The organism is Pseudoalteromonas distincta (assembly GCF_000814675.1).
GTDB lineage: Bacteria > Pseudomonadota > Gammaproteobacteria > Enterobacterales > Alteromonadaceae > Pseudoalteromonas > Pseudoalteromonas distincta.
In genome coordinates this window covers 1-230,686 of record NZ_JWIG01000025.1, presented here as the reverse complement: position 1 = coordinate 230,686, position 230,686 = coordinate 1, and the positions used below count along the sequence as shown (strand labels likewise).

197 protein-coding genes, 27 tRNA genes, 1 other RNA gene, 3 pseudogenes and 1 other annotated feature are annotated in these 230,686 nt (G+C 39.1%); of the genes and pseudogenes, 90 read left to right on the top strand and 138 right to left on the bottom strand.

The window, feature by feature from the left end:
* Window positions 1–131: 131 nt before the first annotated feature.
* Window positions 132–416, bottom strand: a complete 285-nt coding sequence (locus tag QT16_RS16635; protein WP_002962289.1) for a hypothetical protein — start codon at window positions 414–416, stop codon at window positions 132–134.
* A gap of 129 nt (window positions 417–545) precedes the next feature.
* Window positions 546–938 (bottom strand): hypothetical protein, encoded by a 393-nt coding sequence (locus QT16_RS16630; protein WP_010558040.1) that lies wholly within the window; start codon window positions 936–938, stop codon window positions 546–548.
* A gap of 567 nt (window positions 939–1,505) precedes the next feature.
* On the opposite strand from QT16_RS16630, the gene QT16_RS16625 reads away from it, so the two are divergent.
* Entirely contained in the window at window positions 1,506–1,709 is a 204-nt protein-coding gene (locus QT16_RS16625; RefSeq protein ID WP_002962287.1) for a hypothetical protein, read from the top strand.
* A 77-nt stretch (window positions 1,710–1,786) separates the two neighbouring features.
* On the opposite strand, the gene QT16_RS16620 is transcribed toward QT16_RS16625, so the two are convergent.
* The gene (locus QT16_RS16620) at window positions 1,787–3,448 is read right to left on the bottom strand and encodes a recombinase family protein (RefSeq protein WP_002962286.1); all 1,662 of its coding nucleotides are present in this window, start codon (window positions 3,446–3,448) and stop codon (window positions 1,787–1,789) included.
* A gap of 67 nt (window positions 3,449–3,515) precedes the next feature.
* Between QT16_RS16620 and QT16_RS16615 the strand changes: the two are divergent.
* The 4 genes and pseudogenes from QT16_RS16615 to QT16_RS16600 all read left to right on the top strand — a co-directional run.
* Window positions 3,516–3,764: pseudogene (locus QT16_RS16615) on the top strand (iron-sulfur binding domain-containing protein); the annotation flags it as partial.
* Window positions 3,739–4,302, top strand: a complete 564-nt coding sequence (locus QT16_RS16610) for a hypothetical protein (RefSeq protein WP_161792780.1) — start codon at window positions 3,739–3,741, stop codon at window positions 4,300–4,302. The pseudogene QT16_RS16615 and the gene QT16_RS16610, both read left to right, overlap by 26 nt.
* Window positions 4,274–4,963 (top strand): GGDEF domain-containing protein, encoded by a 690-nt coding sequence (locus tag QT16_RS16605; RefSeq protein ID WP_024591501.1) that lies wholly within the window; start codon window positions 4,274–4,276, stop codon window positions 4,961–4,963. Before QT16_RS16610 ends, QT16_RS16605 begins: the two co-directional genes overlap by 29 nt.
* A 258-nt stretch (window positions 4,964–5,221) precedes the next feature.
* Window positions 5,222–7,132 carry an aminotransferase class V-fold PLP-dependent enzyme gene (locus QT16_RS16600; protein WP_039489417.1) on the top strand — a complete coding sequence of 637 codons (1,911 nt, stop codon included), beginning with the start codon at window positions 5,222–5,224 and terminating at the stop codon, window positions 7,130–7,132.
* 371 nt (window positions 7,133–7,503) lie between these two features.
* Here the strand turns inward: QT16_RS16600 and QT16_RS16595 are convergent.
* From QT16_RS16595 to QT16_RS16540, 12 genes and pseudogenes are all read right to left on the bottom strand, one after another.
* Window positions 7,504–10,463, bottom strand: a pseudogene (locus QT16_RS16595) (TonB-dependent receptor).
* 523 nt (window positions 10,464–10,986) lie between these two features.
* Window positions 10,987–14,019 (bottom strand): TonB-dependent receptor, encoded by a 3,033-nt coding sequence (locus QT16_RS16590; RefSeq protein ID WP_039489415.1) that lies wholly within the window; start codon window positions 14,017–14,019, stop codon window positions 10,987–10,989.
* A gap of 326 nt (window positions 14,020–14,345) precedes the next feature.
* Window positions 14,346–17,078, bottom strand: a complete 2,733-nt coding sequence (locus tag QT16_RS16585) for a poly(beta-D-mannuronate) lyase (protein WP_039489413.1) — start codon at window positions 17,076–17,078, stop codon at window positions 14,346–14,348.
* Between the two features lie 450 nt (window positions 17,079–17,528).
* Entirely contained in the window at window positions 17,529–18,491 is a 963-nt protein-coding gene (locus QT16_RS16580) for a class 1 fructose-bisphosphatase (protein WP_002962277.1), read from the bottom strand.
* Entirely contained in the window at window positions 18,488–19,570 is a 1,083-nt protein-coding gene (gene fbaA, locus QT16_RS16575) for a class II fructose-bisphosphate aldolase (RefSeq protein ID WP_039489411.1), read from the bottom strand. The genes QT16_RS16580 and fbaA overlap by 4 nt, the downstream gene beginning before the upstream one ends.
* Before the next feature lie 14 nt (window positions 19,571–19,584).
* Window positions 19,585–20,202 carry a bifunctional 4-hydroxy-2-oxoglutarate aldolase/2-dehydro-3-deoxy-phosphogluconate aldolase gene (gene eda, locus QT16_RS16570; RefSeq protein WP_002962275.1) on the bottom strand — a complete coding sequence of 206 codons (618 nt, stop codon included), beginning with the start codon at window positions 20,200–20,202 and terminating at the stop codon, window positions 19,585–19,587.
* A 229-nt stretch (window positions 20,203–20,431) separates the two neighbouring features.
* Entirely contained in the window at window positions 20,432–21,364 is a 933-nt protein-coding gene (locus QT16_RS16565; protein WP_039489409.1) for a sugar kinase, read from the bottom strand.
* A 74-nt stretch (window positions 21,365–21,438) separates the two neighbouring features.
* Window positions 21,439–22,746, bottom strand: coding sequence for an MFS transporter (locus QT16_RS16560; RefSeq protein ID WP_002962964.1), 1,308 nt, complete (start codon window positions 22,744–22,746; stop codon window positions 21,439–21,441).
* A 2-nt stretch (window positions 22,747–22,748) separates the two neighbouring features.
* Window positions 22,749–23,093 carry a cupin domain-containing protein gene (locus QT16_RS16555; RefSeq protein WP_002962963.1) on the bottom strand — a complete coding sequence of 115 codons (345 nt, stop codon included), beginning with the start codon at window positions 23,091–23,093 and terminating at the stop codon, window positions 22,749–22,751.
* Window positions 23,094–23,098: 5 nt separating this feature from the next.
* Window positions 23,099–25,336, bottom strand: a complete 2,238-nt coding sequence (locus tag QT16_RS16550; RefSeq protein ID WP_039489406.1) for a heparinase II/III domain-containing protein — start codon at window positions 25,334–25,336, stop codon at window positions 23,099–23,101.
* Between the two features lie 5 nt (window positions 25,337–25,341).
* On the bottom strand, window positions 25,342–27,600 hold the full coding sequence (locus tag QT16_RS16545; RefSeq protein ID WP_039489403.1) for a polysaccharide lyase 6 family protein: 2,259 nt from the start codon (window positions 27,598–27,600) through the stop codon (window positions 25,342–25,344).
* Window positions 27,601–27,747: 147 nt separating this feature from the next.
* Entirely contained in the window at window positions 27,748–28,626 is an 879-nt protein-coding gene (locus tag QT16_RS16540; protein WP_002962960.1) for an NAD(P)-dependent oxidoreductase, read from the bottom strand.
* Between the two features lie 625 nt (window positions 28,627–29,251).
* On the opposite strand from QT16_RS16540, the gene gloA reads away from it, so the two are divergent.
* Window positions 29,252–29,653 (top strand): lactoylglutathione lyase, encoded by a 402-nt coding sequence (gene gloA, locus QT16_RS16535; RefSeq protein WP_024594782.1) that lies wholly within the window; start codon window positions 29,252–29,254, stop codon window positions 29,651–29,653.
* A gap of 284 nt (window positions 29,654–29,937) precedes the next feature.
* On the opposite strand, the gene QT16_RS16530 is transcribed toward gloA, so the two are convergent.
* The 10 genes from QT16_RS16530 to QT16_RS16485 all read right to left on the bottom strand — a co-directional run bounded on the left by QT16_RS16530 (window position 29,938) and on the right by QT16_RS16485 (window position 35,117).
* A complete protein-coding gene (locus QT16_RS16530; RefSeq protein ID WP_002962957.1) occupies window positions 29,938–30,204 on the bottom strand; it encodes a DksA/TraR family C4-type zinc finger protein in 267 nt (88 codons plus the stop codon).
* A 243-nt stretch (window positions 30,205–30,447) separates the two neighbouring features.
* A complete protein-coding gene (locus QT16_RS16525) occupies window positions 30,448–33,315 on the bottom strand; it encodes a M16 family metallopeptidase (RefSeq protein WP_039489400.1) in 2,868 nt (955 codons plus the stop codon).
* 282 nt (window positions 33,316–33,597) lie between these two features.
* A tRNA-Glu gene (locus QT16_RS16520) sits at window positions 33,598–33,673 on the bottom strand.
* 181 nt (window positions 33,674–33,854) lie between these two features.
* A tRNA-Glu gene (locus QT16_RS16515) sits at window positions 33,855–33,930 on the bottom strand.
* 92 nt (window positions 33,931–34,022) lie between these two features.
* Window positions 34,023–34,098, bottom strand: a tRNA-Glu gene (locus QT16_RS16510).
* Window positions 34,099–34,191: 93 nt separating this feature from the next.
* A tRNA-Glu gene (locus QT16_RS16505) sits at window positions 34,192–34,267 on the bottom strand.
* Window positions 34,268–34,450: 183 nt separating this feature from the next.
* Window positions 34,451–34,526: transfer RNA gene (locus tag QT16_RS16500), tRNA-Glu, on the bottom strand.
* A 182-nt stretch (window positions 34,527–34,708) separates the two neighbouring features.
* Window positions 34,709–34,784, bottom strand: a tRNA-Glu gene (locus QT16_RS16495).
* Window positions 34,785–34,928: 144 nt separating this feature from the next.
* Window positions 34,929–35,004 (bottom strand) — tRNA-Glu (locus QT16_RS16490).
* Between the two features lie 37 nt (window positions 35,005–35,041).
* Window positions 35,042–35,117 (bottom strand) — tRNA-Ala (locus tag QT16_RS16485).
* A 1,351-nt stretch (window positions 35,118–36,468) separates the two neighbouring features.
* On the opposite strand from QT16_RS16485, the gene QT16_RS16480 reads away from it, so the two are divergent.
* The 9 genes from QT16_RS16480 (at window position 36,469) to QT16_RS16445 (ending at window position 40,127) form a co-directional block, all read left to right on the top strand.
* Window positions 36,469–36,544, top strand: a tRNA-Val gene (locus tag QT16_RS16480).
* Window positions 36,545–36,691: 147 nt separating this feature from the next.
* Window positions 36,692–36,767, top strand: a tRNA-Val gene (locus QT16_RS16475).
* Window positions 36,768–36,928: 161 nt separating this feature from the next.
* Window positions 36,929–37,004: transfer RNA gene (locus tag QT16_RS16470), tRNA-Val, on the top strand.
* 153 nt (window positions 37,005–37,157) lie between these two features.
* Window positions 37,158–37,233: transfer RNA gene (locus QT16_RS16465), tRNA-Val, on the top strand.
* A 48-nt stretch (window positions 37,234–37,281) separates the two neighbouring features.
* Window positions 37,282–37,357 (top strand) — tRNA-Val (locus tag QT16_RS16460).
* 32 nt (window positions 37,358–37,389) lie between these two features.
* Window positions 37,390–37,465, top strand: a tRNA-Val gene (locus QT16_RS16455).
* A 61-nt stretch (window positions 37,466–37,526) separates the two neighbouring features.
* A tRNA-Val gene (locus QT16_RS16450) sits at window positions 37,527–37,602 on the top strand.
* A 283-nt stretch (window positions 37,603–37,885) separates the two neighbouring features.
* Window positions 37,886–37,976 (top strand) — tRNA-OTHER (locus tag QT16_RS20810).
* Window positions 37,977–38,480: 504 nt separating this feature from the next.
* Window positions 38,481–40,127, top strand: a complete 1,647-nt coding sequence (locus tag QT16_RS16445; RefSeq protein WP_033020645.1) for a tetratricopeptide repeat-containing response regulator — start codon at window positions 38,481–38,483, stop codon at window positions 40,125–40,127.
* A gap of 4 nt (window positions 40,128–40,131) precedes the next feature.
* Here the strand turns inward: QT16_RS16445 and msrB are convergent, their stop codons facing one another.
* From msrB to QT16_RS16395, 10 genes are all read right to left on the bottom strand, one after another.
* Window positions 40,132–40,572: a peptide-methionine (R)-S-oxide reductase MsrB gene (gene msrB, locus QT16_RS16440; protein WP_002958586.1), complete on the bottom strand. Its 441-nt coding sequence runs from the start codon at window positions 40,570–40,572 to the stop codon at window positions 40,132–40,134.
* An 87-nt stretch (window positions 40,573–40,659) separates the two neighbouring features.
* The gene (locus tag QT16_RS16435; protein ID WP_039489399.1) at window positions 40,660–41,100 is read right to left on the bottom strand and encodes a hypothetical protein; all 441 of its coding nucleotides are present in this window, start codon (window positions 41,098–41,100) and stop codon (window positions 40,660–40,662) included.
* A gap of 2 nt (window positions 41,101–41,102) precedes the next feature.
* Window positions 41,103–41,621 carry a DUF2919 domain-containing protein gene (locus QT16_RS16430; protein ID WP_002958584.1) on the bottom strand — a complete coding sequence of 173 codons (519 nt, stop codon included), beginning with the start codon at window positions 41,619–41,621 and terminating at the stop codon, window positions 41,103–41,105.
* A gap of 9 nt (window positions 41,622–41,630) precedes the next feature.
* Window positions 41,631–43,649: an NAD-dependent DNA ligase LigA gene (ligA, locus tag QT16_RS16425; RefSeq protein ID WP_039489397.1), complete on the bottom strand. Its 2,019-nt coding sequence runs from the start codon at window positions 43,647–43,649 to the stop codon at window positions 41,631–41,633.
* An 80-nt stretch (window positions 43,650–43,729) separates the two neighbouring features.
* Window positions 43,730–44,497, bottom strand: a complete 768-nt coding sequence (zipA, locus tag QT16_RS16420; RefSeq protein ID WP_024596342.1) for a cell division protein ZipA — start codon at window positions 44,495–44,497, stop codon at window positions 43,730–43,732.
* A 74-nt stretch (window positions 44,498–44,571) separates the two neighbouring features.
* A complete protein-coding gene (locus tag QT16_RS16415) occupies window positions 44,572–47,973 on the bottom strand; it encodes a chromosome segregation SMC family protein (protein WP_039489395.1) in 3,402 nt (1,133 codons plus the stop codon).
* Between the two features lie 67 nt (window positions 47,974–48,040).
* Window positions 48,041–48,772 carry an RNA methyltransferase gene (locus QT16_RS16410; protein ID WP_039489393.1) on the bottom strand — a complete coding sequence of 244 codons (732 nt, stop codon included), beginning with the start codon at window positions 48,770–48,772 and terminating at the stop codon, window positions 48,041–48,043.
* A gap of 76 nt (window positions 48,773–48,848) precedes the next feature.
* Window positions 48,849–50,885, bottom strand: a complete 2,037-nt coding sequence (locus QT16_RS16405) for an FUSC family protein (RefSeq protein WP_039489390.1) — start codon at window positions 50,883–50,885, stop codon at window positions 48,849–48,851.
* Window positions 50,886–50,895: 10 nt separating this feature from the next.
* Window positions 50,896–51,756: an efflux RND transporter periplasmic adaptor subunit gene (locus QT16_RS16400; RefSeq protein WP_039489388.1), complete on the bottom strand. Its 861-nt coding sequence runs from the start codon at window positions 51,754–51,756 to the stop codon at window positions 50,896–50,898.
* Between the two features lie 168 nt (window positions 51,757–51,924).
* Window positions 51,925–52,128 carry a DUF1656 domain-containing protein gene (locus QT16_RS16395; protein ID WP_024605434.1) on the bottom strand — a complete coding sequence of 68 codons (204 nt, stop codon included), beginning with the start codon at window positions 52,126–52,128 and terminating at the stop codon, window positions 51,925–51,927.
* A gap of 392 nt (window positions 52,129–52,520) precedes the next feature.
* On the opposite strand from QT16_RS16395, the gene QT16_RS16390 reads away from it, so the two are divergent.
* The 3 genes from QT16_RS16390 to QT16_RS16380 are packed head-to-tail and all read left to right on the top strand — an operon-like array spanning window position 52,521 to window position 55,047.
* Complete coding sequence (locus QT16_RS16390; RefSeq protein ID WP_039489464.1) at window positions 52,521–53,630, top strand: YjgN family protein; 1,110 nt, start codon at window positions 52,521–52,523, stop codon at window positions 53,628–53,630.
* Between the two features lie 9 nt (window positions 53,631–53,639).
* The gene (locus QT16_RS16385) at window positions 53,640–54,662 is read left to right on the top strand and encodes a M48 family metallopeptidase (RefSeq protein WP_039489385.1); all 1,023 of its coding nucleotides are present in this window, start codon (window positions 53,640–53,642) and stop codon (window positions 54,660–54,662) included.
* A complete protein-coding gene (locus tag QT16_RS16380; protein WP_039489383.1) occupies window positions 54,649–55,047 on the top strand; it encodes a DoxX-like family protein in 399 nt (132 codons plus the stop codon). The genes QT16_RS16385 and QT16_RS16380 overlap by 14 nt, the downstream gene beginning before the upstream one ends.
* A 55-nt stretch (window positions 55,048–55,102) precedes the next feature.
* Here the strand turns inward: QT16_RS16380 and speB are convergent, their stop codons facing one another.
* From speB to QT16_RS16340, 7 genes are all read right to left on the bottom strand, one after another.
* Complete coding sequence (speB, locus tag QT16_RS16375; RefSeq protein ID WP_024597470.1) at window positions 55,103–56,026, bottom strand: agmatinase; 924 nt, start codon at window positions 56,024–56,026, stop codon at window positions 55,103–55,105.
* Window positions 56,027–56,029: 3 nt separating this feature from the next.
* On the bottom strand, window positions 56,030–57,943 hold the full coding sequence (gene speA, locus QT16_RS16370; RefSeq protein ID WP_002958572.1) for a biosynthetic arginine decarboxylase: 1,914 nt from the start codon (window positions 57,941–57,943) through the stop codon (window positions 56,030–56,032).
* A 487-nt stretch (window positions 57,944–58,430) separates the two neighbouring features.
* Window positions 58,431–58,829, bottom strand: a complete 399-nt coding sequence (locus QT16_RS16365) for a hypothetical protein (protein WP_039489380.1) — start codon at window positions 58,827–58,829, stop codon at window positions 58,431–58,433.
* Window positions 58,830–59,123: 294 nt separating this feature from the next.
* Window positions 59,124–59,456, bottom strand: a complete 333-nt coding sequence (locus QT16_RS16355; protein WP_039489462.1) for a YnfA family protein — start codon at window positions 59,454–59,456, stop codon at window positions 59,124–59,126.
* 62 nt (window positions 59,457–59,518) lie between these two features.
* On the bottom strand, window positions 59,519–60,388 hold the full coding sequence (locus QT16_RS16350) for an MYG1 family protein (protein WP_039489375.1): 870 nt from the start codon (window positions 60,386–60,388) through the stop codon (window positions 59,519–59,521).
* A 232-nt stretch (window positions 60,389–60,620) separates the two neighbouring features.
* On the bottom strand, window positions 60,621–61,082 hold the full coding sequence (locus tag QT16_RS16345) for a GNAT family N-acetyltransferase (protein WP_002958569.1): 462 nt from the start codon (window positions 61,080–61,082) through the stop codon (window positions 60,621–60,623).
* Window positions 61,083–61,289: 207 nt separating this feature from the next.
* The gene (locus QT16_RS16340) at window positions 61,290–63,542 is read right to left on the bottom strand and encodes a sensor domain-containing phosphodiesterase (RefSeq protein WP_039489373.1); all 2,253 of its coding nucleotides are present in this window, start codon (window positions 63,540–63,542) and stop codon (window positions 61,290–61,292) included.
* Window positions 63,543–63,852: 310 nt separating this feature from the next.
* On the opposite strand from QT16_RS16340, the gene cysZ reads away from it, so the two are divergent.
* Window positions 63,853–64,563 (top strand): sulfate transporter CysZ, encoded by a 711-nt coding sequence (gene cysZ, locus QT16_RS16335; protein ID WP_188085205.1) that lies wholly within the window; start codon window positions 63,853–63,855, stop codon window positions 64,561–64,563.
* Between the two features lie 71 nt (window positions 64,564–64,634).
* Here the strand turns inward: cysZ and QT16_RS16330 are convergent, their stop codons facing one another.
* From QT16_RS16330 to hemA, 14 genes are all read right to left on the bottom strand, one after another.
* Window positions 64,635–65,156 (bottom strand): hypothetical protein, encoded by a 522-nt coding sequence (locus QT16_RS16330; RefSeq protein WP_039489369.1) that lies wholly within the window; start codon window positions 65,154–65,156, stop codon window positions 64,635–64,637.
* Window position 65,157: 1 nt separating this feature from the next.
* Window positions 65,158–68,466 (bottom strand): PKD domain-containing protein, encoded by a 3,309-nt coding sequence (locus QT16_RS16325; protein WP_039489367.1) that lies wholly within the window; start codon window positions 68,464–68,466, stop codon window positions 65,158–65,160.
* Between the two features lie 16 nt (window positions 68,467–68,482).
* Complete coding sequence (gene rlmM / locus QT16_RS16320; protein WP_002958564.1) at window positions 68,483–69,568, bottom strand: 23S rRNA (cytidine(2498)-2'-O)-methyltransferase RlmM; 1,086 nt, start codon at window positions 69,566–69,568, stop codon at window positions 68,483–68,485.
* Window positions 69,569–69,585: 17 nt separating this feature from the next.
* Window positions 69,586–69,954 carry a DUF423 domain-containing protein gene (locus QT16_RS16315; protein WP_039489365.1) on the bottom strand — a complete coding sequence of 123 codons (369 nt, stop codon included), beginning with the start codon at window positions 69,952–69,954 and terminating at the stop codon, window positions 69,586–69,588.
* A gap of 19 nt (window positions 69,955–69,973) precedes the next feature.
* Window positions 69,974–70,609: an alpha/beta family hydrolase gene (locus QT16_RS16310; RefSeq protein WP_039489362.1), complete on the bottom strand. Its 636-nt coding sequence runs from the start codon at window positions 70,607–70,609 to the stop codon at window positions 69,974–69,976.
* A 2-nt stretch (window positions 70,610–70,611) separates the two neighbouring features.
* Window positions 70,612–71,514 carry a transcriptional regulator GcvA gene (locus QT16_RS16305; RefSeq protein ID WP_002958561.1) on the bottom strand — a complete coding sequence of 301 codons (903 nt, stop codon included), beginning with the start codon at window positions 71,512–71,514 and terminating at the stop codon, window positions 70,612–70,614.
* 121 nt (window positions 71,515–71,635) lie between these two features.
* Entirely contained in the window at window positions 71,636–72,490 is an 855-nt protein-coding gene (gene kdsA / locus QT16_RS16300; protein ID WP_002958560.1) for a 3-deoxy-8-phosphooctulonate synthase, read from the bottom strand.
* Window positions 72,491–72,499: 9 nt separating this feature from the next.
* Window positions 72,500–73,753: a DUF819 family protein gene (locus QT16_RS16295; protein WP_024595290.1), complete on the bottom strand. Its 1,254-nt coding sequence runs from the start codon at window positions 73,751–73,753 to the stop codon at window positions 72,500–72,502.
* Between the two features lie 14 nt (window positions 73,754–73,767).
* Window positions 73,768–74,595, bottom strand: coding sequence for a tetratricopeptide repeat protein (locus QT16_RS16290; protein ID WP_039489358.1), 828 nt, complete (start codon window positions 74,593–74,595; stop codon window positions 73,768–73,770).
* 150 nt (window positions 74,596–74,745) lie between these two features.
* Window positions 74,746–75,120: a SirB2 family protein gene (locus tag QT16_RS16285; RefSeq protein ID WP_002958557.1), complete on the bottom strand. Its 375-nt coding sequence runs from the start codon at window positions 75,118–75,120 to the stop codon at window positions 74,746–74,748.
* 29 nt (window positions 75,121–75,149) lie between these two features.
* Window positions 75,150–76,694 (bottom strand): response regulator, encoded by a 1,545-nt coding sequence (locus QT16_RS16280; RefSeq protein ID WP_188085202.1) that lies wholly within the window; start codon window positions 76,692–76,694, stop codon window positions 75,150–75,152.
* 54 nt (window positions 76,695–76,748) lie between these two features.
* Window positions 76,749–77,588 (bottom strand): peptide chain release factor N(5)-glutamine methyltransferase, encoded by an 840-nt coding sequence (gene prmC, locus QT16_RS16275; protein WP_039489356.1) that lies wholly within the window; start codon window positions 77,586–77,588, stop codon window positions 76,749–76,751.
* 2 nt (window positions 77,589–77,590) lie between these two features.
* Window positions 77,591–78,676 (bottom strand): peptide chain release factor 1, encoded by a 1,086-nt coding sequence (prfA, locus tag QT16_RS16270; RefSeq protein ID WP_002958554.1) that lies wholly within the window; start codon window positions 78,674–78,676, stop codon window positions 77,591–77,593.
* 7 nt (window positions 78,677–78,683) lie between these two features.
* Window positions 78,684–79,940 (bottom strand): glutamyl-tRNA reductase, encoded by a 1,257-nt coding sequence (hemA, locus tag QT16_RS16265; protein ID WP_175413900.1) that lies wholly within the window; start codon window positions 79,938–79,940, stop codon window positions 78,684–78,686.
* Between the two features lie 83 nt (window positions 79,941–80,023).
* Here hemA and lolB point away from each other — a divergent pair, with 83 nt between their 5' ends.
* The 16 genes from lolB to QT16_RS16185 all read left to right on the top strand — a co-directional run bounded on the left by lolB (window position 80,024) and on the right by QT16_RS16185 (window position 86,706).
* Window positions 80,024–80,611, top strand: a complete 588-nt coding sequence (gene lolB / locus QT16_RS16260; protein ID WP_033020640.1) for a lipoprotein insertase outer membrane protein LolB — start codon at window positions 80,024–80,026, stop codon at window positions 80,609–80,611.
* A 2-nt stretch (window positions 80,612–80,613) separates the two neighbouring features.
* On the top strand, window positions 80,614–81,471 hold the full coding sequence (ispE, locus tag QT16_RS16255; protein WP_039489352.1) for a 4-(cytidine 5'-diphospho)-2-C-methyl-D-erythritol kinase: 858 nt from the start codon (window positions 80,614–80,616) through the stop codon (window positions 81,469–81,471).
* An 88-nt stretch (window positions 81,472–81,559) separates the two neighbouring features.
* Entirely contained in the window at window positions 81,560–82,507 is a 948-nt protein-coding gene (locus tag QT16_RS16250) for a ribose-phosphate pyrophosphokinase (protein ID WP_002958550.1), read from the top strand.
* Window positions 82,508–82,656: 149 nt separating this feature from the next.
* Complete coding sequence (locus tag QT16_RS16245) at window positions 82,657–83,268, top strand: 50S ribosomal protein L25/general stress protein Ctc (RefSeq protein WP_002958549.1); 612 nt, start codon at window positions 82,657–82,659, stop codon at window positions 83,266–83,268.
* A 19-nt stretch (window positions 83,269–83,287) separates the two neighbouring features.
* Window positions 83,288–83,872 carry an aminoacyl-tRNA hydrolase gene (gene pth, locus QT16_RS16240; protein ID WP_002958548.1) on the top strand — a complete coding sequence of 195 codons (585 nt, stop codon included), beginning with the start codon at window positions 83,288–83,290 and terminating at the stop codon, window positions 83,870–83,872.
* 53 nt (window positions 83,873–83,925) lie between these two features.
* Entirely contained in the window at window positions 83,926–85,017 is a 1,092-nt protein-coding gene (gene ychF, locus QT16_RS16235) for a redox-regulated ATPase YchF (RefSeq protein ID WP_002958547.1), read from the top strand.
* Window positions 85,018–85,472: 455 nt separating this feature from the next.
* A tRNA-Met gene (locus tag QT16_RS16230) sits at window positions 85,473–85,549 on the top strand.
* A gap of 46 nt (window positions 85,550–85,595) precedes the next feature.
* Window positions 85,596–85,680: transfer RNA gene (locus QT16_RS16225), tRNA-Leu, on the top strand.
* Between the two features lie 39 nt (window positions 85,681–85,719).
* Window positions 85,720–85,794 (top strand) — tRNA-Gln (locus QT16_RS16220).
* Between the two features lie 5 nt (window positions 85,795–85,799).
* Window positions 85,800–85,876: transfer RNA gene (locus tag QT16_RS16215), tRNA-Met, on the top strand.
* An 89-nt stretch (window positions 85,877–85,965) separates the two neighbouring features.
* Window positions 85,966–86,050, top strand: a tRNA-Leu gene (locus tag QT16_RS16210).
* A gap of 40 nt (window positions 86,051–86,090) precedes the next feature.
* Window positions 86,091–86,165 (top strand) — tRNA-Gln (locus QT16_RS16205).
* Window positions 86,166–86,236: 71 nt separating this feature from the next.
* Window positions 86,237–86,321: transfer RNA gene (locus tag QT16_RS16200), tRNA-Leu, on the top strand.
* 39 nt (window positions 86,322–86,360) lie between these two features.
* Window positions 86,361–86,435 (top strand) — tRNA-Gln (locus QT16_RS16195).
* A gap of 71 nt (window positions 86,436–86,506) precedes the next feature.
* Window positions 86,507–86,591 (top strand) — tRNA-Leu (locus tag QT16_RS16190).
* 40 nt (window positions 86,592–86,631) lie between these two features.
* Window positions 86,632–86,706: transfer RNA gene (locus QT16_RS16185), tRNA-Gln, on the top strand.
* Between the two features lie 41 nt (window positions 86,707–86,747).
* On the opposite strand, the gene QT16_RS16180 is transcribed toward QT16_RS16185, so the two are convergent.
* The gene (locus QT16_RS16180) at window positions 86,748–88,331 is read right to left on the bottom strand and encodes a putative bifunctional diguanylate cyclase/phosphodiesterase (protein ID WP_039489349.1); all 1,584 of its coding nucleotides are present in this window, start codon (window positions 88,329–88,331) and stop codon (window positions 86,748–86,750) included.
* A gap of 155 nt (window positions 88,332–88,486) precedes the next feature.
* Window positions 88,487–89,656 carry an FAD-dependent monooxygenase gene (locus QT16_RS16175; protein ID WP_226929045.1) on the bottom strand — a complete coding sequence of 390 codons (1,170 nt, stop codon included), beginning with the start codon at window positions 89,654–89,656 and terminating at the stop codon, window positions 88,487–88,489.
* Window positions 89,657–89,912: 256 nt separating this feature from the next.
* Here QT16_RS16175 and miaB point away from each other — a divergent pair, with 256 nt between their 5' ends.
* From miaB to lnt, 5 genes are read left to right on the top strand one after another with little or no spacing between them, the layout of a single operon-like run.
* Entirely contained in the window at window positions 89,913–91,361 is a 1,449-nt protein-coding gene (gene miaB / locus QT16_RS16170) for a tRNA (N6-isopentenyl adenosine(37)-C2)-methylthiotransferase MiaB (protein WP_002958544.1), read from the top strand.
* Between the two features lie 50 nt (window positions 91,362–91,411).
* Window positions 91,412–92,470 carry a PhoH family protein gene (locus tag QT16_RS16165; protein ID WP_002958543.1) on the top strand — a complete coding sequence of 353 codons (1,059 nt, stop codon included), beginning with the start codon at window positions 91,412–91,414 and terminating at the stop codon, window positions 92,468–92,470.
* A gap of 4 nt (window positions 92,471–92,474) precedes the next feature.
* Window positions 92,475–92,933, top strand: a complete 459-nt coding sequence (gene ybeY / locus QT16_RS16160) for an rRNA maturation RNase YbeY (protein ID WP_039489345.1) — start codon at window positions 92,475–92,477, stop codon at window positions 92,931–92,933.
* A gap of 22 nt (window positions 92,934–92,955) precedes the next feature.
* Window positions 92,956–93,840, top strand: a complete 885-nt coding sequence (gene corC, locus QT16_RS16155; RefSeq protein ID WP_002958541.1) for a CNNM family magnesium/cobalt transport protein CorC — start codon at window positions 92,956–92,958, stop codon at window positions 93,838–93,840.
* A complete protein-coding gene (lnt, locus tag QT16_RS16150; protein WP_039489343.1) occupies window positions 93,821–95,371 on the top strand; it encodes an apolipoprotein N-acyltransferase in 1,551 nt (516 codons plus the stop codon). Before corC ends, lnt begins: the two co-directional genes overlap by 20 nt.
* Window positions 95,372–95,851: 480 nt before the next feature.
* On the opposite strand, the gene QT16_RS16145 is transcribed toward lnt, so the two are convergent.
* The 4 genes from QT16_RS16145 to QT16_RS16130 form a co-directional block, all read right to left on the bottom strand.
* Window positions 95,852–96,301, bottom strand: a complete 450-nt coding sequence (locus QT16_RS16145) for a hypothetical protein (RefSeq protein WP_039489341.1) — start codon at window positions 96,299–96,301, stop codon at window positions 95,852–95,854.
* Between the two features lie 89 nt (window positions 96,302–96,390).
* Window positions 96,391–97,239 (bottom strand): alpha/beta hydrolase, encoded by an 849-nt coding sequence (locus tag QT16_RS16140; protein ID WP_039489338.1) that lies wholly within the window; start codon window positions 97,237–97,239, stop codon window positions 96,391–96,393.
* 29 nt (window positions 97,240–97,268) lie between these two features.
* Window positions 97,269–98,279 carry an RDD family protein gene (locus QT16_RS16135; RefSeq protein ID WP_039489336.1) on the bottom strand — a complete coding sequence of 337 codons (1,011 nt, stop codon included), beginning with the start codon at window positions 98,277–98,279 and terminating at the stop codon, window positions 97,269–97,271.
* Window positions 98,280–98,431: 152 nt separating this feature from the next.
* A complete protein-coding gene (locus tag QT16_RS16130) occupies window positions 98,432–99,517 on the bottom strand; it encodes an alkene reductase (protein WP_039489334.1) in 1,086 nt (361 codons plus the stop codon).
* A gap of 180 nt (window positions 99,518–99,697) precedes the next feature.
* Here QT16_RS16130 and QT16_RS16125 point away from each other — a divergent pair, with 180 nt between their 5' ends.
* Both QT16_RS16125 and QT16_RS16120 read left to right on the top strand, forming a co-directional pair.
* Window positions 99,698–100,474: a hypothetical protein gene (locus QT16_RS16125; RefSeq protein WP_039489332.1), complete on the top strand. Its 777-nt coding sequence runs from the start codon at window positions 99,698–99,700 to the stop codon at window positions 100,472–100,474.
* 67 nt (window positions 100,475–100,541) lie between these two features.
* Window positions 100,542–101,066 carry a CIA30 family protein gene (locus QT16_RS16120; RefSeq protein ID WP_039489330.1) on the top strand — a complete coding sequence of 175 codons (525 nt, stop codon included), beginning with the start codon at window positions 100,542–100,544 and terminating at the stop codon, window positions 101,064–101,066.
* Window positions 101,067–101,087: 21 nt separating this feature from the next.
* Here the strand turns inward: QT16_RS16120 and QT16_RS16115 are convergent, their stop codons facing one another.
* The 5 genes from QT16_RS16115 to QT16_RS16095 all read right to left on the bottom strand — a co-directional run bounded on the left by QT16_RS16115 (window position 101,088) and on the right by QT16_RS16095 (window position 105,489).
* Entirely contained in the window at window positions 101,088–101,624 is a 537-nt protein-coding gene (locus tag QT16_RS16115) for a hypothetical protein (RefSeq protein ID WP_039489328.1), read from the bottom strand.
* 146 nt (window positions 101,625–101,770) lie between these two features.
* Window positions 101,771–102,025 carry a hypothetical protein gene (locus QT16_RS16110; protein WP_002958531.1) on the bottom strand — a complete coding sequence of 85 codons (255 nt, stop codon included), beginning with the start codon at window positions 102,023–102,025 and terminating at the stop codon, window positions 101,771–101,773.
* Between the two features lie 25 nt (window positions 102,026–102,050).
* Window positions 102,051–102,527: a BamJ family beta-barrel-assembly machinery protein gene (bamJ, locus tag QT16_RS16105; RefSeq protein ID WP_039489326.1), complete on the bottom strand. Its 477-nt coding sequence runs from the start codon at window positions 102,525–102,527 to the stop codon at window positions 102,051–102,053.
* 2 nt (window positions 102,528–102,529) lie between these two features.
* The gene (locus QT16_RS16100; protein WP_238719452.1) at window positions 102,530–104,953 is read right to left on the bottom strand and encodes a Lon protease family protein; all 2,424 of its coding nucleotides are present in this window, start codon (window positions 104,951–104,953) and stop codon (window positions 102,530–102,532) included.
* Between the two features lie 77 nt (window positions 104,954–105,030).
* Window positions 105,031–105,489, bottom strand: a complete 459-nt coding sequence (locus QT16_RS16095; RefSeq protein ID WP_002958528.1) for a zinc ribbon-containing protein — start codon at window positions 105,487–105,489, stop codon at window positions 105,031–105,033.
* Window positions 105,490–105,664: 175 nt separating this feature from the next.
* Here QT16_RS16095 and leuS point away from each other — a divergent pair, with 175 nt between their 5' ends.
* From leuS to lipA, 13 genes are all read left to right on the top strand, one after another.
* Window positions 105,665–108,253: a leucine--tRNA ligase gene (leuS, locus tag QT16_RS16090; RefSeq protein ID WP_002958527.1), complete on the top strand. Its 2,589-nt coding sequence runs from the start codon at window positions 105,665–105,667 to the stop codon at window positions 108,251–108,253.
* A 1-nt stretch (window position 108,254) separates the two neighbouring features.
* On the top strand, window positions 108,255–108,746 hold the full coding sequence (locus QT16_RS16085; protein ID WP_024594704.1) for an LPS-assembly lipoprotein LptE: 492 nt from the start codon (window positions 108,255–108,257) through the stop codon (window positions 108,744–108,746).
* A complete protein-coding gene (gene holA, locus QT16_RS16080; RefSeq protein WP_039489323.1) occupies window positions 108,746–109,783 on the top strand; it encodes a DNA polymerase III subunit delta in 1,038 nt (345 codons plus the stop codon). The genes QT16_RS16085 and holA overlap by 1 nt, the downstream gene beginning before the upstream one ends.
* 17 nt (window positions 109,784–109,800) lie before the next feature.
* Window positions 109,801–110,436: a nicotinate-nucleotide adenylyltransferase gene (gene nadD, locus QT16_RS16075; protein WP_024594705.1), complete on the top strand. Its 636-nt coding sequence runs from the start codon at window positions 109,801–109,803 to the stop codon at window positions 110,434–110,436.
* Window positions 110,437–110,491: 55 nt separating this feature from the next.
* Window positions 110,492–110,809, top strand: a complete 318-nt coding sequence (gene rsfS, locus QT16_RS16070; protein WP_002958523.1) for a ribosome silencing factor — start codon at window positions 110,492–110,494, stop codon at window positions 110,807–110,809.
* 37 nt (window positions 110,810–110,846) lie between these two features.
* Window positions 110,847–111,317 carry a 23S rRNA (pseudouridine(1915)-N(3))-methyltransferase RlmH gene (gene rlmH, locus QT16_RS16065; protein WP_002958522.1) on the top strand — a complete coding sequence of 157 codons (471 nt, stop codon included), beginning with the start codon at window positions 110,847–110,849 and terminating at the stop codon, window positions 111,315–111,317.
* A gap of 9 nt (window positions 111,318–111,326) precedes the next feature.
* Entirely contained in the window at window positions 111,327–113,195 is a 1,869-nt protein-coding gene (mrdA, locus tag QT16_RS16060) for a penicillin-binding protein 2 (protein WP_039489318.1), read from the top strand.
* A complete protein-coding gene (rodA, locus tag QT16_RS16055) occupies window positions 113,192–114,298 on the top strand; it encodes a rod shape-determining protein RodA (protein WP_039489315.1) in 1,107 nt (368 codons plus the stop codon). The genes mrdA and rodA overlap by 4 nt, the downstream gene beginning before the upstream one ends.
* On the top strand, window positions 114,298–115,062 hold the full coding sequence (locus QT16_RS16050; RefSeq protein WP_039489313.1) for a septal ring lytic transglycosylase RlpA family protein: 765 nt from the start codon (window positions 114,298–114,300) through the stop codon (window positions 115,060–115,062). The genes rodA and QT16_RS16050 overlap by 1 nt, the downstream gene beginning before the upstream one ends.
* A 313-nt stretch (window positions 115,063–115,375) precedes the next feature.
* Window positions 115,376–116,539 carry a serine hydrolase gene (locus QT16_RS16045; RefSeq protein WP_002958518.1) on the top strand — a complete coding sequence of 388 codons (1,164 nt, stop codon included), beginning with the start codon at window positions 115,376–115,378 and terminating at the stop codon, window positions 116,537–116,539.
* Between the two features lie 174 nt (window positions 116,540–116,713).
* On the top strand, window positions 116,714–116,992 hold the full coding sequence (gene ybeD, locus QT16_RS16040) for a DUF493 family protein YbeD (RefSeq protein WP_002958517.1): 279 nt from the start codon (window positions 116,714–116,716) through the stop codon (window positions 116,990–116,992).
* 19 nt (window positions 116,993–117,011) lie between these two features.
* Window positions 117,012–117,665: a lipoyl(octanoyl) transferase LipB gene (lipB, locus tag QT16_RS16035; RefSeq protein ID WP_010554695.1), complete on the top strand. Its 654-nt coding sequence runs from the start codon at window positions 117,012–117,014 to the stop codon at window positions 117,663–117,665.
* Window positions 117,662–118,627 carry a lipoyl synthase gene (gene lipA, locus QT16_RS16030; protein ID WP_002958515.1) on the top strand — a complete coding sequence of 322 codons (966 nt, stop codon included), beginning with the start codon at window positions 117,662–117,664 and terminating at the stop codon, window positions 118,625–118,627. Before lipB ends, lipA begins: the two co-directional genes overlap by 4 nt.
* A 79-nt stretch (window positions 118,628–118,706) precedes the next feature.
* Here the strand turns inward: lipA and QT16_RS16025 are convergent, their stop codons facing one another.
* Window positions 118,707–119,993: a VCBS domain-containing protein gene (locus QT16_RS16025; protein WP_039489457.1), complete on the bottom strand. Its 1,287-nt coding sequence runs from the start codon at window positions 119,991–119,993 to the stop codon at window positions 118,707–118,709.
* Window positions 119,994–120,248: 255 nt separating this feature from the next.
* Here QT16_RS16025 and QT16_RS16020 point away from each other — a divergent pair, with 255 nt between their 5' ends.
* Both QT16_RS16020 and QT16_RS16015 read left to right on the top strand, forming a co-directional pair.
* Window positions 120,249–120,488, top strand: a complete 240-nt coding sequence (locus tag QT16_RS16020) for an RNA recognition motif domain-containing protein (RefSeq protein ID WP_002958513.1) — start codon at window positions 120,249–120,251, stop codon at window positions 120,486–120,488.
* A gap of 398 nt (window positions 120,489–120,886) precedes the next feature.
* A complete protein-coding gene (locus QT16_RS16015; RefSeq protein ID WP_039489310.1) occupies window positions 120,887–122,506 on the top strand; it encodes a M28 family metallopeptidase in 1,620 nt (539 codons plus the stop codon).
* A gap of 38 nt (window positions 122,507–122,544) precedes the next feature.
* On the opposite strand, the gene QT16_RS16010 is transcribed toward QT16_RS16015, so the two are convergent.
* The 25 genes from QT16_RS16010 to QT16_RS15890 all read right to left on the bottom strand — a co-directional run bounded on the left by QT16_RS16010 (window position 122,545) and on the right by QT16_RS15890 (window position 147,620).
* Window positions 122,545–123,492 (bottom strand): PDC sensor domain-containing protein, encoded by a 948-nt coding sequence (locus tag QT16_RS16010; protein WP_024603579.1) that lies wholly within the window; start codon window positions 123,490–123,492, stop codon window positions 122,545–122,547.
* A gap of 220 nt (window positions 123,493–123,712) precedes the next feature.
* Window positions 123,713–123,928 (bottom strand): EF-hand domain-containing protein, encoded by a 216-nt coding sequence (locus QT16_RS16005; RefSeq protein ID WP_039489308.1) that lies wholly within the window; start codon window positions 123,926–123,928, stop codon window positions 123,713–123,715.
* Window positions 123,929–124,023: 95 nt separating this feature from the next.
* The gene (locus QT16_RS16000; protein WP_010554691.1) at window positions 124,024–124,230 is read right to left on the bottom strand and encodes a hypothetical protein; all 207 of its coding nucleotides are present in this window, start codon (window positions 124,228–124,230) and stop codon (window positions 124,024–124,026) included.
* A 169-nt stretch (window positions 124,231–124,399) separates the two neighbouring features.
* On the bottom strand, window positions 124,400–124,612 hold the full coding sequence (locus tag QT16_RS15995; RefSeq protein WP_007585535.1) for an EF-hand domain-containing protein: 213 nt from the start codon (window positions 124,610–124,612) through the stop codon (window positions 124,400–124,402).
* 598 nt (window positions 124,613–125,210) lie between these two features.
* A complete protein-coding gene (locus tag QT16_RS15990; protein WP_002958506.1) occupies window positions 125,211–125,426 on the bottom strand; it encodes a TIGR02450 family Trp-rich protein in 216 nt (71 codons plus the stop codon).
* A gap of 80 nt (window positions 125,427–125,506) precedes the next feature.
* Window positions 125,507–125,860: a cupredoxin domain-containing protein gene (locus QT16_RS15985; protein ID WP_039489305.1), complete on the bottom strand. Its 354-nt coding sequence runs from the start codon at window positions 125,858–125,860 to the stop codon at window positions 125,507–125,509.
* 20 nt (window positions 125,861–125,880) lie between these two features.
* Window positions 125,881–128,127 carry a heavy metal translocating P-type ATPase gene (locus tag QT16_RS15980; RefSeq protein ID WP_039489304.1) on the bottom strand — a complete coding sequence of 749 codons (2,247 nt, stop codon included), beginning with the start codon at window positions 128,125–128,127 and terminating at the stop codon, window positions 125,881–125,883.
* Window positions 128,117–128,560 carry a MerR family transcriptional regulator gene (locus QT16_RS15975; protein ID WP_024595963.1) on the bottom strand — a complete coding sequence of 148 codons (444 nt, stop codon included), beginning with the start codon at window positions 128,558–128,560 and terminating at the stop codon, window positions 128,117–128,119. The genes QT16_RS15980 and QT16_RS15975 overlap by 11 nt, the downstream gene beginning before the upstream one ends.
* Window positions 128,561–129,068: 508 nt before the next feature.
* On the bottom strand, window positions 129,069–129,566 hold the full coding sequence (locus QT16_RS15970; RefSeq protein WP_039489302.1) for a DUF2059 domain-containing protein: 498 nt from the start codon (window positions 129,564–129,566) through the stop codon (window positions 129,069–129,071).
* A 130-nt stretch (window positions 129,567–129,696) separates the two neighbouring features.
* Complete coding sequence (locus QT16_RS15965; RefSeq protein WP_007378492.1) at window positions 129,697–130,029, bottom strand: Na+/H+ antiporter subunit G; 333 nt, start codon at window positions 130,027–130,029, stop codon at window positions 129,697–129,699.
* A gap of 9 nt (window positions 130,030–130,038) precedes the next feature.
* Entirely contained in the window at window positions 130,039–130,308 is a 270-nt protein-coding gene (locus tag QT16_RS15960) for a K+/H+ antiporter subunit F (RefSeq protein WP_007378493.1), read from the bottom strand.
* A complete protein-coding gene (locus QT16_RS15955) occupies window positions 130,302–130,838 on the bottom strand; it encodes a Na+/H+ antiporter subunit E (protein ID WP_002958499.1) in 537 nt (178 codons plus the stop codon). Before QT16_RS15955 ends, QT16_RS15960 begins: the two co-directional genes overlap by 7 nt.
* A complete protein-coding gene (locus QT16_RS15950) occupies window positions 130,838–132,355 on the bottom strand; it encodes a monovalent cation/H+ antiporter subunit D (protein ID WP_039489298.1) in 1,518 nt (505 codons plus the stop codon). The genes QT16_RS15955 and QT16_RS15950 overlap by 1 nt, the downstream gene beginning before the upstream one ends.
* Complete coding sequence (locus QT16_RS15945; protein ID WP_010554685.1) at window positions 132,352–132,705, bottom strand: Na+/H+ antiporter subunit C; 354 nt, start codon at window positions 132,703–132,705, stop codon at window positions 132,352–132,354. The genes QT16_RS15950 and QT16_RS15945 overlap by 4 nt, the downstream gene beginning before the upstream one ends.
* Window positions 132,705–135,479: a monovalent cation/H+ antiporter subunit A gene (locus tag QT16_RS15940; protein WP_039489294.1), complete on the bottom strand. Its 2,775-nt coding sequence runs from the start codon at window positions 135,477–135,479 to the stop codon at window positions 132,705–132,707. The genes QT16_RS15945 and QT16_RS15940 overlap by 1 nt, the downstream gene beginning before the upstream one ends.
* 215 nt (window positions 135,480–135,694) lie before the next feature.
* Window positions 135,695–136,870, bottom strand: a complete 1,176-nt coding sequence (locus tag QT16_RS15935) for a hypothetical protein (protein ID WP_039489292.1) — start codon at window positions 136,868–136,870, stop codon at window positions 135,695–135,697.
* Window positions 136,857–137,735 carry a lipoprotein NlpI gene (gene nlpI, locus QT16_RS15930; protein ID WP_002958493.1) on the bottom strand — a complete coding sequence of 293 codons (879 nt, stop codon included), beginning with the start codon at window positions 137,733–137,735 and terminating at the stop codon, window positions 136,857–136,859. Before nlpI ends, QT16_RS15935 begins: the two co-directional genes overlap by 14 nt.
* 141 nt (window positions 137,736–137,876) lie before the next feature.
* Window positions 137,877–140,003 carry a polyribonucleotide nucleotidyltransferase gene (gene pnp, locus QT16_RS15925; RefSeq protein WP_002958491.1) on the bottom strand — a complete coding sequence of 709 codons (2,127 nt, stop codon included), beginning with the start codon at window positions 140,001–140,003 and terminating at the stop codon, window positions 137,877–137,879.
* A gap of 620 nt (window positions 140,004–140,623) precedes the next feature.
* Entirely contained in the window at window positions 140,624–140,893 is a 270-nt protein-coding gene (gene rpsO, locus QT16_RS15920) for a 30S ribosomal protein S15 (protein WP_002958490.1), read from the bottom strand.
* A 153-nt stretch (window positions 140,894–141,046) separates the two neighbouring features.
* Window positions 141,047–142,006: a tRNA pseudouridine(55) synthase TruB gene (truB, locus tag QT16_RS15915; RefSeq protein WP_002958489.1), complete on the bottom strand. Its 960-nt coding sequence runs from the start codon at window positions 142,004–142,006 to the stop codon at window positions 141,047–141,049.
* Window positions 141,990–142,472: a 30S ribosome-binding factor RbfA gene (rbfA, locus tag QT16_RS15910; protein WP_002958487.1), complete on the bottom strand. Its 483-nt coding sequence runs from the start codon at window positions 142,470–142,472 to the stop codon at window positions 141,990–141,992. Before rbfA ends, truB begins: the two co-directional genes overlap by 17 nt.
* A 109-nt stretch (window positions 142,473–142,581) precedes the next feature.
* On the bottom strand, window positions 142,582–145,242 hold the full coding sequence (gene infB / locus QT16_RS15905) for a translation initiation factor IF-2 (RefSeq protein WP_002958484.1): 2,661 nt from the start codon (window positions 145,240–145,242) through the stop codon (window positions 142,582–142,584).
* Between the two features lie 25 nt (window positions 145,243–145,267).
* Entirely contained in the window at window positions 145,268–146,767 is a 1,500-nt protein-coding gene (gene nusA, locus QT16_RS15900) for a transcription termination factor NusA (protein WP_002958483.1), read from the bottom strand.
* 39 nt (window positions 146,768–146,806) lie between these two features.
* Window positions 146,807–147,262 (bottom strand): ribosome maturation factor RimP, encoded by a 456-nt coding sequence (gene rimP / locus QT16_RS15895; protein WP_002958482.1) that lies wholly within the window; start codon window positions 147,260–147,262, stop codon window positions 146,807–146,809.
* A 281-nt stretch (window positions 147,263–147,543) separates the two neighbouring features.
* A tRNA-Met gene (locus tag QT16_RS15890) sits at window positions 147,544–147,620 on the bottom strand.
* A 435-nt stretch (window positions 147,621–148,055) separates the two neighbouring features.
* Between QT16_RS15890 and QT16_RS15885 the strand changes: the two genes are divergently transcribed.
* The gene (locus QT16_RS15885) at window positions 148,056–148,517 is read left to right on the top strand and encodes a globin domain-containing protein (RefSeq protein WP_039489288.1); all 462 of its coding nucleotides are present in this window, start codon (window positions 148,056–148,058) and stop codon (window positions 148,515–148,517) included.
* Window positions 148,518–148,831: 314 nt separating this feature from the next.
* On the top strand, window positions 148,832–150,388 hold the full coding sequence (locus tag QT16_RS15880; RefSeq protein WP_039489286.1) for a cryptochrome/photolyase family protein: 1,557 nt from the start codon (window positions 148,832–148,834) through the stop codon (window positions 150,386–150,388).
* A 61-nt stretch (window positions 150,389–150,449) separates the two neighbouring features.
* Here the strand turns inward: QT16_RS15880 and QT16_RS15875 are convergent, their stop codons facing one another.
* The 9 genes from QT16_RS15875 to QT16_RS15835 form a co-directional block, all read right to left on the bottom strand.
* Window positions 150,450–150,896: an Hsp20 family protein gene (locus QT16_RS15875; RefSeq protein WP_024595972.1), complete on the bottom strand. Its 447-nt coding sequence runs from the start codon at window positions 150,894–150,896 to the stop codon at window positions 150,450–150,452.
* A gap of 237 nt (window positions 150,897–151,133) precedes the next feature.
* Window positions 151,134–151,664 (bottom strand): peroxiredoxin-like family protein, encoded by a 531-nt coding sequence (locus tag QT16_RS15870; protein WP_039489283.1) that lies wholly within the window; start codon window positions 151,662–151,664, stop codon window positions 151,134–151,136.
* A 113-nt stretch (window positions 151,665–151,777) separates the two neighbouring features.
* Window positions 151,778–153,175 carry a sigma-54-dependent transcriptional regulator gene (locus tag QT16_RS15865; protein ID WP_082007326.1) on the bottom strand — a complete coding sequence of 466 codons (1,398 nt, stop codon included), beginning with the start codon at window positions 153,173–153,175 and terminating at the stop codon, window positions 151,778–151,780.
* 9 nt (window positions 153,176–153,184) lie between these two features.
* Complete coding sequence (locus tag QT16_RS15860; RefSeq protein ID WP_039489282.1) at window positions 153,185–153,559, bottom strand: Hpt domain-containing protein; 375 nt, start codon at window positions 153,557–153,559, stop codon at window positions 153,185–153,187.
* Window positions 153,560–153,667: 108 nt separating this feature from the next.
* Entirely contained in the window at window positions 153,668–154,408 is a 741-nt protein-coding gene (locus QT16_RS15855; protein ID WP_039489281.1) for a putative bifunctional diguanylate cyclase/phosphodiesterase, read from the bottom strand.
* Window positions 154,409–154,907: 499 nt separating this feature from the next.
* Complete coding sequence (locus QT16_RS15850) at window positions 154,908–155,198, bottom strand: hypothetical protein (protein ID WP_039489278.1); 291 nt, start codon at window positions 155,196–155,198, stop codon at window positions 154,908–154,910.
* A 652-nt stretch (window positions 155,199–155,850) separates the two neighbouring features.
* Window positions 155,851–158,661, bottom strand: coding sequence for a PAS domain-containing hybrid sensor histidine kinase/response regulator (locus tag QT16_RS15845; RefSeq protein WP_039489276.1), 2,811 nt, complete (start codon window positions 158,659–158,661; stop codon window positions 155,851–155,853).
* Complete coding sequence (locus tag QT16_RS15840) at window positions 158,654–159,268, bottom strand: cysteine hydrolase family protein (protein WP_238719451.1); 615 nt, start codon at window positions 159,266–159,268, stop codon at window positions 158,654–158,656. The genes QT16_RS15845 and QT16_RS15840 overlap by 8 nt, the downstream gene beginning before the upstream one ends.
* Window positions 159,269–159,287: 19 nt before the next feature.
* On the bottom strand, window positions 159,288–160,325 hold the full coding sequence (locus QT16_RS15835) for a response regulator (RefSeq protein ID WP_039489271.1): 1,038 nt from the start codon (window positions 160,323–160,325) through the stop codon (window positions 159,288–159,290).
* A gap of 258 nt (window positions 160,326–160,583) precedes the next feature.
* On the opposite strand from QT16_RS15835, the gene QT16_RS15830 reads away from it, so the two are divergent.
* The 3 genes from QT16_RS15830 (at window position 160,584) to QT16_RS15820 (ending at window position 163,679) form a co-directional block, all read left to right on the top strand.
* Window positions 160,584–160,847 carry a GrxA family glutaredoxin gene (locus tag QT16_RS15830; RefSeq protein ID WP_024605333.1) on the top strand — a complete coding sequence of 88 codons (264 nt, stop codon included), beginning with the start codon at window positions 160,584–160,586 and terminating at the stop codon, window positions 160,845–160,847.
* Between the two features lie 160 nt (window positions 160,848–161,007).
* Window positions 161,008–162,852 (top strand): DEAD/DEAH box helicase, encoded by a 1,845-nt coding sequence (locus QT16_RS15825; protein ID WP_024606656.1) that lies wholly within the window; start codon window positions 161,008–161,010, stop codon window positions 162,850–162,852.
* Between the two features lie 236 nt (window positions 162,853–163,088).
* A complete protein-coding gene (locus QT16_RS15820; RefSeq protein WP_039489266.1) occupies window positions 163,089–163,679 on the top strand; it encodes a hypothetical protein in 591 nt (196 codons plus the stop codon).
* Window positions 163,680–163,755: 76 nt separating this feature from the next.
* Here QT16_RS15820 and QT16_RS15815 read toward each other — a convergent pair whose 3' ends face one another.
* The 9 genes from QT16_RS15815 to prmB all read right to left on the bottom strand — a co-directional run bounded on the left by QT16_RS15815 (window position 163,756) and on the right by prmB (window position 171,421).
* Window positions 163,756–165,309: an AbgT family transporter gene (locus QT16_RS15815; protein ID WP_039489264.1), complete on the bottom strand. Its 1,554-nt coding sequence runs from the start codon at window positions 165,307–165,309 to the stop codon at window positions 163,756–163,758.
* Window positions 165,310–165,451: 142 nt separating this feature from the next.
* Entirely contained in the window at window positions 165,452–165,727 is a 276-nt protein-coding gene (locus QT16_RS15810) for a YfcL family protein (RefSeq protein ID WP_024596509.1), read from the bottom strand.
* A complete protein-coding gene (locus QT16_RS15805; RefSeq protein WP_039489262.1) occupies window positions 165,724–166,887 on the bottom strand; it encodes an ATP-NAD kinase family protein in 1,164 nt (387 codons plus the stop codon). Before QT16_RS15805 ends, QT16_RS15810 begins: the two co-directional genes overlap by 4 nt.
* The gene (locus QT16_RS15800) at window positions 166,877–167,431 is read right to left on the bottom strand and encodes an elongation factor P hydroxylase (RefSeq protein WP_039489259.1); all 555 of its coding nucleotides are present in this window, start codon (window positions 167,429–167,431) and stop codon (window positions 166,877–166,879) included. Before QT16_RS15800 ends, QT16_RS15805 begins: the two co-directional genes overlap by 11 nt.
* A 118-nt stretch (window positions 167,432–167,549) precedes the next feature.
* The gene (locus tag QT16_RS15795) at window positions 167,550–168,011 is read right to left on the bottom strand and encodes a zinc-ribbon domain containing protein (protein WP_167334961.1); all 462 of its coding nucleotides are present in this window, start codon (window positions 168,009–168,011) and stop codon (window positions 167,550–167,552) included.
* Between the two features lie 61 nt (window positions 168,012–168,072).
* Window positions 168,073–168,720 (bottom strand): glutathione S-transferase family protein, encoded by a 648-nt coding sequence (locus tag QT16_RS15790; protein ID WP_039489255.1) that lies wholly within the window; start codon window positions 168,718–168,720, stop codon window positions 168,073–168,075.
* A 106-nt stretch (window positions 168,721–168,826) separates the two neighbouring features.
* Entirely contained in the window at window positions 168,827–169,204 is a 378-nt protein-coding gene (locus QT16_RS15785; protein ID WP_024591638.1) for a DUF4112 domain-containing protein, read from the bottom strand.
* A gap of 119 nt (window positions 169,205–169,323) precedes the next feature.
* A complete protein-coding gene (gene aroC, locus QT16_RS15780; protein ID WP_039489251.1) occupies window positions 169,324–170,421 on the bottom strand; it encodes a chorismate synthase in 1,098 nt (365 codons plus the stop codon).
* A gap of 64 nt (window positions 170,422–170,485) precedes the next feature.
* Window positions 170,486–171,421: a 50S ribosomal protein L3 N(5)-glutamine methyltransferase gene (prmB, locus tag QT16_RS15775; RefSeq protein WP_007377743.1), complete on the bottom strand. Its 936-nt coding sequence runs from the start codon at window positions 171,419–171,421 to the stop codon at window positions 170,486–170,488.
* Between the two features lie 152 nt (window positions 171,422–171,573).
* On the opposite strand from prmB, the gene smrB reads away from it, so the two are divergent.
* Together smrB and QT16_RS15765 are read left to right on the top strand one after the other, a co-directional pair.
* Entirely contained in the window at window positions 171,574–172,131 is a 558-nt protein-coding gene (gene smrB, locus QT16_RS15770) for an endonuclease SmrB (RefSeq protein ID WP_007377742.1), read from the top strand.
* Window positions 172,132–172,158: 27 nt separating this feature from the next.
* On the top strand, window positions 172,159–173,088 hold the full coding sequence (locus QT16_RS15765; protein ID WP_039489249.1) for an AEC family transporter: 930 nt from the start codon (window positions 172,159–172,161) through the stop codon (window positions 173,086–173,088).
* A gap of 1 nt (window position 173,089) precedes the next feature.
* Here the strand turns inward: QT16_RS15765 and QT16_RS15760 are convergent, their stop codons facing one another.
* Genes QT16_RS15760 through sixA form a run of 3 tightly spaced genes read right to left on the bottom strand, consistent with a single transcriptional unit; the run spans window position 173,090 to window position 174,678 of the window.
* On the bottom strand, window positions 173,090–173,827 hold the full coding sequence (locus QT16_RS15760; protein WP_039489246.1) for an SDR family oxidoreductase: 738 nt from the start codon (window positions 173,825–173,827) through the stop codon (window positions 173,090–173,092).
* A gap of 8 nt (window positions 173,828–173,835) precedes the next feature.
* Window positions 173,836–174,189 (bottom strand): RidA family protein, encoded by a 354-nt coding sequence (locus QT16_RS15755; protein ID WP_002962161.1) that lies wholly within the window; start codon window positions 174,187–174,189, stop codon window positions 173,836–173,838.
* A gap of 18 nt (window positions 174,190–174,207) precedes the next feature.
* Complete coding sequence (gene sixA / locus QT16_RS15750; protein ID WP_024593905.1) at window positions 174,208–174,678, bottom strand: phosphohistidine phosphatase SixA; 471 nt, start codon at window positions 174,676–174,678, stop codon at window positions 174,208–174,210.
* Between the two features lie 191 nt (window positions 174,679–174,869).
* Here sixA and QT16_RS15745 point away from each other — a divergent pair, with 191 nt between their 5' ends.
* Together QT16_RS15745 and QT16_RS15740 are read left to right on the top strand one after the other, a co-directional pair.
* Window positions 174,870–177,593, top strand: a complete 2,724-nt coding sequence (locus QT16_RS15745; RefSeq protein WP_039489243.1) for an insulinase family protein — start codon at window positions 174,870–174,872, stop codon at window positions 177,591–177,593.
* 54 nt (window positions 177,594–177,647) lie between these two features.
* Window positions 177,648–179,900 carry a sensor domain-containing protein gene (locus QT16_RS15740; RefSeq protein WP_039489241.1) on the top strand — a complete coding sequence of 751 codons (2,253 nt, stop codon included), beginning with the start codon at window positions 177,648–177,650 and terminating at the stop codon, window positions 179,898–179,900.
* Here the strand turns inward: QT16_RS15740 and QT16_RS21050 are convergent.
* Window positions 179,897–180,091, bottom strand: a complete 195-nt coding sequence (locus QT16_RS21050) for a hypothetical protein (protein ID WP_039489239.1) — start codon at window positions 180,089–180,091, stop codon at window positions 179,897–179,899. The genes QT16_RS15740 and QT16_RS21050 overlap by 4 nt on opposite strands.
* A 352-nt stretch (window positions 180,092–180,443) precedes the next feature.
* Complete coding sequence (gene efpL, locus QT16_RS15730) at window positions 180,444–181,016, bottom strand: elongation factor P-like protein EfpL (RefSeq protein ID WP_002962153.1); 573 nt, start codon at window positions 181,014–181,016, stop codon at window positions 180,444–180,446.
* A 194-nt stretch (window positions 181,017–181,210) separates the two neighbouring features.
* Between efpL and QT16_RS15725 the strand changes: the two genes are divergently transcribed.
* Entirely contained in the window at window positions 181,211–181,597 is a 387-nt protein-coding gene (locus tag QT16_RS15725; RefSeq protein ID WP_039489238.1) for an MmcQ/YjbR family DNA-binding protein, read from the top strand.
* Between the two features lie 35 nt (window positions 181,598–181,632).
* Here the strand turns inward: QT16_RS15725 and QT16_RS15720 are convergent, their stop codons facing one another.
* The 3 genes from QT16_RS15720 to fadI form a co-directional block, all read right to left on the bottom strand.
* A complete protein-coding gene (locus QT16_RS15720) occupies window positions 181,633–182,142 on the bottom strand; it encodes a GNAT family N-acetyltransferase (protein ID WP_002962149.1) in 510 nt (169 codons plus the stop codon).
* Window positions 182,143–182,216: 74 nt separating this feature from the next.
* Window positions 182,217–184,424 carry a fatty acid oxidation complex subunit alpha FadJ gene (fadJ, locus tag QT16_RS15715; protein WP_039489236.1) on the bottom strand — a complete coding sequence of 736 codons (2,208 nt, stop codon included), beginning with the start codon at window positions 184,422–184,424 and terminating at the stop codon, window positions 182,217–182,219.
* Window positions 184,424–185,734: an acetyl-CoA C-acyltransferase FadI gene (gene fadI / locus QT16_RS15710; protein WP_004335629.1), complete on the bottom strand. Its 1,311-nt coding sequence runs from the start codon at window positions 185,732–185,734 to the stop codon at window positions 184,424–184,426. The genes fadJ and fadI overlap by 1 nt, the downstream gene beginning before the upstream one ends.
* 306 nt (window positions 185,735–186,040) lie before the next feature.
* Between fadI and QT16_RS15705 the strand changes: the two genes are divergently transcribed.
* The 9 genes and pseudogenes from QT16_RS15705 (at window position 186,041) to QT16_RS15665 (ending at window position 195,352) form a co-directional block, all read left to right on the top strand.
* On the top strand, window positions 186,041–186,997 hold the full coding sequence (locus QT16_RS15705) for an AAA family ATPase (RefSeq protein WP_004335627.1): 957 nt from the start codon (window positions 186,041–186,043) through the stop codon (window positions 186,995–186,997).
* A 3-nt stretch (window positions 186,998–187,000) separates the two neighbouring features.
* On the top strand, window positions 187,001–187,945 hold the full coding sequence (locus QT16_RS15700; RefSeq protein ID WP_004335626.1) for a DUF58 domain-containing protein: 945 nt from the start codon (window positions 187,001–187,003) through the stop codon (window positions 187,943–187,945).
* A 2-nt stretch (window positions 187,946–187,947) separates the two neighbouring features.
* Window positions 187,948–188,382, top strand: coding sequence for a DUF4381 domain-containing protein (locus QT16_RS15695; protein WP_004335624.1), 435 nt, complete (start codon window positions 187,948–187,950; stop codon window positions 188,380–188,382).
* Window positions 188,375–189,361: a vWA domain-containing protein gene (locus QT16_RS15690; RefSeq protein ID WP_039489233.1), complete on the top strand. Its 987-nt coding sequence runs from the start codon at window positions 188,375–188,377 to the stop codon at window positions 189,359–189,361. Before QT16_RS15695 ends, QT16_RS15690 begins: the two co-directional genes overlap by 8 nt.
* A complete protein-coding gene (locus QT16_RS15685; protein ID WP_039489231.1) occupies window positions 189,361–191,310 on the top strand; it encodes a VWA domain-containing protein in 1,950 nt (649 codons plus the stop codon). Before QT16_RS15690 ends, QT16_RS15685 begins: the two co-directional genes overlap by 1 nt.
* A complete protein-coding gene (locus QT16_RS15680) occupies window positions 191,304–192,962 on the top strand; it encodes a BatD family protein (protein WP_039489229.1) in 1,659 nt (552 codons plus the stop codon). Before QT16_RS15685 ends, QT16_RS15680 begins: the two co-directional genes overlap by 7 nt.
* Before the next feature lie 61 nt (window positions 192,963–193,023).
* Window positions 193,024–193,581 carry a sigma-70 family RNA polymerase sigma factor gene (locus QT16_RS15675; protein WP_032827217.1) on the top strand — a complete coding sequence of 186 codons (558 nt, stop codon included), beginning with the start codon at window positions 193,024–193,026 and terminating at the stop codon, window positions 193,579–193,581.
* Window positions 193,581–194,333 (top strand): DUF3379 family protein, encoded by a 753-nt coding sequence (locus tag QT16_RS15670; RefSeq protein WP_039489227.1) that lies wholly within the window; start codon window positions 193,581–193,583, stop codon window positions 194,331–194,333. Before QT16_RS15675 ends, QT16_RS15670 begins: the two co-directional genes overlap by 1 nt.
* Window positions 194,334–194,497: 164 nt before the next feature.
* Window positions 194,498–195,352, top strand: a pseudogene (locus tag QT16_RS15665) (Tim44 domain-containing protein).
* A gap of 47 nt (window positions 195,353–195,399) precedes the next feature.
* On the opposite strand, the gene ggt reads toward QT16_RS15665, so the two are convergent.
* Both ggt and QT16_RS15655 read right to left on the bottom strand, forming a co-directional pair.
* Window positions 195,400–197,073, bottom strand: coding sequence for a gamma-glutamyltransferase (gene ggt, locus QT16_RS15660; RefSeq protein ID WP_039489224.1), 1,674 nt, complete (start codon window positions 197,071–197,073; stop codon window positions 195,400–195,402).
* Window positions 197,074–197,171: 98 nt separating this feature from the next.
* On the bottom strand, window positions 197,172–197,714 hold the full coding sequence (locus tag QT16_RS15655) for a GNAT family N-acetyltransferase (RefSeq protein ID WP_039489222.1): 543 nt from the start codon (window positions 197,712–197,714) through the stop codon (window positions 197,172–197,174).
* A gap of 51 nt (window positions 197,715–197,765) precedes the next feature.
* On the opposite strand from QT16_RS15655, the gene QT16_RS15650 reads away from it, so the two are divergent.
* A complete protein-coding gene (locus QT16_RS15650) occupies window positions 197,766–198,131 on the top strand; it encodes a hypothetical protein (RefSeq protein ID WP_024596750.1) in 366 nt (121 codons plus the stop codon).
* Window positions 198,132–198,232: 101 nt separating this feature from the next.
* Here the strand turns inward: QT16_RS15650 and fabB are convergent, their stop codons facing one another.
* A complete protein-coding gene (gene fabB, locus QT16_RS15645; protein ID WP_004335606.1) occupies window positions 198,233–199,444 on the bottom strand; it encodes a beta-ketoacyl-ACP synthase I in 1,212 nt (403 codons plus the stop codon).
* 179 nt (window positions 199,445–199,623) lie between these two features.
* Here fabB and mnmC point away from each other — a divergent pair, with 179 nt between their 5' ends.
* From mnmC to QT16_RS15630, 3 genes are all read left to right on the top strand, one after another.
* On the top strand, window positions 199,624–201,633 hold the full coding sequence (mnmC, locus tag QT16_RS15640) for a bifunctional tRNA (5-methylaminomethyl-2-thiouridine)(34)-methyltransferase MnmC2/FAD-dependent 5-carboxymethylaminomethyl-2-thiouridine(34) oxidoreductase MnmC1 (protein WP_039489218.1): 2,010 nt from the start codon (window positions 199,624–199,626) through the stop codon (window positions 201,631–201,633).
* A gap of 67 nt (window positions 201,634–201,700) precedes the next feature.
* Window positions 201,701–202,024, top strand: coding sequence for a hypothetical protein (locus QT16_RS15635; protein ID WP_004335602.1), 324 nt, complete (start codon window positions 201,701–201,703; stop codon window positions 202,022–202,024).
* Window positions 202,025–202,206: 182 nt separating this feature from the next.
* Window positions 202,207–202,842, top strand: a complete 636-nt coding sequence (locus QT16_RS15630; protein ID WP_039489216.1) for an SDR family oxidoreductase — start codon at window positions 202,207–202,209, stop codon at window positions 202,840–202,842.
* Window positions 202,843–203,018: 176 nt separating this feature from the next.
* Here the strand turns inward: QT16_RS15630 and QT16_RS15625 are convergent, their stop codons facing one another.
* Window positions 203,019–203,777: a sulfite exporter TauE/SafE family protein gene (locus QT16_RS15625; RefSeq protein WP_039489214.1), complete on the bottom strand. Its 759-nt coding sequence runs from the start codon at window positions 203,775–203,777 to the stop codon at window positions 203,019–203,021.
* 186 nt (window positions 203,778–203,963) lie between these two features.
* On the opposite strand from QT16_RS15625, the gene QT16_RS15620 reads away from it, so the two are divergent.
* The 3 genes from QT16_RS15620 (at window position 203,964) to QT16_RS15610 (ending at window position 206,568) form a co-directional block, all read left to right on the top strand.
* Window positions 203,964–204,968, top strand: coding sequence for a YHYH protein (locus QT16_RS15620; protein ID WP_052201178.1), 1,005 nt, complete (start codon window positions 203,964–203,966; stop codon window positions 204,966–204,968).
* A gap of 35 nt (window positions 204,969–205,003) precedes the next feature.
* Window positions 205,004–205,300, top strand: coding sequence for a hypothetical protein (locus tag QT16_RS15615; protein WP_039489211.1), 297 nt, complete (start codon window positions 205,004–205,006; stop codon window positions 205,298–205,300).
* Window positions 205,301–205,461: 161 nt separating this feature from the next.
* Window positions 205,462–206,568 carry a hypothetical protein gene (locus QT16_RS15610; RefSeq protein WP_238719450.1) on the top strand — a complete coding sequence of 369 codons (1,107 nt, stop codon included), beginning with the start codon at window positions 205,462–205,464 and terminating at the stop codon, window positions 206,566–206,568.
* 98 nt (window positions 206,569–206,666) lie between these two features.
* Here QT16_RS15610 and ssrA read toward each other — a convergent pair.
* Window positions 206,667–207,023, bottom strand: a transfer-messenger RNA (tmRNA) gene (gene ssrA, locus QT16_RS20660).
* Between the two features lie 263 nt (window positions 207,024–207,286).
* Between ssrA and QT16_RS15605 the strand changes: the two genes are divergently transcribed.
* A complete protein-coding gene (locus QT16_RS15605) occupies window positions 207,287–208,912 on the top strand; it encodes a flagellar assembly protein A (RefSeq protein WP_039489206.1) in 1,626 nt (541 codons plus the stop codon).
* Here the strand turns inward: QT16_RS15605 and rnt are convergent.
* On the bottom strand, window positions 208,896–209,600 hold the full coding sequence (gene rnt, locus QT16_RS15600; protein WP_002961267.1) for a ribonuclease T: 705 nt from the start codon (window positions 209,598–209,600) through the stop codon (window positions 208,896–208,898). The genes QT16_RS15605 and rnt overlap by 17 nt on opposite strands.
* A 202-nt stretch (window positions 209,601–209,802) precedes the next feature.
* Here rnt and QT16_RS15595 point away from each other — a divergent pair, with 202 nt between their 5' ends.
* Entirely contained in the window at window positions 209,803–210,681 is an 879-nt protein-coding gene (locus tag QT16_RS15595; RefSeq protein WP_039489204.1) for a flagellar protein MotY, read from the top strand.
* Between the two features lie 302 nt (window positions 210,682–210,983).
* On the opposite strand, the gene QT16_RS15590 is transcribed toward QT16_RS15595, so the two are convergent.
* Window positions 210,984–211,844 carry a DMT family transporter gene (locus QT16_RS15590; protein WP_039489202.1) on the bottom strand — a complete coding sequence of 287 codons (861 nt, stop codon included), beginning with the start codon at window positions 211,842–211,844 and terminating at the stop codon, window positions 210,984–210,986.
* Between the two features lie 216 nt (window positions 211,845–212,060).
* On the opposite strand from QT16_RS15590, the gene QT16_RS15585 reads away from it, so the two are divergent.
* Entirely contained in the window at window positions 212,061–213,263 is a 1,203-nt protein-coding gene (locus QT16_RS15585; RefSeq protein WP_082007325.1) for an aromatic amino acid transport family protein, read from the top strand.
* 73 nt (window positions 213,264–213,336) lie between these two features.
* Here the strand turns inward: QT16_RS15585 and QT16_RS15580 are convergent, their stop codons facing one another.
* From QT16_RS15580 to QT16_RS15565, 4 genes are all read right to left on the bottom strand, one after another.
* Window positions 213,337–214,527, bottom strand: a complete 1,191-nt coding sequence (locus QT16_RS15580; RefSeq protein WP_002962951.1) for an amino acid aminotransferase — start codon at window positions 214,525–214,527, stop codon at window positions 213,337–213,339.
* 80 nt (window positions 214,528–214,607) lie between these two features.
* Window positions 214,608–215,267: a GAF domain-containing protein gene (locus tag QT16_RS15575; protein ID WP_039489449.1), complete on the bottom strand. Its 660-nt coding sequence runs from the start codon at window positions 215,265–215,267 to the stop codon at window positions 214,608–214,610.
* A gap of 56 nt (window positions 215,268–215,323) precedes the next feature.
* A complete protein-coding gene (locus tag QT16_RS15570) occupies window positions 215,324–216,973 on the bottom strand; it encodes a SpoIIE family protein phosphatase (RefSeq protein ID WP_002962949.1) in 1,650 nt (549 codons plus the stop codon).
* A complete protein-coding gene (locus QT16_RS15565; RefSeq protein ID WP_002962948.1) occupies window positions 216,973–217,278 on the bottom strand; it encodes an STAS domain-containing protein in 306 nt (101 codons plus the stop codon). The genes QT16_RS15570 and QT16_RS15565 overlap by 1 nt, the downstream gene beginning before the upstream one ends.
* 135 nt (window positions 217,279–217,413) lie before the next feature.
* On the opposite strand from QT16_RS15565, the gene QT16_RS15560 reads away from it, so the two are divergent.
* Window positions 217,414–217,743 (top strand): SUI1 family translation initiation factor, encoded by a 330-nt coding sequence (locus tag QT16_RS15560; protein WP_002962947.1) that lies wholly within the window; start codon window positions 217,414–217,416, stop codon window positions 217,741–217,743.
* Window positions 217,744–217,755: 12 nt separating this feature from the next.
* Here QT16_RS15560 and QT16_RS15555 read toward each other — a convergent pair whose 3' ends face one another.
* Complete coding sequence (locus QT16_RS15555; RefSeq protein WP_039489199.1) at window positions 217,756–220,770, bottom strand: bifunctional diguanylate cyclase/phosphodiesterase; 3,015 nt, start codon at window positions 220,768–220,770, stop codon at window positions 217,756–217,758.
* 192 nt (window positions 220,771–220,962) lie between these two features.
* Window positions 220,963–221,080 (top strand) — a sequence feature (Phe leader region).
* Window positions 221,081–221,124: 44 nt separating this feature from the next.
* Between QT16_RS15555 and QT16_RS15550 the strand changes: the two genes are divergently transcribed.
* Window positions 221,125–222,282, top strand: a complete 1,158-nt coding sequence (locus QT16_RS15550; RefSeq protein ID WP_002962945.1) for a chorismate mutase — start codon at window positions 221,125–221,127, stop codon at window positions 222,280–222,282.
* A 61-nt stretch (window positions 222,283–222,343) separates the two neighbouring features.
* Here QT16_RS15550 and tyrA read toward each other — a convergent pair whose 3' ends face one another.
* The 6 genes from tyrA to ffh all read right to left on the bottom strand — a co-directional run bounded on the left by tyrA (window position 222,344) and on the right by ffh (window position 227,349).
* On the bottom strand, window positions 222,344–223,477 hold the full coding sequence (gene tyrA / locus QT16_RS15545) for a bifunctional chorismate mutase/prephenate dehydrogenase (protein ID WP_039489447.1): 1,134 nt from the start codon (window positions 223,475–223,477) through the stop codon (window positions 222,344–222,346).
* A gap of 269 nt (window positions 223,478–223,746) precedes the next feature.
* Window positions 223,747–224,106, bottom strand: a complete 360-nt coding sequence (gene rplS, locus QT16_RS15540) for a 50S ribosomal protein L19 (protein WP_002962189.1) — start codon at window positions 224,104–224,106, stop codon at window positions 223,747–223,749.
* 33 nt (window positions 224,107–224,139) lie between these two features.
* Window positions 224,140–224,907, bottom strand: coding sequence for a tRNA (guanosine(37)-N1)-methyltransferase TrmD (trmD, locus tag QT16_RS15535; protein WP_039489197.1), 768 nt, complete (start codon window positions 224,905–224,907; stop codon window positions 224,140–224,142).
* Window positions 224,907–225,443, bottom strand: a complete 537-nt coding sequence (gene rimM / locus QT16_RS15530; protein WP_024596584.1) for a ribosome maturation factor RimM — start codon at window positions 225,441–225,443, stop codon at window positions 224,907–224,909. The genes trmD and rimM overlap by 1 nt, the downstream gene beginning before the upstream one ends.
* Before the next feature lie 17 nt (window positions 225,444–225,460).
* Window positions 225,461–225,709: a 30S ribosomal protein S16 gene (rpsP, locus tag QT16_RS15525; protein WP_002962192.1), complete on the bottom strand. Its 249-nt coding sequence runs from the start codon at window positions 225,707–225,709 to the stop codon at window positions 225,461–225,463.
* Window positions 225,710–225,969: 260 nt separating this feature from the next.
* Window positions 225,970–227,349, bottom strand: coding sequence for a signal recognition particle protein (ffh, locus tag QT16_RS15520; RefSeq protein WP_002962194.1), 1,380 nt, complete (start codon window positions 227,347–227,349; stop codon window positions 225,970–225,972).
* A 252-nt stretch (window positions 227,350–227,601) separates the two neighbouring features.
* Between ffh and QT16_RS15515 the strand changes: the two genes are divergently transcribed.
* A complete protein-coding gene (locus QT16_RS15515) occupies window positions 227,602–228,408 on the top strand; it encodes a cytochrome C assembly family protein (RefSeq protein WP_002962197.1) in 807 nt (268 codons plus the stop codon).
* 61 nt (window positions 228,409–228,469) lie between these two features.
* Complete coding sequence (locus QT16_RS15510; protein WP_002962198.1) at window positions 228,470–229,738, top strand: HlyC/CorC family transporter; 1,269 nt, start codon at window positions 228,470–228,472, stop codon at window positions 229,736–229,738.
* A gap of 130 nt (window positions 229,739–229,868) precedes the next feature.
* Here QT16_RS15510 and QT16_RS15505 read toward each other — a convergent pair.
* A partial coding sequence (locus QT16_RS15505; protein WP_200886973.1) for an IS4 family transposase occupies window positions 229,869–230,686 on the bottom strand: 818 nt, incomplete at its 5' end.

The following is a 230,686-nucleotide window of genomic DNA, read 5'->3' as shown; positions in this document are numbered from 1 at the left end:
TTGCAGTTAGGGCAACGAATCAGCAAATAATGATTCAGGCATATTTTGGGAGATATGATTAGGCTGTTATTTTGATTTTGAAAATAACCATTATGACCTCAGTTTCAATCGTTAATTTTTTCAATTAGACCCTAGGGATAAACATCATCCTCGAAGTCACACGGCAGCTCCACACGCTCTACTGGGTGGCTAATTAGGCTGTGCATGAGCTCATAAGCAAGTTTTCGCATAGCAAACTCATTTAGTGTTTTATTCGCTGTAATTTCAGGGCCAATAACCTCCCACAGCTCATCTAAATTCGCATTATCACTGCGTAATTCTAATAAGTTTATCTGGTGGTCATTAGCGGTGATTACTCGGCTAAATGAGTGTAATAAATTTAAAAAATCCAATGTTGATACGTATGTATGTTTCATTTTTTCACTATCCTTGTGTGTTTTGTTATCAAAATCGATAACGTATTAGTAAATAAAATCAGGCATGGGTATTTAAAACGGTTTACGAAAAATATTTTTAAAAAAGCGAACAAATGTTCGCTTAGGGGGTTATGCATTGTCGATAATATCGACCCAATCACTTTCTGTTGCTGCAAAAAATGTAGTTGGCGTTTGCATAAATATTTGCTGGAACTCTTCAGAGAACAGCTCACAAAACTGTGTTATTTGCTCTATGTAGATAAGTAAAAAAAGCGTCATGTCGTGCCCTTCTAAATACCTATTCTCAAAACTTGGATTTTTTTCCAACATACTATTTGAAATACTAATGCCAAGTATTTTTCCAACGCTATCTCTATGTAAATAGATGTAATTATTGAAATTTAACTCTAATGTTTGTTCATTAACTACATCTGCTAACAATAAAATTGTAGAGCAGTCATCCCACGGAGATCTACTGGCTCGAACGTATTGGCGAATAAATTGAGATTTAATATTTTTCATGATTTGTCCTCGTTAATTGTCCTGAAATTAACTAGGGCCATGCAATGGGTAAAAGTGAAGAATTGCGTTTTGTTGGTTTAATTTGCAAAAATAATAAAAATCATTAATGTTGGAATATCACTGTACAACCTTGAGGATGAATAATATGGCGGAATATATTTGGTTATTACCTGCGACCGTATTAACAATAGTTTTAGTCGTGGTTATTAAAAAGTCCAGAAAGTAAACCTATATTTTAAGTGCTTAGACAATTCAGCGTGAAGAGTAACTTGAGCCTACCTATCAGTAATAAGTATTGAACAATTAATAAACCAACTTCAATAATTTCCTGATAAATATACAAAACACATTACTTAATTCTCTATTTATCTAAAAAATTTTTTGTGTTTTTCTCTGAATTTTAATCAAGATGCAATCTAACTCCCCATTTAGCGGAGGGATTCAGAAAAATATCCAAAACATCCCTAAATTTTGAAAAATTTTGAAAATAGTTATCATAGTACTGTTAGTTTGATTAATTAAGCCTTCAAGCTAACCAATTCTTTTATTAATAACTTAAAGGTTTCTATGCAAATTATTTCTTCTAATAATAATGGACTGCAAATGCAAAAAGGATATGCGCTAGCGATAATAACCAATAAAGGTAAGATTATTCAGTCAGGTATGGTTGTTGAGTTAATGGTCTTTGAAGCAATGCTAGATCATATTATTAAAACCTTTTGTGCCAGGTTTACAAGTATTGATCCTAATTATTTTAAAGAACCTAAATAACTAAGCCCTTCAACTAAATAATATTGAATATGGCCTGTTGCAAGGGTAAACTTGCGTCAGGCCACTTCGTAATTACGTCAAAAGTCATAACCACTAACTAGCTCACCAGTATGTTTATGCAGACGCAACAAACGCTTCTTATCATTATGAAATTCCAGTAAAAGCTCAAAGTAGTCAGCATTTGAGGCACCTAATAGGTGCTCAAAAACATTATTGAGGCCACCTTTATCGCCGCTAAATGTATTTAGCTGTAAACTGATGCTTTTAAAAGTATCTTTAACTAGCTGGCGAATAGCTAAACGTTCGTCATTGGAAAGTTTTACAAGGTTTTTAGTAAGCGATAACCAGCGGTCTGTTACTTCATCACGAAAAGAGTGGTCAATTTTAGCAAGCTTGTTTTTACTGGTATCTATTTGGGTTTGAATGTCACGCGCTTGTGTTTCAAGGGCTGATATTTTATTAGCTATCGCCTGTGGTGGCGTGCCCTCAAGTATTAAAAGCGTTTCTGTAAGTGAGTTTATATCGTCATTAATTTTTTCAAGCTGCGCAACCAGTGCTGATTCTTCAGTATTAATTAATTCGCGGTCGCTGCCCCCTAGCAATATACGTTGCAGGTTTACTTTATCCTGGCAAAACTTAACAACAGCACTTTCAACCATTTCAATTTGCACTGTAGAACTCATTGTACAGTTATTATTGCGCCTAGCTTCAACACAACCATAGCGCTTATGGCTACTTTTTACTTCATCAATACACTTTTTACGATAAACAACATGCGAACCGACCGATTTACCACAACAACCACATTTAAATACACCAACGCCCGATAAAATCCCCACAAACTTTTGTGTGTGTTTCGTAGCACCTCGTTTAGATGAATCTGCGACTAAAAAATCAAACTCAACTTTACTCATTAATGGCGGGTAATAACCTTCAAGAACGTAATCAGCATCGCCTACTTTTACATTCAGCTCACCAATTAACGAACGGCGCTTTACCTCTTTATAAACATTAGCCCCAGTGTGGTGAACAGTACCCGCACCAAACTCTGCATTAATAAGCTCAGCTATTTTTATACCGCCGTGCCCTTTTTTAAATAATTCAAGCTTACGCAGCATAATAGCTTTATTGTGCGGATCGAAGTCGAATAACTTTTTATCATCATTCCACACTACCCAGCTAGGCGGCTTACCACACTTAACCCTAAAACCACGTTTGCCGGCTAACCAATCATCACATTGCTTAGTCAACGCAGAACGAACCCGCAGAGATTTAGTTTCACTTTCCTCATTGGCCCGTATCAACACCAGGATAATATAAACCAAATCCATCGGATTCTTTTTAATGGTTTCTTTATTATACTCTTTACGGTCAGCCGCCGTGATCACCGTAATATCAGCATTAATAATTTGTGCAATAATGCCCTGACTTTCAAGCGGCGCAGCACGAGAAATGCGGTCCAAACTTTCAAGCACTAAAATAGAACCCGCCGGTACCTTACCCTGCTCTACCGCCGCTAAAAATATACCCAAAGCGCCCCGGGTAATATTGGTTTTATGAAACGCACTTAACCCCATATCACGCATTGATAATGAGTCATCAAGCTCAAGCCCTTTTTCCTTAGCAACCTCTTTAGCAAAACTAAGCTGCCGATTTAAAGACTGCCCCTTAGCCTGTTCGATTGTAGAAAAGCGTATATAACTATAGAGTAATGGTTTTAAAGTAGTATGCTTATTCATGTTTTTGATTCACCTCTGTTGTTATATACAGTGTAAATCAATACAATATAAGTATCTACTATTATTATCCTTTTGCTGGCCTGTAATAGCCGTAGATACACACATATTTCGTGTATCTAACCGTACCAAGCTTGCCATGGGTAAAGACGTAGTTGCTGTAGAACAAAAGCTTGAAAAGGTTGTACCAAAAGAATTTAAAGTAGACGTTCACCATTGGTTAATACTGCACGGGCGTTACACCTGCGTAGCGCGTAAACCAAAGTGTGGCAGCTGTATTATTGAAGACTTGTGTGAGTTTAAAGAAAAAACGGAATAACGAGTTGAAAAGCTATAGTGGTAAAACTCAATTATACAATTTGCTTTTAGCAATTACTTCAGCCTTCTGTATCTGGCTTTCAAATGGCTTTATCACCTTTATTGCTTTTAACGAGTCTGTTGCGGGAGTAACATTTGAAGAACTTTTGATCATATTTTCAAATGTCGATCTTTTACAGGTTTTGACCTTTCCTGAGTTTTGGGAAGCTAATGAAAATCATTCTTTTATTGAGGCCCCAAGTTTTTGGTTTGAGCCGATGACTGTTTTATCTTCTATAAGCTCATTACTTCTTATAATTTTATTTTCAACGTATGTAACTAAGTTGAAGCCTGAAACGATGTCTTTATCTCTACTCTTAATTGGATTTTTATACCTGGTTGTTTCATGGGGTGTTTTGCTAGATGTATCTAATGCAAAGATGATTGGGCCCTATTTAAGTATTGGTATTCAAGGTCTATTATTACATTCATTTATAAGTTGCCTAATTTGTGTTTCTACTTTATCAAAAAATGTATATTTTAAATTTAGCACTAATTAGCCTTTCTTTATTCAGTAGCTTTGCATTTCCAAGCGAAATAGATTGGCAAAACAAAGCGGCTGATCATATTAGGTTAAATATAATTCTGTTCATTAATCTTAGCCTTTTCATTCTAATTTTACTTTTCTCATTTCGACATATTAAAAGATTAAAACGACTAAATATAACCATCACTAATGAATCGTTAATCGACCCTTTGACAAAAGTATTAAATAGGAGAGGCTTCCATGAACAAGTTTCACGCTTAGATAAACAAAGCGGCTTTTTACTAATTGCAGATATAGATAACTTTAAACTCATCAATGATCAATTTGGACATAATGCTGGTGACAAAGTCCTTCAAAGAGTAGCCCATGCTCTAAAATTTCAAACTAGAGAGAAAGATATTGTAGGGCGATATGGCGGAGAAGAGTTTGTAGTTTTCTTTCCTAGCCATGATGTTGAAATTGTAAAAATGATTTCACAACGGCTTGTAGAGGCAATTGCGAGTCTTAATTTAACTGATATATCACCTGAATTGCAAAGAGTTACAATTAGTGCTGGTGTAGATAAAGGCGATACAAAACACTGTAAGTTTGAAAAATTATATGAAAACGCAGATAAACTGTTATATCAAGCTAAAAGTGCTGGTAAAAATCAAGTTATCGTATTTGATAACTAACAGGTTAAACCTTGGCTAGCACACTTCTATTCGAACTCTAGTGATAAGATAGCTAATCGTTTAGCTGCCAGTCGATTCTATATTATTAATAAATTGAGTCGTATTTTTAACCCAAGGCCTAGCAATATTTTTGTAATTTAATTTAGATAACCCGCAGAATGTGACTATTAATAGAACATTATCAAAGTATTAATTTCACAACGCTCACTCCTTTGGTTATGCTAGTGGGCATTATAAAATTATATTGCGAAACCCTCTATGCTACCTCTACTTCGTATCTTGATAATTGAGCAAGACCCAGCCACTTTACAAGGGCTTTCAACTAATCTGTCAAAGACCATTCCTAACTTTGAGCGAGACGATATTCATATCGATATTATTGAATGCCTCGAGCTTAAACGCGCGTTGGAACATGTAGAGGAAGATGGTGATATTCAAGCCGTAGTTCTAAGCTGGGATATGCACAACAAAGTGGGTGAGCGAATGTATAGCCGCTTTATTGAAGAGTTAAAGGCAATTCGTCTTGAGTTACCGGTTTATGTTATCGGCGACGACACTAAAGGGCTGGAAATCGTTAACGAATCAGAAGAAATCGAATCATTCTTTTTTAAAGATGAGGTGATTTCTGACCCAGAAGCTATTTTAGGTTATATGATTAACGATTTTGACGACCGCTCTGAAACGCCATTTTGGACGGCGTATCGTCGTTACGTCGGTGAAGCAAACGACTCTTGGCATACACCGGGTCATAGTGGGGGTTCTAGCTTTAGAAACTCACCTTACATCAAAGATTTTTATCAGTTTTACGGCCGCAATGTATTTGTTGGCGACCTGTCGGTTTCGGTAGACTCGCTAGGTTCATTGTCAGACAGCACCAATACTATTGGTCGCGCTCAAGAATCAGCCGCGGCGACGTTTGAAGTTAAGCACACCTACTTTGTTACAAATGGTTCATCTACCTCAAATAAAATCATTTTGCAGACACTGCTGCGCAAGGGAGATAAAGTAATTGTCGACCGTAATTGCCATAAGTCAGTCCACTATGGCATCTTGCAATCAGCTAGTTACCCCATTTATTTGGCGAGTATCTTAAATCCAAAATATGGCATTTTCGCGCCACCGTCGTTGGCCGACATCAAATTAGCAATTGAAAACAATACTGATGCTAAATTACTAGTGCTTACCGGTTGTACTTACGACGGCCTGCTTAGCGACCTAAAACAAGTCGTGGATTATGCTCATCAATATGGTATCAAGGTGTTTATAGATGAAGCCTGGTTTGCATACTCTTTGTTTCATCCTAGTTTTCGTCATTATTCTGCGATACATGCTGGGGCCGATTACATTACGCATTCGGCGCATAAAGTAGTATCGGCGTTTTCTCAGGCGTCTTATATTCATATTAACGATCCCGATTTTGATGCTGATTTCTTTCGAGAGATTTATAGCATCTACGCCAGCACATCGCCAAAATATCAGCTTATTGCATCGCTTGACGTGTGCCAAAAGCAATTAGAGATGGAAGGCTATAAGCTGCTCAATGCGCTGCTAAATCATGTTGAAGAGTTTAAACAACAGATGGCCTCGCTTAAGCAAATTAAAGTATTAGCTAAGCAAGACTTTATGGAAATATTCCCGCATTTTAGTGGTGATAACATGGGTCACGACCCATTAAAAATCCTTATTGATATTAGTGAGCTACCTTACTCATTAAAAGATATTCATAAATATCTACTGGATGAAATTGGGCTAGAGATAGAAAAATACACACACAGCACTATATTAGTTTTACTCACGCTTGGCGGCACGCGCTCAAAAATAATTCGTTTGTACAATGCATTGAAAAAGCTAGACAGCGGTAAGGTAAAACTATCGAAATCGACGCGCAGAGCTCGCTTACCCGAAAACTTACCTGCCATTGACTTGGCGTGTATTCCAAGCGATGCTTTTTATGGCGACCGCGAATCTGTGCCTATCAGTAAAAGCAACAACCGCATTTGTGCAGGTTTAGTTACTCCATATCCACCGGGCATTCCGCTTTTAGTCCCAGGCCAGCATATTACTGATGATCATGTTGAATATTTGCAAGAGTTGGCAAGCCAAGGACTGACTATTCAAGGCAGTTTCGATGGTGAAATTTATGTTCTTAAGGGTAAAGTTAAAAAATAAAGGTATTGGTTTAATACTATCTCGATAATAATACCAATCTGCTTATATACGGGGTCTATTTAACGTTAAGAAAATTACGCTAGAACTAGGCAAAAATTTTTGTATCTAGTTGTTCTAAATAAAAAAATTTTAACGACATTATAGTGCAATTTAATTCGTTAAATTGGTCAAAGATTTATGCAGGTTGGTATAATTGCTGGTGGCAGTGTCGCCAGACATTGCCGCTGTAACGGTATTGATAAGTAAAATACAAAGTGGAATAAATCATTTTTGTAAATGTTAACTAATTATAGTTAAAAAAAGCAAGCCAGATGGCTTGCTTTTAGCGTCTTTAAATACACACACTTATAGACTCGATTTAACTATAACTTTTAAAATCTATAGCTTGCGCCAAATGTAATACGGCGGTCTGTAATACCTTGGAAACAAAGTAAAGCACCTTCGTTCACACAAGACTGGCTAACTTCTGATTCAGTTAAGTTAACGGCTTCAATACCGATATTTAGCTGATCGTTCACATCATAACTTATGCTGGCATTAAGCTGCCCTCTGTCTTCTTGTACAACAGGAAAACCCCATGGGAAGCTCGAGGTACTACCAAAGTCAGTTGAACGGTACCCTTCGCGCCACGTGTAACGCGCTCGAGCAGATAGACCGTATTTCTCATAGTAGAATGTGATGTTGTATGCGTTTTCTGACAAATCAATGAGTGATTGCTTAGCGCTTATGTCTGCATCCGGGTTACCGGTTGTTAATGCAAAAACAGCATTTGCACGACTCGTTGCAGTGTCAAATGATTCACCACCAGAAAACTCTTGATAGGTGTAGTTAGCAACCAAACCAAAACCTGATGCCCAGCCTAGCTCTTTTTCAAAATTTGATAAGTCGTATTGAGCTGCAAGCTCGATGCCTTGCTGTGTTGTTTCGCCAGAATCATTAATAGTAGTTTGTGTTGGTACACATAACCCTACGCCAGCATCTGGGCCAAATACGTTTATGTCAGCAATTGGGTTAAATATGCCGCCGCCTTCACATTCTGGACCATTTGTATCGCGAAAGCCTGTGCTTGGGTCTTCAAATGGGTCAACTTGCTGTGTAACGTGCAAATCGCTACGTGTTTTATGAAAGTACCCCACACTTAATAAAGCAGCGGGTGCAAAATACCAATCAGTGGATATATCGAAAGAGGTTACTTCTTCTGGCTCTAAGCCTGAGTTACCTATTGAAACTGCACTATTAGGGCTGGTGCCAAACGTAACAGACGTAGATAGGTCATCAAAATCTGGGCGTCTGATATCTTTTGACCAACCTAAACGAACAATCACATCTTCACTTACATTCGCGGCTAAATTAAATCGTGGTAAAAAGAAATCGTAATCACCTTTTGACGTTACTTGAGTCACCAGTTCGTTGCCACTTCCATCTTGAGTAACAGAGTTACCTAGCGATGTAACCTCAGTCTCTAAATAACGTAGGCCAAAGTTACCGCGAAACATGCCATACTCAAAATTAGCTTGTGCATATAAGGCATGTGTTTCTTCTTCAATATCAAAAAACGCATTTACTTGAGACGTTGGTGAACTTATTGGACCACGATCGGAACCCGTTATAGCATTATTAGCTTCAATCGCTTGGTTAAGTGCTGCTAATACAGCTTGTGGATCAGAGGATGCAAGCTCTGGGTTTATAAGTAAGAAATCACGAATATAAAGTGCTCGCCCATCACCATCGTTAAAGTTATCTGGGCCCGCTGTTAATAATTGTGCAAATAAATCACCCGTTGGACTATCAGCCATATTTCTTAAACCAACGTTAGAGCGAACTTGATCCGACATACTGCTCGTTTTACTGTAGCGGTAACCAAAATCGACTGACGTTATTACATCATCTAAGTAATATGTAAAATCTGTACGAAACGCATCTTCTGTATTTTCTGACTCGTCTTGCCCTTGGTTTACGTCACGTAGAACAACATTTGCAGGGTCGAGTAATTGAGCCATTGTTGGCGCGTTTGCCTCCCCTGTTGCAATGCCAAATGTAAGTGCATCACCTGTAAGATCATACTCAAAAGGAGTACCGTTTTCATTTGACGAATTAGTAGCGACATTTGGATTTATAAAATTAAGCGTTGTATTAAAACTTGGTGTAGTTGAATCAGAACGAGAGGTTGAGGCTTCAACACTTGCAAATAATCTATCGCCTTGCCATTCGCCCCCTATTCTAAATATTTTGCTTTTTGTTATGCGTGAATTAGTATCGCTTGAAAAACGTAAATTAGGATCGCCACCACCGTCTTCAACTGGAATAACGCCTCTTACGGCCGCTTGTATGCTGCCTAGGTTTTGTCCGTCAAGTGAACCAAAATTAACTGTTTCAAATTCACTCGGTATTGATACATTTCTAAGATCACTTAAGCCAGATGCTTGTACTCTTGAGCTTTCTTGGCGGCGCTCTTGATCGTTAACAACTGCATCAAAAAAGAATTTCATATTATCGTTTGGTGCATATTCAAATGTACCTGCGAAGTTTTTTGTCTCGTATTCGTAATTATCGTAATCTTGAATTAAAAATTGTACTGGTAGAAAATCAAACGATTGTGCACTTGCAGCACCACTATCAGCGGCTACCGAATTATCTCTATCAGCTCGAGGACGAAATGCGGTTACGTCTTGCTCACTGTAACTACCACTAAATACAACACCAAACTTACCGCCAGAATCAAGCTCCCAGTTATCACCCCAAGCACCCGATACCCTAGGAGTAACACCATCTGTTGATAAGCTACTATCTTCACCTTGAACTCTAATTGAGCCTAGAGTTTCATTTAACTGTAACGGGCGAATTGTTTTAAGGTTTATTGTTGCGCCCACAGAGCCTTCGATTGTTTTTGCTTCAGGTGATTTAATTACTTCTACACCGGAGATGATTGCAGCTGATACATCTTCAAAACTAATGCCACTTCGTCCAGACCCAGAGCCAACTGTTGATACGCCGTTCACTTCTGTACGATTAGCATTGGTACCACGAATTTGAACGCCCGTACCCCTGCTTCACGGGTAATTTGAATCCCCGTTACATTTTCAAGTACTTCTGCGAGGTTTTGATCTGGTAGCTTACCAATATCGACTGCCTCAATAATCTCAACAAGGCTATCTGCTGAACGCTTTTGTGCAAGCGCATTTGTAAGCGATTGTCGAATGCCTGAAACTTCGATAACCTCAAGATCGTCTGCAGCTTTTTTTGGAGCTTCTTGCGCCTGTGTAGACAAAGACATACCAAGTGCGGTTGCCGATATAACTGCCAGTGTAATTTTAGATAACTTGTGACTCATAGTTTTTTTCCTGTGTGTGTGAAATGCTATGTTTAACCAGCTACTTTATTGTTTTTATTAAAAGCCCTTAATTATTACAAACCCTTAACTTTATATTTACACCCAACTATGAAAAGGTCAACCTTTTGGTAATAAATTTAGATCAAATATTATGCAATATGTTATTACCAATAATAGAAAAACCTAACTAACTTATAAATTAAATCATAAAGTAGATTTTAAGTTCATGTTATTTATTGATTTTAAATTTAATTAGAAATTGAGCTGTCAATTACAAGGGTTAAAAGAGTTATCGTTTTAAAAATGAAATAATTTAGGAAGGAGAAACCGATGATGTTGGGCGTGCTGAATAAATGGCATTATTGGTTAACCAATTTAGTTTTGAGTCAAGAAGCGTTTATTAGAAAGCGAGCTGTGTTGAGTACTATTTATTAGCGCTATTGAAAATATAAAATTGAAGAATTTAAGGATCAAAAAAGGCGGTAAAACCGCCTTTTTAATGAGATTTAATGTTTAACTATTATTACAGCTTGTAGCTTAAGCCTAAGAATAAGCGTGGGCCGTAGTCATTCACTTCACCTAGGTTACCTTCAACAAAGAAATCTTGTGATTTAGGTGCGCTGAACAAGTTAATTGCTTCTGCTTTAACTCTAAAGTGCTCATCAATTTTGTATGATGCGCGCATTTCCCACACACCTACGCCATCAACATAACGAAGTCGAGTACCATTTGTAGTATATGGTTGGAAATACTCACTACGATATTTGTAAATAACGGCAGTATCAAACCCACCAATTTGGTAGTACAGCTGGCTACTAAATACATGCTTTGAAAAACCAGGTACTGAAGCCGACTCAATAATACCGTCAGTTAACTGTGTAGTATTACCATCTACGTCAGTCTCAAACGTATCGCCGTATAAGCTATCTTGGAACTCAAAGTCAGTGTCTGCATAGTTGTAACCAAATTTCATACCGATGCCATTATCCCAGCGGTAAGAAAATGAAGCTTCAAGGCCTAGTATTTCACTGTCCTCGTCTGATGTAACAGAGTTGGTGATTGGTAGTGAAACAGTTTCACCGGCAACAGTAAACTCTTCAATTACTGTTTGTTGTTGAAAACCACCGTTGAACTGTTTGTAGTATAGGCTTAACGCTAAGATTGAATCTTCGTTAGGGTACCATTCAAACGCAGCGTCGTAGTTCCAAGACATAAGTGGTTGAGTGTCTGGATTACCAGAACCATTTACACCCACTAATAAATCGCTGATTGATGTTGCTGTACCTTCTGTATCTTCTTGGAATGTACGGCTATAGCCTAAATCAGATGGATCTGCGCGTGACATACCACGGTATATACCTGCACGGAATAAAATATCTTCACTGTAATCAATAACTAGGTTAAAGCTTGGTAAATACTTAGTGTAATCGCCACCACTTTTTATTTTATCCAGTGAACCGTTATCAGACTCAACTAGAGACAGTATACCTGTGTCACTTGTTACTACGTCAAAGCTATTTCTAAAACCAATCGAAGTTACATCTGTGTCTACAATACGAAGACCAAAGTTACCGCGAATGAATTTGCCAAACATTTCAGTATCGTAGTTAGCCATTAAGTACACTGATGTTGTTTTCTCTGTTACATCAATTGTACCTGCATTTTCATATTCCACTTCTGGGTAAGCAAACACACCATCAGCGTTAGAACCAGCTACAGCTTGTGAGAAACATACGTTGTCGTATGTAGCCCATGATGAGCCTGTACCGCTAGCTACAACGTTACCGTCGCTATCAATATTTGTTACGATATCACCATCAGATACACTCGATAAAAAGCCTGATTCAGGGAAATCGATTTGACAACCTTGTAATACGTCAAGCGCTTCAGTACCAGAGTCTAGTGTAAATTCGTTTCTTGAACCGTTACCTTGGCTACCACCATACTGTAGGAAGGTCATTTCAGATGTTCTAATGCCACCTTGAATACTTGTAAAAACGTTGCCATCTAGCGCATAGTCAAAATCTAGTCGCGCTGAGATAACTTCGTTTTCACGAACATTTTCACGGTCAAGTCGTGTTCTTAGGCTATCTGTAAAGTTTGAAATATCTGTTACGTCAAAATCTGTCAGTGTGAAATGAGGAATTTCATCGCCCATGTCCCAAGAAAAGAAATTACGACCTGATGTTCTACCACGGTTAGATATTTGAAGTTCTTCACGTTCAGTTTTTGAATACGCTAAATCTAAGTCAACAGTTAATCTATCGGTAACTGTATGTTCTATATTTATGCCATAACCTTGGTAGTTTTCTTCACGAGAAAATTGCTCACCCGCTGATTCAATACGCTCTTCACCTTCCCAATGTAAAATACCGCCTACATCGTTAGTTACAAGTGTTGGACCGGTTACACCTGGTGTTGCACGTTTTTGTAAAAAGATTAAATCGTGGCGTGCTTCTTGTTGTGTTCTATCTGAAATTTGTGCATCAAAGTTAACATCCCAATCAGCTGACGGTTGGTATTGCAGTGCAAAAAATACTGCATCACGTTCATCAGATGTCTCGTTTTGACGAAAGCTTCGGCTACTGCCAGTCCAAGCATAAGGAGTCCCATCACTTACTGCTTTACCTGTTTCTGGATCAATTTCTGTATCGTAACCTTGGTTACTACTGCCATTAACTTGGTCTTCACAGTCGCCTGCGCTGCTGCGATAAAAACCTTCATTGGTATTAGTCGGATCGTTTAAACACGCCCACAATGAAGAACCTGATGGGCTAGAGCTTCTGTATTCAGCCTCTGGTTGACTAATTTCTTGGCGCTGCACACCAAAAGACACACCAACGGCTTGGCCGTTATCAAATTCAAACTGATCAACATAACTAAACGTGCCACGGTAACCCGCGTCACTTTGTAGCGAGTTATCTACATTACCTTCATCAGGGTTGTAATTTAGTTTAACTTCAGCTGATACACGTTGTTTGCCAAAATCAAGTGGAGTTATAGTTTCAAGTGCAATAACACCTGCAACACCACCTTCAATCATTGAGGCATCTTGCGTTTTATATATCGCTACTTTTTTTACAAGTTCAGAAGGAAACTGCGAAAAGTTAACTGAGCGGTCACCACTACCATTAGTCGCTTCACGACCATTAATGTGTGTTGCACTTAAAAATGGACCAAGACCACGGATAGTGATTTCTGTAGCACCACCGTTTTCACGATGAGATGCAGCACCTGTAATTGATTCTAGTGCTTCACCGATAGACAGTGCTGGTAAATCACCAATATCTTCAGATGACAGGCCATCAACTACCGTTGTTGCTTCACGTTTAATTGCTATTTGGTCTTGAATCGTTCTACGTGTACCTGTAACACTAATTATTTCAACGTCTTCTTCAACTTCTGTCGCTTTTCCCTGATCTTCCTGTGCGCTTGCTGTAAATACGCAAGAACTTGCCATACCTGCGATGACCGCTGTTCTTACCCATTTTGCAACTGGGCGCATTGCAAACTGCCCTGTTGTAGAATTATTGTTATCTCGTGACTTCAACGACATTTGAATTCTCCGCTGGTTGTTGTTGTGTGATTTTAGTGTGTTAGCTTGTTATGCTGATGTATATTTTATGTGACCTTTGGCATTAATATACTTAAACCCAGCACGATGATCAACCAATTTGACGTTTTAATATTACCATAAGGTATACCAATTTTAACTTAACGGCATTACCAGTAGGTCAGGCAGGTTTTTTGCTAGAATATAAACAGCTCTAAACTAGTCGATAAATGGGTAATGTAGGTTCAGAAAAGTGTTGTGATTATTAATAAATAATAAAAAAAGCCCCAAATTTGGGGCTTTTAAAAGTTAACTGATTAATTGGTTACTTAATCGTTTTGTATTTTCCATGTAGATCCAACACCTACTTCAGATGATTGAATATAATGAAGACCTTTAGCACCCGCCTCTGCCTGAAGGCCTGCAGGGTCAGTTTCTAATAACGTACTTGCTGCTGTAACGTACTCAAGCACTTCTTTCCCGTTAGTTGCTGGGTCTTGGTCAATTGCACCATCAGTATCGAATGCGCCATTACCATTTAGTTTTCTAATTTCAACCCAGTCACCGCTTGCATCGCCTGATACTCGACTATCCATATAACCAAAGTTGTTACTTAGCAGCGAGCTGTCATGATTAATTAAGTCACAGTCATATTCAAAAGCATGGTCACTTTCAAGTGTATTTGGGTAAAATAGGCCTTGAGTTGTGGCACTGCTGTTTATTGTATCTGCGTCTGTTTGATCGCCTAATCCGTTTGCAATTAAATTTCCATTAAAGTTTATAACAAACGCATTTTTGGTCAGCCCATAGAGTACAGGTGCATTCGCTGCGGTTAACTCATCACAGTCAGCAACAGGAGCGCGAGAACCAATTTCCGTACTAAATACAATAGGTTGCTGTGAGTTCAAAACCGTATTGTTTGTTACATTTAGTGTAAAGTCGCCAGCCGCATCAAGTACAGCTTGGTTACCCGAGTTTGGCACACCGCCATCAGCTTGCGAAAATGGATTTGCCGTAAATACAATACCGCCCGCTTCTTTATTACCAGAACGAATACCAGCAATGTAGTTGTTACTCACAGTGTGACCAAGTGGTGTGATCAATACCCCAGCAGGTCTGTCGCTTGAGCTTGCAATATCTGTAGTACGAATAATGATGTTGTCTGTAACACTATTAAATCCACCATCTTCTAATGAAATACCACCATTAGGATTTACGATTGTATTGCCTTTGATGGTTGCGCCAGAAGTTTGTACACGCATTAAACGACGACCCGTTACAAAGTTTTCTACGCGGTTATACTGAATAGTAAAGTTTGCGTTATCAGCTGCGCCACTACCCGTTGTACTACCTGCATTGATTAAGTATAAACTTGATTGATCAAAGTTTGGATTATCACTGTCACTAAATAAATTATATTGAATAATGTGATCAGAGCTTGATGATGATATTTTTATCACAGACCCTTTTTCTGCTACATTTCGATTAGAAAATGTATTTCGCTCAACCAACGCACTTTGACCTTTTATCATCAGCCAATGGTATTCAGAGTTATTGAGTGTCGCTTCTTCTCCATCCATCGTGTTTTGCGAAAAAGTAAAGTTATCCCCTTCTGAGTAAATAACAGCACCCTCTTCGGTTTCACAAAATGCACCCGCTTTAGTATCTATATTCTTAAAGGTAAGCCCTGTTAACCCAGCGCCATCTACTCCAGCAGCTACATGCACACATACTTCACCACTAAGTACAGGAGTTTGACCTTCTACAGCGCGAAGCGTTACTGCACTGGTTAATAAAATTGCGTCCATATCAGCATAAACACCGGTGTTTAAACCAATAACATCACCGTCAGCTAAACCGCCACTTATAGCACCAAGGAGTGCTTCAGGGTTACTAACTAATTGAGTGTAAACCAGTGTATCAAGTGAGTTTGTAACCTCACTCGCAAAGCCATCATTATCTGTATACGTGGCTTTTACTGACATTATTGAGCCAGCGTAATCAGAAGGTGTAAATGTTTTACTATTGCTCCCAGCTATTTCAACGCCATCAGCAGACCAAGTATAAGTAACGTTTGCCTCTTCGACGCCGTTGTTATCATTTATCTCAGCGGTTAACTCGCCAGTTGTTAAATAAGGCACTACGCCCATAATGGCTACGCTACCGGCTTCGTCAACCGCAACAGCAGAAACAGCAATTGTTTCCTCTGATGTATTATCCTCGATAAACCCATTATCATCTGTATAAGCAACCTGAACACTTATCTTTTGACCTAAAAGTGATGCATCAACTGTAAAGGTGCTCTCTATTGCGCCATCTATCTCTTTTGCATCAGCAAGCCATTGATAAGTGATATCTCCTGTCGCCCCATCGGTATCATTAATTTCTGCTGTTAATGTATTTCCAACAGTTGGCGTGCCGCTAATTGTAACTTCGCCTTCTGAGTTTGTTCGTGCGACAACCTCTGTACCGGCTGAAGTTACAGACTCGTTAAACCCACGGCTATCTTCAAAAGATGCACTAACTGTAATAACTGTACCAAACTGTGCGTCTGTTAACGTGAGCGTTGAAAGTGCTTCATCAGCAATTTCTACGTCATCTGCAAACCATTTATAAGTTACTGTATCGCCATCAAAGCCATTGTCGTCAGCTACATTAGCAGTTAGTTGCGAACCAACTAGCGCGTCACCTGTAATAGTTAAACTTGCAGGAAATGCGATTGCGGCAACATCTGCGGTTGGTTCTGTAATATGCGATTCATTAATACCGCCATCATCGGTATAAAGCCCTTGAACTGTAATTGGTAACCCTATCTGATCGTCAGTCAATGTAAATGAAGCGCTATTTGCACCAGTAATTGCCTCACCATCTGCATACCAGTAGTAAGTCACGTCACCTGAGATACCATCAGGGTCACTAACTTCAGCTGTTAATGTTTGTCCGCTTGTAACAGTTCCACTAAGAGCAATAGAGCCCAAGTTGTTGTCATTGTTGTTTGAGTTTGTGTCACAACCAACGATTGCTGCTGCAATAGCGCATAGCGCAAAATGTTTGAATTTCATGGTGGCTCTATTCTCCAAATTTATAGTTTTAATATTTGGCTATCTATTGTGTGTGTTACCAAATAAATCATGTGTTTATTACCAAATTTATTTGAATTGCAAATAAATTGTTAACCAACTTGGTAATATAACCACAATAAAATAAGTTTTTCCACTATCGCCACCTAATTAAATAACAATAAATAAACACCAAGTTAACCTTGGGCTTTTGTTGTTGGTTAAAAATTGAATTCAATTGTGAAAAATAACGTTGAAGATACATAGCCTTATAGTAAAAACTTAGTTTTATATAGGGTTTAGTAAGTAATATTATTTAATATATGTGAAGTATTCTTATTTGAAGACAACAAAAAAAAGAAGTGAGTTTGTATAAAGAGGATGATTTACAAAGAAAATTAAAATTAAGGGTAAAAAAGGGGCAATTTTTTTACCCCTATTTTTGGGTGCTGTTTATAACATGGCGTTATTATAAAACTCTACAGGCTCATTTGAACCCAAAGCAACAGGCACACGCTGGTGCAAGCTAGTTGGCGCAATATCTAAAATTCGCGTTCCTCTAGAGGTTGCTTTACCACCTGCGTTTTCAACTAAAAGTGCTAACGGGTTTGCTTCATAAAGCAGTCTTATTTTTCCGTTGTCGTTACCACTGCGTTTATCTTGTGGATACAAAAATAACCCGCCTCGGCATAAAATACGATGAACGTCGCCTACCATCGCTGCATTCCAACGCATTGAGCTTTTTTCAAAGCTTTCACAGGTGTATAGCAATTTATCAAAATACACTTGAGTTGGTTCGTCCCAGTAACGGTAGTTAGCCATATTTACGGCAAATTCACGACTTTGTTCTGGTACACTTAACTGCTTATTTGTCAGTAAGTAACCGCCGTGTGTTGAGTCTAACGTATAACAACGCGTAGGACCGCCAGTACTCATTACAAGTAATGATGAAGGGCCGTATAACACATAGCCTGCACATACTTGATTTACACCGGGCTGACTAAATTGCTCGTCGCTGTCAAAAGGAACATCATCACGGGCTAAGTAAATAGTAAATATAGTGCCTATTTGCCCATTAACATCAATATTAGAAGAGCCATCTAACGGGTCAAAAGCAACAATAAACTTACCTTCAGGGTGGCCACCTACCGCATGATCTTCTTCCTCTGATGCAACAGATCGTACACTGCTATCATCAAGTAGGATGTCTTTAAGTAGTTGGTTTGCGATTACATCAAGCTTTTTTTGAACTTCACCTTGAACGTTTTCATTCAAAGTTGAGCCTAAAACACCGGCTAATTCACCTTGGCTTACTCGAAAAGCAATTTCTTTACTGGTCGCTAAAATTGTGCGAATAAGTAAAATAAGATCGGTATCTACACCGTCTTCTTTCAATACTGTATTTAATCTTTTCATGCGCTATACCTGTTTACACAATTTAGATCGTCAAAGCATTGCTCTAGCCTTGCAACCATACTTTGCTCTGAATGACGCAGCCATACACGAGGGTCATAGTATTTCTTGTTTGGCTTATCATCCCCGTCAGGGTTACCAATTTGCCCTTGTAGGTATGCTTGCTTGTCTTTGTAGTAATCTAAAATACCTGTCCAACACGCCCACTGCGTATCGGTATCAATATTCATCTTCACTACGCCATACGTTAAAGACTCTGCAATTTTACTGTACTCAGAACCACTACCACCATGAAATACAAAGTTAATTGAGTTGCTTGGTAGATTAAATTTTTCTGATACGTAAGCTTGTGAATCTTTTAAAATAGTTGGCGTAAGAACAACGTTACCCGGTTTATATACACCATGAACATTGCCAAAAGAGGCTGCAATTATAAAGTTAGGGCTAATACGACTTAAGCGTTCGTAAGCAAATGCAACATCTTCAGGTTGAGTATATAAAGCAGAACTATCTAAGTGTGAGTTATCAACACCGTCTTCTTCGCCACCCGTGCAACCAAGCTCAATTTCAAGCGTCATACCTATTTTTGCCATACGCGTTAAGTAACGTTCACAAATTTCGATATTTTCTTCTAAAGGCTCTTCTGACAGATCAATCATATGTGAGCTAAACAATGGTTTGCCAGTCAGTTCAAAGTGTCTTTCACCTTCATCAAGCAAACCATCAATCCAAGGTAGTAGCTTTTTAGCTGCGTGATCAGTGTGAAGCATCACTGCTACTTCATAATGTGCTGCCACTGAATGTACATATCTTGCAGCACTTACCGCCCCAAGCACAGCTGATTGTTGCTCTGGTAAAGATAAGCTTTTACCACAAAAAAATTGTGCTCCACCATTAGAAAGCTGAATAATAACGGGCGAGTTTTTCTTTTTAGCAGCTTCTAGCGTCGCATTAATAGATGTTGTACTAACAACATTTACCGCTGGCAACGCATATTGATTAGTACGTGCATGCTCGTACACAGCACTTACTTCGTCGCCAACGATTACGCCTGGTAGTATTGTTGGGGCTAAATAATTCATTTATGAAATCCTTTCTATTTTAAAGCCTGGATACAAGAATCAGTAATTGCTTGCCAATTTTCTTGTTCAACCCATTCTTTTTTCGCTATCCAAGTACCGCCAACGGCGAATACATTATTTAAAGAAAGATAGTCCATTTTGTTACTTTCGCTAACGCCACCTGTAGGACAAAAGCTGACTGCTCTAAATACTGACGACACAGCTGACACAAAAGGAGCGCCACCGGCAAGCGATGCTGGGAATAATTTTTGCTCTTCAAAGCCATATTCAAGCGCCATTAAAATATCACCGGTGTTTGATACACCAGGAAGTACCGGCACATTACATTTAGCAAGTGCTTCTAGTAACGCAGGAGACACCGCTGGGGTTACAATAAAATCAGAACCCGCTTCAAGTGCTTGCTCCAAAATATCAGTATTGATGACTGTTCCCGCACCTACTTTTAGCTCAGGCACCTGTGCTTTAATAGCTTTTAATGCCTCTATTGATGCCTCTGTTCTTAGCACTACTTCAACTAAAGTAAGCCCAGCATTGGCCATAGCTTTCGCTATTTGAACACCTTGCTCTGGAGTATCTGCTTGAATTATAGGTAGCAGTGTTTGTCCTGCCATAAGTTCAGAAAAGCGAGTCATAACGTTGTTCCTTTATAAAAAGTAATGCGGCCGAGGTATGGCGGCCTTTAATGTTTAATTATTTTGTTATACCAATTGCATTAAATTAATGAGCTATTATAGCGACAAGAAAATAGCTCAATAACAAGGCTAAAATTATGATACATAGTTGCTCTATATAAATAATTTTTAACGTAGTTAGTGAGTTATTTAATACGCTAAGGTGATCATGTTTTTAATAAAATTGGTATCAGATCCCAGCTTCAGCCATTGCTAGCTGAAATATATCTTTTGGAGCAATAGCACCTGGTTGCTGTATAACAGTCCCTGCCGCTTTTGCAGCAAGTTGTACAGCACTTGAAATTGATTTATCAGATAAACGTGCACCTAAGTAAACACCGTTAAAGGCATCGCCTGCGGATGTCGTATCTACAACATTTGTTACCGGTATTATGGTGTGGCTTTGAAGCGTATCGCCCTCTTTTGTCACTACCGATTCAGGGCCATTTTTAACAACAATTTCTTCAATTTGGTAAGGCTTTAAATATTCAACAACTGCTTCTACGCTATGAACGTCATAAAGTGTTGTTAAATCTTCAACGCCTGGTAGGGTAATATCTGCAAACGTAAAGGCTAAATGATACTGCTCTTTTGTTTCCTCTACACTATTCCACAAACGTGCTCTGTAATTAGGATCAAAAACGATTTTAACCCCAGCATCTTTAAGCTGCTTTACCACTTTCCAAAAGTCTTCACGTGCACTTTCTTCAATTATTGCTAATGAAATTCCTGAAAAGAAAAACATATCACCTTGGCTAAGCTGCTCGAGTGCATCAGCATCTAAAAAATCAACAACCTTTTTAGCTGCAGAATCATTGCGCCAATAAATAAAGCTACGCTCACCATGCTCATCAGTTTCTATGTAGTACATACCAGGTACTTTGGTGTCGTGAGCAAATACAAGTTGCGTATTTATTTGTTCACTCTCAAAGCGTTCTAGCATTTTTTTACTTAAATTATCTTGACCTAAAGCCGTAACAACCGAAGTAGTAACCTGCGGGAAGCAACGTTTTAAATACACTGCAGAATTATAAACATCGCCTGCAAATGATTGGTGCAGTGTTGCCGCGCTCATAGCTCTAAGCTCGACCATGCATTCACCGATAAAGTAAATATTTTTCATCTTGGAAGTTACCCTATGTAGTTAACTGCTATGCACTTATACAAAATATGTTGGCATAGCAGTTATTATCTAGATTATTGAGGCTTTTTAAGAGGTTCTATTTTTGGAATTAAAATCCAAACAGCTGCCATTGCTATGATGGCTAAAGAAGCACCAATTACAAATGCTGGTGTGTAGTTACCATCAGCAGTAAGAAAAGGTACTAGCGATGTAAGACCTACAGCACCAAGCTTTGCCGCCATACCAGAAAAACCTGATAATGTACCCACTGCTTTTTTACCTAACAAATCACTTGGTAGTGTTTGCACGTTACCAATTGCAGTTTGAAAACCAAATAAGATAACAGCCATAATTAGTACCGCTGTTGTTGGTCCGCCTGGATTTGCCATTGCAAGTAGCGCTGGTAACATAATTAAACAACCCAGCGTAATAGTAAGCTTACGTGTTTTATCTGTATTCCAACCTGCTTTGAGTCGATTTTGAGCCAATAAGCCACCAAACCAAGCACCAAACATAGCGCCAACATAAGGTACCCAACCGTATATACCAATAGATTTAACATCCATACCGTATACTTCGTTTAGGTAAATAGGGATCCAAAAAACAAATAACCACCAAATTGGGTCAATTGCGGCAGAGGCAATGATTACACCCCAGCTTTGCTTACGAGAAAGTAACTCAGCAGTTGTAGGGTTATATTCCTCTTCGTCTTCGCCAGTTACATCACCGTTGTCATCAACACGTCTTTGACCTGTTAAAATGTATTCACGTTCTTCGGCAGTAAGCCAAGGATGTGAGCTAGGCGGTGCTTTAACTAAAATTAACCATGGAACTAACCAAAGGAAACCTAATGCACCAACAAAAACAAACACCATTTGCCAGCTAAAGTAGATAGTTAAATAAGCAATTAAAGGAATAGCAATAATGCCGCCAATTGCGGCGCCAGAGTTAAAAATACCCTGTGCTAAAGCACGTTCTTTAGTAGGGAACCATTCTGCGTTACCTTTAGCTGCACCAGGCCAGTTACCGGCTTCTGCTACACCTAAGATTGCGCGAAAAATACTAAGACTAAGTACACCTTGTGCAAATGCATGCGCAACGGTTGCAATAGACCAAACACCTATTGATAGTACAAAACCGAAGCGTGTGCCCACCCAGTCAAATATTTTACCAAAGATTGCCTGACCAAATGCATAAGCAAATACAAACACAATAGAAATATTAGCGTATATTTGTTTACGTTCTAGCGCTGATTCATCAGGAAATAAATCTTCAACAATGTCCGGCCAAAGCACACTAAGTGCTTGGCGGTCGATATAGTTAATAATGGTAGCTAGCGCTATTAGCGCTATAACCCACCAACGTAAGCCTTTAAGTTGCATAATTAATCCTCAAGAAAGTCTTCACGCGCGGGGCTAAAAGTATCAATCAGGATTCCGCCTGTTGGGCAGGTAGCTCCATGATCAGCAAATGGTGGGATTAAGCAGCTATCACCCGGTTTTAAGATTTTAGTTACGCCATCAATGTTAAAGTGAAACTCACCTTCAACAACATACGTTACTTGAGAATGTCTGTGAGCATGGTTATAACCAATAGCCCCTTTCTCAAACCAAATTTTAACAGCCATTAGCTCTTCGTTATAACCTAGCATTTGACGTTTTAGACCATTTCCTAAGTCTTCTATTTCGGTCTCGTTACCAAATGAAAAGTTTGCGCTTTGCTTTTGCATCCTATTTACTCCTGATTATTGTTCATCATATAAACGCCTAATCGGCCATTTAAAGTGAACTCTTTATTTTGATAATTGAATGTGTTTTTAGCTGATGTTTGTGCTTTATTAATAGCCACTAAATATGAGTTGCCTTTAATATCAAGTTCAACAAGTGTTAAATCGCCCTGCTGACTATATTCAAGCTTTGTAACTCGACTAACAGCTTCTAGGGTATATTCTTTACTTGGGTTGTACTCACCATGTGGCTCTAATACAGATATAAACTTATGTTGCTTTTGACCCTCAACACGACGAATAAAACCATTTTCGTTGCGTAAATTAAAGTGAGGGTCATTTGCGCCTATTTGAGTAAACAAGAAAGACTCATCACCTTTAACCAAGCTCGTTTGCGTATAAAAACGACCATTTTCGTTTAGCCACGTTACTTTAGCTAAACCACTTTGAGGTTGCGCTTGAGCTTTAAGCCATAAATGTTGGTAGCCATTTTTAGTACCTAGCGCAGACAGCTGCGTTGCATTTGCTTTTAACTCAAAGCTGGTATCGATAAGCTGACCTTTATAATGCAAAGGCAGGTCAAGCTGATGCGCTTTATTTGCAGCAACATCAAATATATCAAGTGCAACTGTGCTTTGTAGTTCAGGTAAGTTAATAAGTGCAAGCGTACGCTCAAGATCAACGCCTTTATAAGCTGTGCTTATTTCGCCGCTTGAAACCGTGCCGTATTTATTTGTTTCGAAAAAGTTAAGTGTAGGGTAATTACTATTTCCTACTTCAACATTTGCATTAAAATGCGTTGTTTCGTCAACCACTACCGTATTGTGCGCAACAGTGTGTTTAGCGTAAGTTTCGTTTTCAGGTAAATAACGACCGCCGTATTTAGCTTCTACATTTAAAAAACGTGCTGCGCCATAATCAGATACAATTTCATTTCCGTGGTCGTAAAACTGCCATGTTAATTTATCAAAATGACCATGGCCCAAACCTTGTGCAGCAGGTTTAAACAGTAGCGCTTGATCGCCACCTACCTGCGTTCTCATTACAACTAGAGCACCTTGTTTACCGTCATTACCATCACCGAAGGCAACAGATTTAAACGAATAAGGTTTTGCCATGTTGTTATCAAGTGCTTGAGCTACTTTTAGCCCATCACCAGAGAGAATTATTTGGTCTTGTTGCTTAGCAATATCTAAATAACCTGCATCGTTGGTTAAGCCGTACGCTGCCGTTACACCATTTACTAACTCAATGGTATCGATGCCTTTACTTTTTATTGCATCGTTAATTGGGAAGAACAAACCGTTGTAGCTAAGTTGAATCGTTGTATCAATCGCTTTTAATAATATGCCATCGCGATATTCAAATATTTTTCGTTGTGGTTCGTTGTTTTCAATCGCTTTAGCAAACGTTACAAATGGTAATAGTGCAAAGCGTTGATAGTAAGGACCTTCGTTATAGTAACCTTGTGGTGAAAACAGCATCTCTAGCTGCTTAATAAAGCCACCCTTACCCGACTTTTCTAAATCGTATAATGATTTTTCTACCCACTCAGGTTCGCCTAATACATACCCTGCCATGCCAACACCCGCTGTTGCCCATGTTCCATGGTTATGTACTTTATTAAATGTAGACGGTTGGCCTACAGATGTGAACAACGAGACAGGACGGAGTAAGTCATTCTCGATTGTTTTAATATTATCGGCATTTAACGAGTCATAAATTAGATCATAAGCTTGTATTGTGTACACAAGCCACATTGCTTCATTTAGGCTTTGCCAAAAAAACTTACCTGGATTTTGCGAGTCCATTTTACGTTTTGGATGCAGACCAAGCGTTGGGTATAATTTTGCATACTCAAGTAACATATCACGTACATAGTTTGCGTATTTATCATCTTGGCTTAATTGATAAATAATGCCCGCGTTGTACATAAGTTGGTAATTCTTCTTATGGCGCTCATGTGTATAACCACCACCGCCATCTTTTGGAACTGGTACAGTGATAGGCTTTGCAATTTGTTCATCTACTTGCGCTTTTAGCGATTCAAACGCAGTAGCAAACTTTGAGCTACCGTTGCTACTATTTGAGCTACCGTTGCTACTAATTGCTTGGCGCATTTGCTTAACATCATCAGTAGTAATCACTAAGTTTGGGTGCGCTGCATGCGCCCCCAATGATGTAAGTAATGTAATTGCAGCTATAGCAGCTATTTTAAAACGTGTTTGGCATTTTAATAAGTACATAGTATTTACCCTGCCTTATTTAAAATGTTGTTATTTTTTAATACTGCCGTGTGTGGGCCTTTAACTCTTAACTCTTTAACACTTGGTGCTTTAGTTGCATCAAATGTATTGCCTGAGATTTCAGTTTTAGGCTCGCCTACTGTGTGCTCTACAACAATAGGAGCAGATTTAACAAATTTATTATCTTTAATATTAGTAACCTGAACACCGTGAACATAAATGCTCGCTTGCTCTTTGTTACGCTTACCAAGGCCAACGTTATTAAGCGTGTTATTTGTCATTTCAAAATGAGGACCAAATGTACTTTCATCAGTGCCACCACGGTAAAGCTTAAGTACACCGCCTTCTACATTATTAAATGTATTATTATTTACAATAACGTATTCCGCGTTATAAACACCTAAGTCTTCAATTTCAGTATTTAGGCGTAAAATGTCACCTGTTACTGTATTAAAGGTATTACCTGTAACAATAATTTCGTCAGCCATTGCACCTTTACCAGTAATAAAGAAATGGAATGAATGATTAATATCTAAAGCATTTAACTCTGAGTTGGTCATTACAAAGCGGTAATTATCAACCATACCCCATTTTTGCGTACGAACAATGCTGTTACCTATTGCATCTGGCGCGTTTTCACCTGAAATTGATAAACCATCTAGTTTTAAGCTGCCGCCATCATGTATTTCAAACAAGGTAGAGCGTTGAAAAGTAAGTTTAGCCTTTGCGCTCTGCTTCGCTTTAATTGTCAACGTTTTATCAATTTTAACCAGTTTAGACACATCATACTGGCCAGGCGCTAGCTCTAGAACATCGCCCGACTCTGCATTATCAATAGCGTCTAGTAATGCACTTACATCAGCTTTAACAGAATGTGTCTTACCAGAATCAAAATCAACTAAAGCAGGTACTTTTGCATACCAACTAACACCGGTATCTTCTTTTTTAAGTACTTTTAAATCGCGCTTTGCACCTACATTTAAACTTTTAGATGTTGGGTAAAGTAGACCATTACTTGCTTTTTCAAGCGTGATTTTATCTTTTTTTACACCGTACGTTAGCTCAGAAAGCACTTTTGTATCTGCAATGTTGTTACTTAATACTAACCCACTTACATCGTCGAATGTTGTAAATGGCTGTTCACCATCTTGGTTTATGATTAAGTTGTTTTTCATTACGCTATTTTTTGGGGCTGCGCTACGCTCAGCATCGCTACCTGCAGCAAGTTGAATATGACGCACATTTATAAATGTGTTGTTTTCAATCGTCGCATTTTCTACTTGGTGATAACGATTAATAGATGAATTTGGTACGCCGTTCATAACAGTAAAACCACTGCCAAAACGATAGCCTGTTAGGCCTTGTAGGTAGTTATTTCTTACAATTTGATCTTTATTGATAACGCGGATACCACCTGTGTGATCAACACCATTACCAATAAAGATATTTTCTTCTATAAGATTGCCGTTACCATGGCGCAGCGTTAATGTACCGCGCGCTTCATAAAATACGTTATTACGAAGGATGTTTTTACCTGATTTAACCGAAACAATTTCGACTTCACCATTGGTACGTTCAAAGTAATTATTTTCAACCAATGTATGCGAATCAGTTAGTGAGTAATGGCTTGTGCCAATACGCAGGGTTTCACCACCGTTAGAGCCAAAAGTAGGACGGTAGCCAAAATAGTTGTTATCTATACGATGATAGTTTTCCTGGCTTGCTTTAGTGTTTAAACGAACAGCAACTGTCACACCTTTATTTCGTTTGCCAACTAAATGACTATGATCAAAGCGGTTATGTTGTCCATATAAGGCAACCCAATAATCAGACTCTCGTTTGTCTGGATTACTGTAATTATCGATTACTATTTGAGTAACTCGTGAATTGTAGGCTAATTCATTTTTATTTTTACGAAATTCTATTACAGCTGAGCTCGGTGTGTAGCCGTCTTTAAATACTAAACCAGAAGCTTCAAGGTATTTACCTGCAAGTCTTAGGTTAGATTGACCTGATAGAATTACTTTTCCGTTAGTTTCAGCGGTTAATATAATAGGAGAGTTTTTTGTACCTTGGCCTTCAAGTAAAATTTCGAAGTCAGACCAAGTACCATTTTTAAGTACTACTTTGTCGCCAGCAACTAGATTAGCTGCGATATCATTAAAAGCTTGTTTATTTTCTATTAAATAATCTTTGGCCGCTACTTGTGTGGATATGCAACCGATGAGAACTAGACTAAGCTTTATTGTATTAATCAAACGCATAGTTAACTCTTTTTCGTTGTGACTGAAAGTAGTGCTTCATCAGAATTAAAAAAAGCTGACATTGCACAAAGACTTTAGTCAATTGGTGTCATGTGTGTTAAAGCGCTTTAAGTTAAAGCTCAAAGCGCTCAATAAGGTCGAGAAGTATTACTTTTCTAACTTTTTGAAGTAATCAAAAATTTCAGGAACGTTACCTTGACCCATACCAGCGTCAAACGCTGCTTGTAGGTTAGCTGATGAACCTTCAGCGATTTTTGATTCAGTACCTAGGTCTTCTACCATTTGTAGGAAGTAGCCTAAATCTTTGTTTGCATTAGCAATCGAGAAACCAAGGTCGCTAACATTATCAACTGCATAATTTTTACAAAATTGCATAAACGGTGAGTTAGATGGACCAGTCGACATAATGTCGAAAAGTTGTTGACGGTCAACACCAGCAAGCTCTGCCACTGCAAATGCTTGTGACATAGCACATACTGTCGTCATGCCCATGAAGTTGTTGATAAGCTTAGTTGTATGACCTGCACCTAGCTCACCAAGATGGAAAACGTTTTCACCTTGATCTTCCAGTACTGGTTTAACTTTATTGAATGTATCAATATCGCCTGCAGCCATAATGTTTAAAAGACCGTCTTTAGCATGTGCTGGTGTACGACCTAGTGGCGCGTCGATCATGCCTGCGCCTTTAGCTGCTAAATCAGCACCAATTTTTTTAGTAGATGATGGGATAGAAGTACCAAAATCAACTAATACTGCACCTTCTTTAATACCCGCTAGGATACCGTCTTCTGCGTAAACAATTTTTTCTACAACGGCAGACGTCGTAAGACAAAACATAACAATATCTGAACCTTCAGCTAGCTCTTTTGCAGTGCTTGCTGTTTTTGCGCCTCTAGCAACACATGCTGCAACCGCATCTTTGCTAAGGTCCATAACAATTAGCTCATAGCCTTTGTTTTGTAAATTTTCGGCCATGTTGCCGCCCATTAAGCCTAAGCCGATGAAACCGATGACTGGTTTTGACATGAATAACTCCTAAATATGTGGCGCATACTTTTATAAGAACAAGTAAAATTTACTCTATAAATACGCTGTGTCTTTTGTTTCAATTTGTAGAGTAACTTTAAGCTTGAGTTATTTATAAATTAACCTGTGCAAAACGTAACTCTGATTAATTACCAATACATTGTATTCACTCAAACCAAGCAACTTACCAATTGGTATGCAAAAACTGTATTACCATACGGCTTTTTTGTCAACCAATAAGTTAACCAAGCAAACGCCATATTTTTACATATTACACAACAATAAATTTAATAACCTATAAAAACAGATGGTTATATAGCAAAGGCACAATTAAGCAAAGGTTAACTTTTGTTGAACAATCAGTAACTTTTTTTATATTAATAGGTTGACCAATAATCGATTACTGGTTATTTAAATATCCAAAATTTAATAAAATGATTCATTAATTGGTAATTTATAAAGGTCGAACTCAAACTGTTTTAAGCCCACTCTCATATTAAGGTTGTGATTTATATATAATGCCTACATATATGGCTAATACATATAAACCCCCTAAAACGCGCTTAATAATAGCGCTTAGTTAAAAATACCCTTAACTTTGAATAAATAACTAAAGGAACTAAAAATGCGTTTATTACATACTATGCTTCGTGTAGCCGATTTGGATAAATCAATTGCTTTTTATACTGAAATATTAGGTATGAAAGAATTACGCAGAGCTGATAACAGTGAATACAGATACACTCTTGCCTTTGTTGGATATGGCGACGAAGCAGATAACACAGTATTAGAGCTAACTTATAACTGGGACGAGGATAGCTACGACCTAGGTAATGGGTATGGTCATATTGCTATTGAGTTTGATGATATTTACAAAGCATGTGCAGATATTAAAGCTGCTGGTGGCAATGTAAGCCGTGAACCAGGGCCTGTAAAAGGCGGTACTACTGAAATTGCTTTTGTAAAAGACCCAGATGGCTATGCAATTGAGTTAATTCAGAAAAAAGAAGACATGAGTAAATTTTAAATTACTTAACAACTAATTCAAGTTATAACAATTTGCTTAATGCCAATCTGCTTATATATGGGGTCTATTTAGCGTTAAGAAAATTACGCTAGAACTAGGCAAAAATTTTTGTATCTAGTTGTTCTAAATAAAAAGTTTTTAACGACGTTATAGTGCAATTTAATTCGTTAGATTGATCAAAGATTTATGCTGGTTGGTATAACTATGGAGGGGTTTAATTTTATATATTGTTCAAATGGTTATGCAGATTGGTATTAAATAAAAGGTGCTTTGCAGCACCTTTTTTAACGCAACTGACTATCTTTACTACCACGCCTATTAAACGATTTAGCGCTGGCACCATTACCTTCTATTGCAGCTTGGCATGCAACACAGTAGCGAACTCCTGGTAGCGCCAGCCTTCGTGCTTGTGGGATTTTTTCATCGCACTCGTCACATAGCTCAGCACTTGCACCAGATATTAAATTGCTTCTTGCATACTGTACGGCGTCGTTAACACTTGCATCAATTTGATCTTGAATTGCACCGTCTCGTGCCCATCCACTTGCCATAAATCCTCCTAATAAAGTTGGATGTGTAAATTTATGCTACCAAATTGAATCTTTATAAGTACTGAATAATAAAGCTAGGAATGGGGTGTTATTCGAAGGTTTAAACTACAAAATTATATTTTATATCTAAAAAAAGACGCTGTAGTTGTTCCTTGTAATCTACTTTCAAAAAGATCAACACTCTAAAATCAGGCAAAAAAAAGCAGCTAAAAAAGCTGCTTTATAATTCCAATTATTTAAATATTAAAGACTGTAGTCAACAACCTTCATACCTAATTTTTCGAGCTCTGGACGAAGTGTTTTAGCATCACCCACTACTAAATAAATCATGTCTTTAGTGTTTAAGTGTTTTTTAGCTAAGGCGTTAACTTCTTCTTTGCTAATATTGCTAACAATCTCATTTCTTTCTTTTACAAAGCTAGGTTTTAAATCGAACTCTAATATTTGTGCTAAAAAGCCAAGTTTTGCATTAGGCGTTTCGTATTTAAGCGCATCTTTTTGATTGATAGCTTTACGCATAAACATAAGCTCTTCGTCAGTGACACCGTTTTGAGCATAGTTATTAAGCTCATTAGTAAACTCTGTAATAGACGCTGCAGTAGAATCGGCTCTCACCGCTGCAGAAGCTGTAAAGCCACCTGATGTTTTATCACCCCAAAAACGAGAGCGAGCACCGTAAGTGTAGCCTTTATCTTCTCGTAAATTTAAATTGATACGGCTGTTAAACGTGCCACCAAATGCAAAGTTCATTAAGTTAGCTTTAAAAAACTCACCTGTAATGTCTTCAACCATATCGCGTTTACCAATACGAATTTCTGATTGAGGGGCATCTGGTTTATCTACAAGATAAATGACATTAGTTTCGACTTTAGGTTCGCTGAAATCAACAGTAACTGGGCTCGATTTACCTTGCCAGCTTGCAAGTGTAGCTTTAACCTTTGGCTCAATTGTTGACTCTTGTAAATCAGAAACAATAATGACTTGCGCGCCCTGTGGTTTAAAGTTTGCGTTATAAAAAGCTTTAACGTCATCTAATGTAATAGCCTCAATACTATTAAGCGTTCCAGTACTTGGAAGTGCAGCTATATTGTCGCCATATAGTAATTTGCTGTATGTATTAGATGCTAAATACCCTGCATCCTTCATTGAATGTTGAATATTTTGAATGATTTGCTTTTTATTACGCTCAAAGTCATCGGCATTAAATGCTGGTTTAAATAATTTCTCTTCAACAAGCTTTAGCGTTGCATCTACATTTTTGGTTAAGCTAGAAACATACACATTTGTATGTGTTTTATCTGAGTAGATACTTACCTGGCTACCCAGTTTTTCAAGCGCGTTACTCATTTGCTCTGTAGTGTAGTTTTGCGTTGACTCGCTCATTAACGATGCAGTCATTGACGATAAACCCACTTTACTAGCTTGCTCATTATACAAGCCACCCGGAACTTTAATGAAAATAGCGGTGGTTGGCGTTTCTGTACTTTGCGTACCTAATATTTTAATACCGTTTTCGGTCTTAGTTTGCCAAAGAGAAGGAACATCAACAGCTGGATTTGCGCCGGCTACAGGGTGAACACTTCGATCAAATGTATCAACGGCTCTTCGTGCTACTAAATCATCAGCTGAAGTTGTAGATGGACCTCCAAAATCATGCGCTTTAGGCGTAAAGTTGTCTGGGGCAGCTATAAGTTGAGTTTGACCTTCTGGCACAACACTCATAATAACGGCAGATTTACCTTTAATATATTGATTAAAAACACGCATAACATCTGCTTTTGTAACTTTGTTATAACGTGCAATCTCATCTTTAGCTGAGTTTGGGTTACCTGTAAACGTTTCAGATGCGGCTAGTTGAGAGACTTTTCCTGATACGCTTTGCAGACCAAAAATTGCACCTGACTCTATTTTAGCTTTTACTTTATCTAAATCATCTTGTGTAACGCCACGCTCTTCAAATTCAACAAATGAATCACGAATGATTTTTTCCATATCAGCTAACGTTTTCCCTGCTGTAGGATTTGGTAAAGCATAAAGACTAATTGAACACGCTAACTCTTGGCATGGATGATTTGCACTTGCTTGAACAGCAAGTTGAGTTTTAACTAGGTTTTTGTATAGTAGTGAATTATTACCTCCACCTAATATTTCAGCAAGTATATCAAGAGGTGCTTCATCTTCAGAGCGAGCATAAGTCGTTGGGAAACTCATGCTTAATAAAGGTAAGTGAACCTTATCTTCCATTGAAATATATCTATCGGCATCTAGTATTACAGCTGTTTTTTCAACTTTAGGTATTTCAGGACCTTTTGGGATTGGTGCAAAGTATTTAGTAACTAATGGCAGTATTTCATTAGCGCTGATGTCACCACCAATGGTAAGCGTTGCATTATTTGGTCCGTACCATTTTAAAAAGAATGCTTTTAAATCATTTACATTTACGCGATTTAAATCGTCCATAAAACCAATCACAGGCCATGAATATGGATGGCCGTCTGGATACATCGCTTGAGCAACACGTTCACCTAAACGACCATAAGGGCGATTATCAACACGTTGGCCGCGCTCATTTTTTACTGTTTCGCGTTGTACTTCAAATTTTTCTTGGGTTACAGCATCGAGTAAAAAGCCCATTCGGTCAGCTTCTAGCCACAACATCTTTTCTAATTGATTTACAGGTACTGTTTCAAAATAATTTGTTCTATCAGAGTTAGTAGTACCATTTAAGGTACCGCCTGCTTCAGATATTATTTTAAAATGTTCCTCATCAGCAACATTCTCTGATCCTTGAAACATCATATGCTCAAAAAAGTGAGCAAAGCCTGACTTACCCAACTCTTCGCGAGCAGAACCAACGTGGTATGTTACATCAACGTGTACTAAGGGATCTGAATGATCCTCATGCACAATTACAGTTAAACCGTTATCTAGTTTATATTTTTTATACGGTATGTTGATTTCACCTGCATTAGATTTCACTGATTCAATAAGTGTAACGCCAGGAATTGATGTTTCTGTAACAATATTTTTATCAACAGCTTGAGTTGAGCTATTACATGCAGCCAACCCTGATGCAAGTAAAACAGCAAGTGCAATTTTTGTGAGTTTCATTTTTTAGTCCATATTTAAATTAACTCAATGAGTTTAAAGACTAATTAAAAGTACAACAAGGAATATGGAGTGATTATGGGTTTGGTTTTGTAACAAAGTGTAAATAGATTGATATAAAAATGAAATGTAAAATGAGGGTATTAATTTGTAGTTTTATTCTAATAACACTGCACTTTCCTATCTAAGTAGTAAATGACATATCTAAGAGATTGGTACTCTTGATAACGTCGTGCAAAAAGAGTGTTATGTAACACTGCTTTATACAATACTTAAAATAGTAAGTGGCGTCCCCAAGGGGATTCGAACCCCTGTTACCGCCGTGAAAGGGCGGTGTCCTAGGCCTCTAGACGATGGGGACACATAAATGTGTCACTAGGACAACTGAATTTTTAGACTCGTTTCAGGCGAGCTTTCTTAATAACACTACACTTTCCTATTAAAAGAAGTAAGTGGCGCCCCCAAGAGATTAGTACTCTTGATAACGTCGTGCATAGAGAGTGCGGTGTCACACTGCTTTACACAATACTTAAAATAGTAAGTGGCGTCCCCAAGGGGATTCGAACCCCTGTTACCGCCGTGAAAGGGCGGTGTCCTAGGCCTCTAGACGATGGGGACACATAAATGTGTCACTAGGACAACTGAATTTTTAGACTCGTTTCAGGCGAGCTTTCTTAATAACACTTCACTTCCCTATTAAAATAAGTAAGTGGCGTCCCCAAGGGGATTCGAACCCCTGTTACCGCCGTGAAAGGGCGGTGTCCTAGGCCTCTAGACGATGGGGACACATAAATGTGTCACTAGGACAACTGAATTTTTAGACTCGTTTCAGACGAGCTTTCTTAATAACACTTCACTTCCCTATTATAAATAAGTAAGTGGCGTCCCCAAGGGGATTCGAACCCCTGTTACCGCCGTGAAAGGGCGGTGTCCTAGGCCTCTAGACGATGGGGACACATAAATGTGTCACTAGGACAACTGAATTTTTAGACTCGTTTCAGGCGAGCTTTCTTAATAACACTTCACTTCCCTATTAAAAATAAGTAAGTGGCGTCCCCAAGAGATTAGTACTCTTGATAACGTCGTGCATAGAGAGTGCGGTGTCACACTACTTTACACAATACTTAAAATAAGTAAGTGGCGTCCCCAAGGGGATTCGAACCCCTGTTACCGCCGTGAAAGGGCGGTGTCCTAGGCCTCTAGACGATGGGGACACATAAATGTGTCACTAGGACAACTGAATTTTTAGACTCGTTTCAGGCGAGCTTTCTTAATAACACTTCACTTCCCTATTAAAAATAAGTAAGTGGCGTCCCCAAGAGATTAGTACTCTTGATAACGTCGTGCATAGAGAGTGCGGTGTCACACTGCTTTACACAATACTTAAAATAGTAAGTGGCGTCCCCAAGGGGATTCGAACCCCTGTTACCGCCGTGAAAGGGCGGTGTCCTAGGCCTCTAGACGATGGGGACACATAAATGTGTCACTAGGACAGTTGATAAGTTTAACTCACATCATGAGCTTTAAGGTAATTGCGTTTAATACAAGTAAAGACTCGAGCTTTAATTGTGACGCTATTTTCTCGGTAAAACCGCCTTTAACTAATAAAAGTTAAGTGGCGTCCCCAAGGGGATTCGAACCCCTGTTACCGCCGTGAAAGGGCGGTGTCCTAGGCCTCTAGACGATGGGGACACAGAAAACTGCTACCCTAGGACAAAACACTAATTTTTGGTGGAGCCATGCGGGATCGAACCGCAGACCTCTTCACTGCCAGCGAAGCGCTCTCCCAGCTGAGCTATGGCCCCAACTTAATCAATACTCGTCGTGATAAACACATCGTGTATCGCTTAGTGCGGGGCGCATTCTATGCACCACCCAAAATAAAGTCAACAGTTTTTTACCTAGCTTTATTTAAATGGTTTAATTTTCAACAAACTGGCTATCAAGCGTGCTAAAAAATACAATTTGAATAAGATTCTAACCCTACTGCTTATAATAACATCACTATATTGCAACGAATACTCAATAGCCCCCACTCCCCCATTTAATGAAACAAAATTTCACCAAAGCAAAGGTATACATTTATATGCAAATTAAACTTATCTAAAAACTACCAATTAAGGCCTCGCCAATCGCCTTAATCTTTTAAAAGTTACAATTGCTTATAATAACCAAAGTTTAAATGTGGGTTTGAGAGTACCCGCAGCCTTTACTTGCTTAATAACCAGCGTAACTCGTACTAAAAAATTCGATTATTGTTTGAAGAGCATTTTTAAAAGAGCATTGTAGCTTCGTAATTCTATGTATAAAACTTCAAGGCGTGTTGATCTTTGGTGGGTGAATTTGCAGCAGTATGTTTGGTTTCAGGCAAGGCAGAGCCTATGTAGTGTGGTTATTCCCCATGAATAGGCGATAACGCCGCATAAATACCAAATATGCGCTGCCCTTTAAGTTCTTTCTAGGAACGATCAACTCTTTGTTGCCTATATGGATGCAGGTAAGGGCCGCGAGCAGGACGCGGAAGCTTTGCTCGGTTTTTACTTATTCTTACATGGATGTAAGCCATTAGAGTAACGCAGGAGCAGTTACCGAGCCCACTAGGTTACATACCTCGCGCCGCGATTTAATCGTCCCTAGATTGAACAAATTTGAATCCACAAAGGTCAACACGCCCTAGTTATATGTGATCTATTTAGTCTTAACCCGAAGGCTAGTAGCGAGGAATACGTATTTACGAGATGGCTAGGTTGGCTTATAAAAATAAAGTAAGTACAAAAATAGAGTTTAGAATGCTGAAAATAGCATTTGTTTTGGGATGTTTAGATTAAATTCATTTTTAAAGGACCGCTCTATTCACTAAATAACTCGCCCTAATATTAATCCATCTTGCTCATAATCATAAAAACGACTCCAGTAAAAAAACAATGAGTATCGTAAAACTAAATTTAAGGTTAATAAAATACAATTCCCTACTCACTTTTAGGTGCTTAATTGAACTGCAATATCAAATTTGATGATAAAATAGACTTCAACCATATCCTATTGTTTATAAAACCTTCATTCAGCACATTTTTATCATTCAAGTGTTGACACATTTCCAACTCTATCTATAATAGCGCCCCACAACAACGCAGCAATGCAATGTTGTTTAGATGTGGGTGATTAGCTCAGTTGGGAGAGCATCGCCCTTACAAGGCGAGGGTCACTGGTTCAAGTCCAGTATCACCCACCACTTTTTAGTTAAAGTGTTCACATCTAAATTCTATATGGGTCCTAAGCTCAGTTAGAAAAAGAGAGCATTACCGCTACTTACAAGTAACGGCAAAGTTCACTGGTTAAAGTCCAGTGCTATTTAATAGTAGCGTTTTAATTTATATGTGGGTGATTAGCTCAGTTGGGAGAGCATCGCCCTTACAAGGCGAGGGTCACTGGTTCAAGTCCAGTATCACCCACCACATATAAAACCTATTACTATATTAATAGTCGTGTTTTAAAATTGTAATATGGGTCGTTAGCTCAGTTACAAGAAAAGAGAGCATCACCGCCTTTTATAAAAGATGGCGAAGTTCACTGGTTAAAGTCCAGTACTATCTATATCGGTAGTAGCATGTAATATGGGTCGTTAGCTCAGTTGGGAGAGCATCGCCCTTACAAGGCGAGGGTCACTGGTTCAAGTCCAGTACGACCCACCATTTTTTAAATGGTGCATATTACAAGAAAATCTAAATGGGTCGTTGGCTCAGTTAGAAAAAAGAGAGCATCACCGATATTTACAAGTAACGGCGAGGTTCACTGGTTAAAGTCCAGTACTATTTATTTTAATAGTAGCGTTTTAATTTATATGTGGGTGATTAGCTCAGTTGGGAGAGCATCGCCCTTACAAGGCGAGGGTCACTGGTTCAAGTCCAGTATCACCCACCACATATAAACCTATTATTATATCAATAGTCGCGTTTTAAAATTTAATATGGGTCGTTAGCTCAGTTGGGAGAGCATCGCCCTTACAAGGCGAGGGTCACTGGTTCAAGTCCAGTACGACCCACCATTCCTAGAATGGTGCATATTAAAATGTAATTTGGGTGATTAGCTCAGTTGGGAGAGCATCGCCCTTACAAGGCGAGGGTCACTGGTTCAAGTCCAGTATCACCCACCAAATTACATCAAGCGGTTAATTGATAATAAAGAATTAAATAACAGGCATACCTATTATATGTGGGTGATTAGCTCAGTTGGGAGAGCATCGCCCTTACAAGGCGAGGGTCACTGGTTCAAGTCCAGTATCACCCACCACATATAAATACCATTAAACAACTTCTCTAGTAATAACTCTTCCTTCTCATATTAAACACATTTACGAACTTTATAAAAACTCAATATATAAATCGCATGTAATTAACTTAGCCGTAAGAAAAAGAGCATCACCACCCTTTACAAATAATGGCGAGGGTCACTGGTTCAAGTCCAGTATCACCCACCACATATAAATACCATCAGATAACTTCTCTAGTAATAACTCTTTCTTTTCATATTAAATACATTTAAGAACTTTATAAATACTCAATATATAAATCGTGTGTAATTAACTTAGCCGTAAGAAAAAGAGCATCACCACCCTTTACAAATAATGGCGAGGGTCACTGGTTCAAGTCCAGTATCACCCACCACATATAAATACCATCAGATAACTTCTCTAGTAATAACTCTTTCTTTTCATATTAAATACATTTAAGAACTTTATAAATACTCAATATATAAATCGTATGTAATTAACTTAGCCGTAAGAAAAAGAGCATCACCACCCTTTACAAATAATGGCGAGGGTCACTGGTATCAAGCCAAGTAATCACCCACCACATAAATACCATTAAACAACTTCTCTAGTAATAACTTTTTCCCATATTAAATACGTTTAACTCCTATTTTTACCTTAAAGACATTTCATATTTTTATTAAAATCTAAATTTCCATATCAAAGCACTCATCAAATATAGCGTTTCCATTTTACTTATTTGGTTTTTAATTACGTTATTCGGCTCAGTACTTTCGTAGTTAGATAAACGTATTAGGCAAAGTTAAGTACCTAATAAATACAGCTATCATTTAAATTCCCTTGTAAGGAGTTAAACTGTTGATTATAGTCTGTGTTAAATACAATTACGCTTAAGCCAATGCCAACTAAGATCTATTCAAAAGCCAAAATACTTATAGTAGAGGAGCAGCCACTTGCTCAAAGCTATATGAAACAATCGTTAGAAAGGCTTGGCTTTCGGCAGTTGCGCTTTGCTGATCATGCAAACTCTGCAAAAGAGCAGTGTTTAAGTGAAGAATTTGATTTAATCGTTTGCTCATTCAACTTAAACAAACACCAAGATGGCTACCAGCTTTATGAAGAGCTACGAGTAAAGCAGCTCATAAAAAGTTCGACTGGCTTTATTTTTATCTCAGCAGAAACAAGTGGCTCACTCGTTCATAGTGTTCTTGAGCTGCAGCCAGATGACTTTTTAGTTAAGCCTTTTACAGTACAAGAGCTTAAAACACGCATTGAACGAATCTTAAAGCGTAAACACGACTTACAAACAGTGTATTCATTAATTGATGATGGTAACGATTCAAAAGCTATTAAATTTATTGATACCGCTCTGGATAAAAAAAATAATAATTACAGCCCTATCCTACTTCGCTTAAAAGGCGATGCCCTACTTCGCTTAAAGCGCGCTCAAGATGCAAAAGACTTTTTTAAGTCTGTTCTCGATATTCAAAAATTTGCTTGGGCAAAAGTAGGTTTAGTAGAGGCACTTATAGCGAATAACGAACATATTTTGGCGCAGCGAATGCTCAAGACAATGTTAGAGCGCCAAGAAACTCGTTTAGTAGCCCTTGATTTGTTGGGCAGATTAGAAATAAAGCTAAATCAGTTTGAACTAGCACAAAGCTTTTTAAGTCAAGCTGCAGACATTGCACCGCGAAACATCACACGCCAAAAATCGTTAAGTAATGTGTCGCTAATTAATCATGACTACGAAAAAAGCTATTTAACTCAAAAAGATATAGCCACCTTTGCAAAGCACTCAATACACGACCACCCCGATGTATATTTGAATGCAGCACGTGCCGGTATCGACTTTGCGTTAACGACTGATCAAACTGATCAAATTCAACGAATTTCTAGACAAACAAATCAGTACATTAATGATTTAAAAAAACAGTTTCCTAATAATGCAAATCAAGCTCAAATTGATGTACTTAATGCACGACTTCATTACTTAAAAGACGAGCATCAAAAAGCGAAAAAGCTGATTGAGCAGCTTGATGACGACGATACTCATATCCGATCGGTTGATGGAGCACTTGATAAAGCAAAAGCATTTCATGAACTGGGGTTTCATCAGAAGGCGCAAACCTTATTCACACAAATAATTAGCCACTGTGAAAGACACCCTGCAGTTAGCGACACAACTTACTTGCGTTATATTCAGCAGCAACAAAGTGAGCGACGCGATATTAAAATGGGTCCAAAAGAGCTTAATAACCATGCCGTTAATCAATTTAATAAAGGGCAGTTAAATACTGCGCTGGAAGCTTTTACGCAAGCATTTAGAGTAATGCCTCGTAATCAAAGTATTGCACTTAATTTATTACAGTGCCTATTTGATTCAACCAAGCAATCTGGCAGCTCATTTAATATGGATCTTGCTAGAAGATGCTACGCCCTTCTTGATAAAACTAAATTACAAGCAGATCAGACGCAGCGTTTAGATAAGATTTTGCATATAGCAAAAGAAATGAATTTAGATATTCAAAGCGCTAGTAAATAAAATATTAGAGCTTTTTCATTGCTGCGGCATTAACGCAATAACGTAAACCTGTTGGTAATGGTCCATCTGGAAAAATATGGCCTAAGTGCGAATCGCACACGTTACAAACCACCTCTATGCGCTCCATACCATGACTTGTATCGTTTACATAACCAATCGCTTCAATTGTCGCAGGTTGCGTAAATGACGGCCAACCAGTGCCACTATCAAACTTTTCATCGGCATCAAACAATAGGTTATCACAGCAAATACACACATACTTGCCAGGTTCGAGTAATGTACAACTACCCGAGCTATCTGGGCGCTCTGTTCCTTTCTTACGTGTTACGTAATATTCATCTTCTGATAGTTGCATCCGCCACTGCTCGTCAGTTTTGACTACTTTTTTACTTGGGGTAGGATTGCCGTTGGTGGCAAAGTTAATAACATCATTCCACTTCAACATAATAGCCTCATTGAATAGTTGATTAACCGTACTTAATAAATTTATAAAAAGTACGGCTAATTATTACGTTATTTAATACACTAAAGATCAGCTAAAGGTAATATTTTGTTTTTCTGAGTCGGTAAGTATTCGTTTAATAAAACTATCTAGCTCTGCTTTTTTTACAGGTAAACTAACACTCATTTGGCGCTCGTTATTACTGTAAATTATTAGCTCATCATCCTTTGTTGTTATGCGTTCAATACTCTCAATAACTAACCAATCTGGACCATGCTTTTTATCAAAAAACCCCATCAAACTAAAAAGTAGTAAATGTTGGGCATCTCGCTGAATAAAATCCTCTAGCCTGTTTCTTGATTTAAATAAGGGCGTTAGCCTATAAACGCTTGAGCAAAAAACAAATACCCACAACCCAAATAGCGCTTTAAACCACATAGACTCTAAAAGCTCAGTGCTAATCATTAAAATAATAAGCACTAAGCCTATTAGCGATATAGCTATCGCTATTTTTTTATTTACAGCGTCCACAACTAATCCCTTTTAAGTCGCTTTTTTTCTTCTGATGCTTTTTCTGTCGGCTCAGGCCAATCATTAAAAAAAACGGTTAAATAACGGCTTTTCACCAAATACCACAATACCCATAAAACAATCATCATTTGTACTGCTAAAAATGATGAAAATCGATAATGGCTATGCGCGGCTTGAATACTTAACCATGTTAAATCAACAACAGCACATACAATAAGGGGCCAGCGCATATACCGCCATATTTTTGCTAACTTATCGCTCGCACTGTGTGAATCTCGTGGTCTGCGTAAACAAAATAAAATAGTCGGTATTATTGCGATACTTCCAATTGCTATTGCAATAAAAAAATCATTTTTATTTTTAAAAAATAACGACATTAAATCAAGTTCAGGCCTGCGACTTAAAGCCGCAATCACCCAAATAAAATAGCCACGTAATAGCACAAGCAAACTTAAGTTAAATGCAATAGGAGTTCGGTAACTTCCGTACTTATCCCAGTATTCTGGACCGTATCGGCTCATTGTTGCGTCCTAACCATTATGCTTTTGAAGCAGCTCAATTAATTCATCTTCCGTGAGTATGTCGATACCTAAATCTTGGGCTTTAGTCAGTTTTGAACCTGCTTTTTCACCCGCGACTAACGCATCAGTTTTCGCTGATACGCTACCAGATACTTTAGCACCTAGTTGCTGTAAGCGTGCTTTTGCGTCATTACGATTAAGCGTATTTAGCGTACCAGTAAGTACATAAGTAAGCCCAGCAAGGGGTTGTTCTTCTTCAGAAGGTGCACTCAACGCTGGCCAGTTTACGCCTTGCTCTATAAGCGCATTAACAACTTCTAAATTATGCTCTTCATCAAAAAAACCACGAACATGCGTTGCAACTATTTCGCCTACATCACTTACCTGCGTTAAACTATCAATGCTGGCATTTATTATATTTTCAAGGGTAAGGAAGTGATTAGCTAAATTTTGTGCTGTTGCCTCACCTGCTTCGCGAATACCTAATGAATATAAAAACTTAGCAAGCGTAGTGCCTTTCGCCTCTTCAAGGGCTGTTACTAAATTTTTGGCTGACTTAGGTCCCATTCGTTCAAGTGACTCAAAATGTCCTTGTTTTAAAATAAACAAATCAGCGGGTGTTTTTATAAGCTCTCTGTCTACCAGCTGATCAACAATTTTATCGCCAAGGCCGTCTATATCCAGCGCTTTACGTGACGCAAAGTGTTTAATTGCTTGTTTGCGTTGTGCAGGACATACAAGCCCACCCGTACAACGAGCGACAGCTTCTCCTTCAACCTTTTCAACATGAGAGTCACAAATAGGACAAGTTACTGGAAATTCGATATCTCTGGCATCATCAGGGCGGCGCTCAAGTACAACTTGCGTTATTTGGGGGATTACATCTCCAGCACGGCGAATAATAACGGTATCCCCAACTTTTACACCCAAGCGTGCAATTTCATCACCATTATGTAGTGTTGCATTTGATACGGTAACACCACCAACAAAAACAGGCTCTAGGCGTGCAACTGGGGTAATAGCGCCAGTACGGCCCACCTGAAATTCGACATCTAGCAGTTGGGTTATTTCTTCTTGCGCCGGAAACTTATACGCAATAGCCCATCGAGGAGCGCGTGCCACAAAGCCTAAACGCTCTTGTAAGGCCTTTTGGTTTATTTTTATTACTACGCCATCAATTTCATATTTAAGCTCGCCACGGCGCGTTAAAATGTCGCTGTAGTACTCAAGCGCGGCTTTAGGACCTTCAACTAATTTTGTTTCTGGGCACAGTGGCAACCCCCAGTCAGTTAACTTTTCTAATTGCTGATAGTGATCCTCAGGAATACTGCCATCAGCTACAAGCCCGGTACTATAGGCATAAAACATGAGTGGGCGTTTAGCTGTAATTTTAGAATCGAGTTGACGCAAACTCCCCGCGGCTGCATTACGCGGATTAACAAATACTTTTTCACCGCGTTTTTGCGCTTCAGTATTTAATTTATCAAAGCCAGCGCTGTCCATAAATACTTCGCCGCGCACTTCAAGCTCTTTTGGGTAATCACCACGTAACTTAAGCGGTACATTACGAATAGTTTTAACATTTTGTGTAATGTTTTCACCGGTAAAACCATCACCTCGCGTAGCCGCTTGTACAAGCACACCATCACGATAAATAATTGATACGGCTAATCCATCAAGTTTTGGCTCACAACAAAAAGTAAGCTCATCAGTACTCATTAAGCGCTCTTTTATACGGCGATTAAACGCAGTGAATTCTTCTTCACTAAACGCGTTATCAAGCGATAACATGGGTACTTGGTGCGCTACTTGCTCAAATTTACTCAGTGCGGCACCGCCTACTTTTTGTGTGGGAGAGTCGGCGGTTAAAAATTCAGGGTGCTGCATCTCTAGTGCGCTTAATTCGCGTAATAACCTATCGTATTCAGAATCAGGAATACTGGGGGTGTCGAGCACATAATAGTTATAGTTGTGTTGCTCTAATGTAGTACGAAGATGATTAATTTGCTCACTAATGCTGCTAGACATTTAAACCTCAATAAACATAAAAAAAGCCACTTTGACGAATCACCGTCCAGTGGCTTATAAAAATATAATGTATGCGTTATTTACGCTGAAAAAGAACGAACCTGTTCAACATATTGCCTGATGCGCTCTACTGTCATTTCATTTCGCTCAGCATCTAAAATTTGTGCACCAAATTCATCCGCTAACTTTTTAGCTGCGCTGTGCAACATATTAAATGCCGCTAGACCATCGCCGTCGCACGGTAACGTCATAAATAAGCTTACCCCAGCGGTACTAAATTGTTCCATATTATCAATATCAAACGTACCTGGGTTGTACATATTTACTAATCTAAACAAAACAGGACCTTGGCCAGCCGGATCTAAGTGGCGATTAAAAAAGCCTTCCTCAGAATATTTAAAACCTAAAGTATTAACTGCTGGTAATAGTTTACTGCCCTGCATACTAAGCTCTTCTGGCATTTGAATATGCACAATAACAAAGTCAGACATTTGAGCAGGCGCTTCTTCAGCACTTTGATCTTTTGTTTCAAGATCATCAACTATTTCTAAGTCATCTTCAATCGGTGTTTCTGGCACGCTTGTATCAATTTGCGGCTCATTTGCATCAAAGTTAAGCTCGCCAAATTGTGGCTCATCACGTTCGTCTTGCATTGGCTCTTTTGGCTCAGCCTCAGTACGAAACGGTTTAGATGAAGCTGGTGCGCTTTGTTGTAATGGCTCAACCCGTTCATTATCCGATACTTCTGGGCGGTCTTTTTTTCTAACTGACCACAATCCATGTATTAATAAACCACCAATGACAATTACACTGATAACGATTAAAACCCATCTTAATTGTTCGGCCATCCCCTCACCTTTTATTATTTGATATGCCTAAAACCTGTATATTAATGAAAAACTAATACACTTGTTATAAAAATTTATGCGTGTGCAAGTTGCACAGCTTGCTCTATATCTACAGCAACCATACGCGATACGCCAGGTTCTGCCATAGTAACACCTGTTAATCTACCTGCCATTTCCATCGCAATTTTATTATGACTAATATAAATAAACTGCACTGATTGTGACATTTCTTCAACCAAACGGCAAAAACGCACAACGTTGGCATCATCTAATGGTGCATCTACTTCGTCCAGCATACAGAAAGGAGCTGGATTGAGCCTGAATATAGAAAACACTAATGATAATGCGGTCAGCGCTTTTTCTCCACCACTTAACAAATGAATTGTTGAATTTTTCTTACCCGGTGGTCGTGCCATTATACTAACACCACTTTCGAGTAAATCGTCACTGGTTAATTCTAAATACGCGCTCCCACCACCAAAAACTTTAGGAAATAGCTCAGCAAAGTCTTCGTTAACTTGATCGAACGTCGCTTTAAAGCGTGTTTTGGTCTCACTATCAATTTTACGAATTGCACCTTCAAGGGTACTTAACGCTTTTGTTAAATCATCTAATTGATTATCAAGATAATCACTACGTGCCTTGGCTAAATCAAACTCTTCTATTGCCGCTAAGTTTACTGCACCTAATTTATCTAACTGATTAGTAAATCCGGTTAACTGATTTTGCGCTGCACTCAAATTTAATGAATCTGGTAATTCATCAAGTATTGCTTTTAAGCTTTGTTTCAACTCTTCTAATGGCTCAAGCGCAACTTGCGCTTTTATTACTAAGCTTTGCTCTTCAATTGTTAGCTTTTGGTGCTGCTCTTGCAAGCCCACCAGCTCACCTTGTGAATTTTTAAGGCTTATTTGCTTAGTGTTTAAGCTCTCTTTCGCCTGAGCTAATTCTTTTTGTAGCAATACTAATGCCTGCTCACCTTTTTGATGCTGTGCTAAGAGCTGCGTAATTTCATCGCTAAGTTCTTGCTCTGGTATCAGCAGCTCTTCTATTTCACTAAGTAGTTCTTGCGCACCTTCTGATGCACTAACGTGCTCTTGCTCTGCATGGCTCAATTTGGTTTGGCTTAACTGCCATTCACTGCGTGCCTTTTGCTCTGAGAGCGTTGCCTTATGTGCTTGTGTTTTATATTGCTCAAGCATGCTTAATGCTTCGCTATAACTTTTATCACTTTGTGAGCGCAAGCTATTTGCAGCGTCTACTTCATCCGCTAAGTTAAGTTGATGCTCATTCATCACTTCAAATTGCGCTACTTGCTCATCAAGCACGGTATTTAATTGTAAAAGCTGATTTGTTAATTGCTGTTTTTGTTGTTGTAGCTTTTCTAGTTGTAACTTAAAGTGCGCTACTTGCTGTTTGAGCATATCGCTGCGCGTACTGGCTACTGCTATATTTTGCGCAAGCTCATGTATGGCTTCTTTTAGCTCGCTTTGTTCGTTAATTAATTTTATTTGCTCAGCTGTATGTTCGTCACGAGTGTGTGTTACTTGTTGTAATTCGTCCTCGGTATTATTTAATTGCTGAGCTTTATCCTGCAATTGCTTATGCTTTAACAGTAATGAGTTTTCTGCATTACATTCGGCACTTACATGCCAGTTACGACCATATAAAGCACCGTTTTTATCCATAACAGCTGTATAAAAACTATCTTTTAGTATTTCTAAATCACCGCTTTCACTATAAGCAATACGTGCTAAATGCTCTGGATAAACACCGCTTGTTATATATGTAGCTAAGCTATTTGTTGGCATGCTTTTATCACTATTTGGCCACACACTGTTATCAGCTTGCTGCTCACTTACATTTAAGTGCTCTAAAGATTTAAGTGCTTGCTCTATTAGAAGCTCAAAGCCTTCTTTAACACTTAGCTGATTAAACAAACCATTAGTACGTTCACTTTTTTCATCAAGCCCTAATGTACTTTTAAGCCCCGTTATACTGGCTTTTAACTCGTTTATTGTTTGAGTGAGCGTCGAATATTGTGTTTGTGAGTTATTAACAAGCTCATTTTGCATTTCAAGCTTAGCAGTGCACTTCGTATGTGCTGTTTGTTTAGCGGCAAGTTCTTGAGTTAATGTTTGTGTTTGCTGTGTTTGCTGTATTAACTGTTGCTCTACATCACTACTTTGTAGCTCGCTAAGCTGAACAGTTAACTGATCAATTTGCTCGTTAACGTGGCTTATTTGCTGCTGAGTTTGTTTAATGTGACTACTATGTAGTTGCACGTTATTATTAAGCTGTTGCTGTTGCTCACACAAAGCTTGCCAATGAGTATGGTGGCGCTGCTTAAGTGCTAATAATTCCTCAAGTTCATGCGTTAACCCACTAACTTGCTCTTCACATATTAAGGCATTTTCACTTGCCTCTTGCAGGGCTTCGTTGAGTTGTTCGCACACAATTTGCTGCTGCGATTTTACCTCAGCACTTTGAATTTGGCGTTGCTGTAATTTAATTAAACTCTGTTTAAGCGTTTGGGTTTGCTGCTTTACATTGATTTGTTGTTGCTCAGCCCGGGTAAGCTCTGTGTGTATTACATGTTGCTGATGCTGTGCATCGCTTAGTTTATCTTGCTGAGCTTGTACTTGCCCTTCTAAGCTTGCAAGTACATCGTCATGCCCTGAGTTAGCGGTTTTAAAAAACAAAATTTGATCATTAAGCTTTTTAATTTGGGCACTTTTTTCAAGTTGCTGCTGATGTAACTTTTGCCATTTTAAAACGGCAATTTGGCCTTTTAGCGTACGTTCTTGTGCTTTTAATTCGCGGTATTTTTTTGCATCAACCGACTGCACAGCCAATTTATCTAGCTGGCTTTGTAGTTCTTTACGCACATCTAACAAACGTTCAAGATTTTCGCGAGTGCTCTTTATACGAGTTTGTGTTTCGCGGCGGCGCTCTTTGTATTTAGAAACGCCAGCGGCTTCTTCTAAAAATACGCGCAGCTCTTGTGGTTTACTTTCTATTAAGCGCGAGATCATCCCTTGCTCAATAATTGCGTAACTACGTGGACCAAGACCGGTGCCTAAAAATATATCGGTAATATCGCGCTTACGGCATTTACTGCCATTTAAAAAATACAGTGACTGTCCGTCGCGCGTTACTAAACGCTTAATAGCAATTTGGTTTCGATCGGCAAATGTGTTTGAAGGACTTCCTTTATCGTTATCAAAAACAAGCTCTACAGAGGCTTGTGATATGGCTTTTCGATTAGTTGAGCCATTAAAAATAACGTCGGTCATGGCGTCGCCACGCAGGTTTTTAGCAGAGCTTTCACCTAGCACCCATCGTACTGCATCAATAACGTTAGATTTGCCACAGCCATTGGGGCCAACAACACACGTCATTTGATCAGGAAATGGAATTTTAGTGGGCTCTACAAACGATTTAAAGCCCGCTAATTTAATAGTGCTTAAGCGCATCTTATTGTTATTACCGATTATTATTGTTATTGATTACAAACAATTTAACTCATTAACAGTTAAATTGTTAAGCTTGTCGTTTAAAATTATCTAAAATAATACCGGTCGCCATTGCAACATTAAGCGATTCTGCTCCACCAAAAGCGGGGATGGTGATTTTATTAGTTACTAACTTTGCACATGTCTCGCGTATTCCATGCGACTCACTGCCCATTAGTAAAACGCCTGAGCCCGTAAATTGGGTTTTATGCACGCTTTGCCCATCTAAAAAAGCACCGTAAACAGGTAAATTTAAAGACTGTAGGTAATCAGGTAAATCTACTTGGCTTACCGATACCCTTACAAATGAGCCCATCGTGGCGCTGATTGTTTTTGGGTTGTAAGCGTCTGCGCTGTCGGTGCTAGTTACTATATGTTTAATACCGTACCAGTCTGCCACTCTTATTATTGTGCCTAAATTACCAGGGTCTGATACGCCATCAAGTGCGAGTATTAAGCCACTTGCTTGTGGTAAAGCTGCTTTTGGCATATCAACAATAGCAATGGCTGCATTATTGCTAACTAGCGTGCTGGCTTTGGTGAGGGTCTCTTCATCAGCTTCTATAAAGTTAGCTTGCGGATACTTACCTTGGTACGCATTTATAAATTCGTTTGTAGCAAAAATATTAACCACATTTAATGGGCTGTTTAATAACTCAAGTACGTTTTTCTCACCCTGTACAAGGTATTGATTATATTGCTTTCGGTACTTTTTTTGGCCAAGTTGGCGAATAAGTTTGAGTTGGTTTTTTGAAATCATAACAGCCCCATAAAATTATCCAGCAAGTATAACAGATTTCGTTATAACATCTGAACTCGAAAAGCAGCGAATGGGGCTAATTTATCTTACTCGCACTTCTTTCAAAGGTCAGATTAATGCGAATAAACATGCCTTTTATTGCTTCTAATTGATTTGAATCGTCAACCGTCTGAGCCAATTCCTCATAAAGATTATCTGACGCTTGCTTAAACTTATTATTAAACTTGCCCTTGGTTGCCAACATAAATGCATCGGCTAACGTACGCTGCCACTCATTTAAATACTTTAGCTTTGTATTACCAGCCAAATTTTCACAAATTGAGTTTAAACGTACCGACGCATGCCCTAAGTTTAGAGCGGTTAGTGCAAGATCAGTAATTACGCGTGAGTGTGAACCTTGATCGTAATTAGTTAAGCGAATTAACCTATCGGCCATACGGCGGTTATACCAAATACTTGGGGTTGGATGGTTATTTATTTCGAGTAAATCTTTATAAGTGGCCTTAAAAACACGATGAACAAGTAATTGTACACTCGGGCCTGTGAATAACTGAAAAATCCAAAATAAAATACTTACCCCCGCAAAAATTGCCATGGCAGAGCTAAGTGTGTAATCGATTGAAAACGCAAGGCTCATATCGGTACTGGGTCTTACCAAAATCGTAAATGGGATACAAAACCCCAAGCCATATGGCAATGTTTGTTGATCAGCTAGCAGCAGTAAACCCAGAAAATAAGGCCCTGCTAATACAAGTAGTAATATTTCTAATTGCCCACCACTTTGTGATAATAAATTGAGTGCGTAAAAAATAGTTACAATAGCAGCAACCACCACGCCTACCAATAAACGCTTTATTACCACCTGTAAAATAGCTAACGGTATTCTCGCCAACATTATCGAAAATATGACCGGTAAAATCATAATTAATAATGCAGCAGAAGAGCCTGTATTAATCCAAATAAATGCGCCGATAGAAAACACCAAAGCAGTTCTAAATCCAACAATTATGCCAGCTAATGGGTCGCGATATGTAAGCATACTGGGTGCATTTAATAATGTTTTATCACGCTCTTCTAACGCTCTGTATGCGCGTAGTAAAATTGTTAAGTCGGCTGCTACTTCTAAGCTCACATTGAGCATGTGAGATTCAAATGGCGAATCACACACCGTATTTGCTCTATAGTCGGTTAGCTCTTTACGCAGCGTTTTAACTTGTTCAGCGCAGTAATCAAAATCGTCAGACTCTTTAATTTGCGCAAATACGTGCTTAAGTTTACTTATTAATTTATCTAAAGTAGGTGTAATAAGGTCTTCGTGGTTTCGCTGTAGGCGGCCAATTATTTGAATTAAGGCCAATAAAGAAAGTACTTTTTGCGACAACTGATTTGCAGCACGCGAGCGCCCTGGACCTTTTGGTCCTTCGTACCTTACTGCGCTGGAATCTTCGTTTATTGATCCCAATGTTGCCATAATGCCATCTATTTGCTGGTGACGGTTTTCGTGCGAGCCCTTAGAATCAAGCTCAATAACTAAATAATGTAACGTTTGATTTATAACCGACCGCGCTTGTGTTTGCAGTAAATGTTTAACCTTTACAGGCCAAAATAGATGACTCACAAGCCCAGCACATACAGAGCCTATTATTATTTCGCTTACTCGCGCTTGTGCAATATCAAATATACTCTGGCTGCTCACCATTGCCGGAGTAACCATGACTAAAAGTACAATAATAGCGGCTGTTACACCTGCCATAGCAAACGCATAAACAAAGTTTGCTTGGCGTACCATTGCCGATAACGCAGAGTTTACCCCCAACCATAATGCCAGTGCACCGAGCGCTAAATAAGGGTAAAGAATTAGCTGAGTTAAAAGCAATATGCCAAATAAACCACCCACTATGGTGCCTATTATTTGGCAAATTGCTTTTTCAATAACTAATCCGCTTTGCGGGCGTAATTGCAAAAATATAGCCGAGACTAACGCCCAATAAGGCCTTTCAAGATTAAGCGACATAGCAATAGTCAGCGCCATCACCATGGCTATAACACCCTTAGTCGCAAAAATAATTGCCTGTTTTTTAGGAAAAAACAAATTTTGGAATACTACGCCCACTGTATTCCCCTTAGCGCGTAGCGAGATGTATAGTGGCGGTCATTCCTGCGCTAAGCTGTGTATTTTCGGGCAATGAATCTAACTTAATATCAACAGGTATACGCTGTGATAAACGTACCCAATTAAATGTTTGTTGCACTTGCGGTAAAAGCTGACCGTTACTTTGTGTATTCGTATTTGCAATGGCTTTACCTACACTCACTACATGCCCTGTTAATTGCTTACCACCACTTAAAAGGGCTATTTTAGCTTTTTGATCAGGATAAATAAGCGGTATTTTACTCTCTTCAAAGTAACCCGTTACATAAAATGAATCTGACTGAACAATAGCAAAAACAGGTGTGCCTTGAGCTACATAGTTGCCTTGGCGTAAATTTAAATTAATTATTTGCCCTGATGCAGGCGCAACAATTTTAGTTCTATCAACATTTAACTGCGCAATTGTTTGCTCTGTCTTGGCTAGGTTATAATTTGCCTCAGCAATTTTAGTATTGATACGTGTTGACTCTAGCGTTTCTTCACTTATTGCCTGTTGAGTGTTTAGCTCAACACGTCTTTCGTATTTATGTTTAGCAAGTTCCCATGTATACAATGCGTTTTCTGTGTTTGCTTTACTTTTATCAAGCGCTGCTTGATAACGCTTTTTATCAACAGTAAAAAGTACTTCGCCTTTTTGTACGTTTTGACCATCTTTAATATTTAAAGCAGTTACCCAACCCGACACGTCTGGAGCAACCGTGACAATATCGGCTCGAATACGCCCGTCACGCGTCCAAGGAGTATGCATGTAGTCAGTCCATACCCAACGCCCAGCAAAAACGGCGGCTATAACAACCAAGATAGTAAAAGTAATACGCAGATATTTAATCATTCAATTTATCTTCCACTTAGTAATACCAACCCGCAATAATACTTGAGTAATTTGAGGGCTTAAACCTGACGCTAACTGTGTTAAAAATTTCTGATATAGAACAACTAAATAACGAAATTTTTGCCTTGTTATCGACACGGTTTTCTTGCCTCAAAATAGCTCAATTAATTAAACAGATTGGTATAAATAGACGGCGAGTGCCAAGTAACAAACAAATAGTGACACCTCAAACCAAGCCACTTTCCAAATACGGTCATGCCAATCTAGTCGATGCAAAGCAAAACGAGTCAACGCCGTTAAAATAAATGCAATTGGGAAGTAAACAATCAGCGGGCTAAACTCTAATCCCCCTAACACGACTGCTTGAAACATAATAAATATCCTAATGTTATTTAAAGCGGTGATAAAAGCTGTAAAACCTAAATAAATTTACATCCGCACTACTCTTACAATCTATTATTTTGGCATATAAATCAATTAGCTTAATTGTACGTAGGTGTGCTTAATACATAATTAATGCCATTACATTTAAGCAGCACTAACTATGTATAGTAGCTAAGTCACTTATTAAAAAGCTAAAGACCCCAGTTACCAGCCAAATACATAAACCAGCGAGGTTTATTGACAAAAAAGTATTAGAGTATTCAACTTAATACTTAAAACGCCTATTTATAGCTGCTTGCAGAAGGGTTGGATAATTATAAACATTGAGTTTTGCACTAAAAATGGGTAAATTAACAAAAAAACAACATGGATATAATTTAATGGAATCAATACACCCTACCCCATCTGAAACAACCCCACCAATAAATGAACCTGCTGAACCAATTTTTAGCGGAAAAGTGCAATTTAGTGGTAAAGGTGGTGAGTTTTTTGGAATTTGGATTGTAAATATATTACTTAGCGTTATTACGCTTGGCATATATTCGGCGTGGGCTAAAGTACGTACGCATCGCTATTTTTACGGCCACACCCGTATAGATGGTCATAGCTTTGACTACTTAGCAACACCAATACAAATTTTAAAAGGTCGGATTTTAGCGGTTGTTGTATTTTTTATTTACACATTCTCTATTAGCTTTTTGCCTATTTTGGGGCTGTTTATTGCTCTTGGTTTTATCTTTTTAATGCCATGGATTATTAACCAAGGTTTACGTTTTAATCTGCGTATGACCCGCCATCGTAATGTTCGCTTTGCTTTTAAAGGCAGTTATGGCGAAGCCTTTGTTAACTTTATACTTTTACCTATTGCAAGCATATTTACGCTTTACTTATTAATGCCTTACGTTATAAAACGTATTGATAGCTATATCCATAGCAACATTAGTTACGGCGACAAACCACTTACTGTAAACCTAAAAGGCGAAACCTATTACCTAACAGCGCTTATTTGTTTTGTGGTGAGCTCTATCACCATGGTGGTATTTATGGGGATTTTAGGGGTATTTGGTCTCAATTTATTAGATGTTGAAAATCAACAAGGTTTAGAAAACTCCCCTGCAATGGTTATGCTACCCATACTTATGATGATTGCCTATGTGCTGATGATTGCCATTGTTTCTGCTGTATGGCATGCCGCTATTAGAAATCATATTTTTGATAACAGCCATTTTGAAGGCGTTGCTACATTTAAATCAGAGTTAAAACCAGTTCCTTTCGCTGTTTTACTATTAACTAATATGTTGGCTATTGTATTTTCTTTAGGCCTTGCATACCCATGGACAAAAGTACGTACATCAAAAATGCTTGCTGATGTAACTAACGTCACTATTTATCCTGGTGCATTAAACCTAATTGATACCGCGCAAGAACAGCAATCATCATTTGCTGAAGAAGCTGCAAACGTATTTGATATTGACCTTTCTTTAACTTAAGAGCTCACTATGCATGTAAAGGGACATTTTTTCCCCATCGCATCGAGTAACTATCAAGTGTGTGTTGCAACTATTAGCGACACACACATTGAGGTTATCAACGATGAACACGTTATAGCTCGCCACGCAATCTCAAGTCTTAAATTAAGCTCGGGGATGGCAGGACTTGCCGACGAACTAAACTTTGAAGATGGCAGTCGTTTTATTCCTCAAGATGTAAGTTACAGATGGCCATTTAAAGAAAATAACCATCACATAATGGAGCGCCTTGAAAAAAGTAAATGGGCAATTTTAGCTGCAGTCATATTTACACCGCTTTTTATGTGGTTAGTACTTTATAAAGCAGTACCCGCCATTGCTGTTTACAGTGTTGATACCCTGCCACGTAATGTTGTAGAACAAATGGGGGAGCAAAGTTTTACACTAATTAAAAAGATTGCGCTTGACCCAAGTGAGCTGCCCGCAGAGCAGCAAGCTAAAGTACAAGCGCATTTTACAAGTATGCTTAATGCGTTATCGCTTGATAAATCGGTTTATAGATTATCGTTTTATAAATCCGACAGCTTTGGTGCTAACGCGTTTGCACTACCCCATGGCCGTATCGTGGTCACAGATGATTTAGCAAATTTACTTGCCGATAGACCCAATGCACTAAAAGCGGTATTACTACACGAAATGGGCCATGTAGTGCACCAGCATAGCGTACGTATTACAGCACAATCTGCCGCAAGTACGATTGTGCTAGCGGTTGTATTTGGTGATTTAGAGGGAGTTGCTGAGGTTGCGTTAGGTACGGGTGCATCGTTTGCTCAGCAAGGGTTTTCACGAGATATGGAACGCGAGGCAGATAGCTTTGCACTCACTCAATTAGAATCGCTTGGGTATTCGAGTAATGACTTTGCTGATGCAATAGAGGCCCTACAAGAAAGCCATACCAGCGAAAACGAACACCTAGAAAAAGTAAATGACTTATTAGAGTACTTATCTAGCCACCCAAGTGCACAAGAGCGTATTGACAATGCTAGGAAATAATCGCGGTTATATTCAACTTGCTCGCTACATAGTGAGTTTAAGTTGGATATACCACGGCTTTTTTCCAAAGCTTTATCACGTAGCTCCACTTGAAAAATTAATGACTGGCAGTGCTGGTTTTTCAGCCGAAGTGTCTGACTTAATTACACGTTCGGCGGGTGTTGGCGAAATTATATTTGGCTTGTGTTTATTTGTATTTTATAAACATAAGCATTTGGTAGCTTTAAATATATTGGCGCTTATGGGGCTTTTACTTGCTGTAGTTGTAATGCAGCCACAATTGCTTATTGAAGCATTTAACCCTGTAACTACTAACCTGCCTCTTATTGGGCTAAGCGTTATTTGGTTAAAAGAAATTAAGCAGTTGAATAATCGATACCTCTAAATAAAAAAAGGGTATGCAAGCGCATACCCTTTTTTGTAGTACTTAAGTTATATAATTAGTACTTATTTTTATGCGTCCACAAATGCAGTAATTCGCTCGCAATGGTTGCTGCGGCAATAGCGGTAAGCTCACTTTGGTCGTACGAAGGTGATACTTCTACCACATCCATACCTACCATGTTTATGCCTTTAAGCGCACGCAGTACTTTAAGTACTTTATCTGACGTTAAACCACCACACACAGGAGTGCCTGTACCAGGCGCAAACGCAGGATCTAAACAATCTATATCAAACGTTAAGTAAACAGGTAGGTCTCCTACTCGCTCAAGTATTTGCGCTGCAATATCATTAGCATGTAAATCGTTGGCTTGCATTGCATCAATCACAGCAAACTCATGTTTACTTTGATCAAAGTCTGTACGGATACCTATTTGTATACTGTGCTCAACATCAATCAGCCCTTCCATAGGTGCATGATAAAACATAGTGCCGTGATCAAAGCGCGAGCCATTGCTATAGGTATCGGTGTGCGCATCAAAATGCACTAACGCCATTTTGCCATGTATTTTTGCATGAGCACGTAATAGCGGAAGCGTTACAAAGTGATCGCCCCCTAAACCTAATAGTGTTTTACCTTGGCGAAGTATTTGATCAGCAGCCATTTCTAGTTGCGCAGTAAAATACTCAGGATCCCCGACAGGGTAAGTAAAGTCCCCTGCATCTGCCACTTTTAAGCGCTCAAACAACGGGAAAGTCCACGGATATTTAGTGTCTTCCCATGCTAAATGAACCGATGCACGACGAATTGCATCAGGGCCTAAGCGCGCACCAGGGCGGCCCGAGGTCGCTAAATCAAATGGTAAGCCTAAAACCACTACGTCTGCATCAATTGCATTAATGTTTTGCACCATAGGACGACGTAAAAACGTCATCCCATTTGAGTACAATGAGTGATCTGCGTGACCAAACAAAGTTGACATTGCTTATAACTCTTCTAAATAAGTGTAGCCATCAAGGCCGCTTTGCAACTCGTCTAAAACGCTTTGCTGTTCGTGTTTTTCAATTTTAGTGCTTACTAACTGCTCGTATGATTGCTGAAAACTTTCAACATCTAAATGTACATAGCGCATCATATCGGCAACAGTGTCACCTTGGTTTATCTCGGTAATACTTGCAACGCCTTGCTCATCCATATTAACAATTGCGCTGTGCGTATCACCAAACAAGTTATGCATATCACCTAAAATTTCTTGATAAGCACCCACTAAGAAAAAGCCCATTAAATAAGGTTTATCAGCACTAAACTCTGGCACTGGTAGTGTGCTTTCAATACCTTGTCCATCTACGTAATGCTCAAGTGCGCCGTCTGAATCACAGGTTATATCAAGTAATACGGCACGTTTTTTTGGCGCTTCAGTTAAGCCACTTAATGGCAATACCGGAAACACTTGATCAATGCCCCATGCATCTGGAAGCGATTGAAATAACGAGAAGTTTACAAAAAACTTATCGGCTAAACGTACGTTTAACTCGTCAATAATAGGACGATGAAAACGGTTTTTATTATCCATGTGTTTGTTAAGTTCATAACAAATACGGATATTAATTTGTTCAGCCCATGCACGTTGCGATAAATCAAGTAACCCGAGTGCAAATTGGTTATGCGCTTCAGCTAAGTCACCTTGGCTGTCGTGATAAATCTCAATTAATGCACGGTCATCCGTTAAATCAGTTAACTGTACAAACGATGCCCACATGTTTTTTAATAACAGGGGTGCATCTGCCGCTGGCGCTACTAACTCTTCTGGCGTGTAACTTTCAGTACCAATAACATTAGAAATAAGCACAGCATGATGCGCCGTAAGCGCACGACCCGACTCAGAAATAATAGTCGGCATTGGTTGCTCATATTGCTTACATGTATCACCAATGGTGTACACAATGTTATTCGCATATTCAGCTAAACTGTAATTCATAGAGTTATGCGACTGGCTACGCGTGCCGTCGTAATCAACAGCTAAACCACCGCCTACATCAAGACAATCAATTTCTGCGCCTAATTTACGTAGCTCACAATAAAAACGCGCAGCTTCGCTTACACCTAAACGTACATCACGAATGTTCGCCATTTGTGACCCTAAGTGAAAATGCACAAGCTGCAATAAATCAAGCTGGTTTGCGCCTTTTAAACGATTAACTACATGTAAAACTTGCGATGCAGATAAACCAAATTTTGATTTTTCGCCGCCACTCGCTTGCCACTTACCTTTACCTTGCGACGCTAAACGTACACGAATACCAATGCGTGGTTTTACGTTAAGCTCTTTTGCTTGGCTAAGCACCATGTCTAGCTCAGAAAGCTTTTCAAGTACGATATACACTTTATGACCTAGCTTTTCGCCAATAAGTGCTAAACGTACGTACTCTTTATCTTTGTAGCCGTTACATACAATAACGGCGCTGGTTTTTTCAGCCAGTGCTAGTACCGTTAGTAATTCAGGCTTGCTGCCGGCTTCTAAACCAAGTTGCTTTTTTTCTACTTGTGCTTGGCTTGCTACTATTTCTTCAACCACTTCACGTTGTTGGTTTACTTTTATTGGGTAAACTAATAGGTAGTCTTTAGGGTAACCATAGTTTTCAATCGCAGTATTAAATGCGCCGCATAAGCTGTGTACACGATGGTGTAAAATTTGCGGAAAACGAACTAAGGCAGGTAAGCTTAAACCTTTATCTTGTAGTTGCTTTGCGATATCTGTTAGTGCAATGGTTTGCTCTGGGGCATGAGCCTTGGGCGCAACATACACATCACCTTGATCATTAATACCAAAAAAACCTTGGCTCCAATGACGAACATTGTAGCTCGTACGAGCTTGTTCTAGTGATGTTGTCTCTTTCATTTATCTTTCTCTTTTATTTAATTAATGCCGACTCGGCTAGTGCCGCGCATTAAAAGAAAAATAGAGATTCAAGTCCAACAAGTATTTTTACTCGTAACGAGTGATTTTTGATGTTAAAAAAATAACCAAACAACTATTGCCCGCTAGCATATATAAAACAGGACTTTGATGATTATTAAAGATAAGAAAAGTTATAAAAAATGGCTGTTTTTAAATGACTCATTATAAATTTTATTAGCAAAAATGAATTAGCTCATTCAATAAAATTCATCTTGAGTTACTTTGTTTATAAAATTTACTTTTGATGGATTAGAGCAAGGCGTTCTCAACACCTCAATTACTCACAGTTGAGCCAACGTGTTGTGGCCAAGTAATACCTATGTATTCTGCAAAGTGAATAAAAACTGCACGTCAAAAACGCTTAGCCTACATCCACCAGCACCAATAACCACTCACAACTACTTATGAGTATTGTATAACTGGCTCTTTATTTAACTATTATTGGCTTTTTATCTATCTCTGTCATATTTTCAACCGTAGATAAACCATACCCACCAAACAGTAAAGTCGTAGTAATTAACCTCAACTTGTAAGTATTACCTATTGTAGATAATTTATGTGGGCTAACTTCCCAGAGTTTTTTATAGTCATTTGCACTTACATAAAAGGCCGTATTATTATCAGCTAAAGTAACTACTTTATTTCTTAAAATAACAGTTTCAAGAAAGTGTCTAAAACATGTATTTTTATCAATAAAAACAAATACAATTTCACCTTCAATACATTTTTGCTGCTGGGATTTTGGTAGTCTATAAATTAAAAATGCAAAAAATAGGAAGCTAGCTGCTATAAATATAAAAATAATCACAAGGTATAAAATATTCAATCTTTTATTCCATTAAAATATGAGTGCTGGTTTGGTATTACAATTTGCGATGTTTTAATAAGGGTAAGGTAGCCATTCCTGCCAATTAAAACTTTCGCTATACATTTCATCAACTATATCCATATACTCAGATTTTGTAGCTAGGAGGTACTCTTGCCTCTCTTTTGGGCTCATATAGGCAAGCCAATAAGGGAGATAACCTGGATAGTCTACCCCAAACATATCTTCAAAAAATCGGCTTTCGGGTAGTTCAAGGGTAATTTCATTATGAGTAAGCTTTGGCATGCATTTGAATTAAATAGACTTTGGGGCGAACATAATTATTGCCATACCTAGCAGTGCAACTAGACCACCGATAATATCCCACATAGTAAGCTTTACGCCATCTACAACCCATAACCATAATAGCGCAACGCAAATATATACGCCGCCATAAGCTGCATACACACGCCCGGCAGCAGTAGGATGTAAAGATAGCAACCATGCAAATAGTGCCAAACTTAACGCTGCAGGAATTAAAAGTAAAATGCTCTTATCTTGTTTAAGCCAAAGGTAGGGCAAATAGCAACCCACTATTTCTGCTAAGGCTGTAATAGTGAAAAGTGCGATTGTTTTTAATTCAAACATAATGCTCCGCGCAAAAATAACAAGCATAACAATCAATACAAATTGTTATGCTTAGTGTGTTGTTATTCGCTAAGCGCCATAGTGGCAAGTTTCATTGTGCTTTCAAACGACTTAGTGCCGGCTATAAATAAACCATTATGGCAAAACACTGCGTCATCAATACCTGTTTCATCTACGAACGCTTGATCAGATAAACCAGACCATGCTTTAGGAAGCGGTTTTCTATCTTCAAACGAGCCAGGCTCAACGGGTACTGTTTGTAATATCCATTGCCCAGAATGCGATGGGTAAACCATGTATAGCGCCTCACTTGATAAAATATGCACTGTTTTTTTCCACGGTGTGTACTTTTCAAGCACTATTACTCTGGCATCGTCTGCATTTTCAATTGCTTTGGCGACAATCTCTTTTGCATTAACACTACCGTGAGCTGAGGCGATAAAACGAATGAGCATACGTGCTGCAAATTCAACGGCTTCATCAAAGCAGGTATCAAAGTTACTTTCTTCTTCCCATGTAGGGTTAAACATTGAAATTGTTTGGCTCAAGCTTATCCCTTTTGATACACCTTCAACATGACCACAATCAATGGCGTCAATAGTTGAAACTAAGCCTGAATCCACTCTATCAGCAACGGCCTGGTTATCATCACACAGTGCTAAGCCGTATTTTTTCCACACTAAACCAAATGATGAAAAAGGAATGCCATTTTCTCGCTCGCCTGCACCACCACGTTGATGATGATCAAAGCGATTAGTTTCAGGGTCGTATTCCCCACCTACATCTATTACGTAGTCGGCACTTTCTATAAGCGCTTTATCGCGTGTGCGTACCAATTTAAACGTTGGCAAAACATGTTTAAGTACCGCAATACTAAAAACGTCATCTGCATGAAAATTACCATTGTGGGTTACTACTGTTATTTCGCTCATTTGTTTATTGCTACTTTTAGAAAAGATAAAAATTCTCGCTTTGTAAGTTAGTCACTAATTATCGAGGCAGATTTTATACGAAGACAGGTGTTAAAAACAGTGAAGTATTTTTGCATCACTATAAAAGCTGCTTTTATAGTTACTAGTTTGAGTATGACTTTTATTACAAGATAATAATGAAGGCAGATATTTACGACACATTAAGCTTTAACATGTCGCAGCGTTAATGAACTTATTTACTAAGCCCTAATTCCATAAAAACACTTTGTGGATTATCTACATATGAGCCAAAACTGCTACAGCGTTTAAAGCCTAAATTTTCATATAAATTGATTGATTTTATTTGTTTTGGGCCTGTTTCTAAGCGTATTAACGGGATTTGTTTTTCGCCAGCTTGATGCAATAAAATCTGCATAATACGTCTTGATAGCCCTTTACCACGATGACTTGGTTTTACATATAAACGTCTTATTTCGCCATAAGGCTGGGTATCAAATTTCTCTACAATCGCACCGCAGGCAATAATACCTTCTTCAGTTTTTAAACCAATAGCGTACACATTAGGTAAGGTTAATTCGTTTAACTCCAGAGACTGTGCGGTAGCAACAGGATATAAAGAGTTTATAAGCCGGTCTATATCATCAAATACATTTACCACGTCGGGATCATTCGGGTTCAAATCGACTAACTGCATAAAGCTTCCATTCATTGTTATAAGTTTATTAAGCTTTAAATAATATATTTAAGCGGTCATAGCTTAGCATTGTTTAATTAAAAAATCTTTACTCCTTATTTAGCATATGGGTTATGACATTTCACCAGCTAAAAGAGAAAAAGTGGCCTAGCAAGTGTGTAAATTTTGCTAGGTTATTACTAATTAATAAATAGTAGTCTTCAAGTATTATTGCGCATTGGTATTAGCGCTATGCCATTTTGCATAGCCTTCTTTATCCATCGGCCTTGCAATTAAGTAGCCTTGCATGGCGTCAATATTCATTTTTTTAAGTAAGTCATATTGTTCTGTTGTTTCTACGCCCTCAGCAACTACCTCTAAGTTTAAGCTTTTTCCTAGGCTGATAATTGTTTGCGCAATATTAAAGCCAACCGTGCTATCTAAAATTTTATCAATAAAGCTTTTATCTATTTTTAATTCTTTAACAGGAAACGCACTTAAGTACGCTAAGCAGGAGTAACCGGTTCCGAAATCATCAATCGAAAATAAAAAGCCAGCGGCAATGAGTTCTTTCATTTGTCTAATTGTATAATCTATATCGCTTGAGAGCATTGACTCAGTTATTTCTAACTTAATTTGCTGCGCTCGAATATCAAATTTATTGATAGTGCTAAACAGCTCTCCTTTTAAATTTGATGAATTAAACTGGCTTTGACTAATATTAATTGAAACACTAAACGAGTCGTCAATTATGTTATCTGCTTTAAGTTCGTTTATTAAAATACATATATCATGTAAAACAATATTTTGTAGTTTTTGAATAAGCCCGTATTGCTCTGCAATTGGTATAAATTCGTTTGCCGCTATTAACCCTTTTTGAGGATGGTTCCACCTAATGAGTGCTTCAGCACCAATAACATCACCATACGTATTTACCTGAGGCTGAAAATAAGCACAAAACTCATCAGATGCAATCGCTCTGACTATATCGGTTTCTAGTTCAGTTTGTTTTTCAAGCAGTGTTTGTAAGGCTGGATCGTAAAAGCTACTGCTATTCCCCCCTTTATTTTTAGAACGATACATAGCCGTGTCTGCAAATTTTAATATATTGCCTGCCTGCGCATTTACGCTATCAATTAGACAAATACCTATGCTGCAGCTTACTTGAAATGCAAGGTTGCCCACTTCAAATTTATCATGAAAAGCTCTTTGAATCTCTTTGGCTACTATTTTGCACTTGATGCTCGCCTGCTGTGTATTTTCTCCAACGTGTTTTAGTAAAATAATAAACTCATCGCCACCCGCTCTGGCCAACGTATCAGATCCTTTTATTATTGCGCTTAACCTTTTTGATAATTCCACAAGTACTTCATCACCCGCACTGTGCCCAAGTGAGTCATTAATACGCTTAAAATTATCTAGGTCTAAAAATAATAACGCCCCTATATTTTTATCTCGCTTAACACTCTCCACACACATGCTTAATCTGTCGCTAAGCATTCTTCTATTTGGAAGATTCGTTAATGGGTCGTAAAAGGCAAGCTTATGTACTTCTTGTTCGGCCTTTTTCTTTATTGAAATATCTCTGGCCATCCATACTACGTGCCTTTTTGTAGGACTATTGGGGTGGTAATGATCTAATGCAGCAGCCCTGCCTTCAAAAACTATATTGCCCTTTGGTACAGCTAATTCATATTCAAAAATTTGCGTCTCGTTAGTCGAGAGTGTTTTTTTAATAACGTCCATTATCATTTGTGCATCGTCTTGGGAGAGCAGGTCCTTAACACTTTGACCAATAAGGTCCTTGCTTGAATCAAGCAGTAACTCATTAGAGGTACCATACACATCGGTATAAATTCCCTCTTCACTTAAAATAAGGATGAGATCGGGCATTACCTTAGTGAAGGCTTTAAACTTTTCATTACTTTGCTGTAAATTCGCGAGAAGCTGTTTTGCTTTGTTAAATTCGTTACTTTTTTCAAGAGCGATACTAGAAAAGTGCACAAAAAAATCGATTAACTCTAAATCTTGCTTTGATGGTGATTTAGGAGTGCTGTGATAGATAGCAAAGGTGCCTAATAAATCGGCTTGAGTTGAAAAAATAGGCGTTGACCAACATGACTTAAGACCAAACTTTAGTGCTAAGTCTTTAAAGTCCTCCCACAGCGGTGAAGTTTCGATATTTTCAACAATAGTGCGCGATTTCGAAAATGCAGTAGTACCACATGAGCCCACTTTTGGCCCTATATAGACTCCATTAAGCAAACTACAGTACTCTGGATGAATATTAGGAGCTGCGCAATGAAAAAGCTGCTGGCCTTTAACTGATAAGATTGAACACCTAGCGGATTCATCATCAATAATCTGCTCGATTGATGAACAAATTTCAGTAAGCACCTCACTTAAAGGTACCCCTAATGCTATTTTAGATAAAATGCCTTGCTGGTGAGATAATAACTTTTTTAACCTATCCGTACCCATTTTCCTTTACCCGTATTATTTATACACATTGAAACAACAAAAGCTTTAATCAAGCGCTTTTTTCTTACGCAGTAAAGTTCAGTATAGTCATGATTAGTAAGTTTTTTATTTTATTGGCAAAAAATAATCGGGCCTGTCTTAAATAATCATAGTTGCATATTACTGAACACCTATTGTTACTATATAAACAAAACCACAATATTAAAGCTAACACTTTGTTACTTAAAAGTACTGTTCAAAATTTTTAAGCTATTTATACTATAAGTAATGGTAAATATTTTTTGAGGTTACAGTGCAGATCACACAAGGTATGGAATACTTTTTTTCGGGGTTTAAATTAATTAGCCAAAAAGGGCTAAAGCGTTTTGTCCTTATTCCGCTATTAATTAATATTTTGCTGTTTGGTAGCTCGCTGTTTTTTTTAGTTGGCTGGTTAAGTGATAGTTTTAGCTACATAAACAACATGCTCCCCGAGTGGTTAAGCTGGTTAGAGTGGCTAATGTGGCCTATTGCTGTATTAGTTGTTTTGTTTAGCTATAGTATGCTCTTTACAGTTATCACTAATTTTATTGCAGCCCCTTTCAATGCGCTCTTGAGTGAAAAAGTTGAGCTTTACCTAACAGGTCAAAAAATTAACGATGACGGCTTTACCGAACTAGTTAAAGATATACCTCGCATGCTTGCCCGTGAGTGGACAAAACTATGCTACTACCTTCCTCGCGCAATTGGCTTTTTTATATTGTTATGGGTTTTACCGGTCATTGGTCAAATACTATGGGTGTTGTTTACTTGTTGGATGTACGCAGTTCAATACGAAGACTATGCGTTTGATAATCATAAAATTGACTTTAAGCAAATGAAAGACGATTTAAAATCTAAGCAAGGTTTGTCATACGGATTTGGTTTTGCTGTTATGTTGTTAACTGCTATCCCTTTTATAAACTTAATAGTTATGCCAGTCGCAGTGTGCGGCGCAACACGTTTATGGGTAGATAACTATCGTCCAAAATATCGCAGTTAATTAAAAGGTTGCTGACTTTTCAATATTCGAAGGACACCGCACCCTAGATTAAAAAGCACCTAAGGTGCTTTTTAATCTATTTTTAAAGCAATAAACTCAAGCGATGCACGCCTTGGTAATGCATCGCTTTGTTTATCTACTTCTTCAAATTTTTTAATCAAAATACTAAAGCGCTGATTATTAATATTAACGGCTGTAACTTCACCAATTTTTATACTGTAGTTTTGATGCTGATCAAACAGCTTTAGTATTTGACCTTTTACACGCTCTACGTATAAATAAGGTGTTTGGTCTGGCATCTTTAAACGAATGACATTGATTTTACTTAGTTCATGTACCGCGACCCAATTCTTACTCTGCATTAACGTATTATAACGACTAATACCTTCAGGCTGATAAACAACATCTTGGCTTATAACGCATGTATTACAGTCCTTTACTGATTCAATTCGCCAGTCAACAGCTGTATTTTTATAATACAAATTATCATTTTTTAGTAACCACTCACGTGCATTGTTAGTATCACTACACGCTATTAGTAAGCTAAAAAAACTACTCAAGATAATAAACTTAGTGCTTAGCATTGGCTTCATACTATTGCTCTTTAATTGCTTTTAATTCAGCAATAATTGCACTACTTGGCTGTGCTTCTTTTATATAACTGGGCAGCGTTTCAATATTAGCAGGCGAGCTTTGTAAATTATGCACCTTACTGTTATTTGTATTTGGCACGCCAAATCGATTACCTGCACTTTGCATATAAAACTGTAAATTAAGCACGCTCCACTCATCTACATCACTCAGTATTGATATTGTATTATCTTGGTTAGTATCAAAGCTGGTTAAGCTTTCGGTGTTAATTGCATTACAATTAAAATCAACTGGTAGTGAGCTATTTCTATTTAACCCCTGTACTTCAAGTATGGTGCTTTCATTTAAATCTGCTGAACTACCATTTGAATAATCAATAATAAAATCATCCGTAGAGCCTAAATGACTATTAGTATTTGGTGCAATATCGCAACTAGCATTGCCTGGGTAAAAACGCTCATAGTAGCGATCGCCTTCGTTATTACCTATTGTTGATAAACCCGCTAATTGATATAAATAGTTCATAGAGCTTAAATGATTAGGCTTAAAATTAACTTCTTCATCACCGCCATGGTATAAACCTAAGTTATGACCTAACTCATGAAATATTGTTGATGCTTGATAATTATAAGTTACATTGGTTGCTACCTGCGTATCAAGCGTTAAACCCCAGCCCCCCATAGTTACCATTAAATCATTACCGCTTATCTCAGCAATACCCGACCCACTAATACTACCGTCTTCGTTACCACTACTTGCCATTAATAAATAATGGAAAATGGGCCTGCGAGTTATATCGCTAAATTCCATTTTATAAGCAAATAAATTAGGGCTACTTAAATCGTATTCAAACGGGGTATAGCTGTTAAAAGGGACAAGATTTCCGCCACCTAAATCAAAGTTTTGCGGTGCTGTATTTGTATTTCGATCAAACAAATCACCTACGTCAAAGTGGACTGTATAGCCTTTTCCTGCAAAAACAGTGGCTACTTTTTCAAGTGCAGTTCGATGTGGAGTAATACCTACATCAGTGCTGTCCATATAATCAACTTCAATAAATATATCTTTTTGTGAGGTACGCGCCCCCCACTCATAAAGTGGTAAACCCGCGAATGTTGTACCCTGTTGCTCAGCGCAATCAGGAATACCATCCTCATCATCATCTATTGTGCAATTTATATTGTTTGGCCCAGCGGGTGTGTTAAACACAGAATAACTCCAATCAGTACTTTGATTAGTGTCTGTCGCATTAAGCTCGCGCTTTAAGCTGCCTCCTTGCTCGGAGATGATTTGCTCTGCGTTACCACCTTGCCATTGTGATGGCGTTACTGGTTCTTGTACTGAGTTACCAAATTTTACAAAGTCGATTGTTTGTGTACCTGCACTATTAAGTAATTCTACGAAACCGTTTATGTACCAATAAGGTCTAATTTCATCACTAGCATTACCCACAAGCGCTATTTTAGGGTTGTTAACTGATGCATTGACTAAAAAATCATCTCCAAACTTGCTTTGTAAAATAAGGTACTCACCATTTTCAAGCTCTTTATTGGGCAGTGAAAAAGTTGTCTGCGCACTAGTCGAGCTATTAATCATATTAATACTGCGGGTTTTAAGCGAATAACTCTGTAAGTTTACAGCTGCCCCTGTGCCGTTATAAATTTCAATCCAAGGTAAGTCGTTACTAAATTGCACAGAAGAAACTTCAGTTATTTTTATATCTTGGCTAGAGGTAGTAAAAGAAGTAGCGGTTTGCGTTTCAATGGCCGTATCATCAAAATTAGTTAAATCAGCTGTAACACGGACGATATATTGGCTATCTTCATTAAAGCTTGCGCTTACATTTACAGTATGAAAATAAGTACTTGTGTCACTAGTAGTACCCGACAAACTTTCAATATTTAAGGCCAAGCAAGTAGTAAAATTATCTGCCGACACTTGTACACTTCCTGTACAAGCACCACTACTAGAATTAACTGCTAAAGTGCTCGTTAGCATAATATCTGAAAATGTAATACTAACAGGGCTATCTACAAGAACTGGGTCATTATTACTTTGGGGTGTTACATTACTAATTGTAGCGGGCGTTGAATCAACCACAGTAATATTCAGGGTAAATTCGGTTGTGTCTTTTGAATCAGACGCAGTTAACGTATAGCTTTGTGAAGTTATACTGTTTGCAGGAGGTGTGTAGCTAAAAAGTAAGGCTTGTGCATCAATAACACTAATTTTTGCACCATTTAAATCATCACCAAAATCAATCTGAACGGTATCGTTATCGGCATCGCTAACTACTAAACTAAATTCTGTGGCTTGATTATATTGCACGCTAATACTTACATCATCTGCAGTTGGTGGATTGTTTGGTGCTAATACTGCAACTGTTTTTTGAGCGCTATTTGTAGCATTATCGTCATCGGTTACAGTAACCACAAATGTAACATTGGTATTTTGTGAAACAGTGGGCGCATTAAAGCTAATGCTTGTTTGTGTTTGAGTAAGTTCAACTACAGGACCACTTATTTGCTGCCAAGTTATGCTATTAATACTACCATCGCTGTCTTGTGCATCTGCAACTAAGGTTACACTGTCACCTTTTTCAGCTTCTTCAGGGCCTGTAACAATGACTGTTGGCGCGCTATTTACTTGATTAATTAAAACCGTTTTACTCGCTTGAGCGCTTTTACCTGCATTGTCAGTTACGGTTACGCTAAAACCTAGTGTTGTATTTTCAGATACATTAGGGGCGGTAAAACTAAGGACTCCATCAGTTTGTGAAAACTCAACATTGTCCCCAGCAGACTGAATCCAATTAATATTACTTATAGTGCCATCTGTATCTTGAGCGTTAGCAACTAAACTAACTTGTGTGCTGGCAAGTGCACTACTTGGGCCTGTTATATTAACTGTAGGAGCATTATTTTGAGAGGTGATAGTGCCTGAAAAAACTTGTTGTGCAGTAGCACCTGAGTTGTCAGTAACTGTAACCGAAAAGCTAAAGGTCGTATCGGTTGTTACACTAGGTGCAGTGGCTGTAAGCGTGTTACCGTTAGAGGTAAACGTAAACTCGGGCCCGCTAAGTTGTTGCCATTGATAGCTGGCAATTTGTCCGTCGCTATCACTTGCAAGCGCTGTAATAGTAAATGATTGATTAGAAGTAATAACGTTACTGCTAACCGAAAGCGTAACACTGGGCGCAGCGTTACCAGAGGGCGTAGTTGTATCACTACTTTCGCCTCCCCCGCCACAACCTGTGATTAAAAGTGATAAAAAAAGTAAACTTAGCCATTTATTAATATTGTTTTTTACCACTTTTAGCCTCTACATATTAACTATACAAATTTTGTGGCACCTTAGTAACGTTTAAATGAACGGTTATTTCCTCACGATCATGATATAGATGTTTAGCTTGCAACTCGTAATTGATACCTTGTTTCTCAAGCTCTTTTCTGATCATCGAAAGACATTCATAAACACTATCAAAGCGTTTTTTCATAGGCAGTTTTAAGTTAAATATAAACTCTTTTGCGTATGCATTTACTGCCCAGTCAATCATTAGCGTAGTCACTTTGGTCGGTTTTTCCACCATATCGCATACTAACCAAGTAATATTTCTTTTTTCTGGGCGATATTTAAAACCGTCGGCTCTAAAATGTTTAACTTGCCCAGTTTGCATTAAATCGTCATTCATTGGGCCGTTATCAATCGCACTTACAAACATACCACGGCGTACAAGCTGATAAGTCCAACCACCTGGGCATGCACCTAAATCAACACTGCGCATACCGGCAGCTACGCGTGACTCGCGTTGTTGCTCAGGTATAAATACGTTAAATGCTTCATCGAGTTTTAACGTTGAGCGACTCGGTGCATCGCTTGGCATACGAAGGCGCAAAATACCCATGAAGAATGGAGAATTATTAAAGCTATACGAGTAACCAACATAAGCCGTATTGTTTGTTAAAAACATGACATGCATTACTGGGCGATTTGCTTTTGGCTCACGTAGTACAGTATTTTGTTTTTCGAGGGCTTTTTTAAGCGGTGTTGAGATTTTTTTACAGAACGTTAAAAGCTCTTTGCCTTCGTTTGTGTCTGGCGTTTCAACGCGCAGTTCTGAGCATAATGTAAAATCTTTAGCAGCTTCAACTACTGCGCCCACACGGTCCTCTACTGGCATGTTTTCAAGTAATGTGCCGGCAAACCATTGACGTGCAAACACCATGTTTTTAAAATCAACTTTTTTGATTATTTCGTCGCTGTGATGCGCTTCAAAACATTCGTAAACAACATAACCTGTATTTGGTTTTGCTTTTACATACCCTGCAAAACCTTGCTCTGCAGCATGAAACGTTATTTCAGCAGCGGCATCGTTTTCAAAACCACTACGACAAAAAATCACAACACTAGACATATTAACCCTTAAACTCTTTAAAACTTAAATCGTGCAACTTGCACTAAAATAACAATCCAACCAATAATAAAGCACAACCCACCAAGCGGTGTTATAGGCCCAAGCCACTTCATTCCTGTTAGAGCGAGTAAATATAAACTACCACTAAAAAGTAGTGTGCCCATTATAAAAAAGCCACCAGCCCAACTCAGGTTTATGCCCCATTTAATTAAAATAGCCACCGCAATAAGTGTAAGTCCATGTACCATTTGATACTCAGCAGCCGTTTTAAAAACGCCTAATGAATACTCCGATAAGCGGCTTTTTAAACCATGGGCAGCAAATGCACCTAACATCACCGAAAGCATACAAAAAATACTACCGGTCATTAAAAATAATTTAATCATCTAACCCCCTGCTCGAGTCTTAACGCATCTCAATTTGTTGCTTAATAAATTCAACGGCACTTAACGCTGCTGTTTCTCTATTTTGCAGTTCAGTTACGCCACTTTTTTTACGTGGTTTTAATGAGTGATCGCCATCACTCAGCCAAGTAAACAAAGGCTGCTTTGGCATTTTCATAGTAAGAAGTTCTTCACGTGTACCAAATGTATCTCGCTCGCCCTGTAATACTAAAAAAGGGCAAACAATATCAGCAAAATGATCGGTGCGTAATTTTTCTGGCTTACCCGGCGGATGAAATGGATAACCAAATGCTATAACACCTGAAAGGCTTTGCTCTGAACTACATGCAAGCATTGATGCCATGCGACCGCCCATCGATTTACCACCTATAAACAACGGTAAATCTGGCTGCGCATTCGTTAGCACTCGTTCATAATAAATAAGTAACTTTTGTGCTCGCTCAGGAGGCCTGCGTTTATTAGTTTGTTTAGCGATTTGCATATATTCAAAATCAAATAAACCAACATCAACACCCTGCTCGCTTATTAATTTTGCCATGTGCTGCATAAAGTCAGAATCGCTACCAGCACCTGCGCCATGTGCAAATATAAACTGTGCTATTGCAGGTTGCTCCATGCTTTTAAACCATTCAATCATTATTAATACTCATGTTCTTGCTCATGCTCTACTAAGCTCAGCATCCACTCTTTAAACGAAACTATTTTACCAAGCTCTGTTTGCGACTCACGAAGCACTAAGTAATACGCATTTTTACTCTCTAGGCTATGATTAAACGGAATTACCAAACGCCCTGCGTCTATGTCGGGTTTAGCTAATACACTATTGCCAATTGCCACACCTTGTCCATGTACCGCTGCTTGTAACACCATAGAGGAGTGGCTAAATATAGGCCCTTGATTTACCTGGATGTTACGCACGCCTGCGGTTTTCATCCACGTTTTCCAGTTTTTACGTGTAGTGTCGTGTAATAGTGTGTGATGCGCTAAATCACTAGGTTGATCAAGCGGCTTTAATCCGCTTAATAACATAGGACTACAAAGTGGTACTAAATATTCGGTATGAAGCTTGTACGCTTGTACGCCATTCCAATGACCCCTTCCATAATAAATAGCAATATCTACGTCATCAGTGAGTGAGTTTTCATCTTGGTCTTGTGCTTTTATTCGCACATCTATCTCTGGATGTAACTCATTAAACAAACTCAAACGAGGCACTAACCACTGAATAGCAAAACTAGGGGTTAGGCTTACCGTTAGTGAGCCCTTAGCGCCACGAGCTAATAGCTTTTCAGTTGCATCAATAAGCTGAGTAAAAATCTCTTTAATATCTAAAAAATAGCCTTGGCCTTCTTCAGTTAATAATAAAGAGCGATTTTTACGTAAAAACAACTTCAGCCCTAAATGCTCTTCAAGTGTTTTTATTTGATGACTTACTGCCGCCTGCGTTACATAAAGCTCTTCTGCAGCTTTTGTAAAACTTAAATGGCGTGCAGCCGCTTCAAAGGCTTTTAATGCGTTTAATGGAGGTACCCGTCTTGACATAATAACCAAGCTTAGAATTAGTTTTTCTTATGCGTGAGATTATATACATCATATAAGTTTGTGTATATTAAAGGCATAAAAAAAGCGACCTGAGTCGCTTTTTAATAAACATCATGCTTAATTATAAATCGCTTGCACTTGTATCAAGTGGGGCAAAGCTTTTAATTAAATCATCAACCGCTTTCATTTGCGTTAAGTACCCTTCTAACTTACTAAGCGCTAGCGCACATGGGCCATCACATTTAGCTTCGTTAGGATTTGGATGCGCCTCAATAAATAAACCTGCAATACCTAGCGCCATGCCACTTCGAGCAAGCTCTGCAGCTTGTGCACGACGACCATCAGCAGAGTCAGCTCGTCCACCAGGGCGTTGTAACGCATGTGTTGCATCAAAAATAACAGGTGCCATTGCCTTCATGTCATCCATACCCAGCATATCAACCACAAGGTTGTTGTAACCAAAGCTAGAACCACGCTCACAAAGAGCTACGTTGTTATTACCAGCTTCATTAAATTTAGTAATGATATGACGCATTTCATGTGGCGCTAAAAACTGTGGTTTTTTCACATTAATAATTGCACCTGTTTTAGCCATCGCCACAACTAAATCTGTTTGACGCGCTAAAAAAGCAGGTAACTGAATTACATCAACAACTTCTGCAACAGGTGCAGCTTGATGCGGTTCATGTACGTCAGTAATTAGTGGAATTTTAAACGTGTTTTTAATTTCTTCGAATATTTTTAAACCTTCTTCCATACCTGGACCACGATACGAATTGATTGAAGAGCGATTAGCTTTATCAAATGAGGCCTTAAATACATAAGGAATATTTAGTTTCGTCGTAACTTCTACGTAATGCTCTGCAACACGCATAGCTAAATCACGAGATTCTAATACGTTAATACCACCAAACAACACAAACGGTTTGTTGTTTGCAAGTTCAATTTCATTAATTTTAATAATTTGGTCTTTCATTTAAATTCCTTACGGTGCAACTGCTTGCATCATTAATCCACAAATATAAGCCATATACGTACCCACACCATAGCCCAGTACAGCTAACAGAACACCAACAGGCGCTAATGACGGATGAAACGCTGATGCTACAACAGGTGCAGACGCTGCACCGCCCACATTAGCCTGAGAACCCACAGCCATATAAAATAACGGTGCTTTAATCAGTTTAGCCACAATTAACATAATGCTTGCATGCACTAACATCCAAATTGCGCCCACTAAAAATAGCCCGGGGTTATTGAAAATAGCGGTTACATTCATGTGTAAACCAATCGATGCAACCAAAATATATAAAAAGCTAGAAGCTACTTTTGAAGCGCCAAACGCTTCTATTTGCCTCACTTTAGTAAACGATAAGCCTATACCAATCGTTGTTGATATAACAATTAGCCAAAAGAATTTACTGTTTAAGCTGTATTCTTTTGCCCATTCATAAGTAGTGCCAAAGTACGGCCCCAAAAAGTCAGCGCAAAAGTGTGCTAAGCCAGTTATACCAAATGCAATTGCAATCAGCGTCATGTAATCATTAAGAGTTGGGATGCGTGCATGTTCTGCGTGATATTCTTCCACACGCTTTTTCAAATCTTCAATTGCGCTTGTATCAGCACCCGTCGCTGCATCAATTTTCTTATGATTTGCTGCCATTAACAATAAAACAGCCATCCAAATATTAGCGACAATTACATCGACTGTAATCATTACTGAGAATATATCACCACCAACTTCAAACATTTCTTTCATTGATGCTTGGTTAGCACCGCCGCCAATCCAGCTACCTGCAACAGTTGTCATACCGCGCCATACGGCATCTGGGCCATGCCCACCAACAATACTTGGGTCAAATGCGCTCACTACTAAAATAGCTAATGGCCCACCAATAACAATGCCTAAAGTACCCACTAAAAACATAATAAGTGCTTTAGGGCCTAAGTTAATAATCGCTTTTAAATCAATACTAATGGTAAGTAGTATCAAACAGGCAGGTAGTAAGTAGCGCGAAGCCACATAATAAACATTAGATTTATTACCATCTACAATACCAAAGGTATTTAATAACGATGGTAAAAAGTAACACAGTAATAAAGCAGGTACGTATTTATAAAATCGTTTTAAAGCTGGACGCTCACTGTTTGAGGTTTTAAAAATAAACCCCAAAATAATAGCAAGCAAACCAAGCACAACGGCATCATTTGTAATTAATGCGCTTTGAGTTTCAACCATAATTATTCCTATTCTTAATGGTGCGTTTTATTATTATCTTCTAGCTCTTCTATTTGGTGTTGAATAATCTCTATTGCAGGATCGTCCGGACACTCATCTACAAAAAACTGTAAATCATCACGTGCCATTTTAGGGCAACCGAGCTGATTTAATAAGTAACCTCTGTCGCGTCTCTCATACGGGTCGTCGCCTATTAACTCCATTAGCATCTCTACACAGGTTAAAGCATGACCAAATTTATTTTCGCTAATGAAAGACCATTTTTGCTGAGCTAAAAATAACTTATATACTTCGTCATCAAAAATCAGTTCGAGTGGCTCTTGCTCTTGACCATCATCTTCATCTGCGTTTTCAGGGATAATATACCAACTTTGTTGTCCACTACTTGGCTCTATTATGTAGCCTTCTTCATCACTAATCGCCACATGTACGCCAACATCACCTTGGGTAAGACTAAGGTTCGCGTCACAGTTAGCTTGTTGTAAAAAATGACAAAGTATAATTGCCAGTATTGTAGGTGAACCACTGCGCATAGAAAGCGTATAGCTTAATGTATTTAATTTATATTCAGGCACTTTTAAACCTGATGCACTAAATAGCCAATCACTGTAAAACATATCTAATAATTTTTCGAGGCGATCGTGCTCATCACTCACTTTTAAACACAGCGCTGAAATTTGCTGTTCAAAGTCAGTTAAAGTTTCATAACATGGTGTTAAATCTATCTGAGGGTCCCACTTTGACTCTGCTTTAATACAGCGGTAAATCGCTGGAGGTGTAAATTCATCGTAAGCATCATCAAGATAAGATTCATCGTGTTCGTCAAACCCGAGGGTAGTCATTAATACTGCAACATTTTAGAAAACGAAGGCGTAGTTTACCTAACTTTAAAGCTATATACCAATATAGAGGTGTATTTGAATATTTTCTGAGAGGGGGGTTGTATTTGAGCTTTACAAAACAACTATAAAGCTCAAATAGTCAGGTATTACTTAAAGCAAAAAAGCTGATTTAGACGTCGCTAAATAACCTATCGCTAAAATAACAGCAGTGTTAACTAAAACGTAAGCAACTTTAGCCGCCATTTTAGTTTGTCGGGCGCTTTTAGCCCCAATACCAATGTATATAACCACTAAAACTATTTTTTCTAATAGCCAATATTGTTCAAACGGATTAATTTTAGCCATAAATATAAGCGTAAGTGCAGACACTAATAACAAAGTATCTATACTGTGACTACCAATCATTATCGCTTTATTTTTTGCTAATTTACCACTGCCCATTCGCGAAAAAGCGCGAACATAAAATAATATTACACTTAACATCGCAATTGCCATGTGCGAGTGCTTTACTGCTAAATAATCCATATGCCCCTGTACTTCTGTTTTATAAAAATCTAATCAGGAAAACGGCTAAGAACCGCCTCTAACTCATCAAGCTTTTCGTTAAATACTTCAACCATTTTTGGTTCAAAATGTGTGCCTTTTTGAGCATTAATTTCATCAACCACATTTTGTAATGTCCAAGGCTCTTTATAACACCGTTTATGGCGAAGTGCATCGTATACATCAGCAAGTGCGACTATACGGCCAAATACATTAATTGCGTTTCCGCTTAGACCTTGTGGGTAACCAGACCCATCCCATTTTTCATGATGCTCTTTTGCAATAATTGCACCTGTACTCACAATTTCATGGGGAGAGTCTTTTAAAATAGTATAGCCTTTATCAGTATGGGTTTTCATTACTTCCCATTCTTGAGGTTCTAACTTTGCTGGTTTGTTTAAAATCGCATCAGGAATGCCCACTTTACCTACATCATGAAGAGGCGACGCCAACCTTACTAAATCTGCATCATGTTTAGATAAACCATAGCCCTCAGCTAAAATATGACAAATATGTGCTACACGTTTAACATGATTACCTGTCTCGGTTGATCGCTGCTCAACTGCTTCACTTAACCTATAAACAAGCTCTTGTTGTGTCGCTTCTATTTCAGACTGAAGCTGCACATTTTCAAAGGCAAGTTGCACATTTTGAGAAAATATTTTGATTAAATGACGCTGAGTATCCGTTAAATCCTTTGGGACACCTGATATGAACAGCATTGAGTTATGATTGTACTCACTACTGCAGTACGCAAATAAGTAATTATCTTTATAAATAATACTTTTATCATTAAGCGCCTGATGACACGCACTTAACTGCTCAGCTTGTAATACCTCATCAAGCTCTTTACCTTCACTTTTTTCAAAATCGCCAGTGCCAGAGCAAACTATTAGCTTTTTATTTATTTCATGTTCTGGGTTTTGTGCAACTAAAGTGGTGGCATACATAGCTTGATCAGCAATACCCAATAAAGATGTTAATTGCTGCATAACGCCTTCAATAAAGTGCTCTATTGAATGCGCAGAAAAAATATCACGAGACGCTATAATTATTTTCTCAAGCCCTTCGCGTGACTGCTCAATCGAAATAATATCCCGATACGAGCGTAGGCTCGACATAATAACAGTAAATAATTTTTGAGCCGTTAGCTCAGTTTTCGATTTGTAATCGTTAATATCATAATTAATAATGACTTGGCGTTCAGGTGCCTGGCCAGGTTGGCCCGTTCTTAAAATAATCCGTATATGATTATTTTTAGCTTCTTCACGAATAAACTTAGCAACCTGCAAACCAGCGTCGTCGGTTTCCATTACCACATCAAGTAGCACAATAGCGGCATCTGGATGCTCCTTTATGAGCTCTTTCGCTTCAGCACCTGAGTAGGCACTAATAAACTCTAAGCGTTTATTTTGAAACTCAAAATCACTCAGTGCTAGTTTTGTAACAGCATGAACTTCAGGTTCATCATCAACGATTAATACTTTCCAGGTACCGTGTTCAATCTCATCGATTGTTTCTTCTGGTTCATCTGAAAATAAAAAATCACCCATCATAGTCGAAATTCCTTCATGGCATTATTTAACGCACTAGTAGGCAATTATTATTCTCTAGGGCCACAGTGCAAGTGTTACACGGTCATTGTTACCAAGGTCTTTCACTGTTTTAATATTAATAAACGCCATTTTTTCAAAGAAATGACGAACAGCTTCACCTTGCTCAAAACCGTGTTCTATTAAAAGATAGCCATTAGATGACAAATAGTCACGTGATTGTGTAATTATTTGTTTAATATCAGACATTCCGCAATCATCAGCCACTAATGCCGATAAAGGCTCAAAGCGCACATCACCCTGATTTAAATGTATATCGCTACTTTCTATATAAGGAGGGTTAGTGACAATTAAATTGAATTTTTCGCCATGCAACTCACTAAACCAGTTACTTTGTTTAGCATGTACATTATTAATCGCTAATCGCTGCTGGTTACGTGTAGCAAGTGCAACTGCATCGCTTACTCTATCTACTGCCGTAATTTGCCAATTAGGCATTTCACTACCCAGTGCCAACGCTATTGCACCAGTACCTGTGCCTAAATCCAGCACCTTTGCTGTAGCGGGTAGCGCTATTTCAAGTGCTTGCTCGACTAATGTTTCAGTATCTGGTCGAGGTATTAGGGTCGTTGCGTTAACTTCAAGCGATAAGCTCCAAAATTCACGCAGCCCAGTTATATGGGCTACGGGCTCACCTTTTAAACGTCTTTGGATAAATACATTAAATTGCGATTGCTGCTCATCACTAAGCGCATGTTCTGGCCAAGTAAAAAGGTAACTGCGAGGTTTTTGAAGTATATGAAGAAGTAAAACTTGTGCATCTAATTTAGCACTTTCGCTGCTAAGTGCTAATAAGTCAGCACCTGCAGCAATTGCTTGTTCAAGAGTGTGAGCCACAACTACTCGTCGCCCATGGCCGCAAGTAAGTCAGCTTGATGCTCTTGCATTAATGGGTCAATAATCGCACTTAAATCACCGGCTACCACTTCGTTTAAACGATAAAGTGTTAAGTTAATACGGTGATCGGTAATACGACCTTGCGGGTAGTTATAAGTACGAATACGCTCAGAACGATCGCCACTACCTACCAAGTCACGACGTTCAGAAGCTTCTGCCGCATGGCGTTTTTCATCTTCAGCCTGTTGCAAACGTGCTGCAAGTACTGACATCGCTTTAGCACGGTTTTTATGCTGCGAACGCTGATCCTGACACTCAACCACAACACCGGTAGGTATATGCGTAAGTCGAATAGCAGAATCAGTTTTATTTACGTGCTGACCACCTGCGCCTGATGCACGAAATGTATCAACTTTTAAATCTGCGGTATTAATTTGTATCGCTTCAGCTTCTGGTACTTCTGCCATAACCGCAACAGTACACGCTGAGGTATGAACACGACCTTGTGATTCAGTCTCTGGTACACGTTGTACGCGGTGTACGCCTGATTCAAACTTTAATTGACCGTAAACGCCTTCGCCACTGATATTTGCAATAACTTCTTTGTAACCGCCATGCTCACCTTCATTGGTGCTTACAACTTCTACTTTCCATTTTTTATTTTCTGCGTAGCGGCTGTACATACGAAATAAGTCACCAGCAAAAATAGCAGCTTCATCCCCGCCCGTCCCTGCTCGTACTTCAACAAACACGTTGTTGTTATCTCGCGGATCTTTTGGCAACATTAATACTTGAATTTGATCTTCAATCACTAGTATTTGTGCTTTTGCTTCTTTATATTCTTCTTGCGCCATTTCACGCATTTCAGGGTCAGAATCTTTAAGCATTTCTTCTGCACTGGCTAAATCGTCTTGCGTTTCTTTATAGTTTAAAAACGTTTTTACAATCTCTTCAAGCTCAGAATACTCTTTTGAAAGCGCACGAAAACGGTTTTGATCACTAATGACCGACGGGTCGCTTAGCAGCGCTTGTACTTCTTCGTAACGCTCTACTAAGGTTTCTAATTTATTATAAACAGACTCTTTCATTTAACGGTTATTCCTGATCAATACCTAACATTTTTTTCAACTGGTTTAGCTGCGCCACTTCACCTTTTTTCGCTGCATCTTGTATTGCACGGGTAGGCGCGTGCATTAAGCGATTGGTTAATTTATTGGCGAGCTCTAATATAATTTTTTCTGCATCTTTACCTGTATTGAGCTGACTAACAGCACGCTCTACAAGTTCAGACTTAATTGTTTGTACATCGTTTCGATAATGGCGGATTAAATCTACCGAATCGAGTGAACGCATCCACATTGCAAATTCTTTGGTGCGTTCAGTAATAATTATTTGCGCTTGCTGTGCAGCTTGCTCGCGCGCTGCCATATTCTCGCTTACAATGGTTTGTAAGTCATCAACGGAATATAAATAGGCAGCATCTAGCTCCCCAACTTGGCTTTCTATATCACGCGGAACCGCTATATCTATAAATAGCATAGGTTTGTGACGTCGCTGCTTTAGCGCCTGCTCAACCACCCCTTTACCAATAATAGGCAAAGTGCTGGCTGTAGAACTAATCACTATATCGGCTTTATGCAAACGCTCAGGCAATTGCGCCAAAGCAATCACATCTGCCGACACTTCGTCAGCTAAGTTACGAGCTCGCTCAATAGTTCTATTTGCAACAGTGATATTTTGAGGCTCATTTTGATATAAATGTTTAGCAACCAATTCAATGGTTTCACCTGCGCCAATTAATAACACATTGGTCTTATCAAGCTTGCCATAAATATGCTTTGCCAAGTTAACTGCAGCAAACGCTACCGATACCGCACTTGCGCCAATATCGGTTTCAGTTCTAACTTGTTTCGCTACCGAAAATGTTTTTTGAAACAACCTATCAAACGTAACACCTACTGCATCGTGGTTTTTAGCACTAAAAAACGATTGCTTTATTTGCCCCAGAATTTGCGGTTCGCCCAACACTAAAGAATCCAACCCACACGCCACGCGCATTAAGTGATTAATAGCATCGTTATCTTCGTAACAATAAATGTTTTTGCTCAGTTCATGTTCATCCAAACCATGGAAACTGGCAAGCCAGCTCAACAGTGTTTGGGAATTTTGCTGAGCGAGGCTACAATAGATCTCGGTTCGATTGCAGGTAGACACAATAACCGCTTCATTAAAGTCGGCATGGCCACTTAATTGTTGCAACGCCTCTGAAATTTGCTCAGGCGAAAAAGCCACTTTTTCACGTAATTCTACGGATGCGGTTTTGTGATTTATACCTAGTGCTATTATGGTCATATTTGCCAAATATTGCTGAGCCCTACTTCAAAGGCGGTAATTTTACCAAAAATCAGCGGAATATGGAAAGTAAGGAACAACATTTGATTCGACAATATTTGATTTTATTCATGTTTTTTTTGTTTTTAGGTGGCTGTGCTCATCAAATTGATACAAAAACAACACTTTATGATGATTGGAAACCACGTTTAGCTGCTCAAAAAACTTGGCAAGTAGAAGGTAAACTAGCATTTATTAGCCCTGAAGAGCGTCAATCTGCAAACTTAAATTGGCAGCAAACAACAAATTCCAATAATTTAATACTGACTACTTTTATTGGTACTCGTATTTTGTCGCTTAAACAAACAGCTAACGGTGCTGAATTAGAGTTTGACGGTGAACAATACTTTGATACTAACGCTGCAGAGCTTTTAAAACGATTAACGGGTTTTACACTACCGGTTGATAATGCCGATAACTGGCTTAAAGGCACTATTGACGATGAAAGTTTAATTGTTGATGAGCTTGGGCGTGCAAAGCAAGTATTATGGTTTGATAATACAGGCAAAAAATGGCAAATAGATTATGGCACTTATGTACAAAACGCAGGTTACTGGTTACCTACTAAACTGACGTTAAAGCACCAACAAATAAAAATTAAAATTCAACTATACGATTGGCAGTTTAAATAAGTATGAATAACAAAACCTCTTTTTCACTTATTGCTCCGGCAAAACTCAATTTATTTTTACATATTAATGCTCGCCGAGAAGATGGCTATCATGAACTTGAAACCTTATTTACTTTTTTAAATTTTGGTGATGAGCTGCATTTTGAGTTAACAACAGATGGGAGTATTTCTGTCGATGGTGATACTAAAGACATCCCTCTAAATGATAATCTCATCTATAAAGCGGCTTTATTATTACAAACACACTGTAAAAGCTCTTTGGGTGTAAAAATAAATTTAATTAAGCGCTTGCCGATGGGGGGCGGTGTTGGAGGAGGTTCATCTGACGCAGCGAGTACTTTATTAGCCCTAAATAAGTTATGGAAATTGGCACTAAATTTAGAAACACTAGCTCAATTAGGGCTCAAGTTAGGGGCAGATGTTCCGGTGTTCATACAAGGTCAAAGCGCCATAGCGCACGGTATTGGTGAAAAACTACACCACGTAACACTTGAACAAAAATGGTACTGCGTTGTACACCCTAACCAACATGTAAGTACCGCAAAAATATTTACACATCCAGATTTAAAACGCGACACACCAAAAATAATAGGCGACTGGAAACACCATACTTTGACCAACGATTGTGAGCCTTTAGTTAAAAAGCTTTGCCCCGAGGTTGAAAAAACCCTCCAGTGGTTGCTAAAATACGCCCCGTCGAAGATGACCGGAACAGGTTCATGTTGTTTTGTCGAATTTGCTAGTCAAGTTCAAGCACAAGATGTACTTGAAAATCTCCCCCATACTTGGCAGGGTTTTGTGGCTTCAAGCGCAAATGTCTCACCTGCTCAAACGGAGTTAACCGCCATATTCGATCAATGAAGTAACGTACAAGTAATCATAAGTTAACCCGCAGTGATATTTATCATTGCCCGTTAGTCCAAATATTCAGTGCCTGAGGAACCCTACCGTGCCTGACATGAAGCTCTTCGCTGGTAACGCAACACCTGAGTTAGCTCAAAAAGTTGCAAAACGTTTATATATTGAATTAGGCGATGCTGTTGTTGGCCGTTTTAGCGACGGTGAGATCAGTGTTCAAATAAATGAAAATGTTCGTGGCTCGGACGTTTTTATCTTGCAATCAACCTGTGCCCCTACAAACGATAACCTTATGGAACTTATCGTTATGGTTGATGCTCTACGTCGTGCATCTGCAGGTCGTATTACTGCCGTCATTCCTTATTTTGGTTATGCGCGCCAAGACCGTCGTGTACGTTCTGCTCGTGTTCCAATTACCGCTAAAGTTGTTGCAGATTTCTTATCAAGTGTTGGTGTTGACCGTGTTCTTACGGTTGATTTACACGCTGAACAAATCCAAGGCTTCTTTGATGTACCTGTAGATAACGTATTTGGCAGCCCTGTATTACTTGAAGATATGAAAGAACGCGACTTTGAAGACGTCGTTGTTGTATCTCCAGATATTGGTGGTGTTGTACGTGCTCGTGCAATTGCAAAACTACTAAACGATACCGATTTAGCAATCATTGATAAACGTCGCCCTCAAGCAAATGTTTCTCAAGTAATGCACATTATTGGTGACGTTGAAGGTCGTGATTGTATTATCGTAGATGATATGATTGATACCGGTGGTACATTGTGCAAAGCCGCAGAAGCACTTAAAGAACATGGCGCTAAGCGTGTATTTGCATACGCAACGCACCCTATCCTTTCAGGTAAAGCAGCCGAAAACTTACGTGACTCAATGATTGATGAAGTAATTGTAACTGACTCAATTCCGCTATCTGATGAGCTTAAAGCCCTTGATAAAGTTAAGGTACTTACGCTTGCTGACATGTTAGCAGAGACTATTCGTCGTATTAGTAACGAAGAATCTATCTCAGCGATGTTTGAACACTAAAATTAAACATTCCTGAATATAAAAGCGCCTTTTGGCGCTTTTTTTGTAAGCGATGTTTATTTTATCTGGGCGTGGTGGTATGATAGCGCGCCTTTTGGCTAGGGACCTTGGTCGCAAAGGCCCTACACATTTAAATAACTGGAGACATCATGTCTAACAAAACTTATACGTATAACGCTGAACTTCGCGTAGAAACTGGTACTGGTGCGAGCCGCCGCCTACGTCGCGAAGACAAAGTTCCTGCAATCCTTTACGGAGCTGATAAAGAAGCTTTATCTCTTACTTTTGCTCATAAAGATATGATCAAAGCTCAAGAAGACGAAGGTTTCTACACGCATATCCTTACGCTTAACGTTGATGGCGAAGCTGTTGAAGTAATCTTAAAAGATATCCAACGTCACCCATTCAAGCCTAAGCTTACTCACCTTGATTTCCAACGTGTAGATGCTACTCATAAATTTCAAACTAAAGTTCCTCTACACTTCATCGGTGAAGAGATTGTAACTAAAGCTGGCGCAACTGTTGTTCACCAGTTAACTGAAGTTGAAATTACGTGTCTTCCAAAAGCACTTCCAGAATTCATTGAAGTAGATGTTTCTAAGTTTGTTGTTGGCGATTCAGTTCATATCTCTGACCTAACTTTCCCTAAAGGCGTTAGCTCTGTAGATTTAGCTAAAGGCGAAGGCCATGATCAGTCTATCCTGACTATCAAAGCAAACAAAGCAGCTCCAGTTGAAGACGACGCTGCAGCAGCAGAATAATATTTAAGGTCTCGCAACCTTGAATTCTATTCAAATGCTTGTGGGCCTGGCTAATCCAGGCCCCGAATACGCAAACACACGCCACAATGCAGGTGCTTGGTTCATCGAGCAAATCGCTGCACGCTATAACTGCACTCTAAAACACGATCCTAAATATCACGGCCTTACAGGCAAAGTGATCATTCAAGGCCAAGAATTCAAATTATTGATCCCCACTACTTACATGAATTTAAGTGGTAAAGCGGTCAGTAGTTTAGCTAATTTTTTCAAAATCCCTGTCGAGGACATTTTAGTTGCCCATGACGAATTGGATTTAGACCCAGGCGTTGCCAAATTAAAAAAAGGTGGCGGGCATGGCGGTCATAATGGTTTAAAAGACATTATTGCAAAAATGGCAAATCAAAAAGACTTTATGCGCTTGCGCATTGGTGTAGGTCATCCGGGGCATCGTGAAATGGTAACTGGTTGGGTGCTTGGAAAAGCGGCCAAAGAAGACCAAGAAAAAATGGATGCTGCTGTTGATGAAGCAGTTCGTTGCATGGAAATACTTGCAAAAGATGGTGTGTTAAAAGCACAAAACAGACTACATTCGTTTAAACCCTAGTAACTTGGGTCCAAGTACACCGTTTAAACGAATTCTAAACAAGGTATCTTACTATGGGTTTTAAATGTGGCATCGTTGGCTTGCCTAACGTAGGTAAATCAACGCTTTTCAATGCACTAACTAAAGCGGGTATTGAAGCCGCTAACTTTCCTTTTTGTACCATTGAGCCTAATACAGGTGTGGTACCTGTGCCAGATCCTCGTCTAGACGAACTTGCTAAAATTGTTAATCCTCAACGAGTTCTTACCACTAGTATGGAATTTGTAGACATTGCTGGCTTGGTAAAGGGCGCATCTAAAGGTGAAGGCCTTGGTAACCAGTTTTTAGCTAACATTCGTGAAACCGATGCAATTGGCCACGTAGTTCGCTGTTTTGAAGATGAAAACATCATTCACGTAGCAGGCACTATTGACCCTGCTGACGATATTGACGTAATCAACACTGAGTTAGTACTTGCTGATATGGATAGCGCTGAAAAAGCCCTTTTCCGTAACGCAAAAAAAGCAAAAGGTGGTGATAAAGACGCCAAAGAGCAAAATGCCGTACTTGAAAAAGTAAAAGTGCATCTTGATGAAGGCTTAACTTTACGCGCTTTAGCATTAACTAAAGAAGAAAAAGCAGCAATCAGCTCTATCAACTTCTTAACTATTAAACCAACTATGTATATTGCAAACGTTGCTGAAGATGGTTTTGAAAATAATCCATACCTTGACCGTGTACGCGCTATTGCTGCAGCAGAAGATGCGATTGTCGTTCCTGTATGTGCTGCTATCGAATCTGAGCTTTCAGAATTAGATGACGAAGACAAGCTTGAGTTTATGGCTGATCTTGGCTTAGAAGAGCCCGGCCTTAATCTTGTTATTCGTGGTGGTTATGAATTACTACAATTACAAACTTATTTCACTGCGGGTGTTAAAGAAGTGCGTGCATGGACAATCCCTGTAGGTGCAACAGCGCCACAAGCAGCGGGTAAAATCCATACCGACTTCGAGCGTGGCTTTATTCGTGCGCAAACGATTGCTTTTGACGACTTTGTTGCCTTTAAAGGTGAAAGCGGCGCAAAAGAAGCAGGTAAGATGCGTCAAGAAGGTAAAGAGTACATTGTTAAAGACGGCGATGTAATGAACTTCTTGTTCAACGTATAAGTCAAATGAAACCAAATTAGTATTGGTAATAATTTTAAAGGCTCGTTTTTACGAGCCTTTTTTGTACCTCCAACGTTATAAACTTATAAAATTGATATAGCCCCAACCTAAATACCTACGTTTAATCTAAAAATACACCCTAAGCAGAAGATCAAACCTCAAAAATAAGTACCTCTTAAACAAATTAATGTTAAGATTTAACCAGAGCGTAATAATTTGTTGAATAATCAAACAGCTTCAAACGATTGGTTTTTGCTTTTTTTATTTAGCGACAAATTTTGTATGTGAATTGCACTCAAAAAATCATCATTTTTATTAAAATTTAGCCGCTTAGCTTAATTTTCCTGCAAACAAACACAGTTAAGTGTTTTTTTGCAAAAAAGGTGTTGACGAATTTGGGTCATATCAGCATAATACGCCCCGCACTCAGCGATGAAGTGCTAACAAAAAAAGATGGCTAAGTAGCTCAGCTGGTTAGAGCACATCACTCATAATGATGGGGTCACAGGTTCAAATCCCGTCTTAGCCACCATATTTTTTTGTTGCTCAATGAAGAGTTTAAAATAACTACCTTGTGTGCGGGAGTGGCGGAATTGGTAGACGCGCTGGATTTAGGTTCCAGTATCTTAGGATGTGAGAGTTCAAGTCTCTCCTTCCGCACCATAATTCTCGATAAGAATTAAAACTATCAATTGTTATTGTTGGGATATCGCCAAGCGGTAAGGCACCAGGTTTTGATCCTGGCATTCCCAGGTTCAAATCCTGGTATCCCAGCCAACAATGGCTAAGTAGCTCAGCTGGTTAGAGCACATCACTCATAATGATGGGGTCACAGGTTCAAATCCCGTCTTAGCCACCATTTCTTTTTTTAGAAGTGGCTCTGCAAGAGTTAAATTGCACTCAATGAAGAGTCTAAAATAACTACCTGTGTTTTATAACACAAACGATGCGGGAGTGGCGGAATTGGTAGACGCGCTGGATTTAGGTTCCAGTAACTTCGGTTGTGAGAGTTCAAGTCTCTCTTTCCGCACCATGTTCTTGATACGAACTAAAAATATCAATTAATTCTTTGTTGGGATATCGCCAAGCGGTAAGGCACCAGGTTTTGATCCTGGCATTCCCAGGTTCAAATCCTGGTATCCCAGCCAACTTCTTCTACCAAGGAAAGTTGAATAAAAGAATAACTCTTGCTTAGAGTTTAAATGAGCAAATTAATGATGCGGGAGTGGCGGAATTGGTAGACGCGCTGGATTTAGGTTCCAGTATCTTAGGATGTGAGAGTTCAAGTCTCTCCTTCCGCACCATGTTCTGATAAGAACTAAAATTATAAAAGAATTCTTTGTTGGGATATCGCCAAGCGGTAAGGCACCAGGTTTTGATCCTGGCATTCCCAGGTTCAAATCCTGGTATCCCAGCCAACTTCTTCTACCAAGGAAAGTTGAATAAAAGAATTACTCTAGCTTAGAGGTTAAATGAGCACATTAGTGATGCGGGAGTGGCGGAATTGGTAGACGCGCTGGATTTAGGTTCCAGTATCTTAGGATGTGAGAGTTCAAGTCTCTCCTTCCGCACCATGTTCTTATTAAGAACTAAAATTAATATCAAATTTATAGTTGGGATATCGCCAAGCGGTAAGGCACCAGGTTTTGATCCTGGCATTCCCAGGTTCAAATCCTGGTATCCCAGCCAATTTGACTTCCTTCTCTAAAACTTCTCAATATTCATTAAATTCAGCTTACTTTTTCTGTACTTAAATATACATTTATAAATTCGTCTATATTTATTGGTCTGCTATATAAATACCCTTGTAAATAATCACAGTTCATACTCAATAGCGCTTGCTCTACTTTTTTGGTTTCTATTCCTTCAGCTACTACATCGCAATTTAATCGGCTCGCCAAAAACAACGTAGATTCTACAATAGCGTAATCAGGCGGATTAATAAGCATGTCTTTGATAAACGATTGATCTATTTTTATCTGGTTTATGGGCAACTCCCTTAATAACGACAGTGACGAAAACCCCGTACCAAAATCATCAACACTAAATTTAAATCCACGCATACTTAACTGCTGCATCATTTTTCTTGCTGCGGGTATGTTTGTCATCATTGCCCCTTCTGTAATTTCAAATATTAGTGAATCACTTAAAGTCGGGTCAGTAGTAAGTAAGCTAATTATAAATTCGTAAAACTCGCTGCTTTCAATATCTTTTGTTGATAAGTTGACATGAATAGTACCGGTGAACCCAAAGAGTTTAAGTTTTCTAATATGGTTAACTGCTTCTTGTACAACCCATTTCGATAAAACAAAAATGAGCCCTGTACGCTCAGCTACACTTATAAACTTTTCAGGGCTAATAAAGCTACCATCAGCTTGCGGCCATCGGATCAGCGCTTCTAAGCCATGCAATTGAATATCTTTGGAGTCCATTATTGGTTGTAAATAAAGCTCGAACTCCCCTTTGTGTAACGCGGCTTTAATTTTGACTGATAAATCAAAAAAGTCCTCTGCTCGTTTACCTATTTCAGATGAGTAATTTACTAAAGGTTGAAATGTCTTTTTTGCTTCATGCAGTGCCAAGTTGGCTTTTTTTAGTAACTGGTCGGGTAATCGGCTATCATCAGGAAAACGGCTTACGCCTATGCTTAATTGTATTTTAACCATTTGCTCATGCGTACAAAACGGAGCTTTGACGGCTGAGTTTATAATATTTACACAGTGAGCCATGCTTTCATCAGTATCGGTATTCAGTAAAAACGCAAACTCATCCCCGCCTATTCGATATAACTTAGCAATGCCACATAGCTCTTTGCTTAACTTATTAGCAAAAGCAGCCAGTAGCTGATCACCACATTGATGACCAAACGCATCATTAATTTGTTTAAAATTATTTAAATCAATATAAAATAATGCAAATGAAGAAGGGTAATCGACTTGTTTACTCAAGGATTTAAAAAAGTTATTGCGGTTGGGTAAGGTTGTTAAGTTATCGTGCTCAGTTTGATATTTTTGATACTGCGTTGCTTGCTCTATTTTAAGGATGCTTTTTAAACTCAGTTTGACAACTAAGAAAACAAACCCTGCACCACCAAATAATATTGTGGCAACTGCATTTCTTATTATTGGTGCCGTATCGTAATTTGAAAAGTAATAAAGTATCCACCAATACCCTAAAATAAAACAGACAATAGCGCATAACAGTACACTCCACGCTCTTTGCGATGTTTTTTTACAAACTTTAAAGGTTGTTTTTAAGCTAGCAACTAGCAGTAGCGCACCTAAAATAATTATTACTGAAAAAAAATTATCCACACATAGGCTCTTTAAAATTATTAAATTGCGGTTTAGTGATATAACCCTAGTCAAATTAAAATTTTATTTAATATAACTGGGTCACTATTTGTTCACTTAAAAAACAGACATAAAAAAAGGCTCATAAATGAGCCTTTTTAATCTCTACTTTAAATTTAGCCTAAATCACCGCTAATTGCGTATTTTAAAACCCAGTTTTTTATAGGGCCTGTATTATTAGCCATTTTTAAAAACTGGCTACGTGCCCATTTAAGTGGCGCAACTTGGTTAGAAAAGCCAAAGTAACAGGCATCCATCATGCTCATCATTAATAAATTAGCTTTACGGCGAGCTCGCTCGTATTCTTTAAGTTTTAGTGGGCAACCTATATCTCCTGCTTTGTATAAAACCTCAGCAAGTGCCACTACGTCCTGAAAACCTAAATTAACGCCCTGCCCTGCAAGGGGATTTATTGTATGAGCTGCATCGCCTACTAAAACTAAGCGCCCTTGTGAATAGTTGTTAGCATGTTGGCGAGTAAGCGGAAATATTGCATGAGTCTGTACTTCAAAGTCTCCAGCAAGTTCAGGAAATTTATTAAGTATGTGCATTTTTAGCTCAGCTGGGTTTAGCCCTTTAAATGCTTGCAGTGTATTTGCATCGTCGTACCAAATTAAATTAGCGTATGGTGCCTGCATTGGCAAAAATGCGAGTGGCCCACTTGGCGTAAACTGCTGCCATGTTTTAATTTGTTGCGGCGCATCGAGTTTAATTAATACCCCCATGCAATGTTGCTGATACTGCCAGCCGGTAATTCCTATATTAGCTTTAGCACGCAGCTGCGATTGTCCGCCATCGGCTGCAATCACTAAATCAGCGGTATAGGTTTGAGCTCCATACACAAGCGTAATTAAATCATCCGTTTGCTCTATTTTAGTAATAGGTGTGGCTTGCTCAATAACCTCAATTTTATAATGATCAAATTGCTGCCATAAACTTGCTTGAATTAAACTATTTTCAATTAAGTGGCCTAAATGCGTGGTGTTTATATCGGCGCAGTCAAACAATAAATTATCACCACCGCGCTCAAATGCCTCTAATTGCTGATAAGGCGCTATGCGGTTTTGCCTTAAAAGCGGCATTGCTCCTAATTCATCAAGTAAATTTTCTGAAAAACGATTAATAGCCGACACTCTAATATCAACCTTATCACTACTAAGAATCTGTGATGGGTCTATTAGGTGTTTTTCGATTATGCGTACGCCAAAGCCCTGTTGAGCAAGCTTTATCGCCATAGCCGCGCCAACCATGCCACCACCAACTACTATCACATTATTTTTAGTCATGTTTTTCATCATTTTATTATTACTTGAGTCTGTTTTGATTGTATCAAAATTAATTTGTTTTATACCAGAGGATATCCCTAACTGCTGATTAAACTCGCCTCGTATTGATTTGAGATCACAAACATGAAAACTATACTTGGATCTGGACGGGTATCCAGCTAAAATACGCCTCCTTTAAGTGAGCATGCTTGCTCCTTAATCCTGTTTCAAGCACATTTTTGTGCCACTATCGAATTGAACACGAGGCTATATTTCAATGAGCAAAAAGCTGCATATTAAAACCTGGGGTTGTCAGATGAACGAATACGACTCTCAGAAAATGGCTGAACTTTTAGATGCCACCAACGGCTACCAGCTAACTGAAGATGCAACAGATGCCGACGTAATCTTACTTAACACCTGTTCAATTCGTGAAAAAGCACAAGAAAAAGTATTTCACCAATTAGGTCGCTGGAAGTTATTAAAAGACGACAAGCCAGATTTAATCATTGGTGTAGGTGGTTGTGTTGCCTCACAAGAAGGTGACTCTATTCGCCAACGTGCGCCATTTGTAGATGTTATTTTTGGTCCGCAAACGCTACACCGTTTACCAGAAATGATTAAACAAGTGCAAGGCGACAAAGGCTCATCGGTTGTTGATATTTCATTCCCAGAGATTGAAAAATTTGACCGCCTGCCAGAGCCAAAAGCAGATGGCCCATCTGCTTTCGTATCAATTATGGAAGGCTGTTCTAAGTACTGTACTTTTTGTGTTGTACCTTATACTCGCGGTGAAGAAGTTAGTCGCCCAGTAGATGACGTACTACTTGAAGTTGCACAACTTGCAGAGCAAGGCGTACGTGAAGTAAATCTTTTAGGTCAAAACGTAAATGCATACCGCGGCGATACGCATGATGGCGAAATTTGTTACTTCTCTGATTTAATTCGTCTTATAGCAGCTATTGATGGTATTGACCGTATTCGTTACACCACATCGCACCCGGTAGAATTTACCCCAGATATAATCGACGTTTACGCCGATGTACCAGAGCTTGTAGATCACTTACATTTACCAGTACAAAGTGGTTCAGACCGTATATTAAACCTAATGAAACGTGGCCATACGGCAATTGAATACAAATCGACAATTCGTAAGTTACGTAAAATTCGTCCTAACTTAAGCATGTCGTCAGATTTCATTATTGGTTTCCCAGGCGAAAGCAAAGAAGACTTTGAAGCAACCATGAAGCTTATTAGCGACATAGGTTTTGATATGAGCTTTAGCTTTATTTACAGCGCACGCCCAGGTACGCCAGCGGCAGATTTGCCGGATGACGTAACAGAGCAAGAGAAAAAAGAACGCTTATACTTACTACAAAACCGTATTACACAAATGGCGCAGCAAATTAGTCGTCAAATGTTCGATACAGAGCAACGTATACTTGTTGAAGGTCCTTCTAAGAAGAACCCTATGGAATTACGTGGCCGTACCGAAAACAACCGTGTAGTAAACTTTGTTGGCCCGCACACAGTGATCGGACAGTTTGTTGATGTACGTATTACCGAAGCACTACCTAACTCTTTACGTGGTGACTTAATTCGTACAGAATCAGAAATGAATTTACGACGTGAAGTCGCTCCTTCAGCTATTTTAACTAAAGCTGCAGCTGCAGAGCCAAAACCAGACACTGTTAACGAAATTGGCGTAGCTACTTTCGTTCCTTAGTCACACAATTAGCGCCAGTTAACGCTGGCGCAGTACTATAGGAAGCAATTTTGAGTAATCAGTTAAAAACATTAGAGATTTATTTAGAACCTGCCGATAACAAACGCCTATCTTCTTTATGTGGCCCGTTTGACGAAAACATCAAACAAATTGAACGCCACCTGGCTGTTGAAATAATTCACCGTGACAACTTTTTTAAAGTAACCGGTAAACTACACAACTGCGCCGGCGCTGTAGAAATCTTAAAAAACCTTTATGTTGATACTCAGCCAGTTCGTGGTGTTTTAGGCGAAATAGAACCCGACGCCGTTCATTTAGCTATTACCGAATCAAAAGCCTTAGAGCAAGATGCATCCAGCAGCGCTTATGGCAAAGAAATGGTTATTAAAACCCGCCGTGGTGTTATTAAACCACGTAACGACAACCAAGGTGTTTATGTAGCTAATATTTTAAACCACGACATTACCTTTGGTATTGGCCCTGCAGGTACTGGTAAAACTTACCTTGCAGTTGCAGCCGCCGTCGACGCTCTTGAGCGCCAAGAAATACGCCGTATATTACTAACGCGCCCTGCTGTAGAAGCTGGCGAAAAGCTTGGCTTTTTACCTGGCGATTTAAGTCAAAAAATAGACCCATACCTGCGCCCTCTTTACGATGCTCTTTTTGAAATGCTAGGTTTTGAAAAAGTAGAAAAGCTCATCGAAAAAAATATCATCGAAGTCGCACCGCTTGCTTACATGCGCGGACGTACTTTAAACGATGCCTTTATTATTTTAGATGAAAGCCAAAATACCACCGCCGAGCAAATGAAAATGTTTTTAACCCGTATAGGGTTTAACTCAAAAGCGGTGATTACAGGCGATATTACACAGGTCGATTTACCTCGTGGCACACGCTCAGGCCTTCGCCATGCAATTGAAGTACTTGATGGCGTAAACGAAATTAGCTTTAACTACTTCAAAGCCCACGACGTAGTACGCCACCCTGTTGTAGCACGCATAGTTGAAGCCTACGAGCGTAACGACGAAAGCGAGCGACTTAAGCGCATTGAAAAGCAAAATGCAAAAGACGCACTCGCTGCTCTTCAACAGCCTACTACTAAAGAGTAATACTTTGACAACCGAACTTGATTTACAAATAGCCTGTGAGTTTGACAACCTCCCAAGCGAAGAACAATTTGCACTATGGGCCGACAAAGCCCTTAGCCAATACCGTGACGAGTCCGAACTCAGTATCGTTATTAGCGACGAAGCGCAATCGCAACAACTTAATAACGACTATCGCGGTAAAAATAAACCGACCAACGTACTGTCGTTCGAATTTGAAGCACCACCAGGAATAGATATTCCTTTGGTTGGTGATTTAATTATTTGCCCAGCCATTGTATTTGCTGAAGCAATTGAGCAAGAGAAGTCATTTCATGACCACTTTGCTCACATGGTTATTCACGGATGCTTGCATTTGCTTGGATTTGACCATATAAAGAGTGACGATGCTTTAGAGATGGAAAGCATCGAAAAGCAATTACTTGCAGAGCTAAACATAGCAGACCCATACCGGGACGATATTTAAATTAACGGAGCAATTAGACGCAATGAGCGACGGTAACTCGCAATCTAGCCAGGGTTCTTCTGGCAAAACGTGGTTGGGCAGAATAGCCCAAATGTTGCAAGGGGAACCCCAGAATAGAGAAGAGCTGGTCGAAGTTATTGCCGATGCGCAAGAACGAGACGTAATCGATCCAGAAACAAAAGAGATGATAGAAGGTGTGCTTGGCGTGTCTGAGCTTAAAGTGCGAGACATAATGGTTCCGCGCTCACAAATGATCACTCTTGAGATCGACAGCCCGCTTGAAGAACTAATTCCAATGATGGTTGACTCAACTCACTCACGTTTTCCAGTGGTGATTGAAGACAAAGATCATGTAGAAGGTTTTTTACTCGCTAAAGATTTATTGCCACTGATCTTAAATAAAGACGAGCATTTACCATCAATACGCGATTATTTACGCCCAGCAATGGTAGTACCTGAAAGCAAACGTGTTGATACATTGCTAAACGAATTCCGTCAGCAACGCTACCATATGGCTGTTGTTATTGACGAATACGGCGGCGTATCTGGCTTAGTAACGATTGAAGATATTCTTGAAATAATTGTTGGCGAAATCGAAGATGAGCACGACGAAGAAGAAGAACATCAAGATATTCGTCAACTTGCTAAACATGTCCATGTAGTGCAAGCACTCACACCTGTAGATGACTTTAACGAGCATTTTAAAACAGGCTACAGCACAGACGAAGCCGATACTATTGGCGGAACTGTACTGCACGCATTTGGCCATATGCCAAGCCGTGGTGAAACGATTGACATAGAAGGTTACCAATTTAAAGTAACCAACGCCGACAATCGTCGTATTTTGCAACTGCAAGTCACCGTTCCTAAGGCTGATGATAACGACAGTGAAGAAACTGCTAACTAGACTTACCCTATTAGCAAAAGATAAAAAAGCATGGCTCGCACTCGTTGCGGGCCTTGTTTTAACTTTTGGCTATGCCCCTTTTGAAATTTGGCCCATCGTATTTATTAGTCTTGGCGCCATAATTTTTTGCATTAATCCCAATAGTACCGGTAAAGCACACGCAAAAACCGCCGCTAAATATGGCTTTATATTTGGCCTAGGCTGGTTTGGTGCAGGTATAAGCTGGGTACATGTTTCTATTGCCACCTTTGGCGGTATGCCGCTTATAGCGTCGCTCTCGTTAATGGCTTTTTTGTGCTCATACTTAGCATTATTTCCCGCACTTGCCTTTTGGGCAACTACACGCTTTGCTAGTGGTCCTAAAAGCTTTGGCGCATTACTAATTGCCTGCTTTGCAATTAGTGAGTATTTACGTGGCACCGTACTTACCGGTTTCCCGTGGTTAAGTTTTGGCTACACACAAACCGACGGACCTTTAAGGCTGCTTGCCCCTTATATTGGCGAGTTTGGCTTAACACTAACGTGTGTGGCTATTGGCTTTGCACTATATAGACTTACCCAAAAAGATTTTAAAACCCCGGCGGTTACTGCGACAGCTGTTGCGCTTATTTTTACAGGCGCAAATACCACAGGCAACATTCATTACACAGATAAAAACATGTCAGTATTGCTCGTACAAGGCAACATACAGCAACACCTGCGCTTTGAGCCAAGTGAGTTTTGGACCACAATGAGCAAATACCAAGACATGACACGTCCACATTGGGATGCCGACTTAATAGTATGGCCAGAAGCCGCAGTGCCTGAAATAGAAATGCTTGCCGATTCCTACCTAGCCAATTTAGACAGTGCCGCCTCGTTTAATCAAACCGCCCTTGTAACCGGTATTGTTGACTACCAGCGAGACACCAAAAATATATTCAACACACTTATTGTGGTCGGTAATAAAGAACGTGGCGACGAGCATGGGCATTACCATTACCTTGATAAAAACCGCTATCAAAAACACCAGCTACTACCTATTGGCGAATTTGTACCATTTCAAGACTTTTTGCGCCCTATTGCCCCATTATTCGATTTACCTATGTCATCGTTTACCCGTGGCGACAAAGTGCAAAACAACTTACGCGCCAATGGCTATAACTTACTCCCTGCTATTTGCTACGAAATTGTTTTTGCCGACTTAGTACGCGGTAATTACAAAAGCGATTCCGACCTACTCTTTACGGTCAGTAACGATGCCTGGTTTGGTGACTCTATTGGGCCTTTGCAACACATGCAAATAGCCCGTATGCGCGCGCTCGAACTACAACGCCCTCTAGTGCGTGTTACTAACAATGGTGTAAGCGCCGTATACGACCCTATAAGCCACACTCAACAAACCATGCCTCAGTTTGAAGCTACCATATTGAAAGCCAAAATTAAGCTTATAAAAGGCGACAGCGTGTACAGCCAATACGGCAATGTGTTTGTGTGGGGATTTGTGTTGTTGATGGGAGTTGTTGGGTTTGGGGTTAGGTTGAGAAAGTGAATTAAAATTAATAGCTGTCGGTGGACAGCTATTTAAAAAAGTGTTTATTGTTGGGTTTCGCTTCGCTCTACCCAACCTACGCAAATTTACTTTTTAATCTAGCCTATGCTAAAAATATAACGAGCTTTGTTCTATTTTTAATGCTTGGTGTTGCTCAATATCAGGTTTAAAAAGTTAAACTCGACTGTAATTTATAATTGGATTTTCACAGATAAACTCACCACCTTTAACGGCATACATCAATACAATATTGAGATTGAGCCTAAATGCCGACCGACTTTAACTTTATCGGTATGCGACTTTATTTCACTTACTTGCGGGAGTTTAATTAAGTATCAAATTTAAATGAAGTTAGCATACAGCATAGTAACATTTTATCGTAACCCGACTATTGGCGTCCTCGCTCCCAACTAAATAACTTTTTAGTCATAACTACTCGTTATGCTTTTTGCTTTCTATGGGGGTAGTTTACAGCAACTATCAAAACCACTTAAACTTTAGCTTTGCTGAGTGTACTCTGCTCACCTGTGGCCTCAGTAGATTACAATGAATATCAATATAGCTACTTTTATTTGGTTCTATAAAAATATCATCGCTTTTACCTAAACAATTACCAACAAACTTTCCGTTTTTATCGAATGTAGATGCTATAACACCACCTGCATATATGCTTTCATTGGTGATATTTTTTAACTCGGCAGTTATTCTTACTCGCCCATTTTCTTTAAAGATATCAGAAAGGGTAAGTTTATAATCACTATTTAAGTCGTCAGTGCCCTCCAATGCTTTATTTGATACCTGCTCTTTAAAGCCACTATCAACTTCTGCGGCTATTGTTAGCGCGTACACACTGATACCACCGAGTGTTGCTATTACAAACCCTATCCCCCAAAAAAAGCCCTTTATAGCCTCATTAAAATTATTACTCATTTAATTCCCTTTTAATTTTTCACTACTAAATTTCGTTAACAATATACCCAAAATTACTCCTTTCACTAACCTAGTATATAAATTAAGACTTATTTTTGTAATAAGCTTTTTAAACCATAGTACCAACTAAGCGCTGCCACCGTGCCATGAGTTTCTTCTTCAAAGTAACGTTGATTTATATATAAACTGTTACTCGGGTGCGCTTTTAGTTTTTTAGCAAGCTCTAAGCCCCATTTATAATTAGCCTCTCCAATTTCACCAAAAGCTGCATTATTAGCAAAAGTAAAATATACATTGCCTTTAAGCTGCTTATTTATAAGCTGTTGCTCGTCAAAATAACGATTGAGATAATTATTATCCCAAAGGTAGGTTGCATCAATAATTAAGTAATCAGTAAATAAAGAGTGATTTGTAAGTAAAACATAACTTGCGAACAAGCCGCCGAAAGATTCCCCAATTAATACCTGCTTATTTGATGTACGGTAATTTTTATTAATGAAGGGAATAAGTTCTTTTTCAAAAAAAGCGGTGTAGTTTGCGGCATTGCCAATGTTTTCAAATTTTTCGAGTAGCTTGCCGTTAAAAGTCCAATCGACATTGGTAGGGGTAAAGTCGCGCTCTCTTATCGCATTTTTACTATTAGGAACAGCGACAATAATTGCTTGTTGAATTTGTTTTTCTAGCCGCTCAGTACTGAGTGCTTCAACAAGCCCCGCTAAGGCTTTTAAATGGGTTGGGTCGCCATCAAGCAAGTAAATAACAGGATATACTCGCTCGAGGTTTTGCTTGTAGCTTGGTGGTAAATAAACACTATAACTGCGATGCTCACCTAAAATAATAGACTTAAGCTGATGTTTTTTTGCTAACACAATATTTTCTGACGCATACGAAGCTGTAATAAAATACAGATAACTAAACGCCATTAATAAAGCTTTCATAACCATCCTTGTAATTAATAAGAGCAAAGTTAACTTTTTACAGTCTCTTCTACCGTTTCAACATTTACAACTTGATTCAAGTTACCTTTAATAACCACAGTCGCTGATATTTTATCTTGAATGGCTTGTCTATTTGGGTCCCAATATATTTGTAAAAACCCTAACAAGCCTGTGGCAAAGCCTGCGCCGTAGCCGCCGTAGCGACCAAAACAATCTAATAAACCTAATGGCTCACCGCTTAAGGCAACCACACGAATATTACATACCTTTTTACCCGGTGTTTGGCCTCGCCAAAGTAACGAGAACAACGTAAAGTAAACAGCAGCCCAGCCAAAACCTAAGCCTAAGTCTTGAATAATGCCTTTGCTCCACTGCAAAATACTATTTGTGCTTGTTTGTGCAGGTTTTTCTTCTATTAACTGTGCAGGCTTTATTTCGTTATTTTCACTGAGCACCAATAGCTGTAAAAGTACGGTAGCAAGTTGTGGGCTTTGTAGGTCGTCCATTTCTGCTAATTTGGGAACTTGCCCAATTAAATTATCAAACGCGTTTTGTTGGCAAGGTTGCTCACAGCTGTCATCGGCTGTTTGCGCTAAATAAGTATTTACCTGTTGTTTTTCTGTAGCGGTAAGCTGAATTTCATCTTGTATTTTTACGCCCTGAACAGCTAAACCTTGATCAGCGTTATCGTCTTCTAGGTAATCAATGCCAATTGAAAGCACAGTAAGTGCACTTACAAATAAAATACTTGCTGCCGTTATTTTTAATATTCTTCTCCACACATTCGACATTTTTGGAAGGTATTGCTGTGCCGTACCTTTATAAAAAGCCATTGCAGCAACAAACGCTATTAAAGCAGCGCTAAGCTTGGCCGCTAAAAATATCAGCGCAACATCAATAATAATCGCTAGTGCACGCCGAATTGGCGTAGCTAAAGGCAAGCCCAGTAAAGCACTGTCAATTTTAAAGGCGTAGGGGGTAACAACTTCTCGGGTTTCAGAATTTGATAATTCTAATTGTTCTATCTCTTTGGCTTTCATTTGTTTTCTTGTTATTAAAATAGGTAACCCGTTTAACTTACGCGTTTTTTATTTTTTGCTCAAGATAAAGCTAATAGAATCAGTGCACAAAAAAGGGCTGCATAAAATGCAGCCCTTCATGTTTTTACTCAATGTTAATTACTTACTAGCAATTATACCGTTGGATAATCGGTATAGCCTTGCTCTGCACCACCAAACAAAGTGTCGGGGTTGTGGCTGTTAAGAGGCTTGCCTTGCTTTAAGCGTGCTGGTAAGTCTGGGTTTGATACAAATGGGCGACCAAAGCCAATCATGTCAGCCCAGCCTTCGCTAAGTGCTTTGTCTGCGCGCTCTTTTGTGTACTTGCCTGCGTAAATTAATACACCGCTGTAGGCTTTGCGAATCGATTTTTTAAATTCAACACTCATTAAAGGTGCGTCATCCCAATCGGCTTCGGCTATATGCATGTAACCTACACCGGCTTTATTTAATGCCTCAGAAACCGCTAAGTAAGTTTCTTCAGGGTTTTCGTCTACTGTGCCATTAAGAGTTGTTAACGGGGCAAGTCTTACGCCTACTTTACTGCTACCAATTTCGTCGCTAACAGCATTTACCACTTCAATTAAAAAGCGTATTCGGTTTTGCACACTGCCGCCATATTCATCGGTGCGAGCATTTGACTCTGAGTCTAAAAATTGATTAATGAGGTAACCATTTGCAGCATGAAGCTCTATGCCATCAAACCCTGCATTAACTGCATTTTTAGCTGCTTGGCGAAATTCGCCTATGACATGCGTAATATCTTGTTTGCTCATTTCGCGTGGGAGTTGGGTGTCTACAAACCCCGGTGCGCCGTTTGTATCTACAAATACTTTTACGTCTTTTGCAGCAATGGCCGAGGCTGAAATAGGCTGCACGCCACCGGTGTTGTCACTATGAGTTACACGGCCAACATGCCAAAGCTGAGCAAACATAACGCCACCAGCGCTATGTACTGCGTTGGTTACTTTACTCCAGCCTGCAACTTGCTCATTTGAATAAATACCCGGAGTCCAAGCGTAACCTTTACCAAGCTCACTAATTTGTGTGCCTTCGCTTACAATTAGCCCGGCACTTGCGCGCTGTGCGTAATATGTTGCCATTAAGTCGTTAGCTATATCGCCAGGCTGCGTTGAACGCGAGCGAGTCATTGGGGGCATAACAATACGGTTTTTTAATGTTTTACCTGCAAGTTCTATTGGTTCAAAAAGTAATGTCATAATGCCTCCTAAGTTTGATTGCGCTCATAATAACGTAACCAAGCACATGCAAAAACAACAAAAACTGCAAAATAGTTTTGTTGTATCTGCAATAAAGCCACAAAGTAAAACACATTAACTTTAGGTGAACTAAATGTATTTTATTGACTCTTAACAGCACTATTAAGTTGAGGGTTTGATGTGAATAAAGGGAATGCATGGCCGTGGGTTATCTCGTTGTGTATACACGCTATTGTGTTGTACTTTTTGTTTTCGCAATCTATTAAAGTTGCGCCGCCAAAGGAGGAAAAAAACGAAATAATACAGGCCTATGTTACGGTTAATTTAGCAAGCCTACCTAAGCCAAGCTCAGTTGTTACAACAACCAATGCGCCTGATATAAAACCTGTAAACACTAAAACTGATGCACCAAATTCAGCGACTTCTAACACTACACCTATAAAAAAAGATTCTACAAAAGCCAAAGTAAAGGTGACTAAAAAAACGCAAGCCAAAACCATCACGTTACCAAAGGCACAAACAGAGCTTAAAAAAGCCCCTGTAAAACCTGTTGCCCCCTTGGTAGCCGCGCCTTCAGAGTCTATAACAAAAGCCTCTCAAACATTTAAAAAGCTAAATCCATACGCGCCGCTATTTGGCACTCCTGTAAATAATATGACTCATAAAAAAATGGTCTCCTTTGGTGAAGATAAAAACTCTGAAAATGATGAGATAAACAATAAGCCCACAATTAAAACGCCAGTAAAATCTGATAATTCAGAAGTTATTAGCCAAAATACAACTGGCACACGACGATTAGAAAAATTTAACGGTAAATGCTATTTAATTGATACTTCAACCGTATTTGGTAGTAATGGCATGCCTCAAGGTAGCGGTAAACCCTGTCCTGAGGATAAAACTGATAAAGAAATTATGTTTGAAAAAATCATGAAAAAATGGAGCCGTAAAAATAATTAACTTTAAATAAGTGAACAAATAATATGTTTATCCGTATTGATAAGCTTAAAGTAATTAGGAGTAAGCCATGATCACCAAACAACTATCCTCACTTTTTGTATTTAATTTATTAGTTGTAAGTGCACACGCGAATGCAAACCAGCGCTGGTACGTTATTAACGACTCAGTAATGGGCGGTGTATCTAATAGCCAAGTAACACAAACTCAAGAAAGTTTGCTTTTTACAGGCAATGTTTCGCTTGATAATAACGGCGGTTTTGCATCAATACGTACAGAGCTAAATACACAAAGCCAAAATACTAAAGCTATAGCGCTGCGTGTTAAAGGCGATGGACAAATCTATCAGCTCAGGCTCAGAACAACTAATTACCTTGATGGCGCAGCGTACACTCACTCATTTAAAACAGTAAAAAATGAATGGGTAGATATCAACTTTGCTCCGAGTGATTTTACTTTAACGTATCGCGGCCGCGTGCTTGAGCAACAACCGATTATTGATTTTGATGATATAAAACAGCTAGGCTTTATGATTGCAGGTAAGCAAGAAGGTAAGTTTAAGCTTGAAGTGGGTAAAATTGAGTTTAAAAGCTAACCCACCAACATGTTGGTCGCGCTAAATAGTATAGTCGTCGCCCCGCCTCTTTAGTTCACTAATAACCAGTTCAACCATTTGTTGCTTTATTGCCGCTTGCTCTGATTTTAACTCCCCGAGTTGCAGCTCTAACATATCTATTTGTTCTTGCTGTTGTGTGTTTTTATATTTTTTTGCACCTAGGTGCTCTGCATCTAAAGTTAAACTCGCATCACTTTTATTTAGCTCACTTACAGAAGTGTTTATAGTTAAACTACGTTGTACGGGGCTTTGTTTAAGTTTGTTAATTTGTTCTTGCAGCGCAATAACTCGCCCAGTGAAGTGCTTGTATACTTTTTCTAGGTTTTTATATTGATTGCCAAACGTAGCGTTATCTTCACTATACTCTTCGGCTTTGGTATCTAAAAACTTTGATAACACATATTTTGGCTCTTCCTCATTCTCTTCCTCGCTCTTTTCTTCACTCGCTTTTTCAACAGTTAGTTTATCTGATTGCGCTAAAGGTTGAGTATTTGAGCTGTGTACTTGGTATGGAATGGAAGCCGCTAAAATCTTCATTATTTTATCCCTAAAATAGCTTTGTAACTATTATGGGTATCGACCTCGTATTAAAATCCTTGAGTAAATTTTATTGTTAGCTAAAAGCAAAAAACCCCACTTTAGTAAAGTAGGGCTTATACCAATTTATTAAACTAACTCGTTGCTTACTTAGTGCTTTGGTTATCTTGTGAGAGCGCAATAAGAGCAAGGGCTGCATTTAGACGAGTATTTAAATTATTATAAATAGTCATTCCAAACACACCGATAATACAAACTATTAAACCCATTTGTAGGTTAACGCTCATCTCTAGTAAAAAAACAGCTGCAACGAGTAAGCACAGCGCTAATGCATAAATAATAGATTGAAAGGTAAAGTTAATATCACCTTTGGCTATTTTAAGTAATTCATCTTTATTCATAATTTACTTCCTTGTTATTTAATCACTAAGACTCAATTGCCAGTAGCTCTACTTCAAAAATAAGTACTGAGGCAGGAGGAATACTCCCTACACGTTTTTCGCCGTACGCTAATTGGTGCGGTACATAAAAGGTGTATTTATCGCCTGGGCTCATCAGTTGTAAGCCCTCAGTCCAGCCTTTAATCACTTGGTGCAAGCCAAAGCTAATCGGTGTTTTACGCTCTACTGAGCTGTCAAACACCGTGCCGTCGATTAGTGTGCCGTGGTAATGCACGTTAACCATACTTGTTGGGCTTGGTGTGTTTTCACTCTCACCTTTGTGTACTATTTTGTACTGCAAGCCAGAAGCTGTTTCTACTACACCTTCTACTTTTGCGTTAGCGGCTAAGTAATCTGCCCCTATTTGTGCATTTATGCCTGCTTGTTGTTTTGCTTTTTTACTATTTTGAAATATTAAAAAACAAAAAATGGCGATAACCACCGCCAAAATTATATTGATCATTATTAACCTTTTTCGTTATCTAGTTCTTCGTCTTTTTCGTCATCGTTATCGCCATTAACTATGTCGGCAATTTCTTTAAGGCGAGCAAGCGCAATTCCGTTTACTGAGTTTTCTGGATACTGGTCATCAATAATATCGCCAGCTTCTATATCCATTAACAGGTTAAGCGCTTGGTCTACGGTTTCAACTGCGTAAATATTAAATTTACCCGCCTCAACTGCATTAAGTATTTCATCATCAAGCACTAAGTTAACTTGGTTTGATTTAGGAATGATAACGCCTTGCGAACCTGTTAAGCCACGCATTTTACACAGTTTGAAAAAGCCTTCTATTTTTTCGTTTACGCCACCAATAGCCTGTACATCACCATGTTGGTTAATAGAGCCTGTCAGTGCAATTGATTGGCTAATAGGTAGGCTTGTAATAGACGAAATAAGCGCACACAACTCTGCCAAAGATGCACTATCGCCATCTATATAACCGTAGCTTTGCTCAATAGCTATATTAGCGCTAAGCGTTAAGCTAAAGTGCTGCGCGTATTTATTACCTAAATAACCGGTAAGTAGCATTACCCCTTTTGAGTGAATTGCTTTACCAAGCTCGGCTTCACGTTCAACATCTATTACGCCATCGGCGCCAGCATAAACCGTTGCCGTAATACGCGCAGGGGTACCAAAAGAAGTATCGCCAATGTGTAATACGGTTAAGCCATTTACTTTACCAATGGCTTGGCCGTCGGTTGCAATAAGTGTGTGACCTTCTTTTATATCGCTTAGCATGTTTTCACTAATTTGGCCGGTACGGTATTGCTTACCTTCAATGGCTTCATCAATATGATGCGCATCTATAACAGTTAATTTATCCTGTTTTGCGTAGTAACTTGCCTCTGCAACTAATTCAAGTACATCAGCAAAACGCGCAGAAAGCTTATTGTGATGCTCTGCTTGGCGGTAGCTAAACTTAAGTAAACGCACCATAGCAGCTTGCGTGGTAGTGCACTTTAATATTTGCTCGCAGTACTCGGTTACTTTAGTTATAAATTGGTACTGTAATTTATCGCTACTTGGTAAGTAGTAATCAAAGTCAGCTAATACTCTAAATAACTCTGCAAACTCTTCATCGTATTCACCTATGGTGTAATACAGTTCGCGCGAGCCTAATAAAATAATTTTCACGTCAAGCGGTATAAGCTGCGGGCGAAGTGTAAAACTACTGCCTACTGAGCTATCTTGATACGGTAAGTCGTTTTTAATTTGATGCGTTTTAAGCGAAAGTTTTAAACCATCCCACACTTGAGGGTTAGCCATTACCTTTTCAGCATCCATAATTAAATAACCGCCATTAGCACGGTGCAATGCTCCTGGCTGAATAGAACGATAACTGGTAATTAAAGACCCTTGCGATGTGGAATACTCAATTTTACCAAATATATTACCAAATGTTGGATTGGGCTCGTACACCACGGGTGCTGCATCGTCTTCTTTAAACTCAACTAAAATATTAGGTGCAAAAAAGTCGGTAAGCATGCCTTTACGATCAAAGTCTTCTTTGCTTTCTTCGCTTTCGTCTTCGTCATCGAGCCACTCAAGTACCGCGTCTATAATTTCAACGCGTATATCTTTTAAATAACGCAGTACGCCAATATGAGTTGCATATTTATGTTCTAAGTCTTTTAAAAGCGGTTTTGTGGCCTGCTCTGCAGTCGACTTTTTAAGATTACGCTGTTTTTCTTTTGATTCGCGCTTCCAGCGTGGCAGCTCAATTAACGCTTCTATTAATGCATCTTCTAGCTTTTCAATTTTTTCAAAAAACTCTTCGCGTAACGTTTCTTCAAGTTCGCCAAATTCGCTATCGCTTAATTGTTTACCATCTACTAGCGGTGCAAACCCAACTGAATTTTTTTCTTCGACTAATGCAACACTTTGCTCAAATGCCGCAATTTCTACTGCGGTAATAGCACTGTCGTAGGCATCGTTAAATTCACGGTCGATTGATTTTTTTTTGCGTTGGTATCCTGGGTTATCAAATGCAGCAGGAAATGTGTCGAGTACTTCATCTAAAAATGAATCTATGTCGTCACTAAGTTGCTTACTTTGCCCTGCATGCATAAACAACGCGATAGGCTCTCTGTGGTCATCGTAATTATTTACGTATAACCATTCGTTTGGGGTTGGGCGGTCTTTTGCGTGTTGCTTAAGTTTATCTTTAACAAGCGTAAAGCGCCCATGGGCAGCCTCGCCCATTACATAAACGTTATAACCCGGCAGTTCCATCCCTAAAGAGAAATCTAAGGCACTTTGGGCGCGTTGTTGGCCTATAAATGTTAGTTGCTCGGGGTATGGATTGCTCATACACGTATGTACGTGATTAGTAGAAATACTCGGTGCGAGCTTTGAAACAGATAGTGGCAGCAATTTTTTCGTCATTCTAACTTCTTTTTTTACCAGCATATTCGCTGGCCTTTGGGCGTATTAAGTGGCCCGCAGCCACTTAATACTTATATTTAAGGGTGCAGCGCCTTACGACTAAAATAGATTCCATCACATTCAATACACGGTGTAATTTGTGTCGCGTGATAAACATCGTAACTATGGGTGCAATTCTTACATACTAATGTGCCCATGGCTATCCATTCGCCTGCGTGATACACACCATTGTGCTTAAAATCTTGACTAAGTGATTGCCACTCAAGCTGAGTTTTATCTTCTATGTGCGAAAGCTCAAACCATAAGGACTCTTTAAGCTCTTGCCATGCAAGCGAATTATAGTGCGATTCGTTTTCTTGGACATGTTCTATATCGCGCTGTAAATAACTTTTATATAAAGCGTATCTTTCTTGCCCTAAATCTTTAAGTGCCTGCTCAGATTCAACAAATCGAGTAACTGCGTCTTTTACTTCATGATCTTTTACATCTTTTAGCCATTTGGTTAAATCGCCAAGCCATGCTTTATAATCTGCCATTTTTTACTCCTTCAAAATTGCTGTTAAATCACCCTACAACTTAGATAAGTATAGGTTAACCTGAACTGAAGGTTAGAATTTATCAAAACCGCGTTTTTGAAGCTGTGAATAGCACTTTATTTGGGGTATCCTAATGGCAATTTTTTATTAGTTTGCAAGAAGTCTGGAACCATAGATGCAAGAGCAATATAACCCGCAAGATATAGAGTCAAAAGTACAAAGCTACTGGGAAGAAAACCAGGTATTTAAAGTCACTGAAGATGAGAGCAAGGAAAAGTATTATTGCCTTTCTATGTTCCCTTATCCGAGTGGTCGACTGCATATGGGTCATGTACGTAACTACACCATTGGTGATGTTGTTTCTCGTTTCCAGCGCCTGCAAGGCAAAAACGTAATGCAACCTATGGGTTGGGACGCGTTTGGTTTACCTGCAGAAAACGCTGCTATTAAAAACAAAACAGCACCTGCTAAGTGGACATACGAAAATATTGATTACATGCGTACACAGCTTAAGCAATTAGGTTTTGGTTATGACTGGGATCGCGAAATCGCGACGTGTCATCCAGAATACTACAAGTGGGAGCAGTGGTTTTTCACTAAGCTTTACGAAAAAGGCTTAGTGTATAAAAAAATGTCGACGGTTAACTGGGATCCAGTGGATCAAACAGTATTAGCTAACGAGCAAGTTATTGACGGTCGCGGTTGGCGTTCAGGCGCTGTGGTTGAGCAAAAAGAAATTCCACAGTGGTTTATTAAAATTACCGACTACGCACAAGAACTACTTGACGATTTAGACAAGTTGGAAGATTGGCCAGAGCAAGTTAAAACAATGCAGCGTAACTGGATTGGCCGCTCTGAAGGGTGTGATATTGAATTTAAACGCACCGATAACGACGAAACTTTTAGCGTATACACAACTCGTCCAGACACCTTTATGGGTGTTACGTATGTTGCTGTTGCTGGTGGCCACCCTATTGCACAAGAAGCCGCTAAAAATAGCGATGCTGTTGCAATGTTTGTTGAAGAATGCAAAAACACCAAAATTGCCGAAGCAGACATGGCAACAATGGAGAAAAAAGGCATAGCAACAGGCTTTTACGCAACTCACCCATTAACGGGCGAGCAAGTACCAATTTGGGTCGCTAACTTTGTATTAATGCATTACGGCTCAGGCGCTGTTATGGCGGTACCTGCACACGACCAACGTGATTTTGAATTTGCAACGGCTTACGGCCTAGATATTAAACAAGTAATTGCACCGGTTGAAGGCTCAGATCTTGAAGTAAACCTTGAGCAAGAAGCATTTACCGACAAAGGTGTACTTGTAAATTCAGGTGAATTTGACGGTCTTGATTTTGACGCTGCGTTTAAAGCTATTGCCGACAAGCTTGAAGCACTCGGTGTTGGGGAGCGTAAAGTAAACTTCCGTCTACGTGACTGGGGTGTGAGCCGTCAGCGTTATTGGGGTTCTCCAATCCCAATGCTTAGCGACGAAGAAGGCAAAGAACTTGCAGCAACAGAAGATATGCTACCAGTTCGCTTACCAGAAGATGTGGTAATGAACGGTGTAACGTCACCTCTTAAAGCAGACCCAGAATGGGCTAAAACAACAGTAAATGGCGCACCTGCGTTTCACGAAACTGATACGTTTGACACCTTTATGGAATCATCTTGGTACTACGCACGCTACTGTAGCCCACGCTACGACGAAGGCATGCTAGATCCAGCGGCTGCTAACTATTGGTTACCAGTAAACCAATACATTGGTGGTATTGAGCACGCTATTTTACACTTATTGTACTCGCGATTTTTCCATAAATTATTACGTGACTTTGGTTTAGTAAATTCAGACGAGCCGTTCGACCGCTTACTTTGTCAAGGTATGGTGCTTGCTGAAACATTTTATCGTAAAGATGAAAAAGGCGGCGATGTATGGATTTCGCCAAGCGATGTAAATACCGAAACCGACGACAAAGGCCGCGTAACTAAAGCATGGCATAAAGAAGACGGTGAGCCAGTATTCTCATCAGGCATGAGTAAAATGTCGAAGTCTAAAAACAACGGTATAGACCCACAACAAGTAATTGCCCAATACGGTGCAGATACAGTGCGTTTATTTATGATGTTTACAGCACCACCAGAGCAAACGCTTGAATGGTCAGACTCAGGTGTTGAAGGCGCACATCGCTTCTTAAAACGTGTATGGAAATACGCAGTAGATGTTAAAACAGTAGGTTACCAAGCACTTGATAAATCAGCGCTCACTAACCCGCAAAAAGTACTACGTCGCGACTTACACAAAGCAATTGCTAAAGTGACTGATGATGTTGAACGTCGTCAAACCTTTAACACCGCTATTGCAGCCATTATGGAGCTTTCTAATAAGTTATTAAAAGCACCACTGAGCGACAAACAAGATGTAGCGATTGCTAACGAAGCACTTGAAGCATTAGTTATTATGCTTGCACCTATTACTCCGCATTTATCACATGAGCTTTGGAAAGAGCTTGGTAAAGAAGGCGAGATTTTAGATGCAGCATGGCCAAAAGTTGACGAGTCGGCACTTGTTGAAGATGAAAAACTAATCATCGTTCAAGTAAACGGCAAGCTTCGCGCTAAGTTAACGGTTGCAGCTGATGCCACTCAAGAGCAAGTAGAAGCCCTTGCGTTTGCGGAATCTAACGTAACTAAATTTACGGATGGCGCAACTATTCGTAAAATCATTTACGTACCAGGTAAACTACTTAACGTGGTAGCTAACTAATATGGCTGCATTTAACGCCATTAAAAATGGACTAGCCTTAGTGCTAGTCTGTTTTTTGTTATCAAGCTGTGGCTTTCATTTAAAAAAAGCCTCTAGCTTGCCTGATAACTTAAAACAGCTAACACTTGTAGGCGATGATGAAAAATCGACTTTATTTACTGAGCTTAAAAAAGAGCTTAAAGCGAGTAACGTAGAGCTTGTATCGTCAGCTAAAGATAAGGCCCAATTGTATTTACGCAAAGAAAGTATTGAACGCCAAACACTTTCGCTGTTTCAAAATGGTCAGGTTGCTGAATACGAACTTGCTTATGGCGTGTCGTATGTAGTTAAACTCCCTGGTGAAAAAGCGATAGAAAAACGTTTTGAGCTTTATCGTAATTACCAAGACGATCCGGATCATGCATTAGCAAAAGCAAAAGAGCTTGAGCTACTCATTAGCGAGATTCGTGAGCAAGCCAGTCGTCGTATTGTTAGAGAGCTGTCGCAACTATAATGCGCTGCTACGCTAATCAACTACCGAATGAATTAAATAAAGGGCTAAAGCCCTTTTATTTAGTATTTGGTGAAGAGCCTTTTCAAGAAGCGCAATGCGTACAACAAATTCGCGACAGTGCTAAACAACAAGGTTTTGATGAAGTAATTAAATTTACTTTAATGCAAGGATTCGATTGGCAAGAAATCATAGCCCAGTATCAGAGCATGTCGCTGTTTAGCGCCCGCACTATTATTGAGCTTGATTTAAACCAACAAAAGCCAGGCGTTATTGGCAGCAATACCTTTAAAAAAGTAGTTGAGCTGGTTAATCCCGATACTATTTTAATTGTTAAAGGCGCTAAAGCCAGTCAAGAAGTACAACGCGGTGCATGGTTTAAAGCCCTTGATAAACTAGGCGTGTTCGTACCTTGCTACCCACTTACGGGCTCTCATGTAAAACGATGGCTTGATGAGCAATGCCAACGTTTATCACTTAATATGCAAAGCGACGCCAAAGTAAGCTTAATAAATGCCACTGAAGGCAACTTATTAGCCTGTTTTCAGGAGCTTGAAAAGCTCTCGCTACTGCACGGCAATGCATTAATTACTCAGCAACTAGTTATGCAAGGGCTGTTAAATCAAGCCAAGTTTGATATTTTTGATTTAAGCGATGCACTATTAAATGGCCACGCTAAACAAGCTATAAAAGTACTAAACAAACTTGCCAGCGATAACACCGAAGTGGTGAGTATTTTGTGGGCTATAACCAAAGAGCTTAATACACTTATAAGTGTGCAACTTGGTTTATTAAATGGCGAACCTATAGCAAATTTATTTAAACAAAAAGCAATTTGGAAAAACCAACAAGGTCCAGTTCAAAACGCAATTAACCGTTTAAATATGCACACACTAGAACAAATAAACAGTGATGTTGCGTTGTTTGATGCCAGTTACAAGCAAGGTAATTTAATTGCACCTTACCAAGCGCTTGCTCATATTTGTATTAAATTTTGCCAGCCGCTCAACATTCCTATGCCTTGCCACGCGGTTAATTAATAAATAATGGGTGTTAAATGATCGCAATTTTTGGTGGCACTTTCGACCCCGTCCATTTAGGCCATCTAAATATGGCGCAGCAATGCGTTAATGCGTTTAATTTAGATACGCTTTATTTTATGCCCTGTGCACTCCCTGCACATAAAGCAGCGCCGGGAATTAGTACTCAGCACCGTATTAATATGCTAAACGCAGCCATTGCACCTTATCCTCATTTTGAACTCGATTTAAGAGAGCTTAACCGAGCTGGTCCATCGTATTCGCTACTTAGTTTGCAAGAACTTCGTAAAGAGCACCCCACTACACCTATTTTATTTTTAATTGGTATGGACTCGTTTAACAATCTCGATAAGTGGTTTGAGTGGAAGGCAATAACGCAGCTTTGTCATATTGTGGTGTACCAGCGCCCTGCTCAACATTGCACTGTAAAAGGTGAGCTCAAAAGCTATATGCAACACGCAAATGCTGGCGAAGTCGCGGCACTTAAACACTCACTTGCAGGTAAACTTTATTTTTTACCGGGTGAAATGCTCGATGCAGCCTCAAGTACAATTCGCAAGCAGCTAAAAAAAAGTAATAAAAAGAATGAACTATTGCCCGACGCAGTGAGTCATTACATAGAAGTGCATCAGCTCTATCAAATTGATGCTTAAAAACTCCTAGCGTGTTAAAATGCGCGCCATTAAATTTTTAAATTGAGACAAAACCTTGGATTCAAAACAACTACTCGCCTTTGCTATGGACAAAATTGACGATATGAAAGCGCGTGACATCGTTCATATTGACGTAACTGAAACATCAGATATTACAGATTACATGGTAATTTGTTCTGGTACTTCTAAACGCCACGTACAGTCAATTGCCGATCACTTAGCAAAAGAAGCGCGTCATGCAGATTCAGAGCCACTAGGTTATGAAGGTGAAGGCGACGGCGAATGGGCACTGGTTGATTTAGGTGATGTGGTTGTACACGTGATGCAAAACGAAGCACGTAGCTATTACGATCTAGAAAAACTGTGGGGCTAAACGCTCACTCATTTTAGACAATGCTTGGAAGTAATACGTGAAAATACAAATGATTGCTGTTGGTACTAAAATGCCAGCATGGGTAGAAACGGGATTTGCAGAATATCAGCGCCGTTTCCCTAAAGATATGGCGCTAGAGTTAATCGAAATTCCAGCCGGTAAACGTGGTAAAAATGCAGATATAAAGCGTATTTTACACATTGAAGGTGAAAAAACATTAGCGGCTATTCCAAAAGGCAATCGTATTGTAACGTTAGAGGTAACAGGGAAAGCACTGGATACTCACCAACTTGCTAAAAATATGGAAAAATGGCAACTCGATGGCCGCGATGTAAGTTTACTTATTGGTGGACCTGAAGGACTTGCTCCAGAGTGTATTGCAGCGTCTGAGCAAAAATGGTCGTTATCTAATTTAACATTGCCGCATCCTTTGGTGCGTATAATTGTTGCAGAGAGCCTTTACCGAGGCTGGAGCTTAAATAACAACCATCCTTATCATCGCGAGTAACCCCTTGCCATGCTAAAACATAGACCCACTATTCGTGACCACTCCGCAGAAGCAAACTTATTTGCTAGGCGAGCATTCGTGGGTTTTGTTTTTGTATTAGGATTAGTCGCAGTATTGCTTTCTAATCTTTATACTATTCAGGTCGAAGATCACCAAGACTACCAAACCCGCTCCAACGATAACCGCATTAAAGTTATTCCTATTGCCCCCAACCGTGGTTTAATTTACGACCGTAACGGTGTGCTACTTGCTGAAAACAAACCTGTTTACAACCTTGAGGTCATCCCCGAAGAGGTAGATGACCTTGACGAATCGCTTGATCAAATAAGTAAAATAATTGCGATTACAGAGCAAGACAAACAAGACTTTTTAAAAGATATAAAACACACCCGTCGTTTTAAATCACAAGTATTAAAAGCTCGCTTAGACGAAACAGAAGTGGCGAAATTTTCGGTTAATCAACATAAATTCCCTGGTTTTAGCATTGAGGCACGCCTTGCACGCTACTACCCATTTGGCGACACACTAACGCATGCGCTCGGTTACGTTGCCAAGCTTAATAGAAAAGAGCTAAACCAATTAGAACAAGAAGACCGTGCAACCAATTACCGCGCCACACATGATATTGGCAAACTCGGCATAGAAAAATATTACGAAGAAACACTGCACGGTAAAGTAGGCTCACAACGGGTAGAAGTTAATAACCGTGGCCGTGTAATACGCACCCTGAGCATGACCCAACCGCAACCTGGTAGCGACCTAGTACTTACTTTAGACGTGGGCTTGCAACAAATAGCACAACATGCGCTTAAAGATATGCGTGGCGCTGTTGTAGTTATGGACGCCAAAGATGGCGGCGTGCTGGCACTTTATTCAAACCCAAGTTACGATCCAAACTTATTTGTACACGGCATTAGCAGCAAAAATTATAAAGCGCTGCTTAACCAAGACCGGCCATTAATAAACCGTACTACGCAAGGTCGTTATGCGCCGGCCTCTACTGTAAAGCCCTTAATGGCTGTATTAGCGCTTGAAGAAAATATAGTAAATGAAACAACATCAATGTGGGATCCAGGCTTTTTTGAAATACGAAACGTAGAGCATAAATGGCGTGACTGGAAACGTTGGGGCCATGGTCATGTAGATGTATACAAAGCCATTGAAGAGTCGTGCGATACCTATTTTTACGATGCGGCTTATCGATTAGGCATTACTAAAATAAGCGATTTTATGGCCCGTTTTGGCTACGGTGATTTGTCAGGTATTGATATTCACGAAGAAACTACTGCTATTCTACCTTCAAAAGAATGGAAAGAAGGACGCTTTAAAGAGTCTTGGTGGCCTGGTGACACAATTTCTGTAGGCATTGGCCAAGGTTACTGGACTGCCACACCAATTCAAATTGCAAATGCAACTAACATATTAGTTAATCGTGGTATTAATCATCCCCCTCATTTGGTGCAAGTGATAAAAAAAGATAACGACATAACGCAAATTAACAACGAAGAAAAACCTCCTGTTATTTTAAAAGATCCGCGCCATTGGCAAGTATCGTTAGATGCAATGCATAATACAGTACAAAAAATATCAGGCACAGCCCACAAAGCATTTAAAGGGACTAACTACGACTCGGCTGGTAAAACCGGTACCGCGCAAGTAGTTAGTATTGCCCAAGGTGAGCGTTACGATGCAGAATCTCTTAAAGAGCGCCAACGCGATAATACAATTTATGTAGGCTTTGCACCTTATAGCGATCCTAAAATTGTGGTTTCTGTTGTGTTAGAAAACAACCACGGCGGTATTCAAATAGCTCGCCAACTTATGGATTACTACTTTGCAGCCAACCCTGTTAATCTTGCAAGGAACGAGACACCATGACCGCTTTGCACGATAAACGCTCTATTTGGATGCGTATGCACCTAGACCTACCGCTGCTTATTGCACTACTTATAATGATGGCTGGCAGCATAATGGTTGTTTACAGCGCAAGCGGGCAAGAGTCTTCTATGATGATTAGGCACATGACCCGCATGGGCGGTGCGATTTTTGCTATGATTGTTTTAGCCCAGTTTTCGCCTGCCACGTTAAAGCGGTTAGTGATCCCACTTTATTGTGTTGGGTTATTAATGCTAGTCGGTGTACTTTTATTTGGTGTAAGCTCAAAAGGTGCGCAGCGTTGGCTCAATTTAGGGGTGACACGGTTTCAACCTGCAGAATTAATGAAGTTGGCTGTCCCGATGATGGTAGCTTGGTATATAGGTAGAAATCACTTACCACCTCGCCCGCTACATTTAATTATTGGTTTTATGATTGTAATGCTCCCTACATTATTAATTAAAGAACAACCCGATTTAGGTACCGCTATACTTATTGCAAGCTCAGGTATATTTGTATTATTTTTGTCTGGTTTGAGTTGGCGTTTAATAGGCTTTTTAAGCTCGATTGTAGCGCTTGCTGCATGGCCATTTTGGCACTACGGTATGCACGATTATCAAAAACAACGTGTACTCACCTTTTTAGACCCTGAGAGCGATCCGCTCGGTTCGGGTTATCATATTATTCAATCGAAAATTGCTATTGGATCAGGCGGCATAGAAGGTAAAGGCTGGTTGCTTGGTACACAATCGCAATTAGAGTTTTTGCCAGAGCGCCACACCGACTTTATATTTTCGGTTTTAAGCGAAGAATTTGGCTTATTCGGCGTATGTGTTTTACTTAGCCTGTACTTATTTATTATTGGTCGTGGTTTATACATTGCTGTTAATGCACAAGATGCATTTGGTAAATTGCTCGCAGGCGCACTCACCCTCACCTTTTTTGTATATGTATTCGTAAACATAGGCATGGTATCGGGTTTATTACCTGTTGTAGGCGTACCTTTACCACTGATTAGTTATGGTGGTACATCGATGGTGACGTTAATGGCAGGATTTGGCATTATTATGTCAATCGCGACAGATAAAAGGATGCTTTTAAAATAATGCGACACACAAATCAGCTTATATTTACCACGTTATTAATTTTGCTTTTAAGTGCTTGTAGTAGTGGGCCAAGTAGCCGTTATAGTATGCGTCATGATGCAGCGCCATTAAGAGCCCCAACTACACTTGAGATGCAAGACGCTATAGTTACCGAAACCACTAAAAGTGCTAGCGCTAGCCGCCCATACACAGTGCTTGGTAAAAGCTATTCGCCCATGCTTGATGAGACGGGTTATAGTGAGGAAGGCATTGCCTCTTGGTATGGTCGTAAATTTCATGGTTATCACACCTCAAATGGTGAAACGTATGATATGTTTGCGATGACCGCAGCGCATAAAACGCTGCCACTACCTAGCTTTGTTAAAGTAACCAATACAGCAAATGGTAAATCGGTAATCGTACGCGTGAACGACCGTGGCCCATTTCATGACGATAGAATAATTGATCTTTCGTACGCAGCCGCTTATAAGCTTGGCTACTACACCCATGGTACAGCAAAGGTTAAGCTAGAGGCCGTTACGCTTGCGGGCGCAACTGCGCGTCAAACCTATATTCAGGTAGCTGCAGGTAGTACACTTGCTAATATTGAAGCACTTGCCAGCACATTGCGAGAGCAATACAAATTACCAACAAATATTGTGCAAAAAGACGATATTTACAGACTGCATTTAGGGCCAATAAAAGATACCCCTCATGCAAACGAAGTATTAAAAAAATTAAAAGAAAATCAATTTCAAAACGCGTTCTTGCTTTACACTCAGTAAGACTAATACCCAAACTACCCCAGGATGCAGAATTCAGCGTTGCACTGGGGCTTAATATCTAGGCGTTACTTTGTAGAAATGGTAATCCCTTTTAAAAAGTAACAACACAGAGAGTAAGCTCCAGTGAAACGCCCTAAGGGTTGTTTTAAAAACGATTTATACTGCGTTATTGATTTGAACAATAGAGTAACTATTATTTGCAATCAATGCCTTGCCTAAATCGTTTTTAACTCCAACGACGCTCGCATCTCGGGGTAGTTTGGGTATAGAATGGCGTAACGCGAATCTTTAACTTTAACCATTAATGAGTATGATGAAATCTATTAAACATAAAATCCTCAAAGGTGTATGCGGCCTAGTTTGTACAGCCGCCGTATTCTCAGCCAGCGCCCAAATTATTCCGGCACCACCTCAAGTTAATGCGAAAGGTTATTTTTTAGTCGACTTTACAACAGGTAAAGTTATTGCTGAAGGTGAAGCCGATACACAGCTAGCACCTGCAAGTTTAACTAAAATGATGACCAGTTATGTAATTGGTACTGAAATTAAAGCAGGTAATATTGCCACTACCGATATGGTAACGGTAAGCGAAAAAGCATGGGCTAAAAACTTTCCAGAATCTTCAAAGATGTTTATTGAAGTAGGTAAACAAATTAGTGTTGATGAGCTTAACCACGGTATTATTATTCAATCAGGTAATGATGCATGTGTAGCAATGGCTGAGCATATTGCTGGAAGCGAAAGCGCATTTGCTGATTTAATGAATGCTCATGCTGCTAAATTAGGTATGAGCAACAGTCACTTTATCAACAGCCACGGCCTTGATACTGACGAGCACTTCACAACTCCACGCGATATGGCGACACTTGGTGCTGCTCTTATTCGTGATGTGCCAGATGAATATGCACTTTATAAGCAAAAATCGTTTACTTATAACGGCATTAAGCAATATAACCGTAACTCATTATTATGGGATGAAAGCTTAGATGTTGACGGCATTAAAACAGGGCATACATCAGAAGCTGGTTACAGCCTAGTTACCTCAGCAACTAAAAACGATATGCGTTTAATTGCTGTTGTTATGGGTACCTCAAGCGAACGAGCGCGTAAAGTAGAAAGTAAAAAGCTACTTAACTATGGTTTTCGTTTTTATGAAACAATTACGCCGTACAAAGCAGGCGATAGCTTTGCAGAACAACGTATTTGGATGGGTAACAAAGAGAACGTATCTTTAGGTATTTTAGAAGATACACCAATTACTATCCCACGTGGTCAGCATAAAAACCTTAAAGCTAACTTTGAGCTAGATAATACGCTTGAAGCACCACTTGCTAAAGGTACTAAAGTAGGTACGTTATTCTTACAACTAGAGGGCGAAGATATTGCTCAATACCCACTAGTAACACTTGAGGAAGTGGAAGAAGGCAGCTTCTTTAGCAAAATTTATGATTACTTACGTTTACAGATCATGCAGTAATTTATATCTCCCCTATTAACTAGGTAACTAATTTAAACGTCTCCGCTGTGAGGCGTTTTTTTTTGCTTGAAAAATGTTAGAATGCGCCCCATATAAGCAAGACTGCTAATTGCCTATCTGTATTAAGCTTCAAGCTTGCATAGAGTCCACACTTTTGTATGAGGAGTCACCGTCGTGGTTCAACCTGTTAAAGATACTAAATTTGATGAGTACCTAGAGTACCCTTGCCCATTTACATTCAGAATAATGGGTTTAGCTAACGTAAACTTAACTGATCAAATTTTAGCTAAGTTACAACCAATAGCACCTGGCGATTATGCCCCTAAAGTAAAACCAAGCAGCAAAGGTAATTACGAGTCAGTAAGCCTTGTAGCAACAGTTACTAGTGGCAAACACATTGAAGAAATTTACAACGTGATCAGCAATATTGATGACGTACGCCACATGCTTTAATCCATAGTTGAGATTTGTTGTGAACGAAAACACTTTGATCGTACGCCAACTGGGTCGTCAGCGTTATATGCCAATTTGGCAAAAAATGCAGGACTTTACCGACACCCGTGATGAAAATACGCCAGATGAAATTTGGCTTGTAGAGCACGAGAGTGTATTCACCCAAGGTCAGGCTGGTAAGGACGAACACTTACTAGCTCCTGGCGACATTGAGGTGATTAAAGTTGACCGTGGCGGGCAAGTAACTTACCACGGCCCTGGCCAGCAAATGATGTATGTATTATTTAATCTACGTCGTTTAAAGATTGGTGTACGTGAACTGGTTACGTGGCTTGAAGAGTGCATTATTGAATCACTCGCCGAGTATGGTATTGAAGCTTATGCTAAAGCTGATGCACCCGGTGTTTACGTTAATGACAGTAAAATTGCATCCCTTGGTTTAAGGGTTCGTCGTGGTTGCTCGTTTCATGGCTTAGCATTAAATGTTAACATGGACCTAAGTCCATTTTTACGCATTAACCCATGTGGTTATGCGGGCATGAATATGGTGCAAACTAAAGAATTAGATGGTCCTCAAAACCTAGAAAGTGCGGGTGAAGGATTGGTGAAACACATGATCAAGAAGCTTAATGCAACACAGGTTAAGCATACTGAAGGGTTTGAAAACGAATGAATAAACCAGTCAAAATGGAACCAGGTGTAAAACTACGCGACGCAGAAAAAATGGCGTTGATCCCAGTAAAAGTTTTACCTACAGAAAAAACTGAAATGTTGCGTAAGCCAGAATGGTTAAAAATTCGCTTACCTAAATCAACCGATCGTATTGACGGTATTAAAAAAGCGCTACGTAAGCATGGCTTACACTCGGTATGTGAAGAAGCTTCGTGCCCTAACCTATCTGAATGTTTTAACCACGGTACAGCTACCTTTATGATTTTAGGTGCAATTTGTACTCGTCGTTGCCCATTTTGTGATGTTGCTCATGGTCGCCCATTAAAACCTGATGCCACTGAACCTGAAAAGCTAGCACTTACTATTAAAGATATGAAGCTAAGCTACGTTGTAATCACTTCAGTTGACCGTGATGATTTACGTGATGGTGGTGCACAGCATTTTGCCGATTGTATTCGCGAGATTCGTAAACATAATCCAACTATTACTATCGAAATTTTAGTACCTGATTTTCGTGGTCGTATGGACCGCGCACTAGAGATATTAATCGAGACGCCACCAGATGTGTTTAACCACAATCTTGAAACTGCGCCACGTTTATACAAACTAGCTCGTCCTGGTGCTGACTATAAATGGTCATTAGAGTTACTTCGTCGCTTTAAAGAAGCTCACCCAGAAGTAAAAACTAAATCAGGCTTAATGGTTGGTTTAGGTGAGGAAATTAGCGAAATTGAAGAAGTACTTCGCGATTTACGTGCTCACAACGTTGACATGCTAACTGTAGGCCAATACCTACAACCTTCTAAGCATCACTTACCGGTTAAGCGCTACGTGCCACCAGTAGAGTTTGACGGCTTAAAAGCGTATGCAGACGAAATTGGCTTTACTCACGCGGCTTCGGGCCCGTTTGTACGTTCAAGCTACCATGCTGATCAACAAGCAGCGGGTAAAGAAGTGAAGTAATCACTTTCTCAAAAAATTAAAAAAGCCGTTAATGATGCATAATCATTAACGGCTTTTTCATGCTAATTGATAAAATAGCTTACTGCGCTATCTTACCTTTTGTAATAGAAAAATCAGCAAACCTAACACGTTCTTCATCAGCGCGAAGGCTGTCGGTTTCAACAATTGAGCGGTATATTCCCCACTTAGGACGAGCAAAATCAGCATCACTAAAGCCGCGCCACATATCTATGTTTTGCTCGCTTATATTAAATATCTCTGCATTATCGCTTAAGCGCGTTAACGTCATATCAAACTTGCCATTTTCACTAAATGTAGCTTGTACAAATACCTCGACCCATTCATCTGTAATGAGTGACCAGTCGGTTTCAATGAGGTTTTTATCAAGACCCGTGCTGTTACCGTTTTCATCAAAGCCTGCGCTATATCGCACTTGCAGCTGATTACCTGTACTGTTTTTTTGCGCACCCGAGAGCGTAATAATAGGCTGATCGTCATTACCATTAGTATTATCGTTGCTATCATTTCGAGCTTTTATTTGAAAAAAATGGCTAAACTTACTCGTAAGCTCAAGCTCGCTGCTTACTTTAAATTTCCAGCTATATTGAAATGTCTCACCTTCAAACGCCAGTGTTTCTTGTGGTGATTTATCGTAGGTTTTTATTTCGTTACGTTGCCTGTCACTTGCACCTTTGTCTTTATCTTGGTCATCATCTCGGTGAGCTAAAAAGACAAAATGGCTACCAATTATCGTATCGGTATCTTCGATAATATGGACAACACTTTCATGATTGCCAGCATATAGGTCTGGAGATTCAATTGACCCTTCGCCGAAGACATTTTCAATAAGTGTGTATGCGTCAAGCCCCGAATTAACGCCATCTGAACGCAATAAAACGTGTGATATTTTCTCAAAGCCATCAGCTTGAGCTATTGGTGCACCTACAATTGTTATGATAATTTGTGCGCTAGTACCATCTACAGAGTTTACTGTTATTGTATCTTGTAGTGTTTCACCTTCACTTAAAGATGTTATTGATGCGTTTAAATCGTCAAGTGTGTATGACCAATCTCCACCAGCATTTAAGCTAAAAAAACCATAGCTTGTAGCGCTATTTTCTTGTGCTACAAAAGCAGCTTCGCCTGATTGTTGATCCGTAATAGTTAACGAGCCTGTTATTGCATCATTACTATCACTAATAACTTCACCTAGACTGTTACCACCAATTAATGCAGGAGTTTGTGAAGAAATCGCTTCATTATTTTGCACCGTAGGATCAGAGCCTGAGCTGCCACAACCAGTAATTAAACAAGATAGAAGTATAGCTGTAACTGTATTACACGGTTTAAGGGTATATTTAGACATGAGTAGTTCTGTGGTTAATAGTAAGTTAATTAAATATGAATTTACCAATTTATTGTACAAATAACCACAACTCAATTACCAATTAATATTACCAATTTACTGATATTTTAAATTTAATTATAAAATCTATTATTTTCATAGTGATACAAAAAATTATTTCTATAGAGCGTTTATTTATATTTGTTTTAAAATAAAATTAGGTTAAACCTGAGTTACTTGAGATAATTAATACTGACATAATTATTTAGGTTCATTATGAAACTATTAGTTCGTAACTTGTCTCGTGCTACCACTGAGCATGAGCTTCGTACTTTATTTGCAGAGCACGGTAAAGTGACTACCTGTAACTTGGTACTTGATAAAGAAACTGGTCAATCTAAAGGTTTTGCCTTTGTAGAAATGCCAAACGACATAGAAAGTAAAAGCGCAATTACTGCACTTAACCAATCTACTGTTGATAAAAGTAAGATCCGCGTAAAACTTGCAGACGCATAAAGCTAACTGCAACTTATGCTAAAAAACCAGCTAATGCTGGTTTTTTGCTTTTAGTGCCAAGTATCGTATTTAAGCTTTATATTTAGCTAAAAAAACTAAGCGGTTATTAAATCGCTTTTTTTATACTTATAGTGCCCAGTATTATAAAAGAAGCAGACAGCACAAAAAATGTCTCCTGCTCAGCTAATATTGCAGCAGCAAAAAATGCAATGCCACTAGCTATAAATAAATACCCACTTTTTTTACATTGGCCCATTATGTGCTCCTTTAGGTTGTTCGTTATTTATACACTTTATAAAATCAATCTGCAATTGAATGAAAAGTTCTCTATAAAAATTCGACATCGCTGCGGTGCTTCCTTTATATTGAAAGCCTAATTAAATAACAATATGAAGACTATGGCATCTACTCTTATAAAAAGCGCTAGCCTAAGCTTGCTAGTTGCACTCTTTGGCTGCTCAGAGCCTGCAAGCGAGAAAACTCCATTAGAAAATACAGCAGGTGTAAGCCTTAGCAATATTAAACAGCATATTAAAACGCTAGCCTCGGATGACTTTGAAGGCCGAGGCCCGCTTACTCATGGTGAAGTGAAAACAGTAGGCTACTTAAGTGAGCAATATAAAGCGCTGGGTTTAACCGGTGCTTATAAAGGTAAATACTTACAGCCTGTAAAAATGGCAATGGTGACTGCTAATCAGGATATGCAGTTAAAGGTGGGCGATTTAAGCTTTGAATCAGGTAAAGACTTTACCGCACGTACCGAGCAACTTCAGCCATTAATTGATGTACGCAATTCTGACGTTGTATTTGTTGGCTATGGTATTAATGCACCAGAATATAACTGGAATGACTATAAAAATATCGATGTAACTGGTAAAACTGTGGTTGTGCTAGTTAACGATCCAGGCTTTGCTACTCAAAACGACGCCCTTTTTACTGGTAATGCAATGACCTACTACGGTCGTTGGACTTATAAATATGAAGAAGCCGCTCGCCAAGGTGCAAAGGCTGTATTTATTGTTCATGAAACAGCACCTGCGGCATATCCTTGGGGCGTAGTTGAAAGTTCAAACACCGGCACTAAATACACGTTAATGGATAACAATTTAAACGCGTCTAAATTACCGGTTATGGGCTGGCTAACACTTGATGCGACTGAGAAAATGTTTAACGCCGCAACGCTTAACTACCAAGATTTAAAACAAGCAGCATTAAATGATGACTTTAAAGCGACGCCACTTAACTTAAAAGCAAACCTTGCCTTTAAAAACGAAGTATCACATGCAAAATCGCATAACGTAGTTGCACAAATTACAGGTAGCGAATCACCTGACGAATACGTTGTTGTCAGCGCTCACTGGGACCACTTTGGTACTAAACAAACTGATACTGGCCCTAAGATTTATAACGGCGCAGTAGATAACGCTTCAGGCACTGCAGCCACGCTTGAAATAGCACGTATAATGAGCAAAATGAACAAGCAAAAACCATTTAAACGCTCAATTATTTTTGCTAACTTTACAGCAGAAGAAACGGGGTTAATTGGTTCTGAAGAATTTGCATCGGGTGCGGTTGTACCTACAAAACAAATGGTCGGTCTATTAAATATTGATGGCATGAACGTGCTTGATGGCACTGACTATATTTTACAATACGGTAAAAATTTATCGACAATGGAAAACTATTTAGCAAAGGCTGCAAAATCACAAGGCCGTGTTGTTAAAATGGATCCTCGCCCGCAAAATGGCTTGTTTTTTAGATCAGATCATTTCTCACTTTCTAAGCAAGGCGTGCCTAGTTTATTATTTATGAGCCTGGGCGATACCGATCCTGAGTACATTGCGCATAAATACCATAAAGAAGCAGACGACTACTCAGCTGATTGGTCGTTAGGTGGCGTTAAGCAAGATATAGATCTTATTGTTGATATAGCCACACAGCTTGCAAACAATGGCGATTGGCCAAAGTGGACGAGCGAGTCTGACTTTAAAGCCAAACGCGCGCAAGATAAGCAATAAATAGCTATTAAATAGAGTTATGTAATATAAAAATCCTCCTACTTGGAGGATTTTTGTTTTAAGCGAGCCCGCATTAATAGCGTTTCAGCCTTTGCCCCTAAGTAAACATAAATAGCCAGTGCAATTAAAAGCCCTACCACTGCCAGCATCATCGCTATGGCAGGCATTAAATATTCCGATTGCCCCAACGCCGCTTTAAACATAGTTAACAGCGCCTCAATTGATATAGCAATCAACACAGTAGAGATAAACCGTGTAATAGTGCGCCGCGTAGACGAGTGCCTAAAAATATCCTTATGCATAAGGATTTCTTCTTCGAGTATTGTTTTACCTAAGTCAAATACTGCTAATGCCAAGGTGATGTAAATAATGATACTAAAGGGTTCAAGTGGGTCTGATGAGGTATCTACATGAGTTAATAGCGCGTATATATCACTAAAAACGATATTTAGTAAAAATAATACTAAGCAAAATAAGCACGCCACAATAATACCGTAACCCGCCTTGAAGTAAGGCGACATATTAGCGCGCGCAGTATCACCCATTACAAACTCAATAAGCTGCGTTAAGCTCACATCAACGACCAAGTAATGCTGATTATTAATTGGTTTTTTTAGCTCTTTAATCGCCGATATACATAAATGGTTAGTCGCTATAGAAATATAGGGATCAGTAAAGCACACTTTATCACTTGCTTTAGCGTTCAAAAAATAGGGTCGCTCGCTTAAATCCTGTTGATTACCACTTTCACCTAATTTTTTGCTATATGCGCGTTTAAAGCAGACATTATTACCCTGCTGCAAACCTTCTGCATTCAAACAATATTGTAATTCTAAAAATGGGTACTGCTTAATCAGATAGCGGGTATCACGCTCTTTAGTTAATCCGTCCTCAATACTCATTAAAATAGATTCAAGTAAACTGTGTATTACATGCTCATATTCGTGGTAGCGCTCAACACTACTGATATAACTCATTCGCGCCATTTTAAATACTCATTAACCTAAGTTATAAATAGATTTGCAAGTTTAAAACCAACAATAAAATAACTTAATAATCAGTAACTTGACACTATTCAAACTCAAGTTTTGCACTACTTTGGTGACTAAAAAGTAATATATTAAATTAAATGCACAAAAAAGCAGCTAAGTATTAATTACTTAGCTGCTTTGTGAGTATGACTAGTAAGGTTCTACATAGAGCTTATTACTGAACCTTCGAAAACTCTTCTTTAGATAACTCGCCATTTCCATCTGTATCTAATTGATCAAAAAGCTGTACTAGTTGCGAGTTTACTTGGGCTTCTGTTTTGCTAATTATGCCGTCGCCATCTGTATCAAAAGAATCAAAATCTACCGCAGCAAACGCCGCTGAAGAAGAAGCTAGGGCTACAAGTGCTAAAGTTTTGTGTAATGTTTTCATAATCGTTTCCTTAGGCTTTGAGCCTGATTAGGGGTGACCTGATTAGAGGTAAGAAGTCCTTTTCAAAGATCCTTTAGGAGTAAAGTGTTTATAAATTAATATTCAAAAAAATCATTTTCTGTCGGGCCACCGCTACTTTGAACATTCAGCTCGTCAAATTGCTCTATAACTTGCACCGATTCTTCAGAGCGACTAATTGAAGCGTTGTCGTCTGCATCGAGTGTTTCAAAGTCTGTGTTTGCAAAAACTACTGACGAAGAAACAATAGCCATAAGTACAAATGTTGATTGTAGCTTTTTCATAATTTAATCCTTCAAAAGTATGCGGTGTCCTAAATAAATTTGCTCTATAGTGCTCTCTAGTCACTTCCTGGTTATTCTTTTTAGTAGGCTCCCTTGCCTACTTAGGTTGTCTTTGGCAACTCAGAATTTAGATAACATCACAGAGCATTAACTGCTTAAGGCTTTAATTTTAGGCCTTAGAAAACTCATCTTCAGATAGCTCACCATCTTGGTTTGTATCGAGTTCTTCAAATTTGCTTAAAAGCTCAGCATCTACTGAAGCTTCGGCTTGGCTGATTGCGCCATTACCATCTACGTCTAGCGTATCAAAATCTGTTGCTGCAAAAGCCGCTGATGAAGAAGCTAGCGCCATTAGTACTAATGTTGATTGAAATGTTTTCATAATAGTATTCCTTCATTGGGTTGTTGCGATTAAGGCCTTTGGCTTTCATCACGTTTTGCTTAATACACTCTAGGTATTACAACTTCGGTGCCACTTTTTATTTATTATTTAAAAACAATGAGTTAAATGATACAAAGCGAGAAAAGCTTAATTTGCGGAGGTGTTATTGTTGCTATTTAGCAACAGCCATTTAACTAAAAATAATAAACCATTATAAATCAATTGGTTAAGTTTAATTAAAAAGACACACTTTGGCTAAAAAGCCAATAAAGGGGGCGTTTAGGTTAGCCTTCAAAATAAACTGAATATGAACATGGAAATTACATCGGATTTATTTGCGGCCATTAAATAATTAATTTACTTATAATCAGTAAGTTACATTGTTTTTGAAATTTATTATAAAAATTTTGGAAAGATATTTTGAAATTAACTGTTTTGTTGCCAAATGGCGAATTTATTTAGGAAGGTTTCAATGCTAAAGCTAAGTTGTAGCATTAAACTCATAATTTAATGCGCTGTAAAACATATGTTCGCTTGAGTTAAGCAAACCTACATCGTGTGCCAGCTATTGGAGTGAGGTAAATTATATAGACTTAAACTACTTCCACCCTTGCAGCCACTTTTGGTTATCTTTTAAATCTCGCCAACTAATTGGATATTGATTTTTTGACATAACAGCCTCGGTAATACATTCAATTACATTACCGTCTTCATCAAATTCCACCTCAACAATAATGAAGTGTTTTTCTTTATTTATAGCAGGTGTTGCGGTCCATTTACTATTCAATAATTTTTTAGGGTTTAGTTTATTCATTTAGTATAACGACTCCTATTCATCTATTTATACAGCTTATATAAGGCAACTATACGACCCCAACACCTACTTAGTTCAGGTTACTGAGCAACTAGCTTGCCCTTATACATTTGCATTTGGCAATGAAAGTCGTATTCACCGGCTTCAAGCGCAGGTAGTTTAACTGTATTGCCATCACCCATTGCCAGCGTTTTACTTATATCAAGCTGTGGAAATACCACTGTTTCGGCGCACGGCGCGCTGTCTTTTCTATCAAAGGTAAGTACAACCTCTTTGTTGGCTGCCACTTTAATGTGTCCTGGCTTATAAACACCGTTATCAACGACTATCATTACTTTGTTGTCATCACTTTGTGTTTGCTCTGGTTTGTATAGCCAAAACCAATAAATAATTGCGGCTATTAACAGTGCACCACCTATATTAATCATCAACATAATGTACTCCTTAGCTTAAATTACGATTTATTTGGTTTGAAAAAACGTAAGCGATTAGCGTTACTTACCACTGTAAGCGATGAAAGTGCCATAGCTGCACCTGCAACAACAGGGTTAAGTAGTATGCCAAAAAATGGATACAACACGCCGGCTGCAATCGGAATACCCGCCACGTTATAAATAAAGGCACCAAATAGGTTTTGTTTAATATTTGAAATAGTTGCATTACTCACTGCAATTGCATCAGCAAGACCATGTAATGAACCACGCATTAAGGTAATGTCTGCACTTTCTATTGCAACATCGGTACCTGTACCAATTGCAAATCCTACGTCGGCTTGTGCAAGTGCGGGAGCATCGTTAATACCGTCACCTGTCATACCCACTATTTCACCGTTTGCTTGGCGCTTTGTTACTTCGTTTACTTTGTCATCGGGCATTACTTCTGCAATAAAGTCATCAATACCGACTTGCTTAGCAACGGCTTGTGCAGTGGCTTTGTTGTCACCTGTTAGCATAACTAGGTGGATACCTTTATCTTGCAGGCGTTTAATAGCTTCAACTGAATCCTCTTTAATTGGATCGGCTACTGCAATAATAGCGTGGAGCTTATTATTACTTGCAAAATACATGGGTGTTTTAGCATCACTGGCAAGTGTTTGAGCTTGCTCGGTTGCATCATCAACGGCCACGTTGTATTTATCCATTAGCGCTTTATTGCCAAACAACAATGTTTGCCCGTCAACACTGCCAGTGACACCTTTACCTGTAATTGCGTTAAAGTCGGCTACTTTACTTAAAGCTAAGCCCTGCTTTTTAGCGTGTGCCGTAATTGCTTGGGCCAGTGGATGCTCTGAGCTACTTTCAAGGCTTGCAACAAGTTGCATTACTGTATTTTCATCACTGTTATTAAAGGTAACTACATCGGTAACTTGCGGTGTGCCTTGAGTAATAGTGCCTGTTTTATCTAAAATCATGGTGGTGATTTTAGATGTTGTTTGCAGCGACTCACCATTTCGAATTAATATTCCTGACTCTGCAGCTTTACCAATACCCACCATAACTGACATAGGGGTTGCGAGTCCTAACGCACAAGGACAAGCAATAATAAGTACAGTGGTAACCGCAACAACGGCATAAGCAATTGATGGCTCAGGTCCAAAGTTTAACCATGCAAGGCCCGCAAGTACTGCAATAATCATGACCGTTGGTACAAATATTCCTGATATAACATCAGCTAAGCGCCCTATTGATGGCTTAGAGTTTTGTGCACGCTTTACCATATTGATAATATTGGCAAGTGTGGTTTCGCTACCAATGTGCGTGGCTTTAAATAATAAAGTGCCACTTTTATTAATACTTCCGGCAACGACTTTGTCGCCCGTTTTTTTGCTTACAGCCATTGGCTCACCAGTAAGCATTGACTCATCAACCGTACTGCTGCCTTCAATAACATCGCCATCCACAGGGATTTTTTCACCCGGGCGTACGCGTACTTCATCATTTTTTACAACATCACTAATGTCGATGTCTTGCTCTTGACCATCGCGAATTACGCGTGCAGTTTTTGGTTGCAGGCCAATTAAGCGTTTAATTGCTTGTGAGGTGCGCCCACGTGCTTTTACTTCAAAAGCGAGCCCTAAACTAATTAAACCGATGATCATCGATGATGCTTCAAAATATACGTGTCTTGCAACTTGTGGTAATAAGTTTGGTGCTATTACCACAAACATTGAATACAACCACGCAGTACCTGTACCAAGCGCTATTAATGTATCCATATTGGCAGCATGGTTTTTGAATGCCTGCCAAGCACCGTTGTAAAATTGTTTACCTGATATAGCCATAACCACAAGCGTGACTATACCCACTAAAAACCAGGCTATTCGTTGTGTGTCGGTGGTCACACTCATATCAAAAATAAGCCCGTATATCATTAACGGCGCACCGACCCCTAACGCTAATATCATATTACGCATTAGCTTTTTATAATGTGCCTCATCCGACTTTGCTTTTTCATCAAGTGCATCTTGATCAGACTCGTTACTCATTGGCTTAGCTGAATAACCAATGTTTTCGACTGCTTTAATAAGCGTGCTTTCGCGGGCTTTACCTTCTACACGTACAATACGCTGTGCAAAGTTCATTTCCACGTTTTGCGCGCCTTGCACGCTATTAAGGGCTTTTTCAATTTTAGCCACACAACTGCCGCAATTAGCACCCTCAATAATAAAGTTTTGCGCGGTGTCTTTTGTATTAGTCGTCATTACGCTGCTCCTTATTTGCAGAATCGTTTATTGGATCAACAAAAGATTCTATTAAACTACATACGTCACTGGCATTTGCACCATCGGCTGATGTATCCCATTGCGCCAGAGCTGCATGCATTCTGTTTCGTAATTTTAATGTTTCTTGAAATAGTGCTTCGGTTTCTTCTAGGCGTTTAGTAATGAGTTTACGCGTTAACGGACAAGGACAATTCCCCTGCTCAGACTCGCCTATAATGTGTTGAATATCTTTGAGTGAAAAACCAAGTTGACGAGAGCTAATAATAAACTTTAAACGCTGCTGGTCTTGCTTTGTATATTCTTGATAACCATTTTCTTCACTGCGTATTGGATGAAGTAACCCAATTCGTGTGTAATGACGAACAGTATCGGCAGTCACGCCCATTAACTTAGCGAGTTGTTTAACATACATAATTTAGCTCCGTCGTGTTTCAATAGCTTCATAATAAACCTAGGTGCAACACATAGGTCAATGGCTATTTTAAAACTAACAAAATAATACTAATTGGCTCAATTAAGTGCTCTATTTAAGACAATAAATCGAGTGGATAACAGAGCAAAGGTTTCGTTATTTAGTTGTTATTATTAATTGCCCCTGCATCCATGCAGTCGTATCTCAAAAATGTTTAACGCAGTTAGCGCCGAATTTATTCCCTCAAATTGATTATGTATTGTTGCTCATTGGTATAGTGACACAAACATAATTAACTTAAGCTGATATTGGCCGTGTATTATCTGAAGGGGGCGTAATTTAGCACAGAAGCGCCTAAGTAAGGCGCGTATTAATCTAAGGGCGTGTTGATCATTGGTGATTTAATTTATGCAGACTGTTTGGTCTTTAGGCAAGCCAGAGCCTATGTAGTGTGGTTATTCTCCATAAATAAGCGATAACGCAGCATAAATACCAAACATGCGCTGCCCTAGTTTGATTCGCTACGGCTTTGCTCTAATTCGTCGCTTAGTTGCTGCGCTAAAGTTTGTATTTTAGGCATAGCATCTTTCATTAAGCTTTGTGACATTTGCATAGACTCTTGCATTACAACAGGCATTTTTTCAAGTATTTTTTGCCCTGTATCTGTTTTATAAAACGCTAGCATATCGGCAATTTCTTGCTCACTAAAATGTTTGTCGTACACGCTAATCATCATCGGCTGCATTTTGGCCCAGCTCATTTCAGTTTTTAATACCGTCGTCATGTCGCCGTAGTATTTATCAAAAATTGCCTGTTCAGAAGGCTTAACGCCCATTTGGTCTGACATGCCTTTCATCATACCTTCAACCTGGCCGTACATAGAGTCAACCATTGAATCTAAATTCATTACATTAATGAGTTCATCTATTTTTTGCTGCTTAGTACTTTGTTCAGCATATAAACTACTAGAAAAAATTAGCAATGATAAAAGTAGTACCTTACCCATAATAATATCCTTTCATATAAATAATGGATTTATAGTCACATGAATAACTTGTATTGTAAAGGGTACAAGCAATCATTAAAAAGGCCGAATAAAATGAACTTATTCGGCCTTTTATAAATTAATTTTTGCGTTAGTCGTCTTCTACATTATCTAGGCCTTTAGTGCCTTCTTTGGCTTTTAGCTTATGATGAATAGCTGACTTTATTAGCATGTAACCACTAATCGGTGCCGTAATTAGTAAAAATATAGTAATGAGTATTTCTTTAACACTTAGGCCATGCCCTGAATTTGCAAAATAAACCATAGCAGCAATTAACATACTCGCCATGCCCAACGTGGTTGCTTTAGTTGGTCCATGTAAACGCATAAAAAAGTCAGGTAGTTTAATTAAACCTATTGAGCCAATTAAAATAAACGTACCACCAAATAACAATAATATTGATACAACCCATTCGCTGATCATGTTTTCACCTTATTCAATTATATCGCCACGTAGTAAATACTTACACACTGCAACCGTACTTATAAAACCTAGCATGGCAATAAGCAGTGCAGCTTCAAAATAAAGCCCTGTATCCATACTAATGCTGTATAAAATAATCAGTGCGATGACGTTAATGTACATAGTATCGAGCGCTAAAACACGGTCAGGCACTGACGGACCGATGATCAATCGCCATAAATTAAGCAATAATGATAAGCCAATCATCGAAAAAACAATGAGTAATACAGTATCTAACATTGAAATATCTCCTTTAGTGGAGCTTCGTAGCGTTGTTTTATTTGTTTGATAAGTGCTTCTTCATCTTTAAGATCAAGCACATGTATCAGTAAGTAGCGTTGCGTTGGCTCTTCACCTTCAGGTAGCGACTCAGCAATTGGATAAACCTCTGCACTCACAGTACCAGGTGTAAGCGATACACAACTAGCCAATATAGTAATTGGCATGTCGTGTGTTAAATCTATAGGAACTTTTATAAAGGCCGGACGCAATTTTTTTGATGGTCCAAGTATAAGTAAAGCCACTTGTAAATTTGCAACAACAATATCGTACAGCACTATAAGTAACTGCTTAAGCGCCAAGCCTGGCTTTAAAATCAGTGGCTGAGGGTCTCGAAACGAAAAACTTAGAATAGGGATAAGTATCGCAAAAATAGTCGCTAATACTAAGTGCCCTACCGATACGCTATTGTTTAACAATAACCAAACCATAAACAAAAATAAGCTACGAAATGGCGTTGGTAACCAACGAAAACGGGCTTGTAATCTCATCACATGCCTCCTTTAAGTACAGCATTAATACCGCCGCTTAGATCATGTAACTGAGTAGCAGCATTTAGCATATATTCACTTATTGGTCCGCCCAAAATAACGAGCAATGGCGAACATGCAAGTAAAGCTATAATTACTGTTACCTGCAACGGATGTGCACTTGCACAATCGGCATTTTCGCTATTTTTGCTTCTATGCTCCCAGAACAAAGTTGTGCCAGCGCGCGAAAGCGCTACTAACAACGCAAAACTTGTTACTAAATATACTGGCCAAAATAGTAAAGCTTGCTCACTATTTAATGTCGCTTTAAGTATCCAAATTTTACCTACAAAGCCTGACAGTGGTGGCATACCAACTACCGTTAAGGACGCAATAATAAAGCACACACCTAATAAAAATGGCTGTTTTACAGAGCGACCTGCTACTAGTCTATCGCCAACTTTACCGCGCTGGATTGAAACTAAGTCTGCTAGTAAAAATAGTGCGGCACTAACAAGTGTTGAATGCACTAAATAATATAAAAGTGCAGCAGTGGCATTTACATTTTGCAATGCTATTAGCGCAACCAGCGTACCTACCGATACTAATACTAAGTTAGAGGTGAGTTTACGTAAGTCTTGTGCAGCCATCACACCAATTGCACCTACTATAATGGTCGCAATTGCTAAGCCCCAAAGCCAAGGCTGCGCCATGTGTTCAAGCGCTCCGGCTTGTTCACCAAATATCACAGTGTAAACACGAAGCATGGCGTAAACGCCTACTTTGGTCATAATCGCAAACAATGCAGCAACCACAGGTTTAGCACTTGCGTAAGTATTTGGAAGCCATAAATGCAGAGGTAATAGTGCGCCTTTTAAAGCAAATACTATTAATAGTAGTAAGCCGCCTGCTTTTGCTAGATATACATCATCACCTGTAAGTAGTGATACCTTTTGCGTCATGTCTGCAATATTAAGCGTACCAAGCACACCGTACAAAATCCCCAAACCAATTAAAAATACGCTTGAGCCAACTAAATTCAATATTACATATTGCAATGCCGCGCGAGTATTTTGTTTATCACCTGCGTGCATTAACAATGCATAAGATGCAATCAGTAGCACTTCAAAAAATACAAATAGGTTAAATAAATCGCCAGTTAAAAACGCGCCATTTACACCCAATATCAAAAAGTGAACAAGTGGGTGATAAAAGCTGCCTTTTTCATCATCGCCAGCACTACCATATAAAATAGCGCCCAAACCTAAAAATGAAGTTAACGTAACCAATAAGGTAGACAACATATCGGCTACTAAGACTATTCCAAATGGTGCAGACCAACTACCAATAGCGTAAACATTAATACCTGTATTATTAATATGTACAAGTAAAAGCACACTAATGGCAAAAGTAGCTATTGCCATTACAATTGAAACTAAGCGGCGAATTTTGACGCTTTTACCACACGGCGGCAGCAATAAAATAACGGCCGTCAGCATAGGTAATAAAATAGGTAGCGAAGCTAAATGTTGGATCATTTTTGCTCCTTATTATCTGCCGAGGTGTTAGGCACATAACCATCAACATGATCGCTACCTAAATCGGCGCGTCCACGTATTGCCAAAATAACCACGAATGCGGTCATAGCAAAACCAATAACAATAGCTGTAAGCACTAAAGCTTGAGGTAATGGGTCGGCGTATTCTGTACCAGTACCAAGCACTACCGCTTTATTAATAGTAAGACGACCTGCTGAAAATAAAAATAAGTTAACAGCATATGAAATCATAGTAAGCCCAAGTACTACAGGGAACGTACGAGCTCTTAGCAGTAAAAACACACCGCAACTGACCAATACTCCAACGCAAGATGCGTACAATAATTCCATTAAATATTTACCTCTTTTTTCTGGGTATCTGCCGTCATATTACCTAAGCTTGCCAAAATCATTAGCGTAGCGCCTACAACCGTTAAGTAAACACCTAGGTCAAATGCAATAGCGCTGGCAAGCTCTGTTTTACCGACAAACGGAATATCAAAGTAGTCAAACCAAGTTGTTAAAAATGGCTTATCAAAGAACCAGCTACCCACACCAGTGAACAGTGAAATACCAATGCCTGAAGCTATGATTTTACGATAATTAACATCAAAACGTCCGTTTATCCATGCTGTACCATGCGCCATGTATTGCAAAATAAACGCGATTGACGTTACCAGTCCTGCAATAAAGCCACCGCCAGGTAAGTTATGTCCGCGTAAGAAAATATATGCAGAAACCAATAACGCAAGCGGTAATAAACTTTGTGAAATACTCGCCAGTAATATTGGATGGCGCTCTCGTGCCCATGGGCGCCCTTCGCTGTCACTTGCTGGCATAAATAATGGGATTCGAGAAAGTACTTTAAATATACCTAATGCGGCAATGCCTAATACGGTAATTTCACCAAGCGTATCAAAGCCCCTAAAGTCGACTAAAATAACGTTAACTACATTAGTACCACCGCCACCAATTTTAGCGTTAGCAATAAAGAAGTCTGAGATTGAATCTAATGGACGTGTAAGTAATGCATAACAGATACTCGCTATAACTACACCTAACGTAGAGGCAATTCCTAAATCTCGAAGTACGCGTAATGAACTTGATTCTTTTGGCGTATGCTGGGGCAAGAAAAACAATGCCAGCATAAGTAAAATAATAGTAACAACCTCAACAGTTAACTGTGTAAGCGCTAAATCTGGAGCAGAAAAACGTGTGAACACAACCGATACCATTAACCCTACGATTGAGAGCATTAACAACGATACCATTCGAGAGCGATGCCAAATAACGGTAGCAAGAGCACCAATAATCAATAAGCCTGCCCCAATTGCATTGTGCACATCAACAGGGGTAAGTGGCATGCTGCCAGCAAGTTGTTGCATTTCAAATAATGGCCAACCGGCACACAGTAAGACTACCGCTAACATAATTACTAGGTAGCGCTGCAGCGATCCATTTTCGATACTGCTTACCTTTGACTGACACCAAGCAACAACACTTAAAATTACACGTTCAAAGGTTTTTTTAGCATTTAAAGGTGGTAATGACGCTTGAAACTGAAATAGATATTTACGATTAATATAAATAAATAAACCGCCAGCAATCGCCATTGCACTCATTAATAGAGGCAAGTTAAACCCGTGCCAAATAGCCAATTCGTAAACTGGCATTTCTTTTCCAAGTACAGCTAAAGAGGCCGCAGATAAAATGCCATCAATTGTAAAGTGTGGGAACATACCCACTAGCAAACAAATCACAACTAATATTTCTATTGGTACTCGCATATAACGTGGCGGTTCGTGCGGCGTGCGAGGTAAATCGATTGGCTCACCATTAAAGAACACGTCATGAATAAAGCGTGCGGAGTACGCAACAGCTAATGCGCCTGCAACCGTTGCCAGTACTGGAATTAACCACGACATAGAACCAAGCACTTGCTGATGCAGCGTTTCTGCAAAAAACATCTCTTTAGACAAGAAGCCATTAAGTAATGGAACCCCTGCCATTGCAGCCGCCGCGACCATTGCAAGCGTTGCAGTGTATGGTAGGTATCGCCACATACCATTTAATTTACGCATATCGCGCGTGCCTGTTTCATGATCGATAATACCAACGGCCATAAATAACGACGCTTTAAACGTTGCATGGTTAATTATATGAAATATAGCAGCAACAGTCGCAAGCTCAGTATCAAGCCCGAGTAATAGCGTTATTAAACCCAAATGGCTTATTGTTGAGTAGGCTAACAATCCTTTTAAATCGTGTTTGAATAATGCTATATAAGCACCAAACAACAGCGTAGCTAAACCTGTTAACCCAACAAGCAGGAACCACGTATCGGTGCCAGCTAAAGCCGGATGAAAACGTGCTAACAAAAATATACCGGCTTTTACCATGGTTGCAGAATGTAAATACGCGCTCACTGGCGTAGGCGCTGCCATTGCATGAGGAAGCCAAAAATGAAATGGAAATTGTGCCGATTTAGTAAACGCACCCAATAGCACCAATACTAATGCTACTTCGTATAAATCGTGAGATTGAATTATCGCTTTACTCGCTAGGATAACATCTAGGTCATAACTACCAACAATATCACCTAATAGCATTAAGCCTGCAAGTAACGCTAAGCCGCCCGCGCCTGTTACAGCAAGAGCCATACGAGCACCCTTTCGCGCTTCAGACTTATGCCACCAAAAACTAATTAATAAAAATGAGCTGATGCTCGTTAATTCCCAAAACAACCACAGCTGAATAACATTGTTAGACATAACAATGCCAAGCATTGCGGTCATAAACAGCATTAAATAACTATATAACTTAGCCATTGAGTCGTTGGCACTGAGGTAGTAACGCGTGTAGAGGATAACGAGCAAGCCTATGCCTAAAATCATAAACATAAACAATAAACTGAGGCCGTCTAACCGCAGAGATAGGTCGAGCCCTATTGACGGGATCCAAGCGAAAGAGTAACGAATGGTTTCGCCCGCTAAAACTGCAGGTGCATGGTATAAAGTTATTCCCAAAGCCGTTAAACTAGTGCTTAAATTGCGGGATAACTTACCTGTGCATGCAGAAATAACACTGCCAATTAAGGATAACAAGGGTATCCAGAGCAAAGTCATAATGTAGGGCCTTTTATAATCATAAGTTTATCAGGGCATCTCTTTTTAATACTAAGGGATGCTTTTACTGCCTGTTTTTAAACGACATTAATGACTATAGTTATACTGAAAAACACTGATTTTGTCTATAAAAAGCGGTTCTGTATGGGTGTTTTTTAAACATGTACTAACAATTTATTAAGCCTACAAAAACAATTAATTAATACTGATAATTGTTAATTTAATATGGCCTTATTTGCAAATGTAAGCGCGCTGGAGTGGCGATAAGAATTACCATTGGTCATATCTAAATGCTTCAACCAAATCTCTCTATACTGCGCCGAGAGCCCTAACTGCTGATATTGCATAATAGACCAATTTTCACTAGGTTTATATGCAACACCACCTATCTGGCAACTCTTTGCTTTATGCCAGCCTATTGGGGGAGACTCATCATGAGAAATAAATAAATTAGGTGCCACAAAACCCGTTTTTGCACACAACCATGCTTGTTTAGCTTTAGGTAGCGCATATTCATCTTCAAAACCGTTAAAATGCATCAACTCATGCAAAAACACACTGTATTTTGCTTTTGAGTTTATTAGCATTGTTCCTTTAGTAACATTAGCCGTTCCATCTTTTGGCATCATTACTATAAAATCAAAATTGTTAGGAAGCTGGTTATTGAGTTTAGCTGATTGCCAGTCACACTTTGCTATTTGATTAATGCTACTTTTACACTCAAGCATACCTGCAACGTAAACTGGTTTTGAAAAGCAAAAAATATTTTCACGGGGCTCTGGTTGTTTATTATAAGCATTAATAAACTCGGTGAGTTTATATAAGCCCCTACGATGATCGCTCATAGTCAGCACGTTAAACATACATTGCTTATTAGGTTTGCTTATATTTCTTAAAGATGAAAAACCAAGAGCGTGGATAAACTCACTAGATACTTTACTCTGTGGTGTTTTTAACTGAAGTTTTAGATGATTTAGCACATCCCCTGCTGGTAATTTGTTTTTACTAGCGAGTAACTTTAAATCGCTCCAACGTGAGTGCTCAAGTAACTTTGCTGCTAATATTTTACGCTCTGGGATTGTTAAGTCATTTAATGATCTGAGCCAAAATTGTTTTGCAGTATCGCTCTGACTGTTTTTAATAAGCTTAAGAGAATACATATATTGGGCTGAAGAAATTTTACTGCGGGCGAGTATAGCTAAAGAGGTATTTGGTAACTGCTCTAAGTGATCAGAAAAATAACCAGGTGATTTCCAATAACTTTGTAGCACATTAGCTTTTGCGTTTAAAACATGCCAAAAGCCAATAGCACCTAGGTGATTACTCGAGCCTGTAATTAACAAACAACATAGTAATACACCTATTAATTTAAAACGCTTAACTTGCGTCAACACCTTGCATCAACTCAAGCTCTAAACGCGCATATTTGTACTCAATAAACTCGTGTACATTAGTTGCTAGCGCAAGCCTAAAGTAGTCTGATGCTAAATACAGCTCACCTGCTGCTTGATGCATTTTAGCTAAATAAAAATAAGCTTCGCATAAACGCTGCGCATATTCTTGCTCAGTTCTAACACCATCACTAATGCCAGATAAAAATGCATGTTCACTCATATCCCCCGTATAAAGAGAAATTAACTGGTACGCCCATTGTGATTCATCAAGCGCAGTGGCATTTTGTTTAAGTGCATCAAGCGCAACGGCTTTATCCTCTTGTGCTTGTGCTAAATAAACCCATAAAACTCGGTACGGATCTTTTGGAGAGCGAGCTAAAAATTCATTAAAATCATTTTTAGCAAGGCCTGCTCTGTCGCCGTAATACAGTGCGATACCACGATTTAAATAGGCGTATTCATGCTCTTCATCAAGTTCTAGGGCAGAATCGAAAAACTCATAGGCTTTTTCATACTGCTGCATAAGCGTATGTTGAATACCTAAAAAATTATACACTTCAGCTAAATCAGGCTTAAGCTTTACTGCGCGATTAAAATCAATACGCGAAAGAGTTGTCATACCTAGACTATCAAAAAGTACACCACGGTCGTAATAAAGCTTAGCTTGTTGCTCTTCGCTTAAGTCGGCTCTATTTAATAGCTCTGAGTAGCGTGCAATAGCAATTTCACTTCTAAAGTCAGAAGCTAAAGGTGCAGTAAATGGCACATTAACAATCGGGGTTGGTTCTGATTCTGTTGTAGTTTGGCAAGCGCTTAAAGACAAAATAGCAAAAGATGCCAAAGCTAAATGTTTGAGTATCATTAAAATCCTTAATACCAAGATATATCGCGATTAATATAAGACAGACCTTGTCCAATAAGGTTTCATTAAAGCATAAAAAAAGGGGCTAAACAGCCCCTTTTTTACTATCTAGCTAATATAACTAGATTAATAAGTTAGCAATTACGCGTCAGTTGGCGCGTCAGCTGCAGGTGCTGCTGATTCCATTGCTTCTTTAATACTTAGACGTACACGGCCTTGGCGATCTACTTCTAGTACTTTAACTTTAACTTCTTGACCTTCAGAAAGGTGATCAGCCACGTTATTAACGCGCTCAGTACTAATTTGAGAAATATGTACTAGACCATCTTTGCCAGGAAGAATGTTTACAAACGCACCGAAGTCTACGATACGTACAACTTTACCTTCGTAGATAGTACCTACTTCAAGTTCAGCTGTTAATTGCTCAATACGGCTAATTGCATTAGCTGCACTTTCGCCATCTGTAGCGGCAATTTTAATTGTACCGTCGTCACCGATTTCAATCGTGGTACCAGTTTCTTCAGTAAGCTGACGAATAGTTGCGCCACCTTTACCAATAACTTCAGCGATTTTCTTCTGTGGGATTTTCATTGTGTATATGCGAGGAGCAAACATTGATAGCTCTTCAGAAGGAGCAGAAATCGCTTCATCCATCACTTCTAAGATATGTAAACGTGCAGCTTTTGCTTGTTTAAGCGCAATTTGCATGATTTCTTGAGTGATACCTTCGATTTTGATATCCATTTGAAGTGCAGTAATACCTGCAGCAGTACCAGCAACTTTAAAGTCCATGTCACCTAAGTGATCTTCATCACCTAAAATGTCAGAAAGAACAACGAATTTATCGTCTTCTTTAACTAGACCCATCGCAATACCGGCAACAGATGCTTTAATTGGTACACCCGCGTTCATAAGTGCTAGAGAAGTACCACAAACAGACGCCATTGAAGAAGAACCGTTTGATTCAGTAATTTCAGATACTACACGGATTGAGTAAGGGAACTCAGTAAGTGTAGGCATTACAGCTGAAATACCACGCTTAGCAAGGTTACCATGGCCGATTTCACGACGCTTAGGAGAACCAACAAAACCAGTTTCACCTACACAGAATGGAGGGAAGTTGTAGTTAAGCATAAAGTGGTTTTTATGAGTACCAGTTAAATCGTCGATTAACTGTGAATCACGTTCTGTACCAAGTGTCGCTGTTACTAACGCTTGAGTTTCACCACGTGTAAAGATAGCAGAACCGTGAGTACGCGGTAATACGCCAGTCATTACGTCTAGTGCACGAATCATATCTGGTTCACGACCATCGATACGTTTTTCGCCAGCAGCGATACGGCCACGAACGATTTTCTTCTCAAGTGAACCGAAGATTTTGCCAATTTCTTGCTTGTCTAAAGACTCGCCTTCAGCAAGTTCAGCTGTTAATACTGCAACAACTTCATCTTTAGCTTCACCAAGAGCTTCTTTACGCGCTACTTTATCAGTGATTAAGTAAGCTGCGCCTACTTTTTCAGCAGCAATAGTTGCTACTTTATCTTCTAATGCAACATTTTTCTCAGGTGCAGTCCAATCCCAAGTAGGCTTGCCTGCTTGCGCTTTAAATTCTTCGATTGCAGTAATGATCGCTTGAGATTGCTCATGACCATATACAACAGCGCCAAGCATTACATCTTCTGCAAGTACGTTAGCTTCTGATTCAACCATAAGTACCGCTTTATCAGTACCGGCTACCACTAAATCAAGTTGGCTTTCTTCAAGCTCTTTTAATGTAGGGTTAAGTACGTATTCGCCGTTGATGTAACCAACGCGAGATGCACCAATTGGACCACTGAACGGGATACCAGAGATAGCAAGTGCTGCTGAAGTACCAATCATCGCAACCATATCAGGTTGGATTTCAGGGTTAACAGAAACAACAGTAGCAATAACTTGTACTTCGTTTACAAAGCCGCTTGGGAAAAGTGGACGAATTGGACGGTCAATAAGACGTGCAATAAGAGTTTCGCCATCGTTAGGACGGCCTTCACGCTTTAAGAAACCACCAGGGATACGACCAGCAGCGTACATACGCTCTTGGTAGTTAACTGTTAGTGGGAAAAAGTCTTGACCAGGTTGTGCTTCACGCTTACCAACAACAGTTACTAAAACTGAAGTGTCGCCAATGCTTGCAAGTACAGCGCCGTCTGCTTGACGAGCGATTGCACCAGTTTCTAGAGTCACTGTATGTTGACCTAGTTTGAATTCTTTAATAATTGCTTGCACTTAAAATATTCCTTAAATGTATTCTAATAAGTTGTCATCAAAGTACCAATTACAGTACATAATTGTATTCAGTTGGAAATCAATTAAGTACTACAATTGGCAATGATGTGAATAATTGCAGATAAACCTTTTTACCTACGCGCATAGTATATACCAAAGCTACTTCAAAATGCGAGTCTAGGGTGTGTTGATCTTTGTGGATTGAAATTTGTTCAATCAAGGGGCGATTTAATCACGGCGCGAGATTTGTAACCTAGTGGGCTAAGTCAAAATCGAGCAACAAAGAGTTAATCGCCCCTAGGATGAACCCGCAGGGCAACGCATGTTTGGCATTTATGCTGCGTTATCGCCTATTTATGGGGAATAACCACACTACATAGGCGCTGCCTTGCCTAAAGACCAAACATACAGCTGCAAAATTAATCACGAAAGGTCAACACACACTAGCTACTAGATTTAAGCTGGGCTAATGAGCGGGTAAATACAACGATGCTTGATAAGCTATGAAATAGGAGTTTTATAATATAATTCAATAAGTTTATATATTTGTTTTATTTTCAAACACAAATTTTAGGCACAAAAAAAGGAGCTAAAAAGCTCCCATTTCTATAATCTAGTTCTTAACGACGTAGGCCAAGTTCTTTGATTAGTGCAGTATAACTAGTGATATCTTTACCTTTAAGGTAATCAAGTAGTTTACGGCGAGTGCTTACTTTACGAAGCAGACCACGACGTGAGTGGAAGTCATGCTTGTGATCAGCAAAGTGACCTTGAAGCTTGTTGATATCATAAGTAAGTAATGCTACTTGTACTTCTGATGAACCTGTATCGCCTTCTGCACGTGCAAATTTAGCAATGATATCGATTTTTTCTTGATTGCTTAGTGACATAGTAACTCCAAAAATTAAATTTAAAAGGTGTCTTAGCCGATCACTAATTCAGCCAAAACGATTAAGCCGGCGTATTCTACCAACTGTGGGAATAACTACAAGTTAATTATTCCCATCTACAACTAATAAGCCACTGCTGGGCACACTAATTGCTTATTCAGGCTTTACGTAATCATCTTGCTGGCTAGCAAGACCACGTTTAACCTTTAAATGGCCACTTGAGTTGCGCTCGCCAGTACCAATAAACACACCATCCGCAACAACTTTAATTGCCCCCTCAGGTAAAGCTTCAGGTAACTCGACTGCTTGCCCATGACTAAATACTTTGCCCTGCTCTTTCGAAATTTCAATAACAGGTAAATCAGTTAAAGCAGTGTCTATAGGTAATAACAACGAGTCTAAATAAGTAGAAGGCGCAAGCTCTTCTGCTTTCGCTTTAGCAAGCAACGCTTCAATTTCATCAAGCGAAACCATTTTATCTGCCGGATACTGACCAACAGCAGTTCTGTGAAGCATTATAACGTGTGCGCCACACCCTAGGTTTTCGCCCAAATCATCAACGATTGTACGAATATACGTCCCTTTTGATACATGAGCCGTCATTTGTAATACGTTGTTTTGTTCATCAAATTCGTCAAACGATAAGCTAAACACATTTATTTTCCTGCATTTACGAGGGACTTCAATACCCTCTCGTGCGTACTTATATAATGGTCTACCTTGATACTTAAGTGCTGAGTACATTGATGGATATTGATCTGACTCACCAACAAAAGCTGCAATTTCTTTTGTTAACTGCTCACGCGTCACATTCACATCTTTCGTGCTTACGATTTCGCCATCAGAATCTGATGTCGTTGTACGCTCACCCAGTTTTGCACGAACGATATAGGTTTTATCTGTATCGAGTAAAAACTGCGTAAACTTAGTCGCCTCACCAAAACAAATTGGCAGCATACCTGTAGCAAGCGGGTCTAAAGCCCCAGTGTGGCCAGCTTTTTGTGCAAAATAAACACCTTTCGCTTGCTGCAGAGCTTTATTTGATGAAATGCCTTGCGGTTTGTTTAACAACAAAATACCGTCAACTGCACGGCCTTTACTGCGCTTTGCCATCTGTATCAGTGCCTTCTTCGCTATCTGTATCTTCTACGTGCTTAGTACTTTGTTCACTATCTGAAATATCAGCATCAACACTTTCTACATCTTCATCGACATGCTTTGCGTTATCTTCGCGGATAATAGAATCCACTAAATTAGAAATACGCATACCTTCCATCAGTGAATTATCAACTACAAACTTTAACTCAGGCATTATACGAGCACGAATACGCTTACCAAGTAACGAGCGAATATAACCCGTTGCTTCATTAAGTACTTTAGCGCTTTGCTTAGCTGCATCTTCATCTTGTGTGTTAAACACAGTGATGAAAATTTTGGCATAAGATAAATCACGCGATACTTCTACCGCTGACACTGTCACCATACCTAAGCGTGGATCTTTAATTTCGCGTTGTAAAATTACAGCAATTTCTTTTTGGATTTGCTGTGCAACACGATCAGTGCGAGAAAATTCTCTCATTGCATTTGTCCTAAAATCATAACTTATTGAAATTTAATAATAAGCTAATTAAATAATGGATACACAAATGGGGGCTAAGCCCCCATTTATTAGTTTAGCGAGCTAACAATTAAAGAGTACGTTGTACTTCAACTGTTTCAAATACTTCGATTTGGTCACCAACACGTACGTCATTGTAGTTCTTAACGCCGATACCACATTCCATGCCGTTACGAACATCAGCAACATCGTCTTTGAAGCGACGAAGTGACTCAAGTTCACCTTCATAGATAACCACGTTTTCACGTAGTACACGGATTGGAGCGCTACGTTTAATAACACCTTCAGTAACCATACAACCAGCAATTGCGCCAATTTTTGGAGACTTGAATACGTCACGAACTTGCGCAAGACCAATGATTTCTTGTTTAAACTCAGGTGCTAGCATGCCTGACATTGCTTGCTTAACTTCTTCGATTAAGGCATAAATTACGCTGTAATAACGAAGGTCTAAGTTTTCAGTATCAATCACTTTACGAGCAGAAGCATCAGCACGAACGTTAAAGCCAACTACAATTGCGTTAGACGCTGCAGCTAGTGTCGCATCAGTCTCAGTAATACCACCAACACCAGAGCCTACAATCTTCACTTTCACTTCATCAGTAGAAAGTTTAGTTAGTGAATCAGAGATTGCTTCGATAGAACCTTGAACGTCTGCTTTAAGTACCACGTTAACTTCAGAAACATCACCTTCAGTCATGTTAGTAAACATGTTTTCAAGCTTAGCTTTTTGTTGACGTGCTAGTTTAACATCGCGGAACTTACCTTGACGGTATAAAGCAACTTCACGCGCTTTACGCTCATCTTTAACTACAGTTGCTTCGTCGCCCGCAGCTGGAATACCAGAAAGACCTAAAATTTCCACTGGAATCGATGGACCTGCCGACTTGATATCTTTACCGTTTTCATCGCGCATTGCACGAACACGGCCATACTCAAGACCACATAATACAATGTCACCTTGGTTAAGCGTACCAGATTGAACAAGTACTGATGCAACTGGACCACGGCCTTTATCAAGACGAGATTCAATAACAACACCTGCAGCCATACCTTCGGTAGGGGCAGAAAGCTCTAAAAGCTCAGATTGCATAAGTACGGCTTCAAGAAGGTCATCAATACCTAGACCAGTTTTAGCTGAGATATGAACGTACTGCGTATCGCCGCCCCATTCTTCAGGGATAACGTCTAGCTGAGCTAGTTCGTTTTTAACGCGATCTGGATCTGCGCCTTCTTTATCCATTTTGTTTACAGCAATGATTAAAGGAACGCCAGCTGCACGTGCGTGCTGTACCGCTTCTTTAGTTTGTGGCATAACACCATCATCTGCTGCAACCACTAAGATTACGATATCTGTCGCTTTAGCACCACGAGCACGCATTGATGTAAATGCAGCATGTCCTGGAGTATCTAAGAAGGTAATCATATTGCCGTTTACATCAACATGGTATGCACCGATATGCTGTGTAATACCACCGGCTTCGCCAGAAGCAACCTTCGCAGAACGAATGTAATCTAGAGTCGATGTTTTACCATGGTCAACGTGACCCATTACAGTTACTACTGGAGCACGAGGCTCTGACTTACCATCTTCATGGCGGTCGTTAAGTACTGTTTGCTCTAATTCATTTTCTTTAACAATGATAACCTTGTGACCCATTTCTTCTGCAACTAGTTGTGCAGCTTCTTGGTCGATCACTTGGTTAATAGTAACCATGTCACCCATTTTCATCATTGTTTTAACAACTTCAGCGCCTTTAACAGCCATGCGTGATGCAAGCTCAGCTACTGTAATTGTTTCGCTAATACGCACTTCATTTTTAACATCAACAGTTGGTTTTTGGAAACCATGCTGCAGCGATGCTGGTGCTTTTAATTTAGACTTGTTACGGCCTCTTGACGCTGCAAATTTATCTTTTGCTGGCGCTTTTTTCTTTTTCTTAGCACGGCGAGTGCCTTGCTCATCACGAGCATCGGCAACATCTTCTGCTTCACGTGCATAAGTCGAAGTCGTAAGATGGTGATCCGCTGTTTCTTCGCGTTTCTTACGTTCTTCTTCTTCTTTCTTCCAGCGTGCTGAATTCTCTTCAGCTAGCTTTCTTGCCTCTTCTGCTTGACGTTTCGCTTCTTCTTCAGCTTTCTTCAATGCGGCCTCTTCTGCTTCTTTTTGCAGACGCTCAGCTTCTATGCGATCTTTCTCAGACTTAGCACTTTGCTCTGGGGTCATCTGCTTTTGTTTCGCTTTACGCTCTGCATCAGCTTTGCGTTTAGCTTCTTCTTTGGCTTTACGGTCAGCTTCTTCTTTCGCTTTACGTTCTGCCTCTTGTTTCGCTTTTAATTCTGCGGCTTCTTGTTCAGCTTTTTGTTGCTGTTCAAGACGGGCTTTTTCTTCAGCGGCTAAGCGTGCTTGCTCTTGTTCTTGTTCCATTGCGCTTTTCTTCACGTAGGTACGTGTTTTGCGAACTTCAACTTGAACATCTTTAGCTTTACCCGTAGAACCAGTCACACTTAATGTGCTTTTGCTCTTACGTTGTAAAGTCATACGCGCTGGGCCATCTGAACCTGTACCACCATGATGCTTGCTTAAATGATCAAGTAACGTTGCTTTTTCAGCTTCTGTTACGTTATCAGTTGCTTGCTTAGTGATACCTGCTTGTGAAAACTGCTGTAGCAATTTATCAACAGTTGTACCTATATCGCCGGCTAGTTTTTCAACATTTACTTCTGCCATAGTGTGTAATACCTCCGTTAATAAATTACTCGTCTGCAAACCAACAAATGTTTCGTGCAGCCATAATCAGTTCACCCGCTTTTTCAGATGAAAGTTCTGTGATATCAACTAATTCGTCAATACCTTGCTCTGCCAAGTCTTCAAGTGTAACAACACCTTTGCTTGCCATAACAAATGCTAAGTGACGCTCTAAGCCTTCAAGCGCAAGTAAGTCTTCAGCTGGCTCTGCGCCATCTAAGCTTTCTTCCGTTTTAAGTGCTTTAGTTGTCAATGCATCTTTTGCGCGTGAACGCAATAAATCTACAGTCTCTTCATCAAGACCATCAATTTCTAAAAATTCAGACGCAGGTACATACGCCACTTCTTCAAGTGTCGAGAAACCTTCGTTAATAAGTAATGATGCAAACTCATCATCTATATCTAAATTTTCAGTGAATAAGTTAAGTAACTTATCAGATTCAGCTTCATTTTTAGTACGCATGTCTTCAACAGTCATTACGTTTAGTTCCCAGCCAGTTAATTGGCTTGCTAAACGAACATTCTGACCATTACGACCAATTGCTTGCGCTAGGTTATCGGCTTCTACAGCGATATCCATTGAGTGAGTGTCTTCATCCATTACGATTGAAGCAACTTCTGCTGGCGCCATTGCATTGATAACAAATTGTGCTGGGTTGTCATCGTAAAGTACGATATCAACACGTTCGCCACCAAGCTCAGACGATACAGCTTGAACTCGTGCGCCACGCATACCAACACATGCACCAATTGGATCAATGCGTTTGTCGTTAGATTTAACAGCAATTTTAGCGCGTGAACCTGGATCACGTGCAGCTGCACGTAACTCAATCATCTCTTCGCCAATTTCTGGCACCTCAATGCGGAATAATTCCATTAGCATTTCAGGTTTAGAGCGCGTTACAAATAATTGTGCACCGCGTGCTTCAGGTTTAACTTCATATAAAAGACCACGGATTCGATCACCCGGGCGGAAGTTTTCACGTGGCAACATGTCATCACGGTAAATTACCGCTTCTGCGTTGTTACCTAAATCAAGTACGATTGCATCGCGAGTTGCTTTTTTAACAACACCCGTTACCAGCTCGCCTTCTTGATCTTTGTATGCTTCAACAACTAAAGCGCGCTCAGCTTCACGTACTTTTTGTACGATAACTTGCTTAGCCATTTGTGTTGTAATACGGTCAAATTTGATTGAGTCAATTTGCTCTTCAACATAATCACCCATTTGCAAATCAGGTTCTTCAACCTGTGCTGCTTCTAGAGTGATTTCGCTGTATGGGTTCTCTAAAGAACCATCTTCTAATACAGCGGCAATTTGCCAGCGACGGAACGTATCGTAATCACCGGTTTTACGGTCAATTGCTACACGTACTTCAATTTCGCCATCGTGTTTTTTCTTTGTCGCTGTCGCTAGAGCGAACTCTAGAGCTTCAAAAATCTTTTCTTTTGGAACCGCTTTCTCATTGGAAACGGCTTCAGCAACCAATAATATCTCTTTTGCCATGGGTAATGCCTCGCTTGCCCTATTCCTTCGCACTCGAATTTAAAACTTCGCGATTAAATTCGCACGTTCGATGTTACTAAGCATGATCAGATGCTCTGCACCATCGCTAGATAGTGTGATCATATCGCTGCTAACTGCTACTAAGTCGCCTTTAAAATTACGACGACCATCCTGTGGAAGTTTAGTACGCACGCGTACTTCCTCTCCTTGCGCCTGCTCGTAGTGATCTTGTTTGAATAATAGACGATCAACACCAGGAGACGATACTTCCAAATCATATTCATTTGTAATTGGGTCTTCGACGTCTAAAATCGCACTAATTTGGCGACTGGCATCCGCACAGTTATCAACTGAGATCCCATCCTCATGAGCAATATATACTCTTAAGGTAGAATGGCGACCCGCTTGTACAAATTCAAGACCATGCAACTCAAAGCCTAACATTTCTACCGCAGGCGTTAACATGGTTACTAAATCTTGTTCAAGTTTTGTCACGAAAATCCTCCATACAAACAAAAAAAGGGCTTATAGCCCTAAAATACTGAGTTTAAATTTTAATTTGATAGCAATTGCCACAAATCGTAAGGTGCAGATACAACAACGCCCCGAACCAAGCGGGGCGTCACACCAATAAAGCATAAAACTGTGTGGCCGAGGGCCAAGCTTGGTTGCGAGTCAGTAAACTGACCTAATTAAACTACATAGCCTAAAACGCAAAACGCGCATTACTTAGAATGCGCGATATAAATTAGTAAGGTAATACCTACTAGTAGAATTGGTTGCGGGAGCCGGATTTGAACCGACGACCTTCGGGTTATGAGCCCGACGAGCTACCAGACTGCTCCATCCCGCGCCAATAGATATCAAACCTTAAATTTAATATCGCTGTTAGCTGTTATACAACACGCTAAACAATGGCCGCTATTATAAGGATGTACAGGATAATTAGCAACTATAATACGCAATTAGTTTATAAAATTTGCAATTCGTCAAGATGCTAATTTAATGTATATGTAAGTAACATAAGTAATCAGCCAACTTTATAAAATTCCCATACTTGAGTCATAAAATGTAGTAGCTTATTATTTCAGGATAAAAATCAGATAAACTGAAGTTTAATAACTCTTAAAATACGTTTTCAAGGCTCACTAATTACCAGAAAGTAAATAGATATAACAAAAAGCCATACTTTCACACTAAAAAAACGTGCAGAATTTGAACTGCCCGCTATAATCAACATTATTCCTACTTGATAATAATAGTTATTACTCACTGCAACGAGATAAAAATGAATCAACAACAATCAGCATTATTAAATAACTTAACAATTATTAAGCCTAACTTTCATGCATTTACGGCTAAATTTCATAGTAAATTAGCCCAATCTTGTATTGAGATGAATTACCCGACGGCCTTACAGTTTAACGAAAAGAGCTTTACCCTCTTTTGCGTATTAGAACGAATTGTTAAGCATTTAGATAAACCAGCATCGGTAGCTCCTTTTTTAGCTCACCATTTAATGTATCTAAAAAAAAGCGGCGCTTCACACAGTGACATTGCCCTTTTATCTAACGCTTTTTACGAAACCCTTGAAGAGCACCTTGGTAAGCATTTTACTACTGAGAGTCAGCTCGCTTGGAAAAAAGCGCTTAGGTACTTTGAAAGCTTTGCAAGCAATGTTCTTTTCAACGTTACCAATGTGGTTTCGTTACAACAAAGAATGCAGCAAAAGCAAAGTAATAAAATTTAGATATTCAATTTTTAGGGGGAGACTTAATTTATTTAATCTCCCCCTAATTAGGCTCATTTTAACACCATGGTCAAAAACGCCTTGATATGCGGTTAAACTTTTTTGCCCTATTGCTAACAGCACACTGTATTGTGTTATTTACCACCTATATTCGTTTTACTAATCTATTATTAAACTCAAGTAACAACTAATCCCCAGCATTAAAAACAGCACACTATTGTCGTTACGCACTTAATTACCCCTATTTGCTTGTTGTAAAATATTAAAACGATCGTTTAATTAACTATGCCCGTATAAAAAAATTTGGTTTTACTATGACCCATCATAAAACACTTAGATTAATACTAGGCGATCAGCTAAACCCATCTCATTCATGGTATAAACAAAAAGACGACGACACGCTTTATCTCATCGCAGAATTAAAACAAGAAACCGACTACGTTAAGCATCACATTCAAAAACTGTGTGCTTTTTTTAATGCTATGGAAAACTTTGCGACTGCATTAAAAACGGCAGGTTTTAATGTTTTGCATTTAACTCTTGACGATACCGCTGACGACAAAGATTTAATTGAATTACTCAAGCGAATTGCCGATAAATACCAATGCGAAACTATTGAATATCAATACCCTGATGAGTTTAGGCTTAAGTCTCAATTAGCTAAGTTCAAAAGTGATAGCTCATTTGATGTAATTGCCACAGATACTGAACACTTTTTATTACCGTTCACCGAAATAAAAACACGCTTTACAAAAAACAAGCATGTGACAATGGAGCACTTCTATCGTGCTATGCGTAAGCAGTTTGATATATTAGTTGATGATACTAAGCCAACCGGTGGCAAATGGAATTTTGACAGTAATAATCGTAATAAATTTTCCAAAGCTGACTTAGCGTGTATACCAAAACCTAAGCTATTCAATAATAATGTCAAGAGCATCATTTCTCGCTTAAATAAGCACAAGGTCGTTTACTTTGGCGAAATAGCCGATCAGAGACTAGAGTGGCCAACAACGCGTAAACAAGCCATTGAATCTCTCGAATACTTTTGCGAGCATTTACTTAGTTGCTTTGGTCACTTTCAAGATGCGATGACAGATCAAAGTAAAAATAATACCAGCTTGTACCATAGCCGATTATCGTTTGCCCTAAACGCAAAAATACTCCACCCGTTATATGTAATCAAACGTGTAATAAGAGAATACGAACAAAGACCCAGTGAAATATCCCTCTCGCAAGTAGAGGGCTTTACTAGGCAAATATTAGGTTGGAGAGAATATGTACGTGCCATTTATTGGATTAACATGCCCGACTACGCTGTTAAAAATCAACTAAAAGCCAAAAACACACTACCATCTTATTTTTGGAACAGCTCTACAAAAATGAATTGCCTAAGCCACTCATTAAAACAAAGCCTTGAAACCGCTTATGCCCACCATATTCAACGCCTAATGGTTATTGGAAACTTTTGCATGCTTACAGGAATAAACCCTGATGACGTAGATAACTGGTACCTAGGTGTTTATATCGATGCCATAGAGTGGGTAGAGATGCCCAACACCCGAGGAATGAGCCAGTTTGCCGATGATGGAATAATTGCGACTAAACCTTATGCTGCAAGCGGTAACTACATTAATAAGATGAGTGATTACTGCAAAAGCTGTCAGTACGATGTTAAACAAAAAGTAGGTGATAAAGCTTGCCCGCTAAATAGCCTGTACTGGCATTTCATGAATAAACACAGAGACAGGCTAGAAAAGAACCCACGTATTGGTATGGTATATAAAAACTGGGATAAACAAGAAAAAACACTCCAAGAACAAACGCTGCAACAAGCAATCTACTACCTTAATAATTTAGAAGCGCTGTAAACAAAAAAAGCCGCCTCGAATGAGGCGGCTAAGTAATCAGGGGAATATGTACTTTAGAAGATTATTTACCTTCTATTAGATTGCTATTACCAATTTCAATTTTACGTGGTTTTAGCGCTTCAGGGATTTCACGTTCTAAGTCGATACTTAGTAAGCCATTGGCTAAATCTGCGCCAAGTACTTTTACATGATCTCCTAACTGGAATTTACGTTCAAAGTTACGCTCAGCAATACCTTGATGAATAAATTTACGCTCTGCGTTTTCATCTTTATTTGCTTTAGTACCTGTAACTTTTAATGTGTTATTTTCTGACTCAATGGTTAATTCGTTATCGCTAAAACCGGCAACGGCCATAGTGATTCTGTATTTGTCTTTATCGAGTGCTTCTATGTTGTAAGGAGGAAAACTTGGCTGCTTATCTGTATTAGCTGCCGCATCCATAAGTGATGCTAAATGTTCGAAGCCGATAAATGAACGATAAAGTGGTGATAAGTCTACTGTACGCATAATAATATCCTCATATTTAAGCGATATTTTGCATGTGCTTTTCTATTGAACAAGCTCAAGCAAAGTTTAATTAATAATATAAATTTCAATTATTTAAGTTTAATTTAGGACCCATCAGGCGTCCTACTTAACTATATATGGACGGTAAAATTGTTTTCAAGAGATTAATTTTAAAAAAATTAAAAATAAATAAAAAAAGGCACTAAAAAGTGCCTTTTGAAACCATGAAAATGAATGTTATTTAATAAATGTGCCTCGGATTGGGTAGTCGTTTTCTCTAGAAAACTTAATTCCACCTAGCAGTTGCTCTAAATCAGGACGAACAAATGGGCTGTTTGATATATCGACCATTTGAAGCTGATTTTTTTCATTAAGTACAAAGATGCCTGGCTCAGCAAATGGATGATCAGTTTCTGCATCACTGCGAGGCTCGCTAATATGTAGCCCTAAATCGGTCATTTGTTCGATTGTTAAACCATAGTAAATTGGGAAGTTAATATCTATTTTTTCAAGATGTTTATTAAGCTGCTCATGGCTATCACCACTTACTGCAACCACTTCAACACCAGCATCTTTAAAGTCTTTATGAACTTTAGCAAGTTCGTTAAGTTGCGCAGTACATTTAGGGCAATGCTGACCTCGATAAACAACAATCATTTTCCAGGGAGAGTCACTTACTCTATCAACTAAATCTACCTTGTTCTCATCAACATCACTCACTACTAGTGATGGCATAATATCCGCAGGTTTTAAACTAGTGTTACTCATTGCGATCTCCTTTTACTGTGTCAGATTAAAAATTAATTTGCTCTTACCCATAGAGCTTAGGGTAACTTTTATTAATTCAACCTGAAAAGTGTAATTAAAAATCGATTATGACTTTAAGACCATCCCTTTATTTTTCTATAAATGGTAGATGCACTAACCCCTAGATAAGCAGCAGCAAGAGGAATATTGTCTTCACAGCTTTTAATTGCATTTTCAATCGCCCTTTTTTCAACTTGCCACAAAGGTTCTATATCGTGAACAGACATAGGCGATAATTGAACACTCTGCTCGTTTGTATTGTGAACTGACTTAGCAGATATCGAGTGCTTCACAGCGCCTAATCCAAATGAGCTTGGTAGCATGTCTTTTTCAATTACATCGCCATCATTAATAACAACGGTGTTTTCAATTACATTTTGTAGTTCGCGAATATTTCCTGGCCAATCGTAATTACAAAAAAGCGCCTTAACTTCATCAGAAAAACCAGTGAAATGCTTTGCATTACTATCGCTTTTTTGTTTCAAAATATACTCAGCAAGCAGTAATATATCGCCTCCGCGTTCTCTTAAAGGGGGGAGCTTTACGGGGATAACATTTAAACGGTAATATAAATCTTCTCTAAAACGCCCTTCTGCTACCTCTATGATTGGGTTTCTGTTTGTTGCACAGACTAAACGAACATCGCTGTGTAATACTTCACTACTACCCACCTTACTAAAAATGCCTGTTTGTAAAAAGCGTAATAACTTTGCTTGTAAGTTAAGTTCCATTTCACATAATTCATCTAAAAATAAGGTACCGCCGTTTGCCACTTCAACAGCCCCTTTTCGATCGCTTAATGCCCCACTAAACGCACCTTTAACATGACCAAAAAATTCTGATTCAAATAGCTCAGCAGGGATAGCTGCACAGTTTATGGCAATAAATGGTCCTGTATTTCTCGGGCTTGTATCATGAAGGGTTTGTGCGCAAACTTCTTTACCGGTTCCACTTTCACCTGTGATAAATACACACGCTTTACTTCTAGCTGCACTATCAAGTAATCTAAAAACGGTTTTCATTGCCAGAGATTCACCAACAAAATCTTGATTTTTATCCCTGTTTTTAACCAATGGTTGAACTTTAACTTGCTCTTTTGGCGTCAACGCACTTTCTACTGAGCTAATGAGTCGTTGGCTTGTGAAAGGTTTTTCTAAAAAATCAAAACCGCCTAAACGCATTGCTTCCACTGCAATATCAATAGAGCTGTTTGAGGTGATCATGACTACATTAGCAGGATTTTTCTGCTTATTTACAAATTGTAATACCTCAAGCCCACTTATATCTGGCAAGCATACGTCTTGTACTATGACCGCTGGCATTTTTTCTTTAATACCTACTAAAGCAGAGTACCCATCTGTAAAGTGTTTGCATTGGAAACCAGCCTGTTCAAGCTGACTTGCATATAAAGCACCACTGGCAATGCTATCTTCTACAATATAAACAAGACCTTTATCAATTATATCTGACACGGCTTTCTCCTAGATAGCTATACTATTACTCATTATTTGATACGCATCTCGGGTTTTATCCAAGTTGTGTTTAATAACAAGCGCTGCGTGCAAGTTTTCTTGTGTAGTTGACGGTGGCGAATCGTGTAATTGTGTTGCTAACGCAGCTAAAGCAGATGCACCATATAAAGCTGCTGAATTTTTTAAGACATGCATTACTTCTTTAATTTTTATAGTATCTTCACTACTAATTGCCGTATCTAATTGGTTAGCCATAGTAACTAATTCATCAATAAATAATTTAATTAAACGAGCTAACACAGTTGTCCCAACATCCTTTTCGAGTTGAGTTAATACATTTAGCTCGGTAATACTTTTATCGACAAACTGCTCTGATATGGGCATAGATAACCTTCGTGTAAGTTAAAACTTCGTACACTAATAAAATGTAAGAGTTGTAGTTTAAGAGTAATTTGTTTTTTGCATTTTGCAAATCAAAATGAATATAAACATTTACAAAGCCCAAGTATCAATACTTTTAGTTAACGTTTGCGGCTTATCTAGCAGGTATCCCTGAGCTATATCGCAACCAAGTTGTTCTAATATTTGTAATTGCTCATTCTCTTCAATACCCTCTGCTACCGTTTGTAAACCCAATCGTTGAGCCATCGCAATAATTGCGCTACATAACGTAAAGTCTTCATTATTAGTTGCAATACCACTTACAAAACTGCGATCAATTTTTAAACCATCAATATCAAATTGACGAAGTAAACCTAAAGAGGCATACCCAGTGCCAAAATCATCAATCCACACCTTTACGCCTTCTTTATGGAAGTTTTCAAACGCCTTAGCTATTTTATCAGGACTATGAATGAGCGCTGTTTCCGTTAATTCGACTTTAATAGCCTGTGGTGGTATTTGGTGCTTTTCTAGCAAAGACATTACTTTTGAAAACACATCACCATCTAAGATTTGTACCGGTGAAATATTTAATGAAACAGCAATATCTGTCATACCAAACTGCCGCATATGTTTTAAATCAGACAAACATTGCTCAAAAATCCAGTCACCTAATTCTAAAATCATTCCCGATTGCTCTACATGAGGGATAAACTCATCAGGGCCAACAATGCCAAAGCGCGGTGATTGGCACCTTACTAGCGACTCAAAGCCGACCAGCTTTCCAGATCCCAATGATACAAGCGGTTGATAAACCATTTTAAAATAATTATTTTGCATTGAATCAGACATGATTCTCTCTAACTCATGCCATCTTGCTAGATTGACTGGTTTCTCCGATTCTAGGTATTTAAACGCACTCATGATTTTGCTCCGGTTTCACTATTAGTGACTTATTATATTAAAGAGCAATTTACAGGCCATTTTAAATACAAAAAAACAGAAATAAAAACCAATATATTCAAGTAGTTAAACTAGAAGATTAAATGGCTTTACTTCTCCCATTTCATTCGCATTTTGCAATTCAGTTTGCAATGCAGCTAAATTGGCAAGTGGGCGCTTAATCGAGCTTATAAAACACAGATAAGCCAGTTAATAGATACTGACCAAAGCTAATATTAGCAATTGTATATGAGAAAAGAGAAAGCTTTGATAAAACCCTGTTTAGGTTAAGCACCATCTAAATTTAAGAGAATATAAATAATTTTATGGGGAGGGATAAAAAATTAAATTGGTGGTAGGAACATAAAAAAACGCAGGCAACTATAAATAGTTACCTGCGTAAAAGTCTCTAGTTTGGAAGAGTGTCGTTATTTTCGTTTTTAGAAGCTGTTACATGTTGTGCATAGTTGGTATTTTGCGAGTCAAACGTATTACTCATCAACTGCGCGTTTTCAACATCAGCCTGTGTAAAAGTAATTGGCTGAATATCTGCCAGCGGTTCAATCGAATCGCTACCTCGTAAAACTGTTATACCTATTACTAAAGTGGCAACAAGCAAAATTGACAAAACCATAATTTCAGGTGTTAGTACCCAATTGTTACCTTTAGGCTGTTGTTTGGCTTTTGTGTTTGTTTGCATATTGCACCCCTTAAAAATTTAACTAAATTCGTCTTGATTTGATAATTAATATACTGCGAAAGTCGTGCCAACCAGATAACAACTTTACAAAAAAGTAAAAACCTTACAAAATCATGTCGTTAAAATAAATTAAAGGTATGATTGAGTATTTAAATAAAGTTCATAACAGTTTATTTTTATTTTGAATTGCAATTTGCGAATCAAATTAAAAAAAACACACTAAAAACACTCATTAATTACTAAAAAATAAATTTAACTTACCCCTAAAATACTAGGTTAATTTCTCCGTTTATCAAGTTTTATGCAACACAAACCCACTTTTTATATTGTCTGTTGATCTTTGCGGATTAAAATTCGTTCAAACTACAGGCGGTTTAATCGCGGCGCGAGGTTTATGACCTAGTGGGATCGGTAACTGCTCCTGCGTTACCCTACTGACTTACATCGATGTAAGACCGAGCAAAGCTTCCGCGTTCTGCTCACGCCCCTTACCTACATCCATGTTGGCAACAAAGAGTAAATAGCCCCCTAGGAAGATCCCTTTGGGCAGCGCCTGTTTGGCATTAATGCTACGTTATCGCCCATTTATGGAAAATAACCACACTGCTACAAATTTAACCCTAAACGTTTAACAAACCCTAGCCTTCATTGCTCAACTCAGCTTTTCCCACACTTGCGCTAAACGAGAGAGCTTTAAATGTTTAGATTCAATAACCTGCTCTGGGGCATATTTATCAAGTAATAAATAAAGTGTCTCACTTACAATTGGCTTAGCTAAATAGTCATTCATCCCCGCGTCTATAAATCGCTCTTTATCACCATGAATCGCATTTGCAGTGAGTGCTATTATAGGAGTGGTTATACCTAACTTTCTGATTGCTTTAGTTGCAGAAATCCCATCGAGTATTGGCATTTGGATATCCATAAAAATAATATCAATTTCACCGCTTTGCGCCTTTATTATTGCCTCTTGACCATCACTAACAATATGCACACGGCAACCTTTTTGTTCTAAAAACTGCCGAATTACAATTTGATTATTCGTATTATCTTCAGCAACCAATACCTTGGTTCCGCTTAACTGAGTTAACCCTAAGGGGCTTTCTAAAGTTTCTTTTTGCTCACGATTGGTAAATATAATATCCAAATGAAACAGCTGCTCTTCTAATAAACTAATTGCCCGTAGTACATGCGATACTTTATAAGGGCCATTTAACCTAAGCTCTCTGTCGTTAATATTTTGCGGTAATAAGCTTTTACCTAGTAAATCTAGGATGAGTAAACACGGTGAATTAAGGGAGTTGTATGTATTTATACGCTCGCGTGTTTGGGCTAACATTTGAGGATCAGTTAGTACAATTGCATCAGGAAAACTATCGTACTTGGGTATATCTGGGCATACTTCGTAGTGTTCAAAAGTGATAGAAAACCGAGTGAGCGTATGCTCCAAGGCTGTTTTTAGAATTTCGTGATTTCCTACTATCCATACTTTTGGCTTTTTACTTCGTGCTGCAAACCCTTCTCTTAAAATTGAGTCAGTTGTGTCTATTTGCAGCGGGTAATTAACTATAAACTCGCTTCCTTTGTTAAACTCAGAACTAACCGAAATATCTCCACCTACTACATCACAAATTTGCCTACATATCGCAAGCCCTAAGCCACTGCCACCATGCTTTCGAGTAATTGAATTATCGGATTGAATAAAAGGCATAAACATACTGTCAATTTTATTTTTTGCAATTCCCATACCCGTGTCTTTTACAGATAAATAAAGGTTTAAATTATTACCTTCAATATGAGTGCACTTAACAGTAACCGTTATTACACCATGTTGAGTGAACTTAATCGCATTGGCTAATAAATTTATGACTATTTGTCTTATACGGGCATGATCACCAATTACTTGAGCTGGTACATCAGGATAAAAATCAAAAATAACCTCAAGCCCTTTTTGTAAAGCGCTTTGGGAAATTATATCTATTGCTTCTTCAATACACGTATCAATACTAAATGGCTGATTATTGAGTGTTATGGCTTGTGCTTCAAAACGTGAGTACGTTAATACATCGTCCAATACACTTAATAGCGCGTCAGAACTTGTTTTAATCATTTGTGTATAGCGCATTTGTTCAGAAGTTAAACCGGTATGATGCAAAATATCTGCAGATCCAATAACAGCATTTAATGGCGTGCGAATTTCATGACTAATATTTGCCATGAATCGGCTTTTTGACTCCGCTAGGGTTTCTGCCTGATGTTTAGCTTCAAGTAATATTTGCTCGCTTTCAATACGCTCTTGTATATCCACAAGTGTCGCGGCAATTGATGATAAATCACTTTCGTAGCCACCAACAATTGGAGTAAGTGTAATTTCGACCCAGTTATTTATACCTTGTGCATTAATTAAACGTATATCAAAGCGACGTATATCACGCTTACCTTGTTTATAATCAAGCAAAGTGCTACTAATTTTTTCTACATCTTCTTTTGCTATAAACTTAATTATAGGTAAGCCAAGGCTCTCATCTACCCTGCTGTGTAACACTCGCTGCCATGCTTGATTTATAAATAATAGATTACCAAATGTATCTAGGCGTAAAACAATATCAGGGATATTATCAACGACAGAGTGATAATTATATTCTATCTCTGCCATTGCTTGTTCGGCTTTAACTCGCTGCGTAATATTAGTTTCTATAGCGATAAAGTGCTTTACTTGGCCTTCATCATCTCGCACTGGGTTTGCATCAATAGCAACCCAATAAATATTACCGTTTTTATCGTAATTTGTAGTTTCAACTTGAAAAGGAAGTCCATTTTTTACGGCATGAGACATGACCTTACGGCTTTTTTCACATGTTTTTGGCCCTTGCAGTAATTGACCAGGACTGGTGCCTATAACCTCATCACAGGTGTAACCTGTAAGTACTTCAAAACTATTGTTAACCCACTCAATTACGCCAAATTTATCTGTAATTATTACTAAGTTATTTGTATGGCTCGCAACAAGCGATAAGCGTTTTACATATTTTTGCTGTTGCGTTAGTAAAAATTGAGAATCTTTATGACGTTGAATGTCATAGAGTGAACCTATAAAACCGCTTTTTTCATCATAAACTAGCCTCAACTCAAACCAGTTTAAGAGTCCGAGACTATTTTTTATTTGTATTTCTACACTAGGAGTCTGCTTTCCTTCAAGCAAACAACAACTGTATGCAACAAAATGCATAATATCGTCGCAATTCATTAATTTAGTGATATTAGAACCAATTAATGAATCGCTTGAGTAACCTAGTTTCTTCTCCCACGCTTCGTTAATATAGGTAAGATTTAAATGCTTATCACACTCAAAAATACATTCATCTAAAATAGCTAATAGCTTTGCTTGACGTCGATTACTATTGGAGAGCTTTTCAACCAATGCATATTGGATTTGCACTTGTAGTTCATCGTTGTTATCCATGCTCTCTCCAATGCTTAATAAAAGTTTTACTATCACAAACTCGCGCATAAAGAGGAAAAACCTCTTCACAGTAAAAAGTTTGTTCAAAAGGAGTGCGACTCGATGTGCAGTCACTTAAAATAGTGACGTTAAAACCAAGTTCAACAGCCGTTCGCGCAGTTGAGTCAATACAAATAGAAGTCACCGTACCGGCTAAAATTACATTAGTGACACCATGTTCTTTGAGCTTTTGCGCTAGAGCAGTATGTGTAAAAGCATTTAAACCTCTTTTCCCAGGCACCACTTCTATAACATTGCTAAAAAAATCTAGCTGCTCAATGGTCTGAGCGCCGTACGAACCTGCTTTAAATGCGCCCACATCTGCAATAGCTTTTAATATGCCAATCGGATTTTTAAGCTCACTGTAGTTTTGTGTAAAATGAATGGGTGTATTAACAACTAACGCAAATTGCTCTGCACAGGCGGCCAATAAAGAGAGTGTATTTTCTACCACGCCAGTAATTCTTGACGACTCTTCAACCACGTCATACAAAATACCTTTTGGTGAAAAGTAATCATTTTGAAAACCAATCAAAATAAGCGCTGTTTTAGAAAAGTCATACATCATTGCCACCTTATTAACCAATTTAAGACGCTAATTGCCAAGGTTTAATAAACTTTTCGAGCACTGCTTTGGTCACTGGTTTTTGTAAATAGTGCGTAATACCTTTTTCAAATAACTCAGCTATCTGCTCATCCCCTGTTAGCCCCGTTAAAATAACTTTGGGTGTATTATTATTAGGGGTATTTTGACGCACCAATTGCTGTGCGACGTCACTGCCAAACATTCCTGGCATGCGCTCATCTAAGAGCAATAAATCAAATGGTTCATTTTGAGCAAGCGTTAAAGCACTAGCGCCATTTTCTGCACATGTTACTAAGCAGCCCAGCATTTCGAGCATCACTTTTGTTGCAATTTGGCTTGGTAAGCTGTCATCCGCCACTAATACAGATAAACGTGTTTGCGTATGAAATGTTGTTAAAATGGTAATGAGATCAGTATCAAAAAATGGCCAACCTAATATTTTTTTAGATAGTTTATTCTCTTGGCTCAGCTCACTGATGTCGCTAATAGTGCATAACTTTATGTGTCTATTTATGCTGTCACCATTTAGTTTATCAGTTAGCGCGTCACCACTAAGGTGACGTAAATCCTCAATCTGTACCGTTTCCTTAAAAGTGCTATTGAATAATTTAAAATTTAAGCCAAAGCGCTCATGGGTATTATCCGATGTTATTAAACAACTTTTAAATAACGCCTCACAATCAGTTAGAACGTCTATATTTTGGCTAATATCAAGTGCCAAACTAACAGGCTCTTTTGTTGCTAAAAGCCCATGAAAATCCAGCGTGCTTACTTGCTCAGAATCATCAATCTGGTAATGAAGGCTAACGCCTTGTTTATTTGCTTCTAGGTTAAGTAAAAAGCTCTGCTTTACAGATGCTAGCGCTGGAATCAGAAATTCCTCGCATTGCGCAATCATTTGCTCAAGAGGAATTTGCAAACAAACGTAGTTACATTGCAACTTGTTAATTAAAGTAACTGAAAAATTTCGATTTTGGGTTTCACAATATTTACCGATTACCCCTTGGATAATTTCTAAAACGTGACTATTAATATTCATAAAGTATTCTCGTTAACCCAATGTATACCTCTTAATCATCAAGTTATGTGCCACAAATTAATTCTTGTAAACACACTTGCATTCATATACTTAAGTATTAGACAGACAGCGCTTTAGTTTCTCATTCGCATTTTGCAAATCATATTGCTATGCAATATATGATTTATGGTTTTTATTAGAATGGTGTAATCGATTTTTTTTGCTTTAAATAATTTTTCAACCATTTAAACTGATTCTAATCAAATTGAGGAGAAAACTATGTTAACTGTAATTTTTGGCCGTGAAGGTTGTCCATATTGTGTTCGTGCAAAAGATGTTGCGCAGCAGCTATCAAATGAACGTGATGACTTTAAATTTCGCTACATCGATATAATTAAAGAAGGCATTAGTAAAGCCGACCTTGAAAAGTCAGCAGGTAAACCTTGCCCTACCGTTCCACAAATTTTTGTGGATCAAAATCACATCGGTGGATTTACAGAATTTGAAGCTTACGCAAAAGAAAACCTAGGCTTGTACAAATAAGCGTTGTATTAAATATGTTAACCAGTTTAATAAACCCTAAATTAAACTGGTTAAATTTCGACCAACATCAAACACATAGAAATTAGTTTCAATTTATACAAGCATTTGCCTCGCGAATCCTATATAATGCGCGCCTCTTTAAATTCGTTGAGGCGTATTAATGTCAGAACCAGTCACGTTTGAATCTCTAAATCTTTCTCCTGCAATTTTGAAGGCAGTTGAAGAGTTGGGTTACAAGACACCATCTGAAATCCAAGCTCAATGTATACCGTTATTGCTAGAAAGAAAGGACGTACTGGGACTAGCTCAAACGGGTACAGGTAAAACCGCAGCATTTGCACTGCCATTACTAAATAATATTGACCCGTCTGTGAAACAGCCACAGATCCTTGTACTCACACCAACACGTGAGCTTGCGATCCAAGTTGCTGAGGCATTCGAACAATATGCTAAACATGTTCGTGGTATTGAAGTATTGGCACTCTATGGTGGCCAAAGCTACAGTATCCAATTAAGCGCACTTCGTCGTGGCGCTCAGGTTATTGTTGCAACTCCAGGTCGTTTAATCGATCACATTAACCGTGGCACTATCAAGTTTGATGCTCTACAAGCACTTGTACTTGATGAAGCCGATGAAATGTTACGTATGGGCTTTATCGATGATGTAGAAAGCATCATGGAAAAAACACCGCGCGAAAAGCAAACATGTCTTTTCTCTGCGACTATGCCTAAGCAAATTCAAAACATCAGCAGCAAGTATATGAACAATCCTGAACAGGTTCATATTTCTGCGCGTAACTCTACAGTATCATCTGTTGAGCAAGTGTTTTGGAATGCAAGCGTACATAAAAATAAAGCAATTGTTCGCTTCTTAGAAGCTGAGCAATATGAAGGTGCTATTGTTTTCGTACGTACGCGTAACGATACAGTACAACTTGCTGAGTTATTAGAGCGCGAAGGTTTCTCTGCTGCTCCACTTAACGGTGACATGAACCAGCAAGCACGTGAACGCACTGTAGATCGCTTAAAAAGTGGCATGCTAAACATTGTTATTGCAACAGATGTAGCGGCACGTGGTCTAGATGTTGACCGTTTAAGCTTAGTTATCAACTACGATATCCCACAAGATTCTGAAGCCTACGTTCACCGTATCGGCCGTACAGGTCGTGCTGGTCGTACTGGTAAAGCAATCTTATTCGTAAAACATAACGAACGTTATTTACTTAAAAATATCATTCGTCATACGAAGTCTGAAATTGCTCAAGTTGAATTACCTACAGCAAAAATTGTTGAAGAAAAACGTATCGAAGCGTTACAAGCAAAATTAACTATTGCGCTTGAAAACAAAGACATCACGTTCTTCAATGAAGTAGCTACTAACATGGCTGAAAAACTTGACCTTCCTCTTGAAAGCTTAGCGGGTGCGTTACTGTGTTTAGCACAGCAACAGTCGCCAATTAAAGTTGAAGAAGTTAAGATTCAACCTCGTGAACGTAACGAGCGTAACGACCGCAATTCACGCAACGATCGTGGTGACCGTGGACGTCGTAACGAACGTGGCGGCGAACGTGGTGGAGAGCGCGCTGAGCGTAAACCTCGCGAACGTAACAGCCGTGATGCAGGTCCTATGGATACGTACCGTATCGAAGTAGGTCGTGAACATGGTGTTCAGGTTAAAAATATTGTTGGCGCTATCGCTAACGAAGCTGACATCTCAAGCAAGTTTATTGGTGATATTCGTCTACACGACAATCACAGCACGGTTCAATTACCGCAAAACATGCCTAAAGATGTACTTGATCACTTCCAAAAAGTGTTTATTTGTAAACGCCCTATGGGCTTAACAATTACAACTGATCAAGGCCCTGCTGAACCACGTGGCGAACGCTCTGAGCGTCCAGCTGGTGATAAGAAACGCAGCTTTAATAAAGATGACGGCGCACGCGGTGATAAGCGCAGCGGTCCTCGTAAAGAACGTCGCCCTGTAAGCTTCACAGCTAAATAAGCAACGACTCTTTAATAAAAAAACCTTGCCACGAAAGTGACAAGGTTTTTTTGTTTTTAAGCTGCTGCTACAGTGAAAACAAAGTAAACTTTCGCGTCAATTCAATAGCGGCTTGAGATAGTTTTTTTAGCCTGAGTTCGGGTTGCTTAATGCCTATAAATACATTTCTCTGATTTTTAAAATAACAAAAATTCTGTAAACTAGACAAAGGCTATAGTTCACGGACGAATTAAAAATTGAAAAAGATTTACGACAACTTGCTCTTTGTAGCAATAGTACTCCCCATTTTATTATGCATCACTATACCTATTTTAATGGACTTTACAGATCCACCATTCATCTCAAATGAACTATACGGCGTTGTTTTCTTTATAACCCTCCCTATTATCTGTTGTGCACCATTTATCTATTTAAATATACTTATTTTCAATAAATATAAACGCTGCAGTAAATATAGAGAATCACTTAAATATAATTTCTCAGATACTAAAATAAAATTAGCATCCATTTTCATGTACCCATTATCCCCTTTATTAATCTATGGAATACTCTATATTTTTATCTCTGATCCTATTAAATTATGGGCTTACTACACGCAAGGCGACTATTGGTATAAAGAATACATCCTGACCGATGTACAAGAGTGTGGCACTGAGTATGAAGATAGCTGTACTCGTTTATACTTCAAAGACCCTAAAACGAATAAGATTCATGATTTTAGGTGGTATGACGATAAGTCTACAATAATGAACAACAAAAATGATTATGTGTATATTGTTGGAGAGGCCAGCTTATTTGGCTATATAGTGAGAGATTTAGAAAGGTAACTTAGACTTACTTTTACATTACAGGACTTTTATTTAAAAACCTCACTCAATTGAGTGAGGTTCATAAAGGTTTAGGTTAAGGCAATGCTGGATAAATGTAGCTAGCATCTAAACCTAAAGGAATACCAAGTGCCCAATAACCTAGCAAGAAAATACTCCAGCCAATCATAAAGGCGATTGAGTACGGCAGCATAATAGCAATTAAAGTGCCTATACCGGTGCCTTTGACATACTTTTGACAGTACACCACCACCAATGGGAAGTATGGCATTAACGGTGTAATAATATTAGAGCTTGAGTCACCTACACGATAAGCGGCTTGAGTTAAGTCTGGCGAAATACCAAGTTGCATTAACATCGGTACAAAAATGGGGCCAAGTAACGCCCATTTTGCTGAACTTGAACCTACAAACAAGTTAACAAAGCCAGTTAAAAAGATAATGCCTACAACCGTTACTGCACTTGGCAATTCCATCGCCTTTAATAACTGCGCACCTTCAATTGCGAGCAGTGCACCTAAATTTGATTTACTAAATGCAGCAATAAATAGCGAACAGAAAAACGCCATGACTATATAATATGCCATGCCGCTCATCGCTTTACTCATTGCATCAATCATATCTTTTGAAGTTTTAAAGGTACCTACCGTAAAACCATATACAGTGCCTGGGATCCAAAAAAGTAAAAATATTAGTGGTACAATTGATTGCATTAAAGGAGAGCTAAAATTAGTAAGGGATCCGTCACTACTGCGCATTGCAGAATCGTCTGGAGCAGAGACAAATGCTAATAACGCAAGTCCAGCAATCATCACGGTACTGGCTATATAAAAGGCACGTTTTTCATCACTACGTGCATCTTCAAATACAGGTAAATCCTCTTTAGCACCATCAACTGCTGTTTTTTGTAAACGTGGTTCAATAATTTTATCGGTAATGTACCAGCCTAATGCCACAATAAATAAGCTAGATGCTGAAGCAAATGCCCAGTTATTTAACGGGTTAATTGTTATTGCAGGATTAATTATTTGCGCCGCACTTTGGGTAAAGCTTTGTAGCAATGGGTCGATACCCGATGGAATAAAGTTAGCCCCAAAACCACCACTGACTCCTGCAAATGCAGCTGCAATACCCGCAAGCGGATGGCGTCCTGCTGCATAAAATATAACACCGGCAAGTGGAATAACTAATACATAACCTGCGTCAGTAGCGGTATGGCTCACAATGGCCACTAAAATGATTGAAGGCGTTAATAGCTTTTTAGGAGTAACTTTAAGCATTAACTTAAGGCCGGTATTAATAAATCCCGAATGCTCTGCAACACCGACACCTAACATAGCTACTAAAACGACACCTAAGGGAGCAAAGCCAGTAAAGGTTTTTACCATAGAGGATAAAAAAGTAGCGAGCGAATCACTTGCCAGCATATTATTAATAATAATCGCTTCACCGGTACGTGGGTCTATTGCATCAAAGCTCACGCCTGAAAACCACCACGACAAAAACCAAATTAATAACATTGCAAATAGAAATATTACGGCTGGATCTGGAAGCTTATTTCCTACTCGCTCAACAAAATTTAAAAAACGCGCTACAACCCCTGAAGGTAAAGCGTCTTGATTATTATTCATTTTTATTGTTCCTAAAATTTATTTTAGTAACAATATCGCATAAAAACAAAACAGTAAATTAACATGGGAATGTGCTTTAAAAGTTTTGGGCACAAAAAAACACGATAGTGATAAACAAATCGTGTTTTTTTGCCACTTAGGGTTAAGCGAGGGCTTTAACTTCATCCCACAAGCGTGCAACTAATGCCTTGTCTTCTTCGTTAAGCTCGCCGTTGCGATATGCTTTAACTAAGCTTTGCTCTACAGTTTCGTTTAGCTCATCTATACTGATTGTCAGCTTTTCTACTTCGGCATAACCAACTGCAAGATCAAAATGACCTCGTAAATAGCCGCCAGCAAATAACTCATCGTCAGTTGCTTTTATTACTAAATCATCGAAGTACTGCTGGGCTGCATCGATATAGTTCACTAAACTCATTTATTAATCTCCTGGTTTTGCAAAGCACCTGTATTTTCAAGGTTTTGGTGCCCTACTGCATACATAATATGGTCGTTAAATCCGGTGGTTACTTTAATATAACCGGTTAATTCATCATCTAATTCGCCATCGCCTGTATCACAAATAAGGGGGCGACCATTAAGCGCTTGTAGTTTTGTTTTTGTTGCTACTACAATAATATTTTCTTTGCCAATTGCGCGTATAAGCAAAGGACTCAATTGCTGGTTACCACGGCCAAATATATGCCCTTGCCCGCCAATGAGCGTAATGACTAACTTAGTACTTTGATCATGTGTAAGCTCAAGCAATTGCTTAGCCGTTAAATCTTGGGCAACTAAGGTTTGATCTTTTATTAAATCAACACCAAGTAACGTATTTTCAAGCCCCATCTCTTCCATTATGGCTTCAACCGTTGAGCCGCTACCCATAATATAAAATGTGTCTTCATCCATTTGCGATACAACATGCGCTGCAATGTCGGCAAGTACGAGTTCGTCGGTTTCTTTACCGCCATTTTTAACCGCTTGCATATAGCGTACTTCGCTAGGTGTTTGCATTTCGCCGTAGCGTTTGGCTTTTACTGTGCCTTGCCTGAAAGCATCTTCATCTATATCCATTACATCTGCATCGGCTAAGGTAACTAACTCACCCTTAACCAGCATTTCGACTACGCGCCCTGCAGCCTTTGGCGTGATAGCGTAAACACCAGAATGAATTTTACAACCTGCGGGAATACCAAGTACGGGAATGGTATCCTCTATCGCATGGCAAATGTTACGTGCTGTACCGTCGCCTCCGGCAAATAAGACTAAATCAACACCAGAGTTTTTAAGTATTTTTGCGGCTTGTTCTGTGTCATCTGGGGTTGTTATTGCTGCAGTGTTATATACAACCTCTACATTAAAGCCCAAAGCTTTTGCTGTTTGCTCACCCATGTCACCGTTAACAGTGTAAATAGTTAAGCGTTCTTTATAAGGTAATAGCACCTCAAGCGCTGCTTTTGTTCGGCTATTTGCTTTTGGCTCTGCACCTAATTCAATTGCTTTAGCGGCTGTGTGTGCGCCATCACTGCCTTTTAAGGCAACTGTGCCACCTAAACCTGCTACAGGGTTTACAATTAAGCCTAATTTAAACGCCATTACAAAGCTCCTTTGGATGTTGCCAATTAAATTGCTGCGCTGTTAATGGCCACGGTGTATTGTAAAAATCACACAGTGCTTTTAAAAATGACTCTGTACGAGAGTTAAAGCCATTTTCGATTAGCGATAATACCCGTGCATGTACGCGCTGCTGAAAATCAAACCGACACGTTTGTTCGCCGTTTAAGTTATCCACCGACACATTAAAATTAAACCCTGCTGCGGTGCTTAATAACCACTCTATAGCTTGGGGCTTTATTTCTACCTTTTCAAACTCAGCTTGTTTTTGTTTGTCGCGCCCGTCTGGGCAGTACCAATAGCCGTAATCTTCTAATAACCGACGTGCATCACCGGCCACCAGCCAGTGTGCTATTTCATGTAATGCACTGGCATAAAAACCATGCGCAAATACAACTTGGTGATATGGCACCTGCTCTGTTGCTGGTAAATACACAGGCTCACAATCGCCTTTTATCAGTCGTGTATTGTGACTTTGATAAAAAGTGCGCTCAAAAATTGAAATTAGATCAGCTATTTGATGCATAAAAATTGATTAATTCGTCTCGGTTACAGCGCCATATTAGCGCACTAAAAACGAGACGAATTGTACGGGCTTTTACAACTAAAGTAAAAATAAGGCGGGATAGTAAAATATAAGCGGATTAATCTTTCACTTTATTGATATTTTTAATAATACCTAAACAGTAAAGCGTATTGGCAAGTTCTTTACGCTGTGTTTTTTCACTTGAGGTTTTATTGGCTAAGCTAGTTAACATATCGTACCGTTTACGTAGAGTTAGTATATATCTGGCATGCTTACGGCATTCAAAACAACGTGTACAGTGTGAATCGACCCAAAAATCAAGTACCTCAAACCAATATTGCTGCTCTTGAGCAAAAAAAATAAATGCCTTAGAGCAACTTTCGCACTTCTCTTCAATATCAACATAAAGTGCCCGAGGGTCAATGGCATAGTTTTGCTTTTTTATATCTGCCAATATTACCGTATCAGGGAAGTATTTAAGCCTCGAGTAACGCCAGTGCGCATTCTCTATCGCCTCTATTGTCACTGAGGTATTGGTAGTTATCGGTTTATTGCCATACCTTGGGTGATTTAGATACATGAGCTGCCTAGTTTAAACTTATGATTTTAAGGCATAGAACATGCCATATGAAAAACAATAATTATACAGGCGTTCCTGCTTCATCACACTCTACAATATCGGTTTCGGTTAATGCCTGAGTGATCCATGCTTGCAATACGGGGCAACGCATAACAAAGTCACAATATTGTTGCGCCTCTGGCGATAACGTAATTTGATACGTTTTTAAACGCAATACAATAGGTACGTACATGGCATCAGCAATACTAAAGTCACCAAAAAACCACTCATTTGGAAACACATCTTGTTGCTGTGCAAATATCTCGTCTATACGGGCTATGTCTTTTAATGCTTCGCTCGATAGGTCTACTTTACGGGTAGCTCTTATATTCATTGGCATTTCGCTGCGCAGCGCCATAAAGCCTGAATGCATTTCAGCGCTTAGCGCACGCGCTTTAGCTCTTTGGGTAATATATTTTGGCCATGCAGCGCCCGATAAGTAAGCATCGTTAATATATTCACAAATTGCTAGTGAATCCCATACCTGTAAATCGCCATCAATTAACGCTGGAACTTTTTGCACAGCAAAGGTCTTTTTTAGTTCATTGTAAAAATCAGGGGTGTCGAGTACCAGCTGGGTTTCACTAAACTCAACATCAAATTTACTCATTAAATACCATGCGCGTAATGACCAGCTGGAGTAGTTTTTATTACCGATGAATAATTGCATATTGTAAATACCAAAGTGAATAGACGCTCCTACCTTACTAGGTGATTAAACAACCAACAACATTTTGTTTAAAGTCTCTTTGCTAACGGTTACTTAAAGCTATTAATTACTCACTTAACTGCTTGTTTAAATGTTTTTTCAATAGTTGAGTATTACGCGTGTTAGCTTTAAAAAACGCATCAAATATATCGCCAAAAAATGGCACTAAGCCGCCCACAAAATCTATGAGCATATTAATGATCATCTTAGTCTTTATACGTTTACTCACACCTAAACGCTGCGCTTCTATCAGCACATAGCTTGATAAAATTAGCCCTGCGGCATCACCTATTACAGGGATTAAACCAATCACCGCCTCCAAACCTATATTAAATTTAGTAAAAGGAATACCAATGCTGCTATCCGTTAACTTACTGAAACGTTCTAAGCGGGCTATTGCAGCTTGGGCTTTTATTTGTGAGTGTTCATTAATATTATCGTTCATGATTACTACCCTCCTTCTTGCAGTATATAGGGCTTACTTGAACAACTCCTGAAAGGCTTTAAACTAAATTACAGACATAAAAAAACGCGGTAATCCGCGTTTTTTATAATTATAAATACTTACACTGAGCCGTTAATTGGCCCGTGCTGATGATTTACATGCGGATTTTGTCCGCGTTGACGCAGTAAGTGGTCCATTAAGGTAATGGCCATCATTGCCTCAGCAATCGGGATTGCACGAATGCCCACACACGGATCGTGACGACCTTTAGTGATCATCTCTACCGCTTCGTTGCTTGTATTAATACTGTTACCTGGGATGGTAATGCTCGACGTTGGTTTTAGCGCAATAGAAGCAATAATATCTTGCCCTGTCGAAATACCCGCAAGTACGCCACCTGCATGATTTGATGTAAAACCTTCAGGGGTTAGTTCATCACGATGCTCAGAGCCTTTTTGCTCAACTACGTCAAAGCCATCACCAATCTCAACGCCTTTAACAGCGTTAATACTCATTAATGAATGTGCAAGTTCGGCGTCAAGACGGTCAAATACTGGCTCTCCAAGACCAACAGGTACATTGCTTGCCACTACTTTTACTTTAGCGCCAACTGAGTCACCTTGCTTTTTAAGGTCACGCATATATCCGTCAAGCGCTTCAAGCTTACTTGCATCAGGGAAGAAGAATAAGTTATTTTCCACTTCATCCCAGTCAAACGTTTCCGCCTTAATAGGGCCAAGCTGACTTAAACATGCTTTAACTTCAATCCCATGAAATTGCTTTAAGTATTTTTTAGCAATAGCACCTGCCGCTACACGTATCGCGGTTTCGCGTGCAGATGAACGACCGCCACCGCGATAATCGCGCAAGCCGTACTTATGCCAATACGTGTAATCGCCATGACCTGGGCGAAATACATCTTTAATTTTGCCGTAATCTTGCGAGCGTTGATCGGTATTTTCAATCAATAAACCAATGCTGGTACCTGTGGTTTTACCTTCAAAAACGCCTGCTAATATTTTTATTTGATCGCTTTCACGGCGCTGCGTTGTGTAACGGCTTTGGCCTGGTTTTCGGCGATCTAAATCAATTTGTAAGTCGGCCTCTGTGATTTCAAGACCTGCGGGAGTACCATCAACAACGCCGCCTAATGCAACGCCGTGGCTCTCACCAAAGGTGGACACTTTAAATAACTGCCCAATGCTATTACCTGCCATTAACTTTCCTCATTCCTAATGACTACCAATAGCCAAGCACAGGGCTTGGCTATTCATTTTTTACTTATTTTGCAAAATACTCGTCTAGCTGCTTTTTGCTAATTACAAATACACCTAAGCCGCCTTGTTCAAATTCAATCCATTCAAACGGCGCGCCCGGATACAGTGCATCCATATGTACCATAGAGTTACCAACTTCTACAAATAACAAACCGTTATCAGTTAGATGTTCACTCGCTTCGCTCAATATAGTACGAGTTACATCTAAACCATCGTGGCCTGATGCAAGCCCAAGCTCTGGTTCATGATGAAACTCACGTGGCAGGTCAGCCATATCTTCTGCATCAACATACGGTGGGTTTGCTACTATTAGGTCGTATTTTTGACCTGGTACACCGCTAAATACATCAGACTGAATCGGTAACACGCGATCACTCAACATGTAATCGTTAATGTTAATGTCTGTCACTTCAAGCGCTTCATACGATATATCTACCGCATCAACTTGTGCCTGCTCAAAAGCTTGAGCAAGTGCAATTGCGATACAACCCGAACCCGTACATAAATCTAATATACGGTTTACCGATTGTGGCTCTTCAAGCCACGGCGTAAAGCGGTTACTAATAAGCTCAGCAAACGGTGAGCGAGGTATAAGTACACGTTCATCCACATAAAATGGCATACCCGCAAACCATGCAATGTTTGTTAAGTAAGGTACTGGTGTGCAGTCGTTAATACGTTCTGCAATAAGACCCGCAAGTCGGTTTTTTTCTGTGCTTGTTAAACGCGCGTGCATTAATTCTTTTGGCGCATCAACAGGCAAGCTAAGCGCAGGCAGTAATAAGCTTACAGCTTCATCCCATGCGTTATCTGTACCGTGTCCAAAAAATATACTACTACTTGCAAATTGGCTTGTAGTCCAACGTAACCAGTCATGTAAAGTTGACAGTTCTGCAACGGCTTCTTCGAGTGTTGCTTCTTCTATTTGTAAATCGCTCATATATTTTTACCTGTATTAGCTTACTGACTGTTTTGAGTCTTTAAGACGATTGCATTGCCTATCTGCGCTGGGCAAATTACAATTGCCCCTCATTTAAGTATTGTACCGCCTTTTGCGCTGCGTTTTTACGTTTTTTTGTTTAGGTAATAGTTATGAAAAAAGACACTCCATCACATTCGTCCCTAAGCAATGACGACATAAGCTTATTTCGTCAAACGATCACAGGCGCCAAAGTATTTAAACAAGATACTCATCGTTTTGATACAAAGCCTAAGGTGTCACAAGCTAAGCAATTTGCCCAGCAAAAAAAGCAGGCTCAATCTGAATTTTTCTTCTCAGACGTTTATATTCCCGATATAGACACCCACGGCACGGTTAAATATGTAAAACCTGGCCAAGATACTTTCCTAGCTAAACAGCTTCGCCGTGGTGACTTTGCACCCGATTTGACGCTAGATTTACACGGCTTAAATAAAGAACTTGCTAAAGACGAACTCGCTGGGCTCATTCACGAATGTAAAAAGCAGCATTATTATTGTGCATGTGTAGTGCATGGTATTGGTGGCGGCGTACTAAAGCACAAAGTGCCTCAGTACTTAGTACAACACCCTGACGTAATAGCGATGCACCAAGCCCCTCTCGAATATGGTGGAAGAGGCGCTGTACTCATACTAATTAATTTACCGCAAAGTGATGAATTTAGACGCTAACTTTAGCTATTACCAGGATGTAACTACGTGCATATTTTTTCAATTATTTTTCCGCTCATTTTTATTGTTGCGCTTGGTTATAGCTGTTGCCGATTAAAATTTTTCGACAAGCAGCATATCGCAGGCCTGAGTAAGTTTACTTTTTATATTAGTTTGCCTGCTTTTTTATTATTAAATATGTCGCAAATTAACTTACAGCAAAGTATTAGCCTTTTTGCATTTTTGAGCTTTTACATACCTGTTTTGAGTGTATTTGGGGTGGGTATATTAATTGATCGCTTTTATTTAAGTAAAAAACATTTAAAAAACTACCAACAACACGGTGTATTTGGACTTGCTTCTAGCTATTCAAATATGGTGTTAGTGGGTATTCCTATTGTTATTGCCTCGCTTGGCAAAGAAATGATAGCCATTGCATTTATGATCATTACTTTTCATAGCACATTGTTATTTGCACTTACATTTTTAATAGGCGCTAAAGGTAGCAGCGATAAATTTTCGTGGTCGCACTTTGGAAAAAGTATGGTGTTAAACCCAATAGTACTGAGTATTGGATGCGGGCTTATATTAAACATATTAGGAGTTACACTGTTTACCGACTTAGTAAATAGTTTGGAGCTATTAGCTAAACCAGCAATTGCCTGTGCGCTATTTGTACTTGGTGCAAATTTAGCTTTTTATAAAATAGCTGCAAATTGGCAACCGGCGTTAATAGCATCAGTTTTAAAAATATTTTTATTGCCTGCGTTAGTTTTATTGGTAGGCACTTATGTATTTAAGCTAGACACGCAAATACTTAATGTATTGGTACTTTTAAGTGCGTCCCCTGTTGGCGTAAATGCTTATCTTATTGCGACTCAAATAAAGCAGCATGAAGCCACGCTTGCTGGGGCTGTCGTACTTTCTACTATCTTAAGTGTTATTAGCTTTACGTTTTGGCTAGCTTTATTACTTTAGCTTACAAACCGCCGGCTACATCAACAAAGCTACCCGTTGTAAAAGAAGCATGCTCTGAAGCTAAAAAGTAAATTGCTGCAGCAACCTCTTCGGGTGTACCGCCTCTGCCAAGGGGTAGTTTACTTTTAAGACGATCAACTCGATTTTCTTCACCGCCATCGCTATGCATATCAGTGTAAATAAGCCCAGGTCTAACCGAGTTAACTCGAATACCTTTACTTGCCACCTCTTTTGCCAAGCCAATAGTAAATGTGTCCATTGCACCTTTAGATGCTGCATAATCAATGTATTCATTAGGAGAGCCCGTTTTAGCGGCCCCCGATGAAACATTAACAATACTACCACTATTTCCCATTCGCTTTATTGCCTCACGGCTACATAAAAAAGCACTGGTAATATTTGTAGTCAAAACTTCGTTTATGCGCTCAGCACTCATTCCTAACAAAGGCATTTGTGGTTTTAAAATACCGGCGTTATTTATTAGTACATCAAGTTGACCAAAGACTTTATCTATATGCATAAATAAAGCTAAAACGTCAGCCTCTAGTGACACGTCACCTTGAATTACTTCAGCCTCAACTCCTAATTGCTTTACTTTTTCTGCCACCAATATTGCACTAGCTAAATCAGCTTTATAATTAATGCAAACATCATAACCATGCTTTGCAAAATATAGTGCGGTAGCTGCGCCAATACCTCGGCTAGAGCCTGTGATAAGTACAACGGGGGAGCGATTCATTAAAGCTATTATTCTTTTAAAGCTGCGACTACTGAAATTTCAACAAGTAGTGCATCACGTGCCATTTTAGCTTCCACGCAGGCACGTGCTGGTGCATAACCCTCGGGTACCCATGCATCCCATACTGCATTCATATCAGCAAAGTATTCCATGCTCTTTACATAAATAGTCGCGCTAAGCATGTGTTCTTTTGAACTCCCTGCTTCATCAAGCAGCGCCTCTACTTTATCAAGCATAGTTTGAGTTTGCTCTTTAATACCTTTTTGCGCGTCGGCGCATACCTGCCCACATAAATACACAGTGCCATTATGTTTTACTATGCGGCTCATGCGCGCACCTGTTTGTAAGCGTTCTATCGTCATATTACTTTTCTCAATTATTTAAAGGTTTTCTGGGGCATTTATACTTATATAACTACTACGCTGGGTTTGCTCATCATAACTAATAACAGCAACAGCACCTGTATTAAAAATTGGCATATTACCAGGGCTTAATTGATCCACTAAATAACTTACAATAGGCATGTGTGCCACTATAAGCCATGTATTGCATTGGGGATGAGTAGCAATAAGCGTTTCAAGATAGTCAGCAGCAATTTGAGGTTTGCCTTCGGGGATAATATCGGACGTGGTTTCGCTAAATTTAAATACGTTATTTTTAGCCACACCTGCAGCTGTTTGCTGTGCACGAATGTAAGGGCTAACTAACAGTGCATCAGGACAATGTGCTTTACTGAGCCAAAGGCCCATTTTTTCAGCTTCATCGTGCCCTGCTTGGGTTAAATTTCTACCTGCATCATCAGCCTGCATGGGTGTTGCTTCGCCGTGGCGCATTATTAGGATTGTTTTCATAAAAAATCAACCGATTAAAGAATATAAAACAGTAGCCAGTTTGCCCATTTGTCAGCTATATTAACAACATAAATCTATTTATTTCTAAATAATTCTTTCATGAGATTCAGGTAAATCTTTAAGCTGTATTTCGCTTTCCTGAAGCCATCATCTGTTGTTAACAAGTAAACGTTTAGTTTCAGGAGCATCATTTGAATATCAGCCGCAATGATAACAGAGCATACCGCGCCTTTACACTGGACAATGGTCTAAAAGTACTATTAGTGCAAGATAAAGATTCTACAAAAGCGGCAGCATCAATGGCAGTTAACGCCGGGCATTTTGACGATCCTCTTGATAGGCAAGGCCTAGCACACTTTTTAGAGCACATGCTTTTTTTAGGCACTGACCAATACCCAGATTCAGGCAGTTTTAATAATTTTGTTTCACAAGCTGGCGGGAACACTAATGCGTGGACTGGCACTGAGCATACCTGTTACTTTTTTGATATTAATAACCAAGAATTTGAACAGGCGCTTACCCAATTTAGCCGTTTTTTTATTGCGCCACTTTTAAATTCAGCCGAAACAGAAAAAGAACGCAACGCAATTGAAGCCGAGTTTAAACTAAAAATAAAAGACGATGGTCGCCGTATTTATCAAGCCCACAAAGAAACGGTAAATCCAGCTCATCCATTTGCTAAATTTTCTGTAGGAAACCTACAAACCTTAGCTGACAGAGAGCGCTGTATTAGTGATGAGCTTCGCGACTTTTTTAATAGTCAGTACCAAGCTCAGTGGATGACTTTAGTTATTTGCGCAAACGAAACATTAGACACACTACAAAGCTGGGCACAAACTTACTTTGGCGCAATTAAGGGTAATAAAAACCTCAAAAAGCCAGAGATCAGTGAGCCACTCTATCGCAAACAAGACATAGGAAAAATACTTCATATTGAGCCGCATAAGCATATGCAAAAACTTATCATAAGTTTTGCTATGCCTAATATTGACGACTTTTATCGCCACAAAACAGTGAGTTTTATTGCCCATTTACTTGGCTATGAAGGCGCGGGTTCTCTTTATTCTATTTTAAAAGAGCAAGGCTGGATAAACGCGCTTTCTGCTGGCGGTGGTATTAATGGCAGCAACTTTAAAGACTTTAATATTAGTTTAGCGCTTACCGATGAAGGTATTGAATACTTCGAAGACATTATTGAAATGGTGTTTGAATACATTTGCTTAATTAACGATAACACCGAAAAATTGCCGCGCTTATACCAAGATAAAAAAAATCTATTACAAATAGCATTCGATAACCAAGAAAAGTCACGCTTGATTGATTGGGTCAGTAATTTAAGCATTAATATGCAGCATTACGACGAAGCAAATTACGTGCAAGGCGACTATTTAATGGAAGGCTTTAAAAAAGCGACCCACGAAATGGCCATGCAGTGGTTAACGCCACATAATATGCGCATCGTACTTATACATCCAGATGTAGAGCCTGAACATAAAACCGCATGGTACAACACACCATATAAAGTAGAACATATTTCACCTAGTTGGCTTGATGCACTTAGCGAGATAAATAAACCGCTGAGCGAAATGCTGCTGCCTACCGCTAATCCTTATTTAACAAAAGAAGTGGTGTTATTTGATGTCATAAAACCACAAACAAAACCCGAGTTATTAGTAAAAGAACCCGGTTTTGATTTTTGGTTTAAACAAGACAACACATTTCGTGTTGCTAAAGGCCATTTTTATTTGGCCATGGATTCTGATTTTGCCGTAAAAGATGTAAAACATATGGCACTCACCCGCTTATTTACAGATTTATTTATGGATAGCGTAGGCGAGCAATTTTATCCTGCAGAACTTGCGGGACTTAGCTACCACTTAACCTCGCATCAAGGTGGATTAACTCTACATACCGCTGGGCTTTCATCTAGCCAGTTAAAGCTTGTTGATCAATTAATAGATGCTTTATTTAATGTAGAAATTTGTGCAAAACGCTTTGCTGAATATAAAAAACAACTTGTAAGGCATTGGCGCAATAGCAACCAAAACAAACCAGTCAGTGAGTTGTTTAGTATTTTAGGCGCAAAAATAATGCCTTGGAACCCTCAACCTGGGGAGCTTGCATCAGCATTAAAAAACACTTGTTTTCAGCAATTTAATGAGTTCAGAACAGACTTTTTTAAAGCACTACATGTTGAATCATTTTTACATGGTAACTGGCAGCAAAGTGATGCATTTGCCTTTCAAAAAAAGGTCGCCGAACACCTAAAAAACGCAGCCATAATTGAAGATTTAAGACGCCCTCTTTTTGAAATTAAAAAAGTAACTCGCTACGAGTTAGAACTTCCTTGCAGCGACCATGCCATGGTAGTTTACTATCAAGCGCAAACGGATTGCGTGGCCGAAAAAGTAAAAATGATGGCGTTAAATCATTTAATTAATCAAGATTACTTTAACGAATTACGAACAACACAACAGCTAGGTTATTTAGTGGGCGCAGGTTATGCACCTTTCAATACTCGTGCTGGAATAGCATTTTATGTGCAGTCACCTAAGTTTGATGCAAAAACATTATTGCATCGTCATAACAGCTTTATTAAAAAATACCTTGATAACATTGATGCACTTGATGAAAACGATTGGCAACAGCAAAAACATGGCCTTAGTACTCATATTGCAGAAAAAGATAAAAACTTGCGCCTGCGCTCACAACGGTTATGGCTTGCTATTGGTAACAGAGATCACGAATTTCATATGCAGCAGCGACTTTTAGATGCCCTAAACGCACTAACACTAAAAGAAGTAAAAGTTTATGCACTAAGCCTATTTGATGATAATAGACCAAGATATGAGCTTTTAAGCTCGGCAAAAGTCAGTAAATCTCAAAATATGCCCGTTTACTCTCAATCTCTTTGACACTAGGTTTAGCTTGTTTTAAATTATCATTTGTAAATTAGAAGTAATCAAAAAATGATAAAAACAATAATAAAACTAAGCATGCTTGTAGTACTTGCTTACTCATTTGAGCTTTTTGCCTTTGAGTCATCACTTAATTACAACTCAGACAATATACTTATACTAGCAAGCGCCATTATAGCGCTTGCTTTGCCCTACCTGTTATTTGTAATCCACAAACTTAGACGTTCACGCCGCCAACTCCGACTTTCGGAAAAACGCCTTAAAAGTACTGTAGAAGGTAGCGGCGATACACTTTGGGACTGGAACATAAAAACAGGCGAAGTTATTCGTATTAACGATAAGTATTTAATGGACTCAACTACGTTAATGGGGTTTCCACCAAATAAAGGCCTTATCCATCCTCACGATATTAATAACGTTGAGCACTTGCTAAAAGTGCACTTTGCAGAGCAGTCTGCTTTTTTTGAAGCCACCTACCGAATCAAAGATACTTTTGGTCGTTGGCACTGGGTGCTCGATCGCGGAAAAATAATTGAAAAAGACGCCAACTTATCACCCCTTAGAATGACAGGTACCGTTCGCGATATATCACAGTTAAAATCAACTGAAGAGCGCTTAAACCTTTTTGCAAAATGTGTTGAGTCGCTTACTGACGCCTTAGCAATTTACGATAAAAACTTTAAACTGGTTGATATAAACCCTAGCTTTTTAACCTTGTTTGGTGGCGTACGCGAACAATACTTAGGAAAAGATTTTAGCCTATCTGGGTATGAGCCAAGCTACACAAACAGAATTATTGAAATAGTAAAAGAGCGCGAACATATTCAACAAGAAGTGAAGCTTCGTAATAGTGAGCGCATTTTATTACCGATAGAAATATCGATAGATGAAATTAAAAACGATCAAAATCAAATAACTAATTATGTCGTTGTATATTCAGATTTAACAGAGCGTAAAAAAGCAGAATCGCAGTTACATAACTTATCGAATCGAGATCGCACAACCAGTCTGCCTAACCGAAATTTATTTTTTACTGATTTGCAAAAGCTAGTAAAACTCAATTCGCATCACGCCTTGCTTGTATTCGATTTAGATAACTTTAAAAAAATAAATGACTCGTTAGGACATCAGCTAGGTGACAGCTTATTAGCTAAACTAGCAATGCGCTTAAATAAACTAACCCGTGAAAATGATGTGTTTTATCGTTTAGGCGGCGATGAGTTTGCCCTGGTAATGTCTGACACTAACGACATACATGTAATTACACGCATGGCTAAACAGTTTTTAGCAGCCATTGCTACACCATTTAAAATGGCTGGCCACGAACTCGCAATCACCTCTAGTGTAGGTATTGTATTATTCCCAGAAGACGGTAATACACCTGAACTGCTCCTAAAAAATGCAGATACCGCCATGTATCATGCTAAAAAGAAAGGTAATAGCTACTTATTTTTTAACGACACGATGAACCGTCAAGCCGTTAAACGACTGCAAATTGAAAACCTCATGCGCTTTGGTTTAAAAGAAGACCATTTTGAAGTGTACTACCAACCAAAAATGAATATTCGCACAGGCAAGCTAACCGGAATGGAAGCATTAGTTCGCTTTATAACCCCTAAAAAAGGCATTATTAGTCCGGGAGTTTTTATACCTATAGCCGAGGAAACGGGCCAAATAATTGAAATTGGTGAGGTGGTATTAAACAAAGCCTGCAGAGACGTAAAAGAATGGCTAGATAGCGGTTTATTTAGCGGTCGAGTAGCCGTTAACTTATCAGCAAAGCAATTTAGCCTCCCCGATTTAACCTCTCGTATTGACGTTATTTTGCAAAAAAATGAATTACCTTCTTACTTTTTAGAGCTTGAAATAACAGAAGGTACTGTAATGGATGACCCTAAAGAAGCCATTGCAATTATGCGTTCGTTAAGTGCCCGAGGTATTCATTTAGCAATGGATGATTTTGGTACTGGTTATTCATCATTAGCGTATTTAAAGCAATTTCCACTTAATACACTTAAAGTAGATAAAGCATTTATAGATGACATGACCAACGAACGTGGCCGTAATATGGTCGACTCAATAGTCACTATTGCACATAACCTTGATTTACATGTAGTTGCTGAAGGTGTAGAACAAGCCCATCAAATTGATATACTCAAAAAGCTTAATTGCGAAACAGTACAAGGTTATTATTATTCCAAGCCTCTATCAAAAAGTGAATTTACTGAATTTTTAAAGCAACAACAAACTAAAGCAGCCCCAAGCTTAATTAGAAAAAATAAAAATGTGGCGTCGATAAATTAAGGGCGCCATATACACGTATTTATTCCTACATTTCTAACTAAAGCACGACGATAATGTAGATTAAACAAGCACCAGGCTACTGGTCCAAGTAAACCGCCTAAAATCAGCCATCGCTTAATTGGCATGCCTTTTTTAATGGTTTCTAAATACATTAAAGCTATAAATATACTGCTTAGTAAAACTATAAACAAAATCACGCCTTAAAGTTGCTCAAAAATACGGCGCTTATTCTAACGCTAACGTGATTAAATTTAAAGCAACAAATCCCCCGCGCGCACAAAAAAGCCGAACCTGTTAAACACAGATTCGGCTTTTAAAATTATAATTTATACCAATCTGCTTATATATGGGGTCTATTTAACGTTAAGAAAATTACGCTAGAACTAGGCAAAAGTTTTTATATCTAGTTGTTCTCGGCAATTGCTCCCTGCATTGCTCTACCTCCTGCATCCATGCAGTCGTAAATAAAAAACTTTTAACGACGTTATAGTGCAATTTAATTCGTTAAATTGATCAAAGATTTATGCAGGTTGGTATTACAAGTTACTTTTCAGCACGACCCATAAATTTGTGTTCAACAGTATTAATACGGATACGGTCACCTGTTGAAATATGCTCTGGCACAGAAATATTTAAGCCAGTAGACATACGTGCAGGTTTTGAACGAGCACTTGCAGATGCACCTTTAATAGATGGGTCTGTTTCTTCAACAACAAGTTCAACACTTGATGGTAAATCAAGTCCTACTGGCGCGCCATCAATAACAATTACATGTACGCCTTGCGTTTCTTCATTAACAAATAAAATTTCTTCGCTAATAGCATCTTTGTTTAAGTTGTAAGGCGTGTAATCTTCATTATCCATGAACACATACTCGTCGCCATCAATGTACGATAGCATTACTTCACGGCGTGTTAAATCAGCCAGCGTTAGCATGTCACTGTCTTTGAATGTTTCGTCAACTTTACCACCGGTTACCACATCGTATAAACGCATACGGTATAAACTACCACCAGCACGACCTTGCGGCACAGAGCGCACAATATCTTTTACAACTAAAACGCGGCCATTGAAGTCAATAGCAGTACCTTTTTTAACATCACTCGCCTTTGGCATGTGTGAATTCCTATTATTTTTTTGATTGGCAGAAACATACCACGAACTGGATTTTGTTCAACTAAAATTACGTTGGTTTTACGCTACATGTTGTATTAGCTTGTAAAATTTTAATTTATACTAAAATACATATAATCAAATGTGAAAAAAACTGCTATTGTAGCTTTACCGAGTATGACTTCAAGGAATGGATCATGGACCAGAAAAAAGTACATGAGTATTTAGTTAAAAAACCACTTGTTCAGGTTACAAAACCATTTGCGCAAGAGGTTGATGTATATAAAGTGAATCATAAAATGTTTGCGACTCTTGCTATTGGCAATGACGGTCAAACTAATGATGATGGTGAGGTTATTTGGTGGCTTAACTTAAAGTGCGATCCTGATGAAGCAATATCATTGCGTGATACTTTCCCGGCAGTGATCCCTGGTTACCATATGAATAAACGCTTATGGAACACAGTAATTTTAGACGGCACAATTGCACAAGGTGAAATTGAGAGAATGATTGATAACTCATTTAATTTAGTCGTAGAAAATATGCCAGAAAAAGACCGCAAAGCTATCGCACTTCACTTGTAGCACTTTTTGGGCTAGGCTACTAGCCCATTAAAACCTTAAACCTTAAGCGTATAAATTAAATCGTCGTATAACTTTTCGCCTATTGTATGCACTTTAAAAAGTGTATCGGTATGGGTTAAGCCGCACTTACTAAGCACCTTTTCAGAACCAATATTGCCACGCGTTACGACTGCTTTAAACTGCCTAATACCACATTCTTTCCAAGCCCAATCAATCACAGCTCTTAACGACTCTGTCGCGTAGCCTTTATTAAAATACTCTGGCAATAATAAATAACCAAGCTCTGCGGTTTCTCCGTCATAGGCAAAGCCTGTAACACCCACTGGTTGTTTTGTTTTATTATTAATAATGAGTAAGCACAGTGGATGGCGTGATTTAGTATTCCACTTAGGTAAGCGTATCTCAAAGCGGTTTCTTATCAGTGACTCCATTGGCATATCAAAACAATACTTAAGGACCTGAGGATCGCGATGAAGCGCTAGAAAAAGAGGCCAATCAGACTCTTCTATTTGGTACATGCTCAATCTTTGTGTAAATAATGTCATTAAGCTCCTCATTTAAATATTAAAAATCATAAAAAAACCGCATTTAAATGCGGTTTTTATAAACAGTAGAAACTTTATTCTTTTGTTTCAATCTCTTTAGTAACTTCAGGCTCAGTGACACTTTGCTCTTGTGGCTCAGTGCTTTGTACTTCAGGAACTACAACCTCAACAGTTGCTGCATTATAAAAGGTAGTACCAGAGCTTGCCATTGTTACCAGTGACTCACATGGAGCAAAGTTAGCATCGCTGTTAGCTAATGTAGACATATCAGAGCTTATTTTACTTGCGCCTAATTTATCCATATAGCTAAACGGGCCACCTAAAAATGGTGGGAAACCAATACCAAATATTGCACCAATGTCACCATCACGAGGGCTTGCAATAATGCCATCATCTAAACAGCGTACTGCTTCGTTAAGCATTTTTGATACACATCGCTTAGCAATTTCGCTTTTGTTTAAACGTGGAGCTGGGGTAACACCCAATAGTTCGTAAACTGACTCATCAACCTTTTTGCCTTTTTTGTCGTACTCATAAAAACCACGACCCGACTTACGGCCAAGGCGTTTTGAATCAATCATACGCATAAATGCATCAGGGCCTTTAAAACGCTCACCTAATTCTTTTTCAAGAATTGGGGCAATTTTAGAGCCAATATCAATACCTACTTCATCAAGTAGAGCCAGCGGTCCTACCGGAAAGCCAAACTCAACTAGGGCTGCATCAATCTTTTCAATTGGCTCACCCGCAAGCATTAAGTTAGCAGCTTCATTTAAGTAAGGCGCTAAAATACGGTTTACGTAAAAACCGGCCATGTCTTTTACAACAATTGGCGTTTTACCTTGCTTACGTGCAAAGTTAACAACGCGAGCAATGGTCTCTTTAGATGTACCTTCGTGTGGAATAATTTCCACTAATGGCATTTTTTCTACTGGTGAAAAGTAATGTAAGCCAATTACATTTTCAGGACGAGCTGCCTGCGCTGCAATTTGCGAAATTGGTAATGATGACGTGTTACTAGCAAAAATTGTATTTTCTTGGCATTGCTGCTCTACGTCTGCAACCATACCTTGCTTAAGCGCAAGATCTTCAAACACCGCTTCTATTACTAAATCAATGTGTTTAAAGCCGCTGTAGTCTGTTGTACCTGTAATACGGTTCATTGTTAACTGCATATCAGCTTTAGACATAATACGGCGCTTAAGGCGCTTGTCTAAAATTTTGTAGGTGTAGCTCATTGCATTACTAATGCCCTGCTCTGCTACATCTTTAATACGTACCGGTACTTTAGCTTTAACAGCACTTACATGCGCAATACCTGCGCCCATTAGTCCACCACCTAAAACAGCAGTTTTGCTAATTGCGGGTGCGTCATCATTGCGCCACTCTTTTTTCATTTCAGTGGTTGCAAAGAAAATACCGCGAAGCGCTTTCGATTCGTCACTCATTACAAGTGTTGCAAAGCTTTCAGCTTCTGTTTTATACGCTTTTAGCTCATCAAGCTCTACACTAGCACGCACAGCCTTAATAATAGCGAGTGGTGCTGGGTAGTGCCCGCCCGTTTTTTTAAGTACGTTTTCTTTAGCTTTTTTAAAGATAAAGTTACGACCAAACGGGTTTGACTCTAGTAATTTACTAATATTGTCGAGCTTTGGCTCTTTTGCTTGTGGCTTTTTCTTAGTCGCAAATTCTTTTGCAACTTTTAGCAGCACACTGTGTGGTACACAGTCATCAAGCACGCCTGCTTTTTTAGCTTGCTTAGGACGAATTTGTTTACCTGTTAGCATCCACTCAAGTGCTTTTTGAATACCAACAATTTTAGTTAAGCGCTGCGTACCGCCACCACCAGGAAGTAAACCAAGCTGCACTTCTGGTAAGCCAATTTTTGTTAAATCGCTGTCGGTACCAACACGGTAGTCACACGCTAAAGCAAACTCTAAACCACCACCTAATGCAGCGCCATGAATCGCACTTACTGTAGTGTATGGCAGTTTTGTCATATCAAAAAATGCTTGATGGCATAGTTCGCTAATAGCTAAAGCATCATCACGCTTTTGAACGCTATCGAGCATTTTTACATCGGCGCCAGCGATAAAGTTATCGCTTTTTCCGCTTATAAATACCATGCCTTTTACATTTTGCGACTTAGCGTCTTCTAATAATGCTTTTAAGTCATCGGCAAAACTACTGCGCAGGGTATTCATTTTCTCCCCTGGCACATCAATCGTTACTACGGCAATTTTGTTTTCATCTACCGCTAAATTAAATACTGAATCAGTCATTACGCGCTCTCCAATACAAAGGCTGCACCTAAACCACCAGCAGCACACGCTGTTGTTAATGCCAAACCGCCACCACGACGTTTAAGCTCGTGTAAGCTTTGCGTAATTAAGCGTGCACCTGTTGCTGCAAATGGGTGACCATATGCCAAAGAGCCGCCGTTAACGTTAAACTTATCCATGTTAATTTCGCCAATTGCTTTGCTGCGACCTAAATGCTCTTGTGCAAATTTGTCTGAGGCAAACATTTTCATATTGGCAAGTGTTTGCGATGCAAACGCTTCGTGCATTTCAATTAAGTCTAAATCAGCAAGCGTAATACCCGCTCTATCTAGTGCAATAGGCGTTGAATGAGCTGGGCCCATTAACATGTCTTTTTCTACGCCAATTGCCGAAAATGCAAAGCTACGTACGTAACCTAGTATTTCATAGCCAAGTGCTTTTGCTTTGCTTTCGCTCATCATAAGTACGGCCGCTGCACCATCAGTTAATGGTGTTGCATTTGCGGCGGTAACAGTACCATGCTGACGGTCAAAAACAGGTTTAAGCTTGGCGTAGCCTTCAACCGTTGAGTTTTTACGAATATTGTTATCTTCTGAAATAAAGCTTTTATATGGCGGTAAATGCGCCGTCATTACTTCATCTTTTAACTTACCATCAGCCCATGCTTGCGTTGCAAGTGAGTGAGAACGATGCGCTAATGCATCTTGATCTTCACGGCTAATATTATGTGTTTTAGCCATTTGCTCAGCAGTTTGCCCCATTGAAAGGCCTGTTGAGTACTCTGCAACTGCAGGAGGCACTGGTAATAAGTCTTTTAAGCGCAGTTTTGAAAATATTTTTAAGCGTTGACCAAGCGTACGCGCTTTATTTAAATCAACTAGGCTGCCTGCTAGCTTTTTACTAACACCAATTGGCAGTACTGATGACGAATCTGCGCCGCCTGCAATACCTACACTTACAGATCCCGCCATAATAGACTCAGCTACATTAGCAATAGCCTGAAAGCTGGTAGCACATGCGCGCGATACAGAATATGCATCAACCGATACCGGCATACCTGTGCCCAATACAATTTCACGTGCAATATTTGGCGCTTCTGGCATTTGTACTACTTGACCAAATACAAGTTGATCAATTTCTGACTTATTGAAATTTAATCGTTCAAGCATTTCGTTAACCACCAATTTACCCATATCAAGTGCTGGTACATGGTGAAACGCTGTTGCTTGTTTTGCAAAAGGTGTACGTAAGCCGCTAACGATGGCAATACGGTCGCCCTTTGGTGTTTTTAGTATGTTTTGCTCAGACATTTATGCTCTCCCGCTGACAGGTCTGACCTGTTTGTTTTCCTCGATTCTAAACAACCCGTGCCCTAAAGCCAATAGATAAACACAAATTTATATAAACAGTGTTTAATTACGACTATCACAATAGGCTTTTTTAGACGCATTTACAAAGTTTTGTGGTACGCTAAAATTCGTTAAAAAATAACGAACTATTTTAAAAAATACAGTCTAACTCTTGAGTTACCCAATTATAAACCTTATAAATAGGTCAGTATTTATCACCTAACACTATTAGGTACAAACCCAGCTGACGAGGACAGTCCACTTATTATGGCAGCTAACGCATTTTCACAATTAAAAACGTACTTAGATACACAAATCATTGGCCAGCCAGAGCTTACACAAGCGCTACTTATTGCTATTTTAGCTGATGGTCACTTATTAGTAGAAGGCCCTCCTGGGCTTGCAAAAACACGTGCAGTTAATGCACTTGCTAAAGGCATTGAAGGCTCATTTCAGCGCGTACAGTTTACGCCAGATTTATTACCAGCTGATGTAACAGGTACCGATATTTACCGCCAACAAACTAGCGAGTTTGTATTTGAAAAAGGCCCTCTTTTTCACAACCTAATTTTAGCTGACGAAATTAACCGTGCACCAGCCAAAGTACAATCAGCACTATTAGAAGCCATGGCAGAGCGACAAGTTACCGTGGGTAAAAATACCTATCCGCTTAGCGAACTGTTTTTAGTTATGGCAACGCAAAACCCGCTAGAGCAAGAAGGGACTTACCCGTTACCAGAAGCCCAGCTGGATCGCTTTTTACTGCACCTAAGTATTGGCTACCCTGGCGCAGAGCATGAGCTTGATATACTGCGTTTAACACGCGGCGAAGCGCTTAATGAACAACAACCGGTAATGCAAAAAATTAGTCAAAGCGACTTATTTGCAGCGCGTAAAGAAATATTAGGCCTTTATTTAGCAGAGCCACTTGAGCAATATTTAGTACAACTTATTATTGCTACCCGTGAAGGCGCTAAATTAGACGCGCAACTAGGTAGCTGGATTGAGTTTGGTGCAAGTCCGCGTGCAACAATAGCACTTGATAAATGTGCTCGTGCTCATGCATGGCTTCAAGGCCGTGACTTTGTAGCACCTGATGACATTCAAGCTGTTGTGCATAACGTACTGCGTCATCGCATTATTTTAAGTTACGAAGCCCAAGCCGATGGCATTACTAAAGATCAAGTAATAAGCCGTATAGTTGAACTTGTAGCCGTACCATAAGTTATGCAAAAACAATTAGAAACCCAAGCATGGCTCAAACAGAGCCATAGCCACGGTGTTAATTTAGCACTCAAAGAGCTGATGTATTACAAAGCCAAAGCGCAATTGCTTGAACTTGCCCCTAAGGTAAAAATAAAAAATACCTTAACAGGGCAATACCTTGCACCGCACAAAGGCCGAGGAATGGAATTTGCCGAAGTGCGACATTATCAGCAAGGTGACGATATTCGCTCTATTGATTGGCGAGTTACTGCGCGTACCGGCGAGACTCACACAAAGCTCTTTCAAGAAGAAAAAGAGCGCCCTGTGTTTGTGTTCACTGATTTTTCAAACTCAATGCTGTTTGGCTCAAAGTTACTGTTAAAGTCGGTGCAAGCTGCGCATATAAGCGCTCTTGTTGCATGGTCGGCGTGTCAGCGCGGCGATAGAATTGGCGGTATTGTGTTTAATCAGCACTCGCATTTAGAGCTAAAACCCAGCGCCCGTGAAAAAGCCGTGCTTAAGCTTTGTCATAATTTATGCGACAACCACCAGCAAGCGCTTAACAATATTGATAAAACAGCCACTAACAACTTTAGCGATAACCTAAAGCGCCTTAACCATTTAGCAAAACCAGGCAGCTTAGTGTATTTAGTGTCTGATTTTAATGCTCTGGATGATGCCAGCTTTAAGCAACTTGAAATATTAAGCCGCCACTGCGAGCTGATTGGTTGCCACATAAGCGACCCCTTTGAGCATCAGTTACCTGCGTTTAAGCAAGCCGTTACGGTTAATGCAAATGGTCAAGACTTTGCCCTACCATTAATGGATAACAGCTTTAGAGAACGCTTTGCTAAAAATGCTGAGCAAGCATTTAGCGCGCGCTTTAATCGCCTAACTAAATCGGGTCTTAATTTAATATCATTCAATGCAGCAACTCCGCTTGAGCTGCAATTAGTGAGAAAATAACCATGCAAACCAATCCACTCGATGGCCTGCACGATATAATAGCGCCAAGCCAAGTTAATTGGTGGCCACTCGCCCCTGCTTGGTGGGTTATTATTGCACTGCTGTTTTTAGCACTGTGCGCAGCTATTTATATATTTTATAAAAAACATAAATTTAAAAAGCCTAAACGCTACGCAATACAATTGAGCCAAAGTGAGCAAAACCCTCAGCAACTGCATATTATTTTAAAACGTTTAGTGATTGAATATTACGACAAGCGACTTGCTGCGCAATCTACCTCTAAATGGTGCACAACACTTAATACACTCACCGGTTTAAGCTTTACAGAACAAGAAATACTAAGCTTGTATAACCCCAGCCAAAAAGATACAACCCTGTGCGAAAAATTTCGCCAAGGTATTAAGCAATTTAAAATAAAGGAGTCAGTAAATGTTTGAATTTAGCTGGCCATGGTTATTTTTATTACTCCCCTTGCCTTTATTACTTTTACTATTAAAACCCGCTGCAAGTAATGCCAGTACGCGTTTACGTATACCCAGTTTTGCAAAGCACAATTTAACCAGCCAAAGCATCGAGCCACACGCACGACGTTTAAATCCCCTCGAGTGGGTAATTTGGTTATTACTTGTTACTGCCGCTGCCAATCCAACATGGTTAGATGAGCCAATCTCATTACCAAATGAAGGACGCGATATAATGTTAGCAGTTGACTTATCAGGCTCGATGACCGAACAAGACATGGCTTATAATGGCCAATATGTTGACCGCCTTACCATGGTAAAAGCTGTACTCAGTGATTTTATAGAACAGCGCCAAGGCGACAGGCTTGGGCTGATATTATTTGGCGACACCGCGTTTTTACAAACCCCCCTTACCCGCGACGTTAAAACAGTAAGTAAAATGCTCAGCGAAGCGCAAATTGGTTTAGTGGGGCGCGCAACAGCCATTGGTGATGCATTGGGTCTTTCGGTAAAACGCTTTGCCAATAAAGATGAAAGTAACCGAATTGTGGTGCTATTAACCGACGGACAAAACACCGCTGGTAATTTAAACCCAGAAGATGCCCTACTGCTAGCTCGCGAAGAAGGTATTAAAGTGTACACCATTGGTGTTGGCTCAGATAATCCGCGCGGCTTTAGTCTCTTTAATGTGGGTGGCTCTAGTGGCAGTAATTTAGATGAAAGCTTACTTAAAAAGATTGCCGAGCAAACTAGCGGATTATACTTTAGAGCCAAAGATGTAGCTGGCCTTCAACAAATTTACGCAGAGCTTGATAAGCTTGAACCTATTAGCGCTGATGAACAAACATTTCGCCCACAAAGCTCATTATTTTACTACCCGTTACTTATCGCTATTTTACTTATTAGCTTAAAAGTAATGCTTAGTACACTGCGTGCATTAAAGGAGCCAAACTAATGGATTTTGAATTTATTCGCCCCGCTCTTTTATGGTTACTCATACCTGCTGTGGCATTATTTTTTGTTGCCTTAATTAAGCATAAAAAAACGACTAGTGAGCAGCTAATTGCACCTCATTTAGCACAATTTATAATGAGCGAAGCAAATACTAAAGCCAGCCAGCCACTTTGGTTAGTTGCTTTGTTTTGCAGCCTTGGCATTTTATTTAGTGCAGGGCCTAGTTTTGAGAAAAAACAAGTTCCTGTATTTCAAAGTAAAAGTGCCCGTGTAATTGTTATGGATATGTCGTACTCAATGTACAGCACCGATATTTTGCCAAATCGTTTAATGCAATCACGCTTTAAAGCGCTTGATATGATTGAGCTATTTAAAGAAGGCGATACCGCGCTTGTTGCTTACGCAGGCACGGCCTATGTAATTTCACCACTAACAAACGATGCCACAACACTCAGTAATTTAATTCCAAGCTTAAGCCCTGAAATAATGCCAGACAAAGGCTCAAACGTTTTAGCGGGTCTTGATATGGCCAAAGAGCTATTAACGCAAGCGGGTTATATTGATGGCGACATTATTTTAGTGACCGACGGTATTGACCAACAAGAACAAAGCGACGTTAGTAGCTTTACCAGTAACACCCAATATAGATTAAATATATATGGTGTAGGTACCGCTCAAGGCGCACCAATTAAGTTACCTGAAGGCGGCTTTTTGAAAGACAGATACGGCCAAATTGTAGTACCTACAATTAATGCCTCTCAGCTTAAAAATTTAGCATCAAGCAGCGGTGGTAAATTTGCTAGTTACCAACCTAGCAATAACGACATAAATACGTTTGCCCCAAATGCGCAGAGTGAATTATTGAAAGACGAAAAACAAAGCCATGCGCTTTGGCGAATAGATGCAGGTATTTACGGACTCTTGTTATTACTGCCATTTGGTTTGTATTTATTTAGACGCGCTGCCTTGCTAGGCGCATTTTTAGCTTTTGGTTTTTTACCGCAGCAAAATGCGTATGCCGTAGAGCTCCCTACTCTTTTGCAAAATGCAGATCAACGTGCATTGCAGGCTTACAATAATAAAGAATACGATGCAGCAACACAGGCGCAATCGAGTGAGTTAAAAGGCGCTGCGCTTTACCAGCAAGGTAATTTTGATGCTGCACTTAATGAGTTTAGTAATGATAAGTCGGCTACCGGTTTATACAACTACGGTAATGCCCTTGCCAAAGCTGGTAAACTTGAGGACGCAATTGAAGCGTACAAACAAGCCCAAACCTTACAAGATGACTTTACGCAAGCAGCCGATAACCAAGCCTTAGTTGAGCAATTACTAAATCAACAAGAGCAACAAAACCAGCAAGATCAGCAAAGCGACGGCGACGACTCTCAAGACCAAGATGATAGTCAGAAAAAAGATGATAGTCAGAAAAAAGATGAGCAAAACCAAGGGCAAAATTCTGATGAGTCAAAACAGGATCAGCAACAAAATGGTGATAAAAGCGATTCTGAAAAAGGCGAAAACGAAAGTCAAAGTTCAAGCGATGAAAAATCAGATAAAGAGTCTGAACAATCAAAAGATCAACAAGGTGAGCCTGGCGAGCAATCAGATAAGCAAAATGAGCCTGATATGCAAGCCCAGCCACAAAGCGAACAAGGGCAAAATAAAGACGCTGACCAGCCTAAAGAGGATGAGCAGCAACAAAGTAAGCCACAAGCAATAAGTGAGCAACCCGCCACTGATGAGCAAAAACAAAGTGCTCAGCAACAAGCGATGCAAGCCCAAGCAAGTGAGCTCACTAATGAAGAAAAAGAAAAAGCACAACAGCTTAATCAACTACTTAGAAAAGTCCCGGACGATCCGGCTATTTTATTACGGAATAAAATGCAATTAGAAGCCCAAAAAAGACAATACAAACGTCGCCCTACAGGAGTCGAAAAATCATGGTAATGCGATTATTTTGCTGTTTATTGCTATTAAGTGCGATGCCTTCGTGGGCTGCCACCAAATTAGAAGCCAGCGTAGATAAAAATCCTGTATTAGCGGGTGAATTTTTTATGCTTAATATATCAGTAGACGATACAGTTAAAGGCGAGCAACCAGACACCTCATCGCTGTTAAAAGACTTTGTTGTAGGCCCGACGAGCTTAAGCTCTCGTACCAACATTATTAATGGCAGCATTAATAAACAAACTACGTGGTCAGTTAAACTAATGACCCGTACAGAGGGTGATTACACGATTCCGGCATTTAGCGTTGCAGGGTTAACCTCAGAGCCTATTAAGTTAAAAGTGGCAAAACGCTCAGCTGATGCAGATAAAAATAACGAAATATTTTTAAAAACGTCACTCTCGAGTAATTCATTATTTGTGCAAGAAGCCGGTGTTTACACTGTTAAGCTCTACCTTGCCAAAGAACTGCTTGATGGCAGCTTAAGCACACCAAGTATGGAAGATGCTCAGCTAACCCAATTAGGTAAACAAACTGAGAGTTATGAGCTGGTTGATGGCAAACGCTACCTTGTTATTACTCGTGAGTATTTGATTCAGCCACAAAAAAGTGGTGCCTACACGATTGCAGGCCCTGCGTTTCAAGGGCGAGTACAGCAAAATTACCGCCAACTGGAGGTATCTGCTCTTGGCGATGATCAGCAGGTAGAAATAAAACCAATCCCGAGTGACTATAAAGGCGCATGGTTACCAAGCGAATTGGTTAACCTTGATGAAGAATGGCAACCTAACGACAACACAGTAGAAGTAGGTACGCCTATAACACGTACTATTACGCTTACCGCGCTTGGAGTTACCAAAGAGCAATTACCTGAAATCTCTATGCCTACTATTGATGGCATACGCAGCTATCCTGATAAAAAAGAAAATAACAATGCAGTGCGAGACGGACGCGTTGTGTCGCAGCAAACGGCATCATATGCCTTACTGCCGCAAAAACCAGGTACTTATACTTTGCCTGAAATAAAGCTGCCTTGGTTTAATACCAAAATGAACCGTATTAGCGTAGCCACATTACCAAAGCGTACTATTACAGTAACGCCAAGTACTACCGCGCCTAATACAGCCATAGCAAACCCACAACCCAGCACAAATAATTCACCTACTCTTGAAAATATTTCGAATCAAGCAACTGGCACACAACCTATTGAAACTAAAAGTGATACTCCTCTTTGGTTAATAGTTGTTGCCGCTTCAGGGTATATTTTATGGATTGGTACTGTAATTTTTTACTTAATAAGCCGTTCTACTAAAAATACGACTGAAAAATTACAGCTAAACACCCGTGGTATTTCTCAGCCAAGCTTAAATGAGCTTAAAGCATTAGCTAAAACACACGATGTGAAAGCCTTTTACACCGCATTAAATAACTTTTCTGTAAAGGTGACCCATAAAAATGTTGGCGCGATTGATGAGCTCTGCATCCGCGTAAACAGCAGCGAGCTTAATGGTCTCATTAGCCAATTGCAGGCACAACTTTACAGTAATAAAGGCGCAAACACGGATCTTAATGCTATTATTAAAATTCTTGAGAACTATCAAACTCAGGCATCAAAGTCGCAACAAGCTGTATTAAAAGACCTTTATGATTAATAACTACGAACCTCAGGTCTTTTTTTGCAATAACTAATAATTTTTAATTAAAAAAGTGCTTATGCTTGGAAAGAAAAAATCAAACAATCAGGTCTTAATCGATATGGCAGAGAAACAAAAGCGTTATGAAGCCTTGGTCCACGTTTACAATAAAGAGCTTTATCGCTTTGCTTATTGGTTATGCCGTGATCCGCACATAGCAGATGATTTAGTACAGGAGACGTTTTTACGCGCATGGCGTTCACTCGACTCTTTACTTGATCAAAAGGCAGCTAAACCCTGGCTGCTTACTATATTACGAAGAGAAAACGCACGCCGATTTGAACGTAAACAGTTTGATTACAGCGACGTAGAAAACGATACGCTTGTTGATGAAACCAGCCATTCATTAGACGATGAAATGGAACAAACGGTAATTCAACGCCAGATTGCACTGCTATCTGATGAATACCGAGAACCATTATTACTGCAAGTTGTAATGGGCTGCTCTGGTGAAGAGATTGCAGGCATACTTAATTTAAATAAAAACACGGTAATGACTCGTTTATACCGTGCCAGAAATCAACTTAAAGAGGCTTTAAGCCGTGATGATGAACAACTTAAAGGGGCATCAAAATAATGGATGAACTTGAGTTTCGTCGCCGCACTATTGCGCAGCCAAACGATATTGACAAGGAGCTTATGGAGTTTGCTGACAATAACCCAGAGCGACAAAGTTTTATTAACGATATGAAAGATTTTGATAAATTCATTCAAGATTCTTTAGATATACCTGTGCCTGAAAATCTTGCAGACCGCATTCTTTTAAACACATCGTTAAAAGAAAAAGCACTCCAAGAAGAACAAGCAACAGGCAAAAACGTGGTTGATGCTCGATCGCGTTTTAAGTTTGACCGTGTACATCTTGCGTTAGCAGCGTCTTTTGTAGTGGCGATTAGTGCCTTCTTTTTTAGTACAGAGCAAAATATTGCACACGAAGCGGGTGAGCATGCTCTTGCCCATGTGTACTACGAAATTAATGCGCTTGATAAAAAAGACCCCATTAGCCTACAAAGCGTTAACGACAAGCTTGCAGTATTAGGTGGTCATCTTGATGAACTTCCTGGCGCTGTAACTTATGCCATGTTTTGTGATTTTAAAGGCGAAAAAGGACTGCATTTAATATTTGAGTCTGACTTTGGTCCTATGACAGTATTTATAGTGCCTTCTGAAAATAAATCATTCGGTTTTGGGGATGACAACTTCCGCGATGAGCGCTTTGAAGGTCACATTAATCGTGGCTCACAAGCTGATACTATTTTAGTGGCAAGTCTTGGAGCACCTCTAGATACATACAATGAACGCGTTACTGGCGCAATTCGTTGGCTTTAAAATAGACAAATTTACCGCTTAGTTTCTACTGAGCGGTTTTTTGATTATATACTCACCAACAAAGCGTTTCTTCACTCCCCAAAACCTCTGATTTTTAAAGTAATTAATTAAATTCCTAAAGAAAGTAAATTATAATCGCGGCTCGATTTTAATTAGGGAATTTCATGAAGAACATCATCGTTATTTTTTCATTATTGGCATTATTATGTACTGCCAGTTTTGATGCACACGCACGTAAAAAGTTTGGCAGTAGTAAACGCGGACAGACACCTGCAACACAACAAACAGCGCAAAAACAACAAACAGATACAACAACACCTAACGCTACACCTAAAGCCACATCAAATAAAAAAGGCATTATGGCAGGCGTTTTTGGAGGGCTTTTAGCGGGTGGCTTAATTGCAGCAATGTTAGGCGACGATTTTGAAGGTTTTCAGCTATTAGAAATGATTTTATTAGCTGGCGGACTCTTTATTTTATTTAAGCTAGTAACGGGCTTTTTACGTGCTAATCGTGCCCCACAACTTGCCAGTGCAAGTACAAGTGCTCAGCAAAATGCTTTTAAACAAGCACCTATCGAGCAACCAACAAGTACAGGCTTTGCAAGCAGCGCCCCACAAGGTGAAAGTGTGCCTTTTAATTTACCACCTAACTTTGACGTTAATGGCTTTTTGCAAGGTGCCCGTAGTCATTACCATACGCTACAAACTGCATGGAACAATGCCGATTACACCACAATGGCTGAATACTTAAGCCCTGCACTTGTTGCCGAGTTTAAAGCTGAACGTGAAGCTATACAAAGCGTAGAAACAGAAGTGATGTTTATTGATGCCGAACTTGTGCGCGCAGATACAAACGCGCAATCGTAGCAGATTAGTGTTCGCTTTAAAGGTAAGTACCGTGATTTAGGCGATAAAAAAGAAGAGCCTATTTTAGAAATTTGGCACTTAGAGCGTCTAATTTCAGACGACGCTCCATGGCTAATAGTGGGTGTTGAAGATTTAATTGATACTCAATAATTTTGTATTGTTTAAAGCACCGCGCTTTTAGCGCGGTGTTTTTTTATTTAAAAAACAATTGATTTACCACGTCCTGATGCTTCAGAAGCGGCATCTAATTGGCCCTCTTTATTAATAATAACGTGTAAGTCACCAAAGTGATTCTCATCTATGGTGTAGCCCATTTTTGTAAGCTCTGCTTTTACGCTATCGGTTAAACCTATGTGTGTTCTAATTATATTTTTAGGCCACAGTTGATGATGAAAACGAGGGCTATTTACAACCTGCTCTGCAGTCATATCAAACTCTACCGCATTTAAAATAGATTCGTACACAGAGCTAATAATGGTTGTGCCACCAGGCGAGCCTGTCACCATTTTAACGGTGTTGTCTTTAAGGAGTATTGTAGGCGTCATAGAGCTAAGCATACGCTTGTGCGGCTGTATTTCGTTAGCTTTACCGCCTATTGCACCAAACACATTCATAACGCCTGGTTTGGCGCTAAAGTCGTCCATTTCATCATTTAAAATAAACCCTGCACCTTCAACAACTACACCGCTACCAAACCCTAAGTTTATTGTGGTGGTATTTGCTACAGCGTTACCCATTTTATCAACGATTGAAAAATGTGTAGTTTGCTCACTTTCTTTAAGGCCCGGTTTAATATTTTCGGTAGTAGAGATGGCGGTTAACGAAATGCCATTACTGCGCTCTTTGAGGTAGTTAATATTAGTTAATGCGTTGACTGGTACATCAAAAAAATCAGGATCGCCTAAATACTCCGCCCTATCTGCAAATACACGTTTACCTATTTCAGAAAGTAAGTGTACATACTGAGTAGAGTTATGCGCTAAGCCCGCATCTGGTTTTTGTAACTCATACATTTTAAGCCACTGTAAAATAGCAATACCACCAGAACTCGGCGGTGGCGAAGTAAGTACTTCATAACCATTCCAACTCGCTTTAATAGGTGTACGTGATTTAGCGGTGTAACCTTTTAAATCATCTTGATTAATTATACCGCCATGTTGGTGCATAAATTTAGCAATAATATTTGCAGTTTCGCCTTTATAAAACCCATCTTGGCCGTTATCACGGATACGCTTTAGCGTTGCCGCTAACTCGGGTTGCTTAAATACTTTATTAGCTTTTACATCAGCAAAGTATTTTTCGAAGTTTACATTTATTTTTTGCTCTTTTAGATGGGCTATATAATTGCTCACACCTTTTGCTAACTTAGGCGGAACTACAAACCCTTGCTCAGCCAACGTTACCGCTGGTTGTACTAATTCTTCCCACTTTAAAGTGCCATGTTTTTTATGGGCAAGCCACATACCCGCTACACTGCCAGGTACACCGCTTGCGTGAATACCATATATTGATTTGTTTGCAATAACATTACCTTGCTCATCTAAATACATATCACGATGAGCCGCTGTTGGCGCTGTTTCGCGATAATCTATAAAATCGCCCTTGCCATCTTTTTGAATAAGCATAAATCCCCCGCCGCCAATATTGCCGGCTTCAGGAAGCGTTACTGCAAGTACAAATTGTGCCGTAATAGCCGCATCAACAGCATTACCGCCTTGCTCTAATATACTTTTAGCAGCATCGGCACTGAACGAGTCAGGCATTGCTACCGCGCTTTGCGATAAAGGCTGCGCTAAAACACTAAAAGCAGCGAACTGTAAAACCAGCACACTTTTGACAATTAATTTACTTGGTGCAAAAAACAATCCCATACAACATCCTTAATTTATTATTTTTTAGTTACGCATTCTTATTAATGCACGTCACTTAAGGACAGGTCAATCTTTATACTTTTGATATTTAATCATCTTCAAACGTTTTTTGAATAAAGTACCGCGGGTAAGTCGCCTTGCTCATCTGTATGTGTATAATTTTTTATAAATTGCAGGCCTAACTTTTTCATTATTGTTATAGAGGCCGTATTATCTTTTAGTGCAGTTGCGCTTATCGCCTTAACGTCATCTTGCTTAATGAGTTCATCACATAATGCTAAAGCCGCCTCGGTTGCATAACCATGCCCCCAACTCGCTTGTTTAAAGCGCCAACCTATTTCAATATCACTGTAGTTTGGTGCATCAGTAAAAAAGCCCATAGGCCTTATTAATACCCAACCTATAAATGTATTGGTTTGCTTTATAGTGACACTCCACAGCCCCCAGCCTTTAAGCTCATTTCGATATGCGAGCATACGAGGCACTCCCTCATTTTTTATTTGCTCTAAAGAGGTAGGTTCACCTCGTGTTAAATACTGCATTACAGCTGGGTCTTGGTCGAGTTCAAATAATTGAGGCCAATCATGCTCATTCATTAATTTAAAATTTAATCGTTTTGTTACGGGGGCGTTCATTTTCATTGTTGTATAGTCTGCCTCGAATTAATTATCAGTCTCTAAAGGAGATAGCACATGAATAAATTAGCAGGTTTAGCTTTATTAGGCACTTTAATTACATTAACTGGTTGTGAAGATGCCAACGAAGTAAAAGAAGATGCAAAAGATAAAAGCGCACAAATGCAAGAAAAGCTTGGTGATGCATGGAACGACGTTAAAGAGACAACTAACGATCTTAAAAATGACGAGTCTTTAAACGAGCTATTAGAGCAAAGTAAAGCAATGGGCTTAGACATGTACGACGACGGCAAAGAGATTGCGGTTGACGCATGGATTAAAAGCAAAGAAGCTGCTGGCGAGTTAACTGAAAAAACTAAGCAAAAAGCGCAAGAAATTGCAGACGAAATTGAGCAAGCGCGTCAAGAACATAACGAAGGTTAATTAAACTTTCGATAATAAAAAAGGAAAGCCTCGGCTTTCCTTTTTTGTTTTGGGCTATTTAGCCCAGATATGTGTTTGCATATAGGGCTTATAAGCTAAAATTAACCTTTGTACTTACTCATAACTAAAGTCGCGTTTGTGCCACCAAAGCCAAAGCTATTAGACATTACAGTATTTAACTCAACATCACGACGCTCAGTAATAATATCTAAACCTGTCGCTTGCTCATCTAGCTCATCAATATTAATTGAAGGTGCTACAAAGCTGTGCTCTAGCATTAATAATGAGAAGATAGCTTCGTGAACACCTGCAGCACCTAGGGCATGACCCGTCATTGCTTTAGTTGCACTGATCATTGGTGATTTGCCACCAAACACTTCTTGTATCGCACCTAACTCTTTAACATCGCCTACAGGCGTTGATGTGCCGTGCGTATTTAGATAATCAATACTATCTACATCTTGCATAGCCTGGCGCATACAACGTGCTGCACCTTCGCCAGATGGAGCAACCATGTCGTAGCCATCTGATGTTGCACCGTAGCCAACAATTTCAGCGTAAATGTGCGCGCCACGTGCAAGTGCATGTTCAAGTTCTTCAACGACAACAATACCGCCGCCGCCAGAAATAACAAAACCATCGCGATTAGCATCGTATGTACGAGATGCTTTTTCAGGTGTTTCATTGTATTTAGTAGAAAGTGCGCCCATAGCGTCAAATTCCATTGCCAATGTCCAGTGTAGCTCTTCACCACCACCAGCAAACACAACGTCTTGCTTGCCAAGCTGAATTTGCTCTACGGCATTACCAATACAATGCGCAGATGTTGCACATGCAGAGCTAATTGAATAGTTAACACCTTTAATTTTAAATGGTGTTGCTAAACAAGCAGATGTAGTGCTCGCCATAGTGCGTGGCACCATATAAGGCCCTACACGTTTTACGCCTTTTTCACGTAAAATATCAGCAGCTTCTACTTGCCATTTAGACGAACCACCGCCAGAGCCAACAATAATACCCGTGCGCTCATTTGATACTTGGTCGTCAGACAAACCTGAGTCTTCAATTGCTTGCGTCATTGAAATATAAGAGTAAGCAGCAGCATCTCCCATAAAGCGCATTGCTTTGCGGTCAACGTGTGCTTTAACGTCAATATCAATTTTACCCGATACGTTACTACGTAACTTATAATCGGCAAATTCTTGATTAAAAGCGATGCCGCTTTTGCCCGTTTTTAACGATTCTAATACTTCTTCTTTGTTGTTACCTATACTTGATACAACACCGATACCTGTAATTACAGCTCTTCTCATGGGTAATTCCCTTAGCTTAATACTTAATTGCATTCTATTTTACGCGAATTTAATCACCTAAGTGGTCAGCTTTCTAGCGTACACTTGTACTCTGAACTGCTAGCTTATAAATAACGCCAGACTATTTCAAAGAAAACCCGTAAAATAATTAAAAAATATATCTATAAAATTAAAAAATCATGATCAAAAATGCACATATACACTTTAATAATTTAGGTACACCTTTCGCTAATGACTTCGGTGATATTTATTTTTCTAATGACGATGGCTTAGCTGAATCGCATTATGTGTATTATGAGCAAAATAATATAGATGCACGATTACAAAATCATGACCAGCCACATTTTGTTATTGCCGAAACCGGCTTTGGTACAGGTTTAAACTTTTTAAATACGTGGCAACGCTTTACTGACCACCTTGCACGTCAACAAGTTCAAAATCAATTAGATAATGGTGTTAAACGCTTACACTTTATTTCATTTGAAAAATATCCACTGCACATAGACGATTTAAACAAAGCACTACAGGCATGGCCATCATTAAGCGCCTTTAGTAACAAATTATCTAAACAATACCCAATTAATTTAGAAGGATGCCACAGACTCGAATTTGACAATGGACTTGTTGTTCTCGATTTATACTTTGGTGATGCACTTGAATCAATACAAGCAATGAGCTATCCGCAAACAGGAATTGTTGACGCTTGGTATTTAGATGGTTTTGCGCCAAGTAAAAACCCCGAAATGTGGCAGCAAAGTTTATTTAATTCTATGGTCAATATATCAAGGGCAAGTGCAACCTTATCAACATTTACTTCAGCAGGTTTTGTTCGCCGTGGATTAATTGATGCAGGCTTTAATACTAAAAAAGCCAAAGGCTTTGGCCAAAAAAGAGATATGCTTGTTGGCCAACTAGAGTGCGTAAATGATGCTCAATCAGCTCCTGCATATTTTCATCAAGATAGCAGCGCTTTAAAAAATGTAGCGATCATTGGCGGCGGTATAGCCAGTAGCTGCATTTTATATAGTTTGGCTAAACGAGGCATAGCAAGCCAATTATTCTGCCAAGATGAAAAACCAGCTATGGGGGCATCGCACAATGTGCAAGGTGCTATCTACCCTCACCTACAAGCTAAAAATTCACCGCACAGTGAATTGTTCGCACATAGCTTTTTATACGCAAAGCGCCTATATAACAACTTACTTAGCAGTGGTTTTAATTTTGATTACGATTGGTGCGGCGTATTACAACACGCAGTAAAAAGGCCTCTGGCCGATAAACATGAAAACTTAGCACAAAAACAACTGTGGCCAACCCAGCTAATGCACAACGTAACCGCAGAGCAAGGCGACGAAATAGCCGGCGTAGAAACAGGTTATTCGGGCGTGTTTTTTGAGCAAGGCGGCTGGGTTAACCCTCCGCAATTAGTAAACGCCATGTTAAGCGCTGCAAATAGCATAAACCCATTTAAAAGCATATTTAACTGCAATATAAAACAGCTTAAAAAAACTGACAGCGGTTGGTTTTTATTAACGAATGATGAGCAGTTAGGTCCTTTTAGTGATGTAATTATTTGTGCAGGCGAGCACAGCGATGCATTTGAGCAAACAAAAGCGCTACCAATAGTAGGCGTACGCGGGCAAGTTTCACATATTGAGGCAAGTGAGCAATCACGCAAACTTAAAACAGTGCTGTGCCATAAAGGGTATTTTACCCCAGCCTATTTAGATCATCACTGTATGGGTGCAACGTTTGAAAAAAACACCAAAAGCCGTCAAGTTACAGCGCTCGACAACCAGTTAAACCAAGAGCAACTACTTAGCTTTTATCAGCAAAGTGAATTTGCCTCAACCCTTGGCAATATTACCTCGGCAAAAGCAGCTGTACGATGCACATTTATAGATCACCTACCAATGGCAGGGCAATGGTGCGAACAAAGTGATTACACTATGGCTTTTGCTAACCTACGTTTAGGTAAACGCTATCAATATGAGCAACTTAATAAGCCACAACAAGGCCTACATATTTTTACCGGCTTTGGCGCCCGCGCTTTATGTAGCGCACCGCTAAGTGCAGAACATCTCGTAAGCTGTTTAAATAACGAGCCCCGCCCATTAAGCGAACGTGTAAGCCAAGCTATTCACCCTGCTCGGTTTATAGTACGAGATTTAATTCGTAATAAAATTTAAATGACAAAGGTGCTTATTGAGGTAAAATGAGTACCAATAAATGGAATTTATTATTTAAAGGACTTTAATGAAAACTTTAGCATTTTTAATAATACTGCTATGCACTCTATCGTTTAATGTACTTAGCCAAAACGTCACTGAAATCCCACTTCCTGAAGAGTTTGTTACAACAATGGATGTAGCCGGCGAATATCCAATGGTTCGCACTGGTTATTTAACAGATTCAATTTCTGATATCGCTCGCTTTTATCAGCAAAAATTAGGAGAGCCGTTAAAAACAAACGGCAATAATACATATCGCACTTTGTTTTATAATTACCAAGAACATAAAGTTCGTATTAGTCTATATCGCCGTAGTTATGTGACCGAAGTGAGTATAATGGTTGAATAAAAAGTTCTAAAAAACACCCCAAAAGCAGCTAATTTTAATACTCAGTTAAGTATTGAATTTTAATTAAAGTATTTTTTGAAATTAGCTCATTTAAACTCTTTTTTACCCTTTAAAAATTATCCCCTACCCCAAGGTCTGTTTGTAAGCACATTACTTTTACTATTTATTGGAAGGAGTTAATTATGAGTAAGACCCTAATTATTGGCGCAAGCGGACAAATAGGTAAAATGGCAACTGAGCTACTTTTAAAAAATGAGCAAAACGTTGTGGCATTAGTGCGTGACAAAAACAAGCTAAGCGATTTAAACAGCTCTTTTTTAACTATTGTTGAGCAAGATCTTGAAGGCGATTTTGGTGATGCAATAAAAGGCTGTGACCAAGTGATTTTTGCTGCAGGTTCTGGCGGAAGTACGGGCGATGATAAAACTGTACTTATTGATTTATGGGCTGCAACTAAAGCAGCTACCTTTGCAAAAGAGCATGGCGTTAAACACTTTATTATGGTCAGCTCAATCGGTGCAGACGACCCAGATTCGATTCAAGGTGATTTAAAACCTTATTTAGTTGCCAAGCACATGGCTGACGAGCACTTAATCAATAGTGGTTTAAATTACACCATTGTTCGCCCTGGTACACTGACTGATGATAGCGCTTCAATGCAAGTAACGACGCAGCGACCAAGTGATCGTTCTGAGGCTAAAATTAGCCGCGAAAACGTAGCCAATGCATTATTACATATTGCGACTAACTCATTTATTAGTAACCGCATTTTTGAGTTATTTGATGGTGACAAACCAATTAAAGCCGCTGTTAAATAAGCTTTAATACCAATTTATTTAAACGTATAAACAATTATTGCAGATTAGTATAGTTCATCGATAAGCCAAAAAATTACAGTGTAGTTGCTCTGCATCGGTAGTTTTTAGGCAATGAATTATTTAATCCGCTTAAGTGATTTATGTTTAATAAAATTAAATTTACTCCACTAATTAAATTAGTGGAGTAATATTTTAATACCTTGCCAACCGAGTTGTAGCGTTAATAACGTTAAAACGACTCTAAAAATACGCTTAAATTTATCCCCAGACATACTTTTAAGTAATTTAATTCCAAACCAAGTACCTACAGCACCACTTATTACCATAGCAATTACAAGCGGTATCCATTGCCAAAAGCTAAAGCCAACAGCACCATAAATTACCGCTTTTAATAAATGCTGCACACTCATAATGCTCGAAAACGTTGCCGTAAACTTTAACTTTTCGTAATTATTTATATATAAACAGCTACCAACTAATGGCCCGCTCGCCCCCACAAACATAGAAATAAAAGTTGTTATGCCACCGGCGACCATGCGCCATAGCTTAGAGGTTAGTTTTACTGGCGGCGTTTTACCCCACAGTAAATAAATAACAAAAATAGCGACCACTAACTTCATAGCATCAAGCGATATATCATCAATAACAAAACTTGATAACCCCGACCCTACTAAGCCGCCTAACGCAAAATATACAAACATGCTTTTATCAATATGCTTAAAGCTGAGTAATAACCTATTTGCATTAGAGCCAAGCTGTACTAAACCATGCACAGGCACAACAACTGCCATAGGCATAAACGACGCCATAACAACAAGCAACATTAGCCCGCCACCCGCACCAAATGCAGCAGATATAAAAGAAGTAAAGCCAGCGGTGATCATCATTAATAAAAACAAAAATAAAGACATACTGTCGGGAAGTAAAAAGTCCATAAAACTCCACTGCCTATTTAGGTACTTTAAAGTCGCAGTATTTTAAACAATAAAAGGTACAACATACACCTATAGCAAGTGTTATAAGCCTCTATTTCAGGCAATGTATTATGTTGCGTTGTTTTTGCACTTTGTTTGCACATTTAACAAATATTATACATTCAACTTCATTACCGGATATTTCTGATGAGAAAACTTAACGCACCAATTTTAGCACCGCTTGCAGTGTGCATACTTGCACTGAGTTTAGCTGCCTGTAACGGTAGCGATACTCAAAGTAGCGTCGTAACTGAAACAACCACCGATGAGGGCACTACAACAGATACTTCAACCGATTTCGTTGTAGAAGTTGACCCTTTTAACTTTGAAAGCGATGCGCTCATTTCATCAATTACCACTCAAACATGTACGCTAAGTAATGGCGATGAAGCTTCATGCTACAAAATTGATATTGCCGGTGCGCCTTCAAATTACGAGATTGGTGTATTTTGTCCTAGAAATATCACATCAACAGCAGACGAAGCCGGTATTTGGTTTGATGGCACCGGTGAGGTTTACGATATAACTGGCGACTTTATTTTAAATCTACCAACATTATATAACGATAACCATTGGCAGCTATACGACGAAGGTACAGGCCTTGTAAATGTAACAGACACACAAGAATCGTGTGATGGTGCTGCACGTCCAAACGTAGAGGAGCAATACCAAAACCACTGCGTAGAATGCTCTATTGATTATGTTGATGGCGGTATATCAGAATCATTTTTAATACCAATAACGCCTGTTGCAACCACTCAAAATAGCAGTATTGGTAACACTAATGTAGGTGTTGCTCTCAATGGTGTTGTACTTGCTGCACCCGCCCCTGTTGAGGCTATTTTAGGCGCATACACTATTGCAGCCTTTGATGATTGCGCCGGGCATATTAACTTAGTAGCAGGTTATCACTACCACGGTGAAGCAGGCTGTAGCCAAACACAAATCCAATCAGACGGTCATGCCGCCATGATGGGTTATGCACTCGATGGATTTGGTATATTTGGCATGCTTAACGAAGATGGATTAGAACCCACTGATTTAGACGAATGTAGAGGCCACACCGACGATACACGCGGATACCACTACCATGCAGCCGATGTATCTGAAAACATGTTTATTGGTTGTTTTAAAGGTGCTACCGCAAGATAACTCGCATTCTGGCCAAATAATTAACTGAGATACTAATGAAAATATTTAACGTAATAAAAGCCCTAACCACTGGCTTTTTACTTGCAACCTCATGCTCAGCGCTAAGCCATGCAGGCCACGGCTCAAACGTGCCTTGGGAAGCATGTGAAGAAAAAGCCATTAATGAAGATTGCAGCTACATAAGCCATGATAAAAAAGCGACAGGCACATGCCAAGCAATGAACAAAGTACTTATGTGCGTTCGAAATAAACCACTTGAAACATTAATAGACAAAGCAACCCAACCTGCCAGTGAGCAAAAGCAATCTGTAAAATCACTCGCAAAACGATAAAGTAAAGTAACAGCTACACGCCAAAGTCTTAACGCTGTTTGTTAAGACTTTTTTAATCACAAATCATTAGAAAGCATACCCTTTATCTGTTAAATTAGCTTTGTGTATCAAATAATAAAAATAAAATTCCAAAAATGGAATTACACAAGCAAGGTACTAACGTGAGCGCTACATTTAAAATTGTTTTTAATGGTCAGTTATATCAAAATACTGACCTTACCTCTGCCCAAGAACAACTCAGCCAACTTCTTAATATTCCTCATAATATTGTTGTTCAGTTATTTGATGGAAAAGCTTACGCTTTAAAAAAAGACTTATCGAGTATTGATGCTGTTAAAACAGAATCCTCACTAAAAAAGCTAGGATTAATTACTAAAGTAGAACCGCAACTCTCTACTGTAATCTCTCAATCTAAAAATAATCAAATAGCACTCACTGAGCACAGTAAAAATACAGATAAACACATTAGTGAAAGTACTGACGGCAAAAGTATTTCAATACAAACCGAACGCCTAGATACAAGCGAAGCCTCAAATACAGCTGCAGCTATTAAGCAAAGTTATAATAAATATAAATTACTGCGTAACACTTTAAAAAGCGCATTGTACTTTTGCTATTGCGCACTTTGTATTATTACCATAATAGGCGTAGGGATCAGTGTTAATGCACTTAAAAACAACTTTGGCACTCTAAATATTGGAACTACAAATAACACAACTACAAACAGCTTAAGTTACCAAAGCTATAAACAATATTTGATTGATCAAAATAGCCTAAATCAACCAACACAAAAAGTAACAAACGAGCGAACAGCTAACCCTACCCTACAAAAAAGTAATGAGTACTTTAGTCGCTTTTCATCGCTAATAAATAGCTACGCGCAAAGTACAGGACAAGCTGATATAAAAACAATGGGGGGCGATAAATTACAACAGCACCTACAAGAAATAGACGACCTAGGCCCTAAAAATGAATTTTGGCAGCAACTGGTACAACTTTCAAAAGGCTTAGATAACGATAAGCATGCAATAGGGATGCTAAACAATACTGATCCCGCCAAAGTACAATGGATAAACGCGGTAGATTGGATCAGCCAAAGCTATATTAGGCAACATCAAAACTCGCAAACTACAAACAACTCCCCTGTCACTACCTACGAGCCAAGTAACCCTATACTTAACCTAACGTTGTTAATAAGTATGCTGTCGTTATTTAGCCTGCTTGTGATTGCAATAAAAATGAAGCTACGCGCAATAAGACATTCTTAAACTTTATTTTATAAATTCCATAAAAAAACCCGCAAATTTGGATTAACAAATTTGCGGGTTTCTTATGGTTTTCGAATAACGAGTTCAAAAACCTTTATTGGTGGAGCTGGGGGGATTTGAACCCCCGTCCGAAAAGCCTCGACCGTCGGTACTACATGTTTAGTATTGTCATTTAATTAACCTTTAAGTCCCGGACAAACACGGTAAATAAAGGCGAGGCCGCTTAGTTTTAACGCTTCAACCCCGGCCAGGGTTTCCGTCGCGATCAGGTGTTAGGGTGACACTCCAAAATCCAGTCCACAAGAATACATGGAAGGAGCGCTAGCCAGCCTAAGCTGCTAGAGAGTAGTTATCGTCGTTTGCGATTACTTTAGGTTGCGGCTGTTTAACGAGGCAAACCGCACCTCGACATGCACCTTGGGCTTCTTGAATTCCGTCGAATCCTAATCAGCCCCTGAATTAGTAACTCAATTCAGAGCGTACAAACAGTATAACTGAGTAAAGTACTGATACTCAAGGCCTAGTAACGCTTTATTTTAATTGCGTGCACTAACCGAGCATTAAGTAACCAAAATTTAGTTTATGCAAGCCCATATAAACATTTGCTTAACAATGTGTTTAACCTGTGTTCAAATAAGGAGTTAAGGTTTTTGTCATTTCTAAACCTTTAGTTGTAAAAAACAAAAATAATAACAGGCATAGAGTAGGGAATTAATAAATGTCGGTTTTTTCATTTGATCAAAATACAGGGTTTGTCTCTTTAGTTAGTCACCCTATTGATAGTGGCTTTCCTGTTACAAGTACTCAGTTAACGCAAATGCTCGAACAATCTGAGTTTAGTGAGTACGAAGCTGTCATTGCCAATATTGGAAAGCTTTTTGCGCCAACTAAAAACTATCAGGAAGTATCACTTGTCGTTGCTAAAGCGGTAGATGCGTCGCTTGTCATTAATATTGATGAAAAAAACATGGTCGCAGAAGCAACATTAACTACCGCTAAAGGTGGTGCGCTTTTGTCTATGGAAGGTGCGCAAAAAGCGCTTGCTAATGCAGGTGTTAAAAAAGGAATAAGCCCACGCGCGCTTGATACCTTTTTAGGCCAGCAGTTTGAAAAACCAGCAGGAAGCTCTTATAGCGCCATAATTGCACATGGGCGTAATCCTAAAAAAGGCAGCGATGCTAAATTTGTGCGTTTATGCTCAACAGCCCAAGACCGTGTGCTTAGCCCACAAGCTAAAGAAGGCGGTAAGGTTGATATGAAAAACCTTGGCGCTATTATCACCGTAAAACCTGGTACTCCCTTAATGCAGCGTATTGCCGCTACCCCTGGAGAAGATGGTTATACGGTATTTGGCGATTCAATTAGTGCAAAACCAGGTACAGATCACCAACTCCAGCCTTTCGAAGGTACAAAAGTAGATCCTAATAACCCTAATATGCTTATTGCCGACTGCAAAGGTGTGCCCGTTGCCCTACCCCGTGGTATGCGTGTAGATGACGTTTTGTGCTTTGATAACGTAGATGTAAGTACAGGCCACGTTGATTTTGATGGTAGCGTAATTATTACTGGCGATATTAAAGACGGCATGCGTGTAAAAGCCAATGGTGATATTACGGTACTGGGTTTTGTAGAATCAGGAGCTGTTGAAAGTAAAAGTGCGGTAACCATTATGCTTGGCGCAATTGGTAGAAAACGTGAAGGCGAGGAAGCATTTACATGCTCTATAACCGCTCAACGAACTATTTCTATTGGTTATGCTCAGTACTGCAATATTAAATCAGAACAAGATTTATTTATTGAACGCCAAGCTCTACATTGTGATTTAAGCGCTAGGCGATTAATACGTGTAGGCAAAGCAAATGATCCGCGAGGTAAAATTATTGGCGGTAATATTTTAGATGCTATGCGCATTGAAACAGGTGAGCTGGGCGCGCCAGCTGGTACTAAAACGCGCGTATTTTTAGCGCAACTCTGGTTTGAGCTTCGCCAAAAGCAAACACAAATAACCGATTTTGAAAAAGTACTTGCGACTAAAGTAACCGCTTTACAACAGGCTCGTGAAAAAGCGAGTAAAATTGCGGGGGCTGCTCAGCGCCAGCAATTCATGAATAAGATAACTGAAAATGAAAAGCATATAAAAATACGCTCTGCACATATTCATCGTCAAAAACTACTTATTAAGCAAAAAATAGTGCAATTACTTGCCAGTAGTCGTTTAAAAGTAAATGAATTAATGCACCCTGGTGTGGAGCTTAAAATAGCGAAAGATTCTAAACAATTTTCGCGTATTTACCCGCCCCACCTAGTTAAGCTAACTGAGGGTAAAATTACTCAGACGTTTTAGTTTCTTCGTTATTTTGTGTCTCAGTTTCAACTTCGCCATTTGCGTCGCAATCATCAGTTGGCGCTAATGGCCAACCACCTAATTGCTGCCAGCGATTTACTATTAAGCAATAAAGCTCAGCTGTACGTTCTGTGTCGTAAAGCGCTGAGTGTGCTTGGCTGTTATCAAACTCGATACCTGCCGCTCTACATGCTTTTGCTAATACAGTCTGCCCTAACGCTAAACCCGCTAAAGATGTTGTATCAAAGCTTACGAACGGATGAAATGGCGTACGCTTAATGTTATTACGCTCTATTGCTGCATTTAAAAAGCCATGATCGAATGCGGCATTATGCGCCACAATAACTGAGCGTTGGCACCCTGCGGCCTTTTGCGCTTTGCGTACTACTTTACATATTTCTTTAATTACTTCGTCTTCAGGTACTGCGCCACGTAATGGTGAAAACGGGTCTATACCGTTAAAGTCGATGGCTGCTTGTTCAATATTAGCGCCTTCGAATGGCTGAACATGAAAATGAACAGTATGATCTATGCTGAGCAGTCCTTCGTCATCCATTTTTAAAACAGAAGCTGCTATTTCTAACAAGGCATCTGTTTCTTTGTTAAAACCTGCAGTTTCAACATCAATAACAACAGGAAAAAATCCACGAAAGCGTTTTGCGAAAGGTGTTTGCTCAGTATTTGCCATAGTCTTCTTTGTTTATACGTGTAAGCTGACTATTATGTCAAAATTGATGCCCCCTAGGCTAGGGGATTTAAGTATTTATTGCTTTAAAATTGTAGGCACATAACTTGCTTTAACTTATAAGTTAGTTACGTAGAGAACAAACTAATCATTGCAGTCGTTAATTTGCCAAATTATTGGCATTCCCGGATAGCTGGAGAGCACCATGAAGTATAAGTTGTTATTTATTAGCCTTAGTATAAGTGCAGTGCTTTACAGTACTCACTCGCAAGCTGCTATGCGCCAATACTCAGCAACCCAAGACAACTCCAACTGGGAAGTCGTTAAAACAACGCGCTTACAATGCCAATTAAATCATGAAGTTCCTTATTATGGGGAAGCTATTTTTAAAGCTTCAGCAAGTAAAAATAAAAACTTAACGTTTAATTTAGATATGGTTGTACGCCCAGATAATTACGCAATTGCTGGTTTAAAAGCCGTGCCACCGTCTTGGCGAGCAGGCTTACCGGCCCGTGATATTGCAAATATGAAATTACTTAAAAAGTTTGATGGTGAGCTGGGTAATAAAACCGCATGGGAGATGCTTAGCGAGCTTGAAAAAGGCTACTACCCTACTTTTTATTATCAAGACTGGCAAAACAGTGCCGATAAAATTGCCGTTGGTATATCGAGTGTAAACTTTAAACAAGCTTACTGGGCTTTTTTACAATGCCGTGATGAGCTACTCCCTTACAGCTTTGAAGATATTTCGTTTACTGTAATGAACTATCAATCTAACAGCAGTAAATTAACTAAATCGTCGCAACAACGCCTTGATAAAATTGCTGAGTATTTAAAAAATGATGCAAGCATAGAGTCCATTAGTATTGACTCATACACTGATAGCTATGGCGGCCGCTGGAATAACTTAGATTTATCGCGCAAGCGCGCCAAAACTATAAAAGATTATATGGTGAGCTTGGGTGTCGATGAAGCAAAAGTGCAAACCACCGGCTTAGGCGAAAAACGCTTTGTTGATAATAACGATAACATTTTAGGCCGAGACAAAAACCGTCGTTTAATTATTCAAATAGAGAAAATGTAGTAAAACTAATTGTGTTTACTTTCTTTAGCTTTAAAAACTTATCACCAAATTGAAAAAAACTTAGGGCCTGTTTGTCTTTCGAGATTAAATTTGCAGCAGTACGTTTGGTATTTAGGCAAGGCAGAGCCTATGTAGTGTGGTTATTCCCCATAAATAGGCGATAACGTAGCATTAATGCCAAACATGCGCTGCCCGAAGGGTTCTGCCTAGGGGAAATTTACTCTTTGTTGCTCGGTTTTTACTTAGCCCACTAGGTTACAAACCTCGCGCCGCGATTAAATCGCCCCTAGGTTGAACAAACCTTAATCCTGAAAGATAAACAGGCCCAGACTAATTAAAATAATAACCGCACCAATGATTAGCTCTTGGCTTAATGGCTCATTGTTTAGCCAAGCTCCTAAGCCTAACGCAAAGCTAGGAGTTATGAGCGTAGTAAGTGATACCGTACTCGCATTTAGATTTTGCAGTACATGAAAATACGCCAAAGCCCCAACTAAAGATCCAAACACACCTAAATAACCAATTGCCCACAATGATTTTGCACTCCAGTTCTGTATATGCAACTGACCATCTAATAACCACCAAGCAATAAAAAAGAGTGGGGTTACAAAAACTAAGGCACCAAATGTTGTTGCCATAGGGTGAATCGCAATTTGTACGCGCTTAATCATCACACCACTTAAACTAAAAAAGCAAACAGCCATAAACACATAAAGTAACCCAAGCCCTTGAGTTTGCGAGTTTTGTACTTGGTTATAACTAACAAAATATAAGCCGATTAAGGCGCACGCTAACGCCACTAATTTAATCGGGCTAAATTTAGGTTCATTTAATAACTGCTGAGCAAGCAAACCCGACAAAATAGGTGCAAGGCCAAACATAAGCGAAATAATACCCGAAGGGACTGTTTTAGCTGCCATATAGCTCAACAACATACCGCCAAAAATACCTATACTTGAATAAAAATAAAGTAAGCACGCATTTTTGCTCCAAGGTACTCTAATGTTTGTTATGGCAACAATTAAACCACCTAAAAACAACCCCACCAGCATACGCATTAATACAGCAAGCGTTGGCGATAGTGTTTCACTGCTCCACACAATCCCCAGAGGTGTAGTAGACCAAATGAGAACCATAAAAAAATACGATACTTTTACCGGCACATGCCAATCCTTAGCGTTTTATAACGCAATCCAACGTACATAAAATTATACCCTCACCACCCTATTTTAATACTTTTAAATGCATACAAGTCCTTAATAAATACAGTTGTAAATTGTAAGTTACATTTTAATACCGCTCTTTTATTACAAAACTATTTGAGATTTGAGTAACTAGTTATATCGTGCATGTATATTAATAATAATTAAGGTAATTAAGTGCTTAAAAATAAAACAACTGGAAGCATGTTAATTGTTGCAGGCACAACTATTGGTGCAGGTATGTTGGCATTGCCAATAGCATCTGCCGGGCTTGGGTTTAGTACTGCGCTTGCATTAATAATTGCTAGCTGGTTACTAATGACCTACACCGCACTACTCATGCTAGAGCTACATCAATATGCACCACGCGATGCAACGTTAAATACGTTGGCTAAATTATGGCTTGGAAAACGCGGACAATACATCGCGAATTTTTCGATGGTTTTTTTATTTTACGCTTTATGCGCTGCTTATATTGCAGGTGGTGGTGCACAACTTCAAGCGCGTATAAATATAGGCTTTGATGTAGATATAGTCCCACAGTTTGGCTCTGTGATTCTTGCTGTTATTATTGCAAGTGTAGTAACGCTAGGCACTAGCAAGGTAGATAAACTAAATAGAGTGTTATTTACAATAAAAATTATTGTATTAGCTAGTTTGTTTTACATGCTAACCCCTTATGTACAAGGTAAGCATTTATTAGAAATGCCTGTAGAGCAAGGGTTAATCCTTTCAGCTATACCGGTTATATTTACTTCGTTTGGCTTTCATGGCTCTATCCCCTCTATTGTTAAATATGTTGGTGTTGAAATAAAAGTACTGCGCAAAGTAATGATTGCTGGAGCCGCCCTACCTTTAGTTATTTATATTTTTTGGCAACTACTTAGCCAAGGTATTATGAGCCAAGCTGATTTACTCAACAGCCAAGGTCTTAATGGGTTTGTATCTAGCGTGGCAAGTATTGCGCATAACCCAAGTGTGGCAACGGCCGTTAAGTTATTTGCTGATTTAGCACTTGCGACATCATTTTTAGGGGTGAGTTTAGGGTTATTTGATTTTTTTGCTGATACATTTAAAAAAGGCGACAATAAAACGGACCGAATTAAAACGGCCTTGATTACGTTTATTCCGCCACTTGGCTTTGCATTGTTTTATCCTCAAGGCTTTATTATGGCCTTAGGTTACGCAGCAATAGCACTTGTTGTACTGGCAATATTTTTGCCTGTAGCAATGGTTTATAAACAGCGTACGACATCAAATAAAACAGGCTACCAAGTTAAAAGTGGGAATGTTGGGCTTGGTATAGCAGCTATATGTGGCATAACGATTATTGCTGCGCAGTTTATGCAAATGGCGGGGCTTATTCCTGCTATCGGTTAAAGCTTTTTGTTTTAATTTAGATAATAAAAAACCGCACATCATTAGATGTGCGGTTTTTTTATATTAACTGCGTTTATTTACAAACGTCAGCTACAGCATTTGAAAAGTATTCAATATTTGACTGGCTAACACCTGCAACATTTACACGGCTAGAACCAACAATATAAATACCATATTCTTTTTGTAGGCGAGCAATTTGCTCTTTATTAATACCTAAGAAAGAAAACATACCGTTTTGGCGTTCAATAAATGAGAAGTCTTGCGCAATATCTTTAGTTGCTAAGCTTTCCTTAATTAAACTACGTAAGCCATTTATGCGGCTACGCATTTCATCAAGCTCAGAGTGCCATAATTGTGTAAGCTCTGTACTGCTTAAAATAGTATTAACAATATCAGCACCATGCGCTGGCGGCATTGAGTAAATACTACGTACAACGCTTAGCATTACAGAGTTTGAAATATCTGCTGTTGCGCTATCTTTTGCAATTAGTGAACATGCACCAATACGCTCGCGGTATAAGCCAAAGTTTTTAGAACATGAAGAACAAATAATTAGCTCTTCTACTGCATCAGCTAAAATACGTAAGCCACGTGCATCTTCTTCAAGTGAAGCACCAAAGCCTTGGTATGCAATATCAACAAGTGGTGTAAAGCCAACTTCTTTTGCAAGTTCAGCAACTGTGTTCCACTGTGTTTCGTTTAAGTCCATACCGCTTGGGTTATGACAACATGCATGCACTAAAACCACATCACCTTTAGGCACTTGTTTAAGTGTGTTGATCATTTCATCAAACAGTAAGTCTTTATTTTCGTAATCGTAATACGGGTATTCTTTTACTGTTAAGCCTGCAGCTTCAAACAAGCTAATATGGTTAGCCCATGTTGGATTAGTTACCCATACTGTTGCATCTGCATTGCAACGCTTAATAAATTCAGCTGCAACGCGAAGTGCACCCGTACCACCTGGCGCTTGCGCGGTACGCACGCGATTTGCTAGCAATGCTTGATGTTCGCCTAGTAGTAACTGCTCCATTTTTTGGCAGTAATCTAAATTACCCGCTAAACCAATGTAAGATTTGCTCATTTCGTTTTCAAGACGAAACGCTTCAGCTTTTTTAACCGCTTTAAGAACCGGTGTATTGCCTTGCTCATCTTTGTAGACACCTACACCTAAATCAATTTTATTAGGGTTTGTATCTTGTTTATAGGCCGCCATAAGGCCAAGAATAGGATCTGTTGGTAATGGTTTTAATACTGAGAACATTGGCTATCTCTTATCGTTATTTAGGGGTTAGCTGTTAAGCTAAGCTTAACATAAAAGCACATCATGTTGACTAGCGTTATTTACACTAGAAAGTGAGGAATTTTAATACAACATGCAATTAAAACGGCAAGCGTCTTTTCATCAAAAAAATCATTTTTAAAGGCTTCAGCATCTACAATACCAACACATTCATTTTGTGTATTAAATAAAGGTAAGCAGGTTTCTGATTTAACTTTAGGATCGCATGTGTAGTATTCACCACCTTGTGATAAGTACTCTTCAACGTTATTAATAATACGGCCCTTGTGAGACAGCGCAACCTGTACGTTATTACTACCTGCCGCAAATGCTTGCGTTAAAGGGAACAACGGACGACTAGGCGCACCATGATAAGCCAACTTTAATAGTTGTTTACCTTCACTAGTATTAGTTGATTGATAAATACCATACCAATCAACACTTGTTTGTTGCTCAATGTAGCTCACAATACTTTGTAAATTAGCTAGATTGAACTGTGTTTGCTCATCATTTTTAAGATAGTCAGTTAATTTGAATGGCTCATCTTGTAGGTAACCAAATAAACTACACGCACCGCCCTCGCCAAGCTCAGGTATTTGATACTCCCAACATACATCAGGCAAAGCTGTGTTTGCTAAATGTAGCTCAAGCTTTTCAAGCTCTGTTGAAATCAAAGCTGGATTAGCACTTAGTTGTGCTTGTTTTAGGTAAGAAGAAATCATTTGGCCATCCATACATCTAAAGTTTCGAGAATAATAGCATGGATATTTTTGCAGAGCTAGCTCAACTTGTAGCACATTTCAACTTGGTTACCGCTGGCGTTATAAGTTACCTTTTCGGCTATTTCTTCTAGTAAAGACACCCCTCTACCAAATTCATTATTAACCTTTGCCAACTCATCGTGCTTACTACTAAACCCTCGGCCTGAATCACAAATAATGAAATACAAACTGAGCGTGTCGGGGCAATAGCGCATATCAATAATAATCATCGCATCTGTAAGTTTAGCAAGAGCTGCCTCTCTTAATTCGTAATATCGAAAAAAGCCGTCTTCTTGTTTTTTAATCTCTGAGTTAAGCCCTAGTACACCATGATCAAGCGCATTGTTATAAGCCTCAGACAACAGTAAAAATATATTAGAACGATGGGCGTTTAGCCCCCCAACACTGCTTAAAATATTAACAACGTCGTAAACGGGGTCTGTTTTTTTTATTTGTTCTGAGTTTAAACTCAAAGATAAATTAAACGCTAAAGTAGAGAATGCTTCTCGCTCTTGCTCCTCAGGAACTAAAGGCAGGCAGTTTAGTAAAACAATGCTTAAATCATCTTGCTGTTTAGTGCCATCAGCAAACTTAGTAACGTCAGCCACTATATCTTCGCTACTAATCATCGATTTACTTTTTAAGGTTTGTAAAAAACGCTCTTCCCCAAAAAATGTATCTTCTTTGTTTGCTGTTTCTATAATACCGTCGGTTGCTAATACTAGGCGTGTATTACTATTTGTTTCAAAGTGAATAACTTCATACTCAAATTCTTGATCGTCTAAAATCCCCAGCGCCATATGTTGCGACTCTAATGTTTGTTTTACATTACCGTCTTTATCTATTAGGTACGCATCTGGCAGGCCGCCCATCCATGCAGAAATACTTTTACCGGATGCACTAAGCTCTATAATGGTTGCAGCACAAAACATGTGTCCAGGTAGAAGGTTGTAAAGCAATGTATTTAGCTCACAGGCAATGTCATTAATCGCCATGCCTTTTTGTACCATAGTATAAAAAACACGAGAGATAGGTAATGCACCAATAGCTGCCGCTAAGCCGTGCCCTGTAAAGTCTCCCAACATGCAATACAGATTGCCTATTGGACTTTGCGCCACTAAAAACATATCGCCGTTAAACATAGACGCCGGCGATAAATTAAAATCGAGGTATTCTTTAAACTTACCCTGATTCTCTAATGAGTTATTAAAAATATGCTCAATTATTTCGTGTTCACGTTCAATTTGATTGTGATGATATTCAAGCAGCTTTTTTTGTTGATTTGATTTTTTACTCAGCTCTCTGGTGCGGCTATGTGCTTTAATTTTTGCGTGCAAAATAACTTTTTCAAATGGTTTATGAATAAAGTCATCACCACCGACTTCGAGGCACCGCTCAAAACTTGCTTGATCGTCTAAGGAGGTTATAAAAATAATCGGTAAGTAAACTTCACTATACTGCTGCTTTATTTTTTCAGCGGCTTCAAAACCATCCATTACGGGCATTAAAACATCGAGTAATACAATGTCTATTTGCTCTCTTTTAAGTACATTAAGTGCATCTAGCCCATTGTAAGCCACTGAAATTTTGTAGCCTTCCTGCTCAAGCATTTTACTTAGTAAAATGCGATTGAGCGCCTGATCGTCAACAATCAACACATGTATCATTAGCTAATATCAAACTTTTTATCAAAACGTGAAATTTGTAGGATTTTTCTAAGCTGAGGCTGGCAATTACTTATTTCGATGGTTTTTACTTGGCTATCAATGGTTTTTTTCATGTTAAGTAACATGCCAAGTGCTGAACTATCCATATAATCAGTCTCTCTTAAATCGATAATAACCTTTACTGTTTTTTCGCTCATTTGAGCATAAGCTTGGCGAAAAGATTGCACTAAATTAAAATCAAACTTACCTTTAATTTGTATTGTTAATGTAGTGCCATCGACTGATTCATTCTTAGTTAAACTCATAGTAAACTCCAATAATATTTCCTTTGAACTAAATATAACCTGTTAAAAGTATTTAGCAAAAAGAAAAACACACAACTTCAAATTTGCTATCATTTACACCAGCATTTAATTCATTTTTATCCACAAAGGTAAGGTATGAGTGATAGTCACTTAGTATATTCAACCAGTACGGGTCGCATTGACCAGCCGAAACCAGAAAAAGAGTTGCACGCTAAACTTTTTAAAGATGGTTTTATTCGCATTGAGCGTCAAACAAAAGGGCGTAAAGGCAAAGGCGTAATGCTAGTTGTTGGCATTGATCCAAAAGATCACGATTTAAAAAAGTTAGCTAAAACTATAAAAAGCAAAATGGGCCAAGGCGGCGCAGTAAAAGAAGGCATTATTGAAGTACAAGGTGATGACCGGGATAAACTAAAAGGCATTTTAGAAGCGTTAAAATTTAAAGTTAAAATTGCGGGTGGTTAACCCGCAATTTTATTAACTAGTTACTTCGCTATTTGCGAGTTCATTTAACCTTTCATACAAATTCGGGAGTTCGTGCTCAGCAATTGGCTTACTAAAATAATAGCCTTGCACAATGAAGCAATTATTATTTTGTAAAAACTGCATCTGCTCTATTGTCTCAACCCCTTCTGCGACCACGTCTAGCTTTAACTTTTGCGCCATGGCAATAATAGCTGCAGTGATTTCCATATCATTTGTATCCTCTGGTATATCTTTTACAAATGAACGGTCAATTTTCAATATATCAACCGGGAACCGTTTTAAGTAACTGAGCGACGAATAACCTGTACCAAAGTCATCAATAGAAATAGATATGCCTAATGCTTTAAGCTCGTGCAATTGTGTAATGGCTGCCTCTACATTACCCATTAGCATGCTTTCGGTCAGCTCTAAATGAAGGCGCTTTGCTGAAACACCCGACTTAATTATCATTTTGCTCAGTGTTGTAACTAAGCTTGAGTCTTTAAACTGGCGGGCCGATAAGTTTATCGATATATTATTTTCTAGACCTTGTTCTGCCAATCTTACGGCAAAATCACAAGACTCTTGAAGCACCCATTCACCTAATTCAACTATAAGGCCTGTCGCTTCTGCAATAGGAATAAATTTATCTGGAGGGATTGCGCCTTCAGTTGGGTGGAACCATCTTAATAACGCTTCATAACCAACGACCTGATGAGTACGGCTATCAACTTGAGGTTGGTAGTAAACTACAAATTGCTTTTCTTTGAGCCCTATACGTAACTCATTTTCAATAAATAAACGCTCATTTGCGGCCGCATTTAATTCTTGGCTATAAAAGTGGAAGGTATTACGTCCTTTTGCTTTTGCCTCATACATTGCCAAATCAGCATGTTTGAGTAACTGATCTTCCTCTAAGCTATCGTAAGGAGCCATAGTTATACCAATACTTGCACTGACAATAACTTCATTGCTACCTAGTTTTATAGGCACGTTCAGTGTTTTTTGAATTGTATTGGCAACATCAGCCGCGTGAGCTTGGCTTTCTATACCACTGAGCAACACTGCAAATTCATCACCACCTAAGCGCGCTATGGTGTCCTCGGCTCGTAAACGTTTTTTAAGTCTGTTTGCCACTTCAATTAATAATTGATCGCCAGCATCGTGGCCTAATGTGTCGTTAATACGCTTAAATTCGTCTAAATCAAAGTAAAACAAAGCAAATGCATAATGCCCGCGCTCTGCTAATGCCATTGATTTACGCAATTGCATTCTAAAAAATGTTCTGTTGGCAAGTCCCGTAAGGGTGTCAAAGTAAGCCAGTTGTTCCATTTTACGCTGGCTTTCTTTTACAAACGAAATATCTTGTGCTGATGCTACATAACTGGTTATTTCACCGCCCTCTTCACGAATTGGCGAAACACTTAAAGACACCCAAATTGGTTCTTTGTTTAAACCAGCTATTAATGTGTCCCCGCGCCAGTAATTACGGCTGCGTAGATCTATGTCTATATCTTCAACTAAAATAGACATTTCTGAGGCAATAATATTAAGTAGTGGTGCTCTATTAAAATGGCTTTCTGGATAGCCTGTCATTTCGAGCATTTTGGGGTTTACGTACTCAATGACAAAATTTTCATCGGTGATCACAACCCCGGTGCCCGAGAACGCGACCGCTTTAGATAAACGATTAGCTGCTTTTTCAGCAATTTCTTTTTCTGTAATTCTTTGGTTTAAACCATCAATAAGCTTGCGGATTTCTACCGTCATGTCTCTAAATGAGCCATTAAGGGTACCAATCTCATCTTTGTTTTCTGGCGGAAACTCTGTTGTTAGCTGACCTTTACCAAAGCTTGTTACTGCATAAACTAAAGTATGTAAACGGCGAAGTACTAGTTGATAAAGCGCCTGATGCAGCAATAAGGCAACTAATATTGCGTATAAAATAAAGAGTCCAAAAAACTTCAGTTTTAAATCTTGTAACGCAGATAACGTTGATGAACGTTTTTTATAAACCCCTATGTACCAATCTAAATCATCAATTTTACGGATATTAATAATGTGAGCTTCATCATTTTGTTCAAATGAATTGGCATATTCTGGTAACTTCACCGCAATTGCATCGTCAATAATTGACTGCAGTTCTGGGTTTACAAATTCGTTAGTAGCGAGTGCTTTATTGTCACTACCATAGTCAGCTAATAATGCAGGGTTTAGATTGGGATGGGCTAACAATTGCCCTTTACTATCAAATACAAGTAAGTGTTTTTCTTTATCGCCAACAGGTAAAAATGAAATAAGTTTGTTAAGGGAAATATCGCTTCCCGTTACACCTAAAAACTCGTTATCAACATACACCGGCACTAATAAGCTAATAACCCACTTTCGCCATACTGTATCGTAATAAACTTTTGACCATGCAGGCTCTCGCTCTGACCCCAACATACTTTTAATATATTTATACGTTGTACCTTGCGTAACTCTAAACTCGGCTGGTGCATTTAATGCCCAGTTTGGAGGAGAAACACGAATGAAATCGTCATCGGTAATTAAATAAAAGTTAAAAAAGTCGTGTACCAAAGTCGGAGAAATTATACGCCATAACATTTCAGAATCATTAAATAGGCGTTTATAAAAAGGTGAGTAATTTTGCTGTGGTAAAAATGCTGCTGATAATCCGTCAGCCGAGGCACTTCGAATCGTACCATCGCTATTAAACTGTAACTGTGATTTATTACCTAAATTAATTGGTGAATTAGATTGAAAAAGCTGCTCTGTCACTACGTTATTAGCTTGCTGAGCAATATTTATTTTTGTTTTAATACGCTCATTAAACTGCTTCACTAATAAATCTGTAGAGCTTTTTAACACCTCATGTTCTTCAAAAACAAGTTGTTTCTCTTCAGATTTAAGCATTAAGGCAGCCGCACATACCCCTGCTATTAAACAAATAGCAGATATAAGCAGTGAAAGTTTTACACTTAAAGAATTCAATCCAAAACGAGATGGAGGCCGTCTGTAAACCACGGGTCAACCTTAATTATTAATAATTGTTATTATTTGAACCAGTTAACGAAATATACCAGATCCGCATTCATATTTATAAATTATTTGTAAAGTTTCTATAATAACCACCTAAGGTAAATAAATAGTACCCTAAGCTTATTTAGATCTTTATTGACATTGTTGGCAACTCTCCATACATTAACCGTATGAACATATTTATCTCTCGCACTTTTTTTTCGTTTTTTAGCTTCTTTATATAGAAGAGGCTTCCCTGTTTGTGAGATAAAATCAATCGAATAGTAAAGCCTCCCAACCGGGAGGCTTTTTTGTTTTTGCTGTGTAATAACAGCCTACTTTTGGAATGAGGATACCAAAATGACAAATGATGTATTAAATGCATTAAGACACGATATAAATGAAATAGACTCCGACCTACTCGTGTTATTAGCTAAACGCCGTCGCATTAGCCACGGTGTGGTTGAATATAAAATCGCCAACAACAAGCCAATTCGCGATGAAGCACGTGAACTCGCGCTTCTAGAAAAATTAATTGGTTATGGTAAGTCACTGGGTTTAGATGCTTACTACGTAAATAATGTGTTTCAAACTATTTTGGAAGATTCAGTTTTACACCAACAAGCAATGTTACAAAAAAACCTTAATCCAGACGCACTGAGTGAAACACACCGTGTAACTTACTTAGGTGGTCAAGGTTCTTATAGCCAGCTTGCATGTCATAAATACTTTAGTCGCCGCCCTGGTAAATTAATTGAAATTGGCTGTACATCGTTTGACGAAATAACAGGTAAAGTAGAAAATGGCCAAGCTGATTTTGGTTTATTACCGATTGAAAACACAAGCTCTGGTAGCATCAACGAAGTATTTGACTTATTACAGCACGCACAAGTCTCTATTGTTGGAGAAGTCACCCACAGTGTAGAGCATTGCTTACTCGCAAACCCAGATACTGAACTTAGCCAATTAACAAAAGTATTTGCACACCCACAACCATTTGCACAGTGCAGCCGTTTTTTACAGGGCTTAGGTGATTTGCAACACGAAACATGTGACTCTACATCAAGCGCATTACAATCAGCTCTAAACACACCAAATAGTGCTGCAATTGGCTCTGCACAAGCAGGAAAAAATGTCGGCCTTGAAGTCATCAAATCAAATCTTGCTAATCAAAGCGAAAACCATAGCCGCTTTATTGTTGTTGCGCGTAAACCTCTGCAAGTGTCTAACCAAATTCCAACTAAAACTAGTTTAATCATGTCGACAAAACAGCAAGCGGGCTCACTAGCCGATGCGTTGATGATTTTTAAACAGCATAAGATTAATTTAGTAAAACTTGAGTCGCGCCCAACTCCGGGCAATCCGTGGGAAGAAGTATTTTATGTGGATCTTGAAGCAAACTTAGCTGATAGCCAAGTAAAAGAAGCGCTAGAAGAACTTAAAGAACACACCCAATATGTGCGTATTTTAGGCTGCTATCAAAGCGAATCACTGCAGGCAGTAAGCGTTAATACCTAATACACACTTTCATAATTAAAAAGGGCCGATATCGGCCCTTTTTAGTAAAAAGTGACAAGTATTAGTCTAAAACTTTTGAATCATTCGCTTTATTTAATAAGCTTCGGCTTTGTGTTAAAAAGTGCTCTGTTGAGTCAGAAAAGTAAACTTTTGCCTGCGCAAAAGAATCAATAAGCGCTGCTTTATCTCCTGCTTTTAATTTTTTCAATGTACTTGCAAAAGTGTCTTGGTACTGTGCGAGTAGGCTCTCTACATCATCGAATTGCGCTAACATAATATCTGAGTACAACTCCGGCGACTGTGCAAATAAACGCCCTACCATCATCAGCTCTAATTGATAAATAGGTGACGAGCAACTACGTAACTCTTCTAGTGTATGACTTTGTTTTGCTAAAAACTGTCCGTACACAAATGTTGTTAAATGGCGCATTACCTGAATAATTTGCATTGCTTCGTCGTGTTTTTTAGCATCAAGCTCAACAAGCTGACAACCCCATACTTGTAACTGCTGTAACAAGCCTTTTGCCGCTTGTTGCTCTCGCCCTTCACATACAACGACTGTTTGTTTTACCCAGTGTGATATGTCAGGGCCAAACATAGGATGCAAACCAACCACAGGGCCACTGTGCGCAGCTTTTAGTGCTTTAATAGGCGATTGCTTTACCGATGTAATATCAACTAGTAAACAGTCATCATCTAGTTTAGGTAACTTAGCAACTACTGCGTCCAATGCATTAATTGGTACGCTAATCATTACTAGCTTGGCACCTTTTAAAATATTTTGCGCATCGTTTTGCTGATCTTTATCTAAGATTTTAACTTCGTAACCTGAGCGAATAAACTGCTGAGCAAATAGCTGCCCCATAGCACCTTGGCCACCTACAATAACAATTGGCGAAAGTTCTGGCGCTGCACATGCAAGTTTTGCTTGTTGGTTTTGATAGGCTTCTCGCATCATACGTCTTAGTATATCTTCAACGAGATCGGGGCTTACATTTTGATTTATTGCTTCTTGTCTTCTTGCCGCTAATAGCTCTGCTTCACGATTAGGTGCATGTAAAGGCGCGCCTGTTTGTTGTTTTATCTCACCAATTTTTTGCGTAATACCATTACGTTTAGCGAGTAAGGCAACAAGTTGTGCGTCGCATTCATCTATACCTTCTCTCAGCTGTGCTAAATCACTTATGTCAGCCACGTTCATACCACCTTAAAAAACAAATAACGTAAATATAAATTTACATAAAAGTAAACTAATCAATACGATAAATACTAACAGGATCAGCTAACTGATAAAAGGCTAAAGCTTAAATTTTACTAATAAGGAAATAAGAATTGAGAATTGAGAATTGAGAATTGAGAATTGAGAATTGAGAATTGAGAATTGAGAAAATAATATTTTAAAACCAAAACGGGTTGCAACCCGAAGGATGCAACCCGTTTTTTTGCGTTGATAAACAGCGCGTATTAGTTAAGTTTTTCTCTAATACGTGCAGATTTACCAGAACGCTCACGTAGGTAGTAAAGCTTAGCACGGCGAACTGCACCGCGACGCTTAACTGCTACGCTATCAATAAGAGGGCTGTGCGTTTGGAATACACGCTCAACACCTTCACCGTTCGAAATTTTACGAACTGTGAATGCTGAGTGAAGACCACGATTACGCTTAGCGATTACAACACCTTCAAAGGCCTGTAGACGCTCTTTAGCACCTTCTTTTACTTTTACCTGTACAACCACTGTATCACCAGGGCCAAATGCAGGTACGTCTGTTTTAAGCTGCTCATCTTCAAGCGCTTTAATAATATTTTGGTTTACTTTTGCCATTATGTTTCTCACTTTCCTAGGTGTAACTGTCTTCTAGCCACAAGCTTTTTGGTACTCTTGCTGAAATTCTGCGAGTAATACCGCTTGCTCCTCAGTCAGAGCTAGGTTATGCAACAAGCCAGGACGTCGTAACCAAGTTCTACCTAATGACTGCTTAAGCCGCCACTTTGCTATCTCTTGGTGGTTTCCACTGAGTAATACAGCAGGAACCTGTTTGTCGTCCAATGTTTCTGGTCGTGTATAGTGTGGACAATCTAACAAGCCATCCGAAAACGAATCTTGTTCTGCTGACTGGTTATGACCTAACACACCTGGCACTAATCGCGCTACTGCGTCAATTAATGTCATGGCAGGTAGTTCACCACCACTCAAAATAAAATCACCAATTGACCATTCTTCGTCAACATATGATTCTATTATTCTCTCATCTATACCTTCATAGCGACCGGCAATCAAAATCAGTTTATTAGAGTTAGCGAGTTCGCTAGCGCCCTGCTGATCAAGTTTGCGCCCTTGCGGGGACATATAAATTACTTTAGCGCCATCACCAGCTGCTTTTTTAGCTTCGGCAATCGCTTTTTTTAATGGCTCAACCATCATTAACATACCTGGTCCGCCCCCGTAAGGACGGTCATCTACGGTTCTATGCTTATCTAAAGCGTAGTCTCGCGGATTCCAACAGTTAAAATCAATTAAACCATTTTTTACTGCGCGACCGGTAACACCTTGGTCTGTAATAGCGTCAAACATGTCTGGAAAAAGGCTTATCACCCCTACCCATAATGAACTAGTTTGCGTCATTAAAACCCTGGATCCCAATCTACGGTAATTTCTCTTGCGTCGTATTTAACTTCTTTAATAACTGAATCAGTTAAAAAAGGAATCAAACGTTCAGCTTGACCAAATGCGTCTTTACTATTTGCTTTCACAACTAGTACGTCATTTGACCCTGTCTCCATAAGGTCATCAACAATGCCTAAGCTATAACCTTTATCGGTTACAACAGACATGCCAATGAGATCTCGCCAATAGAACTCACCTTGCGGAAGTTCTGGTAAATGCGCTGCATCCATTGAGATTTCAGCATGGGTATAAGCCATTGCTTCGTCTCGGTCGTTTATCTGCGCAAATTTAGCGATAAAGCCTTTGTTGTGGCGACGCCAGTCGACCACTTCTAAGGACTGCCATTTACCTTGCTGCCCTATCAACCACGGGCTGAAATCGAAGATCCCTACGGGATCATCAGTAAATGAATGTACCTTAAGCCAGCCCTTTATACCATATGGGGCACCGAGCTTTCCTACGACAATTATTGATGAGGTGTTCTCTTGACTCATGGTTACACTTACGCCTATTAAGCCGCTTTACGAGCGTCTTTTACTAACTTAGCTACGCGATCTGAAAGAGATGCGCCCTGACCTACCCAGTGTTCAACACGTGGTAAATCTAAACGAATTTTTTCTTCTTGACCTGAAGCAATTGGGTTAAAAAAGCCTACTTTCTCGATGAAGCGACCGTCACGCGAGAAACGGCTATCCGCAACCACAATTTGATAGAAAGGGCGTTTTTTAGCGCCACCACGTTGCAAACGAATAGTTACCATACCGTCCTCTATAAAGATTGACTGTTTTCATTAATAAGATTTACTCCCCAGAATGGGGAGCTGGGGAATTGTACGAGTTTTTGGCAATAACGCAAGTAAGAAGTGAAGCAAAAAGACAGTTTAGTAGGTTAAACCGTGATCTCAACGACAAATTAGGGTTAAAGGTGTATTACATGCATAATTTATTCAACAAAAAAGGAGCTATTTGCTCCTTTAAATATGATTCGCTATTATTTTAAAAAATAACTCAAAAGTATTTTTTAAAACTTAGGACCACCGCCACCCATCATCCCAGGTGGTAACATGCCTTTCATACCGCGCATCATTTTGGTCATGCCGCCTTTACCTTTCATCTTTTTCATCATTTTTTGCATTTGCGTAAACTGCTTAAGCAACTTATTAATCTCTTGTACTTGTGTACCAGAGCCAGCTGCTATGCGTTTTTTACGTGAACCTTTGATGATTTCTGGACGTGCGCGCTCTTTTTTAGTCATTGAGCTAATAATAGCTTCCATTTGGATAAATGTTTTGTCACCCATTTGGCCTTTAACAGCATCTGGTAAGTTAGACATACCAGGGAGCTTATCAAGCATCGACATCATGCCACCCATGTTTTTCATTTGCTTTAATTGATCAGCAAAGTCGTCAAGGGTAAAACCGGCACCTTTAAATACTTTTTCAGCAACTTTGGCAGCTTGCTCTTTATCTACTTTCATTTCGACTTCTTCGATTAATGAAAGTACATCACCCATACCTAAAATACGCGACGCTATACGGTCTGGATGAAAAGGCTCGAGTGCGTCAGTACGCTCACCCACACCCATAAATTTAATTGGTTTGCCTGTAATATGACGAATAGATAAAGCAGCACCACCACGTGCATCACCATCGGTTTTTGTTAATATTACACCGGTTAGTGGCAGGGCTTCGTCAAATGCTTTAGCTGTATTTGCCGCATCTTGACCCGTCATTGCATCAACAACGAATAAAGTTTCAATTGGGTTGATTGCTTTGTGAAGATCTTTAATCTCGTCCATCATGTTGCTGTCAACATGTAAACGACCTGCGGTATCAACAAGTACTACATCTATAAATTTCTTTTTAGCATGAGAAATTGCAGCGTTTGCAATATCCACTGGCTTTTGCGAAATATCACTTGGAAAGAAATCAACGTCAACTTCTGTAGCAAGCGTTTCTAGCTGTTTAATCGCAGCGGGGCGATAAACATCGGCACTTACTACAAGCACTGATTTCTTTTTGCGTTCTTTTAAAAACTTAGCAAGCTTAGCTACACTGGTGGTTTTACCCGCACCTTGCAGACCCGCTACCATAACAACGGCTGGCGGTTGTGCATTTAGGCTTAGCTCTTCATTGGCCTCACCCATTGCTTTTTCTAGTTCTTCACGCACTATTTTTATAAATACTTGGCCTGGGCTTAAGCTTTTTGTAACTTCAACCCCAACTGCACGTTCTTTAACTTGTTTTACAAACTCGCGAACAACAGGCAGTGCCACATCGGCTTCTAAAAATGCCATACGCACTTCGCGAAGTGTGTCTTTTATGTTGTCTTCAGTCAGACGGCCACGGCCACTGATATTTTTTAAGGTTTTACCTAATCGTTCTTGGAGGTTCTCAAACATGTAACGGTTCCGATAAGACGTTTATATCAATCCATTAAAATTTTGCGGTTAGTTTGATTTTCAATTAACCAGGATTGACTTATTAAGTTTCAATTAAAAGTAGTATACCGTATATGGCGTCTTACAATACAGTGTTCAAGTGCACCTTGTTGAGTTTCTTTTTTTAAGGTCTATGCATTTGCTTTGCTATAAAATACAATGGCTATATAACAACAAGGATTATTTTGTCTCAAATTAAGTGGCCCAAGCACAATGCTGATTATTAGTTTAACTATTATTGCCAGTTTATTTTATGTGTTAGCAACGTCTCACGTGCTCTCACGCCTGTTTCATCAACAAGGCCCTAGCCAAAAGGTAACCGTCATATTGAGCACGGTTGCTATAGTGGCGCATATGCTGCTGTTAGTTAACTCTGTTTTTAGATCCGACGGTCAAGACTTAAGTATTGTAAACGTCTCCCTTTTAACATGCTGGGTTATTGTAGTTTCAGTAACAGCTGTGTCGCTAAAGTTCCCTGCCACTTTATTATTGCCCGTTGTTTATGGTTTTGGTGCTTTACTTACAATTGCCAGTTTGTTTATTCCTCATCATATTTTACTGCAAAGCATTAATATTGAGGTTGGCTTAGTAACACACATTTCCTTGTCCCTATTGGCCTACTGTATTTTAATTATTGCTACTTTATATGGTGTACAGTTCTACTTTATTGATAAACGTTTAAAACGTAAAGATTTAGCAATTGTGCATAGTCACCTTCCGCCTTTGATGGTTGTTGAGCGCCAGCTTTACCAACTCCTTAATTTAGGCACCATATTACTCACGTTCGCATTACTCTCGGGGTTTGTATTTCTTGATGGGATGTTTGCTAAAGAGTTCATTCATAAAACGATATTGTCGTTAGTTGCGTGGGCTATTTTTGCCATTGTAGCCATCGGGCATATGAAAAAGGGTTGGCGCGGTAAACCTGTGGTTATTACGATCATGGTCGCTGCATTTGTCCTCACACTCGCATATTTTGGCAGCCGTTTCATACAAGAAGTGATACTAAATAAGTTTTAACTTGACTCTGCTTGCTCACTCTAGCTTAATACGCATTGATTTATAAGAAAAGGATCCATCGTTGGACGACATATCGACAAGTACCCTATTTATCATTTTAGGTTTTTTGGTGCTTTTTTCTGCTTATTTTTCTGGTTCAGAAACCGGAATTATGTCAATCAATCGTATACGCCTGCGACACCTCGCTAAAGAGGATCATCGTGCAGCTAAACGAGTCAGTAAATTACTTAGCCGTCCAGATAGGCTCATCGGTCTAATCTTAATTGGCAATAATCTTGTCAATATAGCTGCAGCTCAAGTTGCTACCATTATAGGTATTCGCCTTTACGGTGACCTTGGTATTGCTATCGCTACGGGTGTGTTAACTTTAGTCGTGCTTATATTTGCCGAAGTAACACCTAAAACTCTTGCTGCCCTCTATCCTGAAAAAGTTGCTTTTCCAAGCTCAATAATACTTAAAGGGTTACTAAAAATTCTTTTTCCTTTTGTTGTTATCGTTAACTGGATGACCAACGGGATATTGCGGTTATTTGGTATTAGTGCCGCTCAAATCGACGAGCACAGCATGAGCAAAGAAGAATTAAAAACAGTGCTCAATGAGTCAGGCGCACTTATCCCTGCTCGCCATCAAAGTATGCTGACCTCAATTTTAGATTTAGAGCAAGTAACCGTTGAAGATATCATGATCCCACGTAACGAAATTGTGGCTATTGATATTAATGATGATTGGAAACTAATTAGTCGCCAGCTTACCCATGCACAACATACTCGCGTGTTGTTGTATCGCGACAATATAGATGACGCAGTAGGCTTTATTCACTCTCGAGATGCACTTCGTCTACTTACAAAAGAGCAATTTGATAAACCATCGTTGCTGCGTGCTGTACGCGAAATTTACTTTATCCCAGAGGGAACATCACTTAACACTCAGCTGTTAAAGTTTCAGCAGTCTAAAGAGCGTATTGGCTTAGTAGTAGACGAGTATGGCGATATTCAAGGTTTAGTAACGCTTGAAGATATTTTAGAAGAAGTTGTTGGCGATTTTACAACTACACAAACTCGTACGCCAAGCGAAGAAGTAGAAACTCAAACTGATGGCTCTTGTATTGTAGATGGCGGCGCTAACGTACGCGATTTAAATAAAGAGATGGGTTGGGATTTCCCACTAGACGGCCCAAAAACTTTGAGTGGTTTAATTGTTGAATACTTGGAAGATATTCCCGATGCAAATATTAGTCTACGTATTGCGGGCTACCCTATTGAAGTACTCGAAGTAAAAGAGAATATGATAAAACAGGTGAAAATTCAGCCTAATAAGCGTTCTCGCTAAGTAAAAAAGGAGCCGATTGGCTAATGCCAGTCAGTTAAGCTGACTGGCATCTTTCTTTTTATGGGGATACTTAGATGGTTTTGGCTTAACCCATCGGGGATATCTTCTATCCTCTCGTCTAGCTGGAAGCTTAAATAAGACCAGTGTATCGAGCAAGTGCTGCCAGTGTATTGGAATGTTCCCTGGGCTCATTATAGATACTGACGAGTAACACGGCCCATAGCTCCTGACGCACCATGTCTGGACGCTTACTTCTTAAATGGTATGCGCTATCAAGCATGGTTTGTTTGATTTCTCTAAACCCAAGTTCTATCTCCCAACGATGACAATATAATTCAACAATTTCATTACCTGGATAACGCAATCTATCCGTCATCGAGGTTAATATACGGTAGCTTTTGCCCTTTATTGTTTTGCTGATTAATCTCGCTTTAATCGTTTCAGGAACATCGGGAAAGTTTTTTTGTGCATGCTTTGTGGTTTTCAATTCAATGATATGGTCATTTTTACCCGCGCTGGAGATGATTTCATACTGTAAGTCGGGCCTTGCTGGTATCAGCCAGTGCCTCATCTCCCCAGTTTGATGCCAACGGTTTAACAGGCCTAAAGAATAATATCCTTTATCAAACATAGTCAGTGAATTATCTGGTGTACGTTCAATTAAACGCTCAGCTAATTTCATCTCGTTGGTTTTATAGTTATCAAACTCGCTACTGAGAAGTTGATGGCTGGTCAATTCCATATGACAGACCATGCGTATTTGAGGAAAGGCTGTATCACCGTATTGGTTGCTACCTGAAGAGAAGGCTTTACGATTATCAGGCGTGTCGGCTGTTCGCCACACAACACCGTCAACAGCTAATAGGTTCAAACCATTCCATGTTTCGAATGACTGTTGCTTATACATTGATTGAGCAGATTTATTGAAAACGTGTTTAACGGAATCAT

Bases quoted from the DNA above. Each gene is read 5' to 3' on its own strand.
- QT16_RS16625 (WP_002962287.1), top strand. From the start codon at position 1,506: ATGCAAATTATTTCTTCTAATAATAATGGACTGCAAATGCAAAAAGGA.
- QT16_RS15595 (WP_039489204.1), top strand. From the start codon at position 209,803: ATGAAGTATAAGTTGTTATTTATTAGCCTTAGTATAAGTGCAGTGCTT.
- QT16_RS15695 (WP_004335624.1), top strand. From the start codon at position 187,948: ATGCAAACCAATCCACTCGATGGCCTGCACGATATAATAGCGCCAAGC.
- QT16_RS16600 (WP_039489417.1), top strand. From the start codon at position 5,222: ATGCTACCTCTACTTCGTATCTTGATAATTGAGCAAGACCCAGCCACT.
- rplS (WP_002962189.1), bottom strand. From the start codon at position 224,106: ATGGCAAAAGTAAACCAAAATATTATTAAAGCGCTTGAAGATGAGCAG.
- gloA (WP_024594782.1), top strand. From the start codon at position 29,252: ATGCGTTTATTACATACTATGCTTCGTGTAGCCGATTTGGATAAATCA.
- QT16_RS16385 (WP_039489385.1), top strand. From the start codon at position 53,640: ATGCATGTAAAGGGACATTTTTTCCCCATCGCATCGAGTAACTATCAA.
- QT16_RS15860 (WP_039489282.1), bottom strand. From the start codon at position 153,559: ATGCCCATATCAGAGCAGTTTGTCGATAAAAGTATTACCGAGCTAAAT.
- QT16_RS15795 (WP_167334961.1), bottom strand. From the start codon at position 168,011: ATGTATCTAAATCACCCAAGGTATGGCAATAAACCGATAACTACCAAT.
- QT16_RS15570 (WP_002962949.1), bottom strand. From the start codon at position 216,973: ATGATACATGTGTTGATTGTTGACGATCAGGCGCTCAATCGCATTTTA.
- QT16_RS16135 (WP_039489336.1), bottom strand. From the start codon at position 98,279: ATGAAAGCCAAAGAGATAGAACAATTAGAATTATCAAATTCTGAAACC.
- ffh (WP_002962194.1), bottom strand. From the start codon at position 227,349: ATGTTTGAGAACCTCCAAGAACGATTAGGTAAAACCTTAAAAAATATC.
- QT16_RS16295 (WP_024595290.1), bottom strand. From the start codon at position 73,753: ATGGTTGAAACTCAAAGCGCATTAATTACAAATGATGCCGTTGTGCTT.
- QT16_RS16540 (WP_002962960.1), bottom strand. From the start codon at position 28,626: ATGTCAAAACCAGTCATCGGTTTCATCGGCTTAGGCTTAATGGGCGGC.
- truB (WP_002958489.1), bottom strand. From the start codon at position 142,006: ATGGCAAAGCGCAGTAAAGGCCGTGCAGTTGACGGTATTTTGTTGTTA.
- prmB (WP_007377743.1), bottom strand. From the start codon at position 171,421: ATGAGCGATTTACAAATAGAAGAAGCAACACTCGAAGAAGCCGTTGCA.
- QT16_RS15855 (WP_039489281.1), bottom strand. From the start codon at position 154,408: ATGTCTGATTCAATGCAAAATAATTATTTTAAAATGGTTTATCAACCG.
- QT16_RS15725 (WP_039489238.1), top strand. From the start codon at position 181,211: ATGGACCAGAAAAAAGTACATGAGTATTTAGTTAAAAAACCACTTGTT.
- QT16_RS15575 (WP_039489449.1), bottom strand. From the start codon at position 215,267: ATGATTTCTTCTTACCTAAAACAAGCACAACTAAGTGCTAATCCAGCT.
- msrB (WP_002958586.1), bottom strand. From the start codon at position 40,572: ATGTTGAAGTGGAATGATGTTATTAACTTTGCCACCAACGGCAATCCT.
- QT16_RS16430 (WP_002958584.1), bottom strand. From the start codon at position 41,621: ATGAGCCGATACGGTCCAGAATACTGGGATAAGTACGGAAGTTACCGA.
- QT16_RS16545 (WP_039489403.1), bottom strand. From the start codon at position 27,600: ATGCGTTTGATTAATACAATAAAGCTTAGTCTAGTTCTCATCGGTTGC.
- QT16_RS16630 (WP_010558040.1), bottom strand. From the start codon at position 938: ATGAAAAATATTAAATCTCAATTTATTCGCCAATACGTTCGAGCCAGT.
- QT16_RS15885 (WP_039489288.1), top strand. From the start codon at position 148,056: ATGAATCAACAACAATCAGCATTATTAAATAACTTAACAATTATTAAG.
- mnmC (WP_039489218.1), top strand. From the start codon at position 199,624: ATGATCAAAAATGCACATATACACTTTAATAATTTAGGTACACCTTTC.
- QT16_RS15705 (WP_004335627.1), top strand. From the start codon at position 186,041: ATGGCAGCTAACGCATTTTCACAATTAAAAACGTACTTAGATACACAA.
- fabB (WP_004335606.1), bottom strand. From the start codon at position 199,444: ATGAGAAGAGCTGTAATTACAGGTATCGGTGTTGTATCAAGTATAGGT.
- QT16_RS16550 (WP_039489406.1), bottom strand. From the start codon at position 25,336: ATGTACTTATTAAAATGCCAAACACGTTTTAAAATAGCTGCTATAGCT.
- QT16_RS15960 (WP_007378493.1), bottom strand. From the start codon at position 130,308: ATGTTAGATACTGTATTACTCATTGTTTTTTCGATGATTGGCTTATCA.
- eda (WP_002962275.1), bottom strand. From the start codon at position 20,202: ATGACTCGCTTTTCTGAACTTATGGCAGGACAAACACTGCTACCTATA.
- QT16_RS16000 (WP_010554691.1), bottom strand. From the start codon at position 124,230: ATGAAAAAGCTACAATCAACATTTGTACTTATGGCTATTGTTTCTTCG.
- rbfA (WP_002958487.1), bottom strand. From the start codon at position 142,472: ATGAGAGAATTTTCTCGCACTGATCGTGTTGCACAGCAAATCCAAAAA.
- QT16_RS15700 (WP_004335626.1), top strand. From the start codon at position 187,001: ATGCAAAAACAATTAGAAACCCAAGCATGGCTCAAACAGAGCCATAGC.
- speB (WP_024597470.1), bottom strand. From the start codon at position 56,026: ATGTCAACTTTGTTTGGTCACGCAGATCACTCATTGTACTCAAATGGG.
- ligA (WP_039489397.1), bottom strand. From the start codon at position 43,649: ATGTCTAGCAGCATTAGTGAGCAAATTAATCATCTTCGTACTACATTA.
- QT16_RS16140 (WP_039489338.1), bottom strand. From the start codon at position 97,239: ATGAAAGCTTTATTAATGGCGTTTAGTTATCTGTATTTTATTACAGCT.
- QT16_RS15760 (WP_039489246.1), bottom strand. From the start codon at position 173,827: ATGAATCGCTCCCCCGTTGTACTTATCACAGGCTCTAGCCGAGGTATT.
- sixA (WP_024593905.1), bottom strand. From the start codon at position 174,678: ATGAAAACAATCCTAATAATGCGCCACGGCGAAGCAACACCCATGCAG.
- QT16_RS16315 (WP_039489365.1), bottom strand. From the start codon at position 69,954: ATGATTAAATTATTTTTAATGACCGGTAGTATTTTTTGTATGCTTTCG.
- QT16_RS15670 (WP_039489227.1), top strand. From the start codon at position 193,581: ATGGATGAACTTGAGTTTCGTCGCCGCACTATTGCGCAGCCAAACGAT.
- QT16_RS16350 (WP_039489375.1), bottom strand. From the start codon at position 60,388: ATGAGCGAAATAACAGTAGTAACCCACAATGGTAATTTTCATGCAGAT.
- QT16_RS15785 (WP_024591638.1), bottom strand. From the start codon at position 169,204: ATGAACGATAATATTAATGAACACTCACAAATAAAAGCCCAAGCTGCA.
- QT16_RS16525 (WP_039489400.1), bottom strand. From the start codon at position 33,315: ATGAAACTCACAAAAATTGCACTTGCTGTTTTACTTGCATCAGGGTTG.
- QT16_RS16010 (WP_024603579.1), bottom strand. From the start codon at position 123,492: ATGGCGCGAATGAGTTATATCAGTAGTGTTGAGCGCTACCACGAATAT.
- fadI (WP_004335629.1), bottom strand. From the start codon at position 185,734: ATGTCTGAGCAAAACATACTAAAAACACCAAAGGGCGACCGTATTGCC.
- QT16_RS15970 (WP_039489302.1), bottom strand. From the start codon at position 129,566: ATGGGTAAGGTACTACTTTTATCATTGCTAATTTTTTCTAGTAGTTTA.
- QT16_RS16580 (WP_002962277.1), bottom strand. From the start codon at position 18,491: ATGAAAAGATTAAATACAGTATTGAAAGAAGACGGTGTAGATACCGAT.
- QT16_RS15680 (WP_039489229.1), top strand. From the start codon at position 191,304: ATGGTAATGCGATTATTTTGCTGTTTATTGCTATTAAGTGCGATGCCT.
- QT16_RS16050 (WP_039489313.1), top strand. From the start codon at position 114,298: ATGCGACACACAAATCAGCTTATATTTACCACGTTATTAATTTTGCTT.
- QT16_RS15985 (WP_039489305.1), bottom strand. From the start codon at position 125,860: ATGTTGATGATTAATATAGGTGGTGCACTGTTAATAGCCGCAATTATT.
- QT16_RS15580 (WP_002962951.1), bottom strand. From the start codon at position 214,527: ATGTTCTCAGTATTAAAACCATTACCAACAGATCCTATTCTTGGCCTT.
- QT16_RS16340 (WP_039489373.1), bottom strand. From the start codon at position 63,542: ATGGGTACGGATAGGTTAAAAAAGTTATTATCTCACCAGCAAGGCATT.
- QT16_RS16245 (WP_002958549.1), top strand. From the start codon at position 82,657: ATGTCTAACAAAACTTATACGTATAACGCTGAACTTCGCGTAGAAACT.
- nusA (WP_002958483.1), bottom strand. From the start codon at position 146,767: ATGGCAAAAGAGATATTATTGGTTGCTGAAGCCGTTTCCAATGAGAAA.
- QT16_RS15815 (WP_039489264.1), bottom strand. From the start codon at position 165,309: ATGAATAATAATCAAGACGCTTTACCTTCAGGGGTTGTAGCGCGTTTT.
- aroC (WP_039489251.1), bottom strand. From the start codon at position 170,421: ATGGCAGGTAATAGCATTGGGCAGTTATTTAAAGTGTCCACCTTTGGT.
- mrdA (WP_039489318.1), top strand. From the start codon at position 111,327: ATGCTAAAACATAGACCCACTATTCGTGACCACTCCGCAGAAGCAAAC.
- nlpI (WP_002958493.1), bottom strand. From the start codon at position 137,735: ATGATACTCAAACATTTAGCTTTGGCATCTTTTGCTATTTTGTCTTTA.
- QT16_RS16560 (WP_002962964.1), bottom strand. From the start codon at position 22,746: ATGCAACTTAAAGGCTTACGTTGGTGGGTTATAGCGCTAATAGCGCTA.
- rpsP (WP_002962192.1), bottom strand. From the start codon at position 225,709: ATGGTAACTATTCGTTTGCAACGTGGTGGCGCTAAAAAACGCCCTTTC.
- smrB (WP_007377742.1), top strand. From the start codon at position 171,574: ATGAAAAAAGACACTCCATCACATTCGTCCCTAAGCAATGACGACATA.
- QT16_RS15755 (WP_002962161.1), bottom strand. From the start codon at position 174,189: ATGACGATAGAACGCTTACAAACAGGTGCGCGCATGAGCCGCATAGTA.
- QT16_RS15605 (WP_039489206.1), top strand. From the start codon at position 207,287: ATGTCGGTTTTTTCATTTGATCAAAATACAGGGTTTGTCTCTTTAGTT.
- QT16_RS15635 (WP_004335602.1), top strand. From the start codon at position 201,701: ATGAAAACTTTAGCATTTTTAATAATACTGCTATGCACTCTATCGTTT.
- QT16_RS15615 (WP_039489211.1), top strand. From the start codon at position 205,004: ATGAAAATATTTAACGTAATAAAAGCCCTAACCACTGGCTTTTTACTT.
- QT16_RS16285 (WP_002958557.1), bottom strand. From the start codon at position 75,120: ATGGATTATTTAGCAGTAAAGCACTCGCACATGGCAATTGCGATGTTA.
- rodA (WP_039489315.1), top strand. From the start codon at position 113,192: ATGACCGCTTTGCACGATAAACGCTCTATTTGGATGCGTATGCACCTA.
- QT16_RS15690 (WP_039489233.1), top strand. From the start codon at position 188,375: ATGTTTGAATTTAGCTGGCCATGGTTATTTTTATTACTCCCCTTGCCT.
- QT16_RS15550 (WP_002962945.1), top strand. From the start codon at position 221,125: ATGACAAATGATGTATTAAATGCATTAAGACACGATATAAATGAAATA.
- QT16_RS15830 (WP_024605333.1), top strand. From the start codon at position 160,584: ATGTTAACTGTAATTTTTGGCCGTGAAGGTTGTCCATATTGTGTTCGT.
- QT16_RS15990 (WP_002958506.1), bottom strand. From the start codon at position 125,426: ATGAATAAACTAAACCCTAAAAAATTATTGAATAGTAAATGGACCGCA.
- rpsO (WP_002958490.1), bottom strand. From the start codon at position 140,893: ATGTCACTAAGCAATCAAGAAAAAATCGATATCATTGCTAAATTTGCA.
- QT16_RS16310 (WP_039489362.1), bottom strand. From the start codon at position 70,609: ATGATTGAATGGTTTAAAAGCATGGAGCAACCTGCAATAGCACAGTTT.
- fadJ (WP_039489236.1), bottom strand. From the start codon at position 184,424: ATGACTGATTCAGTATTTAATTTAGCGGTAGATGAAAACAAAATTGCC.
- QT16_RS15995 (WP_007585535.1), bottom strand. From the start codon at position 124,612: ATGAAAACATTTCAATCAACATTAGTACTAATGGCGCTAGCTTCTTCA.
- rnt (WP_002961267.1), bottom strand. From the start codon at position 209,600: ATGGCAAATACTGAGCAAACACCTTTCGCAAAACGCTTTCGTGGATTT.
- QT16_RS15875 (WP_024595972.1), bottom strand. From the start codon at position 150,896: ATGCGTACAGTAGACTTATCACCACTTTATCGTTCATTTATCGGCTTC.
- nadD (WP_024594705.1), top strand. From the start codon at position 109,801: ATGATCGCAATTTTTGGTGGCACTTTCGACCCCGTCCATTTAGGCCAT.
- QT16_RS15790 (WP_039489255.1), bottom strand. From the start codon at position 168,720: ATGCAATTATTCATCGGTAATAAAAACTACTCCAGCTGGTCATTACGC.
- QT16_RS16620 (WP_002962286.1), bottom strand. From the start codon at position 3,448: ATGAATAAGCATACTACTTTAAAACCATTACTCTATAGTTATATACGC.
- QT16_RS15955 (WP_002958499.1), bottom strand. From the start codon at position 130,838: ATGAGATTACAAGCCCGTTTTCGTTGGTTACCAACGCCATTTCGTAGC.
- QT16_RS15655 (WP_039489222.1), bottom strand. From the start codon at position 197,714: ATGAAAATGAACGCCCCCGTAACAAAACGATTAAATTTTAAATTAATG.
- QT16_RS16555 (WP_002962963.1), bottom strand. From the start codon at position 23,093: ATGCAAAAGCAAAGCGCAAACTTTTCATTTGGTAACGAGACCGAAATA.
- QT16_RS15965 (WP_007378492.1), bottom strand. From the start codon at position 130,029: ATGATCAGCGAATGGGTTGTATCAATATTATTGTTATTTGGTGGTACG.
- QT16_RS16565 (WP_039489409.1), bottom strand. From the start codon at position 21,364: ATGAAAAATATTTACTTTATCGGTGAATGCATGGTCGAGCTTAGAGCT.
- hemA (WP_175413900.1), bottom strand. From the start codon at position 79,940: ATGACCATAATAGCACTAGGTATAAATCACAAAACCGCATCCGTAGAA.
- QT16_RS16115 (WP_039489328.1), bottom strand. From the start codon at position 101,624: ATGAAGATTTTAGCGGCTTCCATTCCATACCAAGTACACAGCTCAAAT.
- QT16_RS16400 (WP_039489388.1), bottom strand. From the start codon at position 51,756: ATGATTAAATATCTGCGTATTACTTTTACTATCTTGGTTGTTATAGCC.
- QT16_RS15565 (WP_002962948.1), bottom strand. From the start codon at position 217,278: ATGAGTTTAACTAAGAATGAATCAGTCGATGGCACTACATTAACAATA.
- trmD (WP_039489197.1), bottom strand. From the start codon at position 224,907: ATGACGCAAACTAGTTCATTATGGGTAGGGGTGATAAGCCTTTTTCCA.
- QT16_RS16585 (WP_039489413.1), bottom strand. From the start codon at position 17,078: ATGAAATTCAAACATTTTGCGCTATGCGCTATTGCAGCAGCAATCGTT.
- kdsA (WP_002958560.1), bottom strand. From the start codon at position 72,490: ATGAAAGACCAAATTATTAAAATTAATGAAATTGAACTTGCAAACAAC.
- QT16_RS16530 (WP_002962957.1), bottom strand. From the start codon at position 30,204: ATGGCAAGTGGATGGGCACGAGACGGTGCAATTCAAGATCAAATTGAT.
- QT16_RS15800 (WP_039489259.1), bottom strand. From the start codon at position 167,431: ATGCATCAAATAGCTGATCTAATTTCAATTTTTGAGCGCACTTTTTAT.
- QT16_RS15740 (WP_039489241.1), top strand. From the start codon at position 177,648: ATGATAAAAACAATAATAAAACTAAGCATGCTTGTAGTACTTGCTTAC.
- QT16_RS15850 (WP_039489278.1), bottom strand. From the start codon at position 155,198: ATGCAAACAAACACAAAAGCCAAACAACAGCCTAAAGGTAACAATTGG.
- QT16_RS16095 (WP_002958528.1), bottom strand. From the start codon at position 105,489: ATGGCAGATTATAAAGCATGGCTTGGCGATTTAACCAAATGGCTAAAA.
- QT16_RS16175 (WP_226929045.1), bottom strand. From the start codon at position 89,656: ATGACTAAAAATAATGTGATAGTAGTTGGTGGTGGCATGGTTGGCGCG.
- miaB (WP_002958544.1), top strand. From the start codon at position 89,913: ATGAGCAAAAAGCTGCATATTAAAACCTGGGGTTGTCAGATGAACGAA.
- QT16_RS16445 (WP_033020645.1), top strand. From the start codon at position 38,481: ATGCCAACTAAGATCTATTCAAAAGCCAAAATACTTATAGTAGAGGAG.
- leuS (WP_002958527.1), top strand. From the start codon at position 105,665: ATGCAAGAGCAATATAACCCGCAAGATATAGAGTCAAAAGTACAAAGC.
- QT16_RS15940 (WP_039489294.1), bottom strand. From the start codon at position 135,479: ATGACTTTGCTCTGGATACCCTTGTTATCCTTAATTGGCAGTGTTATT.
- QT16_RS15675 (WP_032827217.1), top strand. From the start codon at position 193,024: ATGCTTGGAAAGAAAAAATCAAACAATCAGGTCTTAATCGATATGGCA.
- QT16_RS15980 (WP_039489304.1), bottom strand. From the start codon at position 128,127: ATGACGACTAATACAAAAGACACCGCGCAAAACTTTATTATTGAGGGT.
- QT16_RS16605 (WP_024591501.1), top strand. From the start codon at position 4,274: ATGTATATTTTAAATTTAGCACTAATTAGCCTTTCTTTATTCAGTAGC.
- QT16_RS15805 (WP_039489262.1), bottom strand. From the start codon at position 166,887: ATGGCGTTTAAATTAGGCTTAATTGTAAACCCTGTAGCAGGTTTAGGT.
- QT16_RS15515 (WP_002962197.1), top strand. From the start codon at position 227,602: ATGCTGATTATTAGTTTAACTATTATTGCCAGTTTATTTTATGTGTTA.
- QT16_RS16355 (WP_039489462.1), bottom strand. From the start codon at position 59,456: ATGTTTGAATTAAAAACAATCGCACTTTTCACTATTACAGCCTTAGCA.
- bamJ (WP_039489326.1), bottom strand. From the start codon at position 102,527: ATGATCAATATAATTTTGGCGGTGGTTATCGCCATTTTTTGTTTTTTA.
- QT16_RS16145 (WP_039489341.1), bottom strand. From the start codon at position 96,301: ATGAGTAATAATTTTAATGAGGCTATAAAGGGCTTTTTTTGGGGGATA.
- QT16_RS15975 (WP_024595963.1), bottom strand. From the start codon at position 128,560: ATGTATGTTAAACAACTCGCTAAGTTAATGGGCGTGACTGCCGATACT.
- QT16_RS15845 (WP_039489276.1), bottom strand. From the start codon at position 158,661: ATGGATAACAACGATGAACTACAAGTGCAAATCCAATATGCATTGGTT.
- QT16_RS16015 (WP_039489310.1), top strand. From the start codon at position 120,887: ATGGCATCTACTCTTATAAAAAGCGCTAGCCTAAGCTTGCTAGTTGCA.
- QT16_RS16045 (WP_002958518.1), top strand. From the start codon at position 115,376: ATGAAATCTATTAAACATAAAATCCTCAAAGGTGTATGCGGCCTAGTT.
- infB (WP_002958484.1), bottom strand. From the start codon at position 145,242: ATGGCAGAAGTAAATGTTGAAAAACTAGCCGGCGATATAGGTACAACT.
- QT16_RS16025 (WP_039489457.1), bottom strand. From the start codon at position 119,993: ATGTCTAAATATACCCTTAAACCGTGTAATACAGTTACAGCTATACTT.
- QT16_RS16395 (WP_024605434.1), bottom strand. From the start codon at position 52,128: ATGTTTCAAGCAGTCGTGTTAGGGGGATTAGAGTTTAGCCCGCTGATT.
- holA (WP_039489323.1), top strand. From the start codon at position 108,746: ATGCGCTGCTACGCTAATCAACTACCGAATGAATTAAATAAAGGGCTA.
- QT16_RS15840 (WP_238719451.1), bottom strand. From the start codon at position 159,268: ATGATGTATGACTTTTCTAAAACAGCGCTTATTTTGATTGGTTTTCAA.
- QT16_RS15880 (WP_039489286.1), top strand. From the start codon at position 148,832: ATGACCCATCATAAAACACTTAGATTAATACTAGGCGATCAGCTAAAC.
- QT16_RS15835 (WP_039489271.1), bottom strand. From the start codon at position 160,325: ATGAATATTAATAGTCACGTTTTAGAAATTATCCAAGGGGTAATCGGT.
- efpL (WP_002962153.1), bottom strand. From the start codon at position 181,016: ATGCCAAAGGCGAGTGATGTTAAAAAAGGTACTGCTATTGACTTCAAT.
- QT16_RS15685 (WP_039489231.1), top strand. From the start codon at position 189,361: ATGGATTTTGAATTTATTCGCCCCGCTCTTTTATGGTTACTCATACCT.
- ispE (WP_039489352.1), top strand. From the start codon at position 80,614: ATGAATAACAAAACCTCTTTTTCACTTATTGCTCCGGCAAAACTCAAT.
- corC (WP_002958541.1), top strand. From the start codon at position 92,956: ATGAGCGACGGTAACTCGCAATCTAGCCAGGGTTCTTCTGGCAAAACG.
- QT16_RS15825 (WP_024606656.1), top strand. From the start codon at position 161,008: ATGTCAGAACCAGTCACGTTTGAATCTCTAAATCTTTCTCCTGCAATT.
- QT16_RS16305 (WP_002958561.1), bottom strand. From the start codon at position 71,514: ATGTCAAGACGGGTACCTCCATTAAACGCATTAAAAGCCTTTGAAGCG.
- QT16_RS16330 (WP_039489369.1), bottom strand. From the start codon at position 65,156: ATGAAGCCAATGCTAAGCACTAAGTTTATTATCTTGAGTAGTTTTTTT.
- QT16_RS16280 (WP_188085202.1), bottom strand. From the start codon at position 76,694: ATGATGGGTGATTTTTTATTTTCAGATGAACCAGAAGAAACAATCGAT.
- speA (WP_002958572.1), bottom strand. From the start codon at position 57,943: ATGAAAGAGACAACATCACTAGAACAAGCTCGTACGAGCTACAATGTT.
- cysZ (WP_188085205.1), top strand. From the start codon at position 63,853: ATGGAATACTTTTTTTCGGGGTTTAAATTAATTAGCCAAAAAGGGCTA.
- QT16_RS15810 (WP_024596509.1), bottom strand. From the start codon at position 165,727: ATGAGTTTAGTGAACTATATCGATGCAGCCCAGCAGTACTTCGATGAT.
- QT16_RS15630 (WP_039489216.1), top strand. From the start codon at position 202,207: ATGAGTAAGACCCTAATTATTGGCGCAAGCGGACAAATAGGTAAAATG.
- QT16_RS16120 (WP_039489330.1), top strand. From the start codon at position 100,542: ATGATCACCAAACAACTATCCTCACTTTTTGTATTTAATTTATTAGTT.
- ychF (WP_002958547.1), top strand. From the start codon at position 83,926: ATGGGTTTTAAATGTGGCATCGTTGGCTTGCCTAACGTAGGTAAATCA.
- zipA (WP_024596342.1), bottom strand. From the start codon at position 44,497: ATGGCCGAACAATTAAGATGGGTTTTAATCGTTATCAGTGTAATTGTC.
- fbaA (WP_039489411.1), bottom strand. From the start codon at position 19,570: ATGAATTATTTAGCCCCAACAATACTACCAGGCGTAATCGTTGGCGAC.
- QT16_RS15650 (WP_024596750.1), top strand. From the start codon at position 197,766: ATGAATAAATTAGCAGGTTTAGCTTTATTAGGCACTTTAATTACATTA.
- QT16_RS16110 (WP_002958531.1), bottom strand. From the start codon at position 102,025: ATGAATAAAGATGAATTACTTAAAATAGCCAAAGGTGATATTAACTTT.
- lipA (WP_002958515.1), top strand. From the start codon at position 117,662: ATGAATAAACCAGTCAAAATGGAACCAGGTGTAAAACTACGCGACGCA.
- QT16_RS15945 (WP_010554685.1), bottom strand. From the start codon at position 132,705: ATGGAATTATTGTACGCATCTTGCGTTGGAGTATTGGTCAGTTGCGGT.
- prfA (WP_002958554.1), bottom strand. From the start codon at position 78,676: ATGAAAGAGTCTGTTTATAATAAATTAGAAACCTTAGTAGAGCGTTAC.
- QT16_RS16005 (WP_039489308.1), bottom strand. From the start codon at position 123,928: ATGAAAACATTACACAAAACTTTAGCACTTGTAGCCCTAGCTTCTTCT.
- QT16_RS15720 (WP_002962149.1), bottom strand. From the start codon at position 182,142: ATGACATTATTTACACAAAGATTGAGCATGTACCAAATAGAAGAGTCT.
- rimM (WP_024596584.1), bottom strand. From the start codon at position 225,443: ATGAGTCAAGAGAACACCTCATCAATAATTGTCGTAGGAAAGCTCGGT.
- QT16_RS16130 (WP_039489334.1), bottom strand. From the start codon at position 99,517: ATGACATTACTTTTTGAACCAATAGAACTTGCAGGTAAAACATTAAAA.
- QT16_RS15625 (WP_039489214.1), bottom strand. From the start codon at position 203,777: ATGGACTTTTTACTTCCCGACAGTATGTCTTTATTTTTGTTTTTATTA.
- QT16_RS16635 (WP_002962289.1), bottom strand. From the start codon at position 416: ATGAAACATACATACGTATCAACATTGGATTTTTTAAATTTATTACAC.
- QT16_RS16020 (WP_002958513.1), top strand. From the start codon at position 120,249: ATGAAACTATTAGTTCGTAACTTGTCTCGTGCTACCACTGAGCATGAG.
- QT16_RS16290 (WP_039489358.1), bottom strand. From the start codon at position 74,595: ATGACTACCCTCGGGTTTGACGAACACGATGAATCTTATCTTGATGAT.
- QT16_RS16390 (WP_039489464.1), top strand. From the start codon at position 52,521: ATGGAATCAATACACCCTACCCCATCTGAAACAACCCCACCAATAAAT.
- QT16_RS15950 (WP_039489298.1), bottom strand. From the start codon at position 132,355: ATGATCCAACATTTAGCTTCGCTACCTATTTTATTACCTATGCTGACG.
- QT16_RS16085 (WP_024594704.1), top strand. From the start codon at position 108,255: ATGGCTGCATTTAACGCCATTAAAAATGGACTAGCCTTAGTGCTAGTC.
- QT16_RS16410 (WP_039489393.1), bottom strand. From the start codon at position 48,772: ATGATTTCAAAAAACCAACTCAAACTTATTCGCCAACTTGGCCAAAAA.
- QT16_RS16100 (WP_238719452.1), bottom strand. From the start codon at position 104,953: ATGACGAAAAAATTGCTGCCACTATCTGTTTCAAAGCTCGCACCGAGT.
- QT16_RS16345 (WP_002958569.1), bottom strand. From the start codon at position 61,082: ATGCAGTTAGTCGATTTGAACCCGAATGATCCCGACGTGGTAAATGTA.
- QT16_RS15620 (WP_052201178.1), top strand. From the start codon at position 203,964: ATGAGAAAACTTAACGCACCAATTTTAGCACCGCTTGCAGTGTGCATA.
- QT16_RS15560 (WP_002962947.1), top strand. From the start codon at position 217,414: ATGAGTGATAGTCACTTAGTATATTCAACCAGTACGGGTCGCATTGAC.
- ggt (WP_039489224.1), bottom strand. From the start codon at position 197,073: ATGGGATTGTTTTTTGCACCAAGTAAATTAATTGTCAAAAGTGTGCTG.
- QT16_RS16415 (WP_039489395.1), bottom strand. From the start codon at position 47,973: ATGCGCTTAAGCACTATTAAATTAGCGGGCTTTAAATCGTTTGTAGAG.
- rlmM (WP_002958564.1), bottom strand. From the start codon at position 69,568: ATGTCTAGTGTTGTGATTTTTTGTCGTAGTGGTTTTGAAAACGATGCC.
- QT16_RS16590 (WP_039489415.1), bottom strand. From the start codon at position 14,019: ATGTCGTTGAAGTCACGAGATAACAATAATTCTACAACAGGGCAGTTT.
- QT16_RS15870 (WP_039489283.1), bottom strand. From the start codon at position 151,664: ATGAGTAACACTAGTTTAAAACCTGCGGATATTATGCCATCACTAGTA.
- QT16_RS16380 (WP_039489383.1), top strand. From the start codon at position 54,649: ATGCTAGGAAATAATCGCGGTTATATTCAACTTGCTCGCTACATAGTG.